General features: G+C 54.1%; 205 protein-coding genes and 3 pseudogenes (2 of these 208 cut by a window edge). 89 read left to right on the top strand and 119 right to left on the bottom strand.

Going from position 1 to position 230,686, the window contains the following annotated elements:
- The 3 genes in view from JQR90_RS20020 to JQR90_RS20030 are tightly spaced (each overlapping or abutting the next) and all read left to right on the top strand, a layout consistent with a single transcriptional unit that may run on beyond the window.
- Positions 1–257 carry the final stretch of a FecCD family ABC transporter permease gene (locus tag JQR90_RS20020; protein WP_010798945.1) on the top strand. The gene continues 748 nt to the left of window position 1, outside the view, so only the last 257 of its 1,005 coding nucleotides appear in the window; its start codon lies off the left edge, out of view; its stop codon occupies positions 255–257.
- Complete coding sequence (locus JQR90_RS20025; RefSeq protein ID WP_010798946.1) at positions 254–1,315, top strand: FecCD family ABC transporter permease; 1,062 nt, start codon at positions 254–256, stop codon at positions 1,313–1,315. The genes JQR90_RS20020 and JQR90_RS20025 overlap by 4 nt, the downstream gene beginning before the upstream one ends.
- Entirely contained in the window at positions 1,312–2,136 is an 825-nt protein-coding gene (locus JQR90_RS20030; RefSeq protein ID WP_010798947.1) for an ABC transporter ATP-binding protein, read from the top strand. Before JQR90_RS20025 ends, JQR90_RS20030 begins: the two co-directional genes overlap by 4 nt.
- A gap of 8 nt (positions 2,137–2,144) precedes the next feature.
- Here the strand turns inward: JQR90_RS20030 and JQR90_RS20035 are convergent, their stop codons facing one another.
- Both JQR90_RS20035 and ppnN read right to left on the bottom strand, forming a co-directional pair.
- Complete coding sequence (locus JQR90_RS20035; RefSeq protein WP_010798948.1) at positions 2,145–3,164, bottom strand: transporter; 1,020 nt, start codon at positions 3,162–3,164, stop codon at positions 2,145–2,147.
- Between the two features lie 135 nt (positions 3,165–3,299).
- The gene (ppnN, locus tag JQR90_RS20040; RefSeq protein WP_010798949.1) at positions 3,300–4,673 is read right to left on the bottom strand and encodes a nucleotide 5'-monophosphate nucleosidase PpnN; all 1,374 of its coding nucleotides are present in this window, start codon (positions 4,671–4,673) and stop codon (positions 3,300–3,302) included.
- Between the two features lie 279 nt (positions 4,674–4,952).
- Here ppnN and JQR90_RS20045 point away from each other — a divergent pair, with 279 nt between their 5' ends.
- Together JQR90_RS20045 and JQR90_RS20050 are read left to right on the top strand one after the other, a co-directional pair.
- The gene (locus JQR90_RS20045; RefSeq protein WP_010798950.1) at positions 4,953–7,316 is read left to right on the top strand and encodes a DNA polymerase II; all 2,364 of its coding nucleotides are present in this window, start codon (positions 4,953–4,955) and stop codon (positions 7,314–7,316) included.
- 130 nt (positions 7,317–7,446) lie between these two features.
- Positions 7,447–8,064, top strand: coding sequence for a histidine phosphatase family protein (locus tag JQR90_RS20050; protein ID WP_010798951.1), 618 nt, complete (start codon positions 7,447–7,449; stop codon positions 8,062–8,064).
- Positions 8,065–8,382: 318 nt separating this feature from the next.
- Here JQR90_RS20050 and JQR90_RS20055 read toward each other — a convergent pair whose 3' ends face one another.
- The 9 genes from JQR90_RS20055 to JQR90_RS20095 form a co-directional block, all read right to left on the bottom strand.
- Positions 8,383–9,180, bottom strand: coding sequence for an undecaprenyl-diphosphate phosphatase (locus tag JQR90_RS20055; RefSeq protein ID WP_010798952.1), 798 nt, complete (start codon positions 9,178–9,180; stop codon positions 8,383–8,385).
- A 402-nt stretch (positions 9,181–9,582) separates the two neighbouring features.
- A complete protein-coding gene (locus JQR90_RS20060; protein WP_010798953.1) occupies positions 9,583–10,344 on the bottom strand; it encodes an ABC transporter ATP-binding protein in 762 nt (253 codons plus the stop codon).
- Positions 10,341–11,381, bottom strand: a complete 1,041-nt coding sequence (locus JQR90_RS20065; RefSeq protein WP_010798954.1) for a FecCD family ABC transporter permease — start codon at positions 11,379–11,381, stop codon at positions 10,341–10,343. Before JQR90_RS20065 ends, JQR90_RS20060 begins: the two co-directional genes overlap by 4 nt.
- Complete coding sequence (locus JQR90_RS20070) at positions 11,378–12,448, bottom strand: ABC transporter substrate-binding protein (protein WP_010798955.1); 1,071 nt, start codon at positions 12,446–12,448, stop codon at positions 11,378–11,380. Before JQR90_RS20070 ends, JQR90_RS20065 begins: the two co-directional genes overlap by 4 nt.
- A 187-nt stretch (positions 12,449–12,635) precedes the next feature.
- On the bottom strand, positions 12,636–13,874 hold the full coding sequence (zigA, locus tag JQR90_RS20075; RefSeq protein WP_051370266.1) for a zinc metallochaperone GTPase ZigA: 1,239 nt from the start codon (positions 13,872–13,874) through the stop codon (positions 12,636–12,638).
- On the bottom strand, positions 13,858–14,262 hold the full coding sequence (gene dksA, locus JQR90_RS20080; protein WP_010798957.1) for an RNA polymerase-binding protein DksA: 405 nt from the start codon (positions 14,260–14,262) through the stop codon (positions 13,858–13,860). Before dksA ends, zigA begins: the two co-directional genes overlap by 17 nt.
- Positions 14,263–14,457: 195 nt before the next feature.
- Positions 14,458–16,908 (bottom strand): EAL domain-containing protein, encoded by a 2,451-nt coding sequence (locus JQR90_RS20085; RefSeq protein ID WP_434140916.1) that lies wholly within the window; start codon positions 16,906–16,908, stop codon positions 14,458–14,460.
- Positions 16,909–17,058: 150 nt separating this feature from the next.
- Positions 17,059–17,943 carry an EamA family transporter gene (locus tag JQR90_RS20090; protein WP_434141131.1) on the bottom strand — a complete coding sequence of 295 codons (885 nt, stop codon included), beginning with the start codon at positions 17,941–17,943 and terminating at the stop codon, positions 17,059–17,061.
- A 500-nt stretch (positions 17,944–18,443) separates the two neighbouring features.
- Complete coding sequence (locus JQR90_RS20095) at positions 18,444–20,510, bottom strand: acyltransferase family protein (RefSeq protein WP_434140918.1); 2,067 nt, start codon at positions 20,508–20,510, stop codon at positions 18,444–18,446.
- A 503-nt stretch (positions 20,511–21,013) separates the two neighbouring features.
- Here JQR90_RS20095 and JQR90_RS20100 point away from each other — a divergent pair.
- The gene (locus JQR90_RS20100) at positions 21,014–22,165 is read left to right on the top strand and encodes an acyltransferase family protein (RefSeq protein WP_434140920.1); all 1,152 of its coding nucleotides are present in this window, start codon (positions 21,014–21,016) and stop codon (positions 22,163–22,165) included.
- Positions 22,166–22,300: 135 nt separating this feature from the next.
- Here JQR90_RS20100 and JQR90_RS20105 read toward each other — a convergent pair whose 3' ends face one another.
- Together JQR90_RS20105 and JQR90_RS20110 are read right to left on the bottom strand one after the other, a co-directional pair.
- Positions 22,301–22,621: a hypothetical protein gene (locus tag JQR90_RS20105; RefSeq protein ID WP_434140922.1), complete on the bottom strand. Its 321-nt coding sequence runs from the start codon at positions 22,619–22,621 to the stop codon at positions 22,301–22,303.
- 104 nt (positions 22,622–22,725) lie between these two features.
- A complete protein-coding gene (locus tag JQR90_RS20110; RefSeq protein ID WP_010798965.1) occupies positions 22,726–24,321 on the bottom strand; it encodes an isocitrate lyase in 1,596 nt (531 codons plus the stop codon).
- A gap of 744 nt (positions 24,322–25,065) precedes the next feature.
- On the opposite strand from JQR90_RS20110, the gene JQR90_RS20115 reads away from it, so the two are divergent.
- A complete protein-coding gene (locus JQR90_RS20115; protein WP_010798966.1) occupies positions 25,066–25,935 on the top strand; it encodes an alpha/beta fold hydrolase in 870 nt (289 codons plus the stop codon).
- 401 nt (positions 25,936–26,336) lie between these two features.
- Positions 26,337–26,831, top strand: a complete 495-nt coding sequence (locus tag JQR90_RS20120; protein ID WP_010798967.1) for a hypothetical protein — start codon at positions 26,337–26,339, stop codon at positions 26,829–26,831.
- A gap of 96 nt (positions 26,832–26,927) precedes the next feature.
- On the opposite strand, the gene JQR90_RS20125 is transcribed toward JQR90_RS20120, so the two are convergent.
- Positions 26,928–27,272 carry a DUF1883 domain-containing protein gene (locus JQR90_RS20125; RefSeq protein WP_173869118.1) on the bottom strand — a complete coding sequence of 115 codons (345 nt, stop codon included), beginning with the start codon at positions 27,270–27,272 and terminating at the stop codon, positions 26,928–26,930.
- Between the two features lie 184 nt (positions 27,273–27,456).
- Here JQR90_RS20125 and JQR90_RS20130 point away from each other — a divergent pair, with 184 nt between their 5' ends.
- Positions 27,457–28,818 (top strand): aryl-sulfate sulfotransferase, encoded by a 1,362-nt coding sequence (locus JQR90_RS20130; protein WP_010798969.1) that lies wholly within the window; start codon positions 27,457–27,459, stop codon positions 28,816–28,818.
- An 84-nt stretch (positions 28,819–28,902) separates the two neighbouring features.
- Positions 28,903–29,826, top strand: a complete 924-nt coding sequence (locus tag JQR90_RS20135; protein ID WP_010798970.1) for a LysR family transcriptional regulator — start codon at positions 28,903–28,905, stop codon at positions 29,824–29,826.
- Positions 29,827–29,840: 14 nt separating this feature from the next.
- On the opposite strand, the gene madM is transcribed toward JQR90_RS20135, so the two are convergent.
- From madM to mdcA, 9 genes are read right to left on the bottom strand one after another with little or no spacing between them, the layout of a single operon-like run.
- Complete coding sequence (gene madM / locus JQR90_RS20140) at positions 29,841–30,605, bottom strand: malonate transporter subunit MadM (protein ID WP_026003682.1); 765 nt, start codon at positions 30,603–30,605, stop codon at positions 29,841–29,843.
- 8 nt (positions 30,606–30,613) lie between these two features.
- Positions 30,614–31,015 (bottom strand): malonate transporter subunit MadL, encoded by a 402-nt coding sequence (gene madL / locus JQR90_RS20145; RefSeq protein ID WP_010798972.1) that lies wholly within the window; start codon positions 31,013–31,015, stop codon positions 30,614–30,616.
- Between the two features lie 60 nt (positions 31,016–31,075).
- Positions 31,076–32,011 carry a malonate decarboxylase subunit epsilon gene (mdcH, locus tag JQR90_RS20150; protein ID WP_010798973.1) on the bottom strand — a complete coding sequence of 312 codons (936 nt, stop codon included), beginning with the start codon at positions 32,009–32,011 and terminating at the stop codon, positions 31,076–31,078.
- A complete protein-coding gene (locus JQR90_RS20155; protein WP_434140926.1) occupies positions 32,008–32,634 on the bottom strand; it encodes a malonate decarboxylase holo-ACP synthase in 627 nt (208 codons plus the stop codon). Before JQR90_RS20155 ends, mdcH begins: the two co-directional genes overlap by 4 nt.
- A 23-nt stretch (positions 32,635–32,657) precedes the next feature.
- Positions 32,658–33,458: a biotin-independent malonate decarboxylase subunit gamma gene (gene mdcE, locus JQR90_RS20160; protein ID WP_010798975.1), complete on the bottom strand. Its 801-nt coding sequence runs from the start codon at positions 33,456–33,458 to the stop codon at positions 32,658–32,660.
- The gene (locus JQR90_RS20165) at positions 33,455–34,318 is read right to left on the bottom strand and encodes a biotin-independent malonate decarboxylase subunit beta (RefSeq protein ID WP_010798976.1); all 864 of its coding nucleotides are present in this window, start codon (positions 34,316–34,318) and stop codon (positions 33,455–33,457) included. The genes mdcE and JQR90_RS20165 overlap by 4 nt, the downstream gene beginning before the upstream one ends.
- The gene (locus tag JQR90_RS20170) at positions 34,311–34,625 is read right to left on the bottom strand and encodes a malonate decarboxylase subunit delta (RefSeq protein WP_010798977.1); all 315 of its coding nucleotides are present in this window, start codon (positions 34,623–34,625) and stop codon (positions 34,311–34,313) included. The genes JQR90_RS20165 and JQR90_RS20170 overlap by 8 nt, the downstream gene beginning before the upstream one ends.
- A complete protein-coding gene (locus tag JQR90_RS20175) occupies positions 34,613–35,497 on the bottom strand; it encodes a triphosphoribosyl-dephospho-CoA synthase (protein WP_010798978.1) in 885 nt (294 codons plus the stop codon). Before JQR90_RS20175 ends, JQR90_RS20170 begins: the two co-directional genes overlap by 13 nt.
- On the bottom strand, positions 35,497–37,167 hold the full coding sequence (mdcA, locus tag JQR90_RS20180; protein ID WP_037031107.1) for a malonate decarboxylase subunit alpha: 1,671 nt from the start codon (positions 37,165–37,167) through the stop codon (positions 35,497–35,499). Before mdcA ends, JQR90_RS20175 begins: the two co-directional genes overlap by 1 nt.
- Before the next feature lie 239 nt (positions 37,168–37,406).
- Here mdcA and JQR90_RS20185 point away from each other — a divergent pair, with 239 nt between their 5' ends.
- Entirely contained in the window at positions 37,407–38,336 is a 930-nt protein-coding gene (locus tag JQR90_RS20185; protein WP_010798980.1) for an AraC family transcriptional regulator, read from the top strand.
- 128 nt (positions 38,337–38,464) lie between these two features.
- Here JQR90_RS20185 and JQR90_RS20190 read toward each other — a convergent pair whose 3' ends face one another.
- From JQR90_RS20190 to JQR90_RS20225, 8 genes are all read right to left on the bottom strand, one after another.
- Positions 38,465–39,232, bottom strand: a complete 768-nt coding sequence (locus JQR90_RS20190; RefSeq protein WP_010798981.1) for an SDR family NAD(P)-dependent oxidoreductase — start codon at positions 39,230–39,232, stop codon at positions 38,465–38,467.
- 40 nt (positions 39,233–39,272) lie between these two features.
- Entirely contained in the window at positions 39,273–40,112 is an 840-nt protein-coding gene (locus tag JQR90_RS20195; RefSeq protein WP_073449934.1) for an oxidoreductase, read from the bottom strand.
- Positions 40,113–40,142: 30 nt separating this feature from the next.
- The gene (locus tag JQR90_RS20200) at positions 40,143–40,448 is read right to left on the bottom strand and encodes a putative quinol monooxygenase (RefSeq protein WP_286790268.1); all 306 of its coding nucleotides are present in this window, start codon (positions 40,446–40,448) and stop codon (positions 40,143–40,145) included.
- A 64-nt stretch (positions 40,449–40,512) separates the two neighbouring features.
- Positions 40,513–41,271, bottom strand: a complete 759-nt coding sequence (locus tag JQR90_RS20205) for an SDR family NAD(P)-dependent oxidoreductase (protein WP_073449936.1) — start codon at positions 41,269–41,271, stop codon at positions 40,513–40,515.
- A gap of 263 nt (positions 41,272–41,534) precedes the next feature.
- On the bottom strand, positions 41,535–42,440 hold the full coding sequence (locus tag JQR90_RS20210) for a LysR family transcriptional regulator (protein ID WP_010798985.1): 906 nt from the start codon (positions 42,438–42,440) through the stop codon (positions 41,535–41,537).
- Between the two features lie 71 nt (positions 42,441–42,511).
- Positions 42,512–42,943, bottom strand: coding sequence for a nuclear transport factor 2 family protein (locus tag JQR90_RS20215; protein ID WP_010798986.1), 432 nt, complete (start codon positions 42,941–42,943; stop codon positions 42,512–42,514).
- A gap of 41 nt (positions 42,944–42,984) precedes the next feature.
- Positions 42,985–43,584 carry an NAD(P)H:quinone oxidoreductase gene (gene wrbA, locus JQR90_RS20220; protein WP_010798987.1) on the bottom strand — a complete coding sequence of 200 codons (600 nt, stop codon included), beginning with the start codon at positions 43,582–43,584 and terminating at the stop codon, positions 42,985–42,987.
- Positions 43,585–43,706: 122 nt separating this feature from the next.
- Positions 43,707–44,615: a LysR family transcriptional regulator gene (locus JQR90_RS20225; protein ID WP_010798988.1), complete on the bottom strand. Its 909-nt coding sequence runs from the start codon at positions 44,613–44,615 to the stop codon at positions 43,707–43,709.
- A 145-nt stretch (positions 44,616–44,760) separates the two neighbouring features.
- Between JQR90_RS20225 and JQR90_RS20230 the strand changes: the two genes are divergently transcribed.
- The 3 genes from JQR90_RS20230 to JQR90_RS20240 all read left to right on the top strand — a co-directional run bounded on the left by JQR90_RS20230 (position 44,761) and on the right by JQR90_RS20240 (position 47,364).
- A complete protein-coding gene (locus JQR90_RS20230; RefSeq protein WP_073449938.1) occupies positions 44,761–45,681 on the top strand; it encodes a pirin family protein in 921 nt (306 codons plus the stop codon).
- A gap of 262 nt (positions 45,682–45,943) precedes the next feature.
- Positions 45,944–46,381, top strand: coding sequence for a DoxX family protein (locus JQR90_RS20235; protein ID WP_010798990.1), 438 nt, complete (start codon positions 45,944–45,946; stop codon positions 46,379–46,381).
- Positions 46,382–46,440: 59 nt separating this feature from the next.
- Complete coding sequence (locus JQR90_RS20240; RefSeq protein WP_112298005.1) at positions 46,441–47,364, top strand: NADP-dependent oxidoreductase; 924 nt, start codon at positions 46,441–46,443, stop codon at positions 47,362–47,364.
- Positions 47,365–47,493: 129 nt separating this feature from the next.
- Here the strand turns inward: JQR90_RS20240 and JQR90_RS20245 are convergent, their stop codons facing one another.
- The 7 genes and pseudogenes from JQR90_RS20245 to JQR90_RS20275 all read right to left on the bottom strand — a co-directional run bounded on the left by JQR90_RS20245 (position 47,494) and on the right by JQR90_RS20275 (position 56,420).
- Entirely contained in the window at positions 47,494–48,129 is a 636-nt protein-coding gene (locus tag JQR90_RS20245; protein ID WP_010798992.1) for a DUF1963 domain-containing protein, read from the bottom strand.
- An 84-nt stretch (positions 48,130–48,213) separates the two neighbouring features.
- Complete coding sequence (locus JQR90_RS20250; protein WP_010798993.1) at positions 48,214–48,585, bottom strand: hypothetical protein; 372 nt, start codon at positions 48,583–48,585, stop codon at positions 48,214–48,216.
- 159 nt (positions 48,586–48,744) lie between these two features.
- Positions 48,745–48,866, bottom strand: a pseudogene (locus JQR90_RS20255) (RHS repeat-associated core domain-containing protein); the annotation flags it as partial.
- Positions 48,867–49,131: 265 nt separating this feature from the next.
- Complete coding sequence (locus JQR90_RS20260) at positions 49,132–49,737, bottom strand: hypothetical protein (RefSeq protein ID WP_286790271.1); 606 nt, start codon at positions 49,735–49,737, stop codon at positions 49,132–49,134.
- Positions 49,734–53,924: an RHS repeat-associated core domain-containing protein gene (locus tag JQR90_RS20265; protein WP_073449942.1), complete on the bottom strand. Its 4,191-nt coding sequence runs from the start codon at positions 53,922–53,924 to the stop codon at positions 49,734–49,736. Before JQR90_RS20265 ends, JQR90_RS20260 begins: the two co-directional genes overlap by 4 nt.
- A 79-nt stretch (positions 53,925–54,003) precedes the next feature.
- A complete protein-coding gene (locus tag JQR90_RS20270) occupies positions 54,004–54,435 on the bottom strand; it encodes a DcrB-related protein (RefSeq protein ID WP_010798997.1) in 432 nt (143 codons plus the stop codon).
- A 20-nt stretch (positions 54,436–54,455) separates the two neighbouring features.
- The gene (locus JQR90_RS20275; RefSeq protein ID WP_010798998.1) at positions 54,456–56,420 is read right to left on the bottom strand and encodes a type VI secretion system tip protein VgrG; all 1,965 of its coding nucleotides are present in this window, start codon (positions 56,418–56,420) and stop codon (positions 54,456–54,458) included.
- Between the two features lie 398 nt (positions 56,421–56,818).
- On the opposite strand from JQR90_RS20275, the gene JQR90_RS20280 reads away from it, so the two are divergent.
- The gene (locus tag JQR90_RS20280; protein ID WP_010798999.1) at positions 56,819–57,907 is read left to right on the top strand and encodes an NAD(P)-dependent alcohol dehydrogenase; all 1,089 of its coding nucleotides are present in this window, start codon (positions 56,819–56,821) and stop codon (positions 57,905–57,907) included.
- A 107-nt stretch (positions 57,908–58,014) separates the two neighbouring features.
- Here JQR90_RS20280 and mapR read toward each other — a convergent pair whose 3' ends face one another.
- Both mapR and JQR90_RS20290 read right to left on the bottom strand, forming a co-directional pair.
- Positions 58,015–59,424 (bottom strand): GntR family transcriptional regulator MpaR, encoded by a 1,410-nt coding sequence (mapR, locus tag JQR90_RS20285; protein WP_434140934.1) that lies wholly within the window; start codon positions 59,422–59,424, stop codon positions 58,015–58,017.
- 121 nt (positions 59,425–59,545) lie between these two features.
- A complete protein-coding gene (locus JQR90_RS20290; RefSeq protein ID WP_010799001.1) occupies positions 59,546–59,668 on the bottom strand; it encodes a hypothetical protein in 123 nt (40 codons plus the stop codon).
- Positions 59,669–60,426: 758 nt separating this feature from the next.
- Between JQR90_RS20290 and JQR90_RS20295 the strand changes: the two genes are divergently transcribed.
- The 3 genes from JQR90_RS20295 to JQR90_RS20305 all read left to right on the top strand — a co-directional run bounded on the left by JQR90_RS20295 (position 60,427) and on the right by JQR90_RS20305 (position 64,996).
- Positions 60,427–62,712 (top strand): cellulase family glycosylhydrolase, encoded by a 2,286-nt coding sequence (locus JQR90_RS20295; RefSeq protein ID WP_434140936.1) that lies wholly within the window; start codon positions 60,427–60,429, stop codon positions 62,710–62,712.
- 270 nt (positions 62,713–62,982) lie between these two features.
- Positions 62,983–63,840, top strand: a complete 858-nt coding sequence (locus JQR90_RS20300; RefSeq protein ID WP_010799003.1) for an RNA ligase family protein — start codon at positions 62,983–62,985, stop codon at positions 63,838–63,840.
- 16 nt (positions 63,841–63,856) lie between these two features.
- On the top strand, positions 63,857–64,996 hold the full coding sequence (locus JQR90_RS20305; protein WP_010799004.1) for an AAA family ATPase: 1,140 nt from the start codon (positions 63,857–63,859) through the stop codon (positions 64,994–64,996).
- A 3-nt stretch (positions 64,997–64,999) separates the two neighbouring features.
- On the opposite strand, the gene JQR90_RS20310 is transcribed toward JQR90_RS20305, so the two are convergent.
- Together JQR90_RS20310 and JQR90_RS20315 are read right to left on the bottom strand one after the other, a co-directional pair.
- Entirely contained in the window at positions 65,000–65,785 is a 786-nt protein-coding gene (locus JQR90_RS20310) for a hypothetical protein (RefSeq protein ID WP_073449945.1), read from the bottom strand.
- Between the two features lie 527 nt (positions 65,786–66,312).
- The gene (locus JQR90_RS20315; RefSeq protein WP_010799006.1) at positions 66,313–67,086 is read right to left on the bottom strand and encodes a helix-turn-helix transcriptional regulator; all 774 of its coding nucleotides are present in this window, start codon (positions 67,084–67,086) and stop codon (positions 66,313–66,315) included.
- Positions 67,087–67,193: 107 nt separating this feature from the next.
- Between JQR90_RS20315 and JQR90_RS20320 the strand changes: the two genes are divergently transcribed.
- Together JQR90_RS20320 and JQR90_RS20325 are read left to right on the top strand one after the other, a co-directional pair.
- Complete coding sequence (locus JQR90_RS20320; RefSeq protein WP_010799007.1) at positions 67,194–68,006, top strand: carbon-nitrogen hydrolase family protein; 813 nt, start codon at positions 67,194–67,196, stop codon at positions 68,004–68,006.
- A 103-nt stretch (positions 68,007–68,109) separates the two neighbouring features.
- Positions 68,110–69,432 (top strand): APC family permease, encoded by a 1,323-nt coding sequence (locus JQR90_RS20325; protein ID WP_010799008.1) that lies wholly within the window; start codon positions 68,110–68,112, stop codon positions 69,430–69,432.
- Between the two features lie 90 nt (positions 69,433–69,522).
- Here the strand turns inward: JQR90_RS20325 and JQR90_RS20330 are convergent, their stop codons facing one another.
- From JQR90_RS20330 to JQR90_RS20360, 7 genes are all read right to left on the bottom strand, one after another.
- A complete protein-coding gene (locus JQR90_RS20330; protein WP_010799009.1) occupies positions 69,523–69,942 on the bottom strand; it encodes an SRPBCC family protein in 420 nt (139 codons plus the stop codon).
- 102 nt (positions 69,943–70,044) lie between these two features.
- The gene (gene dkgB, locus JQR90_RS20335; protein ID WP_010799010.1) at positions 70,045–70,848 is read right to left on the bottom strand and encodes a 2,5-didehydrogluconate reductase DkgB; all 804 of its coding nucleotides are present in this window, start codon (positions 70,846–70,848) and stop codon (positions 70,045–70,047) included.
- 208 nt (positions 70,849–71,056) lie between these two features.
- Positions 71,057–72,469 (bottom strand): MFS transporter, encoded by a 1,413-nt coding sequence (locus JQR90_RS20340; protein ID WP_010799011.1) that lies wholly within the window; start codon positions 72,467–72,469, stop codon positions 71,057–71,059.
- 373 nt (positions 72,470–72,842) lie between these two features.
- Complete coding sequence (locus JQR90_RS20345; RefSeq protein WP_286955760.1) at positions 72,843–73,169, bottom strand: DUF2790 domain-containing protein; 327 nt, start codon at positions 73,167–73,169, stop codon at positions 72,843–72,845.
- A gap of 208 nt (positions 73,170–73,377) precedes the next feature.
- Positions 73,378–74,178, bottom strand: a complete 801-nt coding sequence (locus tag JQR90_RS20350) for a sulfite exporter TauE/SafE family protein (RefSeq protein WP_010799013.1) — start codon at positions 74,176–74,178, stop codon at positions 73,378–73,380.
- A 13-nt stretch (positions 74,179–74,191) separates the two neighbouring features.
- Positions 74,192–75,757, bottom strand: a complete 1,566-nt coding sequence (locus JQR90_RS20355; RefSeq protein WP_010799014.1) for a bifunctional protein tyrosine phosphatase family protein/NAD(P)/FAD-dependent oxidoreductase — start codon at positions 75,755–75,757, stop codon at positions 74,192–74,194.
- A gap of 78 nt (positions 75,758–75,835) precedes the next feature.
- Positions 75,836–76,171, bottom strand: coding sequence for an ArsR/SmtB family transcription factor (locus JQR90_RS20360; protein WP_010799015.1), 336 nt, complete (start codon positions 76,169–76,171; stop codon positions 75,836–75,838).
- A gap of 96 nt (positions 76,172–76,267) precedes the next feature.
- Here JQR90_RS20360 and JQR90_RS20365 point away from each other — a divergent pair, with 96 nt between their 5' ends.
- The gene (locus JQR90_RS20365; protein ID WP_010799016.1) at positions 76,268–77,131 is read left to right on the top strand and encodes an MBL fold metallo-hydrolase; all 864 of its coding nucleotides are present in this window, start codon (positions 76,268–76,270) and stop codon (positions 77,129–77,131) included.
- Between the two features lie 8 nt (positions 77,132–77,139).
- Here the strand turns inward: JQR90_RS20365 and JQR90_RS20370 are convergent, their stop codons facing one another.
- Positions 77,140–77,448 carry a hypothetical protein gene (locus JQR90_RS20370; RefSeq protein ID WP_010799017.1) on the bottom strand — a complete coding sequence of 103 codons (309 nt, stop codon included), beginning with the start codon at positions 77,446–77,448 and terminating at the stop codon, positions 77,140–77,142.
- A gap of 141 nt (positions 77,449–77,589) precedes the next feature.
- The gene (locus JQR90_RS20375; RefSeq protein WP_010799018.1) at positions 77,590–77,907 is read right to left on the bottom strand and encodes a hypothetical protein; all 318 of its coding nucleotides are present in this window, start codon (positions 77,905–77,907) and stop codon (positions 77,590–77,592) included.
- A 366-nt stretch (positions 77,908–78,273) separates the two neighbouring features.
- Here JQR90_RS20375 and feaR point away from each other — a divergent pair, with 366 nt between their 5' ends.
- Entirely contained in the window at positions 78,274–79,215 is a 942-nt protein-coding gene (gene feaR / locus JQR90_RS20380) for a transcriptional regulator FeaR (RefSeq protein ID WP_010799019.1), read from the top strand.
- 26 nt (positions 79,216–79,241) lie between these two features.
- Here the strand turns inward: feaR and JQR90_RS20385 are convergent, their stop codons facing one another.
- Positions 79,242–80,744: an aldehyde dehydrogenase family protein gene (locus JQR90_RS20385; RefSeq protein ID WP_434140944.1), complete on the bottom strand. Its 1,503-nt coding sequence runs from the start codon at positions 80,742–80,744 to the stop codon at positions 79,242–79,244.
- Between the two features lie 361 nt (positions 80,745–81,105).
- On the opposite strand from JQR90_RS20385, the gene hpaR reads away from it, so the two are divergent.
- A complete protein-coding gene (gene hpaR / locus JQR90_RS20390) occupies positions 81,106–81,582 on the top strand; it encodes a homoprotocatechuate degradation operon regulator HpaR (protein WP_434140946.1) in 477 nt (158 codons plus the stop codon).
- Positions 81,583–81,645: 63 nt separating this feature from the next.
- Here the strand turns inward: hpaR and hpaI are convergent, their stop codons facing one another.
- From hpaI to JQR90_RS20430, 8 genes are all read right to left on the bottom strand, one after another.
- A complete protein-coding gene (gene hpaI, locus JQR90_RS20395) occupies positions 81,646–82,449 on the bottom strand; it encodes a 4-hydroxy-2-oxoheptanedioate aldolase (RefSeq protein ID WP_434140948.1) in 804 nt (267 codons plus the stop codon).
- A 63-nt stretch (positions 82,450–82,512) separates the two neighbouring features.
- Entirely contained in the window at positions 82,513–83,316 is an 804-nt protein-coding gene (gene hpaH / locus JQR90_RS20400) for a 2-oxo-hept-4-ene-1,7-dioate hydratase (RefSeq protein WP_434140950.1), read from the bottom strand.
- A 2-nt stretch (positions 83,317–83,318) separates the two neighbouring features.
- A complete protein-coding gene (locus tag JQR90_RS20405) occupies positions 83,319–84,626 on the bottom strand; it encodes an MFS transporter (RefSeq protein ID WP_010799024.1) in 1,308 nt (435 codons plus the stop codon).
- Between the two features lie 47 nt (positions 84,627–84,673).
- Entirely contained in the window at positions 84,674–85,066 is a 393-nt protein-coding gene (locus JQR90_RS20410; protein WP_010799025.1) for a 5-carboxymethyl-2-hydroxymuconate Delta-isomerase, read from the bottom strand.
- 67 nt (positions 85,067–85,133) lie between these two features.
- Positions 85,134–85,991 carry a 3,4-dihydroxyphenylacetate 2,3-dioxygenase gene (gene hpaD / locus JQR90_RS20415; protein WP_434140952.1) on the bottom strand — a complete coding sequence of 286 codons (858 nt, stop codon included), beginning with the start codon at positions 85,989–85,991 and terminating at the stop codon, positions 85,134–85,136.
- Between the two features lie 133 nt (positions 85,992–86,124).
- Entirely contained in the window at positions 86,125–87,585 is a 1,461-nt protein-coding gene (gene hpaE / locus JQR90_RS20420) for a 5-carboxymethyl-2-hydroxymuconate semialdehyde dehydrogenase (protein ID WP_073449958.1), read from the bottom strand.
- Between the two features lies 1 nt (position 87,586).
- Positions 87,587–88,360, bottom strand: a complete 774-nt coding sequence (locus JQR90_RS20425; protein WP_434140955.1) for a fumarylacetoacetate hydrolase family protein — start codon at positions 88,358–88,360, stop codon at positions 87,587–87,589.
- A gap of 10 nt (positions 88,361–88,370) precedes the next feature.
- Entirely contained in the window at positions 88,371–89,027 is a 657-nt protein-coding gene (locus JQR90_RS20430; RefSeq protein WP_434140957.1) for a fumarylacetoacetate hydrolase family protein, read from the bottom strand.
- 151 nt (positions 89,028–89,178) lie between these two features.
- On the opposite strand from JQR90_RS20430, the gene hpaA reads away from it, so the two are divergent.
- Entirely contained in the window at positions 89,179–90,111 is a 933-nt protein-coding gene (hpaA, locus tag JQR90_RS20435; RefSeq protein WP_019366243.1) for a 4-hydroxyphenylacetate catabolism regulatory protein HpaA, read from the top strand.
- A gap of 46 nt (positions 90,112–90,157) precedes the next feature.
- Here the strand turns inward: hpaA and hpaC are convergent, their stop codons facing one another.
- The gene (hpaC, locus tag JQR90_RS20440) at positions 90,158–90,670 is read right to left on the bottom strand and encodes a 4-hydroxyphenylacetate 3-monooxygenase, reductase component (RefSeq protein ID WP_010799031.1); all 513 of its coding nucleotides are present in this window, start codon (positions 90,668–90,670) and stop codon (positions 90,158–90,160) included.
- A gap of 54 nt (positions 90,671–90,724) precedes the next feature.
- Positions 90,725–92,287, bottom strand: coding sequence for a 4-hydroxyphenylacetate 3-monooxygenase, oxygenase component (gene hpaB / locus JQR90_RS20445; RefSeq protein ID WP_010799032.1), 1,563 nt, complete (start codon positions 92,285–92,287; stop codon positions 90,725–90,727).
- Positions 92,288–92,463: 176 nt separating this feature from the next.
- Between hpaB and JQR90_RS20450 the strand changes: the two genes are divergently transcribed.
- Positions 92,464–93,147 (top strand): SDR family oxidoreductase, encoded by a 684-nt coding sequence (locus JQR90_RS20450; RefSeq protein WP_434140960.1) that lies wholly within the window; start codon positions 92,464–92,466, stop codon positions 93,145–93,147.
- A gap of 61 nt (positions 93,148–93,208) precedes the next feature.
- Here JQR90_RS20450 and JQR90_RS20455 read toward each other — a convergent pair whose 3' ends face one another.
- The 11 genes from JQR90_RS20455 to JQR90_RS20505 all read right to left on the bottom strand — a co-directional run bounded on the left by JQR90_RS20455 (position 93,209) and on the right by JQR90_RS20505 (position 103,899).
- Positions 93,209–94,651: an amidase gene (locus JQR90_RS20455; RefSeq protein WP_434140962.1), complete on the bottom strand. Its 1,443-nt coding sequence runs from the start codon at positions 94,649–94,651 to the stop codon at positions 93,209–93,211.
- Positions 94,652–94,675: 24 nt separating this feature from the next.
- On the bottom strand, positions 94,676–95,896 hold the full coding sequence (locus JQR90_RS20460; protein WP_434140964.1) for an MFS transporter: 1,221 nt from the start codon (positions 95,894–95,896) through the stop codon (positions 94,676–94,678).
- Positions 95,897–95,905: 9 nt separating this feature from the next.
- Positions 95,906–96,835: a SphA family protein gene (locus tag JQR90_RS20465; RefSeq protein ID WP_074826032.1), complete on the bottom strand. Its 930-nt coding sequence runs from the start codon at positions 96,833–96,835 to the stop codon at positions 95,906–95,908.
- 53 nt (positions 96,836–96,888) lie between these two features.
- Entirely contained in the window at positions 96,889–97,893 is a 1,005-nt protein-coding gene (locus JQR90_RS20470) for a helix-turn-helix domain-containing protein (protein ID WP_125889518.1), read from the bottom strand.
- A gap of 112 nt (positions 97,894–98,005) precedes the next feature.
- Positions 98,006–98,806: an SDR family oxidoreductase gene (locus tag JQR90_RS20475; RefSeq protein WP_434140967.1), complete on the bottom strand. Its 801-nt coding sequence runs from the start codon at positions 98,804–98,806 to the stop codon at positions 98,006–98,008.
- A gap of 87 nt (positions 98,807–98,893) precedes the next feature.
- Positions 98,894–99,679: an SDR family NAD(P)-dependent oxidoreductase gene (locus JQR90_RS20480; RefSeq protein WP_074826026.1), complete on the bottom strand. Its 786-nt coding sequence runs from the start codon at positions 99,677–99,679 to the stop codon at positions 98,894–98,896.
- Positions 99,672–100,511, bottom strand: a complete 840-nt coding sequence (locus JQR90_RS20485) for a MoaF C-terminal domain-containing protein (protein WP_434140969.1) — start codon at positions 100,509–100,511, stop codon at positions 99,672–99,674. The genes JQR90_RS20480 and JQR90_RS20485 overlap by 8 nt, the downstream gene beginning before the upstream one ends.
- Positions 100,512–100,602: 91 nt before the next feature.
- Positions 100,603–101,268 (bottom strand): helix-turn-helix transcriptional regulator, encoded by a 666-nt coding sequence (locus JQR90_RS20490; protein WP_019366254.1) that lies wholly within the window; start codon positions 101,266–101,268, stop codon positions 100,603–100,605.
- Positions 101,269–101,293: 25 nt separating this feature from the next.
- Positions 101,294–101,659: a cupin domain-containing protein gene (locus JQR90_RS20495; RefSeq protein WP_010799043.1), complete on the bottom strand. Its 366-nt coding sequence runs from the start codon at positions 101,657–101,659 to the stop codon at positions 101,294–101,296.
- A gap of 29 nt (positions 101,660–101,688) precedes the next feature.
- Positions 101,689–102,987, bottom strand: coding sequence for an NAD(P)/FAD-dependent oxidoreductase (locus JQR90_RS20500; protein WP_010799044.1), 1,299 nt, complete (start codon positions 102,985–102,987; stop codon positions 101,689–101,691).
- Positions 102,988–103,650: 663 nt separating this feature from the next.
- Complete coding sequence (locus JQR90_RS20505; RefSeq protein WP_010799045.1) at positions 103,651–103,899, bottom strand: hypothetical protein; 249 nt, start codon at positions 103,897–103,899, stop codon at positions 103,651–103,653.
- A 273-nt stretch (positions 103,900–104,172) separates the two neighbouring features.
- Between JQR90_RS20505 and JQR90_RS20510 the strand changes: the two genes are divergently transcribed.
- A complete protein-coding gene (locus tag JQR90_RS20510) occupies positions 104,173–104,586 on the top strand; it encodes a hypothetical protein (protein ID WP_010799046.1) in 414 nt (137 codons plus the stop codon).
- A 17-nt stretch (positions 104,587–104,603) separates the two neighbouring features.
- On the opposite strand, the gene JQR90_RS20515 is transcribed toward JQR90_RS20510, so the two are convergent.
- Positions 104,604–104,753: a hypothetical protein gene (locus JQR90_RS20515; protein WP_010799047.1), complete on the bottom strand. Its 150-nt coding sequence runs from the start codon at positions 104,751–104,753 to the stop codon at positions 104,604–104,606.
- 290 nt (positions 104,754–105,043) lie between these two features.
- Between JQR90_RS20515 and JQR90_RS20520 the strand changes: the two genes are divergently transcribed.
- From JQR90_RS20520 to JQR90_RS20555, 8 genes are all read left to right on the top strand, one after another.
- Complete coding sequence (locus tag JQR90_RS20520; protein WP_010799048.1) at positions 105,044–105,235, top strand: hypothetical protein; 192 nt, start codon at positions 105,044–105,046, stop codon at positions 105,233–105,235.
- Positions 105,236–106,455: 1,220 nt separating this feature from the next.
- Positions 106,456–109,254: a monovalent cation/H+ antiporter subunit A gene (locus JQR90_RS20525; protein ID WP_434140972.1), complete on the top strand. Its 2,799-nt coding sequence runs from the start codon at positions 106,456–106,458 to the stop codon at positions 109,252–109,254.
- On the top strand, positions 109,254–109,577 hold the full coding sequence (locus JQR90_RS20530; protein ID WP_010799052.1) for a Na+/H+ antiporter subunit C: 324 nt from the start codon (positions 109,254–109,256) through the stop codon (positions 109,575–109,577). Before JQR90_RS20525 ends, JQR90_RS20530 begins: the two co-directional genes overlap by 1 nt.
- Entirely contained in the window at positions 109,574–111,076 is a 1,503-nt protein-coding gene (locus JQR90_RS20535) for a monovalent cation/H+ antiporter subunit D (RefSeq protein ID WP_010799053.1), read from the top strand. Before JQR90_RS20530 ends, JQR90_RS20535 begins: the two co-directional genes overlap by 4 nt.
- Positions 111,073–111,561 carry a Na+/H+ antiporter subunit E gene (locus JQR90_RS20540; protein ID WP_010799054.1) on the top strand — a complete coding sequence of 163 codons (489 nt, stop codon included), beginning with the start codon at positions 111,073–111,075 and terminating at the stop codon, positions 111,559–111,561. Before JQR90_RS20535 ends, JQR90_RS20540 begins: the two co-directional genes overlap by 4 nt.
- Positions 111,555–111,824, top strand: a complete 270-nt coding sequence (locus tag JQR90_RS20545) for a K+/H+ antiporter subunit F (protein ID WP_010799055.1) — start codon at positions 111,555–111,557, stop codon at positions 111,822–111,824. Before JQR90_RS20540 ends, JQR90_RS20545 begins: the two co-directional genes overlap by 7 nt.
- An 8-nt stretch (positions 111,825–111,832) precedes the next feature.
- Positions 111,833–112,165, top strand: coding sequence for a Na+/H+ antiporter subunit G (locus JQR90_RS20550; RefSeq protein ID WP_010799056.1), 333 nt, complete (start codon positions 111,833–111,835; stop codon positions 112,163–112,165).
- Between the two features lie 323 nt (positions 112,166–112,488).
- Positions 112,489–113,253, top strand: coding sequence for an OBAP family protein (locus tag JQR90_RS20555; protein WP_010799057.1), 765 nt, complete (start codon positions 112,489–112,491; stop codon positions 113,251–113,253).
- 50 nt (positions 113,254–113,303) lie between these two features.
- Here the strand turns inward: JQR90_RS20555 and cfa are convergent, their stop codons facing one another.
- Positions 113,304–114,467, bottom strand: coding sequence for a cyclopropane fatty acyl phospholipid synthase (gene cfa / locus JQR90_RS20560; protein ID WP_010799058.1), 1,164 nt, complete (start codon positions 114,465–114,467; stop codon positions 113,304–113,306).
- Positions 114,468–114,862: 395 nt separating this feature from the next.
- On the opposite strand from cfa, the gene JQR90_RS20565 reads away from it, so the two are divergent.
- Entirely contained in the window at positions 114,863–115,579 is a 717-nt protein-coding gene (locus JQR90_RS20565; RefSeq protein WP_073449967.1) for an amidotransferase, read from the top strand.
- A gap of 61 nt (positions 115,580–115,640) precedes the next feature.
- Here the strand turns inward: JQR90_RS20565 and JQR90_RS20570 are convergent, their stop codons facing one another.
- From JQR90_RS20570 to JQR90_RS20600, 7 genes and pseudogenes are all read right to left on the bottom strand, one after another.
- Entirely contained in the window at positions 115,641–116,846 is a 1,206-nt protein-coding gene (locus JQR90_RS20570) for an MFS transporter (RefSeq protein ID WP_125912878.1), read from the bottom strand.
- Between the two features lie 478 nt (positions 116,847–117,324).
- A pseudogene (locus JQR90_RS20575) lies at positions 117,325–117,560 on the bottom strand (LysR substrate-binding domain-containing protein); the annotation flags it as partial.
- Between the two features lie 104 nt (positions 117,561–117,664).
- Entirely contained in the window at positions 117,665–118,306 is a 642-nt protein-coding gene (locus tag JQR90_RS20580; protein WP_010799062.1) for a DedA family protein, read from the bottom strand.
- Between the two features lie 71 nt (positions 118,307–118,377).
- Positions 118,378–118,797: a DoxX family protein gene (locus JQR90_RS20585; protein WP_010799063.1), complete on the bottom strand. Its 420-nt coding sequence runs from the start codon at positions 118,795–118,797 to the stop codon at positions 118,378–118,380.
- Between the two features lie 810 nt (positions 118,798–119,607).
- Positions 119,608–120,000 (bottom strand): hypothetical protein, encoded by a 393-nt coding sequence (locus JQR90_RS20590; RefSeq protein ID WP_010799064.1) that lies wholly within the window; start codon positions 119,998–120,000, stop codon positions 119,608–119,610.
- A gap of 15 nt (positions 120,001–120,015) precedes the next feature.
- A complete protein-coding gene (locus JQR90_RS20595) occupies positions 120,016–121,320 on the bottom strand; it encodes an ATP-binding protein (RefSeq protein ID WP_010799065.1) in 1,305 nt (434 codons plus the stop codon).
- Positions 121,321–121,332: 12 nt separating this feature from the next.
- The gene (locus JQR90_RS20600) at positions 121,333–122,034 is read right to left on the bottom strand and encodes a response regulator transcription factor (protein WP_010799066.1); all 702 of its coding nucleotides are present in this window, start codon (positions 122,032–122,034) and stop codon (positions 121,333–121,335) included.
- Between the two features lie 151 nt (positions 122,035–122,185).
- Here JQR90_RS20600 and JQR90_RS20605 point away from each other — a divergent pair, with 151 nt between their 5' ends.
- From JQR90_RS20605 to JQR90_RS20615, 3 genes are read left to right on the top strand one after another with little or no spacing between them, the layout of a single operon-like run.
- Entirely contained in the window at positions 122,186–123,358 is a 1,173-nt protein-coding gene (locus tag JQR90_RS20605) for an efflux RND transporter periplasmic adaptor subunit (RefSeq protein ID WP_010799067.1), read from the top strand.
- The gene (locus tag JQR90_RS20610) at positions 123,358–126,480 is read left to right on the top strand and encodes an efflux RND transporter permease subunit (RefSeq protein WP_010799068.1); all 3,123 of its coding nucleotides are present in this window, start codon (positions 123,358–123,360) and stop codon (positions 126,478–126,480) included. The genes JQR90_RS20605 and JQR90_RS20610 overlap by 1 nt, the downstream gene beginning before the upstream one ends.
- Positions 126,473–127,900 carry an efflux transporter outer membrane subunit gene (locus JQR90_RS20615; protein ID WP_010799069.1) on the top strand — a complete coding sequence of 476 codons (1,428 nt, stop codon included), beginning with the start codon at positions 126,473–126,475 and terminating at the stop codon, positions 127,898–127,900. Before JQR90_RS20610 ends, JQR90_RS20615 begins: the two co-directional genes overlap by 8 nt.
- Positions 127,901–128,226: 326 nt before the next feature.
- Here the strand turns inward: JQR90_RS20615 and JQR90_RS20620 are convergent, their stop codons facing one another.
- Positions 128,227–128,949 carry a pirin family protein gene (locus tag JQR90_RS20620; protein WP_010799071.1) on the bottom strand — a complete coding sequence of 241 codons (723 nt, stop codon included), beginning with the start codon at positions 128,947–128,949 and terminating at the stop codon, positions 128,227–128,229.
- 281 nt (positions 128,950–129,230) lie between these two features.
- On the opposite strand from JQR90_RS20620, the gene fusA reads away from it, so the two are divergent.
- Together fusA and JQR90_RS20630 are read left to right on the top strand one after the other, a co-directional pair.
- Complete coding sequence (fusA, locus tag JQR90_RS20625; RefSeq protein WP_010799072.1) at positions 129,231–131,330, top strand: elongation factor G; 2,100 nt, start codon at positions 129,231–129,233, stop codon at positions 131,328–131,330.
- A gap of 226 nt (positions 131,331–131,556) precedes the next feature.
- Positions 131,557–132,132, top strand: coding sequence for a helix-turn-helix domain-containing protein (locus JQR90_RS20630; RefSeq protein WP_010799073.1), 576 nt, complete (start codon positions 131,557–131,559; stop codon positions 132,130–132,132).
- A 24-nt stretch (positions 132,133–132,156) separates the two neighbouring features.
- Here the strand turns inward: JQR90_RS20630 and JQR90_RS20635 are convergent, their stop codons facing one another.
- The gene (locus JQR90_RS20635; protein ID WP_010799074.1) at positions 132,157–133,065 is read right to left on the bottom strand and encodes a LysR family transcriptional regulator; all 909 of its coding nucleotides are present in this window, start codon (positions 133,063–133,065) and stop codon (positions 132,157–132,159) included.
- 254 nt (positions 133,066–133,319) lie between these two features.
- Between JQR90_RS20635 and JQR90_RS20640 the strand changes: the two genes are divergently transcribed.
- Positions 133,320–133,559, top strand: a complete 240-nt coding sequence (locus JQR90_RS20640) for a TIGR02647 family protein (protein ID WP_010799075.1) — start codon at positions 133,320–133,322, stop codon at positions 133,557–133,559.
- 126 nt (positions 133,560–133,685) lie between these two features.
- On the opposite strand, the gene JQR90_RS20645 is transcribed toward JQR90_RS20640, so the two are convergent.
- The 4 genes from JQR90_RS20645 to JQR90_RS20660 all read right to left on the bottom strand — a co-directional run bounded on the left by JQR90_RS20645 (position 133,686) and on the right by JQR90_RS20660 (position 138,219).
- A complete protein-coding gene (locus JQR90_RS20645; RefSeq protein WP_073449969.1) occupies positions 133,686–134,462 on the bottom strand; it encodes a WbqC family protein in 777 nt (258 codons plus the stop codon).
- Between the two features lie 111 nt (positions 134,463–134,573).
- Positions 134,574–135,506, bottom strand: coding sequence for a glycosyltransferase (locus JQR90_RS20650; RefSeq protein ID WP_010799077.1), 933 nt, complete (start codon positions 135,504–135,506; stop codon positions 134,574–134,576).
- A 2-nt stretch (positions 135,507–135,508) separates the two neighbouring features.
- The gene (locus JQR90_RS20655; RefSeq protein WP_371106394.1) at positions 135,509–137,032 is read right to left on the bottom strand and encodes an oligosaccharide flippase family protein; all 1,524 of its coding nucleotides are present in this window, start codon (positions 137,030–137,032) and stop codon (positions 135,509–135,511) included.
- Positions 137,029–138,219, bottom strand: a complete 1,191-nt coding sequence (locus JQR90_RS20660) for a DegT/DnrJ/EryC1/StrS family aminotransferase (protein WP_010799079.1) — start codon at positions 138,217–138,219, stop codon at positions 137,029–137,031. Before JQR90_RS20660 ends, JQR90_RS20655 begins: the two co-directional genes overlap by 4 nt.
- Positions 138,220–138,824: 605 nt before the next feature.
- Between JQR90_RS20660 and JQR90_RS20665 the strand changes: the two genes are divergently transcribed.
- Positions 138,825–139,655: a formyltransferase family protein gene (locus JQR90_RS20665; RefSeq protein ID WP_010799080.1), complete on the top strand. Its 831-nt coding sequence runs from the start codon at positions 138,825–138,827 to the stop codon at positions 139,653–139,655.
- Positions 139,656–139,746: 91 nt separating this feature from the next.
- Here JQR90_RS20665 and JQR90_RS20670 read toward each other — a convergent pair whose 3' ends face one another.
- Positions 139,747–140,664 (bottom strand): LysR substrate-binding domain-containing protein, encoded by a 918-nt coding sequence (locus JQR90_RS20670; RefSeq protein ID WP_037031208.1) that lies wholly within the window; start codon positions 140,662–140,664, stop codon positions 139,747–139,749.
- Positions 140,665–140,831: 167 nt separating this feature from the next.
- Between JQR90_RS20670 and JQR90_RS20675 the strand changes: the two genes are divergently transcribed.
- The 7 genes from JQR90_RS20675 to JQR90_RS20705 all read left to right on the top strand — a co-directional run bounded on the left by JQR90_RS20675 (position 140,832) and on the right by JQR90_RS20705 (position 147,976).
- Positions 140,832–141,581, top strand: coding sequence for an SDR family NAD(P)-dependent oxidoreductase (locus JQR90_RS20675; RefSeq protein WP_010799082.1), 750 nt, complete (start codon positions 140,832–140,834; stop codon positions 141,579–141,581).
- Positions 141,582–141,689: 108 nt separating this feature from the next.
- Positions 141,690–142,988 (top strand): MFS transporter, encoded by a 1,299-nt coding sequence (locus JQR90_RS20680; RefSeq protein WP_010799083.1) that lies wholly within the window; start codon positions 141,690–141,692, stop codon positions 142,986–142,988.
- 21 nt (positions 142,989–143,009) lie between these two features.
- Positions 143,010–143,855, top strand: coding sequence for a transketolase (locus tag JQR90_RS20685; protein ID WP_010799084.1), 846 nt, complete (start codon positions 143,010–143,012; stop codon positions 143,853–143,855).
- Complete coding sequence (locus JQR90_RS20690) at positions 143,855–144,874, top strand: transketolase family protein (RefSeq protein WP_434140984.1); 1,020 nt, start codon at positions 143,855–143,857, stop codon at positions 144,872–144,874. The genes JQR90_RS20685 and JQR90_RS20690 overlap by 1 nt, the downstream gene beginning before the upstream one ends.
- A gap of 79 nt (positions 144,875–144,953) precedes the next feature.
- The gene (locus JQR90_RS20695) at positions 144,954–145,901 is read left to right on the top strand and encodes an alpha/beta hydrolase (RefSeq protein WP_010799086.1); all 948 of its coding nucleotides are present in this window, start codon (positions 144,954–144,956) and stop codon (positions 145,899–145,901) included.
- Between the two features lie 252 nt (positions 145,902–146,153).
- On the top strand, positions 146,154–146,810 hold the full coding sequence (locus JQR90_RS20700; protein ID WP_010799087.1) for a methyl-accepting chemotaxis protein: 657 nt from the start codon (positions 146,154–146,156) through the stop codon (positions 146,808–146,810).
- A gap of 143 nt (positions 146,811–146,953) precedes the next feature.
- Positions 146,954–147,976, top strand: a complete 1,023-nt coding sequence (locus JQR90_RS20705) for a serine hydrolase domain-containing protein (RefSeq protein ID WP_083603117.1) — start codon at positions 146,954–146,956, stop codon at positions 147,974–147,976.
- Between the two features lie 68 nt (positions 147,977–148,044).
- Here the strand turns inward: JQR90_RS20705 and JQR90_RS20710 are convergent, their stop codons facing one another.
- The 3 genes from JQR90_RS20710 to JQR90_RS20720 all read right to left on the bottom strand — a co-directional run bounded on the left by JQR90_RS20710 (position 148,045) and on the right by JQR90_RS20720 (position 151,130).
- On the bottom strand, positions 148,045–149,418 hold the full coding sequence (locus tag JQR90_RS20710; RefSeq protein ID WP_010799089.1) for a GntP family permease: 1,374 nt from the start codon (positions 149,416–149,418) through the stop codon (positions 148,045–148,047).
- 197 nt (positions 149,419–149,615) lie between these two features.
- Complete coding sequence (locus JQR90_RS20715; RefSeq protein ID WP_010799091.1) at positions 149,616–150,149, bottom strand: gluconokinase; 534 nt, start codon at positions 150,147–150,149, stop codon at positions 149,616–149,618.
- 336 nt (positions 150,150–150,485) lie between these two features.
- Positions 150,486–151,130, bottom strand: coding sequence for an SDR family NAD(P)-dependent oxidoreductase (locus JQR90_RS20720; RefSeq protein WP_434140987.1), 645 nt, complete (start codon positions 151,128–151,130; stop codon positions 150,486–150,488).
- A 175-nt stretch (positions 151,131–151,305) separates the two neighbouring features.
- Between JQR90_RS20720 and JQR90_RS20725 the strand changes: the two genes are divergently transcribed.
- Positions 151,306–154,581, top strand: a complete 3,276-nt coding sequence (locus JQR90_RS20725; protein WP_051370269.1) for a bifunctional diguanylate cyclase/phosphodiesterase — start codon at positions 151,306–151,308, stop codon at positions 154,579–154,581.
- A gap of 185 nt (positions 154,582–154,766) precedes the next feature.
- On the opposite strand, the gene JQR90_RS20730 is transcribed toward JQR90_RS20725, so the two are convergent.
- The 3 genes from JQR90_RS20730 to JQR90_RS20740 form a co-directional block, all read right to left on the bottom strand.
- Positions 154,767–155,846: a nucleoside hydrolase gene (locus JQR90_RS20730; protein WP_010799094.1), complete on the bottom strand. Its 1,080-nt coding sequence runs from the start codon at positions 155,844–155,846 to the stop codon at positions 154,767–154,769.
- A gap of 211 nt (positions 155,847–156,057) precedes the next feature.
- Positions 156,058–158,460 (bottom strand): glucose/quinate/shikimate family membrane-bound PQQ-dependent dehydrogenase, encoded by a 2,403-nt coding sequence (locus JQR90_RS20735; protein ID WP_010799095.1) that lies wholly within the window; start codon positions 158,458–158,460, stop codon positions 156,058–156,060.
- 56 nt (positions 158,461–158,516) lie between these two features.
- On the bottom strand, positions 158,517–159,662 hold the full coding sequence (locus JQR90_RS20740) for an aldose epimerase family protein (RefSeq protein WP_434140991.1): 1,146 nt from the start codon (positions 159,660–159,662) through the stop codon (positions 158,517–158,519).
- A 699-nt stretch (positions 159,663–160,361) separates the two neighbouring features.
- Between JQR90_RS20740 and JQR90_RS20745 the strand changes: the two genes are divergently transcribed.
- From JQR90_RS20745 to JQR90_RS20760, 4 genes are all read left to right on the top strand, one after another.
- On the top strand, positions 160,362–161,126 hold the full coding sequence (locus tag JQR90_RS20745) for an SDR family NAD(P)-dependent oxidoreductase (protein WP_010799097.1): 765 nt from the start codon (positions 160,362–160,364) through the stop codon (positions 161,124–161,126).
- Positions 161,127–161,245: 119 nt separating this feature from the next.
- Entirely contained in the window at positions 161,246–161,665 is a 420-nt protein-coding gene (locus tag JQR90_RS20750; RefSeq protein ID WP_286788449.1) for a DUF2946 domain-containing protein, read from the top strand.
- Between the two features lie 82 nt (positions 161,666–161,747).
- Positions 161,748–163,133 (top strand): PepSY-associated TM helix domain-containing protein, encoded by a 1,386-nt coding sequence (locus JQR90_RS20755; RefSeq protein WP_286788450.1) that lies wholly within the window; start codon positions 161,748–161,750, stop codon positions 163,131–163,133.
- A gap of 152 nt (positions 163,134–163,285) precedes the next feature.
- Complete coding sequence (locus tag JQR90_RS20760) at positions 163,286–164,302, top strand: hypothetical protein (protein ID WP_434140994.1); 1,017 nt, start codon at positions 163,286–163,288, stop codon at positions 164,300–164,302.
- A gap of 88 nt (positions 164,303–164,390) precedes the next feature.
- On the opposite strand, the gene JQR90_RS20765 is transcribed toward JQR90_RS20760, so the two are convergent.
- The gene (locus JQR90_RS20765) at positions 164,391–164,627 is read right to left on the bottom strand and encodes a hypothetical protein (RefSeq protein WP_010799101.1); all 237 of its coding nucleotides are present in this window, start codon (positions 164,625–164,627) and stop codon (positions 164,391–164,393) included.
- Between the two features lie 1,405 nt (positions 164,628–166,032).
- On the opposite strand from JQR90_RS20765, the gene JQR90_RS20770 reads away from it, so the two are divergent.
- From JQR90_RS20770 to JQR90_RS20780, 3 genes are all read left to right on the top strand, one after another.
- Positions 166,033–167,256: an MFS transporter gene (locus JQR90_RS20770; RefSeq protein WP_407363858.1), complete on the top strand. Its 1,224-nt coding sequence runs from the start codon at positions 166,033–166,035 to the stop codon at positions 167,254–167,256.
- Between the two features lie 409 nt (positions 167,257–167,665).
- Positions 167,666–169,375 (top strand): YbaL family putative K(+) efflux transporter, encoded by a 1,710-nt coding sequence (ybaL, locus tag JQR90_RS20775; protein ID WP_434140997.1) that lies wholly within the window; start codon positions 167,666–167,668, stop codon positions 169,373–169,375.
- A gap of 383 nt (positions 169,376–169,758) precedes the next feature.
- Positions 169,759–170,022, top strand: coding sequence for a PapB/FocB family fimbrial expression transcriptional regulator (locus JQR90_RS20780; RefSeq protein ID WP_010799106.1), 264 nt, complete (start codon positions 169,759–169,761; stop codon positions 170,020–170,022).
- Positions 170,023–170,177: 155 nt separating this feature from the next.
- Here the strand turns inward: JQR90_RS20780 and JQR90_RS20785 are convergent, their stop codons facing one another.
- Both JQR90_RS20785 and JQR90_RS20790 read right to left on the bottom strand, forming a co-directional pair.
- Entirely contained in the window at positions 170,178–170,627 is a 450-nt protein-coding gene (locus tag JQR90_RS20785; protein ID WP_010799107.1) for a PA2169 family four-helix-bundle protein, read from the bottom strand.
- Positions 170,628–170,984: 357 nt separating this feature from the next.
- The gene (locus JQR90_RS20790; RefSeq protein ID WP_434140999.1) at positions 170,985–172,142 is read right to left on the bottom strand and encodes an SDR family oxidoreductase; all 1,158 of its coding nucleotides are present in this window, start codon (positions 172,140–172,142) and stop codon (positions 170,985–170,987) included.
- Between the two features lie 617 nt (positions 172,143–172,759).
- Between JQR90_RS20790 and JQR90_RS20795 the strand changes: the two genes are divergently transcribed.
- From JQR90_RS20795 to JQR90_RS20805, 3 genes and pseudogenes are all read left to right on the top strand, one after another.
- Entirely contained in the window at positions 172,760–172,900 is a 141-nt protein-coding gene (locus JQR90_RS20795; RefSeq protein ID WP_010799109.1) for a hypothetical protein, read from the top strand.
- A 406-nt stretch (positions 172,901–173,306) separates the two neighbouring features.
- Positions 173,307–173,714 (top strand): hypothetical protein, encoded by a 408-nt coding sequence (locus tag JQR90_RS20800; protein ID WP_286788456.1) that lies wholly within the window; start codon positions 173,307–173,309, stop codon positions 173,712–173,714.
- 108 nt (positions 173,715–173,822) lie between these two features.
- Positions 173,823–174,271: pseudogene (locus JQR90_RS20805) on the top strand (pyridoxamine 5'-phosphate oxidase family protein); the annotation flags it as partial.
- 88 nt (positions 174,272–174,359) lie between these two features.
- Here the strand turns inward: JQR90_RS20805 and JQR90_RS20810 are convergent.
- From JQR90_RS20810 to JQR90_RS20825, 4 genes are all read right to left on the bottom strand, one after another.
- The gene (locus tag JQR90_RS20810) at positions 174,360–174,728 is read right to left on the bottom strand and encodes a histone-like nucleoid-structuring protein, MvaT/MvaU family (RefSeq protein WP_286788457.1); all 369 of its coding nucleotides are present in this window, start codon (positions 174,726–174,728) and stop codon (positions 174,360–174,362) included.
- 629 nt (positions 174,729–175,357) lie between these two features.
- Complete coding sequence (locus tag JQR90_RS20815; protein WP_434141002.1) at positions 175,358–177,583, bottom strand: xanthine dehydrogenase family protein molybdopterin-binding subunit; 2,226 nt, start codon at positions 177,581–177,583, stop codon at positions 175,358–175,360.
- Positions 177,580–178,569 carry an FAD binding domain-containing protein gene (locus JQR90_RS20820; RefSeq protein ID WP_434141004.1) on the bottom strand — a complete coding sequence of 330 codons (990 nt, stop codon included), beginning with the start codon at positions 178,567–178,569 and terminating at the stop codon, positions 177,580–177,582. Before JQR90_RS20820 ends, JQR90_RS20815 begins: the two co-directional genes overlap by 4 nt.
- Positions 178,569–179,189, bottom strand: a complete 621-nt coding sequence (locus JQR90_RS20825; protein WP_409438629.1) for a (2Fe-2S)-binding protein — start codon at positions 179,187–179,189, stop codon at positions 178,569–178,571. Before JQR90_RS20825 ends, JQR90_RS20820 begins: the two co-directional genes overlap by 1 nt.
- Here JQR90_RS20825 and JQR90_RS20830 point away from each other — a divergent pair.
- From JQR90_RS20830 to JQR90_RS20850, 5 genes are all read left to right on the top strand, one after another.
- Positions 179,188–179,610, top strand: coding sequence for a hypothetical protein (locus JQR90_RS20830; protein WP_434141006.1), 423 nt, complete (start codon positions 179,188–179,190; stop codon positions 179,608–179,610). The two genes, JQR90_RS20825 and JQR90_RS20830, sit on opposite strands and share 2 nt — an antisense overlap.
- A gap of 105 nt (positions 179,611–179,715) precedes the next feature.
- Positions 179,716–180,144 carry a DUF2231 domain-containing protein gene (locus tag JQR90_RS20835; protein ID WP_434141008.1) on the top strand — a complete coding sequence of 143 codons (429 nt, stop codon included), beginning with the start codon at positions 179,716–179,718 and terminating at the stop codon, positions 180,142–180,144.
- Positions 180,141–181,436, top strand: a complete 1,296-nt coding sequence (locus JQR90_RS20840; RefSeq protein WP_434141010.1) for a PQQ-dependent sugar dehydrogenase — start codon at positions 180,141–180,143, stop codon at positions 181,434–181,436. Before JQR90_RS20835 ends, JQR90_RS20840 begins: the two co-directional genes overlap by 4 nt.
- A gap of 296 nt (positions 181,437–181,732) precedes the next feature.
- The gene (locus tag JQR90_RS20845) at positions 181,733–183,028 is read left to right on the top strand and encodes an MFS transporter (protein WP_434141012.1); all 1,296 of its coding nucleotides are present in this window, start codon (positions 181,733–181,735) and stop codon (positions 183,026–183,028) included.
- Between the two features lie 34 nt (positions 183,029–183,062).
- Complete coding sequence (locus tag JQR90_RS20850; RefSeq protein ID WP_434141014.1) at positions 183,063–183,839, top strand: substrate-binding domain-containing protein; 777 nt, start codon at positions 183,063–183,065, stop codon at positions 183,837–183,839.
- A gap of 11 nt (positions 183,840–183,850) precedes the next feature.
- Here JQR90_RS20850 and JQR90_RS20855 read toward each other — a convergent pair whose 3' ends face one another.
- The gene (locus JQR90_RS20855; RefSeq protein WP_434141134.1) at positions 183,851–184,750 is read right to left on the bottom strand and encodes a LysR family transcriptional regulator; all 900 of its coding nucleotides are present in this window, start codon (positions 184,748–184,750) and stop codon (positions 183,851–183,853) included.
- Between the two features lie 957 nt (positions 184,751–185,707).
- Between JQR90_RS20855 and JQR90_RS20860 the strand changes: the two genes are divergently transcribed.
- The gene (locus tag JQR90_RS20860; RefSeq protein WP_434141016.1) at positions 185,708–186,859 is read left to right on the top strand and encodes a hypothetical protein; all 1,152 of its coding nucleotides are present in this window, start codon (positions 185,708–185,710) and stop codon (positions 186,857–186,859) included.
- 756 nt (positions 186,860–187,615) lie between these two features.
- On the opposite strand, the gene JQR90_RS20865 is transcribed toward JQR90_RS20860, so the two are convergent.
- Positions 187,616–188,743 (bottom strand): hypothetical protein, encoded by a 1,128-nt coding sequence (locus JQR90_RS20865; protein WP_146766069.1) that lies wholly within the window; start codon positions 188,741–188,743, stop codon positions 187,616–187,618.
- Between the two features lie 661 nt (positions 188,744–189,404).
- Here JQR90_RS20865 and JQR90_RS20870 point away from each other — a divergent pair.
- The 6 genes from JQR90_RS20870 to JQR90_RS20895 all read left to right on the top strand — a co-directional run bounded on the left by JQR90_RS20870 (position 189,405) and on the right by JQR90_RS20895 (position 198,158).
- Positions 189,405–191,099 (top strand): arylsulfatase, encoded by a 1,695-nt coding sequence (locus JQR90_RS20870; RefSeq protein ID WP_073449999.1) that lies wholly within the window; start codon positions 189,405–189,407, stop codon positions 191,097–191,099.
- Positions 191,096–192,139 (top strand): formylglycine-generating enzyme family protein, encoded by a 1,044-nt coding sequence (locus JQR90_RS20875; protein ID WP_244294367.1) that lies wholly within the window; start codon positions 191,096–191,098, stop codon positions 192,137–192,139. The genes JQR90_RS20870 and JQR90_RS20875 overlap by 4 nt, the downstream gene beginning before the upstream one ends.
- A 736-nt stretch (positions 192,140–192,875) precedes the next feature.
- Positions 192,876–193,916, top strand: coding sequence for a hypothetical protein (locus JQR90_RS20880; protein ID WP_434141019.1), 1,041 nt, complete (start codon positions 192,876–192,878; stop codon positions 193,914–193,916).
- Between the two features lie 522 nt (positions 193,917–194,438).
- A complete protein-coding gene (locus JQR90_RS20885) occupies positions 194,439–195,617 on the top strand; it encodes a transglycosylase SLT domain-containing protein (protein ID WP_434141021.1) in 1,179 nt (392 codons plus the stop codon).
- 712 nt (positions 195,618–196,329) lie between these two features.
- Complete coding sequence (locus JQR90_RS20890; protein ID WP_342767916.1) at positions 196,330–197,175, top strand: sigma-54 dependent transcriptional regulator; 846 nt, start codon at positions 196,330–196,332, stop codon at positions 197,173–197,175.
- Between the two features lie 71 nt (positions 197,176–197,246).
- Complete coding sequence (locus tag JQR90_RS20895; RefSeq protein ID WP_112297987.1) at positions 197,247–198,158, top strand: sigma 54-interacting transcriptional regulator; 912 nt, start codon at positions 197,247–197,249, stop codon at positions 198,156–198,158.
- Positions 198,159–198,226: 68 nt separating this feature from the next.
- On the opposite strand, the gene JQR90_RS20900 is transcribed toward JQR90_RS20895, so the two are convergent.
- Positions 198,227–200,689: a type III effector HrpK domain-containing protein gene (locus JQR90_RS20900; RefSeq protein ID WP_434141024.1), complete on the bottom strand. Its 2,463-nt coding sequence runs from the start codon at positions 200,687–200,689 to the stop codon at positions 198,227–198,229.
- Between the two features lie 154 nt (positions 200,690–200,843).
- Between JQR90_RS20900 and JQR90_RS20905 the strand changes: the two genes are divergently transcribed.
- The 13 genes from JQR90_RS20905 to JQR90_RS20965 all read left to right on the top strand — a co-directional run bounded on the left by JQR90_RS20905 (position 200,844) and on the right by JQR90_RS20965 (position 211,952).
- Positions 200,844–201,275: a hypothetical protein gene (locus tag JQR90_RS20905; protein WP_083397901.1), complete on the top strand. Its 432-nt coding sequence runs from the start codon at positions 200,844–200,846 to the stop codon at positions 201,273–201,275.
- 62 nt (positions 201,276–201,337) lie between these two features.
- Positions 201,338–202,237 carry a harpin HrpZ family protein gene (locus JQR90_RS20910; RefSeq protein ID WP_181591861.1) on the top strand — a complete coding sequence of 300 codons (900 nt, stop codon included), beginning with the start codon at positions 201,338–201,340 and terminating at the stop codon, positions 202,235–202,237.
- A 37-nt stretch (positions 202,238–202,274) separates the two neighbouring features.
- On the top strand, positions 202,275–202,640 hold the full coding sequence (sctI, locus tag JQR90_RS20915; RefSeq protein WP_074825839.1) for a type III secretion system inner rod subunit SctI: 366 nt from the start codon (positions 202,275–202,277) through the stop codon (positions 202,638–202,640).
- A 10-nt stretch (positions 202,641–202,650) separates the two neighbouring features.
- Entirely contained in the window at positions 202,651–203,457 is an 807-nt protein-coding gene (gene sctJ, locus JQR90_RS20920; protein WP_112297984.1) for a type III secretion system inner membrane ring lipoprotein SctJ, read from the top strand.
- A complete protein-coding gene (locus JQR90_RS20925) occupies positions 203,457–204,032 on the top strand; it encodes a type III secretion protein (protein ID WP_112297983.1) in 576 nt (191 codons plus the stop codon). Before sctJ ends, JQR90_RS20925 begins: the two co-directional genes overlap by 1 nt.
- A complete protein-coding gene (gene sctL, locus JQR90_RS20930; protein ID WP_074825833.1) occupies positions 204,022–204,585 on the top strand; it encodes a type III secretion system stator protein SctL in 564 nt (187 codons plus the stop codon). Before JQR90_RS20925 ends, sctL begins: the two co-directional genes overlap by 11 nt.
- A gap of 75 nt (positions 204,586–204,660) precedes the next feature.
- On the top strand, positions 204,661–204,885 hold the full coding sequence (locus tag JQR90_RS20935; protein WP_074825831.1) for a type III secretion protein: 225 nt from the start codon (positions 204,661–204,663) through the stop codon (positions 204,883–204,885).
- Between the two features lie 59 nt (positions 204,886–204,944).
- Positions 204,945–207,044 (top strand): type III secretion system outer membrane ring subunit SctC, encoded by a 2,100-nt coding sequence (gene sctC / locus JQR90_RS20940; RefSeq protein ID WP_434141028.1) that lies wholly within the window; start codon positions 204,945–204,947, stop codon positions 207,042–207,044.
- Positions 207,041–207,247 carry an HrpT family type III secretion system protein gene (gene hrpT / locus JQR90_RS20945; protein WP_313549393.1) on the top strand — a complete coding sequence of 69 codons (207 nt, stop codon included), beginning with the start codon at positions 207,041–207,043 and terminating at the stop codon, positions 207,245–207,247. The genes sctC and hrpT overlap by 4 nt, the downstream gene beginning before the upstream one ends.
- Positions 207,248–207,265: 18 nt before the next feature.
- Positions 207,266–207,604 (top strand): type III secretion protein HrpV, encoded by a 339-nt coding sequence (locus JQR90_RS20950; RefSeq protein ID WP_150346060.1) that lies wholly within the window; start codon positions 207,266–207,268, stop codon positions 207,602–207,604.
- 269 nt (positions 207,605–207,873) lie between these two features.
- The gene (locus JQR90_RS20955) at positions 207,874–208,359 is read left to right on the top strand and encodes a CesT family type III secretion system chaperone (RefSeq protein WP_162997697.1); all 486 of its coding nucleotides are present in this window, start codon (positions 207,874–207,876) and stop codon (positions 208,357–208,359) included.
- 254 nt (positions 208,360–208,613) lie between these two features.
- Entirely contained in the window at positions 208,614–210,563 is a 1,950-nt protein-coding gene (locus JQR90_RS20960; RefSeq protein ID WP_434141032.1) for a hypothetical protein, read from the top strand.
- A 984-nt stretch (positions 210,564–211,547) separates the two neighbouring features.
- Positions 211,548–211,952, top strand: a complete 405-nt coding sequence (locus JQR90_RS20965; protein ID WP_150346058.1) for a hypothetical protein — start codon at positions 211,548–211,550, stop codon at positions 211,950–211,952.
- 535 nt (positions 211,953–212,487) lie between these two features.
- Here the strand turns inward: JQR90_RS20965 and sctU are convergent.
- Genes sctU through JQR90_RS21025 form a run of 12 tightly spaced genes read right to left on the bottom strand, consistent with a single transcriptional unit; the run spans position 212,488 to position 222,877 of the window.
- Positions 212,488–213,567: a type III secretion system export apparatus subunit SctU gene (gene sctU, locus JQR90_RS20970; protein ID WP_112298010.1), complete on the bottom strand. Its 1,080-nt coding sequence runs from the start codon at positions 213,565–213,567 to the stop codon at positions 212,488–212,490.
- A 3-nt stretch (positions 213,568–213,570) separates the two neighbouring features.
- Positions 213,571–214,362 carry a type III secretion system export apparatus subunit SctT gene (gene sctT, locus JQR90_RS20975; protein WP_434141035.1) on the bottom strand — a complete coding sequence of 264 codons (792 nt, stop codon included), beginning with the start codon at positions 214,360–214,362 and terminating at the stop codon, positions 213,571–213,573.
- Positions 214,362–214,628: a type III secretion system export apparatus subunit SctS gene (gene sctS, locus JQR90_RS20980; RefSeq protein WP_112298012.1), complete on the bottom strand. Its 267-nt coding sequence runs from the start codon at positions 214,626–214,628 to the stop codon at positions 214,362–214,364. The genes sctT and sctS overlap by 1 nt, the downstream gene beginning before the upstream one ends.
- A gap of 7 nt (positions 214,629–214,635) precedes the next feature.
- Positions 214,636–215,289 (bottom strand): type III secretion system export apparatus subunit SctR, encoded by a 654-nt coding sequence (gene sctR / locus JQR90_RS20985; RefSeq protein ID WP_112298013.1) that lies wholly within the window; start codon positions 215,287–215,289, stop codon positions 214,636–214,638.
- Positions 215,286–215,639, bottom strand: coding sequence for a FliM/FliN family flagellar motor switch protein (locus tag JQR90_RS20990; protein ID WP_434141037.1), 354 nt, complete (start codon positions 215,637–215,639; stop codon positions 215,286–215,288). The genes sctR and JQR90_RS20990 overlap by 4 nt, the downstream gene beginning before the upstream one ends.
- Positions 215,632–216,345: a type III secretion protein gene (locus tag JQR90_RS20995; protein WP_434141039.1), complete on the bottom strand. Its 714-nt coding sequence runs from the start codon at positions 216,343–216,345 to the stop codon at positions 215,632–215,634. Before JQR90_RS20995 ends, JQR90_RS20990 begins: the two co-directional genes overlap by 8 nt.
- The gene (locus JQR90_RS21000) at positions 216,342–216,878 is read right to left on the bottom strand and encodes a type III secretion system HrpP C-terminal domain-containing protein (protein ID WP_150346054.1); all 537 of its coding nucleotides are present in this window, start codon (positions 216,876–216,878) and stop codon (positions 216,342–216,344) included. Before JQR90_RS21000 ends, JQR90_RS20995 begins: the two co-directional genes overlap by 4 nt.
- The gene (locus JQR90_RS21005; RefSeq protein WP_434141041.1) at positions 216,868–217,314 is read right to left on the bottom strand and encodes a type III secretion protein; all 447 of its coding nucleotides are present in this window, start codon (positions 217,312–217,314) and stop codon (positions 216,868–216,870) included. Before JQR90_RS21005 ends, JQR90_RS21000 begins: the two co-directional genes overlap by 11 nt.
- Positions 217,315–217,316: 2 nt before the next feature.
- Positions 217,317–218,666: a FliI/YscN family ATPase gene (locus JQR90_RS21010; RefSeq protein ID WP_434141043.1), complete on the bottom strand. Its 1,350-nt coding sequence runs from the start codon at positions 218,664–218,666 to the stop codon at positions 217,317–217,319.
- Positions 218,663–219,613, bottom strand: coding sequence for an FHA domain-containing protein (locus JQR90_RS21015; protein ID WP_434141045.1), 951 nt, complete (start codon positions 219,611–219,613; stop codon positions 218,663–218,665). The genes JQR90_RS21010 and JQR90_RS21015 overlap by 4 nt, the downstream gene beginning before the upstream one ends.
- A gap of 16 nt (positions 219,614–219,629) precedes the next feature.
- Complete coding sequence (gene sctV / locus JQR90_RS21020; RefSeq protein WP_434141047.1) at positions 219,630–221,723, bottom strand: type III secretion system export apparatus subunit SctV; 2,094 nt, start codon at positions 221,721–221,723, stop codon at positions 219,630–219,632.
- Positions 221,711–222,877, bottom strand: a complete 1,167-nt coding sequence (locus JQR90_RS21025) for a hypothetical protein (RefSeq protein WP_434141049.1) — start codon at positions 222,875–222,877, stop codon at positions 221,711–221,713. The genes sctV and JQR90_RS21025 overlap by 13 nt, the downstream gene beginning before the upstream one ends.
- Positions 222,878–223,135: 258 nt before the next feature.
- Here JQR90_RS21025 and JQR90_RS21030 point away from each other — a divergent pair, with 258 nt between their 5' ends.
- Entirely contained in the window at positions 223,136–223,669 is a 534-nt protein-coding gene (locus tag JQR90_RS21030) for an RNA polymerase sigma factor (protein WP_074825779.1), read from the top strand.
- A gap of 244 nt (positions 223,670–223,913) precedes the next feature.
- Here the strand turns inward: JQR90_RS21030 and JQR90_RS21035 are convergent, their stop codons facing one another.
- Both JQR90_RS21035 and JQR90_RS21040 read right to left on the bottom strand, forming a co-directional pair.
- On the bottom strand, positions 223,914–225,482 hold the full coding sequence (locus tag JQR90_RS21035; protein ID WP_434141051.1) for a RopAA-2: 1,569 nt from the start codon (positions 225,480–225,482) through the stop codon (positions 223,914–223,916).
- Positions 225,483–226,253: 771 nt separating this feature from the next.
- Entirely contained in the window at positions 226,254–227,144 is an 891-nt protein-coding gene (locus tag JQR90_RS21040) for a LysR substrate-binding domain-containing protein (protein ID WP_434141053.1), read from the bottom strand.
- Positions 227,145–227,299: 155 nt separating this feature from the next.
- Here JQR90_RS21040 and JQR90_RS21045 point away from each other — a divergent pair, with 155 nt between their 5' ends.
- The 3 genes in view from JQR90_RS21045 to JQR90_RS21055 are tightly spaced (at most 49 nt apart) and all read left to right on the top strand, a layout consistent with a single transcriptional unit that may run on beyond the window.
- Positions 227,300–228,130, top strand: a complete 831-nt coding sequence (locus JQR90_RS21045) for an FAS1-like dehydratase domain-containing protein (protein ID WP_112298023.1) — start codon at positions 227,300–227,302, stop codon at positions 228,128–228,130.
- A 49-nt stretch (positions 228,131–228,179) separates the two neighbouring features.
- Positions 228,180–229,343, top strand: coding sequence for an acyl-CoA dehydrogenase family protein (locus tag JQR90_RS21050; RefSeq protein ID WP_112298024.1), 1,164 nt, complete (start codon positions 228,180–228,182; stop codon positions 229,341–229,343).
- Between the two features lie 10 nt (positions 229,344–229,353).
- A protein-coding gene (locus JQR90_RS21055) for an MmgE/PrpD family protein (protein ID WP_112298025.1) crosses the window boundary here: on the top strand, positions 229,354–230,686 show its 5' portion. It continues 23 nt past the right edge of the window; 1,333 of the gene's 1,356 nt are visible here — the first part of the coding sequence; it begins with the start codon at positions 229,354–229,356; the stop codon falls past the right edge of the window.

The raw sequence follows: 230,686 nt of genomic DNA on the forward strand, positions 1-230,686 counted from the left end.
CTGCCACTGCAGTAGCTGGGCCTATTGGCTTTGTCGGATTGGTTGTGCCGTTCCTGGCGCGGAGAATGGTCGGGCCTGATGTCCGCCGTGTCCTTCCATTATCACTTGTCCTGGGGCCCGCGGTGCTGCTATTGGCTGATATCTTGTCGCGCCTTTTGGTCAAACCTTACGAGCTTCCCATTGGTGTTGTGACTGCCTTCATCGGTGCGCCAATCCTGATGATAGTCGTCCGTCAACATCGCCTGCCTTCCCTATGACCAAACCTTTTTCATCTCCAGTTACAGCTCGGTTTTGGTGGCTACAGGCAGGCCGTCAGGTGAGTGTACTCGTCTCGCGGAGAGGCAGTGTCGTTGCGCTGTGCCTGACGGTGCTGTTGATCCTCATGAGCGGTATCAGCCTGGCGTATGGCGTAACCGGGCTTAATCCCTGGCTGGCGCTGAAGGCTGTCATCGGGCACGGCGATCCCATGCATTTATTTTTGATTCAAGAGCTTCGCTTTCCCCGGCTCCTGGCTGGACTTTTGACAGGGGCCGCATTCGGGTTGGGAGGGTGCATGTTACAAACCCTGGCACGTAATCGGCTTGCAACGCCCGGGGTTATTGGTATCGACAATGGTGCAACGGCCTTTGCTGTCGCTTCCATCGTTGCTGTCTCGACAAGCCTCGCGCCATCAGCCCTTGCCTTGAGTGGTGCGGCAACCGCAGCGGCCATGGCGTTTGCCTTGGGCGGTGGTGCAGGCGCACGTGGGTATCGCTTCATTGTTGTTGGAATCGGAGTTGGTGCATTGTTTGGCGCCTTGACTAATCTGATGCTGGCACGTTCGTCCATCGATGCGGCCAACCAGGCCTATCCCTGGACGGTTGGCAGTCTTAACGCGCGCTCTCCAGCCTCGATTCAATTGTTGGCTATTGGTTTGCTGATAGGTTTACCGCTAGCCAAGATCTTGGGACGCACCCTAGAGGTTCTCAGGTTTTCCGATTCGGTCGCCATCGGGCTGGGCGTGCGTATACGCCTGGCCCGGGTACAGATTCTTATGCTAACTGTTCTGCTCACGGCGTTAGCGGTCGCGGTTGCCGGTCCTGTTGGGCTTATCGCCTTGCTGGCACCCGAAGCGGCCCGCTATCTGGTCGGACAACGCGGTGTCCCTATCGTGACCTCTGCATTAGCAGGAGCCCTTCTGATGATCCTGGCAGACTGGGTGGGAAGAACCTGGTTTGCTCCTATCGAAATTCCAGTAGGTGTAGTGACTGCTGTCATCGGCGGACCTTACCTGCTCTGGATTTTACTGCGTCAACCTGTCCGGAAGTCGTTATGAGTAGTACTGTTTCACCGTTGCTGATGGCGACTAACGAGCATTCGGTTATTTTGGAGACCCGTCTTCTCGAGCTTGCTCATGGTCAGACGACCATTATCAATGGGCTTAATCTTAAAATCCAGCCGGGGCGGGTCACCGCTATTGTAGGGCCCAATGGGTGCGGGAAGTCTACGCTTCTGGCGGGTCTTGCTCGACTGCTCAAGCCGCGTGCGGGTGCGGTTCTACTCGATGGGAAGGTCATTGGTGAGCTGCCTTCCCGGCAGGTTGCCCGACAGCTTGCACTGCTGCCCCAGGATGCCAGCGCACCGGATGGATTGACCGTATCTGACCTAATCCGCTTTGGCCGGCAGCCTCATCAGGGCTTGCTAAGGCAATGGTCTACAGATGACGAAGCTGTTGTTGATGCGGCATTAAAAGCAGCGGATCTGATTGAACTGGCCGAGCGGCCGCTTGACTCGATGTCGGGTGGGCAGCGCCAGCGTGCCTGGATTGCCATGGCCATTGCTCAGCAGACGCCGCTACTCCTGCTTGATGAGCCAACCTCTGCATTGGACCTTGGGCATCAACTGGAGGTATTTGAGCTGATTCGCATGCTGGCCAATGCGGGCAAGACGGTGGTCATGGTGGTACATGACCTCTCTCAGGCCTGCCGCTACGCCGATCATCTGGTCGCCATGCAGTCTGGTCGTATTATTGCTGAAGGTGTCCCGGCCGACATTGTCACCCCTGAGCTTGTTGAGACCTTATATGGCGTCCGCTGTGTTCTATTGAAGGATCCGGTTAGCGGAACACCTTTGATCGCCGGGGTCAGCCCGCGCTAATAAGACGCTCAATAGTCGTTTCTTTTCCTGAAGGCCCAGCGTCCTGCCAATAAGGTAAAGCTGGCAACCAGGATGACCAATATCCAGAAGCCGTGAGGCGCATCGGCGAGGGGGATGCCGCCCACGTTCATTCCAAAGAAACCTGCCACGATATTGATCGGCAAGGCCAGCACCGTGACCAGTGTCAGGGTGAAAAGGGTGCGGCTGGTTTGTTCGTTGATCTGTGCGGCGATTTCTTCCTGAATGAGTTTGATCCGCTCAATCAGCACGGCCAAGTCGCTGATAACCAGTGAAAACTCGTCGGTCGCTGCCCGTAGCTCCCTTACATCCTCCTCCATGAGAAAGCGCGGCGGGCGATTGAGCAGCCGCATCAGGGAGTTGGGTTCTAGGGCCAGCAGGCGTTGGATTCGCACCAGGGTACGACGCATGTTGCCAAGCTCGGCGCGGTTGTCGGCAAGTCGGGTAGAAAGTAGGCGGTCTTCGATACGATCAACACTCAGGTTGGTTTCTCGAACGATCTGGGTAAGTACCTCTTCTTGGTCACGCAGCAGGTGGATCAGGAGTTCCAGCGGGGAGCGAAAACCCTCGCCCTTCTTGACCGCCGCGCGCAGGCGGTCCACCGACCGAAGCGGTTGATGCCGTACACTGATCAGCATGCGCCGGTTGGCACAGACATACAGCGTGGCTACATCATAGGAAGCCTGTCCGAAGTTCAGGACGACATCGTTGACAACCGCGAGCAGGGTTGCATCGACATGTTCAAGACGAGTAGAGCGTGACCCTTCACTCAGGATTTCAAAAAAGTAGTCGGGCAGATCCAGGTGGGTCATCATCCAGCGTTTGCAAGCGGCATGGGCCAGGTTCAGATGCAACCAGACAAACTCGTCTCGCTCCTCTAGTCGCTCAAGTGCCTCCGTTACTCGAAGTGTGTCGATCTGTTCGCCAGGCTCGCCGGGGCGGAATATGAATCCATACAGGATTCCGGAAAGGTCAGAGTATTGCACGCCTGAAAGCAGCGATTGATCCATGCCAGCCCAAAACGGAGGAGTAATAAATCGCTGAGTAAAGCCAAAGAATATGACAAAAGGATGACGGGTGAGCGGACGTGGAACATCCTGTTGTTCGAGGGCTGGGAGAGCATGGGCTGCTCTCCCAGATCTGGCTCAGGTGACGACACGGTAGCAGGGTACATAGGGCGCGCCACCGGGCAGCTTCATCCGATGCTGGTCCACAAAGGCCTGCAACAGATGATCCAGCGGTTTCATGATGGCCGGGTCACCATGAATTGTGTAGGGACCGTATTGCTCGATCAACCGGATACCCTTGTCCTTGACGTTACCTGCCACAATGCCTGAGAACGCCCGACGCAGATTGGCGGCCAGCTCATGGGGCGGTATCTCGCGGCTCAAGGTGAGGCTCGCCATATTTTCATGGGTTGGATCGAAGGGGCGCTGGAAGCCCTCTTCAATCTTGAGCATCCAGTTGAAGTGAAAGGCATCGTTACGCTCGCGACGGAACTGTTTGACGGCTTTGAGACCTTTGGCCATTTCACGCGCCACTTCAGAGGGATCATCAATGATGATCTTGTAATGCTTTTGCGCCGCTTCGCCCAATGTGGCGCCAATGAAGGCATGTAGCTGTTCCAGGTACGGTGCAGCGCTGCTTGGGCCGGTCAGGATCACCGGAAATGGTAGGCCGGCATTTTCGGGATGCATGAGAATACCGAGCAGGTAGAGAAACTCTTCCGCCGTGCCTGCTCCACCTGGAAAGATGATGATGCCGTGGCCAACCCGTACGAAAGCCTCCAGACGCTTTTCAATGTCCGGCAGGATCACCAGCTCGTTAACGATCGGGTTGGGGGCTTCGGCGGCAATGATGCCTGGCTCGGTCAGACCCAGATAGCGACCGCCCGAGATCCGCTGCTTGGCATGGGCAATCGTGGCGCCTTTCATTGGGCCTTTCATCACGCCCGGGCCGCAACCGGTACAGATATCGAGGCTGCGTAGGCCCAATTCATGACCGACCCGCTTGGTGTACTTATATTCCTCGGTGCTGATTGAATGGCCGCCCCAACAGACAACCATCTTAGGCTCTACACCGGGTCGCAGGGTGCGGGCATTACGTAGCAGGTGGAATACGTAATCGGTAATGCCTTGCGAGGTATTCAGGTCGATCCGAACGCTTTCCAGCTCGCTTTCGGTGTAGACGATATCCCGTAGTGCACTGAACAGCATCTCACGAGTGCTGGCAATCATTTCGCCGTCGACGAAGGCATCTGCCGGTGCGTTGATCAGCTCCAGCCGTACGCCTCGATCCTGCTGATGGATGCGAACCTCAAAATCCTGATAAGCCTCAAGAATGGTCTTGGCATTATCGCTATGGGCGCCTGTGTTGAGGATCGCCAAGGCGCATTGGCGGAACAGGGTGTAGACGCTTCCTGAACCGGCAGCACTCAGTTGTTGTACTTCGCGTTGCGAAAGTGTTTCCAGGCTCCCCTTGGGGCTGACGGAGGCATTGATAACGTGTCTTGGAGCCATGCTTGATTCCTTATGACGAATACCACCACGCTAACGCGTGTAACATCAGGATGATGATCGCCGAGGCGATCGTGTAGTGCAGGGTGTTCTCTTCGGTACTGACCACCGGCGAGCTATGAAATCACAGCAATTTGTATCATTGGCTTCTCCCTGACGCGAAAAGATTCCCAACGCACGTGGCGCATGTATCCAACTCTATCCCTTGTTCACGTGAGTTACCAATACAGGCATGACGCGGCAGCTGGGTAGAATGCGGCGGTTAGTACTGAGGAAGTAGCGGTGGATCTACAACAGGGTTTCGTTCTGACCCGCCACTGGCGTGATACAGCGGCCGGTACGGAAGTAGAGTTCTGGTTGGCGACCGATCAGGGACCACGGCGGGTACGCCTGGCCATGCAGCGTTCCGTTGCATTTGTGCCGCTGGAACAGGTTGAGCCGATTCGTCGACTGATTGAGCACGAGCGGGAGGTGGAACTACGCCCGCTGGCGCTGTCCGATTTTCGTCATCGGCCAGTCCTGGGGCTTTATTGCCACCAGCATCGACAGCTGATCCAGCTTGCCAGACAGATCAAGGACGCCGGGCTGGATATCTACGAAGCGGACATCCGGCCACCCGAGCGATATCTGATGGAGCGCTTCATTACAGCTCCTGTCTGGTTCTCCGGTACTCCTGATGCGCACGGCGTAGTCCTGCGGGCCCAGCTCAAGCCCGCCCCTGACTACCGACCGCATTTAAAATTGGTCTCCCTGGATATCGAAACTAATGAACGAGGCGATCTGTATTGCATAGGTCTGCACGGGTGTGGCCAGCGGCAGGTCTATATGCTCGGACCCGCTAACGGTGACGCCGAGGCAGTCGATTTCTGCCTGGAATACTGCCAGACACGTGCCGAGCTGATTGAGCGGCTCAATGGTTGGCTCACCTTGCATGATCCCGACGCCATTATTGGGTGGAACCTCGTACAGTTCGACCTACGCATCCTGCGGGAGCATGCGCAACGCTTCGGAATGCCGCTCATGCTGGGGCGTGGTGACGAGGCCGTCGAATGGAGGGAGCAGGGGAGCGAACATAGGCACTATTTCGTATCAGCACCGGGACGGTTGATACTCGATGGAATTGAAGCGTTGCGTTCAGCTACGTGGTCCTTTTCCTCATACAGCCTGGAGAATGTTGCCCAGAGCCTCTTGGGCGAAGGCAAAGCCATCGATAATCCCTATCAACGGATGGCATCGATCAATCGCATGTTCGCGCAGGATAAACCTTCGCTTGCACGCTACAACCTCAAGGACTGCGAGCTGGTTACCCGCATCTTTGAAAAGACGGAGCTTCTGCCTTTCCTGTTGGAGCGAGCCAGCGTAACGGGCCTGCCGGTAGACCGTAGCGGTGGTTCGGTGGCAGCCTTTACGCACCTTTACCTGCCACTCATGCACCGGCAGGGTTTCGTTGCGCCCAATCTGGGCGAAAAGGTGCCGGAGGCGAGCCCGGGAGGGTTCGTCATGAACTCGCGGCCCGGGCTGTATGATTCTGTGCTCGTACTGGATTATAAAAGCCTGTATCCGTCGATTATTCGGACCTTTCTGATTGACCCGGTGGGGCTGATCGAGGGGCTGCGCCAACCCGGCGATGACTACGCTGTTCCTGGTTTCAAGGGTGCGCACTTTTCCCGCACCCGGCATTGTCTGCCCGCGATGGTGGAGCGTGTGTGGGAAGGGCGTGAGGCGGCCAAGCGGGAACAGAACAAGGCGCTTTCCCAAGCTCTGAAGATCATCATGAATGCGTTTTACGGTGTATTGGGATCAAGCGGCTGTCGATTTTTCGATACCCGTCTTGCGTCATCAATCACGATGCGCGGACATGAAATCATGCACCAGACGCGCGAGTTGATCGAGGCCCAGGGGTATACCGTCATCTACGGCGATACCGATTCGACCTTTGTCTGGCTCGGTCGGCCCCATGCCGAGGCCGAGGCTCAGCAAATAGGTCGGTCTCTTGTCCAACTCATCAATCGTTGGTGGCGCGAGCATCTACAGGAGACCTACGGCCTTGCCAGTGCCCTTGAGTTGCAGTTCGAGTCGCACTTCCATCGGTTTCTCATGCCCACCATTCGCGGTGCTGAAGAGGGTAGTAAAAAACGCTATGCGGGGTTGATAAAAGGCGCTGACGGCACGGACGAGATGGTCTTTAAAGGGCTCGAAACGGTACGCACCGACTGGTCGCCATTGGCCCAGCGCTTTCAGCGGGAGCTTTATCTACGCATCTTCAATGCCGAGCCCTACCAGGATTACGTCCAGCGCTATGTCAGCCAGACCCTCTCAGGCGAACTGGACGAGCTGCTGGTCTATCGTAAGCGCCTGCGCCGTCGCCTGGATGACTACCAGCGCAATGTGCCACCGCATGTACGAGCGGCCCGCATGGCAGATGCTTACAACGACGAAAAAGGTCGACCGAGGCAGTACCAGAACGGCGGATGGATCAGTTACCTGATGACGAAAGCCGGCCCGGAACCGCTCGAAGCGCGTCGATCGCCGGTGGATTATGACCATTACATCGAGCGCCAGCTCAAGCCCATCGCTGACGCTATCCTGCCTTTCGTGAATGACCGGTTCGCCAGGTTGATCGATGTTCAGCTGGATCTCTTTTGATAGTAGACGCATCCATCAAGCGCTCTTTCAGGCTACCGATACGGCAAGAGGCCATAAGGTGTTTATATGAAGAGGTGAAGTGATAGGCTTGTGGTCCCGCCGCTTAACTGATCCGATAAGGAAGCATGTGATGACTGCTCAGGCACCAACGCTCTATGTGATCCGGCATGGAGAGACCGACTGGAACGTTGAGAGTCGCATGCAGGGCCGCCGAGACATACCGCTCAACGCCAAGGGTCGAGAGCAGGCACAGGCGGTGGGGGTTCTGCTCGATTGGCTGTTACCCAGTCCTGGTGCGCTGGACTTCGCTTCAAGTCCTCTGATTCGCGCCCGTGAAACAATGGAGATCGTTCGGGCCCAGCTCACGTTGCCACCCGAGCAGTATCGTGCCGACGAACGCCTTGCTGAGATTTCGTTTGGTACATGGGAGGGGCTTCGTTGGGATGAGATTGAGGGCCGCTATCCTGAGGCCTTTACCCACTGGAGAAAGGACGCCTTTAACTTCCAGTTCGAAGAGGGCGAAAGTTATGCCCAGGCCCTGCTTCGGCTGGCTTATTTTCGAGAAGATCTGAAGCAAGACACCGTGCTGGTTGCCCATGCGGGCATTATCCGAACGCTGATGGCACTATATGGATGTATTCCATACGAACAGGCGCCACATCTGCTGATTCCCCAAGGGCAGGTACTTATGCTTCGTCCTGAGTCCTTCTGCTGGCTAAAGGGAAGTCAGGCTCCCAGCGGCAACTGAGCTCTGCCATCTGCCAATGCTGGGAGCGGGGGGGATCGCGTCAGCCTATTTCCCGCTCGGTATAGCAAAAGGCTTACACGCTGTGTCCAGGGTTGGCGCTATGGCGTTCCTGTATTGCTCTGTATTCTATGCGCATCACTTGAGCACAGGATGTGCTGCATCAGATCACGGATGATTGATTAGCCAGGATGGCTGCTCTGCAGGATGCAGAGAGAGTGAGTAAAAAACCCCGCTTCGGCGGGTTTTTGTTTTTGCGATGAAAACATCTAGTTTTCACCAGGGCAGCCCGTCTGTAGCAGACCGCCCTGTGTGAGTGATTTAGATGAACAAGGCGAACAGCACTGCGCCAAGCGCGAGGCGATAGATCACAAATGGCAGCATGCCGATTTTGTCGAGGGCCTTCAGGAACAGCTTGATGCACAGCAATGCTGAGATGAACGACAGCCCGACACCCCAGGCAATATCGACCCATTGTGCATCGGTGCCCGTCTGGATCAGTTCAACGGTCTTGAGTCCGCCAGCAGCCAGGATGAGCGGAATCGACAGCAGGAAGGAGAAACGGGCTGCTGCCTGACGCGTAAAACCAAGCAGTAGCGCTGCGGTCATGGTGATACCGGAGCGTGATGTGCCGGGAATCAGCGCTAGTGCTTGCGCCAGACCAATCACCAGGGCTGATTGCCAACTCAGGCTATCCATGTCCCGGGTACGGCTGCCTTTGGCGTCCGCCCACCACAGGATCAAGCCGAAAACGATGGTGGAGGTCGCGATTACCAAGGCTGCACGGGCATAGCTTTCGATGTAATGCTCCAGCATGAGGCCTGCCAGTGCCGCTGGAATAGTACCGATAATGATCGCCCAGCCAAGCCGGCTTTCCGGGCTCGACTGGCGCGTTACGACTTGTCGGGTCCAGCCCATGGCTGTCGCCAGAACCTCATGACGAAAGGCCAGAACCACCGCAAGAAGGGTTCCTACATGTACGGCCACATCAAAGGCGAGCCCCTGGTCCGGCCAGCCAAAGAGCTGGGAGGGTAGAATCAGGTGTGCGGAGGAGGAGACAGGTAGAAACTCGGTAATCCCTTGAATGAGTGAAAGGATTAATACGTGGAACCATTCCATTAGGTGTCCTTACTGCATAGCGGTAACTGAGTTAAAGCTGGACACTGCTAGCCCTGCGATGCAAACACAGCAGGCAGTTGCCCAAACATGAATTGCATTGGGGGGCAAAAATGGGGTTAGTTCCTTTCAAAGCCAATATGTTTTTGAGAGTGTGATTCCTTTCACTCAAAAAGATCCCGTTTTCAGAATCGTCCACAAAGGTTAAACATTTTTTTCACGTAATTTTTACAAGCGATCTAGTAAGGCGGCATTGCCGAGTGGGTTGGCGATGGTGACGGTACTGGCTGTATCAGTCGGATAAAGAAGACATACACAGGGTGAGATGGCTGTTGAAACTGGCTATGGTTCGGGCTGACAGGCAGGCGTTATTCCGGCCCCTCGATACTTGAGACGTGGCGCGACTCATATCAGGTATTGAATATGGAGTCTTCCGTGATAGGCGGAAGGTGCTACCTCTGCTCTGACGCCATATACCGAATGGATAAGTTCTGCCGTAAGCACCTCCTGCGGCCGTCCCGAGGCAATGCAGCGGCCCTTGTGTAGAACGGCCAGCGTATCGCAAAACATAGCCGCCAGGTTCAGATCATGGATGGCCAGGACGCAGGTCAGTGGAAGGCGATGAATCAGTGAAAGCAGCTCGAGCTGATGCTGGATATCCAGATGGTTGGTCGGCTCGTCCAGCAACAGTTCGGTTGGCTCCTGGGCCAGGGCGCGAGCAATCTGTACCCGCTGGCGCTCACCACCGGAAAGCGTGTGCCAACGCTGATGCCGGCTGTTGTGCATGCCAACATGCTGTAGCGCTTGCTCCACCACTTGGTCATCCCTAGCTGTCCAGGGCGAGAGTACTGTTCGGTGAGGCGTTCTGCCCAGGCGTACCGTTTCCAGGACCGATAGGTCAGCCTCGGTCGAAGCGTGCTGCTCGACCATAGCGATTCGCCGCGCCACCGTACGGCGAGGCAGGCGGCTTACCGGGTCGTTATCCAGCGTGACACTGCCGTCCGTAGGGGTGCGCAAGCCTGCCAGCAACCGGAGCAGCGAAGATTTTCCCGACCCATTAGGGCCGATCAGACCTATGACGCCTCCCTTGGGAATTTCCAGCGTTACGCCATCCACCAGCAGGCGACGACTCACCGACCAGGAGACGCGATGTGCAGCCAGGGTCATGGTGATGTCCTCGTACGATACAGGATCAGCGCAAAGGCCGGCGCACCTACCAGCGCGGTCACGACCCCGATAGGCAGGACCTGATGGGGAACCAGTATGCGAGAGACGATATCCGCCAGCACGAGAAAATTGGCACCCAGCAAAATGGATGCGGGCAGAAGTCGAGTGTGCGACGGACCTACCAGAAAGCGTGCGGCATGGGGAATGACCAGGCCTACAAACCCTACCGCGCCTACAAGGCTGACCATCGTAGCGGTAATCAGTGCTGTCAGCGCAAAAAGAATCAGGCGCACGGCGATTACCGGAACACCCAGAGAGGCTGCGGTTTCTTCACCAAACGAGAACGCATCCAGCGTACGGGCAAAAAACAGACAGGCTACCAGGCCAATGCCGACCGCACCCACGGCTAGGGTGACGTCCGGCCAGCGGATACCGCCCAGACTCCCCAGGAGCCAGAACATCACGCTTCGAGCCTGCTCGGCGTTGGCGGACGTTGACACGATATACGCCGTCAGGGCGTTGAAAAGCTGGGAGCCTGCCACGCCTGCCAGCAAAATGCGGGTCGGTCCACTGTTGAGCTTTGCTGCCAGAAGCAGAACCAGTACGAAGGCCAGCACTGCACCTAGGAATGCACCAACTGAGAGACTTAGGGTGCCGGCACCTATGCCCAGCAACATAACGACAACCGCTCCGGTAGACGCACCCGCCGAAATGCCCAGCACGTAGGGTTCGGCCAGCGCATTGCGTAGGAGAGCTTGCAGAATCGCACCGCATAATGCCAATCCGGCACCGCAAGATGCAGCGACCAGAGCGCGGCTCAGTCGATATTCCCAGACAATGCCCTGCTGAATTGGGTTAAGTGCATAGTCTCCCCAGCCCAGCCCATTGAGGATGGCCTTCAGCGTAATATCGAAGGGAATCTGCATTTCTCCCAGCGATGCCGCCATTAATATCGAAACGCCCAGCGAAACCAGTGACAGCAACGCAAACAGCAGGCGCCAGGGCCTGCCGCGATCATTGGACAGCGGTTGTATCATTGGACTGGCCTGGAGTGAGACGTTTCCAGAGCATTGGAAATCGCCTCGATACCGTCCAGAACGCGCATCGAAGGATTAAGTGACTGCGCATCCACAACGATAATCTGATTATTCCGGACGGCCTTGAGCTGACGTGTTACGGGATCGCTGCGAAGAAAGGCAAGTTTTTTCTCCACATCGTCTGCCGGATAGAGGCGTCTCTCCATCCGCGTGATGACAAGCAGATCCGGATCCTGGGCGGCAATCTGCTCCCAGCTGACGCTGGGCCATTCATCGTTGCTCTGGATAACGTTATTCAGGCCGAGCACCTCTGAAATATACGCCGGGACACCCTGCTGACCGGCTACCCATGGATCACCTTCCAGGCGTGAGCTGGAAAACCAGTACACGACCGACTGAGGCATATGCGTGTGTTGCCCGGCTTGGGCAATAGCTTGCTTCAAGCGCTCATCCAACTGATGGGCCAGGGCATCGCCGCGCGCCTGGACATCAAAAATACGTGCAAGCTCGTGAATTTCCTGGGTTATCAGATCGAGCGTGAACGGTTTGGTGCGGCTACCGTCGGCATTGGACGTAGCCGTTACCTCTTTCCCCTCGCAATCGCTCGGCGCTATATAGGCAGGGATACCCAGTGACGCCAGCTGTTCGAACGTGGCCACTTCGCCATTCGGACCAACATGGTAGGTGTATTGCGCAGCGACGAAATCCGGCGATGTGTTGGCGACCGCTTCAAAGCTGGGTGCGTTATCAGCAAGCCGAGGAATCTTATCGTTATCGGCCTTGAGGGTGGGCTGAATCGGACCGAACCAGATGCCTGTTCCCACCATACGATCAGCCAGGCCCAGTGAGAGCAACAACTCTGTACTGGCCTGTCCCAGCGTAACGGCTCGCTTGGGCGAATCCGCAAAGGTCAGTGTATGTCCGCAATTGTTCATGGTAAGCGGATAGGTCGTATGGTTTTCAGCCAAGGCAACGCTGGTAAATGAGGTGACTGATACCAGAAGTAATCCCAGCAGTGGAATGAGTCGACGAGCAGGCATCGCCGATTTAACGCAAGCAAACCGCATGATATTCCTTGTAAGGGATGACACGTCCCATTAAACGCCCATGATAACCCTCAAGCCGCTATCCATGCTTGAGCCTGAATAACGTAAAGGGTTTAAGGCAGGTTCTACACTCAGGCACAACGGTGCGACCAAGTAATGTTCGGCATGAAAGAGCGAAGCACGCTTCTACAATCTACTGTGGTGCCGATCAGTTGGTTGCCTGATCGTCTGTCCAGTCCCCAAAAGGATCGGGCCAGGTACGCCAGACGTGCGACCCTAGTGCAAACTCCTGATTGGTTAGCAGGCAACAGTCAAGCTCATTCTTCAATAGGTTGAAGTCCACATTCTGACCGATAAACACGAGTTCCTGGCGGCAGTCGCCTACCTCCGGGTTCCAGCAAGCCATGATGCTCGCCAGGCTTTCTTCATCCTGAGGCCAGGACGTTTTAGGGACGAAGCGCCACCATTGGCCCGCCGGGCCATGGCGCATAAGCCCTCCCGCCTGAGACCAGCTACCGGCTTCTTCTGGCTTGGAGGCCAGCCAGAAGTATCCTTTGGAGCGAAGCAGTCGCCCGTTATGCCAATCCTGATTCAGAAAGTCGAAGAAACGTTGGGGATGAAAGGGGCGGCGTGCCTTATAGGACGTAGAGGCAATGCCATACTCCTGCGTTTCAGGAATATGCTCGCCACGCATTTCCTTGAGCCAGCCCGGCGCATGTGCGGCGCGTTCAAAATCGAAAAGGCCGGTGTTGAGAATCATATCCAGTGGGACGTCACCCATTACCATTGAATGAATACGGGCATGCGTATTGAGTCGCTTCAGAATCGCAACGAGTTCTTCACGTTCGGCCTGGCTGATCAGGTCTATCTTGCTGATCAGAATGACGTCTGCAAACTCTACCTGCTCAATCAGCAAGTCGGTAATGGAGCGCTCATCATCGTCACCCAACGTCTCACCGCGCGAAGCCAGGCTGTCGGCATTCTGGTAATCCTGCAGAAAGTTGACACCATCTACAACGGTGACCAATGTGTCGAGCCGTGCGAGATCGGCAAGACTGGTACCCTGTTCGTCTCGGAAGGTAAACGTCTCGGCAACCGGAAGCGGCTCGGAAATGCCAGTCGACTCGATGAGCAGGTAGTCGAAGCGGCCTTCACGTGCCAAGCGGCTGACTTCTTCAAGCAGGTCTTCACGCAGCGTGCAACAGATGCAGCCGTTGCTCATTTCGATCAGTTTTTCTTCCGCGCGATTGAGGCTGACGTCACGTTGCACTTCGCTTCCGTCGATATTGACTTCGCTCATGTCGTTAACGATGACCGCAACCCGCCGGTTTTCACGGTTTTTAAGGATATGGTTCAGCAAGGTGCTCTTGCCGGCACCCAGAAAGCCGGACAGTACCGTTACAGGCAATGAAGAAAGAGAAGGGGAAGGATCAATCCTGGCGGACATGGCGTTCACGTTGTTCCTGTCGTTGCTTGGCTTCGATACAAAGGGTGGCTGTCGGGCGTAGCAGGAGCCGGCCAAGGCCTATAGGCTCACCCGTTTCCTCGCACCAGCCGTAGGTACCTTGAGCTAAGCGATCGAGAGCGGCGTCGATCTTGTCGATCAGCTTTTTCTGGCGCTCCAGTTGGCGTAGCTGCCACTGCTGCTGCTCTTCCCGGGTGGCGATGTCCGCGGCATCTGCAGAATACTCAAGCGTTCGTAGGGCCTGGAATTCAGCATCGATCTGGCGAGACAACTCTTTCCGTTCGGTCTCCAGCCGCTGTTTGAAAAAAGCCTGTTGGGCTTCACTCATATAGGCTTCTACAGGTTGTGCAATGAGCTCATGCTCGTTCATAAGAAATAACCTATAAATGTTATAACATAACAATACAGGATCGTTTAGGACGAATCAATGCTTCTCCAGCTGTGCCTTTTACAGTAGCGAGATCAGTTAGGCCGAGCTACGCAGCCAGTCTATAAGTGTAACCACGCACCTGAAGGGGATTAAAAGTCAACGTGCCCCAACCGATCCGTTGGGGCAGTGAGAGATTCAGTTGAAATGAACAGGCTTTATGTCTGCCTGAGGCTCCTCAGGCGCCCATAGTTCGGTAGCCCATTGAGCGCATATCTGACGGGTGAATGGCTGAGGGTGGGAGACGGCATAACCCTGTACATAATCTACGCCGAGCACTTTCAAGGCCTCGATAATGGCGGAAGTCTCTGCAAATTCGGCAATGGTGCGTTTGCCGGTGAGATGACCCAAACGATTGATCACATCAACAGTGGCTCGATCGACCGGATCTTCCAGCAGGTTTTTCACAAAGCTGCCATCAATCTTGAGATAGTCCACCGGTAAATGTTTGAGGTATGTGAACGAAGACATCCCTGCGCCAAAATCATCCAGAGAGAAGCGAAAACCCAACTCTCTTAGGGTCTCGATAAACGTACGTGCGGCATTGAGGTTGGCTATGGCGTGGGTTTCGGTAATCTCAAAGCAGATCCGGTTGGGCGCAACTGCGTGCAGGGCCAAACGATCCTGGATGTAATCGATCAGGGACATATCGCCCAATGACGAGCCTGACAGGTTAATGGCGCATACGCTTAACAGCTCCGGTGGCAAGGTGGCGCAGATAGCAAAGGCCTCGTTGATGACCCAGCGATCCAGTAGTCCCATGAGGCCGTAGCGTTCGGCAGCAGGAATGAACGCGAACGGGCCTATCAGCGTGCCTTGTTCGTCGTGAAGCCGGAGCAGGACCTCGACATGGCGATCATGTGCAGTCTGTGGGCCAACTCCATAGATAGGCTGGGCGTACAGACAGAAGCGATCCTCGTCCAGTGCCTTGTGAATTCGCTGCACCCAGGTCATTTCGCCCTGACGCTGGGTCATTTCCTTATCATCATAGGTGTAGACCTGGATCCGGTTGCGGCCTTTGTCCTTGGCGGCATAGCAGGCAAGATCCGCCATGCGTAGGGCATCTTCACTACTGAGTTCCCGGCCGCCCAGATGGACGATACCGATGCTCAGGCCCACCTTGAAGGATTGGCCTGCTGCCTGGAAGTCCTGACTGCGGGCCAGCAGCCGCAAGCGCTCGGCAAGGGACTCGGCAGCCTCAGGGGTGCAGTTTTCCAGCAATACACCAAACTCATCGCCCCCCAGTCTTGCCAACGTGTCGTTGGCATCCAAGAGGCTTTGAAGGGAGGTGCAGAGCTGCAGCAGCAGGCGGTCGCCCTGAAAGTGGCCGGTGGTGTCATTGACGATCTTGAACTGGTCTACATCGAAAAAAAGCAGAGACGCGTGCTTGTCCTGTGTGTTTTTCAGCAGCAGTGTTAGTCGCCGCTCGAACTCGCGTCGGTTAAGCAACCCTGTCAAAGGATCGTGAGCGGCCTGCCATGCCAGCTGATCAAGGTATTCCCGTTCGCGAGTCCGGTCATGCAACACCAGGACAGCGCCCGCCTGTCCATTCACCTGTCCCAATGGAGCGCTGGCAAGGGCAACGGGAAGTGACTTGCCGTTACTGCTGCGCAAGGTGTAGTGCGTGGTTACGTCGCTGGATTGCCATTCGCCTGCAAATAGCCGAGTGCTGACAGGCACTGGGGTCGAGGTGCCACTGTCTTCAGTCTGGATATCCAGTAGCGTATCGACAGGCTTTCCTACAGCCGCTTCCGCTGTATGACCAATCAGGCGCGCCGCGGCCGGATTGAGATATTCCAGACGCCCATTGGCATTGATTGCCATAACGGCATCGACGATAGAGGCGAGGATAATCTGTGCCCGTTCTTTCTCTTTTTGAAGTGCTTGCTCGAACGCGCGGCGCTGCATGACCAGCGTATGCATCCGCCAGGTCGTCAGGCCCACCAGCAGCAGAGCAGTTCCCAAATTGATGAGAAGCAGGACGTGAATGAAGTGACGTGAGGCTTCCCCTAGCACACGAGAAAAGGCAATGGTTTCCGGCAGCATACGGTTATGCAGCATGAGCAATTGTTGCTTCCAGTGCTCACGGTCTCGCAGCGACGCGTCCGCTGAGCGGGCGTATACCGTTTGAGCCAAAGCCTGAAGCTCATCCATATGAGGATCGGTCACATGCCAGTGATTGATAACTTGCCGAAGTGGATCGACAGTATGAGCCCAGCGAAACAGGCGGATCATACCCGGCATGTCAGCAGGGTGATTGCCCGCCGCAACCAGCAGTCTATAAGCCTCTTCAGGATTGCCACGTGCCGCTAGCAGGTCACGCGCCTGCCGATCGAGCTGATTGACCTTGAAGTAGTCCAGAAACATCTGGTAGTGGCTCGGCTCGCCCGTATCGATGTAAGTGTTCAACGCCAGCATGGCGTTGCCCAGGCTTTTGCTCCATAAGCTCTCAGCCGTCACATAGCCTCTGACAGTCGACAGCAGATTCAGACTGGCAACAGCCACCAGCGCCTGCAGGCAGACGATAAAGATGAAGGGCCATACGACTCGATGAGTACGTTGGCTGGTGGCTTTCGAACGTTTGAACATGAAACCTTTCCAGCAATGCCATAAGTGGCAGTTTGATGAAAAGGTATCGGCGGAAGGTGCGTTTAACTGTTGCCGGATTTACGGGTTTTTACAAAAAAAAGCGAACCGCTGGAGGACGGCTCGCTAAAGAAAACAGCAGGAACAGGTGTGTCAGTTCAATACACGTTGCCGCGGTGCAAACAGACGGCCACCAAACACATTGACTGCTAGGCCTCCCATGACCAGCAGGGCACCGACCAGTTGGAACGACGTGAGCTGCTCATCCAGAAATACAGCTGCCGAAGCGATACCGATAATTGGCACCAGCAGCGAAAACGGTGCAACCTGGCTTGCCGGATAACGCGAGAGCAGACGGCTCCACAGGCAGTAGCCCAGCAAAGTAGCAACGAAGGCCAGATAAACGACCGCCAGAATCGATGACGTGCTGATCCCTTGCAGGGCGCTTACTATCCGGTCAGGACCTTCAAGCCAGTACGACAGTAGGTAAAAGGGGATCGGTGGAACAATGCTGCCCCATACGACCAGCCCCAGCATATCGACCTGACCAATACGCTTGGTGACGATATTTCCCATCCCCCACATGGCGGCCGCGCAAAGGGTGAGGACAAAGCCCAGTACACGCAGGTTTCCGCCACTCTCTAGTCCGATGAAAATCAGCCCACCTGCAGCAATGATAAGGCCGATGAGGTTCTGGGGGCGGAAGCGCTCGCCCAGAAACAGAACGGCCATCAGCAACGTAAAAAATGCCTGGGCTTGAAGTACCAGAGAGGCAAGACCTGCGGGCATACCCACATACATGGCCGAAAACAGAAAGGAAAACTGGCCCAATGAAATGGTGGCGCCGTAGGCCAGCAACCATTTCCATGAAATGGCGGGTCGCTTGACGAAGAAAACTGCCGGTAAGGCAGCCAGGGTAAAGCGCAGCGCGCCAAGCAGCATGGGAGGTACGCCATGCAGTCCGATCTTGATCACCACGAAATTAAGCCCCCACGCCACAATGACGACCAGGGCTAGAAGCAGATCCTTAGGGGACATGTGCAACCCGTTATCCAGATGAGGCAGCCGCAGGCTGCGAAATAAAGCCGGTCTGGCATCCCTGACTGGCCCCATGGTTTGTACCTTAGGTGGTAACACCTTGTAACTATAGATACAGCTGGATGAATTTCAGGGCGAACAGTAAGGGAAGAGCGCCTGGTATTCGTGTCGTTGCACGCCGTGCTCTGGCTGATTGCGTCCAATACCCGTTTCGTTTTATTGGTGTGTTCGACACGCTGCGCATGGCTAGGCGAAACTTTGACCCTGCGAGCTGCGTATGCCTACACCTTCCCGCATTATTTGCTTTGAGCTTATGTGATTTAAAAACCGGGTAGCGGCGCTAAGCGAGACTTGATAACTACTTCTAGGCCATTGGAAGTCAATAATACCAGCCTATTTAAGAGTGCTACTGACCAAGACAGTATCGGTGCTAAAAACAGGTAATCAGCTTTAAGGATAGTGTCTGATGTGGCCCGCCGTTTGGGCGGGCCATCTTCTTTCTATCGTATAACACTGGATTGACTGCTCGCAGCGTTGGATGTCTGCAGCAGACCTTGAGGCACCTTGAACGGATTGCCATAAGCCGTGATGTATTTGCGCCCAATGAGTGAGGAGCCGACCGTGTTCAAGTGGTCCCCATCCATATAGAGCGGTACATTCTCGAGCGACGAGTAGCAGCGTTCGGTATCACAGATCACCCTTTTCGGGTCGATCACAACAATGCCTGGATGTACCTTGCTCAGGTTATCGATAATCGTGTCGAAGTCCTTTTGCCGCTCATTCACCGCAACGACTGGAATAGAGCAGTCGCCATCCAGTTCGAAGGCCAGCTTCTTGATATCGCAGCGGTGCAGGTCTTCGCCCATTTCTGGAACGTCCTCAATAATGACAGGCGTAGCACCAGACGCCACAATCTTGGCCACTGCGTTTTGAAGACCGGTCTGCAGCGTGTTCATGGCGATAAAGTCGTCACTAGGCGCGTCGGGGCGGATACGGTAGAAATCCGTCATCCCCGGCTCGTTCAAGCCATACAGATACATGGCCCAACGCCCGGACAGAATCACATACTTGAACTGACTCTTTTCAATCAGGTTACTGATGACTGGGGAGGTCAGCTCAATCGACTTGTCGACGTGATTGCGACGTGGGTTCACATGAACACCCGCCACACCTGGCAGGTAGATAGTATTGGAGCGGGTTATATCGTATCCGCGGAGGTTGGCCTCCTTGAGCATGACATCGATCATGCCGGTAATTGCCCCGGCGTGCGAATCACCTACCAGCAGAACATCTACTTCTTTCTTGTCCTGAACACCGAGTTTGCACTGATCTGCAGATAACGGATTCAACAGGTCCGCGCCGTTGAAACAGCCTGCCCTTAGCTTGGGGAAAACTTCCTTGACGTTTTTATCCATTGTCAGGAGCGTACTGTCGTACCTGGACGCAAAGCCTTCCAGCTTGGCAGCTACCACCAGAAATGACGTGGTCATCAGGACCGGCAAGAGATAAAGAAATGCGAATGTGTTTTGCGGCTTGAATTTGATCTGAGTACGGAAAGGCTGCTCCACGAAGCGCCAGCTGAGGTATGCCAGCGCAAGGGAAACGCTGACCAGCATGATCTGATCTGTCGCCGTAATCTTTCCATGAACATAGTTATGAAAAGCGATCAGCGGCCAGTGCCATAGATACAAGGAATACGAAATCAGGCCAATGAACACCAGCGGCCGCAACGACAACAACTGAGACACTACGGTACGATGATGACCGCCGGACCAGATAAGCAATGCTGCTCCCAGGCATGGCCAGAGTGCATTCAGCCCTGGGAAAGGACTTGCCTTGTCCAGTACTAACGCCGGTATCAGGATCAGAGCAAGACCTGCCAGACCTGCAAGGGTAGACAAATGTTTGCCGGGACTACCCAGTGTTCTCCAGTGCATGGCCAAAGCGCTTCCAATCAGCAGCTCAAAGGCCCGTGTCGGCAAGAGATAGTAGGCGGACAATGGCTTGTATAGCGCGCCTAGCTCGGAGATGACAATGGCAACGACCAGTACGGCAAGGATCGCCCAGTTGAACAGTTGTTTACCTAACAGGCGATAGCCGAGCAGAAATAGCAACGGCCAGACAAAATAGTACTGCTCTTCAACTGCCAGTGACCAGGTATGCAGCAGGAGAACCTCGTGACTGCTGGATGAAAAGTAGCCATCCGTATCTTTCCAGAAGTAAAAATTCGAAAGTCCGAAGTAGGAAAACAATGCACTTCGGCTAAAGCCAATCAAATCGTTTGGTAATAAAACAAAAAAAGCGACAATGCTTGTGCAGAAAATGACTACTGTCAGTGCAGGCATTAAACGCTTGATGCGGTTTAAATAAAAACGGGTAAAGCTGAAACTGCTCCTTTCGGCCTGAGCGGCAATGTTTTGTGTAATAAGAAAACCTGAAATCACAAAAAAGACATCGACCCCTATAAATCCACCCCCAAAACCAGAAACCCCAACGTGGTTAAGTAATACAAGCAGCACAGCTATTGCTCTTAGACCATCTATGTCACTTCTGTAATCCCTTTCCATGAATAAACATGCTCCGATGAGATGAGAACTTTCACGGCTGCTAAGTTAGTTCATGGCAAAAAAAGAGTAGAAGTTTTTTTGAGAATTAGATCAATTATTCGACATGTACTACGTGGTTAATTTATAAAGTAAACTACAAATAATGTGCGCTTAATATCTAGGACTATGTGATGTCAATATGGGTTGCAACGATTTTAATGAGTTATCAAATTGCCACTATATAAGGCGCAGCAGCTGATTGGTTCTCGTTGGTTTGGCTTTTAAAAAAAGAGTAAGAGGATAGGGTGAGGGAGCGGGCTGCTTCATCTTTGCGGCATACAAGATGTATTGGTCAAATGGCTATCATTGTTTAAGCAGGGTGAGTTTCTTTACGATGAAGGGCTCTATCGCACTGCTTTCATGGTGCGCGTCTGGTTAAAACTGAAGTCAGATGAGCCGTAGTGGCTGTCATGGCGTTTATCTGACCGATCATAAATGGAATTATTGAAAGAGAACTCAACCAAATGACGATGACCTTTGGAATTATATCGCTGTATATAATTTCGCTCTTCGTACTTGACCATGTCTTCAGCAAGACCACTATCCTGTCAAGTCAAGCGCTTTCACGATCTTCTCCGCTGGATGCACTCAGGGGCTTGCTGGCGACATCGGTCGTATGTTCCCACTTTTTTGTTACCTATAACTGGAAGGCAACGGGAGAGTGGGGCAGGTCTGATAATACCATCATGAACAATATGGGCGCGGTTCCCGTATCTATTTTCTTTATGATCACCGGATTCCTGTTTTTCGGAAAAATTTATAACAAAAGTAGTATTGACTGGAAAAGGGTTTTTAGCTCTCGAGTCAAAAGAATAATGCCTTTGTACGTTTTTGCTGTTCTAGTCGTAGCGGCTGTCAGTTTTTATCAGACTCAATTCCACTTGGTCAGTTTGCCTCAACTGGTGAAAGAAATAATACGATGGGGAATATTCAAGGGATCCTCCTTTAATGGATTTGAAGACAGCTGGTTGATCACGGCAGGTGTTCAATGGACACTAAAATACGAGTGGTTTTTCTATTTACTGTTACCGGTATTGGCAGCTCTTTTGAATCGCCAAGGCTATGGTTGGTATCTGGCTGGTTCTCTGCTTGTCGCCCTTGCTGTAATACCTGCACATTATTTTCACTTTATTGATGCGTCATTAGGCATTCTGTTTCTGGCCGGTTTCCTACCGGTGCTTGTTAAAAACCACCGTCCTCATTGGATTTCCAAGCTCAGGAGCAAACCTGCGGCGGTGCTTGCCGTGGTATTGATTGGTATCAGCATGGGGTTGGATGACTATTTTTCGTTGTTGCAAGTAAGCATGTTGGGCATAGCTTTCCTGATCATGGCGTTGGGAAACGATCTGTTTGGCCTGCTTAGTCGGCGCGGCCTCAAGACTTTGGGCGAGATCAGCTACAGCATCTATTTGCTGCATGGCATCGTTCTGTACGTTGTCTTTACGCTGTGCAATGGCTTTGCCGTAACCGGCGGAAGCGTTACCAGCTACCTTGCGTTTTTACCTTTTATCCTGTTGCTGGTGTGCGGTATTTCGACGATCACGTTTCTTATGATTGAAAAGCCATTTATCCTCAAGCCCAAGCAAGGCATTGAAGCATTGGCACCGCCTCCTTGATGAATTGTTAGTCGCTACGCGGCCTTGTGGGAGGTTGCTTTTTTGCGATCGGATCACAGCATAAAAAACCAGGGCATGCCCTGGTTTTTGTATGTAAGAAGGGCAGCCGCAAGGGCTGCCCGAATAGTCTTAGAATTATTTTTCTATGTATTGAACACGTGGGCTGCTTTGAGCCTTCGACCATTGTTCGAGAAGCGTGCGGTACATACGTGACATGAACGTCTCGTCAGCCGCAGCGGTCTTGCCAACATAGCCTTTGCCACGATGATAGGTCTTGAAGCGAACCTTCATGTTCGGTTTTTCCTTCTCGAAGGCTTCCGGGTCGACGTTTGCCGGAAGCCGATCGATATGCACCTTGCCGGATGAGCAAATCCACAGGATGTGGTGATCATTTTTGTCCTTGCAGGAGGCATAAAGTTGTTTCAAGTCATCAAGGGTTGGGTTGTTGAGATCCATGATAGGGCTCCTCGTGAGACAGCTTCCGGTGGCACTCGGAAGGAAACGGTAAACAAGTCACTTACGGTAAAACCGGCCCGGATGGGCCGGAATAACGTTACTCGTCAATGGAACTGGTTCATGGTGTTGTCCTTGCCGCTCGCCTTGAGGGCTGCCTCGCCTGCGAAATATTCCTTGTGATCGTCCCCGATATCGGAGCCGGCCATGTTCTGGTGCTTCACACAGGCGATTCCCTGGCGAATCTCCTGGCGTTGAACGCCTTTTACATAGGCCAGCATGCCTTCATCAGCGAAGTAACCCTTCGCCAGGTTATCCGTCGACAGCGCCGCCGTGTGGTAGGTTGGCAAGGTAATGAGGTGATGGAATATCCCTGCCTCCCGGGAGCCGTCCCGCTGGAAGGTCCGAATTTTCTCATCGGCGATACGGGCCAGTTCGGTCTCGTCGTACTCTGCGCTCATCAACTTGGTACGGTCATAAGCCGATACGTCCTTGCCTTCAGCTTGCAGACTGTCAAAGACCTGCTGTCTGAAGTTCAGCGTCCAGTTGAAGGAAGGACTGTTGTTGTAGACCAGCTTGGCATTTGGAACGACCTCGCGGATGCGGTCAACCATGCTTTTGATCTGGCCAACGTGGGGCTTTTCCGTTTCAATCCATAGCAGGTCTGCCCCATTTTGCAGCGATGTGATGCAGTCCAGTACAACGCGATCCTGCCCGCTGCCCTGACGGAACTGGAACAGGCCGCTTGCCAGACGTTTGGGACGCAGCAGCTTTCCATCACGGTTGAGAATGACGTCTCCGTTCTTCAGTTCGGCAGGGCTGATCTCTTCACAATCGAGAAAACTGTTGTATTGATCGCCCAGGTCGCCCGGTTGCTTACTGACGGCAATCTGCTTGGTCAGCCCGGCGCCCAGGGAGTCTGTGCGAGCGACGATAACGCCGTCATCTACTCCCAACTCGAGGAATGCGTAGCGAACCGCATTGATCTTGGCCAGAAAATCTTCGTGGGGTACCGTGACCTTTCCATCCTGGTGACCGCACTGCTTTTCATCCGAGACCTGGTTTTCCAGCTGGATACAGCAGGCTCCGGCCTCGATCATCTTTTTGGCCAGCAAATAGGTGGCTTCCGCATTACCAAAGCCCGCATCGATATCGGCAATGATCGGTACGATATGGGTTTCATAGCTGTCGATCTGTTGCTGGATTGCTGCAGCCTTGGCGTTTTCATCGGCTGCACGGGCAGCATCCAGCTCACGGAACAGGCCACCCAGCTCGCGTGCATCTGCCTGACGCAAAAAGGTATACAGCTCCTCGATCAAAGCCGGAACAGCCGTCTTCTCGTGCATGGACTGGTCCGGTAGTGGGCCGAACTCCGAGCGCAACGCCGCAATCATCCAGCCTGACAGGTACAGGTAGCGCTTGTTGGTGGTCTTCAAATGCTTCTTGATGGAGATAAGCTTCTGTTGGCCGATAAAGCCGTGCCAGCAGCCCAGGGACTGGGTATATGCCGAGGAGTCGGCATCGTACTCAGCCATGTCTTTGCGCATGATGGCCGCGGTATATCGCGCAATATCCAGTCCGGTCCTGAAGCGGTTTTGTATCCGCATCCGGGCGGCATATTCGGGGTTGATAGCGTTCCAACTCTTGCCTGCTGTTTCTCTCAAGGCTGCGATGGCATTGATTTCATTTTGATAAACGGACATGGGGTCAATCCTTCTCGGCTGAAAATGACTTTCGAACAGTTTTTCCTACCGTGACCTGCGTGCCGCGTATAAGCGCAGCACTGGGCTCAACGTCGAGTGCGACTGAAGGAAGCGAAACAGCAGACAAGACATCTCTAGTGATACACCCTGCAGGGATACCGCTAAAGACGAATACCCTGGATCAGGTCGTTCACCTGATGCTGACCGAACCGCTGGGGTCATCTAACCGTTTCCGTACAGTTACAACTCTATGTAGTGCTTTATGGGCAGTTACTACAAAGGATGGCCCGAGGGTTACCCGGAGCGCAGCCAGAAGGCCTTTTTGGCCTCTTTCTAGCGAAAGCAGGGTCAGATTGCATGACCTTAAAAGGGTCGTCAATGCTTTTTTGTAGTAAAATTATATTTGTACTACAAAAGTAGTAGTGATCAGACGATGCGGCTACAACCCAGCGTTCATGCACCTTTTAGGGTGAAGGGGTATCCTGCTTTTGACTGATAAGTCACCTGGATGCATGGAGTTTTGTGCCGCTGAAGGAGAAAACAAAGAGGGAAGGCTCTAGGGTGAGGGCGGGCACTTTACAAGTAACGCCGCAGGCGATGGTCTAGTTTGCTCATTTCAACCCTTGCAACATGGTGACCGAGGTTGTCTGCCGTCCTTTGATTTAGTGGACGATGCTATCGGAACGATGTCAGGGCAAAGCGGTTCTTAACGTCATACCTTTGAACACTGCTGGAGCGTTCACTATGCAAGAGGTTGCAGTCACTCATCACAAGAGGCGTGCAAATGGCATTCTCCAGCATTATGTGGATGCCGGTAGCGGGGCGCCCGTCGTGCTGTTGCACGGCTTTCCTGAAACTTCCTACGCTTGGCGCCAACAGATCCCGGTGCTGGCGCAGCACTATCGCGTTATTGCGCCTGATCTAAGAGGTTATGGTGAGACTGAAAAGCCGTCGACAGGCTATGACAAGCGCACCATGGCCAATGACCTGTGTGCCCTGTTGGATAGTCTTGGGATAGAGCGTATAGCTCTGGTAGGCCATGACCGCGGTGCACGTGTTGCTACGCGCTTTGCCAAGGATCATCCACAGCGGCTCGAACGTCTGGTCGTTATGGACAATGTGCCAACACGAACGGTTTCCACCCAGATGAATGCAATCATTGCAAAGCACTATTGGTTCTTCATGTTTCATCTGGTGCCTGATCTTCCAGAACGTCTCATTTCAGGCAAGGAGGACATATGGCTTCGACATTTCTTTTCCGATTGGTGCTACGACCCCACGACGATTACGGGCGAAGCCTTTGACCATTATGTCCAGGCTTATCAAATGCCAGGTGCGGTCCGAGGTGCCATGGCCGATTACCGTGCTAATGCTGAAGACCTGGCGCAGGATAATGAAGATGCGGACGTGAAAATCAGCTGTCCGACATTGTCACTCTGGGGCGCTAATTTCGAAGCAGTAGGCAAGTTGTTCGATATGCCGTCCGTATGGGCAGAGCTGGCCACAGACCTAAAGACCGTTGCCATCGACCAGTGTGGTCATTTACCCCATGAGGAGAGACCCGAGCGCGTTAATGAGCTATTGCTGGAATTCCTGAAGCCTTGGAAGGGCTAGCCCTGATGACCTCATGAGAAAGGTTAGACTGCGAACCGCCTTGAAAAAAGGCACCTCGTCTCATTTCTTCCAAAACGTGCCGCACATGGCGCCTGTGACTGCCTGCACATGGGCTAAATAAAGTTTCTGGCATGAACTAAATAGCATTGATTTGTCTACATGGCACATTGATGCTATTTCGTGAAGTAGATCTTCGTAACGAGGTATTGCATCTGCTGACGCAGGCGTGCCGTTACAAGACGCTTCATCATCCCCATGGAGAAGGGTCATATCTGAACAAGAGGAGGCTCGACGTAAAGCCCAGCAGTAGTACCTGCATGGTAAGGAAGAAATCTGGCAGTTAAAGAAGTCGCTGGAATGCAGCGTGGGATAGGCATACGCAACTTAAAAGGATTAAGGCGATGCAGGAAACAATCGTACAACCTGAGTCATTTGTTCAGGGATTAAGTGATTACGTCAGCAAAGAAGACGCAGTCAATACCCAGAAGACCATTCATCAAGACGCCTTTATCCGGGGACTTAAAGAGCGGCTACCCGCCGAGACGCGGGACACCTTTACCGCCGAGCAACTGGCCTCATTGAAGCTGGCCTTCGGTACTCGCCCCTGGAGCAAACACCCGGTCGATGTCCGGACTACGTTCAAGTTCTTTCGTAGTCGTTACTACTTTGTAATGGTGGCTGGCAAAGGCCATGCAGACGAGCAGAAAAGAACATCAGAGCTTTCGTTATTTGCCAAGGCCTTTGTCAAAGGCTCGTTGATGCTGATCTGGTTCACCGTCGCCTCCATTCTGCTGACTTTCTGCCTTTACATTCTCAAGTCAGCTCTGAATATCGACTTTTTCCCGGACTTTTCCTTTGGTATCTGGGACTGGTTTCAAAGTCTGTTTGATCGTTGAGCCCGGGGCACGTCAGCCAGTGTCAGTCACCTGCTGGCGGGCCCGAAAGCCCACGAATCGCCTGCTCTTGCTACAGAGCAGGCGGAGGGTCATTGCCTAACGAAAATCGGAAGGGGATTTCCGGACGATCTTAATGGAGTGGGTAAACGTCGGCTTGCGGGTTACGCTGATTGGGCGCCGCGTCACGACATCAAGCGTAATGTTCCAGAAGCCTGTGCTTGGAACCTTGATCTTGGCGGGGAACCGGTCAAACGCGCCGCCGTGATAGGTATGCCGACCGCCGTTTTTGAAACTGCGAAAGTTGGCGTCGTTCATGAGGCGAATATTGCAGGTCTGCGAGCAGTCGATAACGACCATATCACCTTCGTTAAGGTGCTCGCGCTGGTGTACGAATTTCATTGCAGCTCCACAGCGCTGTCTTTCAAAGGTGAACGATACCATAGCCCGGGCGTGGCTATCCCATGTGATTGGTCGTGTGCTGAGTCAGTAGTCGGTCTCACCTCTTCAACACAGGTGCCTATCTCCCGATCATCCTTGCGCGTGCAGTGCACTTACCCTTGCGTTGCTCTCTAATGCATCCACAGGCGAGCCATTTAATGGCGAACGTTAAGGGGATGAGGGTTCAATGACTATACGCTCGAAGATATCGTTTCTGCTTCTAGCTGGCCTGCTGGCTTGCGGCTCTGCATCAGCCATGTCCAGCTCGGTGCCAATCGGCACGACGTTTTATGATCCCCAAAAGGCGTATGGCAGCTTTGTGCTGTTTGATGGTAGCGACCAGCGTACTCACCTGATCGACATGAATGGCAATGAGGTAAAACAGTGGCGTTATCCTGGCTTTCCGTCGATTGCGCTGACGCCGGAGCAGGCTGGTGGAGAAAAAGGGCACGTACTTGTGCAGTTGGGAAACCTGGACAAACCGGTTTCCCTGGCATCATCAGGGAATGGACTCTACAACCAGGTAGTAGGGGAAGTGAGCTGGGATGGACAGGTGCGCTGGCAGTGGGGAAGCCGTGAAGCCCCAGCCTATCAACATCATGACATACGCCGTCTGGCGAATGGCGATACCTTGATGCTGACCAGTGAACTGACCCCGTTGGCCGGTTTTTCGGCGCCGCAAGTGATTGATAATCTGATCCGACAAATTGATCAAACTGGAAAACAGGTCTGGCAATGGCGGGTATCGGATCACCTGGATGAGCTGGGATTTACATCCGAGCAGCTCTCGCTGATTCGTGAGTCGGATGATCCGGATTTTCTGCATCTCAATACGGCAGCACCCCTTGGCGCCAACCATTGGCACCAGCAGGGCGATTCTCGCTTTGCGCCTGACAACATCATGGTTAGCGCTCGCAACGCCAATGTGGTCTTTATCGTAGAGCGCAAGACCGGCAAGGTCGTATGGCGGCTTGGGCCGGATTATCCTGAGGTAAAGCTGGCCGGTCCGGCGCCACGACCTGTAGACCAGATCGTAGGCCAGCACGACACCCACCTCATTCCTGAAGGTTTGCCGGGTGCTGGCAACCTCCTGCTGTTCGATAATCAGGGCAGTGCCGGTTTTCCTCCTGCACGCAAGGGCATTTTTTCAGCGTCCCGTATTCTCGAGATCGATCCCGTGACCCGCAAAATCGTATGGCAATATACCGCCGTACAGTCTGGCCGCGCACCCTGGACCTTTTTCAGTGCATTTATCAGTAATGCCCGCCGCCTGCCTAACGGCAACACTCTTATCAATGAAGGTCAGAATGGCCGTCTCTTCCAGATCACGCCCGCGGGGGAGATCGTCTGGGAATATATCAGCCCGTACACTGGCAAGTCGGCCCCAACGGATCGCTATGTGACCAACCGCGTGTACCGGGCAGAGGCGGTAAACTACGACTGGGCCCCATCTGGCACTCCGCATAAGGAAAATGCCGTAATGCCTGATTGCGAGCTATATCCAATGGCACCCCAATGCGTAAAAGTCGAAGTGGATTCAGGGCAATAGCCTGGCAGGAAACAAGTACCAGCATAGCCCGGTTGCGACGTGAAACAATGGGACCATCCCTGTCAATGAACGATAAGGCGTTTCATGGCGATCGATGAAGAACTGACTCTGAAGAAGCTGGAGATCTTTCTGGCATTCATGCGCAGCGGCAACCTGGGGCGGGCCGCAGCCGAGCTCGGAACGAGCAATGTCAGTGTCCACCGGGCTATCCACTCGCTGGAGAGTGCGCTGCGCTGCCCACTGTTCAAGCATAAAGGGCGCAACCTCACGCCACTGGATGGGGCCTTCGTTCTGGAAGCACGGGCACAACAGCTCATGCAGGATCTAACCGAGACCATACGGCTGACGCGTCTGGCAGCCGGTTTCTCATCCGACCGTTTCCGCCTGGGTGCGTTGTATTCGCTTACAGTCAAGACCGTGCCCCAGCTGATCATGGGGCTCAAGCTTCGACGTAGCGAACTCAATATCGACCTGATTCTGGGCTCCAATGCTGATCTGACCTACCAGCTCAGGAACATGAAGCTGGATGCGATGCTCATCGCGCTGGATGACGGAATGGCTGATCCCGATTGCGAGAGCGTTGAGCTCTTTCGCGATGACATCTATCTGGCCGCGCCTGCAGACTCCCCGTTCACTCATCAGGATATGGTGGACCTGCGTGACCTGCATGGGGTGCCCTTCGTGACGTTGACTGAAGGTTTTGCCACCTTCAGGGATGGACGGCAGGTGTTTCATCAAGCTGGTTTCGAGCCGGACGTCATCATGCAGGTTAACGATATCTTCTCGCTCATGAGCATGGTCAGTTCAGGCGTAGGGTATGCACTACTCCCGGGGCGGGTCGAGGCGGTGTATGAAAACCGCATTCGTCTGGTACCACTTGCTCCTCAGTATCGCTTGCAGCAACGGATCGGCGTAGTGTTCTTGCGTAGCAAAGAGCGTGACCCAAACCTGTTGGCGTTTCTTGCCGAATGCAGGATGTATTCACGCAAGATGAATGCGGAGCCATAAGGCTCCGCATCACCTCAGCCAAAGATTGCACGTGTGACGAGAAAGAGTAGCGAAGGTCCGAGCAGGCAACCGATCGCTGTATAAAATGCGGCCGTCAGACAGCCATAGGGCACAAGTTTCGGGTCGGTTGCAGCCAGTCCCCCAGCCACGCCGCTAGACGTTCCGACAAGCCCACCAAAGATGACAGCCGTGCGTGGGTTGTCCAGGCCAATATAGCGCGCCACAAACGGGGTCGCGACCATGGCCACGATGGCCTTGACCAGGCCTGCCGCAATGGAAAGCGCCATGACTTCCGAACTGGCACCAATCGCGGCTCCGGTGACAGGGCCAACGATATAGGTGACGGCACCGGCGCCAATTGTGGTCAGGCTTACGGCGTCGGTATAGCCAAAGGCAAGCGCCACGGCAACCCCTGCAATGAACGACGTCCCCACCCCTACAAACAGTGACAGCACGCCGGCAAGACCCGCCTCCTTGAGCTCGTCCACGTTAACGCCGAAGGCGGTGGCGGCAATGGCAAAATCCCTGAGCATGGCGCCGCCCAGTATGCCCAGGCCGGAAAGCAGCGGAATATCTACCAGTCCCTTCTGGCCGCCCGTCGTGACCCCACCGATATAAGCCAATAGCAGTCCAAAAAAGATTGCAATGGCGGAGCCGTGCAGGCGGCCCTTGGTCAGCTTGGCGCTGAGCCAATAAGAAACCCACATGGTAACGCCTATCAGGGCAAAGGCGCTGATCATGCCGTACGCCTGGGTGACCTTGGTCAGTGATTCAATAATCATGTCAGTCACCGTTGTACGCTGGCCAGCTGATCAAGGGCAGGTGCTACCGTTTTTTTTCGGCCCACTTTGTTCAGTACTGGCACCAGGGCAAACGCGATGGCAATGGCTAGAAAGCCGGCAAGAATAGCCGCCGGGCCGCCCTTGAGTGCACCAGCCACGTTTTGCTGGGCCGCCATGGCCACGACGATGGGAATGTAGATCGCGCTCCAGAACTCTACGCCTTGTTCGGTCTTGGGATGAAACTTGCCGTGCTTGCCGATCCAGCTACTTAGAAAGATGAGCATCAGCATGGCGATGCCAACACCGCCCACGTTTGCAGGGACACCGATTAGTTTGCCGAGCACTTCACCGATAAAGATGCCGGTCAGCGTACAGATGGAGAGTAGAGCCACACCGTAGATAATCATTGTTATTGTCCTCTGGGTCGAAGTTCTTGTTCTTGTGCTTCGAAACGCTAGGCGATCTCTCTATCGGTCGCGATTGGCCTCCTCGCGCAGCAGCGCAGTAATGGTGTCGGTCCGTGTACCTTGAAACGCCACCGCAGTTCCGGGGTTGATGACGCGTTTGGCAAGCGTGGTCAGCACCGTACCGGGCGCCAACTCAACGGTCAGGCGAACGCCGCGCTCCTGAGCATTCTGCAAGGTCGCATGCCATTCCACGGTGCGGGACATATTAAAGGCCAAATCATCAGCAAGCCGCGCTGGGTCCATGATGAGCCGGGCAGAGCTACCACTCAGGTAGCGTATCTGGGGACGACGCAAGGTTATCGGCTGGAAGGCGGCGGCGAGCCGATTGGCCGGCTCGGTCAATAAAGCGCAATGGGAGGGTACGCTGACGGCCAAGCGGCGTGTAACGCCGGTACCGCCTGAGCGAACCTTTTCGGCCAGGGCTGCCAGCGCAACGTCCGAACCGGACGCGATGAACTGTTGTTCGGCATTGCTGTTGGCCAGGAAAACAGGCGCATTGGTAGTCGAGGTAGCCTCTATCAGGTATTCAGCCTCATGACGTTGTAGCCCCAGCATCGCCAGCATTCCATACCCGTTGGGAAACGCCTCTTGCATCAGCTTGCCGCGCAGATCCACCAGCCTTAACGCATCGGTATAGTCGAGCGCGTTTGCTGTCACGGCGGCTGGGTAGGCGCCAATGGAGAGGCCGGCGACATAGTCCGGGGCAGGGGCCTGTTCCAACAACAGACGTGCACTGGCAACGCCTGCAATCAACAGGCAGAGCTGAACGGCATGTGTCGATTGCAAGGCCTCATCGGTATCCAGCATGTCGAGCGACACATTGAGGATGGCTTCAGCCTCCCGCAAGGTATCGCGTACAACCAAGGCGTCAGGCAGCGTGTGCAGCATGCCTGGCTGCTGTGCGCCCTGGCCGGGGAACAGAAAAAGACTGCTCACGCAGCGATCTCCGCCAAGTGCCAAGGATCAGTGACCAGACAGGCTCCGCTGGCTCGCTTGAGCAGGACGCGGCTGCTTGACTGCGCCCACTCACGCAAGGCAACGCCTCCCTGTGGGGTTTCCAGTTGAATGTCCAGGCGGCACGGTGCCTTGTCCAGCTTATTCAGCAGGGCTAATGCCTGTGACCGGGAAAGAGGTGCGGGTGCACGTATGAGCAGATCGAGATCGCTTTCAGCGTGTAACGTGCGGATACCCGTCGCAAGCTGGAAACCCGCACTGCCAGTAACCCCCCAGGCCAGACCGGTAGCATCCAGGCAGGGTTTGGCCCATACCAGGGCTGTCAGGGCAGGTGGATCAATCGGGTGGCTGCTGATGGCCGCAACCAGTTGTTCGGGTGACCGGCTACGAACGACATGGTCCAAAGCCATCCAGGTACCGAAGCGTTCTTCGCGCCCACGACCTCGTATGCCTACGGCCACAACGTCGGGTTTGCCCTCGGCACGCCGGACAACGACCGGCCCCCCAGCCGCGACTGCTGTGAAGGCCCATTGCGGTGCTGTGGCAGGCAGCTGTTCTGAGGTAAATCCCCAAAGCAGATCATGTGGGCGAGGGGCTTGCTTCATATGGCCTCCGTGATCATTTAAAGTCACCATTGCTCCAATAGCTTTTCCCTTACCCGTCGCGACGCGCTGCGGTTTGGGGCGTCCAGGCGGCCACGTAGATCATGTGATCCTGCCGCAATATCGGCCACGGCCTGTTGCAGGCATTCGCTTACCCGGTTGATATCGCCTTCGGTAGGACGTTCGATGCGCTCGACCGATAGCGTCTCCCACAAAAGGCCCAGCGAGGCATAGTTATCGAGGTCGTATGCCATGGGAGGAATATTTGCCGCCAACGCTTCCAGCTCGTCGACGCTGCGCAGGGTGATGCGTGCTGCTGATGCCTTGCCCATTGCATGCACCTCAACACCGGGATCGCGCAGCGCAACAAGGCGGTTGGCCTGATAGCCATGAGCAAGAAACGCACCGGACATCGCCTTGCCCACAATCAGACCCACCACCGGATGGCCTGCGAGCCGAGCGCGTGCATACGCATCCACTGCACCTGCTAGGGCCTGGTGGATACCCAGTGCTTCCTCACGGCGGCCATACGCCTGGCTTGGTACGTCAATGATGGCGACCAGTGCGCGTTTGGTATCGTGATCGCGGTCGGCTTCTATGGCTTCATCAATGATCTGACCCAGGCCCCAGCCTTCGAGCAGCCCCACCTCACCGTGGCGAGCGCGGGGAAAGGGGTTTTGCTCATCGGGGACCACTGCAATCACGCGAGCCGGTAAGCTGCCTAGTGTTGTATCGCCAACCTTCAACGAGGCGGGCAAACCCTCAAAGGATTTCGCATTAGGTGAAAGTGCGTTGAACCAGATCAGTCCACGTGTAGAGAGGGTCATTTCACACCTCCTTCATCGCCCGCGGCATATAGGTTGCGGACGGTTACCGCCTCGATGGGTTGTTCGGGTTCAAGACGGTGTAGGCGGTCAAGAAACCAGGCGTACCGCCGGCTACGTTCGAGCGCAGGCTTACCCTGTCTGAAACAGGTACGAATCTGCGCATGGATCGTTTCGGTATCATCGGGCACATAGGCGTCGACAAGACCCGTCACGTGGCGCTGCTCACCCCCGGTCAGGCTCCAGATGAAGGGGCGATCCCGAGAGTCATATTCTTCGATTCCCGCTTCCTGCTCGATGACTTGAGGACCATTAAGGCCCAGCCGTGCCTCTTGCGTCACGATCAGATAGCTGCACAATCCGGCAGCGATAGACATACCACCAAAACAACCAACGGGGCCGGCGATAACGGCCACGACCGGTTGATACTCTCGGAGATCGACGATAGCCGCCTGGATTTCAGCAATAGCGGCCAGTCCCAGGTTGGCTTCCTGCAGACGTACGCCACCGGTCTCCAGCAAAAGCACGGCGCGGGTTGGGATACCGTTACGGTTGTCTTCAGCCGCCAGCTCCAGAGCACCAGCAATCTTGGCTCCGCCCACTTCACCCATGCTTCCACCCTGGAAAGCGCCTTCAATGGCAGCAATTACAGCAGGCTGGCCGTCAATCGTACCCTTGGCAATGACTACGCCATCATCCGCTTGCGTCACGATGCCCTGCTTGGGTAACCAAGGCGACATCATGCGTTCAAACGGGCCGATCAATTCGCGGAAGCTGCCCTGATCAAGCAGGGCGCGAGCCCGCTGCCGGGCACCCAATTCAATGAAACTGCGAGGTTGGAGTAGGCGTGCGGTATCAGTCATGGCGCGCTCCTTCCAGCTGTAGTTCTTCCAATCCCTGCTCAAGACGCAAGCGCACAACGCCGGGCGTCGCACCAAAGTCGTGGATTTCGATATTTAACGCCGGCGGCGTCTGCTCACGAAACATCCGCTCGAACAGGTTTTGCCAGCGCGCCGCACTGCCATTCACTGATGTCACGACATTCAACGTGAGCGTGCCTGCCTCGCCGGGCTCCAGCAGCACCTCCAGGTCTCCCGAGCCAACACAGCCCACCAGGGCTTTACCCTGAGAGGGCTGGCCGGCCGGAAATTCAAACGTTAAGGTTTCCATGAGATAGCGCTCCTCTGCAGGCAGGATTCCAGGCGATCAAGAAACAGCGTGGCGGCCAGCAGATCGGCAGCACCACCTGGGGACGCATTCAGGCGTAGTAACGCGTCGTCCAGTTGGCGCAACGCGCGTCTGCCCGCCAGGGTTGCGCTGCCATCCTGCGCAAGGACTGCCTGCGCGCCTTGTTGAAGCGCATCCAAGCCTTCAAGGCCCGCCCGATGCAGGATGCAGGTATCCGGTAAAACGACCATGATGGCGATAAGGGCATCCAGCCGCGCATTCTGCTCTCCGGCGCCTTTCGCCCGGCTCTTCAACAGTTGTGGTAAACCATGCCCTACCACAGCTGGGAACCCCGCTTGCGCCTGTTCACGGGCGCCGGGAAGACCGTATCGGGCGCAGGCCCTGAGACCATGACTATTCTGTACCTCAGGCGCAAACCGATCAGGCAGCCGCGCCAGCAGAGCAGCGCGGTGAGCCACGTCCGCAGGAGAACAGTGTTCCGGCTTAAATGCCGCAGCAGCAGTCAGCAGGCCCAGGGCCCAGATCGCGCCACGGTGCGTATTGACTCCACCAGTGGTTTCCAACATGACACTTTCGCCCTTGCGGCCCAGCTGACCCAGCGTCTCGCGCAAGGACTGGTCCAAGTCCTTCGCAGCACTGGCGGCTTCCGCCATGTCTTGAAAGGTTTGCCGCAGTGCATAGGCCGAGCTGTGCATCAACCCCAGGTTCAGGTCTGAATGGGCACCATTGCTGCGGCGATCGACCAAGCCAGGCTTGGGCGAAAGATCTGCCTCGTCGATAAGGACGTGCACCGCCAGATCCGCCAGCTGCCCGGCGATGGAGGAGGGAAGGGGTACCGCGATCAAGGTACGCATTACCAACTCCTGAATTTGGCTGGAGGGGTGTAGAGGCCGCCTGACCACTCGACAAGATCGGCAATACTCTTGGCTGCCAGGAGTTCACGTGTAGCATCGGTACGGCGAATACCCAAGTCTTCCGGCAGAGCCAGCAGGCCGTCACGGCGCATCTGCTCGGATCGTTTAGGATCGTGGCGTAAACCGATATCAGTCACACCCGCAACCGCTGCAATCAATGCCCGACGCTCCTCTTGAGAGCGGGTCTTGTAGAGGTAGGCAATACCTTCCTCCGTCAACAGGTGAGTAACGTCGTCACCGTAGATCATCACCGGTGCCAGCGGCATGTTGCTTTTCTTGGCTACATCGACGGCATCGAGCCTATCGACGAACGTGGGTTTGCCACCTTCCTGAAAGGTCTCGACCATCTGCACCACCAGTTTACGGCCACGCTCAAGCATGGCGGTCGGACCTTCCTCCACTCGCATGTCGAGCCATGCGGGTGTGCCGTGGCGACGGCCATGAGGATCATGTCCCATGTTGGGTGCGCCCCCAAAACCGGCCAAACGTCCACGTGTTACGGTGGAGGAGTGTCCATCACCATCCACTTGCAGCGTTGCGCCAATGAACAGGTCAACGGCGTATTGGCCTGCCAGTTGGCACATCATTCGATTGGAGCGCATGGAGCCATCGCGCCCGGTAAAGAACACGTCCGGCCGGGCTGCGATGTAGTTTTCCATGCCCAGTTCGGTGCCGAAGCAATGCACGCTTTCTACCCAGCCGCTTTCAATCGCCGGAATCAGCGTGGGATGCGGATTGAGCGTCCAGTTACGACAGATCTTACCCTTGAGACCCAGGCGTTCACCGTATGTAGGCAGGATCAGTTCAATCGCAGCCGTATTGAAGCCAATCCCGTGATTGAGCGATTGCACGTTATGCTTCTCGTAGATCCCACGGATTGCCATCATTGCCATGAGCACATGGACGGGCTTGATATGGCGAGGGTCTCGGGTAAACAGAGGTTCGATGTAAAAGGGCTTGTCCGCCACCACTACAAAGTCGACCCACGAGGCAGGGATATCCACGCGGGGCAGCTCACTTGTGTCGTTCACCAGTTCGTTGACCTGGACGATGACGATGCCATCGCTAAAGGCACCTGCTTCGATAAGGGCGGGTGTGTCCTCGGTGCTGGCGCCGGTATAAATATTCCCGTGGCGATCTGCCTTGAAGCCAGCGGACAACACAACGTTGGGAATCAAGTCCACCAACAGCCGTGAGTAGAGTTCGATATAGGTATGGATAGCGCCCACTTCCAGCAGTCCGTCTTCGAGCAGCTGACTGATACGCAGACTCTGTGTGCCGGCAAAGGAGAAGTCCAGTTTATGGGCGATACCGCGCTCAAACAGATCCAGGTGTTCGGCGCGCCCTACGCTTGGCATGATCATGTGCAGATCATGGAGCTTGCCAGGATCGGCCTTTACCAATGAGCGAGACAGAAAGTCAGCCTGTTTCTGATTGTTGCCTTCCAGCACCACGCGATCACCGGGAGCAATCAGCGCTTCAAGGGCTTCAACGATCCGATCGGTTCGGATGACCGCGCCTTCGGCATAGGCACTTGCCTGGGCGACTCGCCGCTGCTTTTCGGTGCGCCGCCGCGACCATTGAGGTGGAGGAGAGGTTATTGTCATGATGACTCCACGAAGTCCGCTGTCGTGGTCTCACGCTAGACCTCCTCAGGCGGACCTTCAATCAACCTCACCGTCAGATCGTTAACCTGAGCGTAACGATTTGAGGCGTGAGTCATGTGGTGATGGTGTCCATACCGAACGCTGAGCAGTGATTACTTTCCTCGCGATGCGCAGGCTGCTAAAACATACATACCTGATTTCGGCTAAATCCCTGACTGGCTACTGCGCAGGAGAACCGCAAGATGACGAGCCTTGCAAGCGAGTACGCTGAAGCGTTGGACTCTATGACGTCCCGTCGCGTTGAGCTGGTCCGTATCGTTGAGCGCTTTGCTCCTGACTTTGGTGTCCACCCAACTGCCATTCAGCCACTGCATCTGATTCGTAGCGATCAGCCGACACAGACCATCCATACTGTTCATAAGCCAGGTCTTTGCATCATTGTGCAAGGAGCAAAAGAAGTTCAGCTGGCGGAAGAATGCTACCGCTACGATCCGCTTCACTACCTGGTGGTTTCCGTTACCCTGCCGCTGGCAGGCAAGGTGATCGAAGCGACCAGCGATAAACCGTATCTGTGTCTTCGTCTCGATCTCGACCCTTGCGAAATCGCTCAGCTGGTTTCAGATGCCAGCCCGATCGCTGTCCCTGATCGCCCGGCGGAGCGCGGGTTGTTTCTGGACCAGATTGATCCGTCCATTCTGGACACTATGCTGCGCCTGTTGCGGTTGCTGGAGTCTCCAGATGACATTCCCATGCTTGCGCCCATGGCGATAAAGGAAGTCTACTATCGATTGCTTAAAGGTAAGCACGGGCATCGTCTGTATGAAGTGGCGTTTGGGGATAGCCAGGCCCAGCGGGTGGCGCGTGCGATTGATTGGTTGAATAACCACTTTTGCGAGCCGCTCAGTATCGATGCCTTAGCCAAGCACGTAAACCTTAGTACATCTGCGTTTCACCATCGTTTCAAGGCGGTTACCGCCATGAGTCCCTTGCAGTATCAGAAGCAGTTACGCTTGAACGAGGCGCATCGGCTGATGATGTCCGAAGGTCTGGATGTGACCAGCACCTGTTACAGAGTGGGCTATGAGAGTCCCTCGCAGTTCAGCCGGGAATACAGCCGCTTTTTTGGCGTATCGCCGGCCAAGCACATTGGGCAATTCAGGCGAAAGGCATAATCCGCTTTGGTATCAATATGATGCTATCCCGACTAGGGACTTTAGGACGGGAAAGCCAGTTAAACATTTCGGCATCATGCTCTGAAGGAAGCTAGTGACTTCAGAACATGATGCCTTTTTAATAGTGCTTACTTGCCCCATTCAGGCCCGCCATCGGTGGCGGTTTGTCCTCCATCCACAGGTAGCGTTACGCCTGTAATGTAAGCGGCCTCTTCGCTGGCCAGGAAGGCAATGGCGGCGGCAATTTCTTCCGGTTTCGCTGCACGGCGCAAGGGAATACGCTCCCACGCCTTTTCAAGCAAGGCCTCGTCATCCATGATCTTTTCTACCATGCCGGTAAGGGTAAGACCGGGACACACCGTGTTAGCCCGGACTCCATATTTGCCATAATCACAGGCGATGGAGCGTGTAAGGTTGGCTACGGCTGCTTTGGCTGCACAGTAGGCAGCATGCGACCAGCCGCCACCCAATGAAGAAACGGACCCGACATTGATTATGACCCCCTTTGCACGAGCCAGATGTGGCACTGCACGACGGCTGATATAAAACACGCTATCCAGATCCGTGCCCATACAGGCTCGCCAATGATGATCACTGGTTTCGCTGATGCTGCCGACCAGATTCATACCTGCCGCATTAATAACTGCGTCTAACTGACCAAACCGTTCCACAGTATGATCGACCAGTCGGTCGCACGCTTCGCGTTGCGACACATCTGCCACCTCGGTCATTACCCGGTCAGAAGAAAATCCATCGGCTACTGCTTCAAGGCGTTCAGCGTTTCGTCCAGAGAGAACAACCGAAGCGCCCTCTGAAAGAAAGCGGCGGGCCGCTGCTTCGCCGATGCCAGAGCCTCCGCCTGTAATAACAATGACTTTTTTGTCAAATCGATTCATGGTTCATTCCTCGCAAGGTGAACAAACAAAAGGTCATCTATCAGCCGGGATAGTCGGCACCGCGCGAAACGGCCTCCCAGTCTCCAAAATCTCGCGCAAGTTCATCTAACTTGCCTAAGGCGCACTCGAATGCGCTATTGCCCAGCAGTAGGCGTGCCGGTTTTTCCTGGCTTTCAACTGCTTTAAAAATGGCTGCGGCGGCTCGGGCGGGATCGCCAGATTGCCTGCCAATCGACTGGTGATAGGCTTCGATAGCTGCACCGGCTGTCGGTGTATAGTCTTCATGGGTGTGCGGCGTTTCATGCGCTGACCCTGCCCACTCCGTACGAAACGCACTGGGCTCTACCGTCATGACATGAATGCCTAACGGCGCCACTTCCTGGCGGAGTGTTTCTGATAATCCCTCAACGGCGAATTTGCTGGCGCAGTAGTATCCTACCGCAGGAAAGCCGCAGAGCCCGCCGATGGAGGTCAGATTGACGATGATGCCCTGCCGCCGTTGGCGCATACCAGGCAACGCGGCTTGAAGCATATTCGCAACACCATAAAAGTTAACATCCATCATCTGGCGTACCTGGTTGAGATCGCTTTCCTCCACTGAAGCGAAATACCCAACGCCGGCATTATTCACCAGCACATCTACAGCGCCGAAAGCAGCTTCGGCTGACTCAATGGCGATCTTTGCCTGACGCGGGTCTGTAACATCCAGCGGCAGCACCAGGGCCTCACCTTTATTTTGAAGGTCCTTTAACTGCTCGGGCTTGCGTGCCGTTACCACTACACGGTAACCCTGCGCCAGTACATATTCCGCAATGTGACGGCCAAACCCAGTGGAGCAGCCTGTCACAAACCATACGGGGGAGTGTGCTGTCTGATTCATAGGATCTCTCCTGTCATGTTGAGAACGGGGTTATGCAGGCTCCAGATCGATCAACTGAAAAGCCCGCATGTCAATCTCACCGTCCATAAGTGCTGGGAGCTGCGCCAGAAAGGCTTTTACATAAGGCCGCTCAAGGTGAGCGGCGAGGTCTTCTGGAGAGCGCCAGACCTCGTGGATAAACCACTCGTTCGGCTCGTCGCGACCTTGATGAACCGTATAGGCGAGGCAACCCGGTTCATGGCGTGAGGGTGCTATTAATGACATCAGCTGCTGGCCCAGCACCTCTGTCTTACCCGACCGGGCGCGAATGAAAGCGATATTGGTAAACTGAGACATAGGGAGGTCTCCGTAGTCATCCAGGGCCTGCTGCCCTGATAGAGCAGCACGCGTACGAAAGGACTCAAACGGTGGTGTAGCCACCGTCTGCCATGACAACCGAGCCGGTCATGAAGCTGGCGCGATCGGAGGCCACAAAGGCAATTACTTCAGCGATTTCTCTCGGCTGGGCAACACGGCCAATCGGGGCGTTAGTGGCATGCTCACGCAGGAAGGCGCGGCCATCAGGCATGATGTCATCGAGGATGCCAGTCTCCACATCGCCAGGGGCTACAACGTTGGCCCGAATGTTATGCGGCGCGCCTTCAAGCGCGAGAACCTTGGTGAGCTGAGCAACCGCACCTTTCGACGCGGCATAGGCGCCAATGGTAGGAAACGCTACCTGACAGGCATAGGAGCCTACATTGACGATGGCGCCGCGCTTGTTATCGATCATGACGCGCATCGCCTCACGAGCATGCAGGAACATGCCGCGTGCATTGACGTTCATGACCTTGTCCCACTGCGCGACAGACATATCGGTAACGTTTATGTTGAGGATAATCGCAGCGTTATTGACCAGAATATCAACCTTGCCAAAGCGCTCCATGGCAAGGGCAACGGCGCGTTGCGCAGTTGCTTCATCCGCTACATCACCGACCAGCGCAGCGATGCGCTCTGATTTTTGTTCAAGCTCGACAACGGATGGCTTGATGTCCTCGGCAACAACAGATGCGCCACGCTCAGCAAACAGTGTGGCTACAGCTTCGCCGATTCCACCCGCTGCACCGGTGACGATGGCGACTTTACCTTCAAGTTCTTGTACGGGAGTTGTAGTCATCATGTCTCTCCTCAAGTATCAAACGCCGTAAGCGGCTGTGGTTGAAGTCGAGATCACGATATCGAGTTTGCCCGGCGTGATAATCGCCTCGTTTCTTCATGCCTTATGAAGGAGGGCTAAATAATCGAGAGGTAGATGGGGTAGGAATGAAAGGGCCGCAGAGGACGGCCACTTCTACGGTAGACATAACACGTATTAGTGTCGGTTAGCTAAATTCAAATGCCGGCAAAGGCTTCACTGGCCGTGAATGGTCATGTGCTGGTTCGTCAACGCCTGCGCGCGGAGTCTTTTTTCAGAAAATCGATAAATGCCCGTAGTGAGGCCAGCTGTTGGCGCTGACGAGGGTAACTCAGATAAAAACCATCAAACGGCGCGCACCATTCCTGGAGTAGCGGGACCAATGTTCCAGCGTTGATAAAGGGCTCCATCTGGTCTTCCAACCAAAAGGCGATACCCACGCCGTTGACTGCAGCCTCAATGGCAACACGCTGATCGTTGACGATGAGCGGGCCTTTGACGGCTATGGCGAACCACTCAGTATCACGCTTGAACTCCCAGCGATACGGATGGATCTGGCCTGGCCAGCGCCAATTGATACAGCGGTGATTTTCCAAGTCATACGGCGTTTCTGGATACCCGTACTGCTCAAGATAACTCGGCGAGGCGGCTGGAATCTGCCGGAGTTCTGGCCCCAGCTTGATCCCCACCATGTCCTGCTCGATCAGCTCGCCCAGGCGCAAGGTAGCATCGAATCCCTCTGCAACGATGTCCACGGGTCGATCGTCCAGCACGACATCCAGTTCAATCTCGGGATAGGCCTCCGAGAAAGGCTGGAAGATTGGCTCAAGAAAAACACGTGAGGCCAACCGAAGGGCATGCACACGTAATCGACCGGAAGGCTTCTCACCAAATAAACAGGCGTTCTCTACAGCGCTTGCCACCTCCTGTAGAGCGGGTCTAAGCCGCTCAAGCAGGTGCTCGCCGGCAATGGTCAGACTTACGCTGCGTGTCGTGCGATTGAAGAGGCGCACCCCCATGCGCTCTTCCAAACTACGTATCGTCTGGCTAAGTGCAGAAGGGGATACCTGCAACTCTTCAGCAGCCCGAACGAAACTGCCACGTTCAGCAATCGCCACGAATGCCTGGAGTTCCGCATAATTCTGACCACGCATGGTAAGCATCCTGTCTGGTAGGTCTGCCTGAAAAGCACAGCGTACGGAGGCATTATGAACGCAAAAGCTCTTTAATCAGCACTGATCACCTCAAAACCCGGTATGGGAGCCTCAAGTGCAAGTGCAGCTCTGACCGGATCAAAGTACTCGCGAATGAATGCAATCTTTCCATCCTTCACGCGAACGAACAGCACATAGTCCTGACGATACGTCCTACCCGTTGCCGTAATAATACCTTCCGCCTTTACTTCCGCACTCGCTTCATCGGGACTATCCGAGGCATGAATTCTAAGGTCATAAAAGCGGAACTGCTCTACCGCACCAACGAACCAGCCTACGTGATGAAGCACCGCTTCACGCCCCGCCAGTTGTGCGGGATGCCCTAGTGACGGGGCAAAGGGAAGCTCCCATAAAAGATCATCCGCAATCAAGGTTTGCCATTGGGGCTGATTGGCTACGAATGTCTCGAAGTGTTGTTGCAGCAGTTCGGTTGCAGTGCGCATTGCGGTCTCCTGATTATGTAAGTGAAGAACAAAAGCGCTGCTCAGCCGAACAGCTTGATAACGGTTCTCGCCGTTAATTCACCCTGGTGCCGCGCACCCTCAAGCTCTGTTTCGCTCGGCAGACGTGAGCCGTCTCCCGCTGTGATGGTAGTAGCGCCATATGGTGCGCCACCTACCACCTCTGTAACACCCATTTGCCCTTGATGGCTGTAGGGGAGTCCCACAATTGTCATGCCGAAGTGCAACAAGTTGGTGATGATGGAGAAAAGGGTCGTTTCCTGGCCGCCGTGCTGTGTAGCTGAGGCCGTAAAGGCACCGCCCACTTTGCCATTTAATACACCGCGTGCCCATAAGCCGCCTGCTTGATCCAGAAACGCGGCCATCTGGCTGCTCATCCGGCCAAAGCGGGTCCCTGTGCCCACAATGATCGCATCGTAATGCTCAAGATCGGCAATGGTTGCTACCGGTGCTGCTTGGCCAAGCTTGAAATGCGCACTCCTGGCGATCTCTTCCGGTACCGTTTCAGGGACACGTTTGATATCTACGTCAGCGCCTGCCGCACGCGCGCCTTCTGCTACGGCTTCAGCCATGGTCTCGATATGACCGTAAGAGGAGTAATACAGAACCAGAACCTTAGCCATGTGACGTCTCCTGAGTGGAATAAGCGGCCAGTGCCGCAGTGGAGAAACTTTCGCATGGCTCAAGATTCGAAAATAGCCAGCTAATATCGACCGGTTCGTTCGATAAAATCGAACAGTAGCGATCAAAGGTTTTGTGCGGCCTGTGCCTTGAAGCGCTCAATTAACCATGTGGCAGCAGGGCCAGGCGGTGAATCGGTACGATAAATTACGGTAAAGTCGTACGTGCCACCAGGGCAATCTGGCAAATCCAGTAATACCAGCCTATTTTCGGCAATATCACTCTCTACCATGGGCTGCGGCATGTTTCCCCAGCCAATACCTTCCTTGAGTAGCATGTGTTTGGAACCAAGGTCAGCCAGACGCCAGGTGCGGGCGCTCATAACGGCGTATTCCTGCCCCTCGGTTAGTGTGGAGCGGTCCGTCAGGACCAGCTGAACATGCTCACGGGTAGCGCCAGGAGCGTTGACGCTGGCTGAAGCTAACGGATGGCTGGGTGCTGCAACCGGCACCAGGTCAACGCTGCCCACTGCAATCCGCTCCAGACCGTCAAGGTTAGTGATCAAAGGACCGCTGACGCCCAGCGCAGCGCCTCGATTCAGTACCCGTTGCGTGACGGCGCCTAATGCTTCTATATGAAGATGGAGGGAAACCGTGGGAAAGGTTTCTCGAAATACCTTCAAGGCATCTACTACCCGCGCACTGGGCAACATGACATCCAGCACCAGATGGATCTCGGCTTCAAGACCTTGCAGGAGTCCTTTTACCTTGGCACGCAGTCCATTGATGCCGCTATATACCATGCGCGCTTCGGCTAATACCGTTCGCCCCGCGTCTGTCAGCTGAGGTTTACGAGTAGTTTTGCGATCAAAAAGAGTCACGCCCAACTGCATCTCAAGGTTAGCAATGGTATAGCTGATAACAGACGTAGCCCGGTGTAGCTTACGAGCAGCCCCGGCAAAACTCCCCACCTCAACAACAGTAAGAAAGACACGCAACTGGTCCAGCGTAGGCGTACCGGGATCAGACATCATTTCGAATTCCTCGAACGTTTTAATGCATATTATCTGGATTTTGCTGAACGCCCATCTGTTTTAGTCTGGCCTGGTAATCACTTCCGAGTGAAGTCTTTTGCCTGCAATCCGCCGATTGCACCTATGCCCTGCGAGGCCCGCAACCATGACGTTATCGAGTTCTGCATCCGCTATTGAGCATCTCATCCTGCCAGCCGTGAGAGACTTGGGTGATGGCTTTAAAGTACGCCGCGCCTTACCTTCTGCACAGCGACGTACCGTAGGCCCCTTCATTTTTCTGGACAGCTTTGGACCAACCGTTTTCAAGGCAGGCGAGGGGCTTGATACACGGCCCCATCCGCATATTGGTTTGTCGACCATGACTTACCTGCTGGACGGCGAGATGCTGCATCGCGACAGCGAGCACTATGTCCAGACCATACGGCCGGGCGAAATCAACCTGATGACGGCAGGTAAAGGAATTGTTCACTCCGAGCGCAGCACCGACGCGGTCCGCCAAACAGGCGGTACGGTATTCGGCTTTCAGTCATGGCTAGCCCTACCAGTAGCCCATGAAGAGGCTGACCCAGGCTTTCAACATGTCAGCGCAGGAGAGATTCCTGTAATAGAGGACGAGGGGGTTACCGTCAGGGTACTAGCTGGCGCGTTGCATGATAAACAGGCACCTACACGCACGTTTTCTGATCTGTTCTACGCCGACGTGGTACTGGAGGCCGGAGCGCGCTATCGCATCCATAAAGAACATGTCGAAAGGGCCATCTACGTCGTAAGCGGTGAGGTTACGGTGAGTGGGCAGGATGGTCGCTTCGGCCGGGACCAGCTGGTTATCTTCAAACCAGAAACCGAGATTGTACTAAGTGCAACGGGACTGACTCGGTTGATCTTGCTGGGAGGGGAGCCGCTTCCTGAAAAGAGACATATCTTCTGGAATTTTGTATCGAGCCGCCGTGAGCGCATCGAGCAAGCTGCCGAAGACTGGCGTTTACAGCGTTTTCCAGGCGTACCTGGAGAGCATGAGTTCATCCCGTTACCGGAAACACGAATCCGTTTAAAAGCCACTGTGTAAACATCATCGCGTTATCCTGATGCCCGCCCGGATGCCATTCGGAGCGGGCATTGTCTTTTCTGAGCCTACTCAGAGACTACTAGCCCCCGCTATCTCCTGAGCTTCACACCTTGAAGCTCAGAAGAGTTAGGCCTACAGATTATGTTCGATTAAATCGAATCTAATGGTCTAAATTAATCGGCTATTGCGAATAGCAAACCACAGGCAGACTTCTCCCCATCGAGACACATCATGGTGATGCGTCCTAAATGAGGATCTACTCATGTCACAGTCAGCCAACCTTGTTCAAACTGCTCCGCATACAGCCGCTTCCAATGCTTCAGCAGCTACAACTGCATTGCTGGGCCGGATATTGATCAGCGCAATCTTCATCCTTTCAGGCATTTCCAAAATTACTGCGCCTGCCATGATCATGGGTTATATCGAGTCGGTCGGTTTGCCGTTTCCTGCCGTCGCCCTCGGAGTTGCCGTGTTGGTTGAAGTGGTAGGCGGTATTGTGTTGGTCCTCGGCTATCAGACACGAGCAGTGGCTGCGTTCCTGGCCTTGTTTAGCGTAGTGACCGCACTGGCCTTCCATAACAATCTGGCTGATCAAAATCAGTTCATTCATTTCTTCAAGAATATCGCCATGGCCGGTGGGCTTCTTCAAGTAGTGGTTCTTGGGGCTGGCCAGTACAGCCTGGACGCCCGTCGTAGCTGATGGCAGATGCCAGGCTAGCGGCCTGGCATAACTTGCAACCCTTCGCTAGAGAAATCATCATGAAAGCCATACGTGCACAGCAATATGGGAACCCCGACGTACTCCGCCTTGAAGAAGTAGCTGATCTGACGCCGAGTAAAGGACAAGTGTTGATCCAGGTAGCTGGCAGCGGAATAAATCCAATCGACTGGAAAGTCCTCTCCGGTGCCATGAAGCAGTTTATCCCCTTACCGTTACCCTATACGCCAGGGGTTGAAGTCGCAGGAACGGTTATCGCATTAGGTGAAGGCGTAGACACATTCAGCCTGGGCGACGAGGTTTTTGGCTTTATCGGTATTACAGGTGGGTACGCCACCCAGGCCGTAGCGGATGCCGACCGTTTGGTCTTAAAGCCCAACAGCCTTTCATTGCTAGAGGCAAGCGGTGTGCCGGCGGCAGCCTTGACGGCTTGGCAAGCCTTGCATGAGCATGCCGCCATTAAGGCAGGCCAACGTGTCCTGATCCAGGGAGCGGCGGGCGGGGTTGGCAGCTTGGCCGTACAGTTGGCTCGTATAGCTGGCGCTGAAGTCATCGCGACGGCATCTGCCCATAATCATGATTACCTACATGCACTAGGCGCTACGCAACTCATTGATTACCGCCATGAAGCCTTTGAGAAAGTCGTTTCGGATATAGATATCGTAATCGACCTTGTAGGCGGCGAAACTCAAGCCCGCTCCTGGTCAGTGTTAAAAAAGGGCGGTGTGCTGGTGTCACCCGTCAGCGCGCCGAGTGAAGAGGCTGCTCGTAGCATAGGAGCAACAGGCAAACGCTTCGCTACCCGTTCAGACGGGAAGCAACTAGCACAGATTGCCGACTTATTTAACCGGGGAGCACTTAACATGGAAGTAGAAACCATGTCCTTGTCCAGGGCAGCTGATGCGCTACAGAGAAGCCTGGCAGGCCATACGCGAGGCAAGATTGTGCTGGATGCTCGGGAATAGTAACCAATTAAATAGCTACATGATGAGTGTGCTAAATGGCCGGTTCTCTAAAACCGGTCATTTATTTTGGCCAATTTTTGAAAGATATTATTTTCCCATATCTCTAATGCTGAAGTTTATAAATAAAGATTAAGATGGAGATATAAAAAATACCCCTTTGAGAGTGGTTGGTGACTGTGCTTTAGGAATTAGTAGGTAAGCATTTGCGTCGGTAAGATAGAATATATCTTTATAAGGGCTTGGAAAGTCAGAGGAGTAAATTTGTAGCGCAACATTGTAATTTTTGGCAATGTCTTTTTCTAGGGAAAGTTGTTTTGGGGTTTCGCTTGTTATCATGGAACAAACTACAAAATCATCCACCTCAAAATGCTCGTCAACAATTTTGGTGTATGTCTCAGGTATAGTATATGTCTCCGATTTTATAAGTTCTGCTTCTAGGTCTTCGCTATGTATAACTTGAGTGTATCCATTACTAATAAATTGTAAATCCTCAATGCTACCAGAGGTGCTTATCAAGTCTAGAAAGTATTCGCTCGGGTGATAGGTCGAGAAAATATAGATTATTCCATTGTTTGGAATAGTGTCCGGTAAGAAATAAAGTCTAGCTAGAGAGCAGTTTATACTCATAACCAATGTAAGCGGTAAGTGGTCAGGATTTTTTGGCCAAGCCTCTACTTTCGCTTGGCTACCACCAAGCGTGATACCACAATGTTTATTTAAGTCCGAGGTTGGGACAATTCTCTTTACTGTCTTGATTTTACTCATTTGCAGTCTATAAGTATTTTATAAAAAAACGAAGGCTTAACTATTTAATTATATATTTTCTAGCTGTAAATTTATCATTGTGGACTATAAATCAAATAGAGGGTGCGTCGGAAAAATGCCTGCCATGTAGCTAGCCCATAATCTTTCAATAAAATGATTTTCGATCTTATTAAAGGCTGCTTCAGAGATTAGACCAATATCATCAGATGCATACCCTGCTAGCTCTGAGTTTTGAGTTAACTTAAAAGTATTTTTAAATGCTATTTCTCTAAGTGATGAAAATTCGAAATTTTCATCTGGATTTATTGTTCTTATTTCTTTAAATGCCGAGGACCAGGCGGATTCAAATTCTTCATGGTCTCTGGCATCTAATGCAGTATTCCAGTCTCTATCTACAAAAATCGATTCGTAAAAGCTATCTGCTTCGATTTTTTCTTTAATGTCTAAAAAATTCATCTCAACCCTGCCTCCTTAGCCAATTTTCTACAAGGTTAACTGCTTGTACAGGCGTTACATTTTTACTAAGAATATGAGTCCCGTTGCATAAGCGTACATATACTTTAATGTCATTAAGCGATCATAAGCCTCAAAAAGCTCGTAAATCGTCCACGCCAGTGGATCGTAATAACAAACGTATTGTAATGCAGACCCGTTTCAGCATCGTAGTACTGTCCTTGAAAGCGCAGGTTCTGCTCGATTTCCCTCGGTGCCAGCGCTTCCAGTGCACCCCAGGCCCTGCCAGAGGAAGTAGGTCGTTTCGGTCTTGCTCTCTACAGAAACATGCTTGGCGATACGGCAGTCCAGGCAGTCGTATTCGTAGCTGGCTTGGGTTTACTACTATTTATTATAAATTTTTCCTTTAACCCAAATCGTGTCATACACTAAGGAAAAAAGTGTGTTTCGAATTTATGTGAAAATATACAACTGCCATGAATATCTTGCATGTATTATTTATTTTAACTCTCTCTCACGCTGTGTTATTAGTTTAATTAATATGTAAATTTAGCTGGCTTTAAATGTATATATTTTTTCGCCATTAAACACATGATACAGGTTTTCTATGCTGCCTTTTGAGTTGTAAGTAATCTTTTTTCTTGCATATGGTTTTAAATGATTTGTTCCGCAGACAAGTGCCTCAGAGATTATATCTTCGGAATAAATATATTTCTCGAACGTATATTCTCCATCTTCATTTAATTCTATAGATGATGTATATTTTCCGTTTTTTTTATTTACTTTGAAAATACGGATGGGTTCCTCCATATCGTCATACTGGATAGTGATAATTGAGTCTCCCTTTTGATAGGATATGTACTCGGAAACTATACGACCATGTCCGCCGAAGTCAAAGATATTAGAAGGGAATCCCTCTTTCGTAATTCTTGCCGCGTAGACGTTTTTTAGAGTTTTTGGTTTTCTTTTTAATATAGAAGTAGTTTTGATTCCCCTAGACTCATTAAAAAATGGTATTGGGAAAAATGGCAAAGATTTCGACCAAATCAGATCATCTTGCTCAGGATCAAATATAGTAGGTCTAATCTCAGTGGAAGCTAAGATTTCTTTGATTTCTAAAAGAGCGTCAGCCACTTCTGTTTCATTAATAATCATTTGTTAAATACCATCCCTTTGTTAAGGCTTGACTTTATTTCCGAAAGTTCGGTAAGGAAAGACTTTTTATCAGCTCTATTGATAAGTTTATCGTAGACATATTGTTTATAAATGTTGCTATGAACCCCTTCGCCTTTGTGGGCAGTAGTTGTAGTTCCAGGTACTCGTGCTTTGCTAGTGTTTGGCAGCCAAATACCGTTCTTTCTATAATTGATATCGATGCCTAAGTCTTCCATTTTTTTGCGCAAGGCAACCATTCGCCAATCTTTTGAATTAGACATAATTATGTGATGAGCATCATACTGCCCACCGCCGATGGGCTTAGGTCCTAGGTTTGAAGCTAATTTACGAGCATCACTGGAACAGGTGAGTCCTGTAGGATCAATCCAAACGGCCGGATTGTCACCATAATTATAGAGGTTAATTCCGCCAAGCAACCCTATGGGATCTTGCGCTGTAAAGCGGCCTACAGCCGGATCGTAATAACGAAACGTGTTGTAGTGCAGGCCCGTTTCGGCGTCGTAGTACTGTCCCTGAAAGCGCAGGTTCTGCTCGATCTCTCTCGGCGTTAGGGCCTCCAATGCTCCCCAGGCCCTATAGTAGGCGCGCCATACCATTCGTCCGCTATCGTCCGTGACCTCAAGTGGCGTACCGATCTGGTCGGTATGAAAATAGTAGCGCTTAGGCTTTTGATCAGGCTGGCTCGGATCAGTATCTAACCGGGCAAGCGGGGCGTAGCTGCCTTGCTCGTAGATATACAGGCTGTACAGATCCGCTTTTTGCTCCTGCAGCATGCGCAGGCCTTGCCAGATGAAGCGGGTCGTTTCGGTTTTGTTCTCTGTTAGGACATGCTTGGCAATACGGCGGCCAAGGCAATCGTATTCGTAGCTGGCTTGGCTGAGCGAGTCATGGCCGCGATAGGTTTCGGCTTTAACCAGGCGGTTTTCGCAGTCGTAGGTAAAACGCTGATAACCATTTGAACTGTGCCGCTCGCTCACGTTACCCCAGGCATCGTAGGTGAGGCGCAGGTCTTTCCAGGCCTTGAGGCGGTTGTCTGGGCTCAAGGCTTGAGAGGCGCTCAGGTTGCCGGCAGGGTCGTAGCCGAAGTCCTCATTACCGAGCTGAGGGTGGTGTGGTTCGCGGCTACGCAGTTGACCAATGGCATCGTATTTGTAATCCGTAGCACCACGGTGCTTATCGATCTGCCGCAGGAGCTCGCCTGCCTTGCTGTACTCATAGCGACGATGAATCAACGTGGCGGGATGTTCAGGATGGCCGAGCAGGCTGTTTTTTTGCGCGTTGAGTTGCGAGAGCTGTTCATGCGGCAACTCAACGGCCGCTTGCCAGCGCTTACGGCCAAAGCTGTCGTATCCAAAGCGGCTGGTTAGGCTGCCTTGGGTACGCAAGGTCTCCCTGTGTAGGGCGTCACGCTCGAAGTCGCTGATCAGCAAGCCGTCGAGGTTCAGTTGGTGCAGATGGCCGCTGCCATAATAGAGGTGATTGAGTGTGCGGCCATCCGGCAGGCTGAGCTGAGTAAGGTTGCTTAACGCATCGTAGGTGTAACTTAGTGCGCCCAAGGCTGACTGCTCTTCTACCAGGCGGCCAGCGTTGTCGTAGCTGAAGCTAAGAAAATCCGGCCGTATGCCCAGCGCTTTACCGTGCTCGCTGGGCTGCCGTTCGATGGCTACGACCCGATCCATTTCGTCATAGGTGTAATCCAGGCGAGCATCCCGAGTTACTTTGCTGAGCAAACGACCTATAGCGTCGCGCTCAAATTCGCTTGAGCGTGTCTGACCTAGTCCCGCCTGGTCAGCGGTATGCTCATCCATGCGGACCAGTGCGCCGGATACGTTGTAGTGGAAACGGCGGCGTAGTCCGTCTATACGGACCTCTTCAATCAAGCGGTCGGCAGAGTCATAGGCGAAACGATAGGCCGCCCCGTTCTCGTTTACCAGGGCAGCCAGACGCAGCGCCTGATCATAGTGGTAGCGAACCCGCTGGGCTTTGGCGTCCTTGCGCTCTACGGGTAGGCCGCGAGCATTACGAGTGACGCTTGTTGTTCGCTTATCAGCATCAGTATGGGTAAGTAGCTGCCCAAGCGCATTATAGGTATAGGAATCTATACTGCCGTCAGGATGCTCGACCCGGAGGACTTCGCCGTCGGGTTTGCGATGCAGTCGGGTGGTTTGGCCGAGCGCGTCGGTTACTGCCGCAAGATGTAAGTGTTCACCGTAGGCATAGTGGGTGTGGTTGCCTGAGCAGTCCTGATACCGAGTAACTTGGCCAAGGGCGTTCCACCAGTAATAAGTATTGTTGCCTAAGGCATCCGTTACGGTATGGGGTAGGCCATTATCGGCACTAAGATAGCGAGTGATTGCGCCAAGCTCATCCGTCTGAGCCAGCAAGCTACCTGCCTCATCGTATTCCCAGCTAAGTGCGCTGCCATCGGGCCTCGTCAGTGAGGTAAGGAATTCAGTATTGAGATGATAGGTATATACCGTCGAGCGACCGATAGGATCGGTGTCTTTGACTAGTCTTGAAAACTGATCGTACTCGAACGCTAGCGTATTGCTGTCGGGCAGCGTCACACCCGTTATGCTGCCTGACTCATCTAAGCCAATGTGGTATTGCTCACCGCTAAAGTCTTGGGCAAAAGTGACACGACGGCTTTCATCGTAATGAATAATGGCTTTGCGATTTAAGGTATCAATAATGTATGTCGTACGAGCTGTCAGATCATAGCTGAAGCTGTAGCGCTCACCATCACTGGTCCAATGCTCTGCTACTCGCAGGCTGCCGTCTGGGAGTTTGCCCCACCGATAATGACACACCAAACCTAGGGCATTTTCATGCGCGACCATGAGGCCGTGGTCATAGGCAAAGCGTCGGCTGGTAGCACCATTGCGATTAGTGACGCCAATGAGTTGATCCTGCGCATCGTAAGCATAGCGAACAAGGGTTTCTACCGGCTTGCAATCCTCGATACGCTCTACACGCACCAAGCGGTTACCCGCTTCGTTGTAGCAGAGATGGATACGTACCATACTCTTTGAGTGGATATCGGTAAGCCGACCTTCTCGATACGTAAGCGCCAGGTAATTACCGTGAGCATCCTCGATGCGTTTGAGCGGAGCGGGCGTGCCATCCTCTGGTAGATCGCCAAAATAGAGAAATGTACAGTCGAGGGTCTGCAATAGATAATGGCCGCCCTCAGTACAAACGATCGTAAACTGCTCCGCTGGATAGAAGACTCGCTCATTAGGATTTAGTAGTTCGAGCGGAATTTCCCGGCCCTGGTTATCGCGTAAAACCAGACGATCCCTCTCGCGCCGTAGGCTTTGCTCCCAGGGCATTACCCAGCCGCGCCCGAGAATACCCTCACGCTCGATGTCGCTGGCGTAAAAGCGTGCCCAATGGATAGGCAGCAGGCCGGGAAGCGTAAAATCGATCTCACTGTCTTCCAGCAGTAGTTTACGGCCATTTACCGCGTCAACCGGGTGACCAAACAGTGCGCCGAAAGCACGCGTCAATACTGGGGCCGCTACTGCCCGTGTAAACGCCTCGGAAGCGGCAAAGGTGGCTGCAAACTTGAGCGCGCAGGGCATAACGGCTTTCAAGCCATTCTTGGCTGCCATTTTCACAAGGCTGCCTATACCGCCACCGAGTGCCATCAGAACATCAACTGTGGTACGTAACCATGCTGGTACTTCGTCATCTATAGGCAGATAGGTCTGAGTTTCGGCTCCAACATTTACATTAGGAGAACCCGAGTCAATCGTTGCACCACAGGTGAGTTGATCTCCTTTACGGGCAGCGGGAAAACCGTTGATGAAGACCTTGGCTGAGCCTTGGGCAATTTGCGGGGGCTTGCTATGCTTCTCACAGACGCCGGTGTCCGCCTCAACGCGCGCAGCCGCTAGACCGTTGATAAAGGTATTGGGCGAGCCGGAAACAATCCCTCCGGCGGGGGTACTCATTGATCGTCCGATCGTTTCGCCGAGCGCAGTCAGTGCTGCTCCGCCAAAGCCAGCCAGTACGCCCGCCATCAGGGCAACACCAAAGCCGCAAGTAGCGGTTGCTACCGCTACTCCTACTACAAGGGCAATACCTATCGCCGCTCCGGCAAGAAAACCGCCTAACGCGCTTGTATGGACGATCTCATCGTCAATGCGAGCGGCTTCGTACATTTGACTTCTCCCTGTCACACGGATTGTCTTTCGCCGTGCGAAGCAAACCTGATGATGCTTATTGATTCCGCTTCACGAGTTAACGAGACGGAATAAAATTACTTAAAAGCTCTACCCACAGTGCATCCTGTTCTGATGTAAACGGTGCTTGTCCGCTGGCGGTAAAAACAAGAACGCGCTCGGGTGCCATTGGAAAAGCAGCCTGACGCTGATATACGTCTTTGCCGCTTGCCTTGTACCGAGAATCAATTTGGATACCCTGAATGGGGACGTTCATGGATAGCTGCGCCAGCTTTCTGTCCAAAGGTTTGTACTTGGCAAGTTTTGCGGCGATCAGCTCAACCTGTCGGTCAATATAATCATCAAGGGCCTCGTCCGAGGGTTTGGTATCTCGGGAAACCGTAAGGCTGAACGGAAAGGGGGCCGTGTCTCCCGGAACGAATACATTGATGGTGCGATCCTGAAAGCCAGCAGGTAGTTTTAAAATACCTTCGTTGATCTTATAGCTCATGAGATTTCTCGAAATTTGGATTACTGGGAGGCAGAGCCTGAGCCATTCGTACCTGATGAAGGGTGGAATACAGCATTGATCTGAGCATCGATTGAGGCCTTCACTCCTTGCCCCTCCGGTGAGGCTCCTGCCTTACCACCCGGCACATTGATGTCGAGAGTGCCACCAGTGTTTATCTGGCCTGCGCCGCTGGCGCTGATATTGAATTCAACACAGGAAATATTAACGAGGCCGTTGGCGTACATCTCGAACACGCTTTTGCCACAAACAAGGCGAATACCTTCACCTGCCTCAATGAGATACGTTGAACTGACGCTATCCACCTTCGAGCCGCCTACCAGCAGCTGGTCATCCACCTTGACGATGCGCATGCGGTTCTGACCAATGACTACCGTTTCGTCCTGACCTATGGTTTTGGTCCGGTCAACCCCTACGGAGTGGGTTTCACAATTGCCCACTTCAATGTCCATGTCGCGCTGACCGTGTACGTAGATCTGCTCCGCACCGGCTTTATCTTCGATTCGCAGCTCATTGAAACCGTTGCCGCCAGGCGTGCTTCTGGTCTTGAAGACTGTCCGGCTCTTGTTGGCGGGCAGGTTGTACGGCACCAGGTTTGCGGCGTGATGCAGGCAGCCTGTAATGAGCGGCTGGTCTGGGTCACCTTCTAGAAAGGTTACCAGTACTTCCATTCCGATTCGGGGAATCGTGACGGCCCCATAGCCTTCATGGGCCCAGTTGCTGGCAACACGCAGCCAGCAACTGCTGTGCTCGTTCATCTGGTCCAATCGATCCCAATGGAATTCCACGCGGACGCGGCCGTATTGATCGCAGTAGATTTCTTCTCCAGCCGGGCCTGTGACAATTGCGGTCTGGCTACCCAGGATTTTTGACTTAGGGTGCTTCAGGGCTGGTCTGAAGATCGTGTCCCAAGGCACTGCCGTAAAGAAGTTGCGATAGCCCTGCTGAAAGCCATCCTTGTCATCTACATGCGAGGATATGGATTCTTCTAATACTTGGGGTTGTTTGCCTTCATGTATTACTTCGGTGAGTAACCAAAGATCGTTCCATTCACTGCGCGGATGTTCGGTCAGAGGCATGAAGTGACCAGAGAAAAGCGTCGGCAGGTCACTTTTACCGCGGGCGATCTGGTAATCCGAGCGATGCCTTTCCAAGGCACGCTGGCTTAACTGCTTGCCGCGGGCACGGTCCATGAACGCGCCAGGGTAGTCATAATCTTCCAGCTCTGGCGCCGCCTCGCCAGTCTGGGAAGCCTCCATGGTGAGCTTGGGTTTTTCAAAGTTATAGTCCCGGCGGCTGACCTTGGATGTCCGTGTTTCAACCTGGACTGCAAACTTTCGTATGACCTGATGATCTGCAACCAGTCCCGTGTCCTGTTGGAAGAGCGCAGGGTTCAGCTTGGGGAAGCAAGTCTGATCATCACCAAAGACCATAATGTGTTCAGTCTGGGTATGCTCAAAGTGGTAATGAATACCTTCTTCTTCACAAAGCCGATTGATGAAATGCAGATCAGTCTCATCGTACTGAACACAGTATTCACGCTCGGGATAGGCTGAGCCCAACTGAAAGCGAAAGGCATTGGAAAGAATGCCATGTTCTTTCAGAACGGTGGCGATGATATCGGGCACGTTAAGGTGCTGGAAGATACGCTGGTTATGCCGATGGCAGAGATAATGAACGCGTGGCACGAGCGTGACACGATAGCGCGTCATGCGTTTACCGGACTCGCCTTGTTCGGCGCTGTGAATCAGGCCATTGAAGCCTGTACCCGTCTGGTCCAGTGTCAGGAAGGCAGGCTGGTTGAGTAAGGATTCAAGATCGAAGTCGGGTCTTTCGCTGATCAATTCAATATCGAAACGGAAGGCGGTATTCAATGCTTCCCGCCCTGCAAATTCCAGCACCTGAAAATCATGAGAGACGCCGGGAATCTCAAGTATGAACTGGGTTTCGTTGGCTGGGGAGAACATCCTGGTTCCTCTGCTTCCTGCTCGGTATACAAGTCATGTCCAGGCGGGCGGCGTGTCGCTTTTCTGGAGATGCGTAAATTAATCCCATGCGCGGGATTGGCGGTTAGAGATATGGCCGCAGGCTAAACGAAAGCCAGTGGCAGAATCTTGCGCAGTAGCCAGAGATGAGGTGGGTGTTACTCAAAAACACGAACCAGTTCTTACAGGTTTTTAGGCAGGCTTAAGTCGCTTTGGCATTTGGTGGGTCAAGCGGCCTAAGTCAGTGAGGCTCCCTGTGAGAGGTCTGATGGTTATGCTTGTTAAGTTTATGCGTAAATGCCATGTTGAATGGAGGTTTTGCGCCACTTTTATTCTTTGAGCGAGCCGTCTCTGCTCAGACATTTGCCAGGAGCCCCACAATGAAAATAATGGCCGCGGTTACGCACTCCAAAGGACAGCCTTTTAGTCTTGAGGAGGTTACGCTATCAGGCCCTGCCACTAACGAAGTGCTGATTCGGATCGTTGCGACAGGGGTTTGCCACACCGACGCCGTCGCGCGTGATCTTGGGCTGTCGCCTTATCCTGTAATCCTTGGTCATGAGGGCGCGGGCATTGTCGAGCAGGTAGGCCGTAATGTTCGTGATCTGGAGATAGGCGATCATGTGGTCCTGTCGTTTGCGCACTGCGGTAAATGCGAAAATTGCCTGACCGGGCATCCTACGGTGTGCAGGGTCTTTAACGATCTCAATTTTGGCGGCCGCATGGAGGACCATACCTGTCGGCTTCGCCAGGGAGATACCGAGCTCTCTTCCTTTTTTGGTCAATCATCCTTTGGCACCTACGTGATTGCCAGCGCACGTAATGTCGTCAAGGTGGATAAGGAAGTGGACCTCGCGTTATTAGGGCCGCTGGGTTGCGGTATTCAGACGGGGAGCGGAACGGTATTTAACCGCCTTCGCCCTGGGTTTGGGGATAGCCTTGCCGTTTACGGCTGTGGTGCTGTGGGGTTGAGCGCGATTATGGCAGCAAAGATTGCAGGGTGTGCTCAGATTTTTGCGGTCGATGTGCATGATAGCCGTCTTCAGCTAGCCAAGGAGCTGGGTGCTACGCATGTGTTCAACGGTAGTCAGGTTGATGTGGTCAGGGAAATCAAGGCTGTCTCTTTGGGCGGTACGCACCACGCGGTTGAAACTACAGGGGTTCCGCCGGTTGTTCGCCAATGCCTGCAGGCGCTGCGGCCACTAGGGCAAGCGGCGATTGTAGGCGTAACCCCCGAGATGACTATTGATGTTCATAACGAGATCATGGCGGAAGGAAAGACCATGATGGGTGTGATTGAAGGTGATGCCGTGCCACGCCTCTTTATTCCCAAGCTGATCGAATACTACAAGGCAGGTCGCTTTCCGTTCGACAGGCTGGTCAGGTTTTATGATTTCAAGGACATCAATCAGGCATTTGAAGATTCCAAGCAGGGAATCACCGTTAAAGCCGTCCTGAAATGGAATTAATGCCCGACCAGTTACATTGCTAACGCCTGGCCTGATTGGCCTGTTGCAGTTGAACTTTCAGTTGCAGCAGGCAGAGGCTAAGAGTGGGATAAAGGACGCTGGGTTGTTTAGAACGTATCGATCATGCAGCCTAGCGTTTCCATTGCCTTCTCACTCTCAGCCGTCCAGGGATGGCCATAATTCAGCCTTGCACAGTTTCCAAACCGTTGGCTGGCCGAGAAGATAGGGCCGGGAGCAAGGCTGATACCCTGAGCGATGGCCATACGGAGCAACTGAAGCGTATCGACCCGTTCTGGAAATTCAAACCATAGGAAATAACCGCCGGTTGGGCGGGTTACGCGGGTTTCGCTCGGAAAGTGCCGTGCGGCTGAGTCCAGCATGGCGCTCTGCTGGGTTTCCAATGCATGGCGCAATTTTCGTAGGTGTCGGTCATAGCCACCATGTTGCAGATAGTCTGCAATGGCCGCTACAGCAGGAACCGAAGGAGAAATGGTCGTCATGAGCTTGAGGCGATCAATGGCCTCGGTGAAGCGTCCGCCAGCAACCCAGCCCACTCGATAACCCGGCGCCAGACATTTCGAAAACGAACCGCAATGCATGACCAGCCCATCATCATCAAAGCTTTTCACGGCTCGTAACGGTTGGTTGGAGAAATTCAATTCGGCATAAACATCGTCTTCAATCAATGGAACCTGATGCTGCTTCAAGAGTGTGTACAGCGCCTGTTTCTTCTCGAAACTCATGCTGGCGCCCAAAGGATTTTGCAGGCTGCTCATGAGCCAGCAAACTTTGATAGGAAGATGAGAGAGGCTGTGCTCCAGCACATCAAGATCAACACCTTCCCGTGGATGAACGGGGATCTCGACGGCCTTCAATTTTAGACGCTCCAATACCTGAAGCGTCGCGTAGAAAGCAGGCGCCTCTATTGCAACCAGGTCGCCTGGGCTTGTTGCACTTTGCAGGCATAGGTTCAAGGCTTCCATCGCCCCGTTGGTAATAACCAACTCCTCAAGCGGGAGACGAGTACCGTTGACCCTATAACGAAGGGCTATTTGACGGCGCAACTCATTGCTGCCTGCCGTCATGTCTGCAATAGCGGCCTGGGTTGAAAGGTGTCTTAATGCGTGGGTCATGCTGCGGGCAAGGCGTGGAAGCGGAAACAATTGTGGACTGGGAAAGGCAGACCCAAATGGAGTGGTCGCAGGGTCCTTGATAGAGTTCAGGATGGAGAAGACCAGTTCGCTGACATCCACCTCAGTGGTTTCAGCCTTGTGACCAGTAATTTCAGGCTCATGCAGCGGGCGCTTGGCATGCTCACGTACGTAATAGCCTGAGCGGGCGCGGGCAATGATCAGCCCTTTATCTTCCAGCAGATAATAAGCCTGAAATACAGTCGAAGGGCTGACCGTGTAGGTACGACTGGCATGACGTACCGATGGGACTTTTTCACCCGCCTTAAGTACACCGGTTCGAATCAGGTTCGCAATTTCGTCAGCAAGTCGCTCGTAACGTTTCATGCTTTTCGCTGCAGCGCTGGTGGTTGATGCCTATACCGTATTGGTGTCTATACGAGCGCTTACGACTTAAAACAGAAGATTGAAAGCGGTTGCGTCGAGACACTGATGGCCTTTCTATGCATTAGCGGTCGTTCTTCTGCACGTCCTTTCTATCTTTGTTTAGCTGTACGCCAGCGTAAAACCCCCATCCCAGTAGAACGAAGGCCAGAAAGCCAAACAGTGACATGAAGAATACGTCGCTCATGATTGAAACCTCTTGCGATAGCAGGGAAGGGTAAGCATTGAGACAGGCATCGTAGCGAATGGATGTGTTTGCTAGAGCAGCTCTCTACCGGCATTACCCATGTGGCTACAGTAGGGCTCTAGGCGTGCGCAAAACAGATTCAGATTCTTAATAAAAAATCGTATCAGATGTTGAGTCACCCTTTTTTGGCATTGTTGCACGCCGCTAGCTGAGTAGTCTCAATACGCGTTGACTCTGGTAGACCGCCTTCAGCTTAGGCTGATTTGTCTTCAAGGCACGACCCTTGTGACAAAAAATGTCACTGCTGGTCCCAAACCGTTACGCTTGGCCAACAGCATTTTGTCAACTCTTTCATGCTTGGTAAACGTGTAAATTTTATGAATTTTTTAAAACTGCTTTCTCTACCCCTAAATTTTGTGAACGTTGTCGAAAGTAATTCGTGTTTCTTTGGAAAAACCTAAAACAACTGTTTCACAAACAGCTGTTTAATACAGAGAAAAATTTTTATAAGTTATTGATTTTAAATATATTTTATATGTATTGACGAAAAACAATAGTGTCATATTGATATTGATTTCACTGCTTTTTGAGTGGCACGCTTTTCTCAATCCCCCGGTAGTACAGCCACGCTCGGCCACCAAGCAAGGTAGTTAGTTCTGCCTGAAGACCAAAACGATAACAGTCTTGATACGAGCCTTTTAGGTTCGGCCGTTAAGTGCGCACTTCAGAAATGACACTTTAGGTTTATTGGGGAATTCATGAAAAGCTCAAGCAGGCGTTCCCGTAGTCTGGCTTTCAAAGTAATGAGGCAATGCGCGCTACCATTGGCGGCGTTACTGGTTTCGTCTTCGGCTGTGGCATCGGTCGACCTGGTGGGGCTGAACTTGTCTGGGGCTGGCTTCGCATCACACGTGCTGCCCGGCATCAACGGAACCAACTATATATTTCCGACAGAATCGTACTTCAAGCAGTGGAGTGAGAAGGGCATAAAACTGGTGCGCTTCCCAATTATCTGGGAGCGGCTGCAGCCTACGCTTGGCGGTGCGCTGGACGCTAAGTATGTGCAATTGATCGATAGCACGTTCAGCTATGCAGAAAAGCATAACGTAAAGATCATTCTGGACCTTCATAACTATGCTCGATATCGCGGCCAGATCATTGGAACAAGCGGTGTGCCTTATGCGCGATATCAGGAGATCATGACAAAGATCGCGCAGCGTTGGAGCAGCCAGAAGTCGCTTTATGCCTACGACATCATGAATGAGCCTAATGGTGCGCTGAACTATTGGAACACGGCAGCTCAATACGGCATCAATGGTGTACGTGCGGTTGATACCGTTCGCCCCATTATTGTCGAAGGCAACGGGTGGGCCGAGGCTACGCGCTGGGAGCAGTGGAATAATACGTTGCTCGATCTCAAGGATCCTTCAAATAACCTTATCTTTTCTGCGCACACCTACTTTGATAACAATGCGGGCGGCAATTACGAGTCCGTTGACGTCAGCAAGCTTGACCCCATGTATGGCGTTGAGCGAGTCAAGCCCTTTATCGAATGGCTAAAGAAGCACGGCAAGAAAGGCTACATCGGTGAGTTTGGCATCCCGGACAATGACTCTCGCTGGAATACCATCATGGATAACATGCTGGCATATCTGGCGCAGAATTGTATTCCGGCCACCTATTGGGCGGCAGGTCCGGGCTGGGGTAACTATTTTATGTCTGTGGAGCCTATAAATGGTGTTGAGCGTCCTCAATGGCCAACTCTCAAAAAGTACGTCAATAACACCAGATGTACTGCGTTTGGACCTATAAACGGTACTGACGCAACAGCACCAAGCCAACCCGCTAAACCGGCTCAGCCGGCAGTACCTACGCAGCCTGCTACTCCATCAAAGCCTGCCACTCCTGCGCCGAGTAAGCCTGTTACGACAACACCTGCTACACCGAGTCAACCCGTGACTGCACCTGCTACACCTGCCATGCCAGCAAAACCAGCGACTCCTGCACCTGCACCTGCACAGCCTGCTACGCCTAGCCAACCGGCGAAACCTGTCGTGCAACCGGTAACGCCTATCACACGCAGCGGGATAGATCTGGTCGGCTTGAATTTGTCAGGCGCAGCGTTTGCTCCACACGTCGTACCCGGCAAAAACGGTGTTGACTACCTGTATCCCACAGAGGCGGATTTCAAGCAGTGGAATCAGAAAGGGATCCGTCTGATCCGCTTTCCTATTTTATGGGAGCGCATACAGCCTAAGCTCAGCACAATGCTTAATCCCAACCAGGTTGGCTTGATCCAGACCACTATGAACCTGGCCCAGAAATACAACATCAAGGTTATCCTGGATGTGCATAACAATGGGCGCTACAACGGCAATATCATTGGGGCGGGGCAGGTTACCTACACCCATTTCTGGGACCTGATGTACCGAATTGCTTACCGCTGGGCCAGCCATCCTGCCCTGTATGGGTATGACATCATGGCCAAGCCGCATGACATGGATAATTACTGGCTCAAGGCTGCCCAGTCCGGAATCGATGGCGTACGAACAGTGGATCATACTCACCCGGTGATTGTGGAAGGTAATGCCTGGTCCAACGCATCGCTATGGCCCTATTACAATGACAGTCTGCTCAGCCTCAAGGACTCGGCCAATAACATTATCTTTGCAGCGCACGTCTATCTGGACAAGGATGGGAGTGGTACTTATAGCCCGGAAGATACTAGCCAGCTCAATGCAATGTTGGGTGTGAATCGTGCAAAGCCATTCGTGGATTGGTTAAAGAAGAATGGCAAAAAGGGTTACATCGCCGAGTTTGGCGTGCCGGATGATGATGCTCGCTGGTTGCCGCTGATGGATAACCTGCTCTCGTACCTGCAGCAAAACTGCATTCCAGCCACTTATTGGGCGGCCGGCCCCGGTTGGGGCGGTTACAAGCTGTCGGTTGAGCCCGTAAATGGGCAGGATCGCCCCCAATGGACTACGCTGCAAAAGCATGTACAAAGTAGCAATAGCTGTACTGCCGTCGGGCCGCTGAAATAACGTGAGCTATACAAGAGCCGCCCTCGGGCGGCTTTTTGCACTATTTGACGGACATAACGAATAGCTGGTTTTATGTTTGACAGACGAAGCTTTAATCGGGCCTAATTCGTGCCCTTCGTTTGACCCCCTTTCCAACGTGGTGAAGCCAGTGCCCTGCATCAACCTTTACATCTGATCCGACAACGGTCCTGGTAAGCGGTTGGTCTGCGCGTAGCTGTCATCTATCGTTCCTGAGCGTTGTCGGTTTTCCCTGTTTGATTGGAGAAGACCATGACTCTCGACCCGCGCGTCTATGCGCAATTACATGAATTATTTAAATACCCGCGAACGCCTCACCTGGAGTCGTCGCGCCTGCAACCTGGTGACTGCGATCATGACCAGGTAAAGCTAAGCACGCTGAAAGATCAATTCATCGTGGTGGAGGAAAAGCTTGATGGCGCTAATGCGGCAATCAGCTTTTCCGCTAATGCCGAACTCCTGCTTCAGTCACGTGGGCACTACCTTATCGGGGGCTCACGGGAGAAGCAGTTCAACCTGTTCAAGCAATGGGCACGCGTCCATGAACTGTTTCTGCTTGAGAGACTTGAAGATCGCTACGTGATGTTTGGCGAGGTCATGAGCAAGAAGCATTCGGTTTTCTACGATCAGTTGCCGGGTGTCTTTTTCGAGTTCGACATCTGGGATCGTCGTAGGCAGATCTTTCTGTCAACCGCTGAGCGCCGCGTGTTGTTAGCCGGCGGGCCTGTCCTGTCTGTACCTGTGTTGTATGAGGGTCCTGCGCCTGTAAGGCTCAAAGACCTGCTGGCACTGGTTGGCAAGTCCTGGGCCCGAACCGATCGGTGGAGAGAGCGGTTCGAAGATACAGTGCGGCGTGAAGGGCTAGACCTGAGTAAGGCATGGTCTCAATGCGATACCTCTGATCTGATGGAAGGGCTTTACCTGAAAGTCGAGACAGCCTGCGAAACAGTCGCACGGATGAAGTGGGTTAGGCCAGACTTCGTGCAGACCATTCTGGACGCCAATGAGCATCACTTGCGTCAGCCCTACATTCCCAATGAGCTTGCGCCCGATGTTGATCTCTATGCACCAGTACCTATCGTGACGTGGGAATGTTTGAACAAACAATAACAAGGAGAAATGGAATATGGATTTTCAAACACTTGAGCGCCTGGTTGCTGCACCAGGCCAGCAGCCCGACTTCAAGGGGTGCGTAGAAGCAATACCGGCACTGACTCGGTTGGCAAGTACGCCGCAGGAGCCTGCCTATCATGGCGAAGGCGATGTCTGGACCCATACCTGTATGGTGGTTGAAGCCATGGTAGGTGGAAGTGCCTATGAACGCGCAAGTGCTGAAGAGCGTTTCGTACTGTTCTACTCGGCACTTTTGCACGACATTGCCAAGCCGGACACTACTGTTATAGATGAGGTCACTGGGCGTATCGGCCAACCGGGACACTCTCGTCGTGGTTCAATTGATGCCCGCATATTGCTCTGGAAGGCAGGCGTGCCATTCTCGTTGCGAGAAACCATTTGCCGAATCATCAGTGTGCATCAGGTGCCGTTCTGGGCGTTGAGCGGTGATCGCTCAGGACATTCTCCAGAGTTTCTGGCACATCGCCTGTCCTGGGAGCTACCGCTCTGGATGTTGATCGCTATGGCCATCGCGGATATGGAAGGGCGTATCTACCCGAACAAGCAGCACGTACTGGACGATATCGTGTTGTTTCAACAGTTGGCGGAGGAAGAAAGCTGCCTGTATTCAGCCAAGGCTTTTCCTGATGATTACACGCGGATGAGCTATTTTCGCGGTGCCCGTATTCATCCGGCGTTCAGTCATTATCGGGAGCAGGAGGGCTCCGATGTGGTAGTCATGGCGGGTCTGCCTGCCAGTGGCAAGAACACATGGGTCGCAGAAAACCTGTCAGGGCTGCCGGTCGTTTCTTACGATGATGCACGGGACGCACTGGGGCTTGCCCATGGCAAGAACGAAGGGGCCGTCGCTCATTATGCGGTGGATACCGCCAAGGCGCTGTTACGCAAAAAAGAAGCTTTTGTCTGGAACGCAACGCATCTGTCCGGCCAAATGCGCAAGAAGACCCTGGATTTGCTCTACCAATACAACGCCTCAATACGAATCGTTTATCTTGAGCAGCCGGAGCGGATCATTCTTCAGCGTAACGCCAGGCGAAACACGTCATTGCGAAATCAGGATATCCAGCGGATGCTCTGCCGGTGGGAAGTACCGCTGCCGAGCGAGGCGGACTGTGTCGAATATCTGGCCTAACGCTCACACCTCGCTCTTGTCGTAGAGCGGCTTCTTTTTCCATTCGTTGCCCTCTTCAGGCTCAGGTGCCTTTTCTTCAACAGGAGGCGCCTTGAGTTGCTGTTCGGCCTGGGTCTGTTTCTCGATGGCATTCTCAGCGGTCTCTATACCGCTCTCAAAAACTTCGCGCTGGGCTTGAAACGCCATTTGATCAGATTGGTTGCGAATATATTGAAGGCCACGTTCATAAGCGCGCTTTGCCAGGCGGGGCTGGTCTGACTCAAGCGCTTGGGTGGCCATGTTATCGAACATTTCGATATTGCTGAGCGCAAGCCAATATCTGACTGACTTGAACCAGCCGGAAGCATCCGCCTTGGTAAGCAGGCCATCCTGTACGGCGCGGTGAACCTGACTATTAAGGGTTTCCAGCTGAGAGCTCACCTCTTTGAAGGCCGCCTCGCTTGACAGAGGGCATGGTTGATTCTCGATCGAAATGTCCAGACCGAGTTTTTCCTGCTCCTGCAGGAGAGACTCGCGCTCCGTCAGGGCTTCGGTAGGTTTTTCCAGGCGGCCGATGCGCTGAATAAGGTTGAGTTCTAGTCTGACTAGAAGCTGTTTGAGTTCAGGTGTCATGAACTGGGCTGGAAAGGTTTCCGACAAGGTGCCGATACGGTAAATCCGGTCATTCAGGTCTGCTCGCAGACGAGCCTTATCCAGTTGATAACGGTCTGCAACCTGGTCCACATAGGCCATGAATAAAAATAAAAGGATGCAGCTGACAAACATCAGCGCCAGTGCTGAGGTGGACATGTGTCGTTATACCTTCTGTTCGAGCAGGCCTTTCCAAGACCTGAATGCCTCTAATGAGAATGTGCGCCCGGAAACTTCAACCCGAGTGCAGTGCCTTCCTGGCGTCTCATGGTTTGCCAGTTGGAGGCTTTCATTAGAAGGCTATCGGTATAGCGTTGGTTTTCTTGAGGAAAATAACTAGAAAAAAGAGTGAGCTGTCTGAGGCATGCCAGAGCCCTTTGGCACACCGTTGATTGAAGCAGACCGGAGCAGGGCGAAACGAGCCGGTCACGTGCTCGGCTGAGTACAATCAATCCTCCTGCTTACGTTTATTTACCCCTAATACCCTCTGCAAAAACTCTATTCAGGCTGATACGACTTCGGCGGTTAAAAGCGCCGAGGGCATATATCAATAGCAATTCTGCTTGGGAGTAACCTTGGGTGGAGAATACGTACAGGTCTCCAGAATTACGACGTCTGTCGTAATTCCTGTCGGTTGTTTATGAGGCTCAGCATTACCAGCACGGTAGCTACCCAGCCGGTATACATCAGTTGATTTGAAAGAACACCGCGAACAGCTCGGATTGGGATTTGATGTTGAGCTTGGTATAGATGTGTTTTCGATGGACCTTGACGGTCTCGACAGAAATATCCAGCTTCCGCGCAATTTCCTTGCCGGAGCAGCCACTCAGTACGAGGCGTGCAACGTCCATCTCACGGCTGGTCAATGGCATTTCGCTGCGTTGGCTGGTTGTCTCCAGCCGGTGTTGCCACGCTGGAACAGAGGGCGTAGTGGCGCCTTGTTCGAAGCGTAGGCGCTGACGCATAAGACCCATTATCCAGGGTTGAATAAGACCGAGCAGGGCTATCTGGTCAGGTTTGAAACGCTGGCGCGAGCCAAGGGACAGGCAAAGCGTCTGATCAGCATCGATCTGGCAGTTGATCTGGATTTCGTCAGCGACCACGTTCAACCGAAAGTACAGACGATAATAATCGGTTTGCTCAAAACATTCTGGTGCGACGTCGTCAAGCCGAACCAGGCCATTGTGGGCTCGCTCACGAGAGGCGATGTAGAACGGGTCCAGAAGATACAGGCCGTTGATGTAGTCCTGAAACAGCGGATCAGGCCCACCATCACTGGTCGGACTTTCTGCCAGTACAATGGGCCTGCCAGCACTGAAAAGCAGTGCTACCCAGCTGTCGAAGGGCAGATAGCGCGCCAGTAATCGTACCAGCCTGATCCAGAAGTTGGGGGCATCGAGCGCATCAATCAGTTGACCAACCGACTGATGCCAGGCGATATCCTTTAGTTCCATACCCATGCCTACCTCAAAAGGGTTAACCCACCGGCGTGATTATCATGCCAAACCGTGGGCACCATACTGCCAAACCAATGTGTTCGATACGGCTGATGTATCAAGGAGCATTCATGAAGATTGAACTGGCCCAGGTGGCTGGCCGTGATGGCGACAAGGCTTACAACCTGCAGACGGCATTGGCGGCTATCGAAGCCTGTGCACCGGATACACAGCTTATTGTGTTTCCAGAAACGCACCTCAGCGGTTTTCCAACCCATGAAAACGTGGCAGATGTCGCCGAGCCCATTGATGGCCCGACGATTAGTCGGGTTCGTCAGGCTGCGCATGCCAGACAGGTCTCGGTCGCCATCGGCTTTGCTGAAGCGGATGGCGAGCGTTATTACAACACCACGCTTCTGATTACCCCGAATGAAATTGCGCTGAGTTACCGGAAGACGCACTTGTGGTCGTCGGATCAGGGAGTGCTATCGCCTGGTGACCGCTTTGCGACCTGTCTGTGGAACGGTGTTCGGGTCGGTCTGCTGATCTGCTATGACATCGAGTTTCCCGAAACCGCCCGCGCGCTGGCGCAACTGGGTGCACAGCTCATTATCGTAACCAACGGCAACATGGACCCTTATGGGCCTGTACACCGAGCCGCGATCATGGCCCGCGCAATCGAAAATCAGGCGTTTGCCGTGATGGTGAACCGCGTGGGTGAAGGCGATGGCGACCTCACCTTTGCAGGAGGCAGTGCGGTAGTCGATCCCTTTGGAAACATGCTGGTCGAGGCCGGTCGGGAAGAGGCGCACTTGAGCGCATCGCTGGACCTGAGCCAGCTTCAGGCGGTGCGCAAGGATTATCGGTATCTCAATGACCGTCGCCTGAGTTTGCCGGGAGAGCTGATCGAGCAACCGGGAGGGATTCGCGAACTTATTATCTAGGCCAATAAACGTATAACAACAATTATCTTTTTTGCTGATTCAGCACTGCCACAACACCCGACCGCGTAAGCGCGGTATCAACAATCACTATACGGAGTTGTTCATGGCCCATCTGCAACGCACCCTTTCGTTAGGGGCGGTGATGCTGTTCGGCATCGCTTACATGACGCCCATCATTGTGCTCGGCACGTTTGGAATTCTTGCCCAGAACACAGGTGGGCATGTGCCCTCCGCCTACCTGGTAGCGCTGGTTGCCATGTTGTTTACCGCCATCAGTTATGGTCGCATGGCGGCGGCGTTTCCGGTTTCAGGTTCCGCGTATACCTATGTACGCAAGGCTATAAGCCCCAAGCTGGGCTTTATCGCCGGCTGGGCGGTTCTTCTGGACTACCTGTTTCTGCCTATGGCGATCTGGCTGATTGGCGCTGCCTACCTGAGTTCCGCATTTCCCGCTGTCCCTCAAGCGGTTTGGGTATTGGGCTTCATCGCACTTACTACGGTGATCAACGTAGTGGGGCTCAAGCTCGCCAGTACGATTAATACAGCCTTGATGCTGGTTCAATTCCTGGTACTGGCTGCCTTTGTGGTGCTGTGCGTCCATTATGTACAGGGCTCTGGCGAGCCGTTGTTCACGCTGGCACCGTTTACGGACGGTCATTTGCAGTGGCCGCTGATCATGAGCGGCGCGGCAATAGCCTGCTATTCGTTTCTTGGATTCGATGCCGTAAGTACCCTGACGGAGGAAACCCGGAATGCGGAGCGTACGATACCCAAGGCAATCCTGCTGGTTACTCTAGTCGGCGGACTGGTGTTTATCCTGGCATCTTATTGGGTCCAGCGGGTACACCCAGGCATGGCGTTCGCCAATGTCGACTCTGCAGCTTATGAGATTGCCCGTAACATTGGCGGCGATATCTTTGTTTCGCTGTTTCTGATGGGGCTGATTGTGGGGCAGTTCACGTCTGGTATGGCTGCGCAGGCCAGCGTCTCACGGCTACTGTTTGCCATGGGCCGTGACGGTGTGCTTCCCCAGTCGTTTTTCGGTCAGCTTTCAAGGCGCTTCGGTACGCCAGTCAACAATCTCGCCCTGTGTGGCGTTGTTGCGTTACTAGCATTGAAGCTGGATGTAGCGACATCGACCTCGTTCATCAACTTCGGCGCATTTCTAGCGTTCAGCCTGGTGAACCTTGCAGTAATCTTTCACTTTTATCTTGGTGCGACTCAGCGCGGTATACGTCAAATCCTGTTGTTTCTCATCTGCCCGTTGCTGGGGCTCAGCGCAGATCTCTACCTCATGATCAGCCTGGACTCGATGGCCATTCTATTAGGGCTGAGCTGGCTCGCACTCGGAGTTATCTACCTAGGCAAACTCACGCACGGGTTTCGTACTCAACCGCCGGAAATGCAGTTCAGCGAAGCGGAGTAGCGGGCCGTTCAGGTTTATCACGGCAGGCCTCGAAGGGCCGCCGTGAGGTTGCAAAAGCAGGCGTATCGTTGCTTTTATGTTTTCAAGCGGCTACCGAGCCTCGACTGCCTGCTTGAGCGCCGTCAACCCATCTTGGTAGAACTGCGTGAATAGACTTTCAGCCTCCGCCTGGCTGATATGGGTCGCTGTAAAGGTACAGAACCATTCAACCTTGGCGCTCTTTCCTGATACATCCGTGAGTACACGCAGCGTAGAGTCGTAATCCTTGATCGGGGCAGGTCCTTCGATGATGGTGTAGCGGTAGCTTTTTTCAGCCTCGTTAAAGCTTAACAGCCGCTCAATGATGACGTTACCTTCGATATCCTTCAGATGTCGGACCCGACCCCCTTCACTCAGCTGACTTTCGACTACAAACGGCAGCCAGTCAGGCAGGGAGCCGAAGCCTCCCATAAGTTGCCATATCTGATCAGCATCCACATCGATCTTGATCGAAGCATAGGCGTTGGTCACAGCGATTCTCCTAGCATGAAAGAAACAGGGCAGGTCAGCATACGGCCTGAAGACAATAGAACGGCATTCGAAGAGTACCGTACGTTACGGTCATGCAGGTGATTAATCCCAAGCGGGTGCAAGCCCTTCAGGGCTGACTTCACGAGCGTTTCGCTCAAGTAAGGCGATTTTTGCCATGTCCTCCTGATCCAGACGCAGCTCTTGGGCTAACAGATTGCTGGCCAGATTCTCTAACTTGGTCGAGGAAGGGATGACTGCATATCCCTGCTGTAACGCCCAAGAGAGGGTAACCTGCGCTGGCGTTGCCTGATGCTTATGGGCAATGGCATTAATGACAGGGTCCTTGAGTACCTTCCCGTAGGCCAGAGTCATATAGGAGGTCACTGGAATATTCTGCTCCTGCAAATATTGAACAAGCTTACGGTTCTGCAGGTAAGGGCTAAGTTCAATCTGGTTGGTGGCGATGGCATCCGTACCAGCAATGTCGATGGCTTGTCGGGTCAGTTCGATGTTGAAGTTGGAGATACCGATCTGGCGTGTCAGGCCCTGGTGCTGCGCCTGGGCCAGTGCTTCCATAAATTCGGGTAGCCCCACACCATTACCCGGGGCGGGCCAGTGGATCAACGTCAGATCCACGAAGTCGGTCCGGAGTTTTTTCAAGCTTTCCTGCAGGCTGGGAATCAGTTTGTCTTTGGCGTAGTGGTCTACCCAGATTTTCGTCGTGATAAAGAGTTGGTCGCGTGCGATACCGCTTTCGGCAATCGCTTGCCCAATGTCTGCTTCGTTGTTGTAGATCTGTGCGGTATCGATTGCACGATAGCCCAAGTCAAGAGCGTGGCGTACCGAGTTGATGACGGTCTGTCCTGTGAGGCGGAAGGTACCAAGGCCAAAGGAAGGAATACTCATAACGGGCTCTCCGAAAGGATTGGAGGGACACGGCTGCGTCCAGGCAAAAGGTTCGGAGCTCAGTGTGATCGGTTGATATCATCTGAATAAGCCCTTAATCCTCAGAATACTTTTGATTTTTACTCAAGGATGGAGGGGAGAAGGCCTTTCTGAAGTCAGGCGGGGCAGGACGTTGGTCGTCTGCCCAGCGGAACCTTGAGGTGATCGATTACAGACGCGCCTCACCTTTGAGCGCCGGCGGTTGATCCCTGGAGCGCTGGAAGGGCCCGAGGGAGGAACCATGGTCATGTTGCCTAATGGGCGTCGCGTTGTGTGAGGGGGTTTTAACGTTGAGAATCAGCAGGGCGGCCAGGATAGCTGGAATAGCAGCCAGCACAATGATGGTTTGGGCTGGCAAATGCAGGCCGAGCAGCAGACTACCTAGGAGAGGCCCGAGAATCGAGCCAAAGCGGCCAATGCCCAGCGCCCAACCTGCGCCAGTTGCGCGTACCTGCGCGGGGTAGAAATTGCTTGCGAAGGCATTCAAGGTCAGTTGACCGCCTATGGTGCAAAAGCCTGCGGCAAATACAAACACCAACAGCAGGGCCTGATACTGATGTGTCAGCCCAAGCAGCACGGTAAATGCGGCTGCGCCCGCCAGGATACAGCTCAGCAAGCGAACCTTGCTGGCCACCCGGTCCATGAAGTATGCCAGGAGCATGGCACCCAATGTACCGGCAAACAAAAACATCGACGTGGCAAGGTTTGCCGAGTTTCGCTGCATACCGCTTTCCTGAAGGAGAGAGGGCAACCAGCTGATCATGAAATAAAGCAGGATCAGGCTGACAAAAAACGTCGCCCAGAGAAACAGGGTAGGTCTCGCGTATCCGTTGCGAAAGAGATCCACCACGGCTATGGCAGAGGCAGGCTCCTGTTGACTGTCAACGGTTGGTGCTGGCGGCTGCCAACCGGCAACCATGCGGGACGTGACAGCGGTCAGCCGGGCGTAGGGCGGGGCATCCCTTAGCAGACGTGGCAGAGACTCAGGTAGCAGCATGAGCAGGAAAGGTAAGAGCAGCAGCGGGGCTACACTTCCTATGACAAATACGGCATGCCAGCCGAAACGATCCATGAACGCCACTGCTACGAAGCCGCCCGCTGCGCCGCCAAACGAGAACCCACAGGCGGCCAATGTGACCATTAGGGTACGCAACCTGGGTGGTGAGTAGTCCGACATCAGTGCCATTGCGCTGGGCATAGCGCCGCCCATCCCCAGGCCACAAAAAAAGCGCAGTATCGCCAGTCCCTGCAACGAGTCGATATAGACGGTGACGAAGGTAAGGCAGGCATACAGCAGAACGCAGCTCATGAGCACTCGCCGGATACCTACGCGGTCCGCAAGTGGTGTAACGAGCAGAGAGCCAACGGTCAGGCCGATCAGGTTTGCACTGAAGACCGGTCCAAAGGCCGATTTCTCCAGTCCCCATTCCTGGGCGATAGATGGCACCACGTAGCCTAGTAGCTGAGCGTCATAACCGTCACTGATGAGCAAGAGCGCCAGCAACGCCAGTATCTGCCATTGATAGCGTGATACGGGATGTGAATCGAGAGCATCGCGAAAGCTGGTTATTTGGTTCTGCATTGCCAATACCTTTTGTTTTTATTTGTGCAGGCAAAATGGGCGCGCGGATCAACTAGCGGCCAGAGAAAGGCAGTTCTGGAGATCAATCAAAATATCAGTCGAAATCGTAAATCGATTACGCGCTGTGTAATCTTTGGTGTGGTAGGGAGGTCTGTCAAGTTGATCGTGCTGCGGTGTGTACTCGCAAGGGGCGCAGCGCTAGGCCATGCGGATGAGCATCGGATGTCCGATGGCCGGATCGGGAGGTCAGAGCCGCCTGGAAATCTGCTCTGAAGGTGTGATAAGGACGTTGCGCTTAGTCGGGAGCAAGGAGTGCTGCTGGTGCAGGCCAAGTCTCAAAGCCCCGCGTGGCCGGGGCTTTGTACTGGTCGTATCAACCATTCGTATTTTGCCGTTCAACGCTTTCCAGGTACTGCAATTTATGCACGTTGCCTTGATGATCCTGATACACCATGGTGGCAGGTTCGGCGTTGTTGAGGTCGTTCGTGTCGGCCTTTTCGATCGAAATGACTTTGGCGACATCAATCTTCATGCCGTAGTGATACTGTTCCACCGGAATATTGTCCTGTGCTGAACGAGAGTCTGCAGCAAACGCGCCGGTAGCGAAGGCTGAGGCAAGCAGGGCAGTAGCAATGGCGTATTTCATGATAATGACCTCTTCGATGGGGTGGTTGGTTTCGATGAGGTCATTGAATCGCACACGCCTACTATGCGTGAAATCGATCCTACTGGTGCCAACTATTGCTCTCAATGATGGGTGAAGCGTGGAAGTGTGCTGGCTAAAATAGTCGTCTGCTGTACTAAGCGTTCCCGTGGTCTTACGGTAGTAAGGGTCTGTCTGAAACCCAGATCAGTTTGATCGACTGAATCCTCTCTTGCGGTTAAAGGACCAGATTAATCGGAGCTGATTAGAAAACAGTCATGAACAGGTAAACGCAGACACCCAGGCAAAGCACCGCAAACGACCGCTGCAAGAGGTGGGCCGGTAAATGCTTGCACAGCAGGCGCCCGGCAAGCATGCCTACAAGCGTGGCACCTATGAAAAGCTCTGCCTGCAAGCCAAGCGTGACGCCGCGATAAAGCGCACCGGCTGCGGTACCCAGGGAAATCAGCGCCACCATCATCAGCGAAGTGGCCACGATGCCCTGCATGCGGATATCGCTGCATTGGCGCAAGGCCGGGACGATCAGAAAGCCGCCCCCCACACCGAGCATACCGGTCAACATGCCCGACAGGCTTCCGATGATCGAAAGCGTAGCCAGGCATCGGCCATTCCAATGCAGGCGTCCGGTCGTTGGATCCAGCATGCAATTTTTTTGAAGCGGGCCGTGAGTCGTACAGGCTTGATCTACCGTAGCCCGACTCTGAAGCAGCATGCGGATGGCAACAAACAACATGATCAGGCAGAAGCAAAGCATGAGGGTACGATTGGGTAAGTGATGCGCCAGCTGACTTCCAAGTGGCGAAAAGCAAAGTCCCAACGCGGCCATGAGTAGCGCCGCCCGATATCGCACCAGACCTTTGCGCAGCCCGTCCACCGCACCCAGGGTCGCCGCGGTGCCGATTGCAAGCAGCGCAACGGGAGCAGCCTGAGAGAGGGCCCAGCCCAGACCAAGCGTCAATGCCGGGATCGCCAGGATACCTCCGCCTGCGCCTGTCAGGCCTAACACAAGGCCGATACCGATTCCGAGAAGAGAGGCCAGCAGCACGAAGCGGGTTCCCTTAATTCTGGGCGCAGCGGGTAAGCCACTCGCGGCCCTTGAGCATGCCGTTCCAGTAGAAGCGGGGCAGTACGCTGGCCTTCAGCAACCAGGCGGATTTACGCGGCACTTTGGGATCAAAGGGAAAGGTCGGCAAAAGCTTTCCACCATAACCAAACTCGGCCAGGATCACCTTGCCTTTTTCGACGGTAAGTGGGCAGGAGCCGTAACCATCATATCGGCTTGGCAGGGGGTGCCCCTTGCGCAAGGCCAGCAGATTTTCTGCTACGACTACGATCTGCTTGCGTGCCGCTGCCGCCGTCTTGGCGTTGCTGGTACCGCACACATCACCCAAGGCAAATATGTCTGGATGACGAGGATGCTGAAGGGTGGCCGGATCGACCTCAAGCCAGCCCGCCGCATCGGCCAGCGTACTACGCCGAACTACATCAGGTGCCTGTTGCGGTGGCACCACATGCAGCAGGTCGAACGCTTTGGCTTGACGGCTCACGCTACCGTCATCGGCGGTAACTTCGAACCAGGCGGTTTTGCCAGGGCCGTCGACAGCGACCAGATTGGACTGAAAAGCCAGTGATGCCTGATATTTCTCTACATACGCCATCAGAGGTGGGACAAAGGCCGGTACGCCAAACAGCGCTGCGCCTGCCAGGTTGAATTCGACCTGGATGTTCTTCAGCACCCCTTGTCGCAGCCAGTGATCGCAGGATAGGTACATGGCTTTTTGGGGCGCACCGGCACATTTGATCGGCATCCCCGGTTGAGTGAATAGCGCCTTCCCATGCCTCAGGTTTCGGACCAGCTCCCAGGTGTAAGGGGCCAGGTCATACCGGTAATTGGACGTCACACCATGTTGGCCCAGCGTGTCTTCCAGCCCAGTGATGCGCTCCCACGCCAGTTGCAGACCGGGACAGATGATCAGTTGCTGATAACCCAGTTGCTTACCGTTGCTGAGCAGCACGCTCTGGCGCTCCGGGGCGAACGCGCTGACCGATGCCTGAATCCAAGTGACACCGTGCGGCATGACGCTGGCCATCGGGCGAACCGTGTCCGCTGCGTCGTAGGCTCCACCCCCTACAAGCGTCCAGGCGGGCTGATAGTAATGATGATCGCTGGGCTCGACCACGGCGAGTTTCAGCTCAGGGGCACGGCGCAGCAGGCTGGCAGCGACGCCGATACCAGCTGACCCACCGCCCATGATGACGACGTCGTATTGGCTACTTGCCGCTTCGTTCTCGCACGCCATTCGGTACAGCTGAGTAGAGCGGTTACCTGTGCGACAGAACGCCAGAATCGGATGGGGGAGCGTGCTGAGTAACGCCTGTAACTGCTGGGCCTGTCCCTCATGAAGGGTGCTGGGTATGACAGGGAGATAGACAAAGCTCAAGCCCAATGCTTCGGCATGGCGCCGAAGTTGTTCGCTAAGAGGCTGTTCTGGTCCACCTTCATGATCCGGTCGATTGCAGATGATGCTGCGGTAGCCTTGCTGAGCGATGCCAGGCAAGTCATCGAGCTGTAGCTGTCCGCACGTAGCGAACGTTTCATCGAGTCGGTTGATGGGGTGGTCCATGGGCAACTCCAGACAGCGTAGGAAACAACAAAAAGTCTATGGCGCTAGCGCAGACAGGTTGAACGTAGAGATGACTCTTTACTGCACGCTTTTCAGGGCCTGACCGCAGTACAGGCTGGACAGTGTCTGCATGACGGAAACGACCTCGAAACTGGCAAGGGCGTAATAGATGTACTTGCCTTCGCGACGCGTATTGACCAGTCCTTCTTCCCGAAGGACGCTCAGCTGTTGAGAAAGCGTCGGTTGGCGGATACCCGTCAGGTCTTCCAGCTCGCCCACATTGCGCTCACCCTGAGTCAGCTGACAGAGCAGCAGGAGGCGGTCTTCGTTGGCCAGCGCTTTTAGCAGCGTGCAGGCTTTTGAAGCAGAGGCCCTGAGCAGAGCGACTTCGGTGGTAGAAAGCTGAGTTGCCATTGGTCCCTTCCTCGTCATGCGTCCAATCAGTCTATTTTCATACAATATATAATTCAATATATTGTAAAAAGGTAGATCGATGGAGAGGTAATAGACATGACTCCTTTAGTACAGGCATTTTTCGATGCCGACACGGCTACCATCAGCTATGTGGTATTCGAGGCGGATGGTTCGGAATGCGCCATCATTGATTCGGTATTGAATTACGATGCCAAGGCCGGGCGAACCAGCACACATGGGGCTGACCGGATCATTGCATTTATTCAGGAGCATAGTCTCAAGGTGCAATGGTTGCTTGAGACCCATGCCCACGCCGATCATCTTTCTGCATCGGCTTACCTGAAACGTATGCTGGGAGGCAAGATTGCCATTGGCGCTCCCATCCGCCAGGTTCAGGGCGTTTTCCGTGATGTTTTCAACCTGGAGCCTGAGTTCCGGTTGGACGGCTCACAATTCGATTATCTGTTCGAGCCGGATGAGCTGTTTCACATTGGCCGTTTAGCGGCGCGTGCGCTGCATGTTCCAGGGCATACACCTGCGGATATGGCCTATCAGGTAGCGGAGCATTCGGTATTCGTAGGCGACACATTGTTCATGCCTGACGTAGGAACCGCACGGTGCGATTTTCCCGGTGGCAGTGCCCGTCAACTGTACCGTTCCATCAAGCGGATACTGGCGCTACCGGCAGAGACGACATTGTACCTGTGCCACGACTATCCACCCGCTGGACGAGAGGTATGCTGGAAGACGACGGTGGCTGAGCAAAGGTCTAGCAATATCCATGTGCACGACGGTATTGCCGAAGAGGCCTTTGTCGAGATGCGCAGCCGTCGGGACGCAACGCTATCGATGCCGACGCTTATCCTGCCCTCAATCCAGATCAATATCCGGGCGGGTGAAATGCCACCTGCAGATGAGTCCGGGGCGACCTTCCTGAAAATTCCGATCAATCGCCTTTAGGCGGGGTGTCAGTCTTCTTCCCAGAACGTCGGGCAGTTCAGTTTTAATGCGCGGGCTTTGGCAGCGTGCATGGCCGCTTCGAGTTCCTCCGGGGTGGCCTTCTGCTCGGTCTTGGCGTATGTCCAGGTTGCCAGGGCGACGTAGCAACTGGAGTAGAGCTCGGCAAGGGAGCGGCATTCCGACTGGCGGCTGACCTGATCAAGCGGGAGGGGACGCGCCTGCAAGGTGGTTTCAACGGGTGTCAGCGAGCGGCTCTGGCATCCACTTAGTAGCAGGACTGCCATGAGCATAAAACCAGTGAAGAGGCGATGAGTCATGTGTTCTGTTTGTAGCGGATAGGACGGCAAGTGTAACGACCCAGGCAGGCTTGGCCTAGCGGCGGTAGTAGTTATCGGGATCGATCACCTGATACAGGCGCCAGGGTAAGGTCATGCCTTACGCTGGCGCCCTGCAATGCATTAAAGCGCGGCTTTCTTTTGCGGTCCCTTGAAATGCTGACCGCGAGGCAGGCGGCTGCCATCGGCCAGCTTGTTTTGCCACTCGGCAAACGCAACGCTACGGGTACGGTAGGTTACGGACTGCTCAACAGGCTGTGTCTTGGCAGCCGGTACGGGAGCAGCAATCTCCTGAACCTGAGTGTCGGTTACTGTTGCCGCTGCATAAGCCGCCGAGCGCAGGCATGTCTTGCAGGTAACCTGATCAGGCTGGGTAGAGACATTAGGACTGCTGCGGCCGCAAGCGACTTGATCAGTGCCGGTGGAGTAGTGCATTACCATGGTATTACTTCCTTTCAGTACAAGCTAAAACAGTCGCCGCTTCGCAATGCGACGAGGTATTGCAGTGGATGTTGGCCTCAGGGCAGCGTGTGCTCATTGGCATGAGTAGTATTTCGCCTTCGAAATCGCCCCTCGACTTTCAAAATCCAAACAAAAAAAGGCGTAGTTTAACGGGTTATCGCCATTTAGTCTTTTTTGGCGGGCGCAAACTGCCGCGACTGGCAGGGAACATGGCATAGTGAATGAGAGGTCGGTCATCAGCTCATATGGAATCAGGGCTTGCACCTCTGTAGTTTCGTAGTAAATTGATAACATGTTAACTATCTACAAGAACAACAGGCTGAATGACAGCCGAGGTGAAATGCCATGCAAGTCCAACGTCTCGATGCGTTTTCGATCTGGCTAGAAACGATTCGCGCTTTTTGTGGCCGCCGGTTTACCGCGCAGCCCTCGTTGACCGGTTCGCTGTTTATCGGCGAGCTTACCCAACGGCGTATAGCCGGACTTGAACTGGCCATGGTCAAGACCAACGCGGCCTGTCTGGCTCGCAAACGAGGGCATGATCAAGATGGTGATCGATACTGCTTTCTGGTCATGCAGCGATCCGGGCGAGCACAGATCACGCAGCATGGACATACCATCGATCTGGTGCCCGGTGAGATGGCGCTGGTTGATTCTGCAGGCACCTGCGAAATCAATCCGCTTGGTTTGATGGAGCATTGCTCGATTCATCTTCCCCGCGAGGCGGTGTCCACGCATCTGGCCAATCAACAGCATATTTTTGGCAAGCTTAATTCAGGCAGTGCCAGCGGCCGGTTGCTTCGGCTGATCTGTACCCAGCTGGCCGAGGGTATGCCGGCACAGGAATGGCAGGATGATGAAGGTGAGGCGCTCCAGGATTCGCTGATCAGCCTGTTGAAACCCGCCCTGACAGCCAGTGCGCCCGCAATGGCCGTTGAGCTCCAGGCCAAGGGCGGCGTACTGCGAAGCGGAGTGGAACAACTGATCCACGACCAGCTGGCCGATGCGTCCTTGAGCCCTGCCAAACTGGCGGCGCAGCTGGGCATTTCCATCCGCCAGCTGTATCGGCTATTCGAAGAAGAGGGCGATAGCGTCTGCCGTTATATCCAGCGTGCCCGACTTGCACGCAGCGCTGCCGATCTGCTCGATCAGCGTCTGGTCAACGAGTCGATCACAGACATTGCTTTCAAATGGGGTTTTACCGACTCGGCTCACTTCAGCCGGACGTTCAAGAAGCACTTCGAAAGGTCCCCGCGGGACTACCGTAGCCAGTCGATGACGGCCTGAGCATGCTCAGGCCGCGTTCATCAGGCTCAGTAGGCAATACACACGGATTTGAGTTCGGTAAAGGCTTCGACAGCGCCGCGGCCGAACTCCCGCCCAATACCGGATTGCTTGTAGCCCCCAAAAGGCAGGTTCGGGTCGACCGGTACGTGGCTGTTGACCCAGACCGTGCCCGCCTCGATGCGGGGAATGAGGTCCATGGCACGGGTCAGATCATTGGTCCAGAGACTGGCCGTGAGGCCGTATTGGCTGTCGTTGACCATATGGATGGCTTCATCCAGTGAGTCGTAAGCGATAACGGACAATACCGGTCCGAAGATCTCCTCGCGCGCCGCCGCCATGTGGTGCTCAACGTTGGCCAGCACAGTAGGCTGGACGTAATAGCCGGGCAGGTCGGGTGCATTGCCTCCCGTCGTGACAGTAGCTCCTTGCTGGCGTGCCAGCTCTAGATGCTGAAGAACACTGCCCTGGTGCCGGCGTGAAACGACCGGGTTGATTTGTGTGGTTGGGTCCAGCCCCGGCCCGATCTTCATGCCGTTTACCGCGGCGCTAAGCGCTTCGACATAGTCCGCTTTTAGCGCATGCGGCACGTAGATGCGCGAAGCGGCAGCGCATACCTGACCCTGATTGAGTAGGCCGCCCATGAGCGCGCCTGCAACTGCTTTTTCAAGGTCGGCGTCTTGTAGCAGCACCATAGGGTTCTTGCCACCGAGCTCCAAGGAGAATCGTGTCATGTTTTGCAGGGCGGCAGTCCCGATCTGCTTGCCGATGGCCGTAGAGCCGGTAAAGGACACCTTGCTGACGTTGGGGTGCGCTACCAGTGCGGCACCCGCTACCGAGCCGCGGCCGATCAGTACGTTGAATACACCGGGCGGAACGCCGGCCTCTATGGCCAGCTCGGCTACCCGCAGCACGGTAAGAGGCGTTTCTTCCGAGGGCTTGATGATGATGGAGCAGCCACAGGCCAGAGCCGGCATGATCTTCCACAGGGCGATCATGAGCGGGAAATTCCAGGGGACGATGCCTGCCACTACGCCAACTGCCTCACGGCGCGTATAGGCATTGTAACGGGCGCCGGTTGGAACAGGTATCGAGACGTCGAGCGTCTGCCCTTCGAGCTTGGTGGCCCACCCGGCCATGTAACGCATGTATTCAACTGCGCCGCCGACTTCAATCGCGCGGGCAATGTGGATCGATTTACCTTGTTCCAGCGTTTCCAGTTGCGCCAGTTCCTCGCCGTGGGCTTCGACGAGATCAGCAAAGCGCAGGAGGATGCGCTCACGATCAGCCGGTCGAGCCTTGCTCCAGGTGCCCGCGACAAACGCAGCGCGGGCGGACTCGACGATACGGTCTACTTCCTCCCGCTCGGCCAGCCTTATCTGTGAAATGGCTTGGGCCGAAGCGGGATCGTTTACCGCAATGACATCGCCGCGAGAAGCGGTGCTGGGCCGGCCATCCACGAAGCTGGAATGCGTAAGTGACAGAAAACGGGTAACAGTCTCGAGGGGCGTAATGAGTTCGGCAGTAGACATAAGGGATTCCTGGCTATTCTCAAGGCTCTAAGGCAAGCGGTGAGGCTTCATGTCCAGAGCTTAGGAGTCGTCAATCAAGAGAGCTTGCATGTCGCTGCCGCAGGGTTTGATCTTCTCTGCCACCCGCAAGGCATCACCCGGTGTGATGAGGCAAGGCGGCTTGCGCTGCCGTGAACGCACCAATCGATTTGAATAGGGTGAGGGAGGGACGAAGAGGAATTCAGAATGGTTGATTAATATGTTAATTATATGCGATGGTCCCGCTCCGTTGGTAAATGGCGGTATATCTGCCAATCTATTCATTGGGCTGGCGTCCGGCCCGTGCAACGATATCTTTCATGGCTCCTGGTGACTAATTGTCATGCTGAAACCGCGTCCTTCTCTTACGCTTACCTTGTTGCAGGCCCGCGAAGCGGCCATGGGGTTTTTCCGTCCGTTGTTGAATGAGCACGGCCTTACCGAACAGCAATGGCGCATCATTCGGATACTCTGGCAGCGGGGCGAGATGGAGAGCCATCAGCTGGCAAAGCAGGCCTGCATTCTCAAGCCCAGCATGACCGGTGTATTGTCTCGCATGGAGCGTGACGGGTACGTGCAGCGCTGGAAAACACCCAAGGATCAGCGACGTGTTTACGTGAGCCTGACGGATCGTGGCCGGGCGTGCTTCGGATCCATGGCCACGGGTATGGAGACCAACTACCAGCGCATCCAGGAGCAATTTGGTGAGGAAAAGCTCAAGACGCTAATCGCCTTGCTGGAAGAGCTCAAACAGGTGCGGCCTGGCTCGGAGGATGACGACGAAGAGCGCCTTGTCTATCCCGATCGGGATGACAGCTGATCAGTTGGGCAGGTAAAGCGGCCCAAGGGCCGCTGGTTCAGTTCAGGCTCGGTGCCTCATACCTTAATAGACTCCGCCACCATGTGTGGGCTTTGGAGTGTTGTGCTTGAAATGGCCTAGCAGCGTTTGAAGGCCTTTCATCAGCACCGTCGTGTCGACCCCCACCGCTACAAAGACTGCGCCCAGCTCGATATAACGCTGGGCGAGCTTCTGATCAGCTGAAAGAATACCTGCCGCCTTGCCGGCTTTAGCAATACGAACAATCGCCTCTTCAATTACGGCTTGAACGTCTCGGTGGCCTGGATTGCCACGATGCCCCAGTGCGGCAGACAGGTCAGCAGGACCGATGAACACTCCGTCCACTCCATTGACCTCCAGAATGGCATCCAGATTATCCAGGCCGGTTCGGTTCTCGATCTGGACTAGGAGACACATCTGTTCATCAGCGTGATCCAGGTAGCCGGGGATCGTGTTCCAGCGTGAGGCGCGTGCCAGGGCGCTGCCTACACCGCGAATACCCTCCGGCGGATAGCGCATGGCCTTTACCAATTCCCTGGCCTGATCAGCGGATTCGACCATCGGCACAAGCAGTGTCTGGGCGCCAATATCCAGAAGCTGTTTGATAAGCACAGGATCGCCAATGGGCGGCCGTATAATCGGGTGGGTGGCATACGGCGCAACGGCCTGTAGTTGAGCGAGTAGGCTGCGGACATCATTGGGCGCATGCTCGCCATCAAGCAGCAGCCAGTCGAAACCGGCGTTGGCGGCTAATTCAGCGCTGTAGGCATTGGCGAGGCCAATCCAGAGGCCAATCAGCGGGTCACCGCCTTCGAGGCGCTGTTTGAAGGTGTTGATAGGAAGCTGCATGGTAAATCCTCACGGCGGGAGGTTGGCCTGGGCATGAGCGCGCTGCCGCAGGCCAAACCGGTCTTAGACGAAGCGGCAGGCGATGCTGCCGAGCTGGTCGTAATCCACATGGAAAGTATCGCCCGGGCTTGCGTGCACGGGGCGTGTAAATGAGCCGCCCAGGATGATTTGGCCCGCCTCCAGCGTGACGTCATAGGCGGCCAGTTTATTGGCCAGCCAGGCAACGCCCTTGGCCGGGTGATTAAGCACCGCTGCGGAGACACCCGATTCCTCGATCACCCCGTTGCGGTAAAGAATGGCCGGTACGCGCCGCAGATCGATAGCATGAGGGCGAATCGGCTTGCCGCCCATGACGACGCCGGCATTGGCGGCATTGTCGGAGATGGTGTCGAAGACCTTGCGTGTAGCCTTGGTATGGGGGGCGATCTGTTGGATACGCGCATCGATGATCTCAAGCGCCGGAATGACATACTCGGTGGCATCGAGCACATCGAAAATCGAGCAGTTCGGACCCTTCAGTGGCTTGCCCAGGACGAAGGCCAGCTCGACTTCCACGCGTGGCACGATAAATCGATTAAAGGGAATGTCGGTTCCTTCTTCGAAAAACATGTCGTCGAGCAGAGCGCCATAGTCCGGCTCTGTGATATTGGATGACACCTGCATGGCGCGGGAGGTGAGGCCTATCTTGTGGCCAACCAGTTTGCGACCATCCGCGATCTTTTTTTCGACCCAGGCGCGCTGGATGGCATAGGCATCTTCAATAGTGATCCCTGGCTGCTCCAGGGACAGTTGACCGATCTGTTCCCGGGAGCGCTCGGCCTGGTCAAGACGTTCAGCGGCCGCGCGGATAAAGGCGTTGTCGAGCATGGCTAGTTTCCTTGTGGATTGACAATGGCGGCAGGGGTGCGCAGTACCAAAAAGGCACCGACAGCAATGAGCGCCGCTAGAACATAGAGCGCCAGGCTGGCGCTTTGCGTGGTATCGCGCATCCAGCCAATAAAGTAGGGAGCGAGGAATGACGCCACGCTGCCAAAGGAGCTGATCATGGCAATGCCGGCCGCCTGTGTGCCTGACGATAGAAACGCCGGGGGCAACTGCCAGAACATGGGCAGCGCGGAGCTTGCGCCCATGCCTGCGATGACCAGGCCCAGCATGACGAGGGTTGTGTTTTGAGGTGCCAGCCCGGCGATAGCGATACCGGCCGCACCCATGAGAAGGGGGACGCAAAGGTGCCAGCGGCGTTCGCGGTGGCGATCGGAGGAGCGGCCTGCAGCGATCATGAAGAAGCAGCCTGCCAGATAAGGGATGGCACTGAGCATGCCGACGTTGCTGTCTTGACCGATGCCAGCGCCGTGAATGAGAGCTGGCATCCAGAAGGCGAGGGTATTGACGGCCAACATGACGGCAAAATAAATCGCCACGAGCAACCACACCTGTCCGTTGCGAACAATGCCTGAAAAGGAGGTAATCGTTTTGCGCTGCTCCTCTCCCGCCAGGGCATCACGGAGTTGACGCTTTTGGGTAGGCTCAAGCCAGCTGACGCTCTCGAAGCTGTCCGGCAGCGCCTTGAGGACGACCAACCCAAGCAACACCACTGGCAGACCTTCCAGCATGAACATCCACTGCCACCCCCGCAGACCGCCGCTGTCCTTGAACAGCTCCAGAATCCAGCCGGACAGGGGGCCGCCGATGACCCCTGCCATAGGGACGGCAATGGCAAACAGTGCAGTGACCGACGCCCGCCGATGGGCCGGAAACCAGCGGTTGAGATAAACCAGGATGCCAGGGAAAAAGCCCGCTTCCGCCACGCCTAACAGAAAGCGCAGGGTATAAAAGCCGGTGGCGGACTCGATGAACATCATGCCGGTGGACAGGATGCCCCAGGCCACCATCAGCGTGGCAATCCAGCGGCGCGGCCCCACACGGTCCAGCATCAGGTTGCTGGGTACGCCAAACAGGGCATAGGCAATAAAGAACAGGCCTGCGCCAAATCCATACACGGTATCGCTGAAGTGCAGGTCGCTGCTCATTTGCAGCTTGGCGAAGCCGATATTGATGCGATCGAGATGAGCGAAGACATAGCAGACCAGCAGCAATGGCATCAGTCGCCAGGTGATGTGCCGGTAAGTTGCATCATTTTTTTCCGAAACCGAAAGCGTATCGATTGCCTGTGCCATGGTGGGTGCCTTTTATTGTTGTTGTAAGGACGCAAACGGAGCGCTGCCTAACCGGCCTGCTCGCTCAGAAAGGCATGGATGTTGTTGTGCTTGTAATTGAGTTCGGCCGAGAGTTCGGTCATCTCGAACGACAGTGCCAGCAGGCGTCTGCTCTGAAGCTCGGCGAAGTGATGCTTGATCACCTCGAACAATGCATCAGCTACTTGACGCCTTGTCTCCAGGTCGCGGCCAGCACCTACCTTCAGCGTCATATGAACGAACGCATAGTCATGTTTTCCATCAGCCATGCGGAACGTATCCATGCGGATCGCGCGGCTACGAATACCGCCTAGGGGGAAAACACCACTGTTGCCGAGACAGGCGTGGACTTTTTCAAACAAACCCGGCAGGTCTGCGTCATGTTCAAGATTGGCTGAATATTCGGCAATAAAGTGGGGCATGGTTTTTACTCCAGCGGACGTGCATCCTCCAGGAGCCTGTGCGGACCCTGGAGGCTGCTAACACCAGTCAAACAGGAAAGATGGCGTTGATCTGGCCGGTGCCCGAGCTTCCGAACGGCTCGGTCACGATTTCGACGGGTTTGTCGTACTCAGCGCCACCCAGCAAGCCCAGCAACATGGCGGTATCGTGCATCTTGCCTTCGCCATAGCAGTGCTCGGCGTAGTCTGGAAGCATGGCGCAGAACTCTTTGAAGCGACCTTGCCGCCACAATTCCACCACATGCAGGTCGACCTGCTTGTCGAATTCGCGGGTCCACTTGTGGATATTCACCTCGGCGACCCGATCGTCCGAGAACCGGTGGGAGAGTGATCCGGATGCCAGTACCAGTACCTTGCGGTCGCTTTTTTCAATGGCGCGACGAACCGCAGCACCAAAGGCAAAGCTGTCTTCCAGCCGATGCCAGGCGCACCAGGCGGCAATGGAAATGACCTTGAGCTTTTGGCTGTCCGGTACGCCCATGTGCATGTAGCGCATGGGAACGAGTGTTCCGTATTCAAGCTCCAGGCTAGGGATGTTATGGGCCATGGTGCGGATCCCCGCGGCATTGGCTTCCCCACCGATCAGGGCTCCCAGCTCGGGATCGCCCGGATATTGATACGCCATGTCCTTGATGAAGTGCGGCAGCTCGTTACTGGTGTAGATCCCTTCGAACTGCTGCCCGCAATTGATGTGGTAACCACTGTTGACCATCCAGTGAACATCGAACACGACGGCCGTGTCGGCGCTCAGGTCGCGGGCGCGCTGACCGATGAGCTTGTGACCGGCGATGGCTGCCTCGCGGCAACCCTGGTGCTTTCCGGGCAGTTCAGACAGATACATGGATGGAACATGTGTAATCTTGGCTGCAAGGACGACTTCGCCCATGACAGTTCTCCTTGTTAGCCCCGAACAGAAGATCAGGGCGCTGTGTTGTAACTGCTTGGTCGTGATAAGCCCGAAAACCCGGGTGCTTGCCTGCCGATACCGCTAGCAGGCGCTGGCCCTGGGGCGGGAGTGGTTACACACCCCAGCGCGGGATGTGGTGACTGCCCATGGAGATGCACACGTTCTTCACCTCCGTGAACACCTCGAAGCTGTACTCGCCTCCTTCACGGCCGGTACCAGAGCCTTTCACGCCACCGAATGGCTGGCGCAGGTCCCGTACGTTCTGGCTGTTAATGAACACCATGCCAGCCTCGATGCCACGGGCCAGACGGTGCGCCTTGCCGATGTCCTGGGTCCAGATATAGGACGCAAGGCCGTATTCGGTATCATTGGCCAGGCGCAGGGCTTCGGCCTCATCCTTGAATTTGATGAGGCAGACGACAGGACCGAAAATCTCTTCCTGAGCGATACGCATCCTGTTGTCGACGTTGGCAAATACGGTGGGCTGGATGAACTGCCCCTTTGTCAGATGGGCGGGCAGGTTCGCTGGACGCTTCAGACCACCTGCCATGAGCGTGGCGCCTTCTTCCAGGCCGATCTTGATGTAGCCTGTGACCTTGTTGTAATGAGCCTGGGTAATCATCGAGCCGACCTGGGTCTTTGGATCTTGCGGATCACCCACGATCAGGCGCTTGGCGCGTGCAGCGAACTCCTCGACAAACTGGTCGTAAACCGTTTCCTGGATGAAGATACGGCTGCCCGCCGTGCAACGCTCACCGTTGAGCGAGAAGATGGTGAAGAGAGCGGCGTCCAGCGCACGGCCTAGATCGGCATCATCAAAGATGAGCACAGGCGATTTGCCGCCCAACTCCATGGAATACTTCTTGAGTCCCGCCGTTTCCATGATTTTTCGGCCGGTAGCGGTGCCGCCAGTGAATGAGATGGCCCGCACGTCCGGGTGACGAACCAGGGCGTCTCCAGCTGTGGCGCCATAGCCCTGCACGACGTTCAATACGCCTGGCGGAATGCCTGCTTCCAAGGCCAGACGGCCTAGTTCGTTGGCCGTAAGGGGCGACAGCTCGGACATTTTCAACACGGCGGTATTGCCCAGTGCCAGACACGGCGCCGTTTTCCATGTCGCTGTCATGAACGGTACGTTCCAGGGTGAAACCAGGCCGCAGACCCCTACCGGCTGGTGCAGGGTATAGTTCAGCATCTGATCATCGACCGGATAGGTATGCCCATCCATCCGTGTGCAGACTTCTGCAAAGAAGTCGAAGTTATGGGAGGCTCGGGGTATGAGTACGTTCTTGGTCTGATGAATTGGAAGCCCTGTATCCAGGGTTTCCAGCTCGGCCAGATTGGGCACGTTTTTGTCGATCAGCTCGCCTAACCTGCGCATCAGCTTGGCCCGTTCCTTGGCCGGGGTGTTGGCCCACTTGGGGAAAGCTTCCTTGGCAGCCGCCACGGCTTGGGCGACTTCCTCGGCGCCGCCGCTGGCCACTTCGCCCAGTGCCTCGCCGGTCGCCGGGTTGTAATTGGTGAACGTTTCCTTGCTCTCGACCTCACGGCCGTTGATCCAGTGCTTGATCATTTCAGACCTCTTTGGCAGCTGCGGCGAAGAAAGCCTCTTCGCTGACGATGGTATTGACGAGGCGACCGACGCCTTCCACTTCCACGACGACTTCATCTCCAGGCACCACATCGGCAAGACCTTCCGGCGTGCCGGTGGCGATCATGTCGCCGGGCTGCAGGGTCATGAAACTGGAAAAGTATTCGATCAGGTAGGGGATATCGAAGATCATGTCCGCCGTGGTGCCTTCCTGCTTCAGCTCACCGTTGATCCAGGTGCGCAGGCGCAGGTTGGATGGGTCTGGCACATCGGCGGTGTCGACGATCCAGGGACCGATCGGTGTAGTGCAGTCGCGGTTTTTCACCCGCAGGTTGGGGCGGTAGTAGTTCTCGAGGTAGTCGCGGATCGCATAGTCATTGCACGCGGTATAGCCAGCCAGATAGTCCAACGCGTCCGCGCGCTTTACATGACGTGCCGGTTTGCCAATGACAGCCACCAGCTCACACTCATAGTGCATGTACTTGACGTTGTCAGGCCGCCAGGTGATCTGCCTGTGTCCGGTATAGGTGTTGGGCGATTTGATAAAGGCCAGTGGCTCGGTGGGTGCTTTGAAAGCCAGCTCTGCCGCGTGGTCCGCATAATTGAGGCCCAGGGCAAACATGCTGCCTGTGGCGGGCGGCAGCCATTCCACCTGGTCTTCCAATAGCCGTTCGCCACTGGGCAGACGTACTGCATGGTCATCGTCGACGGTAACGGTATGGATCTCACCCTGATAGCGAATACGTGCATGTTTCATGGGGTGCTCCTTATTCCGCAACTACGGTATTGATGAGGCGGCCGATGCGGTCGATCTCGACCTCTACGCGATCACCCGGCGTGACATCGATGCGGCCCTCAGGCGTACCGGTGATCAGCACGTCGCCTTCGTTCAACGTCATGAACTCGCTCAGCTCGGCGATCAGCTGAGGGAGGGTGCGTACCCAGTTAGCCGTCGTGTTTTCCTGGCGCAGCGTGCCGTTTACATAGAGCTTGAGGGTGAGCAGATTCGGGTCGCTCACGGCCTCTGCCGGCACCAGCTCAGGACCTATGGAACAGAATCCGTCCCGGCATTTGGCCTTCACCGCAGGCCGGTAGTAGCTCTCTTCCGGCAGGCTGAATTCGTTGACGACGGTATACCCCGCCACGTAGCCCATGGCCTGGTCTTCAGTTACCCGGCTGGCCCGTTTGCCAATCACTACTCCCAGGGCTGGGCCTGCCTGCAGACGCTCCCCCTGGGGCATGATGACGGGCTGCTGGTGCCCGTTACGGGTGTTGGGCGTCTTGATGAACAGGACCGGTTTCAGTGGGGGCTGTTGGTAAGGCGGTTCGTGAAATTCTTCAAGTCGGCTGCGCAAAAGGCCTTGGAAATTCAGGGCGACGCCGAACAGTGTTCCATTGGCAGATTCGCTAAGTGATCGCGACATGGCGCTCTCCCTTGTTATTGGTGTGGAAACAGGGCATGCCTGTTTGGGAGTAAATAGTTAATGTGTTAACTTTATATTTAATATATTAACTAAGGTCAAGTGTTCCCTGAGTTCGCGTATGCTTGGTTCAACAACAAAAAGAATGATGTTCATGAAAAGTCCTGCGTCCGTGTCTATCCAGCCGATCCCCAACATCAACATCGGTCAGGTCTACGACCAGCGTTATGCCGATGCCGAGGTGCATTACGATGCGCTAGGCAGACTGGCGGAGTTCTTCGGGCGCAACATGCGTGCCCACCGGCATGACCGGTTCTTTCAGGTGCATTACGTGAAGACCGGCAAGGTTCGGGTGTACCTGGATGACCGGCAGTACCAGGAGCAAGGCCCCATGTTCTTCATCACCCCGCCTCCGGTCCCCCATGCCTTTGTGACGGAAGAGGGCAGCGACGGACATGTCCTGACGGTTCGCCAACAGCTGGTATGGTCGCTATTGCAAGAGGTGCCTGATCTCTGGACCGCGTCGGGATTCCTGCCGATCTGTGTAGGCCTGGCCAGCTTGGAGGCTGAGTTTCGCGAAGAGGCCGAGCGGCTGGCCTCGTTGTTTGAGTTGCTAAGGCTGGAGGCGGGTACATCTCGTCCTGGCCAGGCCTGTGGCCTGATAGCCCTGACTCGCCTGATCTTTATCAGCATGCTTCGTCTCTCTCCAAAATCAATCGCGGCACAGCCTGCGCGGCAGGATGACCTGCAGTTGTTTCGGCGCTTCAATGAACTCATCGAAGCGCACTACACCGAGCATTGGCCGTTGTCCCGATACGCTGATCAGTTGGGCCTGACGGAATCGCGGCTGAACGACATCTGCCGACGTACCGCAGACATTCCCTCGAAACGGCTCGTCCATGACCGCCTTATGCAAGAGGCCAAGCGGCTGTTGGTGTTCACAGGGAGCTCAGCCAACGAAATATGCTTTCGCCTGGGCTTCAAGGATCCGGCCTACTTCAGTCGCTTCTTTACGCGCCAGGCAGGTATTACGCCCAGCGACTATCGGCTCAGCCGTCGCGCCAGTACTCTGGCAACCGAGTCGTAATCCCTAAAAAAGCCGCGCCACGTATGACGCGGCAAGGGGCGACCGGTCAGGCAGCGCTGTGCTCGCGTTGCAGTCGATGAAAATTACGGCTGAAATACACCAGGCTGTCGCATCGCTCGCGGGTACAGATTTCATCGAGCTCTACGAGAAGCACCGAGTGGGTGCCGACTTCCTGGGTATCGGTAATCCTTCCCTGCAGGCTGGCCAGGGCATCGTCAAGAATCGGAACGCCCTCGCGGCCCTCCTTCCAGGCGTGACGCTTGAAGCGCTCATCCATGTCGATACCGGTCATCCCGGCAAAATGACGGGCCACTTCTTCATGTTCGCCCGCCAGGACATTCACGCACAGCCGCCCGTTCTGCTTGAAGACACCATTCATGGCACTGTTGCGGTTGATGCACACCATAACGGTGGGCGGCGTGTCCGTGACCGAGCAGACGGCAGTGGCCGTAATGCCACAGCGTCCACCAGGACCATTGGTGGTCAGGACATTCACGGCGGCGGACAGCGACGCCATAGCATTGCGAAAGGCTTGTTGGGTTGGGCTGAGTTGGGTCATGACCTTTACCTCCACGGGGCGCCGGATCAGCGATCCGGCAACAGCATTGCAGGATTACTGGCGAATACGGTCCAGCATGTTGATATCGTCCGGGTTGGTCAGGTGCGGAACGGTCCAACCGTTTAGGTCGTAGTCCGACAGGCACTTCTCTACCATATCAGTCATGCTCTTCATCGCACCGGTTCCTTGTGCATGGCGCAGCGCCTGCATGCGGATCTCGTCCTGGCTCCCGGCATAGTTGATTTCGTACAGCTCATGGCGTCCGCCAAATTCCGTGCCGATGGCATCCCAAAGCAGCTTCAGGATCTTGATACGTTCCTCATGGCCCATACCGCCGGACCCGCGACAATAGGTACTCAGGTATTTGTTCAACGTCGGGTCCTTGAGATCACGCGATCCGGTGGGCAGGTAGATCAAGCCGCTGGCCACGACCTGTTCAATGATCTTCTTGATCTCTGGATAGGCTTGTGGCGCCAGCACACGGTAGGCTTGCAAGGCTTGAGCGCTGGGTAGCCAGGCGCCGTTTTTCCACTCGGAAGCATTACCGTACATGGCGTCGGTAAGTGACCAGAAAAGGTTACGCCATGCGACCACTTCGCCCATTTGTGCCTGCACGCCACGGAACTCCAGCGAGCCGGTGCATTGCAATGCCTTGAACAGTGCACCGGTGATGAAGTCCAGTTTGACGGCCAGACGGGTACAGCCTTGCATGGGGAACAGTCGACCAAAGCCGCCTTGTGGAAACCATTGCTTGCAGCGATCGAAATCTCGATAGATCAGAATGTTCTCCCATGGGATGAACACCCGATCCATGATAAGGATGGCGTCGTTCTCGTCGAAGCGGCTCGACAACGGATAGTCAAATGGAGAACCCGTCATCCCGGCCACCAGCTCATAGGAGGGACGGCAGATCAGCTTCATGCCCTTGGTATTCATCGGGGCGATAAACATCAAGGCGAAATCTGTGTTGTCTCCGAGCAGCTGCGCAGAGCCTTGCCCCACGAAGTTATAGTGTGTCAGGGCCGAGTTGGTCGCCACGACTTTCGCGCCGCTGACGATGATGCCACCGTCAACTTCTTCATCCACGGAGATGAATACGTCCTTTACCTGATCGACCGGCTTGTCGCGATCGATGGGCGGGTTGACGATAGCATGGTTGAGGTAGAGGCACGCTTCCTGGATACGCTTGTACCAGGTGCGGGCATTCTGCTCGAATTTGCCATAGAACTCGGCGTTCGCGCCCAGTGCGCTGCCAAAGGCGGCCTTATAGTCCGGTGTGCGGCCCATCCAGCCATAGGTCAGACGCGACCACTCGGCGATGGCATCACGCTGTTCGCGCAATTCATCAGCGTTACGGGCGAAGCGAAAGAACTTGTGTGTATAGCCGCCGTTGCCCGTGTCGGTTTCCCAGCAGAGCGTTTCTCTGGTTTCGGGATCATGGAGGGCGTCGTACAGCTTGGCCATGGAGGCCGCGGCATTACGGAAGGCCGGATGGGTAGTGACATCCTTGACGCGATCGCCATAGATGTAGATTTCACGATCATCACGCAGGCTGGCCAAGTATTCTTCGCCCGTCAGTGGACGGTTTTTCTCGGCACGATAATCTTCGGGCATCATGGGGGCATGTCTCCGTATCATTGTTCTTATGCAGGTAATGCGTAACGCTTGGAAGAAATCATGAGCCTGCCGCCGCGGCGGAAGAATGGCTTTTCCAGACAACCGCTTGTACTTTTCATGGAGCGATTTCATCTGCCATTTCGGGCTGATGAATCTCGCCAGGGGAGCTGAACGAAATGAATGTATTGATCGTGGGGGCGTCACGGGGTATCGGATTGGCGCTGGTTACGCAGTACCTGGAACGCGGTGCGCAAGTCTTTGCGCTGGTTCGTCGGTCTGATAACGAAGCCTTGCAACAATTGAGCGCGACTTACGGCGATCGGCTGGTGCTGCTGTCCGGCGATATGACGGACCCGGCACTGATTCCTTCTCTCAAGAAGCAATTGCAGAACACAACGCTGGATCGTCTGATCGTCAACGCAGGGATTTATGGGCCTGATCACCAGGATGTCATGGCAATCAATACCGAAGAGATTGCAGAGTTGTTCTCGACTAATACGGTTGCGCCGCTGCGTATTGTCGAAGGGTTAAGCCATTGCATCGCAGACGGCGGTGTGGTGGCGTGTATGAGCTCCCAGAAGGGAAGTGTCACGCTTGATCGTGCCGCAGATATGCCGTTGTATGGAGCCAGCAAGGCGGCCCTAAACAGCCTGCTCAGGAGCTGGGCATCCTCGCATATCCCGTTGTCGTTCAGTATGTTGGCGTTACACCCGGGGTGGGTTCAGACCGACATGGGCGGCCACTCGGCACCACTGACCACAACCGAAAGCGCCAAGGGTCTGATTGCCGTCATCGAGCAGCAGGCGGGTCGCTGCCAGTGTGATTTTGTCAGTTACCAGGGCGAGTCGCTGCCCTGGTAGGTTGAGGCACGTTAGTACGGAAATAAGGCACACAGTCTGCTCCGTCCTGTGCCTCGTACCTTTATGCACAGACCAGCGGCTTGCGGTTCGCCCAAGGTTGGGCGCGTTCGAGTTGTGCCGCCAGCGCAAGCAGGGTGTGCTCCTCACCAAAGCGTGCCGCAAAATGCGAGCCGAGTGGCAGCCCATTCTCTGTCCAGTAGAGCGGAACGGACATGGCCGGTTGGCCGGACGCATTGAACAGCGCCGTGAAGGGTGAATAGCTATGGAAGGCTTCGATTACTTCGGCCAGGCTGAGGCTGGGGTCAAAGGCGTCCAGGTCACCGATCAGGGGTGGTTCCCGAGTCAGGGTTGGCGTTAGGATCAGATCATGGTCAATCAGGAAGTAGGCCAGCTGCCTGCCCAGCGCATGGATGCTTTCTACCGCGGCGGCATAACGTGCGGCCGGAATATCACCCCGCTCGCGTAGAATGATGCGCGTACGGGGGTCCAACTCTTCGTCTGCTACAGGTTGCCCTCTCAGCTGGCCGACCATATCCAGAAAGTTTCGAGTGCTTGGGCCAATGATATTGAAGAGATGGTCCAGAAGTCCCGGCAGATTGACGGGTAGGGTGGCAAACTCCACATGATGGCCGAGCTGCTCGCACAGCCGTGCTGTATGACGTACCGCCTTCAACGCTTCCGGACTTGTTGGCCACGGCCCGAGTTGCTCGATCACCGCGATACGAAGCGGTGCGGGATCAGCCGAGACGGCCTGGACGAACGGCATCGCTTGAGCCGGCGCTGCGTAGGGCGCACCTAGGTCCGCCCCAGCGGTGGCGTCCAGCAGAAGGGCACTGTCGCGTACGGATAACGTAATGGCATGGGGCGTCCCCATTCCGGCCCACCCTTCGCCTACCAGCGGACCGGAAGGCAGTCGGCCTCGGGTGGGTTTCAGACCGAAGACCCCGCAACAGGATGCCGGGACACGCAGTGAGCCGCCCCCATCGTTACCATGAGCAAACGGGATGGCACGGGCAGCGACCAGGGCGGCAGCACCACCGCTGGACCCGCCGGCACTGCGTTCCGTATTCCAGGGATTTCGGGTAGCGCCGAAACGGGTCGACTCGGTGGTGTAGGAGGTTCCGAATTCTGGTGACGTGGTCGTGCCTGCAAACACACAGCCCGCGCGACGCAGACGGGCAACCACTTCACAATCAAGATCAGCGCGTGCCTCACCCATGACGCGCGAGCCCTGTGTCATGCGGGCGCCCTGGACAGGGGAGAAGAGGTCCTTGATGAGGGTCGGAACACCGGCCAGTAAGCCTTGTCGGGCTTCCGGTCGTTGTGCCATCTGCCGGGCCACGTCATAGCACCGCTCGCTGATGGCGTTGAGTTGCGGGTTCACCCGGTCGAGCCGCTGGATCGCCGCGTCGAGCAATTCGATTGGCGTCACTTCACCTTGCCGTACGAGCAGGCTCAGGGCTGTGGCATCCAGGGTGTCCAGCAGGTGGTCGATGTCATTCATAAACGGAGCTCCTTGTAACTGAATTCAGGGATGGGTGGAGCGGGCCGGGCTGGTGATTCCACGGCGCAGGAAGCTGAGCAGCGCCCACATAAGGGCGGTAATGGCGCTGGCGACGGCAAGCAGGCCAATGGCATGGTGCAGATCACCGGTTTGGCCAAGCAGAGCAATGACGATCAGTGGGCTTGAGAACTGGCCCAGGTACAGGCAGGCGGTGAAGATACCGAGTCCCCGGCCACGGGCGGTCGCGCTCAAGGCATTCATCACCGGTGCCATGGAATTGGGAACCAGCATGCCGGCGCCCAGACCGTGAATCGTCACGGCGAGCAGAACCTGGTAATAGGTGTGGGCGGTAATGAGTAGCCACAGTCCGCTGGCCATGAGCAGTAGCAGCAGCACATTGCACCCCGCGAGCCCTACACGTCGACGAACGAAGGGCCAGAGCAGCGAGCCTCCCAGTGAAGTGAGAAGCCCCAGCCCTGCGCACAGCCCGATCAGCGTACTGGACGTAACCCCCAGCCCGACCAGCAGGGTGGGGCTTTGGACGGGGACGATGAAACTCAGCACCATGCCAAAGAACACCAATAGATAGTTGATGATTAGCGGCGGAAGGGAGGACTGCCCAGGCTCGGTTGAATGCATTGCCCGGGCATGATGAACCTCGGGCTCCCAGAGCAGCTTGAGCATGGCCGGGACAAGCAGGAGAGGAAGCAGGTACAGCAGAAACGGTGTTCGCCAGGAGTGTTCCCCCAGTGCGCCACCGATGGCAAAGAAGATCGAGCCTACCAGACCAATCGTGATGACTTGCCCGTTTACGTAGCGCATGCGTTGTTCGCCATGCCAGTAATCGGCGATGAGCGTGACGCAGCAAGTCATGACTGCCGCCTCGGCACAGCCAAAGAGCAGTCGCAGACCAACAATTCCTTTCAGGCTGCCCAAAAATGCAGGTGCGGCGCCGCAAAGTGCATAGACCAGTGTCGCCAGAATCAGCAGACGTTTGCGTCCGAGCCGGTCGGCCAGCCAACCGGCCAGCGGTGCGCAAAGCGCAATGGCCAGCGCCGGCCCCGTAATGGCCAAAGGGATGAGAACACCCGTCTGGGGCTCTACCGGCCCGAATTCTGCGGCAATCTTGGGTAGAACCGGCGCGACCATCACGGAGCCCATGATTGTCAGGCTGCTACCAAGCATGAGGACAGCGCCCTGCGCGCGACCAGCGGTATGCCGGCCTTCTAGATAGGACTGGGACATGGTAATTCCTCAGAAACTGTGGGAAAAACGCACGGCGACGGCATAACCCTCGGTACGGTTACGGGCGTCGAATTCCTTGTAAGCATGCACCCAGACAGGTGGCAGCCCCGGCTGGAAAAAGCTCACTGCAGGTCCGATGGCCAGTACCCGGGCGCGGTTACCGTAGGTAAGGTTGGGTGCGTCATCGTCGCTGAGCTGGCGGTAGTAGTAACCGCCAATACCGGCTGTCCAAGGCCCGAAATGCTGGCCCACTGCGAACTCGTGGCGGTACTCAGTTCCGCTCTTGTAATCCGTAGAATGGTTACGGGTGTTCACGTCCAGCTCGAAGCTGGATGACACCTCGAATCCTGAATCACTGATATAGGTGGCGTTGACGATAGGTGAAAACGTCCAGTGGTTGAGGCCGGGGCTGACCAGACGGTTCTTGTCGTAATCGCCGGTGGGTGCCTGAATCTGGAACTGCGCGTTGATACCAAGATTACGTGAGGGCGTCCATTGTAGAATCAGTGGCAACACCTGCAGGTCCGCCTGCCGGAATACGTGAGTGCTGTCCGAAAAGACGGTGGTGCCGCCCACCTTGACCTTGAGATCAGCGTCCATGTCGAAAAAAGGCGCGATCACACCAAACCCGTATTTTGCACCCAGCAGTTCGGTATCGGTCATGCGGATATAAGCCAGGCCGAGTGAGAGGACGCCAAGGGAAAAATCAGTCCCGTTGTCTCGGCCGTGGCGGTCTTTGACAGTATTGGCCCAGTAGTAGTTGGTACGCAGGCCAACGGTGCCTGTTGGCGACGGTGGCGGTGTGAACCCGGCGCCAAAATCATAGACACCAAAGGCTGTCGTAGGGGCTCCGCCCTCAGTCGCCTGGACGGGATGAGTCAGGAATAAAGTGGCTAACAATACGGAGCTAATTGTTGTGATTTTGTATGCTTCGTACATCGAAACCTCTCCCTTTGTTTTTTCTTAGGGTGGGGGAGGTCAAGCGAGGGTTGTTATCCGGATTTGGCAAAACTGGTCATATAGTCTTCACGAACACGGCGTAAAGTGGCGGATGGTTTTTCGCCAAACAATTTAGCGTAGTCGTTGGCAAAGCGGCTCAGGTGCCAAAAGCCCCATTGGGCTGCTACGTCCTGCACCGAAACCGTGCCGTCACTGTGACAAAGCGCACGGTGCGCCGCATTCAGGCGCAGCGTACGCAGATAAGTGGTCGGGTTGACGCCCAACGCCTCCTGAAAACAGTACTGCAGTTTGCGTCGGCTGGCGCCGATGCGGTTACAGAGTTCCAAAATCGAAGGCGGCGTTTCCTGACACGAAAGCGCATACTCGCGGGCTCGGTCTACCATCCGCTTGCGGGCTGTGGGAGTCAGTGCCGGAACCTCTTCGCCAGCATCGAGCAGATCCAGAAGGTGCAACAGAACGGTTTCCCGGATACCGTTTCGGATAGCCTCGTGCCTCAAGAGGCCTTGACTCTGGCTTTGCGTATTTGCGATGTCGTCAAGCAACCTGACGAACTCGCTGTAACGCTGATGGGGGCGGAGACGGTAACACTTCGGCAAGTCGTCAAGAGTGAACGGGCTCTGTTGCTGCTCTAGTATGGGAAGCAGCTCGGCCTCTGCAACGGTGATGCATAGCAGGTCGAGATTGGCAGGCGTCTGCAACTCTGGCAGGTGAGCGCCGCGGGCGACCAACAGGCTGGCTTCTCTCAACGAGTGTCCGGCGCAATGAAGCTCGCACGCTTCGTTGAGGGGCAGGCTGAATGCAATCGCACCTGGCCATGCCGAGCCGTTCTTGCGCAATGCCTGATTGCACCGATCGCGGGTCAGATGCATCCAGTCCAGCTGGATATCGATCAGTTCGCCCTCGAAGCGTCCAGACGAGACCTGGTCATAATGCAATGCCCAGCCTGTCATGGCGTGGGAGTGCTCCGATACGTCCTGAGTATGGGTGTGATGCATTCGAGCCTTTACCGGTAACGCAGCCTTGATGTCTTGGTGCATTTTGGAAACCTTTCTGCTCGTTAAAGGCCTTTCCTGCGTACTGAGGCAAGTTCTGTTCCTCAACGTACCATTCAGATGTAGATGTGCCAAAAATGGCTATTTGGTAGCGCGTTCACACCAGGGCCATCTTGGATTCAGGCAGCGTCATGCCACCGTCAACGACCAGCGTCTGCCCTGTAATAAACGAGGCGGCCTCTGAGGCCAGAAACAGCATCGCACTGGCAATGTCGGACGGCTGACCAAGACGCCCGAGCGGGATACTGGCCCTGATCTGTCGGGTGACGTCGCTGTCGCCCAGATTGCCCATGGCAGGTGTCTGGATCATGCCCGGTTCGACGCCATTCACCCGAACGTTATGATGTGCCAGTTCTAGAGCGGCATTACGAACGAATCCGTTCACGCCGGCCTTGGCCGCCGCGTAATGGCAGAGCCCGGGATAGGCCACCCGAGGGCCTGTCACTGAGGACGTAACCAGCACGCAGCCCTTGCCCTGTAGCCGGAACAGCGGCAATGCCTGCTGCGTTAGCCAGAACAGGGATGACAGATTGACGGCCAGGGTACGTTCCAGCACTTCAGGTGTAATATCGGCGAATGGAGTTAGTGGAAAGTAGCCGGCGTTGTGTACCAGGACATCCAGCCGGCCGCAGGTTTGCTTGACGGTTTCCATGAGTGTCCTGATCTGATCGCGCTCGGCCAGGTCTACCGGATGGGCGGTCACGTGTCTTCCCTCCTTTTGCAATCCCCGCGCGACCGCTGCTGCGTTCTCCGCATTGAGGTCGGCAATGACGACCTGTGCGCCAGCTCCGGCAAAGTGCTCGACAATTCCTCGCCCGATGCCTTGGCCGCCCCCGGTGACGAGAACGACCTTGCCGGTAAAGTCGTGTATCGATCCTGCTGATGTCTGATCCTGCATCATCCTGCTCCTGCGGTTATGTCGAATGAAAGTAGGCCCGCCACTGGGCCTGTGTTTACGTTGGCTGTTGCGCTGGCGTGGCTGGCCTTACAGGTGCTCGTAGGCAAGCGTGGGCACATCGACGATGCTGGAGCCGCCGTCCGCCACGATTGAAGCGCCTGTAATAATCGAGGCTTCAGGAGAAAGCAGAAACCGGCAGACTTCAGCGATTTCCGCTGATGTGGCGGGGCGGCGAAGAGGGACATCGCGGGTTACCCGGCTATACGCCGCCTCAAGACTTTCGCCGTAATGCTGCATCAGCGGCTGCATCTCTTCGTCGGCCATCGGCGTTTTCACCCAACCTGGGCAGACCGCATTGACGCGGACGCCGGCAGGGCCATAATCCTTGGCGAGTGAGCGGGTCAAGCCGATCAAGGCATGTTTGGCGGTGGTATAGCTGCAAACTCCCCCTCCTGCGGCCAGCGAGGCGATAGAGCCCAGCAGCACGACAGCGCCCCGTCGCTCGATCAGTGAGGGCAGGCACGCCCTGACGCTGTAGAAAGCGGTGTCCAGATTGCTTTGCATTGCTTGCTGCCATCGGGTATCGCTGGTCTCGAGTGCAGTGCCCTGGCCCAGACCGCCCGCTGACGCCACAAGGCCATCGATTCTGCCGAAGCGCTCGATGATCCGAGGGATGAACGTCTCCCAATCCGCACTGCTGGCCGCATTACCCGTCAGTACCAGCCCACCTGTACGAGCGGCTACCTCCTCCAGCGGTTCCCGACGGCGACCAATGAGTACAAGCTGGGCGCCTTCATCGGCAAGGCGATAGGCGCATGCCTCACCGATACCGCTACCGGCCCCGGTGATTACGTAGGTTTTCACCTCATTCATGGCCTGGGTACTCGGTTGTGTTGAGGATTCTGCTGAATGAGCCAACCGGGAAGTTCGACCACTGCCCTAGATCATCACCCGTATGGCCGCAAATCTTTCCGTCGCTGCGGTGTTGCTTCAGGTCGATCAGCACCAGCCCGAGCGTAGGAATGATCTTTTCCCGCCATACGAACAGATAGAGCTCGTTCTCCAGCTTGAAATAATGGCAGCGGTCCGTATCGGCCAGCCCACGTTCAACGCCACTCAGGCAATGCCAGCTGTAGAGGTTTTCGTTGAGATAGATGTGTTCATAAACCTCATGAGGACTGTAGGCGTAGCAGTTGCGGATGCCGACCAGTTCGTGGGTCGGCTGATGTGGGTGATTCGCTTCCGACGGTGATGTACCTGAATAAAGGCCCTGTATCGTCCCATGAGTGAACTGCGCCGAGACTGGCGTTAGATCCTGGCCCGACAAGGCACACCTGAACAGATCGCTGCGCTGATCATCCTGTGTTGGGAGCTGCCCGTAGACCCGCGTGAAAACGCCTTGCTTCACGTCCAGCACGAGGCTGATCGAGACAGTGGAGGTGTCGGTCTGCTGAAGGAAGTCGATCAGGTAGATCCCTTCCCGGATGGAAGTGACACGAGAGGCCGCCTCGTGAGATATCGAGTGGTCTGCTGAGGACCAGCCAACCGCATTTTGGCTGAAGCGGTAGGTAATGGATTCGCCGGACGGGCCGTCGAGCACTAGCGTCCTGCCGTTGAGGTCGTTCGAGACAGGCAACGTGTAGTTGTCGAGGTTGAAGCCATCGGCCAGTGCGCCTACGGTGATCCAGTCCTGTTGTTGGGTCATGTCATACACTCCGTTTGATAGGTGAGGTCATCATCCACCAGCGGCCTGGCGCCCGGTATCAACCAGATGGTTGAGGTCGCCAGGAGAAAGCTCACAGAAACAGGTGCCGGATCAATTCAGTGCGGTTCGTGACGTTGAACTTGCGATACAGGTTATTCAGGTGCGTTTTAACGGTCGGCAGTCCCATATCCAGATGCCGCGCCAGCGCCTTGTTGCTCAGGCCGTCTTTGAGTGCCAACGCAATGTCCTGCTCTCGAGGCGTCAGGCCGGTCAGGCGGGCTGTCTCGCAAGGTTCATGGATGAAGGCCAACGGCAGCGTAAGCTCCAGCAGACTTTGCAGGCCTGTCAGCCGCTCTATCTCTTCGGCTGTAAATGCGCCTAGTGCCCGTGTGCGCAGAAGCGAGATACCAAATGCCGGCCGTCCGGCCTGATAGGTCAGGATTTCGATGACATCGCAAATGGAGTAGGTATCGAGAAAGGTGGCGTATCGGCGCGAGCGATGTGCTTCTTGCCGAGTCGCTGCCACGCTGAGGGGAACGACTGCCAATCCCAGTTCGTGACAGCAGATGGGCCGCAACGGATCAAATTCGCGGTAGACGTCCAGGTAGCACTGATGTACCTGAGGCGTCATGGTCAGCAGCTCGTAGTGGTGAGCCTCAAGCTGCTGATTTACCTGATAGAGCACGGCAGAGGAAGCCGGTACGATTCGCGTTACCGCCTGTAGGCATCGCTGTTTGCCTTCAGTGGCTGGCATCATGACGAAGGTCTGCCTAGGCTCTGATTTATGCAGCCGCGAGGTAGTGTTTGACAAACCCATCACTGATGATTTCCCACAGGACAGGTGTGCCCTTGGTGACAGACCAGCTATCTCCGGTCTTGTAATGGGTACTTTTGCCTGTGGATTCGTCAGTCAGGATGACCTCACCATAAACAACCGTTGCCTGCTCATTGAACGGGTACACCATTCGGAACTTGCTTTTAGTGGTACCAAAATAAGCAGAGCTGACCGGGTCGGTCGGCGCACCAAAGGTCATCTTGCCAAAGCACTTGCCGTCGCCTTCCAGGATTTCCGAACCCAGATCCGCCACGGTGCCCCAGGCTTCAAGATCGGTCAGTGCGGTGCCTTGTTTAACAGTGAATAACGACATGAAATGATCCTTTTCGTTAAGGGAAAATATCAGCGGCGGCCTGTCATGTAGCCGGCGCTCTGATGCATGATCTTGCCCAGGCTGCAGATAACCGGGCGGAAATGGTCCTTGCCTATGATGTTGCTATGGCGAACCGAGCTGATCAGGTCGTAGCGGGCAGAGCCTTCGCTCATGCCCTCAGCCAGAACCTTGCAGATAATGTGGCTTGGCGTTACGCCGAAGCCTGAATAGCCCTGTACGTAGAACGCATTGGGTCGGCCGGACAAGGTGCCGATCTGGGGGAATAGATTGGCACCACATGCCATCGGGCCACCCCAGGCCAGATCGATCTTCACGTCCTTGAGGTACGGGAAGATCTTGAGCATCAGGTTGCGATTCCAGGCCTTCAGGTCTTTGGGGATATAGTCGAGATAAGGCGTAGCAGCGCCAAATAGCAACCGGTTTTCGGCCGTAACGCGGTAATAGTCAATGACCGGGCGGATATCGCTGTAGGCCCCACGGATCGGGCTGATGCGTTCGATCAATTCATCCGAGAGCGGCTCGGTCATGAGCTGGAACGCATAGGTGTTGATCGTTTTGGTATGGAGTTCCGGCTCCAGCTTGTTGAGGAAACTGTCGCATGCCCAAAGCAGCTTGCTTGCCCTGACAGAGCCCTGCCCGGTGCGCACAGTGATCCGCTCACCATACTCAACGGCAAGGGCAGGGCTGTGCTCGAAGATCTTGACGCCATAGCTGGCTAGCGCCTTGGCCTCGCCCAATAGCAGGTTAAGTGAGTGAACATGACCGCCGCCCATGTGCAACAGGGCGCTGGTGTAGGCCTCCGATCCAATAATGCGGCGGACTTCCGAGCCTGTCAGCAAGGCAATCTCGTGGCCGGAGTTCAGTGATTTGAACTCTTTCTCCCAGGTGCGTAGTGTCTTTTCCTGGCGTGCGCTAAAGCCCATGTAGCCGTAGCCATGATGGAAGTCCGCATCGATATCGTATTTCTGAATCCGGCCCTTGATGATGTCAGCGCCTTTGTCACTGATCTCGAAAATAGTCTTGAGGCCGTCTTCACCTACCTGGTTCTTGATCTTGTCCAGGTCATGACCAATACCCGCCATGATCTGTCCGCCATTACGGCCCGTGCCGCCAAAGCCCAGGTAACGACCTTCGAGCACCACGATATTGGTGATGCCTTTCTCGGCTAGCTCAAGAGCGGTATTGATTCCTGAAAAGCCGCCTCCGATCACAACGACGTCGGCTTCGATGTCCGCATCGAGCGTTGGGAAGCTCAGATTGTATTTCTTGGTAGCGGTGTAATAGGTAGGCGTTTCTATTGTAATCATGGGACTGCCTGGACGAACCAAAATAAAAGTGACCGTTTGAGCCACGCTAGCAAGCTCATGCCTTTATTAATGCAGCGTTCGGGTGGCAAGAATTGTTCCTGGCTGCCATGGGACTTGATCCTCGCTGCCGACCCGCGTTGACAGCCTCCAAATCGTCCGCAACGACGTGATGTTGTGCAGCGGGCTCATCTACTAATGTGTAGCGTGACGTACCGTTTTGCGTCTTACTGCCGAGCCGCCATACCAAGCAGGCATCACTTATGTGGAGGCTACGGGTTTAATCGGGCGAAAGGGGGAGGGGTAGCATTTGCAGGTACATTATGCGTGCGAGGCTGGAGCGCAGCAGACGGATCGTCCTGACGAATCGATACGTATATCGCGCACCCGTGGGACTTACGGCCCGCTCCCTCAAAAGGCGCTGAAAGTACCGCTCAGACGCCAGGCACCCCCTAGTTAGCTGCAAGCCGTTTAAGAAACGTCGCCGTTAGGCCTCCTGCACAAACACATCTCCAAGCCTTATTGTAATTTGTTTGATAATACCAGCCCATAAAAGAGCTTTCTTTTTCAGCCACCTATTGGGTAATAGACAAAGCAAGACAGGCAACCGAAAGCGTGGTACGCGTCGCGTATCAGGGAATCGGCCTGCGTTCGGGCCAAATAGCGTTAAAAGAGCTGGTAGCTAACCGTCCAGTCGCACGTCGGGGTCTCCACGGCAACGACCATCAACCGATCACGGCCCTGGCCGTCTGGTTTGCTTGCAGAAAACAGGGTAGACAGGCGATTTCCATACACCGAGCCTTTATCGAGGCGCCAGGAGCGACCATAGCTTTCAACGCTTTGCAGGCACTCCAGTATCAGCCGGCCGGCCGGCTCCTTTAAAAGCTCGTACGTATTGCTAATAAAGTGACTCATACCTTGTTAGCTCCCTTTCAGTTCACTTCACCACCCGAACCCAAACTGCTCCCTGATACAACAGGCAGACCTTATCGCTAGACATGATCACATCGTGAAAATTTCGTGAAAAAAATGTAAATATATTATTGGCTGGCTGAAAAGCACGGCGTACAGTCTGGATACGGAAATGCCAGAGTTCGTTGATATGGATCAGCCTTTTCCACGCGGCTACCCAGGTGCGCTTGATCAAAGTGCTGCAACGACACGCCTATCCCTTATATGAGCCCACCCATGAGTATCCAGCCTGCGCCATTGAAGCCCGAGAATCCGGACCAGCCGACCCTTTACAGTCGCACCGCTCAGTCGGACATCGAAGTCTTCAGGTTTGAGCAAAACGCAATTATGGTTGTGCGCAGTTCCGGCTCAGAAGCGTCAGAATCCACAGGTGAGGTTGATACTGCCGCGCTGCAGGCTCTGCTGGTTTCGCAGAAGATAAATGTCTCGCGAGCTTTTCTGCTTTGTCAGAAACACCCAGGCAGCTGGGCCTGTTATGACTATCGATGCGGTGAACTCTCAGCGTTCCGATTGCTGGAGCAGGATGGTCTCAGCGTATTGGCTTACATTTGTGATGAGTGGGAACTCAACGAGTATCCACGGGAGCTGGTGCATCAGATATGCCGGAGCGAGGCGGGCAAGGTATCGTGAGAACTACAGGCGATACCTCAGTTAAGTTCGAGTATGCCCTCACGAACAATCAATAGCGCCAATCCTATCAACGCTAATCCTTCAAGCTGAAGCATAGGGTCCAGCGGGTCGAATGCCAGGCAACCTGCACCGCTCAGGCAGAGTAATGTACCCAGAGCAAACAGCATTGCGGTTATCCTCCGTGATCATTATCAAGATCTGCTTTTACATTACGTAGTCATTTTACCCTAAGCCGTACGCCTTTTCAGTGGGTCGTCAAGTGATTCGCAAACAAGGACGAAACGGCGCTGCAAGGATTGACAGGCGTTAAATCAAAAATGGTTACCTGAATGTGTGGGTAGCGTGCTCTGGCTGGGACTGGGTGACAGGCCAGCCACTGCTTTCAACGCTCGTGTACTGTATGGGTCTGATGAAAACTTTATAGTCACGGTGTTCAGAGATTTTTAAGGAGCCAGTCATGACGTTTGCGCGGCTTTGTCGTAGCGCGGTTGTCGTTGCGTTGATTCTTTATGGGGTTCAAGGTGTACGAGAAGGTTTCAATCCCCTTCACTGGTCCTCTCGAGACGTATTCGTCCTGCTGAGTGCATGGGCGATTTATCTGGTCATCCTGGTGGGTGAATCATGGCGTCGAGGACGGCATCAGCGATAAGCCTGTTCAACAAAAGAGAAGTCCGTCACAGGTGTGTGCACTTAACTGCTATCAGGTCGACAAGCGGTCTGTGACTTGGTGAACTTGTGGAGGCAATTTGACACTTATATGCCAGCATTGCGTGCCATCTCGCAATGCTCCTTAATGGTCAAATAGCAAAACGCAGGTGATGTGATGCTGGCGCGAGTAGTTGCTCTTTTGGTGTGCATGGCCACAGGATTGATAGTAGCAGACTGGCTGGGACTGATAAGCAGGGTTTCGGCGCTTACACTGTCTGGCACCCTCAGCGTTGTAACGATGCTTTTTGCGTTAACAATTTCCGCACTCTACATCTATACCCGCCTGGATTGATTTCGTTCCATCAGGTTGCCTAGCGCTGGATAACCGGCAACGTGCTCAGAACTATTCATTGACTGAACGATACTGCAAATAGCACAAAGGGAGCCTAAGCTCCCTCTCAACCATGCTGCACGATGCCTTTTGTTTTTCTTGTATGGCCCTAAGCAACCCCTGGATGCTTCGGATGCATTATGTTGTCTTTAAGTGAACGGATTACTTTAGACACTTCACAAGTTCTAAAATGATCAGTTCGCTTCGCCACTTTCAATCTTGTTTTTGTTGTTTTGAAGTGATCTGTTTTATTTGTTGTTCTTGTTATACCAAGAATAAAGCAGGTGCCGTGCCAACTTTAAAAAATATTTATTAATCAGTGACTTGAAGGTTTGGCCTGTTTTGGTGTTCCGATGCTGTTCCTGATTTCGTTACGCATTGACCCAGCACTGTCACCATGGCGTAACAGGATTGTTACGAAGGGCTTATGAGGCAGTTACCAGCAGGCTCAAACACATTGGGTCTTCAACAGCTCAAGCCCGAACGCCTTCTTCTCTTAGCCACTGATTGATCATTGCATGCGTTTTCGGCGCAGGCGTGATTAAGCATAGAGGGCTTCCGCTGGAGCCTGGACGATGTTGATGCAGGCACACAGCCCCATCGTAACGAACGATCCCCCGGGAGCGGATAAGGGTATCAATCGCCTGATGGCTATTGTTAACGTCTTGTCATCAATCATGTGCCTGTCTGAATGCCATTATGCAGCGCACTAACGCGACGGTCGCTTGTCCCACCCCCTAATGAGCTCGTTGGAGTCGAGCCTGTATCTGGAATAGGGGAGTCGGAAGGCATTCCATGATTGTTTACATTGTGATGAGCAGGCGCACCGTATGATGCTGGTGCTGATTGTCGTACTGCCGCTGCTTGGCAGCCTGTTACCTGTAGTGTTTGATCGGGGCGGTCGACGCCTGCCTGCCATTGCGGCCTCGATACCCGCGGCGATTGCCTTCTTCATCCTGTTGAATTTGCGCTCCAGGTTGGCAGAGGGAGCCGCCATCACTGTTTCGTACACATGGCTGGAAAACCTGGGCTTCAACCTGAGCCTTCGTCTGGACGGGCTGAGTTTTCTTTTTGCCTTGCTGATTCTGGGGATCGGCCTTCTGGTCATTCTCTACGCGCGATACTACCTATCGTCTGAGGAGGCCATTGGACGATTCTACAGCTACCTGCTGTTATTCATGGCAGCCATGCTGGGGGTCGTTCTTTCCGAAAACGTGCTGCTGATGCTCGTCTTCTGGGAAATCACCAGTCTTTCCTCGTTTCTGCTAATCGGTTTCTGGTCCCATCGCTCCGACTCGCGACGCGGGGCGCGAATGGCCCTGACGATTACTTCAGGCGGGGGGCTTGCCCTGTTGGCAGGCATACTTTTGCTGGGGCACATTGCAGGCAGCTTCGAGCTGAGCCAGATCCTGGTTTCCGGCTCACGTATCGTCGAACATCCTCTCTATCCGCTGATGCTGGTGCTGATTCTGCTAGGTGCCTTTACCAAGTCTGCCCAGTTTCCATTCCACTTCTGGCTTCCTCACGCGATGGCAGCGCCCACGCCTGTTTCAGCCTATCTGCACTCAGCCACCATGGTTAAGGCTGGCATTTATCTCATGGCACGCCTGTATCCGGCTATTTCGGGTACAGATGAGTGGTTCTATATCGTCAGCCTTACCGGGTTGGTTACCCTGGTGCTTGGGTCAGCCATGGCCTTCTTTCAGCAAGACCTTAAAGGGCTATTGGCCTATTCTACCATCAGCCATCTCGGTCTTATCACTTTGCTGTTCGGGCTGGATACCGACATGAGCTCGGTAGCTGCCATTTTCCACACCATCAACCATGCGACGTTCAAGGCCTCACTGTTCATGGCGGCCGGGATCATCGATCATGAGACGGGTACGCGTGACCTGCGTCGGCTGGGAGGGCTCTACCGTTACATGCCGCATACGGCATTGCTTGCAATCGTCGCGTCGTTGTCGATGGCAGGAGTGCCGTTACTCAATGGTTTCCTGAGCAAGGAAATGTTTTTGAGTGAGACCCTGGAGCAAGGGTTGCTGGGTCCGTTTAATTGGGTCATTCCCGTCGTCTCCACCATTGCCAATCTGCTCACCATGGCATATTCCGTACGCTTCATTCATCAGGCGTTTCTGGACAAGACGCCTGATCCCTCGGCAATGCCTCACTTTCCACCCCATGAGCCGCCGTTCTGGATGCGCGCGCCGGTCAATATCCTCGTCTTGCTGTGTGTCCTGGTAGGTCTGATGCCTGAGCAGACCGTAGGCGATCTACTTGCTCTGGCGGCACGGGTTTCATTGGGCGGACCGTTACCCGAATACAGTCTGGCCCTCTGGCATGGGTTCAATCTGCCTCTTGTCATGAGCCTCATTGCGCTGGGCGGTGGCGTACTGCTGTACTTTGGAATGCGGCGTCCCCTGTTTCGCCTGTATAACCAACTTCCTGATGCCGAAGCGCGGGATGTGTTCGAGGGCGCAATCCAGTGTCTGGTCCGGCTGACCGTCCTGTTTACCGAACGTGTAGAGAACGGCTCGCTACAACGATACATGACGCTTATGCTGATAGGCGTACTGCTCGTAACCGGGAGTGCCTTGTGGGATCTCGAGGTAGTGACGGGGCCGGTGGCGATGACTCCACTCGACCCGGTTACCTCGGCAGGGCTGGTGACTCTTATGGCCGCCTCGATTTCAGTCGTCTTGTTCCACCGTCGGCGGTTGCAAGCCATCGTCTTTAGCAGTGTAGCCGGATTGATGGTGTCTCTGCTGTTTGCCCGGTTCTCGGCGCCTGATCTGGCATTGACTCAGTTGTCGGTTGAGGTTGTCACCACGGTCCTGCTGGTACTGGCACTGTTCTTCCTGCCCTGGCATACACCGCGTGAATCCTCCGCACTGCGAAGAGGACGGGACGGCCTACTGGCGGTGGGATGCGGGGGATTGGTTTCTTTGTTGGCTTATGCGGTATTGACGCGGCCCTACGAGAGCATTGCGCAGTTCTTCCTGGACCGGAGCGTACCGGAAGGCGGCGGCAGCAACGTCGTCAACGTGATTCTGGTGGACTTTCGGGGGTTCGATACGCTGGGCGAAATCAGCGTACTGGCCATTACCGGCATCGCCGTCTACGCCATGCTGGACGGGCTAAACCCTAAGCTTCCCGAGCGGGGGCTGGGTGGGTACCCCTGGATACGTGATCGGCACCCTCTGATGCTCAAGGTTATGGCCAAGCTCCTACTACCGCTGGCCCTGCTGGTTTCCGTCTTTATATTTCTGCGTGGCCATCAGCTGCCCGGTGGCGGCTTTATAGCGGGCCTGATCACAACGGCAGCATTGATCCTGCAGTACATTGCCAGTGGGCTTCGTTGGACGACTGCACGCTTGCCTCTCGATTATCGCCGCCTGGCAGGCAGCGGCATTTTGCTGGCCGGGGCGACAGGGCTGGTCGCATGGCTGTTTGGCAAGCCCTTCCTAACCTCTGGGTTCACGCACCTGCATATTCCAGTGATCGGTGACGTCGAACTGGCCAGCGCGACGCTGTTTGATCTGGGCGTCTACCTAACCGTTGTAGGCTCCTCGTTGCTGACACTGGCGCATTTGGCCTCAAGCGGCCGACCGCAAGAGGAGGGCGTGTCCTGATGGAACTGTTATTTGCCATCACCTTGGGTGTGCTGACAGCGAGCGGTGTTTATCTGATGCTACGTGGACGTACGTTCCCGGTCGTACTGGGAATGACCCTGATCACTTATTCTGTGAATCTTTTTCTTTTTGCCATGGGGCGCTTGTCGACCGGTGCTGCTCCCATCATTGGTCAAAGCCAGACCTATGCTGACCCCTTGCCCCAGGCGCTGGTGCTGACTGCCATCGTCATCAGCTTTGCGATGACAGCATTCGTACTGGTGCTGTCCATCCGTGCGGTTTGCGAACTTGGAAACGATCACGTGGACGGAGAGGAACAATGAGTCATGTGATCATCCTGCCGATTCTACTGCCGCTTTTCAGCGGGGCGGCCCTGTTACTGTTCAATAGTATGACATCGCAAAACAAACGGTACTTTTCAGCGTTGGCTACCTTCCTGCTGATCCCGCTGTCAGCGTGGCTGATCACTGTTGCTGCCCGCGATGAAATCGTAACCTACACCCTCGGTAACTGGCCGGCTCCCTTTGGCATTCTGCTGGTGCTGGATCGGCTGAGTGCGATTATGGTGCTGATTACATCGGTTCTGGCGAGTGGTGCCATACTCTATGCCTGCCAGGGCGACGATGCTCGCGGCCCTAATTTTCATGCGTTATTCCAGTTTCAGGTAGCCGGCCTGAATGGCGCCTTTCTTACCGGCGACCTGTTCAATCTGTATGTCTTCTTCGAAATCCTGCTGATCGCCTCCTACGCGCTGCTGTTGCACGGCGGTGGCAAGGAGCGCACAAGTGCGGGCCTGCACTACATACTGCTTAATCTCCTGGGCTCGTCGTTGTTTCTGGTGGCCGTAGGCGTGCTGTATGGGCTGCTAGGCACCCTGAATATGGCACATCTGTCTGAACGCATCGCACAGGTAGGGCCGGGCGATGCCCCGCTGATTGCAGCCGCCGGGTTCCTGCTACTGTTGGTCTTTGCACTCAAGGCGGCCCTGCTACCTCTGTACTTCTGGCTACCACGTGCCTACGCAGGGGCAACGGCTCCGGTCGCTGCATTGTTCGCCGTGATGACAAAGGTCGGTGTATATTCGATTTTGCGTATCTATGCGCTGCTGTTCGGCCCTGATGCCGGAGCATTATCCCATCTGGCGCAACCCTTGCTGTGGCCTCTGGCCTTGCTGACCCTTGCCTTGGGGTCCATTGGTGCCCTGGCGGCGCGCCAACTTCAGGAACTGGTGGCTTATTTGGTGCTGGTATCGGTGGGGCTGCTGTTGGCTGGCATGTCGCTTGGACGTGTGGAATCGATCTCGGCTTGTCTGTTCTACTTGATTCATACCACATGGATTACCGGAGGGCTCTTCCTGCTCAGTGATATGGTCGCCAGGCAGCGAGGGGAAACCGGGGCCCGACTGGAGAAAGGGCCTGCCCTGCGACAGCCCATGCTTCTGGGCAGCCTGTTTTTCATTGGGGCGGTGTCCATAGCGGGCCTGCCGCCGTTTTCAGGATTTTTTGGAAAACTGCTGATCCTGAAGTCTGCACCACTTTCGGAGGCGCGCTGGCTCTGGCCGGTACTGCTGATCTCCAGTCTCGGCCTCGTCATTGCATTAAGCCGGGCGGGCAGTACGGTGTTCTGGCGAGGCGGTGAGGGCATCGCCGGGCAGGAGAGGGCAAATGGCTGGCGCCTGTTAGCCGTGATAACGCTGATGTCCACCAGTGTCGTGTTGGTAGTCGTCGCAAAACCGCTGACGCTTTACCTTGACCAGGCTGCCCAACAAATCATGTCTCCAGCGGCTTACGCCAGTGCTGTATTACAGGAGGGTAGCCGATGAGCCGATTGTTTCCGCATCCATGGTTAAGCGCAGTTCTGGTAGTGCTCTGGTTGCTATTGGTCAACAGCATCAGTCTGGGAAGCTGGATTATGGGCCTTTTCCTGGGCTGGGCTATTCCACGATTATGTACCCGGATGTGGTTCGAGAACGCGCGGCCCCAACACGGCTGGCTGACAGTTAAGTTGCTTCTTAGAGTTACCAGGGACGCACTCGTCGCTAACATTCAGGTAGCTGTACTGGTCTTGGGGCCGACACGGCGGCTCAATCCCATCTTTGTCGAGGTACCTGTGGATATTCGGGATGACCTTGGCCTTACCCTGCTCATGAGTATCATCTCGCTGACGCCTGGAACCGTATCGGCTGAACTCAATGAGGATCATTCCCTCATTCTGGTTCATGCACTCAACGAAGAAGATCCCGCGCAGCTGATTAGAAGTATCAAGACGCGTTACGAGCAGCCGCTGATGGAGATATTTCCATGCTAACCATTGTGATTCCTATTTGCCTGGCTCTATGTACTATTGCCGTGCTGCTGGCGTTTATCCGGCTGGTACGAGGGCCACATCAGTCCGATCGTATCCTGGCGCTGGACACCCTTAACATCAACGCGATCGCATTGATTGTACTGTTTGGCCTGTGGCTGGACTCAAACCTGTTTTTCGAAGCGGCGCTGATCATTGCGTTGATGGGGTTTATCAGCACGGTCGTACTGGCCAAATTCATTACCCGTGGCGACATCATCGAGTAAGGAGACATATGAACCCATGGCTTGAAGGTATCGTTTGTGTATTACTCCTGGTGGGTAGCGTATTTACGTTGATTGGCTCGATTGGACTGTTACGGCTGCCTGATTTCTTTACCCGGCTGCATGGCCCAACCAAGGCCACGACGTTGGGCGTAGGCAGTACCGTCATTGCATCCATGCTGTATTTCACAACCCAGCACGATGGCCTGAGCCTGCATGAATTGCTGATTCCCCTGTTTTTGTTCATTACCGCGCCCGTCAGCGCTCAAATTCTGTGTAAAAGCGCAATGCAACAGCGATTGAAACGCACCGAAAAGACCAAAGGCGAACCCTGGCAGCCTTGAACATATGTGGGTGCGGCGCATGCGGAAGGGTTGAACACCATGTCTAAGTGGTAGTGCGCTTGTGGCCCGTTGGGCTCCTGCAGGACGATTGGCGAGCACTGTGGACAGGCCATAGCCTTTAGTTGAATTACCGGAAGAGTAAGGCAACAGTGATTAAAAGTGAGGCTGCATTCGCTCTATCGCTTGTAGCCTCTCTTTTTGCATGACTCAGCCGCTCGTTTGGCGCATGGGTTGCGCAACCTATCTTCAGCTCTTGCCTCGTTGCGCTCCTGGAGATCTCTATTACGCTGAAAATGATTTCGCGTAATCATTACAGGTGTCTCATGAGCGTCAATGCAAGAGCGATTCCCCTTTCCCTGGTGTGCCTATTGGCCGCCTGCTCCAGCGGCGGTAATACGGAGTCCTATGTCACTGCGCCCGGTGCGCCCAAGCAGGCGATGACCAAGACCCTGGAAACCGGTGCCGACGTGTTGCAAAGCAAGCCGCCTATCGACGCCCTCAATGCCTACCTGGACGGTTTCCATTTCTACAACGGACACCCGCATGGGCAGATGGAGGCTCATCACTACTGCTCGGTCCTTAACGAACAGGTCATCCAGTGTGTCATTTATGACGGCAATACCAGGGATGCCAAGATCATGGGCGTGGAGTACATCATCGATGAGGCGCTCCTTAAGCAGCTGCCTGCCGCGGAGAAAGCCCTGTGGCACAGCCATGTCCACGAGGTGAAATCGGGGCAGCTGGTAGCACCCGGGATACCCGAACCGGCGGAGCATAAGCTGATGGAAAAGCTTGTTCATACGTATGGAAAAACCTGGCATACCTGGCACACCGACCAAGACAAGACCTTACCGCTGGGTGTCCCTCAGTTAATGATGGGATTTACTGCCGACGGCCAAGCCAATCCACAGATGGTCGAGGCGCGTGATCGTCGTATGGGCATCGACAGCAAGGCAAAAAAAGCTGCCCGGGCCGATATCGTCGCTCCGGCCATCGATCCCGGTGCCGATGCCTGGCAAAAGGGAAGGATCATCCAAATCAAGGATCCCACTGGGTCTCAAAATCATGGCGCGCATTCGCAGCCCTGAAGGTAAACCGACCCAGGCATGGTTCTTGTGCCTGGGCCGATTGCGAAGACTCAGCTCAGCCGGTTATAGCCGCCCGGCACGCCCCGCTTGGATAACACCCACTGCCACAACTGGATATTCCGGGCGCGAAAGGCGGCAGCGCAAGACTGCAGGTAATACGTCCACATGCGATAGAAGCGTGTGCCGAGTTTTTTCTCAAAGCTTGGCCAGGCAGCATCAAAGTGCTTAAACCAGGCCATTAGCGTCTTGTCGTAATCCGCTCCGAAGTTATGCAGGTCTTCAGCTACAAATAATTCATCAAGGGCATCGCCTATCTGACCAATCGAGGGAAGGTCCCCGTTAGGGAAAATATATTTGTCGATCCAGGGATCGGGAGCGGAATGCCGCTGATTCTTGCCAATGGTATGAAGCAGAAAGAGTCCATTATCCTTTAAACAGCGATGAGCGACCTCCATAAACGTCCTGTGATTCTTGCGCCCGACGTGCTCGAACATACCGATGCTGACAATATGGTCGTAGGTGTCGTCCAGGTCACGATAATCCTGCAACCTGAATTCGAGCGGCAGGCCTGCATATTTGCGTTTGGCAAATTCGGCCTGCTCTCTTGAAATCGTAACCCCCACACACGTGACACCATAATGCTCGGCTGCGTAGCCCATGAAGCTGCCCCAGCCGCAGCCGATATCCAACACTTTCATACCGGGACGCAGGCCTAGCTTTCGGCAGATGAGGTCAAGTTTGGCCTCTTGGGCAGAAGCAAGGTCCGTCGCATTTTTCCAGTAACCGCAGGTATACGTCATCCGCGGATCCAGCATGGCGGCGTAGAAATCATTACCCAGATCATAATGCACTTGTCCAACCTGCCAGGCTCGGCTCTGACTCTGAAGGTTGAACAGTTGACTTCTCAGGTAGTGGAGAACCAACCGTGATGGCTGTATGCGCGAGGGCAAGTCTGCCGTCAGGATGCGATAGATGAATTCATCCACCCGGTCGACGTCCCAGTCGCCATTGACGTACGTCTCGCCCAGGCCCAGGTTGCCTCGGGCTAATGCCTGCTCTGGAACGCCCTTGTTATGCAGCCGGATGTCCCAAGGGTTGGAGCCGTTGACCTTGATTCCGGCAAGATCGAGCAATTCTTCGAAGTAATCGAACGTTCGGGTATGGTCTGGACAGTAAAGCTCTTCATCCTGATGCTTGTGCGAAACTATAGCCATGCGCCTTTATCTCCTTGATCCTGTCAAAGTTGCTCATGACTTCCGTGAACGTACTGCTCCTTTTGATTGAATAAAATGTACAGCGGATGTGGTAGGCCAAAAGAGTGCTCTACGTTAAATAGTGTTTTTCTATTTATATGAAACGTGGAGTGCACTTGGCCTCGAAAGTGCTATCGCTGAATACACATTTTGTAAAATTTACTGATGGCATTGTGTTCAATAAGTTCGCGGCAAGGCGCAGGAAAAACGCTTCCATGAACATTGAGTTCGCAGGGAGGAGGAGCGAAAAGGATGGCTCCGGGTAGAACCGCACTCCTGAGCTGACGTACCATATTTCTGCTGCCTGCGCTGTCGCGCAGCGGTTCTCATATCCCTTGCTAATGCCTCGGAGTCCCATGTCTGCTCGGATCTGTGTTCTCGAAACCGATATTCTTGTCCCTGAACTGGCCGAGCTGTACGACGGCTATGGCGCCATGTTTGTTCGTCTGTTCGAGCAGGTGCCGGAGCAGGTTGAATGCACGGTATATAACGTCGTCGAAGGCCACTACCCACCGGATGATGCCCGCTTTGATGCGTATCTGGTTACCGGCAGCAAAGCGGATTCCTTTGGCGAAGAGCCCTGGATTCAGCGTCTCAAGACCTATGTACAACAGCGTTATGAGCAAGGTGACAAGCTCTTGGGCATCTGCTTTGGTCATCAGTTGCTGGCCCTGGCGCTAGGAGGGGTGGCCGAACGCGCCAAGGGAGGGTGGGGAATTGGGGTACAGCGTTTCGAGGTCGCGCAGGGCTTTTCCTGGCAGCAGCCTCCGCTGGAGAATGTCACGCTGATCGTCTCGCACCAGGACCAGGTCACGGCGCTGCCTCCTGCCGCGCAGTGCCTGGCCAGTAGCGATTACTGCCCGAATGCAGCGTTCGTCATGGGCGATCAGGTGTTGTGCTTTCAGGGGCATCCGGAGTTTGTAGCCGAGTATGCGAACCGGCTGTTGGTAAGGCGCCAATCAGTTTTTTCCGCCGAACAGTACGAGACGGCTGTAAGTTCGTTGGAGCAGCCACATCAGGGCGCCCTGATCGCGCAGTGGATGGTGAATTTTGTGGCAGCCCCTCGTAGCTAATAAGCCGACGCGATACGAAAAAAGGCGGCTCGAAAAGACCGCCTCGGTGATCAAAGCCCAATCATGCGTTGGCGCCTCGTAAGCGACCAATGCCGAAGAACAACAGGGCCAGCAGCGGTAGGCTACTGCCCACAAGAACAATGGCTGACCAGCCGCCTCGTTCATAAACAGTGCTGGCTATCGCTGATCCCATGGCACCTCCGATAAAGATGCTGGTCATGTACAGGCCGTTCAAACGGGCGCGGCTCTTGGCATCTAACATATAGACGGCACGTTGACCCAGAACCATGTTCATCTGCACGGCAAAGTCGAGCAGGATGCCAGTTATTGCCAAGCTGACGACCCCATAAGGCGAATGAACCAGCGCTGGTAGAAAACTCAGGGCGGCAAGCAGCATGGCAACTGCCGAGGCGCGATGGGTATGGCCTGCATCGGCAAGGCGTCCTGCAATCGGTGCAGACACTGCGCCGACAGCACCTACCAGAGCAAAGACGGCAATCTGGGTTTGTGACAGACCATAATGGCGGATCAACTCAAGGGGCGCGGCCGTCCAGAACAGGCTGAAGGCGGCAAACATCAACCCCTGATACAACGAGCGCTGGCGTAGCACAGATTCACGTGTGAAGAGATGAACCAGTGACAACAGGAGCTGGCCATAGTGTGCCTGGTGGGACGGTTGACGTGTGGGAACCACTTTCAAGACCACGCCTGCAATCGCCAGCATAATCAGGGCGCTAGTAAAAAACACGGTACGCCAGCCGAAGTGATCGGCTATCAGGCTAGAGGCCGGACGTGCCAGCAGGATACCCAGCAGCAGTCCGCTCATGATGGTGCCCACAATGCGCCCACGTGACTGTTCGGGAGCAAGATGGGCGGCCAGCGGAATCAGTATCTGTACGGCCACCGAGCTGACACCAATTAGCAGCGAGACCACTAGAAAGACGCTGGGTTGGGTCGAAAGGCCCGCCGCCATCAGCATGACAGCCGAGGCGAGAACCGTGATAACCATCAGACGACGATTTTCCAGGAGATCGGCCAGCGGAACTAAAAGGAGCAGCCCCAGGGCATATCCGATTTGGGTCAGCGAGACGATCAGGCTGGCATCGTGCTCGCTGAGTCCGACGGCGGGAGCGATCAGATCGATGATGGGCTGTGAGTAATAGAGATTGGCCACAATAGCGCCACAGCAAAAGGCAAAAAGTAATACCAGCCCTTTTGATAGTGTAGTAGTAGAATGCTCATGTTCGATCATCGATGCGGTACTCATTAAAGTCTCTTGGCAAGGCAACGGTTATTCAAGTCGGTTCAAGGTCTTTTCAAGAAAATCGACAAACAGAATGGAGCGAGACCCGCTTGTTCAATATAAGCGTGTGAGAACACGTCTATTGGTGGTCTGCCTGTAGGGGTAATGCTCCGTCAGGTCGCGTTTCAGGTAACCAGGAAAGGCCATAAAGTCAGAAGGTTTGACTCTCATCTTTTCTTATCTCTTCGCCTCAGGTGCGGAGGTGCCTTTACTCCCGATGGGCTCCAGGCGAGGTGCTACTCTATCTTCTGTATCTGCACAACTACTACCGGCCCCACACCTAGAGCAGAAAACAGCCCGGATAATGTTACGATCAGTCGGGTGCATAGCGGGTGCTTCATTCTGCCTTTGATGAGGCATACCTTAAAGAGGGGGGCAGCGCGAGAGAATTGGACTGCAGAACAACGCAGCGTTGCGTCAGGCGCAATGCCTGGCGAGTGGAAAGGCGTCCCTCGCAAAATTCGATAAAGGCGCTGACCCGCCTTGAGCCGCGCCGATTGGGCATATACAGCGCCGAAATGGCGGCACTGGCCTGATTCGGATTTACGTAGTGATCCGGAAATAGCCGAGTCAGTCGACCGCTTTCGATATCGGTTTGCACCAGCCAGCCGGCCAATAAGGTAATGCCCCCACCTGCCAGCGCGACTCATGCAGGACCTCGGCATTATCACTGTGTAGACGGGGAACCGATTGACCTGTTGAAAAGCCGGCAATGCCGTGACGCTGAACGTGCGGATTAAAGACGCTTCGACCAAAGGCTCTGTAAAAGGCTGATTCGCCGGTTATCGAGGATGGGTGACGGCTTGCTGATTAAGGTGTCTCGCCTGATGGTGTGTGGCACGGTGTTTCAGGTGATGTGCCGCCAGCAGGGCTGCGGCAAGCATCAGCCCGGCAGCAGCCAGCCCGGGGAGTAGGTATTCCTGAACCATGTCCAGCGCCAAGAGCACCGGGGCCTGAAAGGCATGCCCTAACGCCAGCGCTGAACCAGCCCACAACATTGAACCCAGAATGTCGTACACCAGAAATTGAGCCAGCGACATTCGCTGTGCGCCTGCCATCAACGTGGCGACCGCTCCCATGCCCGGTACGAATTTGGACACCAGCAACCATTGAGCGCCCCGCTCTGCGAAGCGAGCCGAGCAGGTACCGGCGTTCCTACGATGAGAGAAGGGTAGTTTTGCAAGCCATGCGAGAATACGCTCGCCGTGACGACGACCTGCCCAGTACCAGGCTAGGTCTGCAAGGACACACGCCAACGAAGCGAGCAATAGAAACTCGACCAGCCTCATGGGTGCGTCGGCAGAGGCGCCTGAAGCGACCAGAAACGGATAGGACGGTAACGGTGCGCCCAACTGCTCGGCGAAGACATTCACGAACAGCAACACGGCATTTCCAGTCAGCAAGGCGCTCATTACGGACGGCATGGCGGCGGGTCTCTTTGATCGTGCGGGGCAGGGCGGTACGCCTTTTAGGCGGCGTACCGTGCGGTATCAAGTCAGGCGAGAGCGAGACGACGTTTGCTAAGAGCGCCGTCCAAGCTGAAGGCGCCGCTACCGAAGGCTACGACCTGCAACAGGCCACCGGTAATGGCGATGTTCTTCAGAAAGTGGATCAGCTGGTTCTGATCAGCAAGGTTATTGTGGAAGACCACCGCAGTCATGAGGGTAAAGCCTGCCATGATGGCTGCTACCCAGCGGGTCTTGTAGCCCACAAGCAACAGGCTGGCCAACCCTAGCTCAACGCCAATCGCCCCCAAGTAGGCCAGAAGTGGAAACGGTATGCCGACGGACCCGATGTAACCCATGGTTGCAGCAGGCGCGGCCAGCTTGCCAATACCGCTGAACAGAAACAGTGTACCTAGCAACAGGCGTCCAATAGTGGCGGTATAGGCTTGAGAGGCGTTCAAATTAGTCATGTTCAGTTCTTCCATTAAGGGTTCAAGGGCTTCGCGGAGGTGCCGAAGCGGTATGAAAGAAAGCTTAATGTCGCCTGATTAAATAAGTAACTAGGTGAAAAACGAAAAATAGTCACATTTTGGTGGACAATAAAGCCGAGAGCCTGCCTGTTGGTTAAAGCTGCCTGACCTCGGTTAATCAAGTGTGCAGTGATAGGCACTCGAAAGCAGAGGAACGGCCTAAAAAGCGCAATCAATAGCACATACGTTCCAAACACAGCACAACCGTTCAAGCTCCCGCGGCGCACTTCGACAAAAGTTGTCGTACATTCATTGCAGCTGGAGAGCTACCATGCCAACCGCCATTGCTGCCCCGGAACCGGCCTGATTGATCCCTTAAACCGTACGTTAGTCATGAACATTCTACATCTATGCCACCTTATTTTGAGGTTCGCATATTGGGTGGCTTTATTGGGAGTAACCTGCTGATTACCTTTGCATCGGCGCCTTTCATCATGCCAAGCGTGACGCGTTGGTTCGTGAGTTCTGTCGTTATCGCCACGCTTGGCTCGGTTTCTTACCGTAGGACCCAAGTAACGGTATCCATCGCTGGTTAAGGATCTGGCCTACCCGAGCCGCATATCCGGTTCAGCCCCCCACGGACGCTTACTGTTGTCACTGGGCATGTGCGGCCTTTGTATGGACTTTATATCCACTTGGTTTGGTTGTCGTGAGCATGCTCGGTGGGCGAATGTAGTCATCTATTCGCAAGCACAATAAGCCTAATAACCTTTGCATGCATCCAAAACGCTAGTTGTGGTATTGGCATCATCAGGATCTTGAATGTCGAGCCTCGATTCCGCGAACAATCACAAAGGCAATCAACGCAACGACAAACACGACAAGATACATCCAGGCGATGCTTTGTAATGTTTCAATCAACGAGCGATAGATCTCGAGCGTCCAGCGTTCTGAATTAAGCACTAGTACCTGAGCATCCGTAGTCTGCGCGCTGATATAGCGCTCAAGATCGTAAATTCGCACGCCACCTGAAATACCTACCACAAAGCTGGCGAACGTGATGTATCGATGCCAGGCGCTACTGACGTCATCCTTGATAATTCGGGCCAGGACAGCCTTGGTCGAATGGTTGAACAAGGCGACGACTGTGGCGGAAGTGATGAATGCAACGACAAAGGTGGCGGCCAGTAGAGAAAAGAACATAGAGTCTCTCGGTTGCTACGTATGAAATGACATGTTCAGGCGGAAACGTGCGCCGCCCAAGGGTGAGGTGTCTGCAGCTAATGTCCCGTTTTGAGTCTCGATCGCTCTGCGGCTGATGGCAAGGCCAAGCCCGAAGCCGCCTGTTGTGCGGTCGCGGCTGCGGTCGAGCCGGTAAAAGGGCTCGAAGATCTTTTCATGCTCTGCCTCCGGGATGCCAATGCCGTCATCTTCAACTGTGATCTGATAATGATCCTGATCCAAAGCACTTACGCTCAGGCGGATGCGGTGGTTACAGTAGCGAATGGCATTTCGGATCAGGTTCTGTAATGCTCTGGCTGTCAGACGAGGCTCCAGACTTACTCGCTGTTTCTCCATCGCCATGTCCACCTCCAAGAGGATTCCACGCTGCTCCAGTTCTTCAGCGAACCCTCCAACGATGCTATCGATAAACTCACCCAGATTGAGTTCGACCCGCTCCAACTGAGCGGCCACGCTGTGCAGCCGACTGTAAGACAACAGCTCCAGTACCAGTTCGTCCAGCTCGCGAACGTGACGGGTCATGTCCAGTAGGCGGGTACGAGAGGCTTCTGGAATATCTTCGGACAACGCCAGGGCCAGGCCGAAGTCGAGCCGGGAAAGCGGAGTGCGAAGTTCATGGGATACTGCATTGAGCAGCTCCTGCTGCTGATTGAGCAGGCGCTCGATATCGGTGGCCATCGAGTCGAATACATGGCCCAGCTCGGCAATGTTGGACCGTGAGGAGAGGTGAGTTCGGGCAGACAGGTTTCCCCTGCCCAATGCCGAGGCGGTACGCCTCAGCGATTCCAGGTCCCGCCAATGAGGACGTAGCCAGAGCAGCAGACAGGCCAGAAGCGCTGCGCCTGTCAGGACGTTCATGGCCCAGAACAGCAGGTTGATATCCAGAGGAAGGGGGGGGCTGGACTCTTCTATGAAATGCTCATTGTCCAGCGGAGCCATGACCGTATCAGGCAGGCCATACTCACCGAGGTGTATGACCATGAGCCCTTGTTCAAGTTGTTCACGCTCATCCGGACTCAACTGAGCGTTTGCCATTTCTCGAAGACTGACCTCAAGCGGTGCAAAAGAGGTCTTGAGTTCCCTTTCTAACTGAGCCCATTCTGTTTTGGGGCGCTCCAGGAATCGTTGCTGGATCAAGGCCATCTGACCTCTGAACTGATCCAGATTCCATGCAATGTAACGATCTTTGGACAATGAAACGACAAGTTCGGGCACTACATAGTTGGCGAGGCTGAAGGTAACCAGCACCACCAGGTATAAACGGATCAGAACCTTCAGCATGACCGGTACATCCTAGTCTTCCCACTCGGAGCGGCTGAAGAGATAGCCCTTGCCCCAAACCGTTTTGATCCTGCGCGCTTCGCCAGAGGTATCTTCGAATTTGCGGCGCAACTTCGAGATGGCGACATCAATGGAGCGATCGATACCGTTAAACTCGATACCACGTACCTGTTGCAAGAGCTGGTCTCGACTCTGTACTTCACCGGCATGACGAGTCAGGGCTACCAGAAGATCGAATTCGCCTGATGACAGCTCGATCGGCTGGTCCCGCCACTGAACAACCCGTTCGGTTAAATCGATTTCCAGACGACCAAAGGTGACACGCGAAGCATCTTTGCGAACTGTTTCCGGCTGGCTGCGCCGGAGCAGCGTACGAATCCTGGCCAATAGCACCCGTGGTTCACAGGGTTTGGTGACGTAGTCATCCGCTCCCAACTCGAGACCGACCACTTGATCATGACTATCGTCGCGGGCGGTGAGCATGAGAATAGGAAGGCCAGCATGGTCTGCGCGGAGCTGGCGGCACACCTGCAAGCCATCAAGCCCCGGCAGCATAAGATCCAGGATGACCAGATCCGGGTATCTTTTCCGGACATGCGCTTGAACCTCGTCGCCCCGGGACAGTATGGAAACCGCGAAGGCATGACGTGTCAGGTAGGTGGCAATCAGTTCAGCCAGGGCGGTATCGTCTTCGACCAGCAGGATGGTAGGCATAGCAGGACACGCTGAAGGGTTTGAAAGAGCATAAACAAACCCGACAGCTTCTGTAGCGGTCATTACACTTTTTAACAAATGCCCTACAAGCTTTTACAAAGCCGACAGGGCGGGGCTTTTAGCATGGCGCTGTTCCTGAAGGATGCACACCATGATGCCGCCCGTTAAGTTTTCCCTACGCCCCTTTTGCTTATTGATGTTACTAGCGCTGACAGGATGTGACCGCCCAGCGCCCTCTGCACAGCAAGCACCCGATACGTCTGTCACCGTCGAGACGATCAAACCTCAGCCGCTTAGCTTGGTGACTGAACTCAATGGCCGTTTGGTAGCGCCCCGAGTGGCGGAAGTGAGAGCCCGCGTAGCAGGCGTTCTGCTGCAACGGGTTTACCGTGAGGGAAGCCAGGTCAAGCAAGGCGACGTATTGTTTCGGATTGACCCCGCGCCGCTGCAGGCGGACGTCGACAGCGCCGTGGCAGGCCTGAAAAAAGCCCAGGCCAATCGCTATCAGGCCCATTTGCAGGCCGAGCGTTATTCTGCATTGATCAAGACTCACGCCGTCAGCCAGCAGGACTTCGAAAATGCGCACGCTGCCTTTTTGCAGGCAGAAGCCGAAGTCTCTGCTGCGCAGGCCACGCTCAAACGTGCCCGGCTCAATCTGGGGTATGCCACCGTCACAGCACCCATCTCCGGGCGCATCGGCAAGGCATTGGTCACGGAAGGCGCGTTGGTAGGGCAGGATAGCGCCACGCCTCTGGCTATTATTCAGCAACTCGAGCCTATTTATGCCGATGTGACTCAATCCACCCGACAGATCAACGTGTTGCGCCGTGCGCTGCGGGAGGGGCAGTTACAAACCGTAGGGGAGGACCAGGCCGCCGTAACGCTCGTACAGGATGACGGTACAGCGTATCCAATAGCCGGAAAACTGCTGTTCTCGGACCTTACAGTGGATCAAAGCACAGGGCAGATCACCCTGCGTAGCCAGTTTCCCAATCCGCAGGCTGACTTGCTGCCCGGCAGCTTTGTTCGAGTGCGCCTTGAACAGGCCAGGAACGAGCGAGGTATCAGTGTTCCGCAGCGGGCTGTTCAGCGCGACTCGGCAGGGCAGGCTAATGTTTTGCTGGTCAACGCTCAGAATCAGGTTGAGGAACGGACGGTCCGTCTTGGCGGTGCCCAGAATGATCGCTGGATCATCGACGAAGGACTGCATGAAGGTGACCGCGTAATCGTTGCAGGCCTGCAATACGTCAGGCCGGGGATGCCTGTCCAGGCAGAAGAGGCAGGAATTACAACCGATGCACCTGCCGACAAGGAAGCCCGATAATGCCAGACTTCTTTATCAGGCGCCCGGTATTTGCCTGGGTCGTCGCCCTGTTCATTCTGCTGGCAGGTGTGCTGGCCATTCCCAATCTTCCGGTGGCGCAGTATCCCAATGTTGCGCCCCCCCAGATCGAGATTACCGCAACCTACCCGGGCGCCACGGCGCAAACCCTGGATGAAAGTGTTGTCAGTCTGATCGAGCAGGAGCTTAATGGGGTCAATCACCTGCTCTATTTCTCCTCCAGCAGCAGCCAGGGAATGGCGACGCTTACGGTCACGTTTAAACCAGGTACTGATCCGGAGCTGGGCAAGGTCGATATACAGAACCGCTTGAAAACGATCGAGTCCAGACTGCCTCGAGCGGTTACGCAGCAAGGTCTGGAGATCGAAGAGGTCTCGGCCGGGTTTCTGATGCTGATCACATTGACGTCTACCGATGGACGCCTGGATGAAACCGGTCTGAGCGACTACATGGCGCGTAACGTCGTTAATGAGCTCAAGCGTATCGAAGGTGTGGGCAAGGCCCAGCTGTTTGGTGCCGAGCGCGCTATGCGAGTATGGATTGATCCGCAAAAACTGGTAGCTTTCAACCTGACGCCGGCCGATGTCAGCCAGGCGATCAGCGATCAGAATGTGCAAGTGCCCGCCGGTAGTATCGGCGACTTGCCTACCCGCAGCACGCAGGAAATTACCGCAGCCGTACAGGTGAAAGGGCAGCTGTCTACACCTGAGGAATTCTCGACGATCGTACTCAAGGCCAACGCCGACGGATCGACGGTTACCGTAGGTGATGTCGCACGGGTCGAAGTGGACAGCCAAAGCTATCAGTTCGGGACTCGCCTCAATGGCAAGCCGACCACCGCTGTGGCTATCCAGCTAGCGCCAGGCGGTAATGCGATGAGCACGGCTACCTTGGTCAAAGCCAAGATGGAAGAGCTGTCACACTACTTCCCGGCCGGTGTGAACTACGACATTCCTTACGATACGTCGCCGTTCGTCAAGGTCTCGATCGAAAAGGTGGTTCATACCTTGATCGAAGCCATGGTGCTGGTCTTTGCCGTCATGTTTCTGTTTCTGCAAAACCTCCGTTATACCCTGATACCTGCACTGGTAGTTCCTGTGGCCTTGATGGGGACATTTGCCTGCATGTTGGCCCTAGGATTTTCCATCAACGTGCTCACCATGTTTGGCATGGTATTGGCGATCGGTATCCTGGTGGACGACGCTATTGTCGTCGTTGAGAACGTCGAGCGAATCATGGCCAGCGAAGGCCTGACGCCTCGGGATGCCACGCGAAAAGCCATGACAGAAATTACCGGTGCGATTATCGGAATCACGCTGGTGCTGACGGCCGTATTCATTCCGATGGCATTCATGCCGGGCTCGGTCGGAATCATTTACCAGCAGTTTTCTGTCTCGATGGCGGTTTCGATTCTATTGTCGGCGTTTCTGGCGCTGAGCTTGACACCTGCGCTGTGCGCATCGCTACTCAAGCCGATACCGCACGGTGTACATCACGAGAAGAAAGGATTTTTTGGATGGTTCAACCGACGGTTTGATCATGCCGCGGACGGCTACCAGCGTTGGGTCGCCAATGCCATACGCCGTACAGGTCGTTACATGCTGGTCTACGGTGTGCTGCTTGCAGGGCTCATGCTGCTCTTTACTCGCCTGCCGTCTTCGTTTCTGCCTATCGAGGATCAGGGCTTTACCATTACCGATATCCAGCTGCCGCCCGGAGCCAGCCAGAACCGCACAATTGAAATCGCACGGCAGATCGAAGCGCACAATGCTACGGAACCTGGCGTAGCCAATACCACCATGGTGCTGGGCTTCAGCTTTTCCGGCAGCGGGCAGAATGCAGCTCTGGCATTTACCACATTAAAGGATTGGGCCGAACGCCGTGTCGAAGATTCGGCCGACGCCATTGCCGAGCGTGCCAATATGGCATTTGCCGGACTGCAGGATGCCATTGCCTATTCGCTCAGCCCGCCGCCAATCGAAGGGCTTGGGACTTCCAGCGGCTTTGAGCTACGTCTGCAGGACAGAAGCGGAAAAGGATACGAGGCTTTGCAGAAGGCGCGGGATACATTGCTGTCTGCCGCTGCAAAAAGCGCCCTACTGGCAAACGTACGGGAGACCGCGTTGGCCGAAGCGCCACAGGTAGAGGTCAAAGTCGATCGGCTCCAGGCGAGCGCTCTGGGTGTCTCGTTCGCCGATATCAGCAACTTGCTTTCAACTGCCATGGGTTCGGCCTACGTGAATGATTTCCCCAACCTGGGCCGCATGCAGCAGGTCATTGTTCAGGCCGAGGCCGATTCCCGCCTTCAGGCAGAGGATATCCTCAAGCTTGAGGTGCGTAACGCGTCCGGCAAGATGGTGCCCCTGGCTGCCTTTTGCGAAGTAACGTGGACCACGGGACCGGCGCAGCTAACCCGCTACAACGGCTATCCCGCGGTCAGCCTTTCGGGTGAGCCTTCGGCGGGGCACAGTACAGGCGAAGCCATGGATGAAATACAGCGTCTGGTCGATCAGCTGCCTCAGGGATTTGGTCTGGAATGGACAGGGCTTTCGCTTCAGGAAAAGACCTCCGGCGCACAAGCTCCCTTGTTGCTGGGACTGTCCTTGTTGATTGTCTTTTTGGTTCTGGCCGCGCTTTACGAGAGTTGGTCGATTCCAACAGCCGTTCTGCTGGTCGTACCACTGGGCATCCTGGGTGCCGTAGTCGCAGTCGTCCTGCGGGGCATGCCAAACGATGTGTTCTTCAAGGTTGGGCTCATCACCATCATTGGACTGTCGGCAAAAAATGCGATTCTGATCATCGAGTTTGCCAAGAGTCTTCATGACCAGGGCCATAGCCTATTCCAGGCCACCGTCGAGGCAGCACGTCTGCGTCTGCGTCCGATCGTAATGACCTCGCTTGCATTTATCCTGGGTGTGGTTCCCCTGGCTATTGCGACGGGTGCCAGCTCCGCCAGTCAACAGGCCATTGGCACAAGCGTGATCGGTGGCATGCTGACTGCTACCTTCGCGGTTGTCTTTGTTCCGGTGTTTTTTGTGAGCGTCATGCATTGGGTCTCTCGCCTTACCCGCTCGCAAGCCAGAGGAGGGCAGCGCCATGAGTAAGTTGACTGTTCTTCTGCTGGCCGGCCTGCTGGGTGCCTGCTCTTTGGCGCCTACCTACGAGCAGCCCCCTGCACCTATACCAGCGGACTATCCGGTGGTATCAGCCCCGGTGAACCCAGCTGAAACGGTTCCGGACTGGCAGGCATTGTTTACAGATCCGCGCCTGCGTCGGCTTATCGAGATTGGGCTGAATCAGAACCGTGACCTGCGTATGGCAGTGCTTCGCGTTGAAGAGGCGCGGGCGCAATACAGAATCCAGCGGGCGGACCTGTTGCCGAATGTGAGCGTAAGCGGCTCGGCAACCCGTCAGCGCTCCCCATCGCTCGGGCTGGAAAACACCGGTGGGCTACCGGCTCAGGCCGTAAGCAGTGGAAGCCAGGTCACCAACCTGTATACCGTAGGGGTAGGGCTGAGCACGTACGAAGTGGACCTCTTTGGCCGTGTCCGCAATCTTCGAGATGCAGCCTTGGGTGAATATCTGGCGTTGCAGGAGACGCGACGTTCGGTTGAGCTATCACTGATCGCTGAAATCGCTACGGCCTATACCAACCAGCGTGCCCTGCGCGAGAGAATGGCCATAACCCGGCAGGCCTATGAGAGCCGTCAGCAGAGTCTGGAATTGATTCATCAACGTTTCGACTATGGGATTGGTTCTGAACTGGATATCGCTCAGGCCCAGACACTGCTAGAGACAACTGCCAGTGATCTTGCCACATTGGAGCGTAGTATAGGACAGGCGGACAATGCGATGGCTCTCCTGCTCGGTCAACCATTACCTCATGATCTGTCGCCCGCCCTTTCGCTGGAAAGGCAAGGGTTGGACAAGCCCTTACCCGCCGGGCTTCCGGCAGATCTGCTGACCCGCCGACCGGATATACAGGCTGCCGAAGCCCGGCTGAAAGCCAATTACGCCACTATCGGAGCTGCGCGCGCTGCGTTCTTTCCAAGCATCAGTCTCACGGGCAATACCGGTTTTAGCAGCGCAGAACTTTCAGACCTGTTCAACGGCGGTAATCGCTCATGGAGTTTTACGCCTCAGATCAACCTGCCAATTTTCACAGGCGGTCGTAACCGCGCACAGCTTGAGGTCGCGACACTGCGCAAAGAGATCAGTGTGGCGGAATATGAAAAATCCATACAGACCGCTTTCAAAGAGGTGTCCGATGAGCTGGTTGCGCGTCAGCCACTTCAGCGTCAGCTCGACGCTCAGGAGCGGCTTCGTGATAGCGCTGCCCGAAGCCTTGTCCTTGCACAGCAACGGTATCAGCAGGGGCTCGATGAGTACCTGACGCAATTGGATAGTCAGCGCACGCTGTATCAGGCTGAAAATACCCTGATAGACACCAGGCTTCAGCTGGCCTTGTCACAGATCAATCTGTTCAAGAGCCTTGGCGGAGGTTGGAGCCGAGACCGTCCTTAATTAAGGTTATGCATGTCTTCTGATGCTCCTTTGGATGGAAGACATGCCCTCAGGCGCCTACGTGGCGTCTTTTTTATAGGCCAGACCATCGGCTGAATCGATCGGGTCTCCTGTCGTGCAGCAACAGTAGTATCCATCGCTGAAGTCCTATTACGGCAACGCTATGGACCTCGTAAACGTGTGATCTGCTTAGCGTCAAGGAAGGAGGTATTCCGTCTGGCTACGTGGGGTTGTGGGCCTTATGTCTAGGCGGGGCGTAAACACTGTGTTTACGGTTAGCGACAGCGGAGGCTGATAGGGCCTCGACCACTCGAGGCCCTCGTCGATCATGGCATCATGGGCAGCTCATTGGGGCGCAGGTCAAAGACGATAACCTCGGCCTGCTTGCCGTTGGCTAGCGTAAGCACCTGCTCGTTACGCACACGTACACCGTCTCCCTCCGCCAGTGTCTGGCCATTGAGTTCGATCTGCCCCTGGGCTACATGCACATAGGCGTAGCGGTTTGATCCCAGCGTTAGAGTCGCCTGCTCTTCACCGTCGAACAGACCGGCGTAGACACGAGCATCCTGACGAATTTCCAGTGAGCCCTGCTCACCTGTAGGTGAAAGGATCAGGCGCAACCGGCCACGTTTGCTATCCGCGCTGAAGTGCGTTTGCTGGTAGCGAGGCTCAGCACCTCGAGCGTTGGGCACAATCCAGATCTGCAAAAAGTGTACGGGATCGCTCTGGGAGTGGTTGTATTCACTGTGGGCTACTCCCGTGCCGGCGCTCATGAGCTGCACGTCGCCCGGATGAATGACGGACCCTGTACCCAGGGTGTCCTTGTGCTCGAGCGCACCTTCGAGCACATAGGAAAAGATCTCCATATCCCGATGAGGGTGAGTGCCGAACCCTTTTCCCTGGGCGACTCGGTCATCGTTGATGACCAACAGATCCGAAAACCCCTGTTCTTGGGGGTTGCGGTAATTGGCAAAGGAAAAGGTGTGGAAAGACTTGAGCCAGCCATGGTTGGCAAATCCACGTTCGGTTGCTTTACGAAGGGCTAACATGTTCGGTCTCCTGGTCAATCAACGGTATGTTGTTACCTGTATCGGTATGCGACCAAGAGTAAAGCGATCGAGTGGGGTGATAAACCACTTGAAATGCGTAAAAAAGTCTCCATCTGGTTGACAGTAAGACGAGTCTGCTCAATCAGACAGGCTCCCTTTAGCGATACGCACAAACGTTCAATACAAGCCTCGTAAGTCAGTCTATTGTTATTGCAACCCGGGCGGATATCCGTATCGCCTGTCTGCCGGCTGACCCATGCTGGTTTCTAGGAGAATCTTCTATGGCCCGAACGACCTCTATCGACCGCTATCGCAACATCGGCATCGTCGCTCACGTGGATGCTGGTAAAACCACCACAACCGAGCGAATCCTCTTCTACACCGGCGTGAACCATAAGATGGGCGAGGTGCATGATGGCGCCGCGACCATGGACTGGATGGTGCAGGAGCAGGAGCGCGGCATCACCATTACGTCCGCGGCGACTACTGCATTCTGGTCTGGCTCGACCAAGCAGTTCGACAAATACCGGATCAACATCATCGATACGCCTGGGCACGTGGACTTCACCATTGAGGTGGAGCGCTCGCTGCGGGTACTCGATGGCGCGGTCGTGGTGTTCAGCGGTGCGGATGGTGTAGAACCTCAATCCGAGACGGTCTGGCGTCAGGCAGACAAATACCATGTGCCTCGTATTGCGTATGTGAACAAGATGGACCGTGCGGGAGCGGACTTCCTGCGCGTCGTTGACCAGATCAAGAAACGCCTGGGTCATACTCCGGTTCCGATTCAGCTGCCGATTGGCCGTGAAGAGAACTTTGTCGGCCAGATCGATCTGCTGAAGATGAAGGCCATCTACTGGAATGATGATGATCAGGGGATGACCTATCGTGAGGAGGACATTCCTGCCGAGCTGCAGGCTGAGGCCGAGGAGTGGCGCGAGCGCATGGTCGAGGCTGCCGCCGAAGCCAATGAAGACTTCATGAGCAAATACCTGGAAGGGGAGCCCCTGACCAACGATGAAATCCGCACGGGTCTGCGGCTGAGGACACTGGCGGGTGAAGTCGTTCCGGCTGTATGTGGCTCATCCTTCAAGAACAAGGGTGTACCCTTGGTACTCGACGCGGTCATCGACTACCTACCGTCACCTACCGAGATTCCCGCCATCAAAGGCGTGCATCCTGACGATGCCGAGCGGACTGACGAGCGCCATGCCGACGATAACGAGCCTTTTTCGGCGCTGGCGTTCAAGATCGCTACAGATCCCTTCGTGGGCACCCTGACTTTTGCGCGGGTGTATTCGGGCGTGCTTTCATCAGGTGACTCGGTACTCAACTCGGTAAAAGGCAAGAAGGAGCGCGTCGGCCGTATGGTGCAGATGCATGCCAACACGCGGGAAGAAATCAAGGAGGTTCGCGCAGGCGACATCGCCGCCTTGATCGGCATGAAGGACGTGACGACCGGTGACACTCTGTGTTCGGTTGAAAAGCCCATCATCCTGGAGCGTATGGATTTCCCCGAGCCGGTTATCTCCGTAGCGGTTGAGCCCAAGACCAAGGCTGACCAGGAAAAGATGGGGATTGCCCTGGGCAAACTGGCCCAGGAAGACCCTTCTTTCCGCGTCAAGACCGACGAGGAAACCGGGCAGACCATCATCTCTGGGATGGGCGAGTTGCACCTCGATATCCTCATCGACCGCATGCGGCGTGAATTCAACGTCGAAGCGAATATTGGTAAACCTCAGGTGGCCTATCGCGAGACCATACGCAACACCTGCGAGATCGAAGGCAAGTTTGTTCGCCAGTCGGGTGGTCGTGGGCAGTTCGGTCATTGCTGGATTCGATTTGCACCCATTGATGAAGGCGAGGAGGGTCTGGTGTTTACTAGTGAGGTCGTGGGTGGCGTGATTCCCAAGGAATATATCCCGGCCATTCAAAAGGGTATCGAAGAGCAGATGAAGAATGGTGTGCTCGCCGGGTATCCCTTGCTAGGTCTCAAGGCCACGGTCTTCGACGGCTCTTACCATGATGTGGACTCCAACGAGATGGCATTCAAGATCGCCGCCTCGATGGCAACCAAGCAGCTGTCCCAGAAAGGGGGCGCGGTACTGCTCGAGCCAATCATGAAGGTCGAGGTGGTGACACCTGAAGACTACATGGGTGATGTAATGGGAGACCTCAACCGTCGGCGGGGCCTGATTCAAGGCATGGAAGATACCCTTTCCGGCAAGGTGGTTCGGGCCGAGGTTCCGTTGGGCGAAATGTTTGGCTATGCGACTGATGTACGTTCGATGTCACAAGGTCGTGCCAGCTACTCGATGGAGTTCTCACGCTATGCAGAGGCACCCAGAAATATTGTCGACGCGTTGATTAAGAAATCTTAAGGATCGGTTCAGATCTTTTCCAAGCAACGCTAGTACTTTTAGGCCGACTCCCTCTGGGGAGCCGGCCTTTTTCGTTACGCCTGAGATAAAGGCGTTGCGATCACATGTTAATCATTGATGACAAGCAGGTATTTTCGTTTAAGAACGCTTCAACTTAAGACAAGGACCTTAAGGGTTCCCAGAGCCGATACTGGACACCAACCTTACCGCCTCAAGGAGCGTTGCAATGGCCACGCTGGGTTCCAAGCTATCGTACCGCTTACCTGCAATTACGGCTGAAAAGCCTGGATCGAGTGTTCCCAACACTGCGCAGGTACTTATGCAGCGCCTCCTCGAAACGCTTGATAGCGTTCAAGACGGGGAAGGTCCGATCAGCCGTACCTTGATAGATGAACTGCAAGCCCGCCTTTTGCCAGACGCTTTGCACGTGACCTTACCGAGTGAGGATCGGATTGCCTTGTCTCGCTGGCAGGAGCAACTGGCCAAGCGTCTGATGATGGAGCAGTTGGACGATGGCCTATCGGTATCCGAAATCGCCAGTGCCTGCTCGTTGTCAAGAAGCCATTTTTCCCGAGCCTTCAAGAAAAACACAGGCGTTTCGCCACGTGACTGGTATCAGCAATTACGAATTGCCAAGGCCAAGCGGATGCTTCTGAACACGTGTTTGCCGATAAGCCAGATCGGTGCGGAATGTGGTTTTTCAGATCAATCACACTTCACCCGTGTATTCACAAAGACGGTAGGATGCACACCGCTTAGCTGGCGCCGCTCGGGAGACCAGCAGGTCATGCGGCAAGCCTGAGGGTTGCGCGGACTATGGGCATACCTACACCGCCAGATGGTCCTTGAGGAAGTTGGCGAATGTCTGGACGGCTCGGGATGACTGACGATGCTGAGGGTAGACCGCATAGAAGGCTGAAGTGGGTGGCTGGTGCGCTTGTAAGACCGGCTGCAAACGCCCATCGTTGAGCGCGTCACTGACAATGAAAACCGGCAGATAGGCAATGCCAAGACCGGCCACCGCCGCGTCCCGGACAACTTCCCCGTTGTTGGTCCGCAGCTTGCCTTTCACGGGTACGCATACGAGCTGGCCCTGGGTTTGAAATTTCCACTCTACGCTTTTCACATGGCCGTAAAGCAAGCACTCATGGTGACGCAAATCATCCGGTGTTTCGGGGGTTGAGTGGCGCTCCAGGTACGCCGGGCTTGCGCAGGCCGTCATTGGAATGTCCATCAGACGCTTGGCGATAAGTGTAGAATCCTCCAGCATCCCGCCGCGGATCGCCATGTCATACCCCTCGGCCACCAGGTCTACTGCTCGATCATTAAGGTCCAGTTCCAGACTGATCAATGGATTCTCTTGCATGAACCTGGGCAACAGCGGGCTGACATGCAACGTACCAAACGTCATCGGGGCCGAAACACGTAAAGTCCCGCGAACGTTCACCCCCTGGCTGGATACCAACTCCTGCGTCTCGTTGACTTCATCCAGAATCCGAACGGCACGCTCATAAAGGGTCATGCCCAGGTCAGTAGGTTTCAGGCTGCGTGTCGTCCGGTTGAGCAGGCGTACACCCAGTTCCTCTTCCAGCGCCATGGTTCTTCGGCTGACGTACTGTTTGGAAAGCCCCAGCTTTTCTGCCGCAGCGGTAAAGCTCTGCTCGTTGATCGTAGTTACAAACAGCCTTAAATCCTCAAATTGCATGGCCTGAGTCTCTTCCTGGTTGACAGTCATTCCTAGTGTACTGGCTTTTTCCAGATCTGGATGACTATTAGGCTCCTTCCTGTCATCAAACGTGAGGGAAGCGCATCATGAACACCTTTTTGCATAGTGCGGTTTACGTTATGGCTTCAGCACTGGTGTTGTATATGGCCATAAGCGGATAACGGCATACCGCATGTGATTTAAAGTGAAACATTTTCTCAGGCAGGCTTTTTGAAGCAGGGCAGCTAGACTCAGAAAGAGGGTTACTTAAATAAGGACACGCCATGCCGTATACCCAAGAACTCATCGAAGAAATGAACCTTCTGGCTCGATATGACCTCAGCAACAGTCTGGCCGGTTTAAAGGTGCACCACGACGCCACGCAAGAAGTCCTGGCCGGTATCAAGCGACTTCATGAAAAGGGCCTGATCAGTCAAGTCGACGGTGGTTATCTGACAGGCTTGGGAAGGGATGCAGCAGAACACGCTCAGGTGTTGTTGACGATCTTAAACCCAACGGCGTGAGGACTGCAAAAAAGTCTTTCGTTACAGGGTAGTCTGAGTAAATCGTTATGATGGCAGGCTGCGGTATCGTATTGAAAACACAGTAGCCTGCCTATTGATACTGATACACCCGTCAAGTGATCGCGTCTATATGACTGCACACTCAGGCTGGATTGTATCAACCTCAACCTGTGAGTCCGAGTGTGCCACGCCCTCTATCAACGTATAGCGAGTAAGCAGTTCTTTTACAGACTCCGCTGAATTGAACATCAGCACGTCGATAATGGAAAGGGAAGGGACGAACTCAGCGGTAAGCTGAGGATAGGTCACTTCATCCATCTTGATGAAGCGCAATTGCAGCCCATGATCGGCGAAATAGTCAGGACAGTAGAGCGGGACGCCGCCTATTGAGTTGAGGTAGCAGGTGCCTTCTAACTGCTGAACGATCCGAATGATGCGGTCCTGCTTATCCATCGCCCGGGTATCCGCCAGTTCTGAAAGCATCAGGATGGGCGTCTCGATTTTCATATACCGGCACAGGGCTCGAATCGAGTTTTCGGCGAACCGCGCAAGGTTACGATCCGGATTGGCAAAGATGCTTTTGAGCAGCGCCAGGACTTCTGTTTTATAGGGGGCTTTCTTGTAGGTGTGCTCAAGCATGGTAAGCAGTGCGTCTGCTTCCTGGTCGAACGTCTCTGACAGCCAGCGCTCATTGATAGCGGCCCGGCGGCTGCCCTTACGCAGCGGAAAGGTAATCAGCTTGGGCTGACCATCGTGAGTTAATACCCGGTTGCGGTTCATCCAGGAGCCTTTGACGAACTGCAGGTCATCGACCAGCACAAAGACGTCACTGGCGGCGATCAACTGAAAGTAGCCCAGGTAAGGAAACAGGTAGGGCTGCATCATCGAAATCGTTTTAAGCATGGTGCTTCTCCTTGCACGGCATGACAGGAATCGGGTAGGCGTGCGTTCGCGTAAGCGTTCTTGGGCCAGAAGCGGTATTGCAGGGCAGCAATACCGCTGAGGAAAGTCTGATCATTTTCGAATGACCGAAGGAATAATGTTGGTGAAGGGTTTGAATAGAACCTTGCGGGCCAATTGCAGGAAGGCCTGAATGCGGTTGCGGTGGGTCATTACAATCAGAGACTGGCTGAATACCTGGGTCATGAAATATTCATACAGGTCTTGCTGGCCGATGCGCTGGTAGTAGCGGGCCAGGCTGTAGTAGGCGTGCAGGCTCATGGCGGTGCGGTGCTTTTGCGGACGCATCGACAAGACACCATTCTTGTGCACACGGTAGGCAGCCGGACGGATTTCTTTCATGTACTTGCCTTTGCCGTGAGCGCCCAGCAATGACCACCAGCACATGTCCTCCATACGCACACCGTGCAGCTCGGGCGGAAGGGCCTTGATCACATTGCGAAAGCAGACGGTGAGCGTAGAAAAGTACCGAGCCCGCAGCAGTTCCTGCTGACTTGCATCGCGCCGATGCAGTCCGGCCAGTTGAACGTTTCGGATGATGCCCTGCTCGTTGAACATATAGGCGTCGTGAAACGCCATCACATAGTCTTCATGGCGCTCAAGAAAGTCGACCTGCAGCTGTAGCTTGTGCGGGTCCGTCCAAAAATCATCACCTTCGCAAATGGCAATATAAGGGGTGTCCAGCGAGGCAAAGATTTTAGTAATGAACGGAACACCCAGGCTGTATTGGTTCTGCTGCTGGTAGATAGGCTTGATGATGGAGGGATAGCGTGCGGCATATTCCTGGATGATGGCTTGTGTTCCATCCGTCGAAGCGTCGTCATGCACGATGACCTCGAAGGGAAACCGCGTCTCCTGAATCAGAAAGCCCTCCAGCGTTTCTCGGATGAACGCCGCTTGGTTGAAGGTCAGGCAGACAACACTGACCAGCGGTTTCTCATCAGCACCCCAGTGCTCCCTGATGACCTGTTCGGTTCTTGCTTCCATGATTAAACGCTCGGGGTTTGATCCAAGAGATACGGTTTTGAAAATACGGCTTTGGCAGACACAAACACCAGCAGCAGACAGAGCAGTCCTCGTCCCGCCAGACCTATAAAGGTCTCGATCCGTTGGTTGCCATCCAGGGCTGGCAGCAGCCAGTCGCCTACCGCCAGGCCGAGGGCGGTCATGCCGGCTATACGCAAAAGGTCCGACAACCAAAGGAAGCTGAGGCCCGGTGAATACCGCTCATGAACGATATGAGGCCAGATGACCAGTGAGGCAAGGCTGACCGCAAACCATACCCCGGCAGCCCCTAGCGCGCCATGAGTCAGAATGGCATAAGCCATGAGCGGCACGCTGATGGCCGTTGAGCAGATACCAAACCAGACATGCATCCGCAGTTGGCCATGGGCATATTGCAGATAGAATTGAAACCCGCTCATGGCCAGTAACGCGCTGCCAAGGATGTACCAGACCAGGACAGGACCGCTCCAGAGCGCGGCCTCGGCGTTGCCTGTCCAGGCATGGAGAAGCGCTTGTCCATGAAAGGCGATCACACCAGCCATGGGAAACAGCACACTGCAAAACAGACGTGATACGTTCAGGTATAACGCCCGCATCTCAGTCATTCGGCCTTCTGCTGTCAGCATGGTCAGGCGTGGCAACAGCGTTTGTACAAGGGGATTGGTCAGCGACAGAATGCCGGTCGCGATCAGGGCAACTAAAGAGAAATAGCCGTATTCCTGCAACGTAAGCGCTTTGGAAAGCAGCACCTTATCCAACTGGGTTTGCAGCATCCACAGTACGGTGCTGAACGACATACCCAGGGCAAACGGTAAAACAGGCTTGACCAGCCGCCAGTGAAATCCGGTCAGGCGACGAGGACGGGGCATCAGATCATAGGCTCGGTGAGCAAAGGACAACGTTTCCAGCAGCCCTACGAGTGTTTGATAGAGAAAGAAGTGCAGGGGCTGTGCGCTGACATAGGTAATAAACAGCAGCGCGCCAAAATACCGGAGCGTTGCAAAAAAGACATTGATGCCGTTGAGCCAATGATGCTGCTCCATGCCTTGAATACCGCTCTTGTAGAGCGTGGCGTAAAGCTTCAGCACTATCATCAGCCCCATCAGGCTAATGCACTGCCCAATCATCACAGGATCGAGCTGGTTCGCCTGCAGCCACCCATGGGCTATGGCATTACTGCCCATATGAATAGCCAGGCCGGTCAGCACGGCTATCGGCAGGATAAGCAGCTCGAACGAGCGCAGCAGACGGCCGGAGGTGTATCGGCTGTGTTGCTGAGTGCCCCGAAAATGAGCGATCTGACGGGCAAGCGCGGGCGATAGTCCCGCATCCAACAGATAAAGCCACGCCTGCATGGCCGTAAAAAAACCGATCAGGCCATAGGCTTCGGCACCCATATGCCTGAGATAGAACGGCATGATCAGGATGCCGGCCAGCATTACATAGATCTGACCCAGGTAACTGAGCCCGGTGTTCTTGAGCATAAAACGTTTTAGGGAAGTGCTCACAGGGTGAACTTCTTGCACATGTTGGACAGAGGCAGGGCACTCATGGTGTTGAAAGTAAAGGCATCCTGGTAAGGCCCGGACGTCTCGCGCTGCGAGCGTACAAGTTGTCTGGCCTCGACTTCCCTGAGCACCGTTTCGATAACCGTGCGCTGCGACTCCCAAGTAAGTCCGGGAAAGATCGGCAGACAGAGCACGCGTTTACTCAAGCCTCTGGAAATCCATTGAGGCTGCTGCGGCTGAAGGTATTCAACGGTATCGAGAGAAGGGTAGAAGTAGCGGCGTGGATTGATCTGCCTTTCGTTAAGCTGACCTGTCACTCTGAGCAGCTCGCTTTCTTCCTGCAGAGCGATTGGAAAATAGCTGTAGTTACGTTCGCTACCCGGCTGCTGATGCTGAAGATCCAGATACCCTGCCAAGGCTAATTCATACCGGTGACCGATTTCAGCCCGTTCCTCTAAGATCAGATCAATATCGTCAAGAACACAGAGGCCCATTGCGGCAGAGAATTCGTTGAGCTTGGCGTTGATACCCGGACCACTCAATCGATTGCCTTCGGAGAAACCAAAGTTGGCAAGTTCACGGGCACGTTGAGCCAAATCATCATCATTGGTGACAATGGCGCCCCCTTCGATGGTATGGAAAACCTTGGTAGCGTGAAAACTCAAGGTACAGATATCGCCCCAGTTGGCAATCGATTCTCCCTTATAGCGAACGCCAAAGGCATGGGCGCCGTCGTAGATGGTTTTCAGACCGTTACGGTCAGCGATTGCCTGGATGCGCTCCACATCGCACGGATTACCGAATACATGGGTTGCGACAATGGCTGAGGTGTCCTTTTGTAGCCTGGCTTCGATCTGGCTGGGATCAAGGTTCCAGGTGACAGGATCGATATCTGAGAAAACCGGACGAATATGCTCCCACTGCAGTGTGCTACTGGTTGCAATGAAGCTGAACGGTGTTGTGATTGCGCTACCTTGAATACCCAAAGCACGGTAAGCGATCTGAAGGGCCAGGGTACCGTTGCTTGTAAGCACGATATTCCGTACGCCTAGATACTCTTTCAGACGCTGCTCAAGCTGACGAGTAAGAGGACCATGATTGGTAAAACAGCCTGAAGCATATATCTGATCTATATAAGACTGGAGTTTGACTTTGTTGCCAGGGAAAGGCTGCGTAACATTGATCATTTTGTTCCTCGTCCAATGAGCAGTTAAACCTTTAAAACGGGATTGATTACTATTTATAGATTTCTCAATGTCGCCTATCTATACGGATGGTCCCAAGCAAAAGCAGCATCCCATTACAGCGGTAGCCTGAATCGTGTCTTTTTGTGAAACACGTAATAGGAATAGCCTGAGATTAATTAAGTTCAAATGGCTGGTAAGAATATTTGGTTATTGTTTTGCGTAAGTGGCTCAGGGACGGTTATATAAAGCTTTTTACATACAGGTTCATTTACAGGCTTGCATTCAGGCTTACGTTCGCCTGTAGGCCTGTGTTGGCGGCGTATGTAAGATTCGGCGCTGGGAACAAGTAGAGTGTTGAAGCAGAGCGGTATTGAGCTTTTGATGCTTCGAGCATAGGAGGAAAACAAAAAAAGATACATTCTTTAATTATGAGAAATGGCTTGAAAATATTCAGGGTGAAAAAAAGTTAAACGTCCGTTTTAATATATAAATAATTAATCCTTTTACTATCCAGGTATTAATGCCTTTACAGCGCTTGTTGTATATCGGTACAGTCACCTGTTTAAAACTGCCAGCATATGGGCATGGCGATCAGGCAAGTACTTATGACGTATAAGATGGTTTTTTTGGGCAGTAATGCCGCTGTTCTAGATTATTTTTGTTGCAGTCAAGATTTTGAGGTTGTGGGTGTCATTTGCGAAAGTCAGCTTTTGAATGACGACCTTCTAACCTGTACCGTTCTAAGAAATATTCCACTCAGCGTAGCTTCTTCCCATAAGGACATCGAAACGGCCCTGGCAGGTGTTAATGACATTGACTTCTGCGTCATTTGTTATTTCAGTCGGATCATCAAGCCCAATCTGTTAAGCAGGTTCAACTTCTTCAATATCCACACAAGCTACCTGCCAACCTATAAGGGAAAGCACCCACTCTTTCATGCCATCGCGGCGGGAGAGAAGGAGATCGGTATATCGCTGCACAAGGTTACGGTGGCCGTTGATGAAGGCGCGATCATCTCCAGAGAAAAGGTCGCTTTTTATTATTGGATGAGCGAAAAGGATCTGTTGCAGGCACTCTTTGCGAAGACGCCTGTGCTTATGGGTGACCTTGTCCGTTATCTGAACGGTGAGTTGGAGCCCGTTCAAAACAGCGAGGGCTCTTACTATCCGCCCTTCGCGGCAGCCTCCATCATCATCAACGAAAGCATGTCTGCATCAGACATCCTTAATCTCTCAAGAAGCCAGGCATGCTACGCCGGTGTCCGTCTGGCGTACGGCAGTCAGTGGTTCAGGATTCGAACAATTACGGTTTCCCAGATGAGCTCCCTGGGTGATCATGAGGTTTTCGGGCGTCTGCTTATAAACGGGCAGCAACCTATCGGCATCCAGATTGATCACACCTACTGTCTTAAATTTGCAGATGTCACTGCCGAATAGCAGTTGTTGCACATGCCTGCATGGGCCGCCTATAGTGGCTGCCGGCGGCCCGTTCTCCAGTGGTGTAGGTGGATTTCATAACCCTGCTCATCTAGTAGCTGAAGTCATGACCAAGCTCCTGCTGCAGCCAGGCGAGAAAGCGCCTAACACGAGGAAAGTCCGAGTGGCTGCGGGGAAATACCAGATGGTGTGCGCTGACCGGGCTACAGAATTCAGCACCAAATACCGAGACGAGCTTGCCCTGTTCCAGATATTCACGTGCCAGCAGGGTGCTTTCCAGTGCGAAACCCAATCCATGGCTGGCCGCTTCGAGTGTCATGTAGGAACGGTCAAAGCTTAGTGAAAACGGAGCCTCGGGAAGTGAAAGACCTTGTTGGGCAAACCATTGAGGCCATTGGACCAGGGTTGCCTCAGACAGAATCAGATTGCATGTCAGCAAATCGTGAGGAGCCGCTATCGGCTGTTTCTGCAGCAGTGCTGGAGAAGCCATGACGGCTACATGCTCATGGCGAATCGTTCGTACTTCGAGCGTATTCCAGTTGGGTACGCCGTGGCGGATATCCAGATCGACCTTGTCCCGGCTGAAATGCAGCGCCTCGTAGGAGCATGACAGGTTGATCTGTATGTCAGGATGGCTGGCTTGAAAGGCTTCGAGGCGAGGCAGTAACCAAAGCAGGCCGAAGCTAGGTGAGGAGTGCAGGCGCAGGCAATCCTGACTGAGATCACTGCTGGCCCGCTGAGTGGCTGTTGCAAGCGTATCGAGGACTCCAGATACGTCTCTCAAGTATTGCTCGCCACAGGGCGTCAGCGTCACGCCTTTGGCTGTCCGCCGAAACAACGGACGGCCAATTAACGTTTCCAGATTGGCGATCTGATGGCTGACCGCGGAAGGCGTTAGATCCAGTTGTTCGGCCGCCCTAGCAACGTTACCCAGGCGCGCTGCCATTTCAAAGGCTTGGATGGCCTTGAAGGGCGGAAGCGATAATAGGCGGTTTCCTTCGCTGGACATTATGTCTGTTCCCTCCTGTGGATACTGAAGCGTGCCAACGCTCCATGCTGAATTTTTTTCAGCATAGAGTGACTTTTTCAGGATTGCCAGCGCACTGCGAACCAGGGAATCTGCACACAACGGCCCGCCTTGAGCCGAATCCATAAAAATAATTCAGGAGCAGTCTTATGCTACTCGAAGGCAAGATCGCCATTATCACCGGTGCAGCTTCAGAACGCGGTATCGGCAGAGCCACTGCCAGAACCTTTGCTGAGCACGGTGCCCGCGTCGTTATTCTCGATCTGGATGAGGCCGCCTCGGCTGCTGCTGCGGCGTCCCTGGGTACCGAACACTTGGGGCTTGCCGCTAACGTAGCGAATGAAGCTCAGGTCAAGAATGCGGTAGCCAAAGTGCTGGAGCAGTATGGTCGTATCGATATTCTGATAAACAATGCCGGTATTACTCAGCCTCTCAAGACATTGGATATCCAGCGTCAGGACTACGACAAGGTGCTGGACGTTAGCCTGCGCGGTACGCTCCTGATGTCCCAGGCGGTTATTCCTGCCATGCGCCAACAAAAGTCTGGCAGTATCGTGTGCCTGTCATCCGTCTCGGCCCAGCGCGGCGGCGGTATTTTTGGCGGTCCGCATTACAGCGCTGCCAAGGCAGGGGTGCTGGGTCTGGCCAAGGCGATGGCGCGTGAACTAGGACCAGACAACGTACGCGTCAACTCCATTACGCCCGGGCTTATCCAAACCGACATTACGGGTGGTCTGATGCATGACGAGCGCCGTCACGCCATCATCGAAGGCATTCCGCTGGGTCGTCTGGGCGAAGCCAAGGATGTCGCCAATGCTGCGTTGTTCCTGGCCAGCGATCTCTCCGGTTACCTGACCGGCACCACACTGGATGTGAATGGCGGGATGCTAATTCACTGACGTTTCAAGGACGAGCCTGCGGGTGGCTCGTCCCTCGTGCTGCCTCTGACGTTCCGGCGAGTCTCTGAAAACTCGTCCGGCCACTATAAGAACAAGAGATCAGACACCATGACGACACTTACCCTCGACGCGGTTGCGACCGCGCGTTCAAACGCCTATCGCAAGACAGCCTGGCGGTTGATGCCTTTTCTAATGCTCTGCTATCTCTGCGCCTACCTGGATCGGGTGAACGTCGGGTTTGCCAAGCTCCAGATGATGAATGACCTGGCCTTGAGCGAGGCGGTCTATGGGCTGGGCGCTGGGATGTTTTTCATCGGTTACTTCCTGTGCGAAGTCCCGAGCAACATCATTCTGCACAGGGTGGGTGCCCGGCGCTGGATCGCCCGGATCATGATTACCTGGGGCATCATCTCAGCCCTGTTTGCCTTTGTCGAAACGGCATGGCAATTCTATGTGCTTCGCTTCTTGCTGGGCATTGCCGAGGCAGGGCTAGCTCCGGGCCTGCTGCTTTACCTCACGTATTGGTTCCCGTCCTACCGCCGCGCCAAGATGACGGTACTGTGGTTTATCGCCATCCCATTGTCCGGCATGGTAGGCGGCCCGCTGTCCGGCTGGATCATGGAGCGTTTCGCCGGCGTGCACGGTTGGGCCGGTTGGCAGTGGATGTTTCTGATCGAAGCCGTTCCTACCGTTGTGGTCGGTTTGATGGTACTGAGTTACCTGAAGGATGGCGTCAAGGATGCCCATTGGCTGGATGACGATGAAAAGAAACTGATCAGCAGCGAACTGGCTGAAGATGAGCAGCACAAGGTCACCCATGCCTCGGCAGGTGCGTTTATCCGTGATCGTCGGCTCTGGCTGTTGGCATCCATCTACTTTTGTGTGGTGATGGGCCAGTATGCAATCACGTTCTGGCTACCTACCCTGGTACGCAACGCCGGTATCGCTGATCCCTTGCATATCGGCCTGCTGACAAGTTTGCCGTACTGCTGCGCCATTGTGGCGATGCTGCTGGCCGGCCGAAGCGGGGATCGACATCGTGAGCGTCGTTGGCATCTGGCTGTTCCCATGGTGGCCGGTGCGACAGGTCTGACACTCGCCGCGCTGCTGGGTGGTCATATCAGCGCCTCCATCCTGAGCCTTTGCCTCGCTGCTGCCGGTATTCTCTCTGCCTCTTCACTGTTCTGGATGCTGCCTACCAATCTGCTGGGTGGTGTTTCGGCTGCTGCCGGCATTGCCGCCGTCAATAGCTTCGCCAACCTGGCGGGCTTCTGCTCACCTTATCTGATCGGCTGGATCACCACGTCCACAGGCTCCAGTGCGATTGGCATGTACCTCATTACCGGTGTGCTGGCATTCGGGGCCCTGTTGGTCTTCCGTATCCCTGCTGCCTTGGTCAATCGTTGAGTTCAAGCAAGGAGTCATACCATGCAAACACAATCTGCTCCGACAGGCGCGCCCGATCTCGCGGAGCGCGCCTACAACATTCGCCGCCATGCCTTACGCATGGGGCAGGTGCAGGGTCAGGGCTATATCGGTCAGGCATTGGGGGCAGCCGATCTGCTCGCCGCTTCTTACTTCCATGCAATGCGTTATCAGCCGGAAAACCCCGAGTGGGAAGGGCGTGACCGTTTCTACCTGTCTATCGGTCATTACGCCATTGCGCTTTACGCCGCACTGATCGAGGCGGGCATCGTTCCCCTTGATGAACTGGAAACCTATGGTACCGATGACAGCCGTCTGCCGATGTCCGGCATGGCTGCCTACACCCCCGGTATGGAAATCACAGGCGGCTCTCTGGGACATGGCTTAGGGATTGCCGTAGGGGCGTGCCTGGGCCTCAAGCGCAAGCACTCCGAGGCGTTTGTTTACAACCTGCTTTCTGATGGCGAACTAAATGAGGGCTCTACCTGGGAGGCAGCAATGTCGGCGTCCCACTGGAAGCTCGATAACCTGATTGCCGTGATCGATGTAAACAACCAACAAGCCGACGGGCGTTCCAGTGAAATCCTGACGTTCGAGCCGATTGTCGATCGCTGGCAGGCCTTCGGCTGGTACACGCAACGGATCGACGGTAACGATCTCGGTGCGTTGGTAACAGCATTCGATAATGCCAGGCAACACACCGGCCCCCAGCCTCGCGTCATCATTTGCGACACACGCATGGGTAAGGGCGTGCCGTTCCTGGAAACACGTGACAAGACCCATTTCATTCGGGTGGACGAGGATGAATGGGAAAAAGCCCTGGAAGCCCTTGAAGTCGGGAGAGTCTAATGAATACGCCAACCTCTGCAACTGTAACGGCCGAACCGGCCAAGAAGCGCCTGACTACATCGGCGATGATCGCATCCATTGCCAGCGAGGGCCAACCCACACGCCCAGCCCCCTTTGGTCATGCATTAGCGGCGTTGGCCGAGCAACGCAAGGACATCGTCGGGCTCTCGGCTGACCTTGCCAAGTACACGGATCTGCATATCTTTGCCAAGGCGCATCCAGATCGATTCTATCAGATGGGCATGGCCGAGCAGCTTCTGATGAGCGCCGCTGCAGGAATGGCCCGTGAGGGATTTACGCCATTCGCGACCACCTATGCCGTATTCGCCTCCCGCCGCGCGTATGATTTCATCTGCATGGCCATCGCCGAGGAAAATCTCAACGTCAAGATCGTATGTGCCTTGCCGGGGCTCACTACAGGTTATGGCCCGAGCCATCAGGCCACCGATGACCTGGCGATCTTCCGCGCCATGCCCAATCTGATGGTTATCGATCCGTGTGACGCATTGGAGATTGAGCAGGCTGTACCCGCTATCGCAGCCCATAATGGCCCGGTATATATGCGTCTGCTGCGTGGCAACGTACCGCTCGTGCTGGATCGATTCGACTATAAGTTCGAAATCGGTAAGGCCAAGACGCTCTGTCCAGGTAAGGATGTGTTGATCATCTCGACAGGACTCATGACCATGCGTACAGTGGAGGCGGCTGATCGTCTCCGTGCCGACGGTATCGACGCGTCCATCCTTCATGTACCAACGATCAAGCCACTCGATGAACAGACCATCCTGGCGGAGGCCCGAAAGCCGGGGCGGCTTGTGGTAACAGTGGAAAACCATTCCATCATGGGCGGTCTGGGGGAGGCGGTCGCCAGCCTGCTCCTACGCAACGGTGTGACGCCGACGTTCAGGCAGATCGCGCTGCCGGATGCGTTTCTCGATGCTGGCGCGCTGCCTACTCTGCATGATCGCTACGGGATTTCCACCCAGGCGGTCGCAGCGCAGATCAAGGGTTGGCTGTAGTCGAAGCGACAAGGTGCGGATCACTGATTCTTACCTTGTCATTCTGTCTTCCTGGAATCCCTGACCGATATGCTCCCTTATGAAGACTCATGCTTTAGTTGATCCTGACTATCTGGCTTATGCCCAGCCACCCGGTGAGCCGTGGACCCAAGAAGCGCTACCTGCGATTCGCGATCGCCTGCGAGCCGGTTACCCGAGCCCGGCATTTCCCGGTTATGACCCAGTTGCCATTCCAGGTCCGAGTCTAGGCATCAGTCTTCAGCTATGTGTTTATCGACCTGAATCCAAGCTGCACACTAACCGACCGGCCATTTTGTACCTGCATGGAGGTGGTTTCGTCGTTGGCGACACGGCCATGGTTGACGATTACCTAACTGAGCTCGCCCAAGCATTGGGTGCAGTGGTCGTTGGCGTTGATTATCGCCTTGCGCCTGAAACGCCGTTTCCTGGGCCGCTGGAGGACTGTTATGCCGGTCTGGAATGGCTTTTCAAGCAAGCCGATACACTCCAGGTCGACAGGCATCGAGTATTAGTGATGGGGCATAGTGCTGGCGGAGGACTTGCCGCTGCACTGGCGCTCCTGGCACGCGACAGGGGCCGTTATCCTCTCGCCGGGCAGATGCTGATCTATCCCATGTTGGACTACCGAACCGGTACGGCAGAGGCACCTCTGTCGAATTCGAGTACGGGAGAATTCTACTGGACGGCAGAAGATAACCAGTTTGCCTGGAAATGCATGCAAGGCGCATATGAACTAAGCGCCAGCCAGATGGGTTATTTCTCGCCCGCATTGGCTGATGACCTGTCTGGTCTGCCGACTACGTTCATGGCAGTAGGCGCGCTGGATCTTTTCCTCGAAGAAGATGTGCAGTACGGTATGCGGCTTTCGCGTGCAGGTGTGCCACTGGAGCTTCATGTTTACCCGGGCGTATTCCATGGGTTTGACCGTTTTCCTGGCCAGCGCTCCGACACCTGCCGTGCCGACATAAGTGCCGCGCTCAAACGCATGCTGAAGGTATCTCTTTAATTACAGTCACCACAGCCGACCCTGTCGGCTGTGGTAATCAAGAAGCTGCGTCTGAATCTAGGACCAGCCTCCGAAGGAGAATAGCAATGAGCGACTTGCCGATCATTGATGCACACCATCATCTGTAAGATCTGGACGAGTATTACTATCCCTGTCTCCACGAGGGCGTAAAACCAAGCACGCAATCGACTCAGGCTGAACAGATGACCGCTGCGGTCAACGAAATGACGAAGGTGGGTGAGGTTGCGGACTATGGAGCCTCCGCAGCCCAAGCAACAGGCACAGGTAGAGCAGGGTAATACGCTGATCGTCAATGCAGGCAAGGCGGTTCAGGCATTGGGTAGGACTATGGAGCAAGCCACCAATACGGTACAGATGGTATCTACCAACAGTGCAGATATCGAGAAAATCGTGGCCGTCATTAAGTCAGTGGCTGAGCAGACCAACTTGCTGGCACTCAATGCGGCAATCGAGGCAGCACGGGCGGGAGAACATGGACGGGGCTTTGCAGTGGTAGCCGATGAGGTACGCTCACTCGCCACGCGCACTCAGGAATCCACCCGCGAAATTGAAAGCATGATTGCAACCCTACAGGAAGGCGCGGCTACCGCTGCCAAGGAAATGCAGTTAAGCCGAAGCATGGCGCGTGACACCGAGGTGCTGACAACGGATGCTGTTGCCGCGCTTCAAGGTATAAGCCTTGAGGTAGGCGCAATTAACAGCATGAACACTCAGATTGCCTCAGCGTCTGCACAGCAGAGCGTGGTGGCAGAAGAGGTAAGCACCGACCGTATTCATGGGGCAAGCCTGGAAACCTCAAAAGGCTCACAACATATCGCGGATGCCAGTCGTCAGCTTGCTGGCCTGGCAAGTCAGCTAGCGGATCGAGTCAGCGTCTTCCAAGTGTAATTTAGGTGACTGGATGGTTCAGGCTTCACAAGATGTTCTACTCTCATATAACGTCTGAATGAAATGCTACGTAACGAGTTTAAGGGCATGTTTGTCCGTTAATGACGGTCGGATTTGTCATTCAGGTCAGTGTGGTTCTGGTCATGCCTCCGATCCTTCCGCTTGTTCGGCGTTTGGCACGTTTCAGGTCTATGGGGCTTATTGTATTGTGCTGGGTGTCTATCAGCGCCTCTGCCAATCCCAACTTGTCCCAGGTACTGGATGGTGCTCAAGCACTTGGGCCACTGGAAACGGTGATTGTCAGCCACGATGGGCAGGTGATGGCTGAGCGCGGTTATCGAGGGCACCGCACGACTACACCCACCAACATCAAATCTGCCTCCAAGCTGGTGGTATCAGCGCTGATCGGTATCGCCATTGACAAGGGGATTCTCAAAGGGACTGATCAAACAATCGCTCCGCTGTTGTCAGAAGACCTTCCGGCAAAACCAGATTTGCGGCTGAAGGACATTACGATTGGCAATCTCCTGTCCATGCAGGCGGGACTGGCGTCTACCTCAGGGCCGAACTATGGGGCCTGGGTTGCTAGCAGAAACTGGGTGAAAGCTGCCCTGGCGCGTCCTTTTGAAAACGACCCTGGTGGTCCCATGATCTACTCTACCGGCTCAACTCACCTGCTTTCGGCTATTTTGACCCGACAAACCGGGCGCTCGACCTTGCAACTGGCCCAACTCTGGCTGAAACCTCTTGATGGTTTTGCCATTACCAGCTGGAGTCGCGATCCGCAGGGTATCTATATCGGTGGTAACGAAATGGCCATGAGTCCACGATCATTGCTGGCATTTGGCGAACTGTACCGGAGGAAGGGTGTAACCCAGGACGGTAGCCGTCTGATCTCATCCCGTTGGGTAGAAGAATCCTGGCAGGTTCGTACCTACTCACGCTATACCGGGGATGGTTATGGATATGGCTGGTTTGTTACGCGAATCGCGAACCAGGAGGTGTATTACGGCTGGGGATTCGGTGGGCAGATGCTGTATATCGTGCCCCGCCAGAAGTTGACGGTCGTCATGACCTCAGATGGTAGCGCCTCGGCTGCGCGCTCAGGGCATCGGGACGACTTGCACCGCTTGTTGGGCAGCATTATCGAGATTTACGCGCAGTAAGGCTTTACGACAAGACTGGGATAGTCTTCCGGACAGGTGGTTGCTCACCTGTCCGGTTTTACGCTCTGTCAGAGTATCAGGCTGCCTATCCAGGCCAGCACGAAAGCGATAGTACCAATGAGCGTTTCCATCACGGTCCAGGTCTTGAGCGTGGTTTTTTCGTCCATATCAAGGAAGCGACCCACCAGCCAGAAGCCAGAGTCGTTTACATGTGAGAGCACAGTAGCGCCGCCGGCAATCGCTACGACGATAAAGCACAGATCGAACTGGCTCAGTCCACCGGTTGCGGCTACGGTTGGTGCCATGAGTGCGGCTGCGGTTGTGAGGGCAACGGTTGCCGAACCTTGGGCTACCCGTAGCGCCGCCGAGATCACAAAGGCCGCAACGATTACCGGAAGTCCGGTATCTGCCAGCATCTGAGACAGTGCGTCGCCAATGCCACTTGTACGCAGCACACCACCAAACATGCCACCTGCGCCCGTCACCAGTACGATGGAGCAGATAGGGCCGAGTGCGCCGTCACATACTTTTTCCAGATGCTTACGGCTGTGTCGACCGCTAAAGACGATCAATGCAAAGAGCACGGTGATCAGCAAGGCCACTGGCGTCTTGCCCAGCATCCGCAGGAACTGGACCCATGTGCTTTTGCCATTGACTGTACCCATAACGCTCAAGGTATTCAGGCCGGTATCTAGAAAGATCAGGATCAAGGGCAACAACAGGATAGCAAGTACGGTAGAGAAGCGGGGCGGGGTAACTGTAGTATCACGGTCAGCATCGGTCAAAAAGCTTGCCGGAATACCAACATGAAATTTCTTGCCCGACCACAGGCCGAACAGATAAGCGCCAAAATACCAGGTAGGCAGCGCGATGATGGCTCCAACGATAACCAGCAAACCGATGTTTGCACCCAGAAGTTCTGCGGCAGCAACCGGGCCTGGGTGCGGCGGAACCAGCGCGTGCATGGCGGCAAATGCACCGGCCGCCGGTAACGCATAGCTCAGCGTAGAGCCGCCCAGACGCTTGGCCACACTGAAGATGATCGGCAGCATCACGATCAGCCCCGCATCAAAGAAGATGGGAAAGCCGAAAAGCAGCGATGCTACGCCAAGTGCGAAGGGCGCACGGTGTTCACCGAAGCGATTGATCAGGGTGTCGGAGAGAACCTGGGCACCGCCTGTAATCTCTAGAAGACGTCCGATCATGGCGCCCAAGCCAACCAGCAATGCCACCGAGGCAAGGGTATTACCAAAGCCGGTCAATAATGTCGGGACTACCTTGTCAAAAGGGATCTGCGTCGCGAGTGCTGTCAGGATACTTACCAGCACAAGCGCCAGAAAAGCATGGACCTTGAATCGCATAATCAAGAGGAGCAACAAAATTACAGCGCCTGCTGCTATGAGGAGCAATATACTGGCGCTGAGCGCAGTAGGTTCAGTCATGGTGGGCCACTTTCTATTGTTGTTGGTCGTTAGCGAAAGCCATACATGTGCGCGCCTGACGCCTGAGGACTACCAGAACGTCAACACCCTCGCTGCAACATGCAGTGAGGGTGAGGTAAGGAGCAAAGCCATACATGCCGGACATGTCGCCTCACATGTTATTGTTATAGATGAAGCGTTAACGGGAGTCCGGCCGGTCAGGCGCTTTTAACAGCCGCAAACGTATCGTTCCACCAGTCGGACGCCTGCTGGCTGATCACCTCGATGGGCAGTGTCGCGTCCACAACAAGGGTCGCGTCTTCCTGAAGAGGCGGCTCCAGCGCTGCAAACTGGCTATCCACCAGGCTTGCGGGCATGAAATGCCCAGGCCGGTTGGCAACACGCACGGCTGCGTCTTCACGGGTAAGATTCAGAAATACAAAGCCCAAGCCTGGAACAGCGGAACGGAGCTTGTCACGGTACTTCTGTTTGAGGGCGGAACAGGTGAGAACGGGCTTGATACCTGCGTTTACGGCATCAGCCATTTCCTGACCCAGGCGAGTCAGCCAGTCGGCGCGGTCTTCATCGGTGAGCGGAATGCCAGCACTCATCTTGGCGATGTTTGCAGCAGGATGAAACTGGTCACCTTCGATCAGGACGCCACCGCTGCGTTGAGCAATGGCCTCACCAATGCAGCTCTTACCGCAACCAGCCACGCCCATCACAACCAGGGCAGGGATATACGCATTCATAGGATTCTCCAGCCGAAGATAGCGCTATCTTTAATTAAGAAATCTGAACAGATAGCGGCTTCGTATGTTGTAGCTCTTGTTTGCCAGATGATGCATCTCGAAAACAATGACGATTAACTGCTTTAATTTTCGAGATAGCGCTAACTTAAGCATACCGCCCGGACTTGGCAAGCGCTTTTAGTGCCTAGGCCCCGCAAAAAACGTGGCGGGGTAAAGGCTGACGCCTGCTGAAGGATGAGTTGTTCGTTACCGTTTTGGGCTCATAAGGCCAGCGGTCTCAGCACCGTCAACGGTGAGCGTAGCGCCATTAATATAGCTTGATGCAGGCGACAGCAGCTAGTAGATCGCTTCGGCTACCTCTTGGGGCGAGCCCAGGCGGCCTGCGGGTATCCGTGAGGTAAGCGCAGCAAGATGAGCGGCATCCTGAATAACCTTGTCCATCATGCGCGTAGCGATCTGCCCAGGGCACACTGCGTTGAAGCGCACCTCTAAGCCATATTCCAACGCCAGCGCCTGGGTGAGTCCCAGCAGAGCGGCCTTGGTTGCACAGTATGCTGCAAGTCCTTGTTCACCCGTCTTGCCTGCAATGGAAGACACTGTAACGACCGCGCCATGTGCTGCCCGCAGGCCCGGAAGCGCATGCTTGATGTAGAAAAACACCGAGCGCGTGTTTACCGCGAAAAGATGATCCCAGGTGTCCTGAGTCATCGTGGCGAACTCACCACGGCTGGACATGCCGGCACTGTTGACCAGGCCGGACAGTCGGCCCTCTCCCAATGTCATTGCATGCGATACGACCTTTTGGCAGTCCTGCTCACTTAAGACATCGCCTGCCACGAAAACTGCTGTCTTCAGCCGTGTCTGCAGGGCTTTCCCTGCATTTTCGTCCCGGCCGGTAAAAACGACCTGATGCCCTTCAGCAACCAGTTTTTCAACCACCGCCGCGCCAATGCCCTGGGTGCCACCCGTTACGATAAACATGGTTTGCTCTCTACGTGGTTTCAGGGCGTGCCTGTTCTTAATCAAGTAAAGCGGGGAATCTCTAACGAACCAATGGCGGTGTATTGGCTCAGACCTATAACAAGCCAAGCCGTAGCCTATCGTGGAGCGGTTGTTGCTCTACCCGCATACTGACCTTCAGGCGTACCTTTTAATTATGGATCAAACGACCCAGCCTCTTGATCTTGCGCAGTGTGACAGGGAACCGATTCATATTCCCGGATCGATTCAGCCACACGGTATATTGCTTGCTATTGACCCTGATACCCAGACTATTCAACAAGTTGCCGGTGATACTGTGCGGTTTTTAACACGAAACCCTACTGACTTGCTGGGGCAGCCAGTCGATACGATTTTTGGGGCCGAGGCCGCGACGTCTCTTCTGACGCTCGAGCCTGATATGACTGAACCTTTATATTTAGGCTCGTTGTCGCCGGCAGGCAACCTTGGTATACCTGTAGATCTAACAGCACATATTTGCAATGGTGTGTTGTTTCTAGAGCTGGAGCCTTCCTCAGAGCATCAAATCACTGCGGCGCAGAGGGTCGGCGAGATCCATCGGGTTCTTACAATTTGGAGTGCCACAACCAGTCTGCACGCTCTGCTTAAGAGTGCAAGTGAGGAGTTTCGCCGCCTGACCGGGTTTGATCGGGTAATGATTTATCGGTTTCTAGAGGATGGGACTGGGCTTGTCGCATCTGAAGACAAGATCGATAGTCTTGACGCGCTCCTCAATCATCATTATCCCGCCTCCGACATTCCCAGGCAGGCGCGAGCGCTTTATCTTCGGAATCCCATCAGAACAATAGCGGATGCTGGGTATACACCTGCTCCGCTCATTCCGGTATTGAACCCCATTACAGGTCAGCCATTGGACATGAGCGGATGCAGCTTGCGCAGCGTTTCGCCCATTCATGTTCAATATCTTAAAAACCTGAACGTTACAGCCTCTATGTCCGTCTCGATAGTCGTGGATGGGCAACTATGGGGACTTGTCTCCTGCCATCATACCTCTCCCAAACGGGTCTCTTATGATATGCGCGAGACCTGTAAACTATTAGGGCAGACGCTGGGCCAATCGATTAAGGCGCATTTGGAAAAAGCGATTAACAATCAGGCGCAGCAATTGGCTTTTGCTCGTGAAGAGTTACTCAATAGGCTGACAGGGTTGTCTGCTGTTGAAGAAAGTATTCGGCGCTATTTGAAGGATGTTCAGCACCTTGTTCACGCAGAGGGTGCAGCACTGCTTCTTCACGGTAAGCTTACCCTACTGGGCAGTACGCCATCTGAGGAGCAGGCCCGAGCATTGATAGAGTGGCTTCTGGAGCCATCCATGCCGACTACCTTTGCGACCAAAAGACTTGTAGATCATTATGAGCCTGCAAAGGTGTATGCCACCCAGGCCAGCGGCTTACTGGCGGTTGTAATCTCGCACAGTCCTCCGTTTGTATTGCTATGGTTCAGGGCCGAGTATCTTGAAACCATTAATTGGGCAGGTAATCCCCATAAGCCAGTTGAGCCAGGTTCTACTCCTGGGCAGTTGACGCCGCGAAAGTCATTTGAAGACTGGAAAGAAACGGTTCGCTACCAAGCCAAGCCCTGGTCAAAGGCTGAAATAGATTCAGCCCGAAAGTTTGGCCGGGCGCTTCTTGATATGCGCATGAAAGACATGCTCCAAGGTCTGAACGGGCAGCTGCAGAAAATGCTGGTCGATAAGGAGGTTCTCCTTGCCAGGAAAGACTCGCTAACCAAAGAGGCGCAAGAGCACATTCAAACGCTGCATAAGCGTGAGGCCGAACTGAGTGCCATCCTGGAAAATACCAGTGACGGGTACATCTGTACGGATGAAAGGGGGGCTGTTACCGCCTGGAATCGCAAAGCCGAAGAGATCTTTCTCTGGAGTCGAGAAGAAGCAATAGGCGCGTCTATAGAGGATTTGATTATTCCGCCGATGATGCGTCAGGCTTATCGTGACGATTTGAAAGGCTTCCTCGCCACAGGAGAAAGTAACAATGTGGGCAAGGTTGTCGAACATTCGGCGTTGCGTAAGGATGGGATGCTGATTCCCGTCGAGACACGCATCACGGCGATCCAAATTGACAGCCGTACGATCTTCAGCGCCTTTGTACAGGATATTACGCCGCGCAAACTCCAGGAAAAAGCGCGATTAAGAGATGCTCAGGAGGACGCTCTGACGGGCCTGGCCAACCGGCGTATGATGTATCGCTTTCTCAAGGCGAGGTTGGAGGCCAAGCCTACCGCGGAGAATCCGCTTTGGCTCCTGTACCTTGATCTGGATGGTTTCAAACCCATAAACGATACCCTTGGGCACGCGGCTGGTGATCAGATGTTGGTTGAGGTTTCTCACCGGCTGAAACAATGTATGCGTGAGGATGATCTTGTCTCCCGTATTGGGGGCGATGAGTTCGTCATTGTAGCCAGCGGTCTGCCAAACCGGGCTTTTATTGAAAAACTCTGCGAGCGACTCCTTAATAGCCTGCGAAAGCCTGTGTTGATCAATAAGCATGAGGTGAGTGTAGGATGCAGCATGGGGATCGTTTCGGCGCCGGAGGATAGCTGTCAGGCTGACGATCTCTTGCGTTTTGCCGATATAGCGCTTTACGAAGCCAAAGCGTCAGGCCGGAACACGTGGCAGTTTTACACCTCACGGATGAGTAGTCGTCTTCTGGTTCGGCGGCAACTCGAGACGGATCTTAGACTAGCCTTACGTCGAGACGAATTGCGCTTGGAGTTTCAGCCCCGTTATAAGATACGAGGCGGTCATCTAACAGGGGCCGAAGCCTTGGTACGGTGGCAGCATCCTCTACGCGGCTATTTAAGCCCTGACCATTTTATTTCCATTGCGGAAGAAACCGGCCTAATCGTGCCATTGAGTGACTGGGTATTACGCAGGGCGTGCCTAGAGGCTACGCGGTGGCAGGACTCGGCCTTTGTCTCGGTCAATCTTTCACCGATAGAATTCAAGCGCAGTGACTTGGTAGCTCGCATACACGCGGTTCTAGAGGAAACCGGGCTTGCGCCTGAGCGCCTGGAGCTTGAGATTACCGAAAGCGTTATGCTTGATAACACCAACGATGCTTTGGCTATTATGCGAGCACTCAAGGAGCTAGGCGTTAGGCTAGCCATGGATGATTTTGGCACCGGCTACTCGTCATTAAGCTATGTCCATACTTATCCCTTCGACGGCATCAAGATCGACCGTAGCTTTATTGCCGCGTTGGATGGCTCGTCTAGTGGCGAGGCGATCATCGAAGCCATTATTGGTTTGGGTCGTGCTTTATCGCTCACTGTTACGGCTGAAGGCGTTGAAACCCAGGAACAGCTTGAATTATTGACTCGGCTTAATTGCCATCAGGCACAAGGGTTTTATTTAGGCCGCCCCGCGCAGGGTGATCTGCTTATGACTCACTAGCATGATTTGTAGATACGCAACTTCCCTGGTACCGCGGGGGCCTGGTTAAAGCAGCAAGGGATCTAACACTATCCGCTAAGTTTTTATTTAGAATTTCTGGCTGCGGAGGATGTGCCAGCAGCGCAGACCTGTGTGGAGGCAAGGACAGGGTTGCAACAATACAGCTGGCAACCCTAGGCACCACTTCATGGTCGTTTGACTGGGGCAGGCAACGTAACCAGCTTTACATAATCATTCCAAAAGGCTTGTTGATCGATACCAAATACCACCTTGGCTTTCTGGGTGCCTAATGGGGGATTCTTGTGGTAGCCCAGTGACCTGCCGTAGTTCGGGCCAAAGTGGGTATCAACGTCAACCCAAAGGTCTTTCGATTCGGTTACCAGTTCCGGGTGCACCAGGAAGAGCGCCGGCAGACTGTCCCAGGTAAAACTCTGGTAGGCAGGGTCCTTGTCGAACTCAGGGCCCAGGACTGTCTTGTACAGATCAGGGATAACCCCTTCAGCGGCCACGATGCGCTTGTAGACGCCTGCGTTGAAGATGACCTTTTCGCAGACGTCGTTGGGAAAGATCACATGCTCTATCGGCGAGCGTAAAACGATCCGTGCAGCCTCCGGGTCGAACCACCAGTTGAATTCTGCTGCGGGCGTGGTATTGCCTGGAATCTCGATGGCGCCGCCCATGTACACGATCCGCTTGATCAGCGGCACGATCTCAGGTGCGCTGCGGATGGCCAGGGCAAGGTTAGTCAGCGGGCCGACAGCCAGAATTGTGACTTCATGGGGGTGCTGCTTGATGCTGTCGATAATGAACTGGGTCGCTGATTCAGGGCGTACCGTCGTATGGGTGGCGCGGCCATCCGGAGGCGCGATGAGCGCATCGGCTGAAGTCGGTCGTGGACCTTTGAAGGCGCCAGGCCATCCTGCGCCAAACAGCGCCTGTTCTTGCGGGTACGTCGAGAGGTCATGTAGAAGCGGGTAGGCTGCGCCAGAATAAACGCCGACCTCCTTTTCCACGCCCATACGCTCGACGGCCTTGAGGGCGTCTACCTGCTCTTGATCCACCCAGGCATTGCCGCTCACCAACGTCATGCCCAACAGCTCGATCCGTTTTTGCGCATGCAGTTGCGCCAGCATGATGAATGCCTGACCGTCATCATTGAGTACATTGAAGTCGGTATCGAAAATAACCTTGTCTGCAGCCTGTATAGGGCCTGCCAGAACGCCAAAGGCCAGGATGGCGGCGCAGTATTTGAAGAGTGCTCGCATCGGTTGGGGGCTCTTGTTGTAATAGTGATGCAGCAAGTGAGACAGGTCTCATCTGCCCGAAAGCTGTATTGCCAAGCATAACGCAGCGGCAATGAACTCTGCCAACAACGACGTTTATTTTGGCAGGCCAATTCCTAGGCATAATGCAGAAACAGCGAAGCCCGGATGAGATTTCCGGGCTTCGCGTAGAGGTCAGCTCTGATTACGAATTTTACTTCGTATCGGGAAGGGCGTATGCAATCAGATAATCACCCATTTTGGTGCCAAAGGAGCCGTGCCCGCCCGCCATGATGACAACGTACTGCTTGCCGTTGGCTTCGTAGGTCATGGGTGTGGCCTGGCCACCAGCCGGTAGACGTGCCTCCCATACCTTGTCGCCATTGGTCACGTTATAGGCGCGGATATAGTTGTCCTGAGTACCGGCAATAAACATCAGGTTACCTGCTGTCGAGATCGGGCCTCCTAGCATGGGGACACCAATTTTCAACGGTGGCAGTTGAAGCCCCTGCAGACTGTCCCGAATCGTACCGATTCGCTTACGCCAAACTACTTCGTGGGTTTTCATATCGACCCCGGCGACATAGCCCCAGGCCGGCTGCTTGCACGGAAGGCCCAGCGGTGACAGGAACGCATTTATCTCTACACCAAACGGCACACCATATTGAGGCTGAATGCCCGTTTCGGTGCCGGTCCCTTTGGCGCCTTCTTCTGGCCACATGGGATTACCCGGGCCGCGCGGAATCAGCTTTGACACAAAGGGCAGCGCCATAGGATTCATTAACGCTATTTGGCGATCGGAGTTGACGGAAATGCCACCCCATTCAAAGACGCCAAGGTTACCGGGGAAAACAATCGTGCCCTGTTCGGACGGTGGCGTGTATTGACCCTTATAGCTCAGGCGCTTGAAGATCACGCGGCACATCAGCTGATCGAACATGGTGGCGCCCCACATGTTCTTGTCAGTCAGTGTCTGGATGGGGGTCAGGTTCAAGGCGGAGCGAGGCTGCGTCGGGCTTACCCAATCGCCTTCTGCGGCGCCCTGTGGTACCGGCACCTCCGTAATGGGCACAATGGGCTTGCCGTCACGACGATCCAGTACGAACAGATTACCCGCCTTGGTCGGTACGTAAACAGCAGGAACCGTGTCGCCAGATTCTGTCTTTACATCAGCAAGAGTAGGCTGGGAAGGTACATCCATGTCCCAGAGGTCATGGTGGGTAGTCTGATAAGACCAGACCAGTTTACCGGTCGAGCCGTTCAGCGCAACGATGGCACTGGCATAGCGCTCCATAAGCGGCGTACGGTGGCCGCCCCAGATATCAGGCGTGGCGTTACCTGTCGGTACATAGACTACATCTGCAGCGGCATCATAGGCCAAGGGTGCCCAGGCGTTGGGTGAGTTGTTAACCAGGGTCTTGCCGTCAGTCGGGATCGCATTGGGATCTTCTGCACCCGTATCGAATATCCACTGCAACGCGCCGGTATTGACGTCATAACCCCGGATGGCGCCTGATGGCTCATGGATAGAGAAGTTGTCAGTAACTGAGCCACCAATGATTACTGTAGTGCCCGTTACAACCGGCGGTGAGGTGGGCTGTAAACCACCTGGATAGGTATAAGGATGCATCTCCTTAAGATCCAGCTCGCCATTGTTGGCAAATTCGCTACATGGTTGGCCATTGTCTGCGTTGATGGCAAAGAGACGGCCATCATTGACGGGCAGGAAGACCTTGCGTGGGCAGCTGGTTTGAGCCTGGGGTTTACCGGCGAGGCTGGCTGCAAACTCCGTGGTGTTGGCTTGATCGTAATAGGATACCCCACGGCAGGTCAGGTGCTGGTAGGAGGGTTCCGATTTAAGCTTGGGATCGAACCTCCATTTTTCCTTGCCTGTAGCCGGGTCCAGCGCTACCAATATCTGGTGCGTGGTGCAGATATACATGTTATCGCCAATCTTGATTGGGGTCAGTTCGTTAGTGGTTTCCCCCGAATCGTTCTCGGTTCTGGACTCGCCACTACGAAATGTCCAAGCGACCTGCAGGTCTTTGACGTTGTTCTCGTTGACCTGATTCAGCGGCGAGTAGCGCGTACCGCTTTGGGTCCTGCCGTAGGCAGGCCAGTCCGCCGGGCTGATACCCTCTACCGGCTGAGCCTGGGCAGGTTGGGTAGACGCCAGGCTGCCATTGATCTCCTGCGGATCATTGAAGATCGAATACACCAGTACGGCAATGGACAGCACCAGCGTTGCAGATAAAAAGGTTTTGCTGGCTCTAAGACCTGCGCCAATGCCACGCGTTACTCCGGGAATCAACAGCCAGATGCCCAACAGACCGAGAATATTCAGGCGTGGTACGAGAGCCCAGAAATCGGTGCCTGCTTCCCAGAGGCCCCATACGAGCGTCACGAGCATCAGTACCGCATAAAGCCAGATCGCGGCGGTAGAGCGACGCGCGAGCAGAATAGCGCTGATCAGCAGAGCAATACCGCTGATCACGTAATAATACGAGCCGCCTAATACTGCAAGCCAGGCCCCTCCAATCACTAAAATTACCGCGAATATAACGGCGATAACCGCAGTGAAAGTTCTCAATCCAGACCTTGTCGATAAAGTGCTCATCAACTGTTTCTCTCTTTGTAAAAACGCGCGGATCCTTTAGTGAACTATCAAAGGCGTTATTGAATACCGAAACGGAATACGGTCGTGCTATTAAATACCTCCCTAGGTTTTAATACCGTACTAGGAAAGTCCGGTTGGTTCGGGCTGTTTGGATAATGCTGGGTTTCAAAGGCAAACGCTTCAGTCTGCCGATATACCTTGCCGCCTGCGCCCGTTACGTTCCCCTTGAGAGCATTACTGGTATAAAACTGCAAGCCGGGTTCTGTAGTCAGGCACTCAAGTGTGCGACCCGTTCCATGATCAACGACCTTGGCCGCATCTTGTAACGCCTTTGGATCAGCGCCTTTGTTCAATACCCAGTTGTGGTCAAAGCCATGGGCATAAAGCAGCTGTGGGTCGTTGGCGCGAATGTCTTTGCCAATGGCTTTAGGCCTTCGAAAGTCAAAAACACTGTTTTCCACCGGTTGCAGGGTACCGGTAGGGATCGACTGAGCATCGGTGGGAAGATAATGATCGGCATTTATCTGCACCACCTGATCCAGGACTCCATGAGTACTGTCAGGTCCGGCCAGATTGAAGTAACTGTGGTTGGTCAGGTTGATGACCGTGCTCTTATTCGTCTGGGCCTGATAGTCAATACGAAATGTGTTGTCGTCAGAAAGGCTGTAGGTAACGGTTAGCTGGAGGTTGCCTGGAAACCCCTGATCGCCCTCTGGGCTGTTTAGCTTCAGGGCAGCCTTGACCACAGGGCCTTCAGTCACCAATGGCGTGACCTGCCAGATGCGCTTGTCATAGCCCTTGCTACCGCTGTGCAGCGTATTAGGACCATCATTTCGTTCGAGCTGATAGTTTTTTCCGTCAAGTGTGAACTGCCCTTTGGCGATGCGATTGGCGTAGCGGCCAATCAGAGCGCCAAAGTGGATGCCTTCACGAGCATCCACGACTTCGTAACCATGCAGATCATCGTACCCCAGCACAATGTTGGCGCGTTTGCCGTGTCGGTCAGGCGTAATGATCTCCGTAATAACACCACCAAAACTTAAAAAAGAGACGCTTACGCCTTTGTCGTTAGTCATGGTGTAGCGCGTTACAGAATGGCCATCTCGCGTGGTGCCGTAAGATTCCTGAGACAACGTCGAAGCAGCGCTGTATTGGCTGGCGAATATGCCTAAAGCAGCTACGAACAAACCTGAAGCCCGCATTGTTATAAGTCCACCTAATTGAGCAATACAGGTCAGAGTCAAAATGTTACAACTCGTTCGTTGCCAAAGTGCGATAAACACTGGATTAGATCTTTCACGTACAAAGTGTCAGGAAATTAGGCGGTTTGGACTTCTATTTGGACTTCTATTCGTCTCTGCGTTAATAACTGAACGTAGCCTGATATGGCCGATTTGCCCGAGGTTTTCTGCAGTCGTACGATATGCAGACAAGGCTGTACCTAATGAAAGTTTTAAGGGTCGTGAGCAAGCGGAACGAATAGCAATCCTTGAATTCTGTGAAAAATTTAAATGCTTTTAAAGCGATTCAAAATTTGTTTTCGTTGTGTAATTTATTGCATGCCGTTTCGAGTAGAGGCGTTGTCGGCGCTACATGTAATCGCGGCATTGAACCGCCCAAGCGATCAAGTGAACGACATAGCATTGAGAAACCAATATTCAGTCAAATTAATGAAGGTTTGCATAGACGACGTCTAAGTGACTCTCGAAGCACTAGCGGGCCGCTTGTGTTTCATTCGTTGTGTTCTCGATAAGCATCGCTTGTAAAGTGGTATGCGTGCCCTCGCCAGAATGTACTTTCTAACTAGCGATCGCTTGGCTCTGCAATGCACCTCCTGATGAACTTGGGTTTGCTGCTGCGGTTCTACTGGTGCATACCTTCCATGATCCAGAGAGGCTGACATGACTCGTTTTACTAACAAGGTGGTGCTCGTGACAGGGGCAGGATCGGGTATTGGTGAAGCAACTGCCAAACGATTTGCGGAAGAGGGCGCTAAGGTCGTGCTGGTGGGCAGAACGACCGAAAAGCTTGAGCACGTGGCGCGTACGCTTCCAGCGGATAGCAGCTACATCAAGACCGCTGATGTCTCGGACCGGATTCAAGTAGAGCAGCTGATCGCGGATGTCATCCAGAAGTATGGCCGCCTGGATGTGCTGGTGAACAATGCGGGTACGGTGGCCCAGGGCAAGATTACCGAGGCTGATGTCGACGACTGGCGCAAGGTCATGTCCACCGATCTGGACGGTGTGTTTTATTGTAGCCGAAGCGCCTTGCCTGAACTGATCAAGCAGAAGGGCTGCATCGTCAATGTCTCCTCGGTCTCAGGCTTGGGCGGTGACTGGGGGATGAGTATTTACAACGCGGCCAAAGGGGCAGTAACCAATTTCACCCGCGCCTTGGCAATGGACTTTGGTGAAGAAGGCGTCAGGGTCAATGCCGTTTGCCCCAGCCTCACTAAAAGCGAATTGACAGAAGATATGCTTGGCAATGAGTCGCTTATGGCCAGCTTCAGGGAGCGGATTCCGCTGGGTAGACCAGCCGAGGCTGAAGAAGTCGCTGATGTCATTGCGTTCCTGGCCAGTCATGATGCCCGTTTCGTGAACGGCGTGAATCTTCCTGTCGATGGTGGGCTCTCAGCCTCCAATGGGCAGCCCAGACAGGCCTGACCTCTCAAAAGCCGGTGTTGCGCCATGTGGCTGCAGCCCGGCGTTTACGTGTATATCCACCGCTCGACAACAAATCCCGCATCTGGCCTGTGCCTGCCATCAGTGCTAAATTGGTTGGTATGAAGTCAGTTCGAGCCCATTTTACTTCTCTTGCCTGGATGCTGGTTGCCGCCGTCCTGCTCAATGGTCTCGCCTGCAGTTTTGGTCACGGCATCATGCATGGCCAGACATACCGTCTCCCGTCGCCCCACGAAACAACGGTGGTGATGGACCATCACGTACATCACCATGCTATGACCGCCGCGCCTGATACGCACCAGGGCAGTATGCCCATGGTTGACTCATCTCATGATTCAGCTATCAAGCAGCTTGCCATGAGCGATTGCGCCTTCGCTGGTACGCTTCCACTGGCGCTCATGGTTTTCACGGCGCTGAGCTGGCTGCTGCGTCATAAACGGCAACGCCTGTATCATCTGGACGCCGGTTGTCGACGACCTCCCCGTGACGCATTTCCCTGCCTCAATCCCCGCGCGCCCTGACAGCCACTGGCGGCATTTACTTACTAACCCTTAGTTGGCGGCAGCCATGTGTTGTCGTCGTGCTTAGCCGTGGTGAATTCTCATGTCAGGTTCTTCGCCAGCGTCGGTCCAGAATAGACCGGGCGCGTTTATCCAATTACTCAGACGATTGCACTTCTATATCGGGCTTTTTGTTGGTCCTTTTCTTCTCGTGGCGGCGCTGAGCGGTATTGTCTACGCTTTAACCCCTCAGCTTGAGGACTACCTTTATGCCGATGCCCTGCATACGGATAGCCAGGGCGCTCCTCTCAGCCTTGCCGCCCAAGTGCGTGCGGCCCAGGCAGCGGTAGATCCGTCCTCTCGCATCACTGCCGTACGCCCTGCGCCTGCAGCCGGTGATACTACCCGGGTGATGTTCAACGCGCCGGGCCTGGGCGCTTCAGAGAGCCGTGCCATCTTTATCGACCCGGTGACCGGTGAGATCAAAGGCGATATGAAGGTATACGGGACGAGTGGTGTCCTGCCATTACGCACCTGGCTGGATCAGTTTCACCGGGGCCTTCTGTTGGGTGATGTGGGGCGAATCTATAGTGAGCTGGCGGCATCCTGGCTATGGGTCGCCACCTTGGGCGGCTTGGTGTTATGGGCGTCACGACGGAGTCGTACGCGTGGTAAGACGCCGGCGGGTCTACGCTCTCTGCATGGGTCCACAGGGGTATGGCTGCTGGCAGGGCTGCTGTTCTTTTCGGCCACGGGGCTGACATGGTCACAGTATGCAGGGAGCAATATCGGCATTCTGCGTGCATATTATGGATGGTCGACGCCTGTTGTTTCGACGGAGCTGGGTAGCTCAACCACCATGAAGATGCCCATGGATGAGCATGCCGAACATCATATGCACATGGATAACATGCCGAAGATGGAAGCGGTTGATCCCGACGTGTTTGATCACGTGATGGCCGCTGCACGTACCCAGCACATTGACGCGGCAAAGGTGGAAATCAAACCTGCCATGCGGCCGGGAAAAGCCTGGACGGTTAATGAAATCGACCGTCGCTGGCCTACTCATGTGGATGCGGTTGCTATCGATCCCGGCTCCTTGGCGGTGGTGGATCATGTCCTGTTTGCTCAGTATTCTCTGCCAGCCAAACTGACCCGGTGGGGTATAGATGCGCATATGGGGGTACTTTTCGGCCTTGCCAATCAGCTGTTGTTGATTGGATTTGCGGGTGGCCTTGTGGTCATGGTGGTTTGGGGATACCTGCTCTGGTGGCGTCGGCGTCCGACCTTTAATGATGCTCCTCAACCGAGTCTTATCGATGCATGGCGTGAACTGGGCCTGGTTCAACGAATCCTGGCGATTGTGATCTCGACAGTACTGGGGATCTGTCTGCCTGTATTAGGCGCCAGCCTGCTTGTGTTTCTAGCGGTGGATTTCATTCTGGGCTTCAAGGCTTCGTTTTCAGATCTCAAGCAAAGGCAGTTGTAGTACAAGGGAGAAAAACGCTGGCTGCACCGTGAGCGGTTAGCGTTTCTCCTCTCCAGTTCGCGTACTGCCAAAGCTGTCAAGATGATTAAGTAGGAACCCGAAACTTAAATTGACCACACAGGCAATACCCTATTTGTTCTGTGGAGGCTGATATGTCAGTAAAAGTGCTTGGGCCCGCTGAGCCAGGTTTTAGCCTTGGCAGCAATGATTATGGCCCAACGCCTGGGCTCAACGGTGGCCTGGCTCAGCCATACGGCGGACAGGTTAATTTCGGTTCGCCTTCTGAGCTTGCCAGCCAGGGAAGGGAAATTACGTTCGGCAAGGCTGGGGCTGGTCATTCCCCAGGTGGCGCCAAGGGAGCTAGCGAAGAAGATTTGATGGCATTGGTGCGTGACCTGGTGCAGCAAATCCTTCAGATGATTGCGCAACGGTTACAGCAAAACCAGAACGACACGGGAGCATCCTCTCAGGGCCAAAGTAAGGGTAGGGAGGTAGGAAAAGCCACCGCACCAGCGGCTGGTAGTCCGGAACAACCTTCTGTAGCTTCTGGCCCTGCTGTAACTCCCGAAACTCACCCGCAAAAGGTAACGTCTGCAAGCCCAGCCAGTAGTGACGGGCCCACTGCCGGTAGCGGTCCGCGTGCATTCAATATAACCAATACTCAGGACCATCCGATCAAAATAGGCCAATTCGATAAGAACGAACAGTTGACCGCTGAGCTAACGCTTGAGCCAGGGCAGACAGGCGTTATGAGATTCGAGAACGATACCACCGGACTGCTTAAGCAGGCGGATGCAGACGGACATTACCGTCCTGATGCCAGCCGGCTGGAATTCTTCAACGGCTTTATCAATACCAGTGATATCGATGGCCGAAACGCCTCGATCCATGCCACGGATAACAAAGGATTCGAGATTGGTGATAACAAGAGTATTGCTGACGCTGCGCCTAGCAATATCGTTACAGCCGATTCTGCTGGTAACAAGACCATTGCTGGCTTCTACGATGGTTCGACAGAAACCATGAATAAAGGCGGCCAGTTCATGACCGAGAAGCTCGGTACAGGCATGACTTACATGCACCCTGATGATGATCGTCTGCCCACTGGACAGAATCCGATGCGCCATACTGATTCGATGACATTGGATGTCACGTTTGGGAAGCCATAAATAAAGTCGGTGACGCACCGTGTGGCGATATACAAGTACAGAAAGCCCGAGGTGCCTAGGGCTTTCGTTAAATCTTTTGCAGACAGTGCTAGCGACGACGATTCAAATCTCTCAGGCCAAACCAGAGCACCGCCTGGGTGCTAAAGCCGATAATCAGGACAAAAAGCCCAACTGCCATGAACGTCCAATGAGATGAAGCGTAGCCCAAGCAAACAACGACCGCCGCTACGATGCCAATGAGCAAAGGGATGCGGCTGAACCAGAGAGCTTCGTGATGAACTCGGGATTCAAGCATGGCAATCATTTCTTCCCTGTTTCTGCGCATTGGTGTCTACCTGTTTTACTAATGCGGAATGTGGCTCCCATGAGTATAGTCAGCATTTGCATTAACGTAGGCTGTCTAGCCGTACGTTTTACCTTTACGACCCACGGTCTGATAGAACTTAGTGCCCGGCAGGCACAGTGCGGACACATGATGCTTTAAACACATGCTTTGGAGTGGAAGAAGCAACGCGGCCATATTCCATTACAGCATCGCAGCGGCGTCTTTCCTCGCTAGGGCGCCCTAGAGCAAACGCTTTGTTGATTATCCCTCATCCTAAAGAGGACACAACGTTCTGTCTTTAAGGTAGGTCGTTCAATAACGGCATCTGAGAAATTGGGTTCCCGATACAGCAGAGTAATAGTTTGAGGCTCCGCGAGTAATAATTCACTTAAGGATGGCGGGTCGCATCCTGATGCGCCTGCTGGGTATCAACTTTGTATCCGATCTGTGCAAGGCCAAACAGGGCATTCTGGTACAAGGGCCGATTTGAGGTTTACACAAGAGGTCATTTCCTGCTCAGCCGTTGATTCAAGGCGGCTTGTCTTACAAGAATCTTGGAAGCTACATCCTGACCTAATCCCTTGTATCCATTATTTACTTACCTTTACCGTATCTGATGAACTTCTCATCCCCTAATTGAGTATCTTTACCGTGCTAGCGGTCCTGCTAGTAAGTTGAAGCTAGGCCTTTAGCCTGGATGGACGTTGTATTGTCTTATTCCTTTAAGAACAGATATCCGTCCGGGCTATTTTTCAGCTCGCCTCTAATAGCCCGTGCTATTGCAACGCTTCTACTTTGATATCGGCTCGGTATTTCTTGGTTTAGAAAAGGGTTGCAGTCTGACAAACAGCTATACCGTTTAGCCGGTCCTGTCGTGATACAGCGTTTTACGGCTGTCTATTAGAAGTACTTTCAGAAATGGGTAATCGTTCTTTGCAGGAGGTGTGGCATGCGCATACAAAGCAGGTTGTTGCAGAGAATATTGAAGAAGATGCAGGCTGGGATGTCGGCCTTGGGTAGTTTTGCCTTACTTGCCCTTTTTACGATAAATCACTGATGTGAGACCTGCTAAAAGAGGCTCAGCGTCTTGTAAAGTGATCCTTCATAAACGGCAGGATGGTAGCCTCAATCAATCCCAACTGATGTGCCTGTGATGGAGCGGCGTCGTGGCTCTGGTCCGGGTAACGCCTTGAGTACTGAATTGATCCGCCTCGCTGGTGCCAGTGAGGCCTTCCTGCCGGTCGTCTTTCATACTGGATAGCATGTGGCTTTTAAGGTGCCGTATTTGCCTTGCTTATAAGTAAACCGCAACCGGACCTGCACACTGTTTCGAATTGTATCTAGATACCATGCTTACGAAATGGCACAGTACGGTACCAAACAATGAGTATAACGAGTACCGTTCATGTCCGTGCCTACTGCCCAGGCTGACACTTCCATCCGTTCAGCCTCTGCCGCCAATCCCCTTGTGATGAGCATTGTTTTCTCTTGCGCGCTCGCGCATCTGATCAATGACCTTATCCAGTCGGTTCTTCCGTCCATCTATCCAATGCTGAGGGAAAATTACGGTCTGACCTTTACCCAGGTAGGGCTGATTACGCTGACCTTTCAAGTCACAGCCTCTTTGCTGCAACCATGGATTGGTTTCTATACGGATCGATATCCAAAACCGTTTCTGCTTCCGGCTGGTGCTGTCTGCACACTGATAGGCATCCTGATGCTGGGTTTTGTCGATACCTTTTCGACCATACTGGTAGCCTCGGCGCTGATTGGGGTTGGCTCATCCACCTTTCACCCTGAAACCTCGCGAGTTGCCCGTCTGGCTTCCGGTGGCCGCTTTGGTCTGGCTCAGTCTACTTTCCAGGTAGGAGGCAACGCAGGAACCGCCGTAGGGCCATTGCTCGCTGCAGCGATCATCATCCCTTTTGGTCAATCCCATATCGTGTGGTTCGGCCTGTTCGGACTCTTTGCCATCGGCGTGCAATATCGGCTTAGCCTCTGGTATCGGGGCCACTTAAATACGGCGGGGAAAAAGAAGGGGCGTGAAGCTACGCATGGGCTGTCTCGCCGCCAGATCACGGGAGCCTTGGTCGTCCTGGCCTTGCTGGTTTTCTCCAAGTATATCTATATGGCCAGCATCACCAGCTATTTCACGTTTTATCTAATCGAGAAGTTTGACTTGTCGGTGGCCAGCTCCCAGCTGCATCTGTTCCTGTTTCTGGGCGCGGTGGCAGCAGGTACATTCTTTGGTGGTCCCATTGGCGACAGGATCGGGCGCAAGGCGGTAATCTGGTTTTCCATTTTGGGGGCCGCGCCGTTTACGTTGGCCATGCCGTACGTTGATCTCTTCTGGACCAGCGTGTTGAGCGTGATTATTGGATTTATCCTGGCGTCGGCCTTTTCTGCCATTGTGGTCTATGCCCAGGAGCTGGTGCCCGGCAACGTAGGCATGATCGCCGGTGTATTCTTTGGGCTTATGTTCGGCTTTAGTGGTATTGCAGCCGCAGCGCTGGGCCATCTGGCGGACCTGCGTGGTATCGAGTACGTCTACACGCTGTGCTCATTCATGCCGCTCTTGGGCATTCTTACGATCTTTCTACCTTCCACCCAATCTAAACGCACGCATTGAGCCGACATCTAACGTACTCCAAGGAGCAATCTGCTTGCCTCTTGGAGTCGCTGAGTTTGTTCGCCCCTAACTAGAGGTCTTGGCTAACTTTTTATTGCTTTTCCTTTTGGAAATTCCTGTAGTCAGGATAACCACCAAAAGCAAACATGACAGCGCTCAAAATACCTATCGCAGCGTAGTTTGCTCCAATCTTCATCTTAATAAGGAGGTAAAGGCCGCCCAAGCCTGAACCCGTACGCGGGCATGGAACCTAGCATTGTCCATCAAACTATTACCCATATCGAAAGGATGCCATTAACATCCTGTAATGAAAGGGCATTTTTTTAGCCAACCAGTAAGGGTGAATGAAAGTCCGGCCAGTTATGCTCATATTTAGCGGTTGAATACTGGACACGTTAGAAGGAGTTCTATGGAGCACAACATTCCCCTTATTACGACGATTGCTGCGGGACTTGTTGTCGCGTTGATACTGGGCTTTTTGGCCGAAAAGATGCGAATACCCGCACTGATTGGTTATTTGTTGGCAGGCATTTTCATTGGCCCGTCCACACCCGGTTTTGTTGCTGACATGCACATCGCCTCGGAGCTTTCCGAGATTGGTGTGATGCTGCTGATGTTTGGCGTAGGGCTGCACTTTTCCATTGGTGACCTGCTTTCGGTCAAGCGCATCGCCATTCCTGGCGCTATCGTACAAATGAGTCTCGCCACGGTACTGGGCGCTGTACTGGCTCACTGGTGGGGCTGGAGCTGGGGCAACGGCCTTATCTTTGGTCTTTGCCTGTCGTGTGCCAGTACTGTCGTGCTGCTTAAAGCATTGGAGGCGCGCGGAGTGCTAGACAGCATGAACGGCCGTATTGCCGTCGGCTGGCTGGTCGTTGAAGATCTGGCAACCGTACTGGTGCTGGTACTGCTACCTCCACTGGCAGGCATGCTCGGTAGTACCAGCGAAGCATTGCCCGCGCAGGACGGGCCACTCTGGGTAACGCTTGGGAAAACCCTTCTGCAGATCGTCGCCTTCGTCGCACTAATGCTCATTGCCGGACGCCGAGCGCTGCCATGGCTGCTCTGGCAAGTGGCGCGAACAGGCTCTCGCGAACTCTTCACGCTAGCGGTCGTCGCGATTGCCATCGGTATTGCCTTCGGTGCATCCAAGCTCTTTAATGTGTCTTTTGCGTTGGGTGCTTTCTTTGCCGGTATGGTAATGAGGGAGTCCAAATTCAGCCATCGGGCTGCCGAAGAGTCCTTGCCATTGCGTGACGCCTTCTCGGTATTGTTCTTTGTGTCCGTAGGGATGCTGTTCGACCCCATGATCCTGGTCCAGGAGCCGGTCCATGTGCTGGCCGTTGTGGCTATCATTGTGCTGGGAAAATCGCTGGCAGCGCTGGTTATCACATTGTCGCTACGCTATCCGCTCACTACCGGCATGACGGTAGCTGCGAGTCTTGCCCAGATAGGAGAGTTCTCTTTCATATTAGGCGGTCTCGGTTTGACGCTGGGGCTGCTACCGCAGGAGGGGATGAGCTTGGTATTGGCCGGTGCGCTCGTCTCGATTGCGATCAATCCGCTATTGTTTACCCTTATCGAGCCGGTACGCCGGTGGGTGCTGGCGCGCTCGTCGTTTGCACGCGAGCTTGAAAGTAGGCAGGACCCTTATGCTGAACTTCCCATGGATACGGACCGTAAATACCTGGAGCGCCAAATTGTTCTAGTTGGTTATGGACGAGTTGGGCGGCGGATAGCAAAGGTATTGGACGACCAGGGGATTCCTTACGTCATTGCTGAGCAGAACAGGGAAATGGTGGATCAGTTGCGTAAGGAAGGCAAAGCGGCTGTCTCCGGCGATGCTGCGGACCCTGCTGTGCTTATCCAGGCCCATATTGCCAAGGCTGCCATGCTGGTCATCGCAACTCCTGATCCACTCAACGCGCGCCAAATGGTAGAAACCGCTAAAACGTTAAATCCGGAAGTAGAGGTCGTCGTTCGCACTCACAGTGAGGATGAATCACAGCTCCTGCGGCGGGATGGAGTCGGTACGGTGTTCTTCGGGGAAGAGGAACTGGCGAAGGGCATGGCAAGTCATGTTTCAACTCGTTTTGTGGAGTTGATAGCTCATCGGTAACGGAGAGCGTATCCCAGACGAATCAAGCTTGAGGATTATATACATCGCCATTATGGGCTAGTGAAGCAAGGCGTAGCTAATTACGCCTTGCTTCACTATTGGTGATGAGCGCTCAGATAAATTCCAACTCGGATATTAAGGTATAGATCTCAGTCTGCGAGGCTATAAGCGGTTTACCGGGCCTCTAACCCGCATTGTGGCTTGAACATTCGATACACCAAGTGAACAGAAATTGGAGGTTCCATCTGCTAAAAACGAGCTATACTATTGATAACCTATTAAGGTAACTCAGGTATAGTGGTATCTAGAGGCGACCTGCCTCTATCTCAAAGATTACTCGCCTACCTGTTACACATACCTGTCATTAGACTGCTGAGAGAGCCATGCGCGCCCGTACATTGTCCTTCTTGAAACCTGGAGCACTTGAGCGTGAGCACTTTGACCTGTTACTGGAGGGTACTTCCATCCGGGGGGAACGGGTTATTCGCGCCTTGGAAGACTTTCTGATAAAAGGTGTACCCGTAACCGAGGCCTGTGAGAGTAATGGGGTAAACCGCAGCCAGTTCTACCGCAGGCTTTATGCCCTAGAAAGCGAGAGTGAACGAGCGAGACGCTTGAGCAAGTTTTATAACTACGCCAGTGATTGATACCCAGCCTCCCAGGTTACTGTTGAGCTGGCGGAACGTAGATTAATGCTAGCAATTTTTGCTTGATATACGCGTCGTAGAAGGTGCTCATCACCGCTGAAAGCCGAGCCGAAAGAGAGCCTTTTGCAAGGCATCTCTTTGCGGCGCCTAAGGGCTTAGCTTGCTCGTGCAGCGTCTCTGAGTGCCTTGACCTGGTCATGGTTTCGTTGCACCCCTTGCAGCTGCCGCTCTACGACAGCGCGAACATCCGCAGGCAAATCCTTTTCAAGCGCCTGCTTGTAGCTCTTGAGAGCGACATCTTCGCCGCGCTCGCATTCATTAAGAATCGCTTCGTCACTCTTACCTGTAATTGATGATTTGATATCGACCCACTTGCGGTGGAGGGCGCCCGATACGCTGGCCTTTTGCTCCGGATCACCGCCTAGCTTGGTTACGAGTTGCTGAAGCTCGGTTGCAGCTGTGCTGCAATCCTGTGCGCGGGCTGCCATGGTTGACTTGAGTTTCGGATCCTTCAGGTCATCGGCGCATTCCTGAAACCCCTTGTAGCCATCCAGACAGGTTTCAATCAAGTCGTTCAGCTCAGAAATTACCGCTTTGTTATCCATAAAGATTACCTCCAGGCAGTTCAAATAGGTGTAGCCTGGTCTATACGACGAGGCTATTTAGCTGACCCGTTCCGGTGTGGCTTCGTTCAGTTCGTGATGGATGAACAGCGGTTTTGATGCAAAGGGAAGCTCTAAGCGCTTGGTTGTTTGAGCTGCACCAGGAGCGGATCAGCTACGGAGTAGGGCGCGTCCTCAATGGAGTCTAGGTGAGGCATGAAGCGCGCTACGTTATTGAATGAATGAGTTTAACGGCGTAGCAATTCTCTATCCGTTGCAGGCCCGATTTCGATCAATATGAAAATAAAATAGGCGAGAGGCTATTACTCAGTCCTCTCGCCTTAGTCCTGTCAGCCCTGATTACGCGGCCCTAGCAGTCGCCAGTAGGGACAGTTCTTTTTTCATCGCTGCAATTATGGCAGTCCATTCCAGCTCTTCGACATCAATAGGAAACTTGGCGAGAGCGTCCTGTGACATCCACTGCAACGGCCGACGTACCTGGGCATCGTTGAAAATGAAGCGGTTCTCCATCGCGAATCCATACGCTTCAACGATGACTCTATTAAGCTTTGCCTGTTTTTCATTCAGGTGAGCCAACGCCTCGTCAAACTCGTACTGATTCTCGAAATAGCTGATATGGCCAGCCATTTCAGCCACCTGACCCAATGTAGGAATATTGCGTGTAGCGGATGAACAATGGATAACCTGAAACAGACTATTTGAAGGGTCTACGGCATTTGCCAATAGCATATTGACGCAAATATCCACGGGGATCATGTCGTTGATCGCCGTTTTCATGGATGCTGGAAAATGTTTAACGCCTCCAAGCGCAATGGATCGGATGAAAGCGGGCAAAGAGATGGAGAAATTGCAATAACCCTTACTTGGATAGGCCCAGGCGCCTGTGACTGAGGTAATGCGCGCGACCATAATAGGGAGGTGAGGGTAGCGCTGGTGTAATAGGCGTTCCATCAGATTCTTTGAATAGGCGTAAGCATTAGGCCATTCACTAAGCCTTGCGCTGCCTCCTTTCGTGACGATCTCTTCCAGTTCAGATTCCGCCGTTGAGTCCTGATAGATTCGTTCCTCAATATGCTCCGTCGCTGAGCGATTACATAGCGCCCAATAGCTGGATGTAACCAAAAATAGTGCACGTTTTTCAAAGGTAGCGACAAGCGTTGCACCCTGTAGAGCAGACAGCGTGTTAGCGTGTACCTGATCCTGTATGTCGGTATCCCAACGGGTATACGCAGCCAGGTGGAAAACAATGTCCACATCCTTCCTGATTTCCTGCAGCCAAGAGGTGGCAATGTCCCAATTTTCCTTCCTGATATCGCCCTTTATCCATACGACTCGTTTGTCATAAGCATAAGCTTGGGAAGGAGGCGTTGTATGATAAAGGCAGTAAATCCGACCGACACCTTCGAGTTTTTCCGACAGGGTCTTGAGCAACATCGAACCAATAAAGCCCGTAGCGCCGGTGATCAGTACATTCTTTCCTTCGTAAGCCTTGTCCACTGATGTTCTCCACATGGGTTTATTACAGGACAAGTGGCCAGGAGTTACCATGTTGCTTTAAGCACATGAACTGCCTGCGCCTGACCGCAAGTCAGCACATCCACACTTTAGACTCGTCGCATGAAGCCTTTATGAAAGGCCTGAGATAGAGCGGCAGGAACCGCTTGTGTAGGTTTTACACCACAGCCTCATTAAGCCTTAAATACAAAAGCTAGGAATAGCTTTAGCCAGTGGGTTACCTTTTTAGAAAACCTCTGATTTGCTCAATTCTTCTTATCAGCATTTGTGAACCGGCAAACGGATAATGCAAGAGGGGGACAATCAGTCACGGAAGGGACTTAAAAGTGGCTTTAAGCGCTGGCCAAAAGCCAAATAGAAAATCTGATAGCAGAGTCATGACCCTATTTGACGACTTTAAAGTCAGTCGCAGGTAAGCCTTAGCTGCTTACTCGTACAGGTTCCGATCAAAGGCTACGTAACTTATTTTTTCAGCAAGGCAACTTTTTAATTTGGCTCTGTCCTACCATTTAGCGGCCAGTCACTAATTACCTATCTATTGAACGTAGGGATAGCAAAAGTCGCCAAGGGAATGGATAACATCAATAGAGGTGAGAATAATGACAACTACCCTCCAGCAGCGCCGTGAACAGTTGAATGCTCTAATGGAAGAGTCGCGGGCCAAGGCAAAAGCCTTGGGAATCCACTTTGACTTCAGGAAAGCGAGGCTCGCGGCGCGTAGCGTTGTGTTGGGTAAGTAAAAGGCAACATGGTTTAAAAGCCTGGCCGCGATGCGATAAAGACTGTCCGTTTCGCATTGCAAGAAATGTTGGTGCAGGTTATTCAGATAACCTGCACCACGCTTCGACACAAACCTGACGATCAGTGCGTTAAGGTTAGGGCATTGCGTTGAGTAGGTATGGCTAAGCAGTTCGTTGCCGCTTGCGCCGATTCACCCGACCGACCTGAACACTCTCGGCAACCTGGTAAACGGACTTGGCCAAATCAACCGCAATGCGTTTCATTGCATCTGTCCCAGCGAACAGTCACCACTGTGTTATAGAAGAAATGTGGTGCAGCGAGAGTCCATTACAGCCTTCAAGGTCGTTCGCTTCGCTCACTGGGACTGGCTGAAGCTCGCCCTTTAGCCAAAACATTAGAGATTTTATGCTTAGCGACCGTACGCTTGGTTTTTTGGAAGGCTTAGCAGCCGCGTCTAATACCGTATATCAAGAAGGCGGTCTTCTGTTTACCTTCAAGTTCGCTCACCAACAGGCGCATAGAGGTTTGGATGAGTCTTCAAGTGTGCGCTGCTTAGGCTTAAGCGATGAGGCTATCGAAGAATTGGCGCGTTTCTTCCAAGGCTCGCTTGGTCAGTACACTAAAGGAAAACCATCTCGAAACGCACTAGCAGTTGCCAATGCTTTAATTGAGCACCTTCAGCATGACCTCCAATTCCAATTTGCTGCTCTTCAGGTTGAGGACGAAGATTATGGAATGAGGGTCCAGATTGAAATGATTCAGCAGGCCAAAAACAATCTCTATTGTCTAGAACTTTGGTGGTCTGTCGATTAGGTTCTAATAGCGTGTTCAAATCGTTCTGTGCTCATTCGGACGAGCTACGTCCATCTTTGAAGCCGCTAGTGCTATATCTATTTCGAACCATACTACTGCCGTGCCTGGGGGCTTGATGCCTCACCGCGCAGAGTCACACATATTGAAGATAGTTGAACGCCATTACTACCGGACCGAAGAGGGAATAACCGAATCGACAGCTTGCGCAACATCATTCAGGATCCACGTGTAGCACTACTTTTTCTTCTCCCTGGTGTAGGCGAGACCCTTCGTGTAAACGGGACAGCTCAAATCACTATTTAGCTTGATCTTCTTTCGCATTTTGCTGTAAACAACCAGGCACCCAAAACAGTAATCCGGGGCAGCGTTAACGCTGTCTACTTTCAGTACAGTAGATTTATTATTCGCTCTGGGCTTTGGGACGATGCCAGCCATATCGGCCGGGCCACATTACCAACGCTGGGTCAAATATTGAAAGTGTTATCCAGGTCGGAAATTGATGGCGACGTCTATGACCGTGCGTTGCCTGGCCGGCTTGCGAAAATACCTTGTATTAACCCCTCTTTGCTCTAGCAGTAGCACTATAGGGCGTTACGGCCGCCTACTCTGCAGGTTGCTGAATAGGCAGCCGTATAAGCGTGGTACTTACTGAAGCCAGCCTTCAACCACGTCAGCACCATGCTCAGCCTTCCAGGCTTTGAGCGTCTTGTGGTTGCCGCCTTTGGTCTCGATCACTTCGCCTGTCTCCGGGTGCTTGTAACGCTTGACGGAGCGTGCACGGCGGGGTGCCTTTTCTGGGTGCGCAACCAAGCCATGTGGTTTGCGAGAATAACCCGGATCAATAATGGCAATAATGTCGCCCAGGTTTTTGCCATAATCGCTCATCAATGTTTGAAGCTTGGATTCAAACTCGATTTCACGCTGTAGAGATTCATCGTTTTTGAGAGATTCGAGTAGCTGTAGCTGGGCCTTTAATTGTTCTTCGGCAGCACGAAATTCTGCAAGCTTGGACATAAATACCTTAACGTTTATGATGTGAAAGTTTCACCCGGATACGCCTTAGCCGGCACGTCTGGATGACTTAAAATATAATAAGAAGCTGGCGCTAGTCTACGCGATTAATGTGGTCAAAAGTATAGTCGTTCAAACTTAAGTAACCGGCTTGCTCACCTGATTAATGAACATCTTTTTGAAGCAAGTCACTAAAGCACGGATCAGCGACCCGTTTCAGGCGAGAGCTGATTACTCAATAGCGCCTGCCACTGTTTCCCAGCTGCTTTGAAGTCGATGGTGTGTCATCAGGGTAGGTTAGTTATTTTTAGGCAAAAATAACATCATCAAGTAGGGCGCGGAGTCGTCTATTTAAAGCCTATGGTCTAAGACTACCTTAAAAGCAACCGCGGTGTATCGCATACTTTCAGCAATGATTGCACATAGCTTTAGTAAGACGTGAGTCTAAGGTAAAGATTGATTGTCTCGCCAGAGAGCCGTGCGCACTGATGATGAATAATGCCGCCTATTTATTACCACCTTAACGGGTACGAGATAGAAGGTTTTTGGTATTGATGGCAAGAGCTGATCCGACTGCGTGCAGGAAATACCTTATTTCGTAACCCCGGCGCCCATCCCTGGGCCGTGGCGGCTTATACAGCCTGGGGAATCTCATCCATCAGCTTGTCTAGGGTAATCGGGAGGTCGCGGATGCGTTTGCCGGTAGCGTGATACACCGCGTTGGCGATAGCAGCCGCCAACCCTGTAATGCCGATCTCACCGATACCGCGTGCACCAAACTCGTTGAGGGCATAGTCAGGATAATCAAGCAGTATCACGTCCAGTTCCGGCGGCTGGTCGGCATGTACCGGCACCATGTACTCGGCGTAGTCATTGTTGGTGGGCATGGCGTTGCGCTCGTCGTAACTGGTAGCCTCGAACATTGCCATGCCAATAGCCATTACGATCGCACCCTCCACCTGATTCGCAGCGGCCTTGGCGTTAATGACCTGACCGACATCTATCGCGCTGACCACCCGTGATACACGCAGACGAGAGATACCCGGGTCCCAACGTACCTCCACGAAATGAGCACCAAAGGAGCGGATCGAAACATCACTTTTATCCGCTGTCTCGGTTCGGGCTTCGCCTTCAGCACTGCTCAAACGCCGTGTAGTAAGCAGGTGGGCAAAATCCAGCGCGTCGCCATCCTTGACCAGCCGGCCATTAGCGAACTCCAATGCTTTGGGGTCGGCACCCTTGAATGGCCCGTCCTCTATAGCAAAGCTCTTTAGTTGCTCAATAGCGTCCCGGGTAGCCTCCGCCACGGCGGGTAGAACGCTGGCGGTTGCCCAGGAGCCGCCAGAAACGGGGCCGGGCGGAAAGGATGAGTCACCCAACTGTACAGTGATCTTCTCCAGTGGCAGGCCGGTGATCTTGCTCACGGCCTGGGCAACGATGGTATAGGTGCCGGTCCCGATATCCTGCGCGCCACAAGTGACGTAAGCCGTCCCATCGGCACGCAGTGATACCCGGGCCTCACAGGCGCAGCGCATGGCATCCCAGTTACAGGCCGCCAGGCCATAGCCGATTACCTCATGGCCGTCTCGCATCGAGCCGGGCTCTGGGGTTCGCTTGTCCCAACCAAATTTGGCTGCGGCCTTGTCGAAGGCTTCCTGAAGGTGATTACTGGACCAAGGCATGTCCTTGCTTTCGTCCCGAGTCGAGGCATTGAGTTTGCGAAATGCCAGCGGGTCCATGCCAACGGCCTCCGCCATTTCATCCATGGCTGACTCCAGTGCGAACAGACCCGGTGCAGCGCCCGGTGCACGCATGGAGGTAGGCGTGCCGTGGTTGACCTGCAAGGTCGCATGGGTAACAGCCAGGTTCGGGCAGCTGTAGAGGCTCTTGGTCACGCTACCGCAGCTTTCAGTGTTCTGGTCAGTAAAGGACGTGCTGTTGACCGATTCATGTCGTACCGACAGTAGCTTTCCCTGGTCGTCCGTGGCGAGCCGCAGTCGTTGCTCGGTGGCTGGACGATGGCCGGTGGTAGTAAACATTTGTGGACGTGGCACCACGAACTGTACGGGACGACCTACAAGTCGCGCGACAGCGCAAGTAGCAGGGGAGTGCGGCCACGCCCAGAGCTTGCTGCCAAAGCCCGAGCCTATAAAGGGCGATTGCAGTTCAACCTTGTCCGGGCTCAAACCAAAGATACGGGCTAAGGTGTTGCGGTGCACGATTACCGACTGCGTGGATTCATACACGAATAATCGATCACCTTCCCAATAAGCAGTCGTGGCATGCATCTCCATTGGGTTATGGGTTTCGACAGGCGTGGTATACGTGAAATCGATGCGATGGGCTGCCTTGTCAAAACCAGCCTGTGGGTCTCCGCGTGAGTAATCCGAGCCGGCAGTTTTGGGCGACTGCTCCTTTTTTGCTTGCGCGAGTGTGGCTAAGGTAGGCTCTTCCTTATACTCGACCTTGACCTTGTAAGCCGCCGCGCGAGCTTGTTCAAAGGAGTCGGCTACTACCATGGCCACGAACTGACCGGCGTAATACACCCGGTCGTCCTCGAACGGCAACCGACTTTCGTCGACTTTCACCAGCCGGTCGATCTTGTCTGGGTTCAGCTTCATCTTGGGTGGACGATAGAGTTCGGTGAAATGGTCGTGGTGGTAGATCCCGAGTACGCCCGGCATGCGCTGGGCCTCATCGACATCGATACGGGTGACGCGGCCGCTGGCGATGGTGCTGTAGACGCCATAGGCATACGCCATGCGCTTGAGTCCGTGATCGGCAGTGTATTGGGCATGGCCGGTGACCTTGAGTCGTCCGTCGACTCGTCTGGGACCAGCACCGATGATGTTGTTCATGCTACACCTCCGGTAAGTGTCTGCAGATTACGCACGATGGCCTGTTGGGCCAGTGGAATCTTGTAGGCGTTGTGCCGATAGGGCGTGGCACCCTGTAACGCTAGCTGCGCAGCACGGCGGAAGATCTCGTCATTGGCGGGCTGGCCACGTAATGACTGTTCCGCTTCATGGGCTCGCCAGGGCTTGGTGCCGACGCCGCCCAGTGCGATTCGCGCATCGGTGATGCGGTCACCCTGCAGCTGCACAATGATGGCACTCGACGCCAGCGCGAACTGATAGGAGGCACGATCGCGCAGTTTCAGGTAGCCCGAACGGCTGTTGGCCAGTGGCGGTGCAAGCGTGATGTAGGTAATCAGTTCGCCGGGAGCGAGGGCGTGTTCACGTTCGGGGGTGTCGCCGGGCAGCAGATGGAAATCGATGAAGTCGATCGTCCGCTCACCCTTGGGACCTTGTACATGAACAGTCGCACCAATGGCTGCCATCGCTACGCACATGTCAGATGGGTGCATGGCGATGCAGTGCTGGCTGGTGCCCAGGACAGCGTGGACTGAGCGATGGTCGCCCTCGATCGCCGAGCAGCCGCTGCCGGGCTTGCGCTTGTTGCAGGGCGAAACGTTATCGCGGAAATAATGGCAGCGTACCCGCTGCATGACGTTGCCAGCCGTGGTGGCTTTGTTACGTAATTGTGTAGTAGCGCCTGCTAACAGTGCCTGAGACAGCACGGGATAGGCCTGGACAATGTAATTGTCTTGAGCCAACGTTGTATTGGTGACCAGGGCGCCGATACGCACGCTGCCATCGTCCTGGCGCTCCAGTCGGTTGAGGCCTACACGGTTGATGTCCACCAGCCGTTCGGGCTGCATAACGTCAAGCTTCACGAGATCAAGGAGCGTGGTGCCGCCAGCCAGGTACATCGCCTGGTCTGACTGGCCAGCCTTCAGCGCCTGCTCGGTGCTGGTTGCACGATCAAATTGAAAGCTACGCATCAGCTGGCCCCCTTCACCTTGCCGCGGGCCGACTGTATGGCCGCAAGAATGTTTTTGTAGGCACCGCAGCGGCAGATATTGCCGCTCATGGCTTCGCGGACGCTGGAATCGTCGCTGCCAATGGAGGGATCATTCAGGATCGCCACGGCACTCATGATCTGCCCGGAAGTGCAATAGCCACACTGATAAGCGTCGTGTTCCCAGAAAGCTTCCTGGACCGGATGTAGCTTGCCGTCTTTTTCTAGGCCTTCAATAGTGGTGATCTCATCACCGTCATGGCTGACAGCCAGCGACAGGCAGGAATTCACTGCCGTCCCGTTCACATGCAGGGTACAGGCACCACATTGACCATGATCACACCCTTTCTTGGTTCCGGTTAGCTGCAGACGGTCACGCAGTACATCAAGCAGTATGGCGTTAGCAGGAACATTGAGTGTGTGAGCCTGGCCGTTCACCTTCAGGGTGATCCTTTGCTCGCCAGGTTGCAGAGGTTGTTGGGTATCGTCGACAGGTGCGGCCTGAATGGCCTGAACCCAGACTGGAGCCGAGGCGACGGCTAGGCTGGATACACCCACAGACTTGAGAAAGCTGCGGCGGTTGGGGGATATCGAGTCGCTCATGGAAGTCCTCATCGTTGGGACGTTCCGTCTCGTCACAAGACTTGACCCGCTCGAAAACGGCCGCGCATGCCTGATACATGCGTTATCCATTTGCCGACGGGGCTGGCTCGTAGCGATCACGGGCACGCCCATTCAGGAGTGGTCACAGACGGCTCACCGCTTCTGCGTCAGCAAGGCCGCTCTAGACGGACCGCCTTCAGGGCAGAAAGGTCCGGCAATAGTCATACGTTTTCCGGCTATTGATTACTGGATGTGTGTTTTGAGCCTTGTGATCAAGCGGGCCGTGCATGGCTACCTTCTGGCCGTCTGGGGCCGCCTCCAGCTGCTAGAGCGCGTTGAGGTTTCGGATCGCCAGAGGGCTCGGTGCAGAGCCTCTCCGGAGGTTTCAATATGTTTCATTCAATGGGCAGTCGTGAACTAACACATAAGCGCTGCGTTCCTTTGCTATGGCATCACCAGCAGGCATCTGACATCCGGTGCACCTGCATACGGCCTTTGCAAGACATAACAGAGAAAAGGAGCTCCCGTGACCACCGCATTTCATTCGACCTATAGAGTCACACCCGGTCCGCTGCATGCCATACTGCTTGCCGGAACCGTGCCGCTGTTTCTTGGCGCACTGCTCAGCGACATTGCCTATTCCAAGACATACCAGATCCAGTGGAACAACTTTTCGTCCTGGCTGATTGCCGGAGGTGAACTCTTCTGCGGGCTGGCGCTGTTGTTCGCGTTGGTCAATCTGATCCGCGCTGATCATAAGGGCGGGCGGCCAGTGATGTATTTTCTGCTCTTGCTGATCACCTGGGTACTGGGGCTGGTTAATGCCTTCGAGCATGCAAAGGATGCCTGGGCGTCGATGCCCATGGGGCTGTCTCTCTCGGTAGTCGTAACGCTGCTTAGCATTGTTGCAGCCTGGATCGGCCTGACCAACCTGCGCTCAGGAGGTGCAAGATGAGAAATTCGAATGCACTGACGATACTGAGCATGGCGGTAATGCTAAGCGCGTGTGGCGGTGGCGAGGGAGAAGCCACCCAATCACACGGTGGTGATCCAAAGCTACCTAATCCCGAGCGCGGCCTGCTACCGAGTATGAAGATTGCTGATCCAGCACCCTGGGGCGATGAAAAGCCAAAAGTGCCTGAGGGTTACGACGTCAGAGCGATCGCAACGGATCTTAAAATCCCACGGCAAACCCTTGTACTAAACAACGGGGACATCCTGGTGGCGGAAGGCCGGGGCGGTAACGCAGCGAAACTCAAGCCAAAAGATGTTATTGCCGGGGTCATCAAGGCGGAAGGCAATACCAAGGTAAAGGGGGGCAATCGCCTTACATTACTGCGCGATGCAAACGGTGATGGTACCTATGAGATTCAAGAGGTTTTTGCCGAGAACCTGAACGCACCGTACGGTCTGGCTTTATTTGAGGGCAAGTTGTACGTGGCCAATCAGGATGCGCTGGTGCGCTTCGACTATGTGGATGGTCAAACCAAGGCCAGCGGTCCACCGACCAAGATTACCGATCTGCCTGCGGAAATTAACCATCACTGGACCAAATCGCTGGCGATCAGTCCGGATGGTCGTTTTCTCTACGTGGGTATCGGCTCCAACAGCAATATTACCGAGCGCGGCATGGAAGCCGAGGTAGATCGCGCAATGGTCTGGCAAGTCAACGCTGAAACGGGCGCTCACAAACCCTATGCGACCGGTCTGCGTAACCCGACAGCATTGACCATTCAGCCGGAGACGGGGCAATTATGGGCCGTGGTGAACGAACGGGATGAGCTGGGCCCTGATCTGGTTCCGGATTATCTGACCTCGGTCCGTGAAGGCCAATTCTATGGCTGGCCCTACAGTTATTGGGGTAAGAACGTCGATCCTCGCGTGAAGCCAGAGAATCCGCAAAAGGTTGCTTCTGCCATCGCGCCAGATTACGCGCTGGGCTCCCATGTCGCCGCGCTGGGTGTGGATTTCTCAATACCGGAAATGGGTGACAAGTTTGCCAATGGCGTATTTGTTGGCGAGCACGGCAGCTGGAACCGAAAGAATCCGGTCGGTTACAAAGTGGTCTTCGTACCGTTCAGCAACGGACGCCCGTCCGGTGATCCTGTTGATTTTGCAACAGGGTTCCGTGGAGATGACGGGAAAACCCGTGGCCGTCCGGTGGGTGTAACGGTCGATCCGCGCGGTGCGCTCATCATCGCTGATGACCTATCAAATACTGTATGGCGGGTGACGCGGACGCAGTAGTTGGTTCTGCGCAGGACGGTCCTATCAGGGCCGTCCGTACCCACCAGGGAAATATCAGGGGCAGTCAGCGGATACGTCTCGTCTATTTATCCTTTATCTACCACTCTGATCCTCTGGCGCATCGCTTAGCAGGTAATGCGCTGTTAAAGATGTGTGCTCCAGTGCAATGTAATTAATGCGATGCATGCATTAGTCGATCACTAATATGCACTTATCAAATCAATATTTTTTCTCCACTCTTCTTGTTACAAAAAGACATATGCCTTCTGCATATGAGACAAGACGTGGAGTGTTCTATGGTTCCTGCTCATGGCCACCGTGCCGCTTCTGGCTCAAAGATTGGTGCAATATTCCGCGTGACGTCGGGCAACTTTCTTGAGCAATTTGATTTCTTCCTGTTTGGCTTCTACGCCACTTATATCGCCAAGGCCTTCTTTCCAGCTAGCAGCGAATTTGCCTCCCTGATGATGACCTTTGCAGTTTTTGGCGCTGGCTTTCTAATGCGCCCTCTGGGGGCTGTAATTTTGGGTGCATACATCGATCAAGTAGGGCGTCGCAAGGGCTTGATCGTAACCCTTTCGATTATGGCTGCCGGGACCTTCTTGATCGTCTTGGTGCCGGGTTATGACAGCATAGGGTTTTGGGCCCCCCTGCTCGTGCTAGCGGGCCGTCTACTCCAGGGCTTTTCCGCAGGTGCCGAACTCGGTGGTGTATCGGTCTATCTGGCCGAGATTGCGACTCCAGGTAAAAAGGGGTTCTATACAAGTTGGCAGTCAGGCAGCCAGCAGGTTGCCATCGTAGTGGCCGCGGCTTTGGGTTTTGGACTCAACCACTGGCTTTCTGAGACTGCAATTGCCGATTGGGGCTGGCGCATCCCGTTTCTGCTGGGCTGCTTGATCGTTCCGTTTATCTTCCTGTTACGACGCAAGCTTGAGGAAACTCAGGAGTTCAACACTCGCCGTCATCATCCTGCAATGCGCGAAGTCTTAAGGACTCTGCTGGACAACTGGACGGTGGTAGTAGCTGGCATGCTGATGGTCGCCATGACCACCACGGCTTTCTATCTGATTACCGTTTATGCGCCTACGTTTGGCAAGACGGTACTCAAGCTAAGTGCCTCGGACAGCTTGCTGGTAACGCTGCTCGTCGCCGTCTCAAATTTTATCTGGCTGCCTATTGGCGGGGCGCTATCCGATAGGTTCGGGCGCAAGCCATTACTCATTGCGATGACTGCACTTGCTATCGTGACCACGTATCCAGCCCTATCATATCTGGCGGATGCGCCCAGCTTTGGGCTTATGTTAGGCGTTCTGCTGTGGCTGTCGTTTCTTTATGGCTTATATAACGGCGCCATGATTCCTGCGTTAACCGAAATTATGCCGGTTGAGGTCAGGGTGGCAGGCTTTTCGCTGGCATATAGCTTGGCTACCGCTGTGTTTGGAGGATTTACCCCAGCCATTTCAACTGCTCTGATCCAAGCGACGGGCGATAGGGCCGCGCCTGGTTACTGGATGAGTTTTGCAGCTATCTGCGCACTGTTGGCGACGTGCTACCTGTATCGCCGCAGCTCCCTGCAGCTGCAGACCGCCTGAAACACCCCTGTATCGTCTATAAGCGAGAATAATCATGACGGCATTTATCAAGAGAAGTGTGTTCGCAGTAGCTCTGCTGGGATATAGCCTAGTGGGAACGGCTCAGGCAGCAGATCTAAAGGTAATGATATCCGGTGGGTTTACTGCCGCCTATCAACAGTTGGCACCAGAATTTGCCGCCCAGCGCGGGGATACTTTACAAACGAGCCGCGGTCCTTCCATGGGCAAGTCTCCCGAGGCTATTCCAAATCGCCTAGCAAGAGGTGAACAGGCCGATGTAGTCATCATGGTCGGATATGCTCTTGATGAGCTGATCAAACAGGGCAAGATTCAGGAGGACTCTCGAGTTGAGCTGGCCGATTCCCGTATAGGTGCAGTGGTTCGAAAGGGCTCCCCCAAGCTTGAGATCGATACCGTGGAAAAGCTGAAAGCCTCACTGCTGAAGGCCGACTCTATCGCGTATTCTGATAGCGCCAGTGGTGTATACATTCAAAATCAGCTGTTCAAGAAACTCGGTATTGAAACCCAGGTAAAACCGAAGGCAAAGATGATTGAAAAGGATCCGGTAGGCTCCATGGTTGCCAGGGGAGATTACCAACTGGGGTTTCAACAGGTGAGTGAGCTATTGCCTGTGCCTGGCGTAACCTTTATAGGGAAAATCCCTGAATCGGTTCAGTTGGTTACCCGTTTTGCAGGTGCTATTCCCAAAGGCGCAGCGCATCCAGAGGAGGCTAGAGCATTGCTGCAATATCTTTCATCCAAGGAGGTTCAGCAGCAGGTTCGCTCGACGGGGTTGGATTCAGTACCTTAGGCCGGTCTGTTTTACGGCTGCGCTTTCATATCGATAAGCAGCTTTTCCAAAGCGGCTGCGGCTGGAGAAAGGGCGCGGCCGCGCCGTTTGATAATACCTACGTGACGCTCCACAACCGGATCAATAAGCGGCACACTGGTGAGAACCGGATGATGGCCAGCCGGCAGGGCCATGGCAGGGACCGCTGCAATGCCAAGTCCTGCTTCAACCATACCCAGCATGGTCGTCACATGACGGGTCTCACAAATACTAAGACGCTCCGGTGCAATATGAGCAAGTGCTTGGTCCAGCAGAAAACGATTACCTGATGTCTTGTCGACTATAATGTAGTCGTAGCGATAGAACTCATCCCAACATACCGCTTTTTTACCTGCCAGCGCATGATCACACCGACAGGCCGCGACATAAGACTCCTGTACCAGCCAATCAAACTCTACGTCCTGATCGAGATTGCCGGAAAAGCTTAGGCCCAGATCAGCCTCACCGCTGATAACAGCCGCAGATACCTTGTTGGCACTGGTATCAATCAGCTTTATGCGTACCTTGGGATAGATAGCATGGTAGCGGGCGATAACACTTGGCATGAAGTAATATGCCGCAGAAGGAACGCAGGCCACGGTTACCCGCCCCGTACGGTTGGAAGCCACTTCGCTTATTCCCAGCAGCGCATCATCCAGGTCATTGAGGAGGCGTTCAGCCCGCGGTGCAAATGCCCGACCTACCATGGTAAGGCTTACTCGTCGTGTGGTTCGCTCGAACAGCTTTACCCCGAGCGCCCCCTCCAGTTTATCGATGCGACGGCTCAAAGCCGGTTGAGAGATGTAGATCGCATCGGCAGCAGCACGAAAACTCTTATGCTCAACCAGAGCACAAAATGCCTGAAGATCATTTAGGTCGAAGTTGACGGCCATCGTACTCACATAACTTGTGCTGGATAGTAGACATATACTATCGGATATAGATATGGCAAACCGCTTTTATGGGCATAATTTGATGCAGCCCTTAATCGCGCCGTTATATGCTAACCCTCTCGCCCTTAGGTTAGTTAAGGCGTTCCTCCCAAATGATACGTAACTGTAAGTGAGAATGCTGGAATAAATCCGTTATGACTGTTCACGCTTGAATACATTTGTCGAGTAATGGCTATACCACTTAGAGCATTCGAAACATGCGGATCGGCTATAGGAGTAGGATCAAATCGCCTAAATTTGTAGGTCTATAGCAAGGAGTAGCTTTTGTTGAGGTGGTTGAAAAACTACTTGGTGTAAGTTGATTGTATGCTGGACTAAAGGGTTAACAAGATTCGGCTAGATGTCCAACATTTAAGGTTCCTCGCTACCGCTATAGAAACAAACAGCTTAAATATTCATAGGAAGGAAGAATAGTTTCCTTTTTGTAGCGTCTAGCGTGTTGGATGATAACTTGAAGATAAGCGTTTGGCTTTAATTAATAGCGTATAACGGACTAAATGATTCGACTTGCCAGTTCTTTTATATTTCCTTGCAATATCAGGGAAAGACATTATGGCATTGGCGGGTCATAACGTTATTGCTTTTGAGATATCGATTAAATCCGCATTTTCCTAACTTGTCTTGTAGACTTATAAGGATCTTTTTGCAGTATTGATAGTTATTAAAAGGTTAGTCGTGGCTGATCTGTTTCTAAAAATAAACTAAGAGTTTCATGACGTAATAAACGTACCTGTCCATTTGTCGGATTTGATGGCAATCAGTTTTTCTGAATCTACGCTGTTGTTACCAGTGCAACTGGTAACTATCAAGATCAGAAGAAGGATGCGGTCTCTCTGGTTAACTGGCCTACTGCCATCTTTAAGGCCATATATTAGGTATAACGACAAGGAAATCGATATGCGTCTTCACCACCTTTTCACTGCCACAGCCCTAACCCTTGCAACTGCTACTGCAATGGCTGAAATGAATGAGTCTGAGATTAACCAGGCTGGGGATGGCAATACTGCTGAGCTTACCCAAACCGGAAGCTCTAATAAGGCAGTACAGAATCAACTGGGCATCAATAGTAGGCAGATCGTCGAGCAGAATGGGAACACAAACTCGGCTACCGTTTTTCAGGCAGAAAATACCAACGACGCTGAATCAAGGGTTTACCAGACGGGTGACAATAACCTTGCGACCATCTACCAGGAAGGCGGTAGCTATGCTGATGTAACGCAAAATGGTAATGCAAACGTTTATAACTATGACGGTACAGGTGGCTTAATAGGCGTAGCGTCCAGCGAGCAGATTGGTAATAACAACGTACATAACATTGTCCAGACCGGGCTGTACTATGCTCCCGTTTTTGCCTATACCACTGGCAACGCAAATAACATCACTGTAGAACAGGACACGGGAGGTGTGGGTAGTGGATTCTCCGTCACTCAGAATGGTGATAATAATGCCATTACTGCCACCCAGCGCTACATGAATAATTCTATTACTGGCGAGCAAGTTGGTAATGCGAATACTGTGGTCATTGATCAGGACGGTAGTAGTCCTCAACTGGATGTTGGGGGTAACGGTGCTAGATTTATTCAACAAGGCGATGCTAACAGTATATCCGTTAAGCAAAGTTTGAACACAGGTGCTCTGCTTACTCAGAATGGGAATAACAATAGTATTACGGCCAATCAGTCAGGCACAGCAGGCTTGTTTGCTAATTCTGAAGTTAGCCTTAGGGCAGACCAAACGGGCAACAACAACATCCTAAATGTTGATCAATCATCTTCACAAGGCTCTAACGAAATCACCTCTAATCAGGAAGGCAATGGCAATACCATGGATTTGGTACAAGACGGAGTGATCGATAGCTCACTGGAAGTCGCTCAGTTAGGTGACGATAACTACATGAGTATTACTCAGCGCCAGACTGTCAACGATGTCTTTAAGCTCACCCAGGAAGGCTCAGGTTTGTCTGTAACACTTGAGCGTACCGGCCAGGGTAATCAGGCTACGGTATCTCAAACCGGCATGATGAATACAGCGGCCATTATTCAGCAGTAAGCCAACAAAGTAGGCCATGAGAACCTTGAGTTCTCATGGCCTCTCTGAGCTTTAAGCCTGTCATAAGAGGCATGTCGCGTTTCCAGACACTCGATCAAGGCAGCTATCTGTGTGATCTGGTCATAAGGTTTGCTTATGCCCAGGAATATGGAAAAAAGTTTGTTTTGATTTGCCTCGTCTTGGAAGATATGTGCGGATGAACCAATACACGAGTAGTATTGCTTCGGATAACCCAGCCGAAGTGCTTATAGATTCCATTCGCTATAAGGCCCCTGAAATGTTCGTTGCCTAACTGCAAGTAGTCTCTTTATAACGCTTTCTTAAATTGAACTCTAGGGTCTGTCTGAACAGTCCGCCCACATGCATCGCTCGATACAAGCCAGAATAACCACAGCCTTGAAGCTACTGGCCAGTTTGTCAAAGCAGGTGTATTTCCTTCAACTAGCTGAATAGCAGCTCGTTTACGCGTATATCAAACCGTCAAGGCGCGCCTAGACACGTGGTGCGCTGAGTAATTACCGATCGCATACTAAAGTGGTTGCGATCATGACGTAACTCTTCACGATCGTAGTCCTTGTCAATGCTTCCTGTCATTAAGCATTGCAGAGTAAGGCAAGAGGTATATTTGGTCCTGACACCTTGATAGCTTAATCATTTCTATTGTTAGTTCATTCTCTGCAGCTGATCTTTCGTAGGATACTACGCCGCCTCGTTCATCTCTAATTTCTGCTAGAGTGCACAAAAGATGCCAGTCTATTAGCTTGTTTTTAAGACGGAACTTAACATCTTGAGCTCATTTAAAAGGTTGCCTACGGCACTATTCTGCTCTTCGCAGCTTTGTAAGGAGCTTAATTGATCCTCTAAGTCGGAGATGAACTTTGGGGCATCTTTTAACTCGAATCTATTAAAGTGAGCGATGCATTCCCTCGCTAGTCCCAACTTGGTTTGAACATCTTCTAAAGCACGCATAGTATTCAAAACGCTTTCAGCCTGCTGGTTTGGTAATTTTAAATCAGGCCGCTTATCGACGAGTGAAAAATCATGCAGCCAGTCACCAGCCTGAACAAGATGAAACGTCTCGACTATTTTTTTGCCAATAGCCTCTCTATCGTTGCCAGTGAGCGGCATGACACTAAACTTATTCGATGCAATAGTTATCAAGTTTGTTAGCGCTTTAGATTTTTCGCGCTTTGCTGCTAAATCTCCAAAGGTACTGAGCTCATCTGGCCTTGCTGCCATCTCATAAAGAGTGTTCGTTATGCGCTCTAACCCTGCAGTATGTTTCTCCTGCGGTAACCGAGCGATTCCATAAGCGAAAAGGGCTTCACTAAGCGTCATCGCGATGCTTGGATTTTCGACATTTATATCTGGTAGTGCGTTATATAAATGATCCAACTGCTCAAGTTTAGATTCAGACTCTGATTGAAAATTAATTAGATATTTAACAAATTCCATTGCTATAGACGATTTGTCTAAATTATTTGCGTTGGGTAGATGTTGAAGTAACGTATCCATCGCCCTGATATTTGGAGCTTTTTGTAAGGTCGTCCAAGCCTCTACAACGTTGTCAGGAACCTTGATGTCATTGTGCTCAATCATGGCTTGACATAATGCATCGTTAGATTGTGACAATGCCAAGCGATCAGGGAAAGCCAAGTGCTTTGCCACCTCGCTGACAATATCCTTATTGGCCTTTTTCCAAGCACCTGAAAATCGTGCTACTTGCAGCGAAGAGGCACGCGGACTTGATGGTGGAGCATTTGGCCGAGGCGGTTTTACTGGTAATTTCTGAGGAGGCAGCGGAGCGGTTTCACTCTTCTGAACATCCTCTTCAGGTGTTGGAGAGTGAATGGTGACAACAGAAGGAGTACCAATCGGATACATGATGGACAGGCCTGTTGGATATAGAGAAAACTCCTGCGTGGTTCTCTACGAGCAAAAGTTCCTGCCTATGGCCTGGACTGAATCAGCTGTGATCAGATCCTTTACCTATGCCGGACGCCGATCCGTTGGCTTCATTAACGAGGCGGTTTTTGCTTGAGCCTCTAATCCATAGGGCTTAAACCTTCAATTGCTAGTCCAAGCGGTAGTGATGCAAAAGCGAAGATAACGGTGCAGCACTTTTCTACTAAGTCGCATTGTTGAAGGCCCCCTGGCAATACAGCTCGGAAATGGCGCGGTTAAAAAGCGTCGAGTGGCGGCATGACGCAGCGTCGTGACATGTTATGTAAGCCATATTGCTCCACAAGCAGAAGTTGGACCAAAGCTTGCCATCTATTGATGCCTGTCTTGACCCGAATGCCAGTGTGGAGCCTCGCCTTGCCTCACGCCTTCAACGTTTAAATCGAGAAGGTCCGTGACCCATCGCTCTACAGCGCACCTGACTGAAAAGCTGCAGCCGAGCCTGTTAGGTGCCGGTCAGGATATTGCGTCAAAACGCAGGCAGATTTGACAAACAAAGTTAACTATCATAATTATCGCGGTGGCTGACCGATAACGGGGTCAAGCTCTTCAAAAAATGGGCGTACAACAACAAGGAAAACCCATGAAATTTATACCAGGGGTGCTTGCTACCTGTCTTTGTCTTTTATCGAGCACAACGTTGTTTGCCGAAAACGCCCCAACACCTCATCAGCCTAATATTCTCCTGCTAGTTGCTGATGACCTGGGCTATGCAGACCTTGGCGCAATGGGCAGTGAAATCAGCACACCTAACCTCGATCAGTTGATTGCTGGTGGAAAACTCTTGCTGGACTTTCATAGCGCGCCGAGCTGTTCTCCTACCCGTGCCATGTTGCTTACTGGCAACGACCAGCACCTATCAGGTATTGGCATGATGGCCGAGACACGTAATCGGCTGTTTGCTCACCAAGCCATCCGTCCTGGCTATGAGGGCGTATTACAAGGTGAGGCTGTTACGCTGGCTGAACTACTGCGAGACGCCGGCTATGAGACTTCCATTGCCGGTAAGTGGCATCTGGGCAAGCTGCCGGAACAACAGCCTCAGAATAGAGGGTTTGCTGAGTCCTATGTGGTGTTGGAGGGAGGGGCTGCTCATTTCAAGCAAAAGGAAATGTCTATCCAGGCCAACTACTCGGCAACCTTTGTCCATAATGGGGAACCGCTTGCTCTGCCCGAAAACTACTTCTCGACCACCTATTTTACCGATCGGCTGATCGAGACGACCCGGGCGGCGCATGAGCAAAACAAGCCTTTCTTTGCATTTGCAGCCTTCACGGCGCCTCACTGGCCGCTCCAGGCGCCGGATAGCTACCTTGCCAAGTACCGCGGGTTCTATGACAGGGGGTATCAGGTGATTGCCGATCAACGCCTGGTTCGCCAAAAAGAGCTGGGCCTGCTTCCAGCCGATTTCCAGACGCGAGCGGTACTGGAAGGCGTGCCTGAGTGGTATTCCTTAAGCGCGGAAGAAAAAATGCGCTCAGCACGCTCAATGGAGGCCTATGCGGCAATGGTTGAGTCTCTGGATCAGGAGATTGGCCGCCTCGTCACTCATCTTAAAAACCTGGGCGAGTATGACAATACACTTATCCTGTTCATGTCCGACAACGGCCCGGAGTCGGTGAACCGAGGGGATTCAATCAAAGAGTGGGTAGCCGAACACTTTGATAATCGTCTGGACAATTTGGGGCGAGCCAACTCGTTTGTGACCTACGGTCCGGCCTGGGCGCAAGTTAGTGCTCAGCCGGGACGGCGCTATAAGCAGACCATTTTTGAAGGTGGAATACGGGTACCTGCGTTTGTACATTTTCCGGCCAGGGTCCTCAAGGGCCAGACAACGGAGTTTGCCAGTGTCCGTGACGTCATGCCGACCTTTCTTCAGGTAGCCGGTATAGAACATCCCGGTATTCGCTATAAGGGTAGGGCGGTCATCCCGTCACAGGGCAGCACGATGTTGCCGTTTCTTAGTGGAGAGGAGCCGCGGATTCATGCCGCCGCGCAGCAGATGGGGTGGGAGCAGGACGGTGCAGCAGCGCTTCGTCGAGGCAACCTGAAGCTGGTCTATGCGCCCAAGATAACAGGCGCAACCTGGCGTCTATATGACTTGGCCACCGATCCCGCCGAGCAACAGGACTTGGCTGGGCAACATCCTGAGCAGGTTAAGGACCTCCTGATGGACTGGCGGCAGTATGCAGGCAATAACAACATCTCTATAGACGAGGCAGGAGTGCCGCGCTTTCCTGCACTGCAGCGCCCGGCCGACAGCGCACCAGATCTGTGAGCGTACGGCGTAATCACCTGATCGCTATCGGTGCTCTTTTGCTCGCGATCCTGACCGGAGGGCTTTTGCGCTACCTGGCCGTGGCGGATTCATCGCCATTGCCAGGCTATTTGTGTGAAACCTACGACGGGCTGCCCCTGACGCGGCAGGGCAGAGAGCAGCATGGAATGATCCAGCTAAGCGCAGGCCGGTTTACGATGGGGTCCGAGCGCTTCTATCCCGAAGAGCGACCAGCGGTCCCCGTTGGCATCAAAGGTTTCTGGATAGACCGTCACCCTGTCACCAATGCGCAGTATGCAGCATTTGTAAGGGCAACCGGCTATCAGACGCAGGCGGAGCGCGGGCTCAGTGGCGAAGCGGCCAGAGGACTTCCTCCGGCGGTGCGCCTGCCCGGCTCGCTGGTATTTGTCCGTTCAAAAGAACATCCAGGATGGCAGTTTATTGCTGGAGCAAACTGGCGGAACCCGGAGGGCCCTGGCTCGGGCATCGAAACTCGACTCAATCATCCGGTGGTTCATGTCAGCTTTGATGATGCTCTGGCCTATGCCACCTGGCTGGGGCGAGAGCTGCCAAGCGAGGCGCAGTTGGAGTACGCCGCCCGCGGCGGCCTAGTAGAAGCGGACTACGCTTGGGGTGACAAACCGCTGGATCATGAACATCCACAAGCTAACACTTGGCAGGGCGACTTTCCCCTTGCGGATCGAGGAATTGATGGATACCGGGGGACATCTCCCGTGGGCTGCTTTCCACCCAACGGATTCAACCTTTTTGACATGGGAGGTAATGTCTGGGAGCTTACCCGTACCTGGTATCGCCCGGGCCATGAGGGTGTTGAGACCAACAATCCTGAAGGGCCTGATACGGGGCTGGACCCGCGGGAGCCTGGCGTTCCGGTGAAGGTTATAAAAGGTGGCTCCCACCTGTGCGCCGAAGATTACTGTCTTCGTTATCGACCTTCCGCCAGGCAACCCCAGGTCAGTTATTTAGGCACCTCGCATATCGGATTTAGAACGGTCTCGACAGAGACGCCGACCCGCTAGGCAGCTGTATTTCCAAGCTTGGGTTACACCTAGCCGTTTTGAGCGCGACAGAGCAGGCGGATGGCCTGTCTTACGATACTAACTGGACGCTTCGGGGCTTAAATTTTTTTCCAATTCATAACCCAGGCAGGAAGGTACGAGAGATAGGCTACCGACCAGATGCAAAAGGCATCCATGTCTTGAATGGAAATGGGGCTGCCCAGGGCGGCTCCGCTCCTGCAGTAGTGGTGTTCGTCTATCTAGGCGTTGTCAGAAAATAATTTTCTTAGGCACGTCAAAGAGATCATGGCTTCGAATTTCGAAGCGGGTTATAGCGCACCCAACAAGCACGCGATTAACTTCTGAAATCAGGCGTCCGGTATTCTCATTAATGAACTTATCTAGTCTTTTAGGTGCTGTGCCTAATTCAGCTTTTTGCTCATGAAAAGAGGGTGCTGGAGTGCATTGATTCAACTATCTGAAAGCGTCTCGATGTCTGTCTAGGTCACAAGATGTAGCTATTCTTTGGTAGAGCAAGAAGACGGCAATCGCCCTATCCGTAATTACCGTTAAACGTTTCGTCTCTACACGCTGAGCTCGTGGTGTGGGACGCAGCTTGGCTTGTTCAAAGCGCCTCGGCAGCCTGCCTCACATTTGGAACCGGCACTGACCATAAACCACTCATTCAAACGCTCCACCTGAACTAGGCTACTAACGGGTCGGCAAGATATGTTGCTAAAATAGGTAACAAATCCAGATGAGCTTGATGACCTTGGTCAGGATGGAAACCTATGCACAAACCCGGCGCTATTCACCGATTGGTTTTAAGCGGCACAATCATTTTCGAGGCAAGGTAAACATGAGTGTATCCATACAACGACCAGTTCCTCAGAACTTACTGCCCTTGGATTCCCAGAACATGGGCTTTTCTCAAGGTAGTTACGGACAAAATGGGCAAGTCTCATTTGGCTTGGGCGATAGCAGCCCCGTCAATTTCGGCAGCCTATATGGCGCCGACAGCAATTCTGTGAATCACAGTTTCAGCAACAAATCTATACAGGATCCGATCGGTGCCAATACTGTAGAGCAATCGCTGAAAGATATCCTTGAAATGCTCAAGCCCCTAATTCAACAACTGCTGATGCTGTTGCAAGGTGGGCAGCAACATGCCTCTTCCAACAACTCCGCCGGGAATGAAAAAGGCAGCGGAGGGAAAGGCAATGCTCCGGTCACTTTTGGTAAAGAAGGCCAACCCAGAGATGTTTCATTTGCGGCACAAAGCCCTAGCGGCAAGGAGGGGGAGGCCAGGGCAAACGACGCAGGTGATGGTCAGACAGTGAAGTCCGGCAATGGCATCACTTCAGTCAATGCCGGTAACGCACCGAAGGGCATGCCGCAGGGTCTTTGGCAGAACTGCGTCAAAGCGGGAGAAAAGTATGGAGTTGATCCCTTTGTGCTTGCAGCTCAAGCTAAGCAGGAGAGTAGTTGGGGACAGAACATGGCTAATGGCGACGGTGTGATGCAGGTAGAAGCCGCTACACGTAGCGAAAACACCGGCATATTCCGTCTGCAGGCAGGTCATGAATACGACCATTCCAGTAAAGCCGACCAGGTAGAGATGGCCGCTATGATCATGAGCAACCTGGGTGGCGACACCCGGAGTCAGTTGGAGAAATACAACGGCGGGCCTAACTGGCAGCCAGGCTCGATCGATTCTTTCCAGCGAACCACCGACCCTCAGGGCTATGCGCAGAAAGTAATAACGACCGCGGATGAGTTGCGCGGCAGCGTAGCATAAGCGAAACATGGAGGGCTTAATTGGCCCTCCAATTATTATTTTATTACTAATGCTACGGGCGTAAGCATTAATTGTTGCTATGTACTTACCAAGCTGATGTGCTGTTCCTCTCAATTTATTATGAATGAGATGCACCTTTTGCATAAGGGGCAAGAGGTGCGGTTATTTATAATTCAGTCTCATGGCTGCGCTAACTCCTCACAAAGTTTCTTGCGAAATACCCGGCTATCTTATTTCAGTGACTTTTATAAAATACTTACTAGTCCAATGAAAAATCACCTTTGGATCAGTCGTGAAGTGAGTGGCTGTGCGGCTTCGCAGCACTTTCAATAAAATCGAAAATCTCAACGGAAGCACATCTGGTCGGCTGAAAATAACGAATGAGGAAAGCGCTTCTCTGAATTGAAAGAGTTTATGTGCTTGAAGAACCGGAGCTGAAGTTTAGGGATTGTCTCTGAGTTGTTGGCTGAACCAGGCGATTTCATTAGAGTTAATTATTACAGTAACAGCTGAAATTCAAGTGTGATCAATAAACTCATTATCTCTAAAAGTCTGAAACTGAATCATGTAGGAACCGATATCTACTTCAAGCCACATAGGACTGTTTGGTTTGAGGTGCTTATTGTCATGGAACGGTCTTTTTTTCGTATGCCTTTTGCCTCCCTACGGGCTGGTTTTCTTTTCTCTATTACTCTATGTGCAGGTTGTCAACTTACTGACTCAGTCCAACTACCTGAGGCACGCGCGCCACGCTTGGTCATTCGTGAGGGGCAGGAGCCGGTCATGGTATCTGACTATTCCCGGCCACCTATGCTACGCGAGAAACGGTCTGACATCTGGGGAAGGGTAAGCAGTCGGTTTGTTCTGGTGGACCAGATTGGGCGTAACGATCGGATTAATCAGCAGCTTAACTGGTTAATCCAGAATCGGCGTTTCATAACCACCGCCAGTGGCAAGGCCGCACCTTATTTGCATTTTATCGTTGAAGGTCTCGAACAAAAGGACCTTCCGGCCGAACTGGCTTTGTTGCCTATGATCGAAAGTGCCTATGACCCGATGGCCATCTCAAGTCAAAAGGCGGTCGGACTATGGCAATTCATGCCCCGTACTGGTACAGATTTCGGCTTGCGCCAGACGTCGCTTTATGACGCGCGGCGCGACGTTATCGCGTCAACACACGCTGCCATGAGATACCTGACACGTCTACATCAGCAGTTTGGAGGTGATTGGCTATTGGCTTTAGCCGCCTATAATGCTGGTGAAGGGACCGTATCGCGCTTAATAGAGGCCAATCGCAAGAAAGGGCTTCCTACCGATTATTGGCATCTGGATTTACCCCGTGAAACGCAAAATTATGTCCCACGGCTCCTGGCCCTATCCATTCTTGTCAAATCGCCTCATGGACATGCCATAGAGCTGAAGCCTGTAGCGGATGAGCCATACTTTATTACGGTTCGCTTGGCCCGTCCTGTAGAGCTGGCGCAGTTGGCGCTTATATCAGGTATCCCCAAAAAGGAACTACAGAGGCTAAACCCTGCCTATGTTAACGGCAACACCATAGGCGGGCCGGGGCATCTCGTCATTCCCATCGCTAAAGAGAGGCTATTGACAGCTAATCTTGATACGCTTGCGCGCTCTGGCAGCTCCGTTCATACGTCGGAAATGCAGAAAGGGCAGTCGGCTATTGCCGCCACGCCTTAATCGAATGATGTGTAACATAATACCATTGAAATTTAATATTCAATTATTTGTGAATTCGGAATTTTATTTCCATACTCATAACTGTTAGGCGGAATAATTTATAAGGCAACCTATCGACAAGAACTGGCTCGGCTTTTTAGCAAAAGGATGATATGTCGAGTCGTACCACCTCAACGAAATACTGCAGCCATCCAAAAAAACGCTGATAAAAGCCATCCAAGAAAATTATTCTAATCTTTTACAAAATGTAAAATGGAGATATGTTTGATAAACTAAGCAAACCGCACTGTTAAAGATAATAGCCCTGCTACTGCCTGACTCTTGGCCTTCTGATCCATTCAAAACACCTTGGATGATGTACAGGTTTTGTCTAGAGAGATGTCGGTAATATGAAGCTTTTATTACCTTCTACCAATTTTTAAGCCCCTATTTAATTTCGCAAGGCTCGGTGCATCTGACCTTAATTTCTGCACCTTCTATTGTTTCAAATAGCTGTTTTAATCCTATGTTTTGATTAATAAAAGCAAGAAAAAGATAGTTTGCTATTTGTTAACCTATTCACACAACTCAATTCACATATTGACGATTTTGGTTACAAAGATATTACTATTCTCGACCTTCAAGGTGAGAGTTGTCGATGCAAACAGAAACCGCTATACAAGATCGTGCGGACTGTAATAATAATAACGCGCACAACGTTCTTGGGGCTGGCCTGGATTTTAACCATCTTAAAATGGACCTTCTGCTTTATGGCGAGACGGGTACAGGAAAAGACACGCTAGCAAGACAAATTCATGATCTCTCGGAGCGGTCCGGCTCCTTTGTTGCACTTAACTGTGCTGCTATACCAGAGGCACTTGCCGAAAGTCAGTTATTTGGTACTGTAAACGGAGCCTATACGGGCGCCACACGTTCCCGTCAGGGGTATATAGAAGCGTCAGACGGCGGGACTCTTTATCTGGACGAAATCGACAGTATGCCTTTGGCGCTACAGGCCAAGCTGCTACGTGTCCTGGAGATAAGAGGAGTTGAGCGATTGGGATCCACTGAGTTTATTCCTGTTGATCTTCGTGTTATCGCCTCTGCGCAACGCCCGTTGGATGAACTTGTGGAACAAGGGTTATTTCGTCGAGATCTGCTTTTTCGACTCAACATGGTAACCATCCGGTTACCCGCGCTACGTCAGCAGCGTGAAAAGATATTGCCTTTGTTCGACCAGTTCGTTACAACCATGAAAAATGAGCTTAACAAGCCAGCGCCAATCCTGGGCAACCATTATGTCCAATTGCTTCTCAGCCATTCCTGGCCGGGCAATATTCGTGAGCTTAAATCAGCGGCCAAGCGTTTCGTCCTGGGGTTTCCGCTGTTGGGGGCGGAGGGCTGTGATGCTGTGCTTTCTGAAGAGCCAGCTGGGCTCAAATCACAGCTGAAAGTTGTCGAGCGGCTGCTGATTCAAGATGCGCTCAAGCGACATAAGCATCAGCTCGATGCGGTTATTCAAGAGTTGGATATACCTAAACGTACGCTGTATCACCGAATAAAGGAGTTAGGCCTTTAGTTTTCTTCCCAAAGGCGAAAGGAATCTCGCATCGGGATGTCCCCGCGCTCTTGAAGTATTCGAGGTCAAGAATGAGCGAGTATGATTTGCTTGATGAAGCATTGGCGGTCTCACCTGACCTGCCTGATCTAGATGTCATTGCACAGAGCCTTTCCGAATTCGCTGTCGATCTGTTGCTGGCGGGCGAGACTGGCTCTGGTAAAGATACATTGGCTCAACACATACATTTGCTCTCAGGGCGTAAGGGACCCTTTGTCGCAATGAATTGTGCTGCGATTCCGGAATCGCTTTGTGAAAGCGAATTGTTTGGCGTGGTGAGTGGTGCCTATACCGGTGCTGATCGTTCTCGTGTCGGATACATCGAAGCCGCACAAGGAGGAACTCTTTACCTGGACGAACTGGACAGCATGCCGCTGGCCTTGCAGCCCAAACTGTTGCGCGTATTGGAAACGCGTGTGCTGGAGCGGTTGGGATCGACTACACCGATTCCGCTTGATATCTGTGTGATCGCGTCTGCCCAGCGCCCGCTGGACGAATTGGTCGAGCGGGGTGAGTTTCGGCGTGACCTGTATTTTCGACTTAATGTGCTAACGGTGAAGTTGTTGCCACTGCGGCTCCAGCGTGAGCGCATTCTTCCACTGTTTTACCGTTTCTTAAAAAGTGCGGCGAGAGAGCTTGAACTCGAAGCCGGTAAAGTTGATCCGGTTGTGTCCCAGATCCTGCTGAACCACGACTGGCCTGGGAATATTCGCGAGCTAAAGTCTACTGCCAAGCGTTTCGTGCTCGGTTTGCCGCTGTTCGACAGCGAGTTGGTAAGCGAGGGGGAGTCACCTACAGCACTCAAGTTCCAGTTACGGCTTATCGAAAGGGTATTGATTCAGGAATCGCTCAAGCGAAACCAGCACTCAATCGATGCCGTTAGCCGCGAGCTGGACATTCCTCGGCGGACGCTTTACCACCGTATGAAAGAGTTGGATGTCTGAATCACGTCTGGACCGTTCAGCCTGACTTATGCAGGCTGAACGGCTCAAGGAAGGCGAAGCTCTTCGCATTAATGCGCCTTGGGTATCCCGAACTGTTCCAGTGTAGGATCAACGTTGTGGTCGAATGTTTCCTGTTTCTTATGTTTGTTTACCGCATCGATAATGGCTTTGATACCAAAGCCGATGGCTAGAACGGCATCAATTGCCCAGCCAATCGGCCCGGCCGCGGCGCCAATGGCACTGGCGGCTGCCAATCCAGCTGCTTCGCCCGCAACCATTCCGACTACACGTCCTGCGACGGCACCCGCCATGCGTCCGAGACCGGCAGAGGCATCCTTGCCAAGGCTTTGTGCCACGGCGTTATAACCCAGCTTACCTAACTCAGCTGAGCCTTTGGCTCCGTCATAAATAGCCTTGGCTGCGCCAGCGGTGTCTCCGTTATTCAAGCGCTCTGAGACAGATAAAAGGCTAGCTACGCTAACAGCGCCGCTGCCGGCTAACAGGGTCTTACCGCCCTTACCCAGGTCTGACGCAGATGTCTGTTTCTCCACATTGTCTCTTAGTTGAGAATACAGCTGCTGACCTGTCATTTTCTTCTCGTCAGCATCTTTTGGAAGCGTACCCGCATCCTTCAAGTCCTTGATTACGCTTGCCCCCTTGGCTGTGGTAGTTAAGGCTTTCATGGTCGCTTCGGCGTAGCCGCTCTGCGCTGCAGTCGTAGCGCTTTGCGGAATAGCGTCTTCATACGCTAACTTCTTCGCATCTACCTGGGACAGAACATCTTTAGGGTCTGATTTCTGGTCCTGTTTAAGTGCACTCTCGGCTGCTTTACCTTGAACAAAGTTCTCCTGATAGGAGCGATCAATTTCCTGTTTAAGGTCCGGACGGCGGTCCAAGACCTGACTGGTAGTGGGTACGTTATCTTTACCTTTCAGGTCGCCTTGTAACTGGAGCTCTGCCGTCATATGTCCAATAGCCTGGCTATAATCCACGGGCTTGCAGTCTTCTGGCTTCTTGCCTTTGTTATCCTTGGCGGCCTGGTCTCGGGCGGCTTGCATGTCTTGCTCAAGTGCCTTACCTGATACCAGATCCGCGTGGCGTTCGTTGACTGCCTTTTTCAGGGAGGGGTCGCTGGCAATCAGGGTCCCTTCCTGTGCAGGAACTGCCTTGTCCAGATAGGTTTTAACGCTTTCATCGGTCTGCAACTGAGCAATTTTTTGCTGTAGCGCCTCGGAGGTCTTGTCTACTTTTCTTAGCTTGCTTCCTCCCTGGACTTGCTCGAGCGTTTCCTGCAACTTGACCATGACGGCGGCTTTTTGCTCCCCCGTGTAGTTGTCGGGGTGGTTGAAGACATCTTCATTGAGTTTACTGATGTCCACATTAGCCACTGCATTACGGGTAGCGGCGTCGCTCATCATGGATGCGAACTCGCCACCATTCTTGGGCGCTTGTTTCTTGATCCAGTCGTCTATGTTTTTGGTACTGATCTTTTTGTCTGCATTGTGTAGTGCAAGACCTTCCCCCTCAAAGCCGCCTTGATCAAGCATGTGCAGAAAACCAGGCTGTGAAAAGGTCTGGGCTGTTTGAGCAAGTTTTGGAGAAAGCCCTGGGTTCCCTGTTTGAAGCCCCTTCAAGGCATCATCAGTAATGTATTTACCAACACTTTTTTCTTTGTCTGGATTACCTGCTTTGGCTAGCGGTTCGTTAGCACGCAGCATCGCGGCGGAGCGGACCATGGCCAATGATTGTGGATCCGCGCCCGGGTTTTCCTTTTGATACGCCTCGACATCCTTGGATGCCGCCTTTGCAGCGTTCTCCATGTTCTTGATAAAGGACTTGTAATCGTTTTTAGAAATGTTGCCGTCGCACTTTCCGCCGTGCTTGCTGGTATCCAGCGCTTTCTCGAGCGCCGGATTGGCCTTGATGAAATCTTTAGCCTGGGCTGAGCCCTCTTTACCTTCAGCCGCCATCTTGGCGGCGGCAATCGGGCGATTGAGTTCTTTTGCCGCCTGTTCTCGTTCCGCCGGTGGCAGATGAGCCACCAGTGCATCGTATTTCTTTAGCTCCTCCGGAGCGGAGTACTTTGAGTTATCCAGAAAGTCCGCATCGGCGGCTTTAGGCGTAGTGGGTGCATCACTGGTTTCAGTACCGCTGACTGTCCCTCCAGTACCGGTTTCTCTTACTTGCGTTGGCTGCTCAACAGAAGGTCGTGTACGGCTCATATCTGGCCGTTCCGGCCGGAACTGTCCTGGTGTTGTCTGAGCTGATGGGGTTGTCGGTTGCTCCAGGTTCCGTAGCAACTGTACAAGCTTAGAAATTAACCCGTCACGCGTAAGCGACGCGTTAGATGCGTTACCTGGCAGCGTCTGCCGCGTGGATGGAGCGTTGGTGCCGAACTGAATAATGTTACCGGTATTGCCTCTGCGCTCAGCTGGCGCAGCACTGGATTCCGCGCCCGTTGGAGAGAGTTCAAAACTGACGTCTGGATTGGCAATAGTTCCCATTCCTGGCGTGGGATTGGATACGCGCATGGATACTTACCTGTGTAGGAAGCCGGAGTGTGGGGGCTGAGTGGCAGGTATCGCTGCGCAGTTCCATTCAGGTAGCGCTTTGTTCCTATACATGAGCGCCAGAGTGAATACGGGGCCGGTAGTAAGAGTAGCCAGAAGAATTTCTTGAAGTGACATGGAACCGATCCCTAAGGCGGTGCCACGCATGTGCACCAAGCAACGATGCTGGTATTCCTCGAATCACTACAAAGGTGCATATGCCATGGTTAATCCTGTCAATAATCCTAATACCGGTTTTACGGGTTTCGTTGGTGACGTGACCAATGCCGGTGGCCAGTTTGTACAAGGCGCTAATCAGGCCGAGGCTAATTTCAGTACTCAACAAGCCATGAATGAAATGACGGGTACTAGCAGCTCGGTTGAGGCCCAACGTGCTGAGATGAAGAAAAACGATGAAAACAACGCAGCATTAATTGGCTTGCAAGGCCAGGAAAACCGCCAGATCGCTATCCAGAACACGCTCAACTCCATCCAGTCGGCGCGAGATGATGCCTCTAACAAGAAGATCAGTTCCGCAGCGCAAAACGCCAAGGGCATCAGCTACTAACACGTGCTGCCCCTCGGTTTGAGGGGCGCAGGCCTTAAGGAGCAGGAACTATGTCAACCGTAATGAACAGTATGATCCCCAATCAACTGCCAAGGATGGATATTGAGTCGCTAATGCTGACCGGATCCAAGGAAACCCAGAGTAAGCCGTCACTGGAAGATGTGATCAAGCAGCTCTTGCAGGAATTGACCAAAAGCGGCTCGCTGGATGAGTCATCCCCATTGGGAAAAATGCTCGCCCAGCACATGCAAGAAAAAGGAATACAGGGATCTGGGCCGGAGGATCTTAAAAAAGGTCTAGAGAGTCTGATCAGCGACAAGCTGGGCCCGAACTTCGGCGCTGCAGATTCCGCAGGCCTTAACGGTGGCAGCCAGCAAGACCTCATGTCCAAAGTGCTCAACGGATTGGGCAAGTCTTACCTGGATGATCTGCTTTCCAAGCAAGGAGAGGGCACTACCTTTTCCCAAAGCGATATGCCCATGCTGGAAAAGATTGCCGAGTTCATGGACAAGTTTCCCAAAGACTTTCCACCCCCAGATTCAGGCTCATGGAAAAATGAGCTCAAGGAAGATAATTACCTGAGCGAGAAAGAAACAGGCGATTTTCGTGCAGCGCTCGATAAGCTTGGCTCGCAGTTGCAGGCTAATGCTTCGGAAGGTAGCCAGGGGCTAGGGCAAGGGGGCGGGGGGGGTGGCCTGGGTGATCCGGCAGGTTTGGGCAACCAGAGCTCACCTGGTGGCGTACAAGGCGGCAGCGTCGATGAGCTTGCCAAACTCTTAAGTGCATTGATCGAGAAAGGGCTAGAGGCGACCCTCGCCGAAGGTGGAAACGGTGGTGTGGGCAATGGTCAGCCACAGGGCGCTGGTCAACACACCTTGAACAGCAGTGCAGCGGAAACTGCGAATGCGTTGGTGCAGGCCTTGTTACAGGGCGGCGGCTTACAAACACAGGCATCGAGCTGACCCACCTTTTATCGACACCGTCTGTTGGAGTCTTCAAATGACGATTACATCCGTTAGCAAAGCAAAGCAGCCAAGCGCTGATATAGACCAGGGGCTGATTCAGGAGCCTTCACAGGCGGACGTCGATCTGTTTTCCGCAGCGATGAGTGCTGGGGCCGCCGCCGCGGTGCCAGGGCAATTACCTGCCCTAGTAGCTGGAGCACTGGTGGATCGCGTCCAGAGCACGGACAAGCTCTCACAGCAGGCCATGCGCAATATGAAAGCGGCTGCAAGCGCTGATGACCCTATGGACATGACCATGATGAGCCGCGCGCTGTCAGCGTACTCATTGCAGATGGCAGTCACTACCAAGGTGGTCAACAAGACTGCACAAACGCTCGATAAACTGACCAACCTGCAGTAGGTAAGCCATTGTGAAAGGGTCTGTCGCGACGCTATTGCTCAGTATTCTGCTGCTTGCAGGATGCAGTCAGGAAACCGATCTGTTCAGCGGACTTTCCGAGCAGGACTCCAATGATGTCATTGCGTCGCTGGCTGACCAGCACATCGAGGCGCATAAACGCACGGAGAAGACAGGTATCGTCGTCTCCGTGGACAGCGCCCATATTAACCGCGCGGTAAGGATACTTGATGCGGCAGGGTTACCGCGGCGTACTCATACCAGTCTGGGTGAGATCTTCAAGAAAGAAGGTGTCATATCCACCCCTCTGGAGGAGCGCGCCCGCTATATCTACGCATTGTCACAAGAGCTGGAAGCTACGCTGTCCCAGATTGACGGCGTGATCGTGGCCCGCGTCCATGTGGTACTGCCAGAGCGTGTTGCCCCGGGCGAGCCTGTACAACCCGCCTCGGCGGCGGTGTTTATCAAGCACGCTGTAACCCTTGATCCAGACAGTGTACGGGGCCGTATACAGCAAATGGTTGCAAGCAGTATTCCAGGAATGTCAGGTACTACGACGATGGATTCAAAAAAGTTTTCCATTGTGTTCGTCCCGGCCGCCGAGTTTCGCGATACTCAGCAACTGGTCAGCTTCGGCCCGTTCCTCGTGGATAGCGAAAAGGCGGCTTTCTGGAGTCGGATGGTGTGGGTAGCCCCGGCAGGAATGGTTCTACTTGTACTCGTACTGATGTTGCTGGTTCGATCCGACTGGCGATCGGCCTTGTTGCAACGTGTCACCTCGCGGCGCGGAGGCGGCTCTAATTTGCCGAGCCGGATCTGATGTCTACAAACGTCAGCGAACGCTGGGTCCAATGGTGGTGTTGCGCCTGGCGCGACGCGCACCCTGAGTGGAGGGCCCGTTTCATTGACCAGTCAGGGCTTCCGCCAGCTATTTGCGAGACACTGGCCATACAGCGTGTTGATGTCTTCCTAAAATTTGCAGGTGTTGTTTTCCTGCAGCCTCCTGAGCCTGAGGCCCACACGCTGAAGTGGCTGTCGCTGGATGACTCACAGAGTCAACTCGCCTTATCGTTGGTAGGCCGCATCTGCTCACCTGAACATCCTGATTCATCGGTAAACGACGAGTACACGCCGTGGTGTCGTAGCGTAGCAAAGGCGCTGCGCCCGGGTCTTTGGCTAGATAGCAAGTCACTGGATCCGCGCCTATTGCTAGGTGTCTGGTTGGGCGTCAGTTACTGGTCGAGGGTTCGCCTCTACTGGTCGCCAAACGCCGTGGAAGAGAGCCCTCTAAAGGTGATAGCCGCCAACACCATGGCTTGCTCCAGACTACAGACACTCTGGCCCGCTGTCTTTTGGCAGGTAACAGAAGGTATGGAGATTCAACATGCTGGCTAGGCGCTCTCTGTCCCTCGGTGCGGCTGTCATTAACGAACCCGTGCTACGCAGGGAAGACCTTGTTGATGCACTACGTGCAAAGGATATTCTCGAGCATGCCCAACAGCAGGCTGAAGCGATTCGAGCGCAGGCTCTGGTAGAAGGACAACAGTTGATCGATCAGGCCGTTGGCGAGTTCTGGTCGGTTGCCAATGACTTTCTTCAGGAGCTCTACGAAGAGCGGGAGGCCTTTCGGCGAGAGGCACTGATTTCGGTAGAGGAGCTGCTTAATCTGAGTCTATCCAGATTGCTGGATGAGACCCAGCTTCCGGAGCGAATCCGGGCACTATTACGCAACCTGGCTGACAGCCAACCCGTTGCGGTCGCTGCAACCCTGAGCTGTCATCCTGATCTTACCGAAATAGTAGGCGAGTGGCTGTCACACAGCCGCTTTGCCAAGCTGTGGCGGCTGGAGAGCAACAGTGCTTTGCCTGTGGGGTCGTTGAGACTTACTCATACAAATGGCTCGTTTGACGTCGACTGGGAAAGCCTGCGCAACGGCCTACTGCTGTAGCCATCTCCAAACGAGATGGAACCACCTACCATACAGGATCCACTCAGGGCCGAACCCCTAAGATGGAGTCCCATCATGCTCAATTTGAAAACCCTGCAGAACCGTCTCGATCACGCTTACAAGAGCGCACAGTCCGAGATGGATGAGGCCAGCATGATCGCCACCGATACATGCGATGTTGAAGACATGCGCCTGTTTAACGAAGCCAGCCGGAAAAGCGCGGTTGCCAGCACGGTCCTGGGTGAGTCGCTACGGGCCAAGCACAGCATGACCAAAGCCATCATCGACGGAATCCAGTGACCGTTCGACGGCGCGGCTCCTGCACCGCGCCGCCTTCTTTTTTGACCAGGGAGCGTGAAATGCGAAAGGCCTTGATGTGGTTGCCTTGGTTGTTATGTGTCATCAGCCCTCTTGGATGGGCTGCAGTACCTGAAAGCTGGAAACATACGGCCTATGCCTATGACGCCCGGCAAACGGATCTGAACAGGGCGCTTGGTGATTTTGCCAAAGAGTTCGGCATGAGTCTGGACATGCCTTCAATGGATGCTGTCCTGGACGGCCGTATTCGAGCCGCCAGCCCCCAGGCTTTTCTAGACCGTCTGGGGCAAGAAAACCATTTTCAATGGTTCGTTTACAACGAAACGCTGTATGTCAGTCCGACACGGGAGCAGACCTCTACACGTATCGAGGTGTCACCGGATGCAGTTGATGATCTGCAGCAAGCGCTTACTGATGTAGGCCTTTTGGATCCACGCTTTGGGTGGGGCATCCTGCCGGATGAAGGGGTGGTATTGGTTCGTGGCCCAGCTAAGTACGTGCAGTTCATTCGTGACTACAGCCAGAAAGTCGAGGCACCGGAAAAGGCAGAGAAACAGGATATCGTGGTATTGCCGCTGAAGTATGCCAATGCCGCTGACCGAACCATTCGCTACCGTGATCAGCAGCTGAACGTGGCGGGGGTGGCCAGCATCCTTCAGGAGCTGTTGGAGAGTCGCTCTCGAGGCGAGTCGATCAATGGCATTAATCTCGCGCAACGCCCAAGCGGTACCTCGAGTGGATTAGGGGCCGCGAACCCTCTTGGGTTGAGCTATGGCGGCATGGGAAACGACATGAATTTTGGTGCGATAGAGCAGGGGCTGGATCAAGTCCTGGGTCGATCAGGGCGCAAATCAACGGGCGAAGAAAGCTCGTCTCGTAGTCGAATCCGTGTAAGCGCAGATGTTCGTAACAACGCCGTCCTTATCTATGACTTGCCCAAGCGCAAGGCAATGTATGAACAGGTCGTCAAGCAGCTGGATGTTCCACGGAATGTTATCGAAATTGATGCAGTAATTCTTGATATTGACCGTAACGAGCTAGCGCAGCTGTCCAGCCGCTGGAACTTTAATGCCGGTAGTGTAAGCGGAGGTGCAAACCTGTTTGAGCCTGGAACGACATCCACGTTGTTCATTCAAGATGCCGGAAAGTTTTCTGCTGATCTGCGCGCCCTGGAAGGTAATGGGGCGGCCTCTATTATCGGCAACCCGTCAATTCTGACCTTGGAAAACCAGCCTGCCGTTATCGACTTCAGCCGAACGGAATACCTCACCGCGTTGGCCGAGCGGGTCGCCAACATCCAGCCTATTACCGCCGGAACCAGTCTGCAGGTGATTCCACGTTCGCTCGATCATGGAGATAAATCCCAAGTGCAGCTTATTGTTGATATAGAGGACGGGCAGATCGATGTTTCTCAGATCAATGATGAGCAACCGGCTGTTCGCAAGGGAAACGTCAGTACTCAAGCAGTGATTGCGGAGCATGGGTCGCTGGTCATCGGAGGATTTCACGGGCTGGAAGCCAATGATCGGGTCAGAAAGGTACCGCTTCTGGGAGATATACCGGTCCTTGGTAAGCTGCTTTTCCAATCACGCAGCCGCGAACTAAGCCAACGTGAGCGACTGTTCATTCTCACGCCTCGGCTTATAGGCGATCAGGTAGACCCGGCGCGCTATGTGCAAAATGGTAACCCGCATGATGTGGATGATCAGATGAAACGAATTGATACCCGGCGGGATGGCTTTGTCCAGCCTACGCGTGGGGACATCGAACGGGTCTTTACGCAATTGGTAGACGGTGTATCGCCCACCGGCCTTTCCTTGTCCTCCGCCTTGCCTTTTGAGCCTGACAGCCTGTGCGATCCTGCCAATGGTCTGGTTCTGGATCGGCAGCGCTCCCAATGGTTTACCCGAAAGGAGTGGGGCGTAGCAGTCGTGGTAGCCCGTAATCAGACCGAAAAGCCCTTGCGTATTGATGAAAGCCGCTGTGGTGGCCGGTGGGTCATGGCGGTAGCGGCCTGGCCTCATGCGTGGCTGGAGCCCGGTGAGGAGAGCGAAATATTCATTGCCTTGCGCCAGCCCCAGCAGTCCTTGAAAAATGCAGCCCAAAGCCGTCCCTCACTGCTACGGAGAGCTATCCCATGATGCGTGGTCGCTATGCAATCACCCTTCTTGTACTCGTCTTGTTAGGCGGTTGCGCAAGCCGCTCTGGCTGTGTGGGCTATGCGTGTGAGCGTCCCGATTCGACAGATCGCCAACTGGTCATCTGGTGGCCTCAGGATATGCGGCAGGGTTTGAATGACCGGGACCCTGACGTGGACTTCACGGTGGTGCCGCTAAGAGATTGAAGATGGATGATTCGGGTAATGGAAAAGCACGCCTTTTACACCCAGCTGTTGGCAGGGCAGGCGGCAACCTGGTCGATAGCAGAGGGAGTCTGCTTCGCCAGTTGCCGCGAACATCTGGAGTGGGGAATGGCGCTGCGTATCCAGCGTGGTGTACTTACCCGCGAGCAAACCCGCCAGATATTGGCGCGCCGATTTACTGATGCCGAGCGTTACCAGAATTACCTTTTATCCCTGGATCCAAGATGTGGGTTCGCTATTTGGCATGCGCTGCCCACGCTCTCCGAGTCGGTTAAATCCTTGGATGGTATTCAACAGCAGCAGCTAGTTCTTGCTGGGCTTGAATACCTGACTGAATAAATCGCCTCGTTCTAAGCGTGCATGTCACTGGCTGTGACTACCCATTTGATAGAAAAACAGCCGGCCGTAAGGCTCGTTTCTTTTGAAATAAGACGATTGCTCGGTGATGAAACTCGGGGTGGTGATCCTACTGCACCTTCAATGTAGAAAAGAACGAACAAACGATTGGAACCGATAGAAGCCATCTTCCACATAGAGGGCATTGCTTCTCAGGAGCAATGCCCTGGTGGCGTAGCACTTCTACTGCTACATCAATGGAGAACAATAGTATGGCTTCGCAACACTATCACCGACTGCTGGAAGAAATCAGCCAGCTGACGCTCATTCCTGAAACTGTCTTGTCTCAAGAGTTGACACATCTGTCCATTCGCGGCGTGGACTTTTCGATGTACCCAGTTGGAAACCAGGCACAAGCCCACCTCGTGATTCATTGTGATCTCGGTTCGTTGCCGGACAAACGCCGAGAAGAAGTGCTGTCACGCTTGCTTGATACCAACTTTCACATGGTGAACTCAGCAAAACCCGTAACGTTCTGCCGTAACGAACAGTCCGGGCACATGATGCTCAGTGCGGCGCAACCATTGTCAGGCCTGACTGGTCAGGCGGTTCTGGATCAAATGGGATCACTGGCGGACTACGCTCTCGCATGGCGTCAGAACTTCTTCCTAAGCGATACAACGTCCAAACCTCGAACGCCTGTAGTCGCCAAAGAAACGCAGCTGCCACGTACCTCGTTTTCCAGGAGGGCTTTGTAATGCTCCCAATCCATACCGGGCGCGCCGCTGGCGCCCAGGGCGTGCATACGTCAGAAACTGATGAGATTCAACGGGCCTCGGTGGAGGGTGTAACTACCTCACACCAAGGAGCGATAGAGCAGAGCCAGATGCCCGGCGCGTACCCCCCTTCGCCTACCGCGACTCCTTTTGAAATGTCGCCAGAGCTCAGATCCGAGGCGGCAATATTCGCAAAGAAGCCTCAAGTCGCTAGCAAAGAGTATTTAAGCGAGCGCATGCAACTTGAAGGTTCCTATCTTGCAGAATTGCAGAAACATGCGGAAAAAACGGATTCGCCTGACAGCGCCTTTGTCAGTTTCCCCCAGATTGCAAGGGATCTTGGCCTTGAGAATCCAGTTGCCGACAATATAGAAAGGCTACAGCAGCAGACGACTCAGGAGTTAAAAGAGATTCTGAAGGGCGCCAAACCCGATCAGGATAGAATGCAAGCGCTAACGATGCAGCTTAAAAAGCTTCTCTCGGAACAAACAGAGTTGTTTGCCCACCAGGCAGCTAAGTACGAAGAAGTGAAGAGGATGGATGGGCTGCCTGAAGAGGCCAAGATAAATATTCAGCGTAGCGAGCTAAGTTTTTCGGCCTATGCGACTAAAACAGCCTGCGATGTCCCAAACATGGTTGCTCAGGCTCATGAGAAAGCTTCATTGATCGAACGCTCCTTGAAAGCAATTGGACAGGAGGATGAAGCAAAGCCATGGACTACTACTACAAAAGAACTGGAAGGACTTCAGAAAGATATCTCTTCTGACTTCAAAACGGCTGTTGATCAGGCAAAACTGACATTGCTGGTAGATGAATACCAAAAGGTCAGTGGTGACTGGAAAAATAAAGGGATGGCATTTATCGGCCAAGGTGTGCGCCAGGCAGGATTGTCCGGTTTTGCACTCGGCGCGGTAAGAGCCTTCACTTTGGCCGGTTTGGAGGGTAATAAAGCCGCTCAGGTGTTTGGTGCTGGTGCTACTACGGGTATTGCACATGAAGTCGGAACCCAACTATTGGCACCGGCCATCTTGGAGATAGTAGGGGGTGCGACGCGCCCGATCAATACCGCCGAAGTTTTACCTGCGCCTAATAAGTTTGTCAGTGAAAACGGTGTTGTGCGCGAACGTAACGAAGATGAAATGAAGGCAGCGAAGAAGGAGGTCGCAGATCTTCGTAAAGAGCATGAACAGAGCAAGAATGCCAATAAAACAGGATCTCTGCCGGGTGAAGCAAAGGCCTGGTCTTTCTTTTCTGGCATTCAAGGAGCAAGTGCAGCTGTCACAAACAATATGGATCTGACAAGTACCCAGCAAGCAGGTGCTATTACGTTAGGCTCCATCATTGCTGGCTTTTTCATGGGTGCCACACATGGCGCCGACGGGCTCAACGCCAAAATGAAAGATCAGTATGGACGTGCGCTTCCTGCCCACACGATGAAAAAACCATCCGATGCTCCGCTTAAAGCCAGGCTGAAGGATACCATCGATGCAGGGTGGGCAAAACTGAACCCAGCGGACACCAGCGCTCGCAAGGTGTATGAGAACAAAATTGCTGCCCTGACGGTGGGGCTGGGCTATCAGAGAGCGTTAGACCCAGCCATCAAAGCCGTAGAAAACAGCTCTCCGGCTGTCAAAGCTGGGGTAACAGGATTCGTTACAGGCGTTCAATCCATTATGCTGCTATCTCAGGCGTGGGGTGGTTTTGGGATTGGTGCGCAGACCGCTGCCGATAAGAAGGCCGCGGCGGCAGAGCGTAAGGAGAAGAACCTTCCTGAGCCGGAACAAGGTCGGTTTGATCGTCTCAATACGGCGAGGCTTAATGTGTTCAACCCAGGACGGGACGCCTATACCCATGCTACTAAGGATGGTGTAGCTAGATTGGCGGAAAATGCTTACACGGTACTCCAAGGTATTGGCGAAATACCCGAGACGGCAGTCACCGATATGCTAGAAGCTACACCAAGTCTGCTAGAAGACGCCGGAAGGATGATCGGAAGCGGCGCACAGACGCTGTTCAGACCGAGTCGTGAAGCCCAAGCCAATAGTGCAGACGGTGGATCGGCTGCAGTAGAAGAGCATGAGATGGCGACCCTTAGCTCTAAGGGTAAGACAGTCTCGAGTGCCGAGCGTGGTGAGTCAAGCGGACAGCAAGGACGTGGCGAATCAAGTAAACAGCCACAACGTTAATACCACCTCGCGTGGACGCGAACGCGCGAAGTGACCGCTCCAGTTGACTGTTGCTCTTCTTAGCAACAAGCAAGAGGCCGGGCATTGACTTCAATGCCCGGTACTCAGTGATTGTCTAACCTACATCCGATACTCAGCACTACCTCGACATATGACGGTTGCCTAAACTGCCAACGTTAAACATGCATGGGTGAACCGCAGATATTGGTATCCTGGCTTTGCGCCAGCTCAGTCATCAATGGGCCTACGCTTGGGCTGTGAGCCAATCATTACTGTGTACTATCCTGCCAGGCCGTCAAAAAATCACGTTCTACAGACCTATAAATAAGTTTCCTTATCTGTAGCGTTAAGCCATCTCTAGCACGAGTAAATAGTAAATAGTCAGAAATCGCTAATTACTCGACCCGAGCGATACTACCGCACATGCACCCTTGTAGCGCAGTGATGGCGAATCAGCTTAACCGGGACAATAGCGCTATAACTATCTTCCCTACGGTGCATTTGTATCAGAAGGAGATGCCGGCAAACCGCTAAAAAGAAGCCATTACAACTGCAGTACAAACGCTGTGGTTCGCCCAATCCGCCAAAATTCCTACTACCTCCCAGTCTAGCTATGTCCACGATAAAGGCATGAGGCATCGCAAAGAGCTATGGGGGCGTGACAAGTCGCCATTACCGAAGTATTAGCCCCAAGTCGAAAACGGTCGGCTTTATTTGGATGACTGGGACAATGAGTGCGCTCTTAGTGGTATTGGATTTGTTCTACGTATCAGCATGTTAATCCAAGCGCTGAGCTCAGAGGCTCAGAGGCTCAGAGGCTCAGAGGCTACTAGAGGGTTCTATGGGGAACAGGCCGGTAGGTATGCCACAAGCTTTTTTCTTGTGGGATCAAACGCCTGGTTTGGAACCAATAATGTCCTGATGCCACTTAGTTCGGCAACCATTTGAGAAGCACTCCCTGTCGATTTGATCGAGGCACCGTTTATGCGTATAGATTCAACAGGACCATCTGATAGCGTATCACCAGAATCTCCCGGCTCTTCCAGGGCTTCCCAATCAGAGATAAACAAGGAGGATGTCATCGCCTTTAACTGCACGCAGACGCAGGAGCCTGTTACCTTTGGGAAGGAGCCCAAGGGTAATCGAACAGTTAAGGACGCTATGGCCAATGCTGGAGAACACCTAAAGTATGTCCCGGGGCTTGGTAACGTTTTAAAGGGCATTGGGAATAGTGACGAAGGGGCTCTCAATACCCTATCCGGTGGGCTTGGTGGCGTTACGAAAACTGCAATGACCAGTGTAGAAGGCATCGTTACGGGCGGCTCACGGAATCCTGCACAGGCATTGACCAACGCCTATGTTGCGAATGTGCAGAACTTTGATAAATGAAGAACATCGCTAAAGCGTTAATTTAGACAAGTAGTACTCCTGATCGAATGCTTGCGACCAGGAGTACCTTTAGCAGTGGGATCTCATTAAGCAGAATGCGTATCAGCTAACCATACTAGGCTGGGCGATTGGAAATTTCTAGTCACTATGTACGGTGGTTCGTTGCCAATGCCCACCCTAGGTAGGCTAGGCACTGGCTACCCAGCGGCTAGCGAGCATTTGATGAGCATAGTCAGTTAGGCTATAGACTAAAGCCGTTTATGGAATCCCGATAACATCACTCTCTGAAAGCAGTATCCTTTTAATCAAAGGAGTGTCAGCGTTTCAGTCGTTCAGGCATATCATTCTGCGGTGCAAGCCTTTATACGTATGTGAGTCTATTTCAGTGACTGTAGCCGCCACCTCATGATTCTAGACACTAAGCCGTCATGATTATGATGCCAATCCGTATTAAGATTTTAGTGGCCGTAAAAGGATACTTAAGGTTCTGCGGTTTCTATAGCAACAGGTAGATGCGGATGAGCGTGGTGCGCCCCTACAGTTCATCCTCCACACGAATGACTTCGTCCGTTACCTCATCCAGCTGTTTTATGACCTGATAAAGATGAGCCACCGCCGTTAAGGTAGGTCGTGGGATGTAGTGCCCTGTGTTCACCTTGTAAAGCGTTCGGGCAAGCCAGATGCTTTGTACGACTGGAACTCGTGCGTGCTTGGCACGGGCAATCAGATCCAGTGCGCCATCATCCTCTCCCTTGCAAAGGATGCGTGGCAGCGGCGTTTCACCGGGGCGGTAGAACAGCGCCACCGCATAGTGGGTTGGATTGACGACCAGCATGTCAGCATCCTCAACCGGTTTGGGTGGCGCAGAAGGCGCTTTGTTCAAGAGCTCATGAGCCAACTGCTTACGATGTCCCTTGACGTGTGGATCACCCTCGGACTGCTTGTACTCGTTCTTGATGTCTTCATGGCTCATGCGCAGTTTCTTGGCGTGGAAGTATTTTTGTAGAGCGAAATCCAAAGCGCCAATGACCAACAATAAACCCAGCGTGGTACGAAGAATGTGGCGAAACAGGTCCAGCAGTGCATGCCAATAGGTCGTCAGGTCTGAATTCGCAAGCAGTATCAAAGCGCCTAATTCGGGCTTTACGACCATGTAAAGCGTTATCGCAATAGCGGCTGCCTTGAGTATGCTCAAGAGCAGATTAGTCAGATTCTGGCCTGAAAACATCTGCTTGGCATGGGAGAAGGGATCAATTTTCTTGATGTCGAATTCGAGCGCCTTTGGTGCAAATAGAAAACCAATCTGCATCCAGCTGCTTGCCAGCCGCATCAGCATCGCCGCCCCGACACTACAAAGGATAAAGCCAATCAGTACCGTGGCACCTTCGCTGGCCACCTGACCTACTGTGGCAAGAAAAGGGCGACCTGTCGCCACAAGCGCAAGATCTAACAGGTGCTGCAAACGACCCATGCTGTCATCGGCCAGCCCCAAGGTGATTTCGCTCACTACCATCAGGACCAGTAATTTACCGAGATCTTGGCTTTGGGCAACCTGACCTTTTTCGCGCGCGTCACGTAACTGTTTAGGCGTGGCTTTTTCTGTTTTCTCGCCCATGACTCAGGGGACCTGTATGAGGTGATTGAACAGGAATTTAAGGTCTTTGAAGTGTTGAATCTGCCCGTTACCCAACTCCAGCAGAGTAGGCAGGTAAATGATCAGAAAGGCGATACCCGCCATGCTTTTAGCAGGCATGGAAAGAATGGAGACGTTCAGCTGCTGTGCATATAGACCAATAATGGCGAGCGCCGCCTCGATAAGCAGCAGAAGACCGATAAACGGGGCGGCATACAACATCATGTGCTGTAAGGTTTGATTGAGCTGTTCGAGAAAGATGTTTAGCCCATCGGCCGTCATGCCAGGCAGCCAGGCGGTTGGAGGCCATACCAGATAGCTGTCCCAAATCACTTGTGTGATCAGTGACAAACCTCCTGAAAGGATCACCAGCAAGATCAGCGCTTCCTGAAACAGTTCTCCAAGCGGGGTCGCATCCGGGCCTAGCGCCGGGTTGATCTGGCCGCCACTGAGCGCGCCGCGCTGACTGTCGAGCAGGGCGCCTACCGACGCGAATAACCAGAACGGCATATAGAGCAAAATGCCAAGCAGCGTACCGAGGACTGCTTCCTTGATCAGTAGTCCTGACATTGCAATAAGGTCCTCTTGCCCACTTAGTGCCTCGCTGATGGAGGGCGCCGGAATCATAGCTACCACAACGACTACGGCATAGCGCAGGGGGCCCTTGAGGTATTTGAAGCAAAAGGCGGGCACCAGGATCATGCAGGGCAAGAGCCGCGCCATACCCAAGCCGAGGCCGAGCATCAGGTCGAAGGCGTGCTGCGCATCGAACGGCATTAGTGTGCGCCGCCGGAGCGGGAGATCAGGTCGAATGCCATGTTAATGAACTGGATCAGCTCCACACCGATCCAGCGGCCGGTCATCGCCAGTGTCAGACCTACCGAGGCCAGCTTGATACCGAAGGGCAGCGTCTGGTCCTGGATCTGCATAAGGGCCTGGAGTAGTGAGATGATGACCCCTACAAGTACCGCTACCGCCAGGGGCGGAGCCGTGAGGATAACGACCAGGATCATGCCCTGTTTGAACAATGCCAACGCTTCCATGGCTGCCTCACATGTAGGAATAAAAGAGACTGTCGAGCAAGCGGGTCCAGCCGTTGACCAGTACAAACAGCAAGAGCTTGAGCGGCAGAGAAATGGTCATGGGAGAAACCATCTGCATGCCCAACGCCAGGAGCAGGTTGGATACGATCAGATCGATGACAATGAAGGGGAGATAGATAAGAAACCCGATCTGAAATCCTGCCTGAAGCTCGGACAGAACAAACGCCGGGATAGCGAGCAAGAGGTCATTCTTTGTGGCCTGATCAGCCATATCCTTGGGCCACATCCGTTGGGTATTCTCAAGCAGGTGAGCAGAGACGTCCGGGTCAGTGTTGCGCGTCATAAAGCGTTGGAGCGGATCAATCACACCGCTAGCGCTGGCTTGTAGCTTCTCAATGGATGACATGTCCAATGGCTGGGCCTTGACCCTTTGTTGAATTTCATGCGCCACCGGTGCCATGACAAACATCGTTGCCGCGAGTGCGATTCCATACATGGCCATATTGGGTGGAACCTGCTGTACCCCAATAGCATTGCGGGTAATCAGCAGGGTCATGGCAATCTTGAGAAAAGCCGTACAGACAATCAGCAAGAAGGGAATCAGCGACAGCCCACCAAGAAACAGGGCCAGCAGAACGGGGTTCATTCCCTCCATGATCATGAGCGCGACGCCATACGGATGATTTGCAGACCCAGGCGTCCATCAACATCGACCAGTTCACCTTCAGCTACTATATGGTCGCCATGACACAGGTTAGCGTAGCCGGGAGCGATGCCCTGAACTTCCAGCACGGTACCGTGGCCCAGCCGATGCAATTCATTCAGGCTCAACGTGAGGTGCCCGCAGCGTACAGTAAGCGCCAGCGGCAAATGTGCGGTAGATTGAAGCGCGTTGGTGTCACCCAGGGGCTCATCCCGGTCTTCATAATGCTCCTGGCCGTATTCTTCTTGAATCGCAGGGTCTGCTTGCGTGTCCAGTTCTGCTTCTGGGTAATGGTCAATTCTACTCATGAGCGCCGTTGTCCTCATCAATCAAAGTCAGGAAAAGCTGCTGTTCGCGATGCTCGGCATGCCCGATCCAGCGACGATCCGCCAGCTCCAGGCGACCATAACCTTCACTGTTGAACAGGCAGAGGGAGGGCAGCAGTACGTCGCCGATACGCAGCGAGTCGAGCTGACTGGCAGAAAGCATCACTTGCCCAAGTATCAGCGGAAACGGAATTTTCAAGGTCTCGGGAAGCGCTGCCCGGTGAGAGGTCCAGCCGGGGGTATCGAGCCAACGTAAAAAAGTTTTGGGCGTACCACTCAGGAAGGTATAAAGCGCTTCGTCTCCATGTCTTATGCTCAGACGGCAATGTAAAAGCAGCCCTTCAGGTACGTATTCACCCAGAGGACTGATAGGCGCCAGGCCTTGGGCGACCGCTGAGCTCAGGTGCTGGCTGATCAGCTGCCAGTACCAGGGTTGAAGCTCACCACTAGTGGATACAGGCATCTCGCCAACCAGATTTAACACTGCGCCGGCATCATCCAAGTAGAAGGGCCCCGCAGCGGTATTGAACCAACCTCCTGAGTCGAGGGACTCATACTGAGAGACGAACTCTAACGAGAGTTCGCCTGTTACGCCGTGGGCACTAAAGTGCAGAGAAACACCGGCCCCCAAGGCTCTTGTGGCAGCGGCGAACTCACTCTGGACGGAACGCAGCGCAAGCATTTTCATGTATACGCCTCTTCTAGCATTGACAGCTCTACTGGGTCACCAAGTGCGTTGGTCAGAGCCGATTCGCAGGCGCGTTGATGAGGTCTTAGCCGACTTAAAATCTCGCGACGACTAAAACCCAGCTCGATCCCCCAATGGTCGTTATGTCTGGTGACCTTGACTTGAACCTTCCCAAGGTTGGGCATCAATACGGTGACGGCTAGCGGAGCGACTGAATTTCGGGTCAGTTGCTGTACCAATTCATCAATCAGCTCTGCCGGAGCCTCTTCGGTCTGGACAGAGAGCGCCACGCCTGCGCTGCCACCGAGATCCTGCTGTCCGGCATCGCTGCTGACGGGCTGAATGAGCTGAGAGAAAAACAACCCATCTGCGTTTAAAACATGCTCTGTCTCATGTTCAGGACTCAAGCTTCGCAGCCGCTCATTTTCACCTCGGCGGCCGATCAGTAACGGCGCAGAACTCTCCTTGCTAGGCGCACTCACCGGGGAGGAAAGCGGCCGGGGAGGGGCTGATGGTCGAGCTTCAGTTTTCATCGTGCATGGCCTCCGTCAGGCAGGACAGCTTTTCAACGGCACGCTGAGCATTGCGCGCCTCGTCTTGCGCGTGTTCCAGTGTCCCTTGCTGTTGTTCGACGGCCTGAATCTGAAGCTGAATGCCCTGGCGGAGCCGCGAGAGGTGATCAAGCATGCTGCGCTCCTGTTCATGCCAGCGATCCACTTCGTTTAACGTATGCCGCTGATTAAGATGCTCCACTGATAATGCCTGACGTTGCTCACGCTGCTGGACCTGTTCGGCTGTAAAGCTGCTACGCAATTCGCTCAGGTGATCACGGCTGTTCTGCAGGTCTTTTTCAGACTGCAGGCGCAAGCGTTCGGCTTTGGCTTGTCGATGTTGGCGCAAAGGGGCCAAAATACGAATCACCTCCTCTAGCGCAGCGCGTTGCGGATCGACTTCCAGCTCGTCGTCCATGATTACTCCGGCAGCTGCTCAGTGATTTGTAGGAGACCTGCAAGGGTCTCGTTCAAAGGCACAGGCTCGCGCAAGTCTTGCTGTAAAAAGCTATTGATCGTTCCGTGCAACCTCACCGCGCAATCGGTAACCGGATCACTCCCGGGTTGGTACTCGCCCAGACGCAGCAACATTTCAACCTGACGGTATGCGGCCAGGAGTTGGCGCAACCGGTTGTTGGCCTGCTGATGCTCACGGTCGGTGACGTTGGTCAGGATTCGGCTGATGCTGGCCTGAACGTCGATGGCTGGATAATGCCCTCGCTCGGCCAGCTTGCGAGACAGCACGATATGGCCATCCAGTAGTGACCTGACCTCATCCGCAACAGGATCATTCATGGAGTCCTGCTCGATGAGTACCGTGTACAGCGCAGTGATAGAGCCGACTTCGCTCATCCCGGCACGTTCTACGAGCTTGGGAAGTAGGGTGTACACCGAGGGTGGTAAGCCCCCACGGCCTAATGGCTCGCCAGAGGCAATACCGATTTCGCGCTGAGCACGGGCGAATCGGGTCAAGGAATCGATGAGCAACAATACTTTCAGCCCTCTGGCGCGATAAGCCTCGGCAATAGCCGTGGCAGTAAAGGCGGCGCGGGCGCGTTCCATGCTCGAGCGATCCGAGGTGGCACAGACCAGTACCGAGCGCTGCCGTAGGTCATCGTCCAATTCGTGGTCGAGAAACTCGCGCAGTTCCCGACCTCGTTCTCCAATCAGGCCGAAAACGATGACATCGCAGGCCATATTGCGCGCCAGCTCTGCGAGCAATGTCGTCTTGCCACAGCCGGCGCCAGCAAATAAGCCCACGCGCTGGCCTTCCCCCAGCAGGATGGCGCTGTCGATCGCGCGCACGCCTGTAGGCAAGGCACTGGTAATACGTGGTCGCTGGGTTGGGGGCAGGGCGTCAGCAATGACTGGTAGCGTCTGACGAGTATCATGAGGCCCTGCAAAGGCTCCTCTGTGGCCCTCTAACAAAGGGCGACCGAAGCCATCGAGGACGCTGCCCAGCAACTGCTCATCGACACCTATTCGATGAGCCATACCCAACGGCCAGATGGGCGCGCCAACCTGAATACCCTCTGGTGAGCCCAACGCACTAAGCAGGGTCCGGTCATCGGTAAAGCCGACAATTTCAGCCAGAATCGCGCTGCCGTCTGCCTTGCTTACCTCGCATAGATCACCTACCTTGGCTGCAGGGATCTGACATTCCAATAGAATTCCGCTCACGGCACTCACCCAGCCGCTCACACGCACGGCAGAGTAACAGGCAAGCCGCGACGTTTGGCTGGATACCCAGTCCTGTAAAGCACTATTCACCAGACCACCTCGTAGCGCCGCTCCCCCTGGAACTCCAGTCGGCCATCGTCGATCCGGGTTAGTCGAATGCCATCGAGCTCATCGCCCACGTACAAGCGCTTTCCTTCTGCCGTCACGATATGGGCATGGGGGCCAGACATGATCTGGACAATAGCGAAGGGAAGGGAGGCGCCGCCTACCGATACCTCGTCGATCAGCGTTGCCTTGGTTTCATAACGGTCTTTGAAACGTTGCAACATCCGTACGTAGACCAGATGGGCTTCCTGCTCAAGGCTGCCACGCAGCACTAATCCGTCAGGCGTCGACTCGATTGCGATGTCAGTTAGCAACCGATCACTTAGCATCGTCTTGAGTTTCGACATGGCTTCCTCATTACTCAATTGAAGGCGCTGAGGTGCGGCATGTGAAGACGTAGCTTGAGCAGAGCTGTTCTGCTTAATCGCTCGGTTATCGGCCACGGCAGATGCCGGGCCACTGGAGGAAATACTCCAGGCGCTTCCTACCACTCCCAGCAGAACACCCAGGACTATGGTGGTCATACGGCTGAACAGAAACGTTTTGGGTTTTGAACTGGATCCGTTTGACGTTGACTCTGTAGGCTGGTTACTGGTTTGCGAGCGGCCAGAATCTGGAGTAGGCGTTGCCACAACGGGCCAGGCATCCTGCGCCGCGGATATGGTCAGCCAAACCGAGCCTATGACAAAGAGTCGATTAGGATAGAGATCGTCCGGTGATAGGGGATGGCCCTCCTCATCAAGTACCACACCTTCTTCAGCGTTCAGTACCCATCGCTCGCCTTCTCGTTTCAGGCAGCCATGTCTTTGCTCGACCCCAGCGTCATGCAGCGCGAGATCAAGCTCATCGTTCGCACCGATCAGCCATTGCTCACCTATCAGGGGTAGGGCGGCTCCCTGGTGAAGGCCATTCAGCACACGCAACTCGAACATATCTGCTCTCCTTGGTTCAGGCAGCGTAATCGTTGTCCATGGCCGCGGTATCGTCTTCGAGTTCGAAGCGACCCATGACCTTTACCTGAGCGGTGGTTCCGATTTCCGCAAATGACATGACAGGCACGTGGTAGAACTCCTCCTGTAACAACGTCCGTAACGGGCTTCGCAGGTCCTGAGCCACCAGCAAGACAGCCTGTTCGCGCACCCGAAGGGGAAATGCGAGGTGAAGTTGCTGCACCAGTAACTGACTGGTCTCATTGCTCAAGGCAAAAAAGGTTTCGGTTTGGGTCTGGCGCAAGCCATCTCTCAAAATGCCTTCGCTTTCAGGCGTCAATAGCCAGACCAGCAGGCCTTCTGCACCGGCATATTGGTGATAGAGCTGAGATTTCAGAGCGATCCTGACGTAGTCCGTCAAGGCTGTAGGTTCACGCTCGTACTGTCCGTATTCGATCAGCGTTTCGGCAATCACTCGAATAGAGCGCAATGGCACGCATTCGGATGCCAGACGCTGAAGGACCGCTGCGAAACGTGCCAGCGGTACTGCCCGCTGCATCTCCTGAGCTAGTTCTGGCTGTTCCGACTCCAACCAGCCCAGGATGGCCTTGGCCTCTTGTAAGCCAATAAACTGAGGCCCGCATGCCTGCAATGCACGCTCCATGCGTTCTACGATAAGCGTGCTGGCCGTAACCCTCTCAACCTCCTCATGTTGCAGGTCAGGCGTATCAGCCGGCAGCCAGATCCATTCGGCCTCCTGTCGATCCGTACTGCCTTGAACTGCCTGTTGAGGCGCCTGCTCAAAGAGACGCGCCTCTACTGCCACATGGCTATGCGTAAAAGTGGCCCTCAGGACGGGCACTTCATAAACGGTAAACCTGAACTCATCAGGTGCCAGCAGAGGCGATAGCTCAATGATGAACGAGGGCAGCGTCAGGCCATAATGCACTACGAGCCGGTTACGTCGCTGGCGAATTTCACTCACCAGGGACTCGATCAGGGCAACATCCTGCGCGGGATGGAACTGCAGGACAAACTGGCGACTCGGCAAGAACGTACGCAGGTCCTCGTTACCGTTCAGCTCCGGTGCTAGCGCTTCAGACTGATCCTGGGCAACCGGACGGGCCCGCCTCAGTTGCAGGAAGCCGCCACAGCCGCAAACGATGGCGATAACAATGAATACGGTCGTAGGCATGCCGGGAAGCGCGGCGAACCCAAGCATTGCTACAGAGGCAATGATCCATGCTTTAGGTTGGCTGGTAATCTGCTCTGCAATTTCACGACCGATATTGCTCTGGGCTCCCTGATCGCCATTGGGTACACGCGTAATGACGATGCCGCAGGTTACAGAAATCAGTAGTGCCGGTATTTGCGCAATCAGTCCGTCACCGATGGTCAGTACCGTGTACAGCTGCAGGGCGTCACCGGCTGTCATGCCATGTTGTACTACCCCGATCGCAATCCCCCCGATCATGTTGATGGCGACGATGATGAGGCTTGCAATAGCATCACCGTTCACAAACTTCATCGCACCGTCCATGGCACCGAACAGCTGGCTTTCCTTGCCTAGCTCAGCCCGGCGGTTACGGGCTTCCTGAACAGTGATCAGGTTAGCCCGTAGGTCACTGTCGATGGACATCTGCTTGCCTGGCATCGCATCCAGAGTAAAGCGCGCACCCACTTCAGCCACTCGCTCCGATCCTTTGGTGATCACCAGAAAGTTCACGACGGTAAGAATGAGGAAAATCACCATGCCCACCGCAAGGTTACCGCCTACCACAAATTGTCCGAACGCCTCCACGATATGACCGGCATCCTGATTCAGCAGGATCAGGCGGGTGGTCGAGATTGAGAGGGCCAGGCGGAACATCGTTGTAAGCAGTAACACGGCAGGAAAAGTGGAGAACGCCAAGGGGCGCGGCAAGTGCATGGCCAGCATGATCAGCAGGCAGGAAATACAGATATTGATTGCGATCAGGACGTCTACCAATACCGTAGGCATTGGGGTAATCATCATGAATACGATGGCTATGACCACAAAAGCGCCTACTACCTCTGAGCGCCGCATTGCAGCCAGAGCGATAGCATTCAGAACATTAATCAAAGGTTCCATACGATATCGGTCTCCTGGGCGCGTTGTTGCTCTTTATCGGTCAGTTCCGTGCTAAGGGTGAGGAGGTTCTCCTTGGCTTTCTGGAAATCGCTCTTGTTACGCCAAAACCAAAATAGTAACGACATTCGCTGAGTCAGAATGCGCATCAATTCGTTGAGAAAAGCCAGTTGGTGTTTGAGCTGCTCACCGCCAATGAGCTGTACCAGGGTTCGTGTTTGTACAGGTTCCATGAGCTTGTTCATTAGCGTGAGGAGATGCCTGAGCAGGGCAATCGCCTCAACCTGAATCTGCGGGTTTTTACCGCGCATACGACCCAGTATGTGCTCACACTCATGTAGCAGGGCGGCTACATGCTTTGTGATGATGAGATTGCTCATCAAGGGAGATGCTTGGTGAAGAACATTAGCTGAGGCTGCGTTTGCAATGTCCTCAGCCATCTCGGAGCGTATTTCACTGAGCGATAATTCATATTGACCTTGCTCTCGCAGCTCATTCAGGAGCGCGTCCACCAGAGCAATGACATTAAGAGGCCCACTAGCCGTTACGCTATGGAGTGTCCGGGATCGGATATGCCGCTGCGTCTCGGCACGAAAGCGACCGCGTGCTTTTGTCAGAGAGCTCGTGGAGGGCCGAGCCGGTTTGCCATATTCCTTATACAAGAGCTTGAACTGACGTCTAAACAGGAGCTGTTCGCTATCTTCGCCTTCGTTCCTGGCCTGTCTTGCGGCCACTCGCAACATCTGGTGAGCCAGGACGGCATTGCCACCACAGCTTTCAAGAATATGTTTGAGCGTCTCCTTCGAGTTCTGCAGTTGGCGATCTTTGAGCTGCTTTCGCAACGATTGCGCCGCCTCGCCCAGTGCTTTATCCAGCCCCTTGAGGTAGGTGGCGTGTAGCTGTTGAGCAGACAATTGAAGTCTATATGCCTGTGACTGCAGGCCCGCAGACAACGCACTCTGATCGCGTCGGCTCGCTGTCTGACCCTCCTGGGCCAGCGCAGCGTCTTCTTTGGCCAGTGCATGCGTACCTTTCTCGTCGGATGAAGCAACACCCGGGCGTGTCTGAGTAGGTCCGGGATGAGGAGCATGCGGCGGTGTCTGCACCTCGGGGTGTACATGAGAAGGGGTGGGCAGAATCGGCTGGGCAATTTTCATGGCGTACTTCTGGGTAGAGTCATGGACCATGAGTGGTATGCCGAAAGGAACAGTTCCAACGTTACAGAAGAGGTTCTTCTGCATGCTGGCGTTGTGCAATATTTCGTAATGCCCAGCGGTGAGTTATGCAAGAAGTTGCGCTAGGTGATAATTTTAAAATTTAAAAAATATAAATAAATCAGTACCTTAAAGAGGATTCTTCGCGTGGCACGGGTATCGCAATAGAGAACTTGCCAAATCCAATGGAAGGTAAGTCCAATGCATACAAGAATCTCCACCGTCCCTTGCGCATCTACCGGTATTCGCCAGCTTTCAAGTGATCAGATTCAGATGCTGAGAGCCTTTATTCAGAAGCGGGTTATGAATCAGGACGATGTCGACGATATTCTTCAATGCACTTTTCTCGAGGCCCTGCGCAGTGAACACAAGTTCCAGGGAACCAGTAAGCCGCAAACCTGGCTTTGCGGTATTGCATTGAATCTTATTCGGAACCATTTCCGTCGGCTTTACAAGCAGCCTTATCAAGAGAGCTGGGAGGACCATTTGCATTCTGAAGTTGGGCAGGGGAGCGATATCGGTCATCAGGTAGACGGACATCGCCAACTGGTCAGAGTCGTCCATGCGATCGACCGATTGCCTGTCAATATGCAACGTGTAATCAAAGTTAGTCTGGAAATGGATGGTAATTATCAAGACACCGCCTTGTCGTTGGGGGTGCCAATCGGTACGGTTCGGTCGCGGTTATCCAGAGCGCGAGAACAACTAAAACGGCACGTTGAGTCAGCCACCTGATCTAGATGTGGTAACGCTGTAAGGCGCTTCTGTATTGATATGCCAGATTAGAAAAAGGCTGAAACTGTTGTACCGTTTCGCTCATTCAGAAGTGTTACCCTTTAAGGCTCCAACACGACCCTGAAAATGAGCGCAGGCAGATACTGTTGTATGAAAGTATCCAGCCTGCGCTCAAACTCCATGCGCTACTCATGATCGCTAGCGGCGCTCAGCGAACCACCGGGTGGCGAACCACCGGGTTGTGTCACACCATGTCCTCTGTCCTCGGAGGAGCAGGTGGTGCCAACGTTGAGGTAGCTACTGGTGCTGGGATGGATGTTGGGGCAGTTGGTAAGGGGGAATTCATCAGATTTGCATATCTCTGACTTAAGCCACGTTGACCACGATGATAGAGATCTTGAGACCTTTGAACTCCACTAGAGAATGTACTGACTGTCGAGTTGCCTATTCCGACAGCCTTGTCCTTCGTATATGCCGCTCCGTCGACTATACCTCTCGCTACGGAATTAATAGCGCCTTCCACGCCTTTGGCCACATGTGCGTCCGTTGCCTCAACCGCTTTTTTAGACTCTGACTCCCCCAGGCTTGCGCCTGCTGCCCATAAGCCAAACGCAACCGCACCCAGGATGTTTTTTACCGCCTCGGCGGCAGCGGCTACTTTGCCATCGCTAAGACCATGCTCTGTAGCTAGCGTCCTTGTTGCCGTCGTAGCGCCTCCCATGGCAGCAAATCCACCGGCCAGGCTCATGTTGCCTACGATACTTGTGGGGGAGAACACGGTTTTGACGGCATTACCGGATACAATCGATTTAATTGCGGAGGCAGTACCTGCGCCGAGCCGTGCAGGAACCATTTTCAACAGCGCAGTAGAATCCAGATTCCTCAGTACAATAAATTCATCCAACCATTCGTGCTCCTCGGCAATCGGCGTTGGTGCTTGGCCTTCCGGGACGGTATCGCGGCGGCCATAGAGCATGGCGGGACCTAGCAGGCTGCGGCCTTTATCACGGCTAAGGTTATAATGCTCGATAGCCATGCCTACGATAACGGCAGTGATTGGCCGCATATAAGCTTCAAGGGCTGCAGCCAGCTCTTGTTTCCCTTGGCTCTCTAGACCTACGCGAATCGGATACAGAGCGGCATTGCGAATGGCAAACCCGACTAGCCATTTGTTGCATTCATCCATAGCATTGCCGAATGAGTTTTTGTCGTGTGTCTCGCGCTTCTCTGACAGCGATGCTTGAAACGATCCGTGCAATTTCTCATCTGGAGGTTTTTGATAATACTCAGGTTTTAATCCAGACAGCATATCGTTAACACTTGCATCCGCAGCCCCGGCATACCAAGAGGCCAAGGCATTTTGGAGGGCAGCCTCGCCTTCGGGCGTATCTCGACGGTTAAAAACCTCAAGCATGGATGGCCAGGTATTGGTCGCCATCGTGACGGCGGCAAATGGAGATCCCCCAATACCAGACTTGAAAGTGGCAAAGATCCTATCGGCGATATTTGCGTTTCTTTCAACTATGTCCATATCGCTTACGGTATAGCCTGCGTTAAATAATCGTTGAGCCCGATCATTTCGAATAGTATCCAATTCATCGTTATGCCCCCGTGCTGTGGCAGCGGCGGTCTGCTGAATGTCAGGGACGTTGCGGCGATATGGAAGGAAATGGGCATCAAGCCTGTCATATATTTCCTGATGGAAGCGATCCATATTCCGAGCGCTTCGTGCAGGACCAACAGGTGTAGTGAGTTCGATCTCATCGGCATGGTGACTAATTTGGTGCGTCGTGGCGATACGCTGAGTATCCATAGGGGAAGTATCCTCATCGTGATCGGCAGGTTTTAATAAGGGTGAATCGGGTGGTCTTATAGAAACTCCCGCCAATCGCTGCCACCGCTATTGCGTCTCGATCCGGATACTTTAAGCGGTAGCACCCTGCGACCTTAGTGAACGCTGCGCCTTAAGTGTTCCATAATTTTGAAGATACTTTTAGATGAGATAAGTGGTGGGAAGAGGTGATTTCCAAACCTGGGAAGAGACCTGTAAAGGGGTAAAGCTACTGATCTCGGCGACTCCCTAAGTCGTATGCCAAACACAGCTGACCAATACAAGTTAAGTGCAAGGAGGAGCTTGCATTCCAGCGGTCACAAAAAAGCTCATCTGTTTTACGCCTCTAAGGAGTTCTCTGGATGGCAGAGATCTCTAGCAAGCTGCCCAAGTTGGTGGGTATTAGAAAAGGCATACATGTAGGCACCCACTATCAGCGTGACACGCCCTCACTAATGTAAAGAGGGACCATACGAAAGCTTTCTAAAAGCTATTACTAGAGCGGTAGCTGCACACATCCAAGACGGCAACACCGTATTGCTCGGAGGAAAAGCCGTAGCCTTGGGATAGGCGGCCCTATGGTTGGTGTCAGCCATGAGCTACCCGTTTGCCTATCCCTTATCTAAAAAAGGGGAGCCGCGTCTTGTCTTTTATGGGGTTCGTTCAAAGAACAACATATACCTGGAACCATTAGGCTAGACGCCAAAACAGAACACCGTCTCAAACCGAGTACTGCAGGGTTTCTAATGCGCGTCAGAAGCCACTCTGGGTCATGGCTGCAATAAGAGCGCGTATACACCCAGGCAATGCATCCAGTTGCCGAATTAGAATGCTGCGCTCGCGTATGGCCCAGGGCTCATCCAGTGGGATAATCGTAAGATTCATTGTGCGACTATGCCGTAATGCAGCCGACTCGGGGATAACGCCGATTCCAACTCCTGCCTCCACCATCCGGCAGATTGATTCAAAGCTTGAGAGCTGAATGCGCCAGAGCAGATTTACACCAAGCTTCTCGGCCTGTTCACGCATGAAGGCATGTAGTGTACTGCCTTCATGTAACCCGACATGATGAAAACCCAAGGTTTGACGAAGTGTAAGCGAGGTGTATTGGGTCAGCTCGTGGTCCTTGGGTGATACAAGCACTAGCTTATCGGTACTGAAATGCAAAACTTCCAATCCAGTAGCCGTTACCGGCCCGGCAATGATCCCCATATCACTTGAGCCATCCAGAACACCTCGTACGATATCGCGGGAAAGCCTCTCTTGTAGATCAATGGTTACGCCGGGTCTTTGCGCCAGAAAACCGGCCAGCACTTCCGGTAAGAACTCAGTGACGGCTGTGGTGTTGGCAAAGATCCTGATATGACCCGCCGAGTCTGTACCGTACTCGGTGAATTCAGCTTTTAGATAGCCGACCTGACGCATGATTAGGCGCGCATGCTTCAGCAGCCGCTGCCCTGCCTCAGTAAGCTCTACGCCTTTGCTGTCCCTGTAGAATAAGTGGCTGTTGAGTTGAGCTTCTAACGCCTTGATTCGCATGCTGGCAGCTGCTGGCGAAATAAAGGCCTTACGGGCACCCTGGGTCAGGCTCGGTGCTTCGGCAATATAGATAAACAGGCGCAAATCAGTAAGATCAAAGTGCATATCTTTCTACCCACGTGGCGGAACGGGAGACCCTAGTAGCGCTACTGTAATGAAGCGTTCATCCTGCCTTAACGCAGGGTTCTGTAAAAGTAGATTCCCAGAACGGCAGACCTCCTCCGATGATGACCTCATAGTCGGAGCGGGAGAGAGTTGCCATGGGCGATCTAGATTTAAACCGATGGGTAGGCAGGGTAGAAGAGACCTGTGACCAGCTCAGCTCTAACCTTCTCAAGCGAATCGCCGCGACTTTTAGCGAAGAAACTCCTGCTCATGGTGAGGCCCTCCCGCTTCTCTGGCAGTGGTGCTTTTTCCAGGAACCGCTTCCTGAGCCAGCCCTGGGAAAAGACGGCCATCCCGCACGAGGTGGGTTTCTCCCTCCTGCCGATAATCGCAATCGAATGTGGGCGGGCGGACGGCTAGAGTTTCGTGAGCCGCTTAGGGTAGGCGGTGAGGCGTCCCGAGTTTCCACGATCAAGCAAATAGAGGAGAAGGCAGGGCGTACTGGCAAATTGTTGTTTGTGACCGTGCAACATGAGTACGTTCAGGACGGCCTGGTATGTATTTGCGAGGAACAGGACATTGTGTATCGCGAACCAAATCCTCCAAAGGCAGGTGGCTCCGAGCCGTCACCCAAGGGACAATGGGGCGAGACGGTTACCCCTACACCAACCCTACTCTTTCGTTATTCGGCAGTAACCTTTAACGGTCATCGAATTCACTATGATTATCCCTATGCTACCGAGACGGAAGGTTACGCAGGCCTGGTGGTTCACGGCCCCTTAATAGCCACCCTCACATTGCGCGCCTTTGCTCGAGCCCATCCCGAGGCGCGTATTCGCCGCTTTGCTTACCGAGGGGTGAGGCCGTTGGTTTCGCTATCTCCTCTTGAGCTGACAGGTTGCATTCAGACTGCCAGCAAGGCGCAGCTCTGGGCAGGTAATGAACAAGGCGTAGTCCAACAGGCCGAGGTTGAATTCGACGACTGAGTTGATTGGGCATGCAAACACACCCGTCCCATTAGAACAAGGTGAGGTCATGAACCCGAACCGAAATGAAGAACTCAATGCCATTCGCGAGGGCGTTCGCGCGCTGTGTGCTGAGTTCGACGCCGCGTACTGGCGCAGAATCGACGCGGAAAAGGGGTTTCCCGAGGCCTTTGTCAGAACCCTGACGGAGGCTGGTTGGCTGGCAGCGATGATTCCAGTTGAATACGGGGGCTCTGGCCTGGGGCTTTCAGAGGCTTCTGTGATTCTGGAGGAGGTCAATCACAGCGGTGGTAACTCCGGGACTGTACATGGGCAGATGTACAACATGTTTACTTTGCTTAAGCATGGCAGTGAAGAGCAAAAGCAACGATACCTGCCCAAGCTTGCCAGTGGTGAGCTGCGCCTTCAGTCCATGGGCGTGACCGAGCCCACTACAGGTACGGATACCACCAAGATCAAGACCACCGCCGTCAGGCGGGGCGATAAATATGTGATCAATGGCCAGAAGGTCTGGATCTCCCGCATCCAGCACTCGGATCTCATGATCCTGCTGGCACGTACCACCGCGCTGGCTGACGTCACGAAGAAGTCAGAGGGAATGTCCATTTTTATCGTTGACCTGCGAGAGGCCATCGGCAGAGGCCTGACTGTCCGGCCAATTCCCAATATGGTTAACCATGAGACCAACGAGCTGTTTTTCGACAATCTTGAGATACCCGCTGAAAACCTTATCGGCGAGGAGGGCAAGGGGTTTAGGTACATCCTTGATGGGCTCAACGCAGAACGTACACTTATTGCTGCGGAATGCATTGGTGATGGTCGCTGGTTTATCGAGAAAGCATGCGCTTACGCCCGGGATCGGGTGGTATTTGGCCGGCCTATCGGCCAAAACCAGGGTGTGCAGTTTCCTATTGCAGAGGCGCATATCGAAATCGAAGCAGCCGACCTGATGCGCTGGCGTGCCTGCAAGCAATATGACCGCGGCCTTAACGCCGGTGCAAGCGCCAATATGGCCAAATACCTGGCGGCCAAGGCTTCCTGGGAGGCAGCCAATGCCTGCCTGCAAACCCATGGCGGTTTCGGGTTTGCCTCTGAGTACGATATAGAGCGTAAATTTCGCGAGACACGGCTCTATCAGGTTGCACCTATCTCGACAAACCTCATTCTTTCCTACGTAGCCGAGCACTTGCTTGAGCTGCCGCGTAGTTTCTAAGGAACTGACCATGAGCCATACCCAAGCACTGGCCAGTTTTCTTGCCGACCTTGCCTATGAGCACATTCCCGAGCCAGTCCTTGAGCGCACCGAGGCGTTACTGCTGGACTGGCTGGGTTCCGCCCTGGCAAGCCAGGGAGCTCACCCGATTCCGCTGTTTGAGCGATATGCTGAAATGATGGGCCCAGGCAAAGGAGCAGCGAGAATACTGGTTAACGGTAAGGGCACATCGGCTTATTTTGCCGCTCTGGTCAACGCCGCGTCTTCCCATCTGGTGGAGCAGGACGACTTGCACAACAGCTCGGTACTGCATCCGGCTACCGTCGTGTTTCCGGCCGCACTGGCAGCTGCCCAAGAGGGTAGATATACGGGGCGTGAGCTGCTGCTGGCGTCGATTGCAGGGTATGAGGCCGGTATTCGGATCGGAGAATTCCTGGGCCGTTCGCATTATAGGATTTTTCACACTACTGCAACGGTAGGCACCTTGGCTGCAGCCATTGCGGTAGGCAAGCTGTTTAGGTTCGATCAGGAGCAGTTCCTCCACCTGCTCGGTAATGCTGGCACACAGGCAGCCGGTTTGTGGGAGTTCTTGCGGGACGCTGCCGATTCCAAGCAGCTTCATACGGCCAAGGCGGCCGCTGATGGGCTACTGGCTGCCTATATGACCCGCGAAGGTCTGACGGGGGCACGTAACATTCTTGAGGGGCCACAAGGTCTGGCAGCCGGAATGTCTACGGATGCCAGCCCAGCCAGGCTGTCAGACCGGCTCGGCAGCCGTTGGGCTATTGCAGAAACCTCCTTCAAGTTCCACGCCTCTTGCCGTCATACGCATCCTGCCGCGGATGCCCTGCTGGCGTTAATGCAGCGCGAAAGCCTTGCTCATAACCACATATCCGGGGTGGTAGCACATGTTCATCAGGGGGCTATCGATGTCCTGGGACGTGTCGTAAGACCGCAAACAGTGCACCAGGCGAAATTCCATATGGGTACGGTATTAGGGTTGATTGCCGTGCATGGCAAGGCCGGACTTACCGAGTTTCACTCCTATGCCCTGGCAGACCCCGCCGTAAAAGCCTTTGGTGAAAAGGTAGACATGGTTTTAAGCCCCGAGGTCGACGATGCCTATCCTGCGCGTTGGTTGGGAAGGGTAACGGTTAGCACGACCGATGGGCGCGTCTTGCACGCGGCTGTCGATGATCCCAAGGGGGATCCCGGCAATACGCTTTCACGTCCAGAGCTTGAGGAGAAGTTTCGTCGCCTGGTCAGGTTCTCTGGCGCACGGACGCCAGATCAGGCGGAGGCTTTGATCCAGGCCGTATGGTCGATACGCGACCGCTCCGATC

Origin of the sequence: Pseudomonas sp. JZ114, assembly GCF_051027705.1 — a bacterium.
Classification (GTDB): domain Bacteria; phylum Pseudomonadota; class Gammaproteobacteria; order Pseudomonadales; family Pseudomonadaceae; genus Chryseomonas; species Chryseomonas luteola.

Excerpts from the sequence above, each read along its gene's own strand:
- JQR90_RS20290 (WP_010799001.1), bottom strand. The coding sequence starts at position 59,668 with ATGAGCGACGTATTCTTCATGTCACTGTTTGGCTTTCTGGCCTTCGTT.
- hpaI (WP_434140948.1), bottom strand. The coding sequence starts at position 82,449 with ATGCAGCTTCCTATCAACACCTTCAAACAGCGCCTCGAAGGCGGTGAC.
- JQR90_RS20165 (WP_010798976.1), bottom strand. The coding sequence starts at position 34,318 with ATGACTGATACCGCACGCCTACTCCAACCTCGCAGTTTCATTGAATTG.
- JQR90_RS20870 (WP_073449999.1), top strand. The coding sequence starts at position 189,405 with ATGAAATTTATACCAGGGGTGCTTGCTACCTGTCTTTGTCTTTTATCG.
- JQR90_RS20540 (WP_010799054.1), top strand. The coding sequence starts at position 111,073 with ATGAGCCGATTGTTTCCGCATCCATGGTTAAGCGCAGTTCTGGTAGTG.
- JQR90_RS20265 (WP_073449942.1), bottom strand. The coding sequence starts at position 53,924 with ATGTACGAAGCCGCTCGCATTGACGATGAGATCGTCCATACAAGCGCG.
- JQR90_RS20810 (WP_286788457.1), bottom strand. The coding sequence starts at position 174,728 with ATGTCCAAGCTTGCAGAATTTCGTGCTGCCGAAGAACAATTAAAGGCC.
- JQR90_RS20035 (WP_010798948.1), bottom strand. The coding sequence starts at position 3,164 with ATGGATCAATCGCTGCTTTCAGGCGTGCAATACTCTGACCTTTCCGGA.
- feaR (WP_010799019.1), top strand. The coding sequence starts at position 78,274 with ATGCAAGTCCAACGTCTCGATGCGTTTTCGATCTGGCTAGAAACGATT.
- dkgB (WP_010799010.1), bottom strand. The coding sequence starts at position 70,848 with ATGAGTATTCCTTCCTTTGGCCTTGGTACCTTCCGCCTCACAGGACAG.
- JQR90_RS20580 (WP_010799062.1), bottom strand. The coding sequence starts at position 118,306 with ATGCCGTCCGTAATGAGCGCCTTGCTGACTGGAAATGCCGTGTTGCTG.
- JQR90_RS20100 (WP_434140920.1), top strand. The coding sequence starts at position 21,014 with ATGACGATGACCTTTGGAATTATATCGCTGTATATAATTTCGCTCTTC.
- hpaC (WP_010799031.1), bottom strand. The coding sequence starts at position 90,670 with ATGACCCAACTCAGCCCAACCCAACAAGCCTTTCGCAATGCTATGGCG.
- JQR90_RS20470 (WP_125889518.1), bottom strand. The coding sequence starts at position 97,893 with ATGCACCAAGACATCAAGGCTGCGTTACCGGTAAAGGCTCGAATGCAT.
- JQR90_RS20200 (WP_286790268.1), bottom strand. The coding sequence starts at position 40,448 with ATGTCTCAGTTTACCAATATCGCTTTCATTCGCGCCCGGTCGGGTAAG.
- JQR90_RS20640 (WP_010799075.1), top strand. The coding sequence starts at position 133,320 with ATGCCGTATACCCAAGAACTCATCGAAGAAATGAACCTTCTGGCTCGA.
- JQR90_RS20500 (WP_010799044.1), bottom strand. The coding sequence starts at position 102,987 with ATGATTACAATAGAAACGCCTACCTATTACACCGCTACCAAGAAATAC.
- JQR90_RS20430 (WP_434140957.1), bottom strand. The coding sequence starts at position 89,027 with ATGTCGCGATCACTTAGCGAATCTGCCAATGGAACACTGTTCGGCGTC.
- sctV (WP_434141047.1), bottom strand. The coding sequence starts at position 221,723 with ATGGAACCTTTGATTAATGTTCTGAATGCTATCGCTCTGGCTGCAATG.
- mdcE (WP_010798975.1), bottom strand. The coding sequence starts at position 33,458 with ATGACCCTCTCTACACGTGGACTGATCTGGTTCAACGCACTTTCACCT.
- JQR90_RS20665 (WP_010799080.1), top strand. The coding sequence starts at position 138,825 with ATGACGTATAAGATGGTTTTTTTGGGCAGTAATGCCGCTGTTCTAGAT.
- hpaR (WP_434140946.1), top strand. The coding sequence starts at position 81,106 with ATGCTGAAACCGCGTCCTTCTCTTACGCTTACCTTGTTGCAGGCCCGC.
- sctU (WP_112298010.1), bottom strand. The coding sequence starts at position 213,567 with ATGGGCGAGAAAACAGAAAAAGCCACGCCTAAACAGTTACGTGACGCG.
- JQR90_RS20960 (WP_434141032.1), top strand. The coding sequence starts at position 208,614 with ATGCAACTTGAAGGTTCCTATCTTGCAGAATTGCAGAAACATGCGGAA.
- JQR90_RS21050 (WP_112298024.1), top strand. The coding sequence starts at position 228,180 with ATGAACCCGAACCGAAATGAAGAACTCAATGCCATTCGCGAGGGCGTT.
- JQR90_RS20195 (WP_073449934.1), bottom strand. The coding sequence starts at position 40,112 with ATGAATCAGACAGCACACTCCCCCGTATGGTTTGTGACAGGCTGCTCC.
- JQR90_RS20385 (WP_434140944.1), bottom strand. The coding sequence starts at position 80,744 with ATGTCTACTGCCGAACTCATTACGCCCCTCGAGACTGTTACCCGTTTT.
- JQR90_RS20480 (WP_074826026.1), bottom strand. The coding sequence starts at position 99,679 with ATGAATGAGGTGAAAACCTACGTAATCACCGGGGCCGGTAGCGGTATC.
- JQR90_RS20450 (WP_434140960.1), top strand. The coding sequence starts at position 92,464 with ATGAATGTATTGATCGTGGGGGCGTCACGGGGTATCGGATTGGCGCTG.
- JQR90_RS20685 (WP_010799084.1), top strand. The coding sequence starts at position 143,010 with ATGCAAACACAATCTGCTCCGACAGGCGCGCCCGATCTCGCGGAGCGC.
- hpaA (WP_019366243.1), top strand. The coding sequence starts at position 89,179 with ATGAAAAGTCCTGCGTCCGTGTCTATCCAGCCGATCCCCAACATCAAC.
- hpaE (WP_073449958.1), bottom strand. The coding sequence starts at position 87,585 with ATGATCAAGCACTGGATCAACGGCCGTGAGGTCGAGAGCAAGGAAACG.
- JQR90_RS20705 (WP_083603117.1), top strand. The coding sequence starts at position 146,954 with ATGCCTCCGATCCTTCCGCTTGTTCGGCGTTTGGCACGTTTCAGGTCT.
- JQR90_RS20250 (WP_010798993.1), bottom strand. The coding sequence starts at position 48,585 with ATGAATTTTTTAGACATTAAAGAAAAAATCGAAGCAGATAGCTTTTAC.
- JQR90_RS20720 (WP_434140987.1), bottom strand. The coding sequence starts at position 151,130 with ATGTTTATCGTAACGGGTGGCACCCAGGGCATTGGCGCGGCGGTGGTT.
- JQR90_RS20185 (WP_010798980.1), top strand. The coding sequence starts at position 37,407 with ATGACGAGCCTTGCAAGCGAGTACGCTGAAGCGTTGGACTCTATGACG.
- JQR90_RS20935 (WP_074825831.1), top strand. The coding sequence starts at position 204,661 with ATGCTCAATTTGAAAACCCTGCAGAACCGTCTCGATCACGCTTACAAG.
- JQR90_RS20090 (WP_434141131.1), bottom strand. The coding sequence starts at position 17,943 with ATGTCCCCTAAGGATCTGCTTCTAGCCCTGGTCGTCATTGTGGCGTGG.
- JQR90_RS20280 (WP_010798999.1), top strand. The coding sequence starts at position 56,819 with ATGAAAATAATGGCCGCGGTTACGCACTCCAAAGGACAGCCTTTTAGT.
- JQR90_RS20530 (WP_010799052.1), top strand. The coding sequence starts at position 109,254 with ATGGAACTGTTATTTGCCATCACCTTGGGTGTGCTGACAGCGAGCGGT.
- JQR90_RS20845 (WP_434141012.1), top strand. The coding sequence starts at position 181,733 with ATGGTTCCTGCTCATGGCCACCGTGCCGCTTCTGGCTCAAAGATTGGT.
- JQR90_RS20205 (WP_073449936.1), bottom strand. The coding sequence starts at position 41,271 with ATGATGACTACAACTCCCGTACAAGAACTTGAAGGTAAAGTCGCCATC.
- JQR90_RS20030 (WP_010798947.1), top strand. The coding sequence starts at position 1,312 with ATGAGTAGTACTGTTTCACCGTTGCTGATGGCGACTAACGAGCATTCG.
- JQR90_RS21000 (WP_150346054.1), bottom strand. The coding sequence starts at position 216,878 with ATGAAAACTGAAGCTCGACCATCAGCCCCTCCCCGGCCGCTTTCCTCC.
- JQR90_RS20520 (WP_010799048.1), top strand. The coding sequence starts at position 105,044 with ATGACGTTTGCGCGGCTTTGTCGTAGCGCGGTTGTCGTTGCGTTGATT.
- JQR90_RS20555 (WP_010799057.1), top strand. The coding sequence starts at position 112,489 with ATGAGCGTCAATGCAAGAGCGATTCCCCTTTCCCTGGTGTGCCTATTG.
- JQR90_RS20455 (WP_434140962.1), bottom strand. The coding sequence starts at position 94,651 with ATGAATGACATCGACCACCTGCTGGACACCCTGGATGCCACAGCCCTG.
- JQR90_RS20230 (WP_073449938.1), top strand. The coding sequence starts at position 44,761 with ATGACGTTATCGAGTTCTGCATCCGCTATTGAGCATCTCATCCTGCCA.
- JQR90_RS20990 (WP_434141037.1), bottom strand. The coding sequence starts at position 215,639 with ATGAGTAGAATTGACCATTACCCAGAAGCAGAACTGGACACGCAAGCA.
- JQR90_RS20465 (WP_074826032.1), bottom strand. The coding sequence starts at position 96,835 with ATGTACGAAGCATACAAAATCACAACAATTAGCTCCGTATTGTTAGCC.
- JQR90_RS20900 (WP_434141024.1), bottom strand. The coding sequence starts at position 200,689 with ATGCGCGTATCCAATCCCACGCCAGGAATGGGAACTATTGCCAATCCA.
- JQR90_RS20595 (WP_010799065.1), bottom strand. The coding sequence starts at position 121,320 with ATGCTGAAGGTTCTGATCCGTTTATACCTGGTGGTGCTGGTTACCTTC.
- JQR90_RS20360 (WP_010799015.1), bottom strand. The coding sequence starts at position 76,171 with ATGGCAACTCAGCTTTCTACCACCGAAGTCGCTCTGCTCAGGGCCTCT.
- JQR90_RS21040 (WP_434141053.1), bottom strand. The coding sequence starts at position 227,144 with ATGCACTTTGATCTTACTGATTTGCGCCTGTTTATCTATATTGCCGAA.
- JQR90_RS20765 (WP_010799101.1), bottom strand. The coding sequence starts at position 164,627 with ATGCGCAGAAACAGGGAAGAAATGATTGCCATGCTTGAATCCCGAGTT.
- sctT (WP_434141035.1), bottom strand. The coding sequence starts at position 214,362 with ATGCCGTTCGATGCGCAGCACGCCTTCGACCTGATGCTCGGCCTCGGC.
- JQR90_RS20110 (WP_010798965.1), bottom strand. The coding sequence starts at position 24,321 with ATGTCCGTTTATCAAAATGAAATCAATGCCATCGCAGCCTTGAGAGAA.
- JQR90_RS20635 (WP_010799074.1), bottom strand. The coding sequence starts at position 133,065 with ATGACTGTCAACCAGGAAGAGACTCAGGCCATGCAATTTGAGGATTTA.
- JQR90_RS20365 (WP_010799016.1), top strand. The coding sequence starts at position 76,268 with ATGACTCCTTTAGTACAGGCATTTTTCGATGCCGACACGGCTACCATC.
- JQR90_RS20680 (WP_010799083.1), top strand. The coding sequence starts at position 141,690 with ATGACGACACTTACCCTCGACGCGGTTGCGACCGCGCGTTCAAACGCC.
- JQR90_RS20925 (WP_112297983.1), top strand. The coding sequence starts at position 203,457 with ATGTCTACAAACGTCAGCGAACGCTGGGTCCAATGGTGGTGTTGCGCC.
- JQR90_RS20155 (WP_434140926.1), bottom strand. The coding sequence starts at position 32,634 with ATGAAGCAAGCCCCTCGCCCACATGATCTGCTTTGGGGATTTACCTCA.
- JQR90_RS20610 (WP_010799068.1), top strand. The coding sequence starts at position 123,358 with ATGCCAGACTTCTTTATCAGGCGCCCGGTATTTGCCTGGGTCGTCGCC.
- JQR90_RS20070 (WP_010798955.1), bottom strand. The coding sequence starts at position 12,448 with ATGCGGTTTGCTTGCGTTAAATCGGCGATGCCTGCTCGTCGACTCATT.
- JQR90_RS20880 (WP_434141019.1), top strand. The coding sequence starts at position 192,876 with ATGAGCTTGATGACCTTGGTCAGGATGGAAACCTATGCACAAACCCGG.
- JQR90_RS20650 (WP_010799077.1), bottom strand. The coding sequence starts at position 135,506 with ATGGAAGCAAGAACCGAACAGGTCATCAGGGAGCACTGGGGTGCTGAT.
- sctL (WP_074825833.1), top strand. The coding sequence starts at position 204,022 with ATGCTGGCTAGGCGCTCTCTGTCCCTCGGTGCGGCTGTCATTAACGAA.
- JQR90_RS20860 (WP_434141016.1), top strand. The coding sequence starts at position 185,708 with ATGCGTCTTCACCACCTTTTCACTGCCACAGCCCTAACCCTTGCAACT.
- JQR90_RS20460 (WP_434140964.1), bottom strand. The coding sequence starts at position 95,896 with ATGTCCCAGTCCTATCTAGAAGGCCGGCATACCGCTGGTCGCGCGCAG.
- JQR90_RS21015 (WP_434141045.1), bottom strand. The coding sequence starts at position 219,613 with ATGTTCGAGTTGCGTGTGCTGAATGGCCTTCACCAGGGAGCCGCCCTA.
- JQR90_RS20405 (WP_010799024.1), bottom strand. The coding sequence starts at position 84,626 with ATGGCACAGGCAATCGATACGCTTTCGGTTTCGGAAAAAAATGATGCA.
- zigA (WP_051370266.1), bottom strand. The coding sequence starts at position 13,874 with ATGTCCGCCAGGATTGATCCTTCCCCTTCTCTTTCTTCATTGCCTGTA.
- JQR90_RS20675 (WP_010799082.1), top strand. The coding sequence starts at position 140,832 with ATGCTACTCGAAGGCAAGATCGCCATTATCACCGGTGCAGCTTCAGAA.
- JQR90_RS21045 (WP_112298023.1), top strand. The coding sequence starts at position 227,300 with ATGGGCGATCTAGATTTAAACCGATGGGTAGGCAGGGTAGAAGAGACC.
- JQR90_RS20310 (WP_073449945.1), bottom strand. The coding sequence starts at position 65,785 with ATGTCCACCTCAGCACTGGCGCTGATGTTTGTCAGCTGCATCCTTTTA.
- JQR90_RS20545 (WP_010799055.1), top strand. The coding sequence starts at position 111,555 with ATGCTAACCATTGTGATTCCTATTTGCCTGGCTCTATGTACTATTGCC.
- JQR90_RS20170 (WP_010798977.1), bottom strand. The coding sequence starts at position 34,625 with ATGGAAACCTTAACGTTTGAATTTCCGGCCGGCCAGCCCTCTCAGGGT.
- JQR90_RS20370 (WP_010799017.1), bottom strand. The coding sequence starts at position 77,448 with ATGACTCATCGCCTCTTCACTGGTTTTATGCTCATGGCAGTCCTGCTA.
- JQR90_RS20585 (WP_010799063.1), bottom strand. The coding sequence starts at position 118,797 with ATGACTAATTTGAACGCCTCTCAAGCCTATACCGCCACTATTGGACGC.
- hpaB (WP_010799032.1), bottom strand. The coding sequence starts at position 92,287 with ATGATGCCCGAAGATTATCGTGCCGAGAAAAACCGTCCACTGACGGGC.
- JQR90_RS20660 (WP_010799079.1), bottom strand. The coding sequence starts at position 138,219 with ATGATCAATGTTACGCAGCCTTTCCCTGGCAACAAAGTCAAACTCCAG.
- JQR90_RS20085 (WP_434140916.1), bottom strand. The coding sequence starts at position 16,908 with ATGTTCAAACGTTCGAAAGCCACCAGCCAACGTACTCATCGAGTCGTA.
- hpaD (WP_434140952.1), bottom strand. The coding sequence starts at position 85,991 with ATGGGCGAAGTCGTCCTTGCAGCCAAGATTACACATGTTCCATCCATG.
- JQR90_RS20565 (WP_073449967.1), top strand. The coding sequence starts at position 114,863 with ATGTCTGCTCGGATCTGTGTTCTCGAAACCGATATTCTTGTCCCTGAA.
- JQR90_RS20550 (WP_010799056.1), top strand. The coding sequence starts at position 111,833 with ATGAACCCATGGCTTGAAGGTATCGTTTGTGTATTACTCCTGGTGGGT.
- sctC (WP_434141028.1), top strand. The coding sequence starts at position 204,945 with ATGCGAAAGGCCTTGATGTGGTTGCCTTGGTTGTTATGTGTCATCAGC.
- JQR90_RS20260 (WP_286790271.1), bottom strand. The coding sequence starts at position 49,737 with ATGATTATTAATGAAACAGAAGTGGCTGACGCTCTTTTAGAAATCAAA.
- JQR90_RS20730 (WP_010799094.1), bottom strand. The coding sequence starts at position 155,846 with ATGCGAGCACTCTTCAAATACTGCGCCGCCATCCTGGCCTTTGGCGTT.
- madL (WP_010798972.1), bottom strand. The coding sequence starts at position 31,015 with ATGATTATCTACGGTGTGGCTCTACTCTCCATCTGTACGCTGACCGGC.
- JQR90_RS20630 (WP_010799073.1), top strand. The coding sequence starts at position 131,557 with ATGGCCACGCTGGGTTCCAAGCTATCGTACCGCTTACCTGCAATTACG.
- sctR (WP_112298013.1), bottom strand. The coding sequence starts at position 215,289 with ATGATCATGGAGGGAATGAACCCCGTTCTGCTGGCCCTGTTTCTTGGT.
- JQR90_RS20670 (WP_037031208.1), bottom strand. The coding sequence starts at position 140,664 with ATGTCCAGCGAAGGAAACCGCCTATTATCGCTTCCGCCCTTCAAGGCC.
- JQR90_RS20620 (WP_010799071.1), bottom strand. The coding sequence starts at position 128,949 with ATGTTAGCCCTTCGTAAAGCAACCGAACGTGGATTTGCCAACCATGGC.
- JQR90_RS20305 (WP_010799004.1), top strand. The coding sequence starts at position 63,857 with ATGGATTTTCAAACACTTGAGCGCCTGGTTGCTGCACCAGGCCAGCAG.
- JQR90_RS20700 (WP_010799087.1), top strand. The coding sequence starts at position 146,154 with ATGGAGCCTCCGCAGCCCAAGCAACAGGCACAGGTAGAGCAGGGTAAT.
- JQR90_RS20865 (WP_146766069.1), bottom strand. The coding sequence starts at position 188,743 with ATGTATCCGATTGGTACTCCTTCTGTTGTCACCATTCACTCTCCAACA.
- JQR90_RS20515 (WP_010799047.1), bottom strand. The coding sequence starts at position 104,753 with ATGCTGTTTGCTCTGGGTACATTACTCTGCCTGAGCGGTGCAGGTTGC.
- JQR90_RS20740 (WP_434140991.1), bottom strand. The coding sequence starts at position 159,662 with ATGCGGGCTTCAGGTTTGTTCGTAGCTGCTTTAGGCATATTCGCCAGC.
- JQR90_RS20645 (WP_073449969.1), bottom strand. The coding sequence starts at position 134,462 with ATGCTTAAAACGATTTCGATGATGCAGCCCTACCTGTTTCCTTACCTG.
- JQR90_RS20760 (WP_434140994.1), top strand. The coding sequence starts at position 163,286 with ATGTCAGTAAAAGTGCTTGGGCCCGCTGAGCCAGGTTTTAGCCTTGGC.
- JQR90_RS20320 (WP_010799007.1), top strand. The coding sequence starts at position 67,194 with ATGAAGATTGAACTGGCCCAGGTGGCTGGCCGTGATGGCGACAAGGCT.
- JQR90_RS20175 (WP_010798978.1), bottom strand. The coding sequence starts at position 35,497 with ATGCGTACCTTGATCGCGGTACCCCTTCCCTCCTCCATCGCCGGGCAG.
- JQR90_RS20715 (WP_010799091.1), bottom strand. The coding sequence starts at position 150,149 with ATGAATGCGTATATCCCTGCCCTGGTTGTGATGGGCGTGGCTGGTTGC.
- JQR90_RS20750 (WP_286788449.1), top strand. The coding sequence starts at position 161,246 with ATGAAGTCAGTTCGAGCCCATTTTACTTCTCTTGCCTGGATGCTGGTT.
- JQR90_RS20745 (WP_010799097.1), top strand. The coding sequence starts at position 160,362 with ATGACTCGTTTTACTAACAAGGTGGTGCTCGTGACAGGGGCAGGATCG.
- JQR90_RS20905 (WP_083397901.1), top strand. The coding sequence starts at position 200,844 with ATGGAACCGATCCCTAAGGCGGTGCCACGCATGTGCACCAAGCAACGA.
- JQR90_RS20190 (WP_010798981.1), bottom strand. The coding sequence starts at position 39,232 with ATGAATCGATTTGACAAAAAAGTCATTGTTATTACAGGCGGAGGCTCT.
- JQR90_RS20300 (WP_010799003.1), top strand. The coding sequence starts at position 62,983 with ATGACTCTCGACCCGCGCGTCTATGCGCAATTACATGAATTATTTAAA.
- JQR90_RS20485 (WP_434140969.1), bottom strand. The coding sequence starts at position 100,511 with ATGACCCAACAACAGGACTGGATCACCGTAGGCGCACTGGCCGATGGC.
- JQR90_RS20505 (WP_010799045.1), bottom strand. The coding sequence starts at position 103,899 with ATGAGTCACTTTATTAGCAATACGTACGAGCTTTTAAAGGAGCCGGCC.
- JQR90_RS20375 (WP_010799018.1), bottom strand. The coding sequence starts at position 77,907 with ATGGTAATGCACTACTCCACCGGCACTGATCAAGTCGCTTGCGGCCGC.
- JQR90_RS20340 (WP_010799011.1), bottom strand. The coding sequence starts at position 72,469 with ATGCAGAACCAAATAACCAGCTTTCGCGATGCTCTCGATTCACATCCC.
- JQR90_RS20210 (WP_010798985.1), bottom strand. The coding sequence starts at position 42,440 with ATGCGTGGTCAGAATTATGCGGAACTCCAGGCATTCGTGGCGATTGCT.
- JQR90_RS21030 (WP_074825779.1), top strand. The coding sequence starts at position 223,136 with ATGCATACAAGAATCTCCACCGTCCCTTGCGCATCTACCGGTATTCGC.
- JQR90_RS20780 (WP_010799106.1), top strand. The coding sequence starts at position 169,759 with ATGCGCGCCCGTACATTGTCCTTCTTGAAACCTGGAGCACTTGAGCGT.
- JQR90_RS20245 (WP_010798992.1), bottom strand. The coding sequence starts at position 48,129 with ATGAGTAAAATCAAGACAGTAAAGAGAATTGTCCCAACCTCGGACTTA.
- hrpT (WP_313549393.1), top strand. The coding sequence starts at position 207,041 with ATGATGCGTGGTCGCTATGCAATCACCCTTCTTGTACTCGTCTTGTTA.
- sctS (WP_112298012.1), bottom strand. The coding sequence starts at position 214,628 with ATGGAAGCGTTGGCATTGTTCAAACAGGGCATGATCCTGGTCGTTATC.
- JQR90_RS20895 (WP_112297987.1), top strand. The coding sequence starts at position 197,247 with ATGAGCGAGTATGATTTGCTTGATGAAGCATTGGCGGTCTCACCTGAC.
- JQR90_RS21025 (WP_434141049.1), bottom strand. The coding sequence starts at position 222,877 with ATGAAAATTGCCCAGCCGATTCTGCCCACCCCTTCTCATGTACACCCC.
- JQR90_RS20125 (WP_173869118.1), bottom strand. The coding sequence starts at position 27,272 with ATGGTATCGTTCACCTTTGAAAGACAGCGCTGTGGAGCTGCAATGAAA.
- wrbA (WP_010798987.1), bottom strand. The coding sequence starts at position 43,584 with ATGGCTAAGGTTCTGGTTCTGTATTACTCCTCTTACGGTCATATCGAG.
- JQR90_RS20410 (WP_010799025.1), bottom strand. The coding sequence starts at position 85,066 with ATGCCCCACTTTATTGCCGAATATTCAGCCAATCTTGAACATGACGCA.
- JQR90_RS20065 (WP_010798954.1), bottom strand. The coding sequence starts at position 11,381 with ATGATACAACCGCTGTCCAATGATCGCGGCAGGCCCTGGCGCCTGCTG.
- fusA (WP_010799072.1), top strand. The coding sequence starts at position 129,231 with ATGGCCCGAACGACCTCTATCGACCGCTATCGCAACATCGGCATCGTC.
- ppnN (WP_010798949.1), bottom strand. The coding sequence starts at position 4,673 with ATGGCTCCAAGACACGTTATCAATGCCTCCGTCAGCCCCAAGGGGAGC.
- JQR90_RS20590 (WP_010799064.1), bottom strand. The coding sequence starts at position 120,000 with ATGTTCTTTTCTCTACTGGCCGCCACCTTTGTCGTTGCATTCATCACT.
- JQR90_RS20830 (WP_434141006.1), top strand. The coding sequence starts at position 179,188 with ATGGAAGTCCTCATCGTTGGGACGTTCCGTCTCGTCACAAGACTTGAC.
- JQR90_RS20135 (WP_010798970.1), top strand. The coding sequence starts at position 28,903 with ATGGCGATCGATGAAGAACTGACTCTGAAGAAGCTGGAGATCTTTCTG.
- mapR (WP_434140934.1), bottom strand. The coding sequence starts at position 59,424 with ATGAAACGTTACGAGCGACTTGCTGACGAAATTGCGAACCTGATTCGA.
- JQR90_RS20955 (WP_162997697.1), top strand. The coding sequence starts at position 207,874 with ATGGCTTCGCAACACTATCACCGACTGCTGGAAGAAATCAGCCAGCTG.
- JQR90_RS20795 (WP_010799109.1), top strand. The coding sequence starts at position 172,760 with ATGACAACTACCCTCCAGCAGCGCCGTGAACAGTTGAATGCTCTAATG.
- JQR90_RS20570 (WP_125912878.1), bottom strand. The coding sequence starts at position 116,846 with ATGAGTACCGCATCGATGATCGAACATGAGCATTCTACTACTACACTA.
- JQR90_RS20735 (WP_010799095.1), bottom strand. The coding sequence starts at position 158,460 with ATGAGCACTTTATCGACAAGGTCTGGATTGAGAACTTTCACTGCGGTT.
- JQR90_RS20755 (WP_286788450.1), top strand. The coding sequence starts at position 161,748 with ATGTCAGGTTCTTCGCCAGCGTCGGTCCAGAATAGACCGGGCGCGTTT.
- JQR90_RS20615 (WP_010799069.1), top strand. The coding sequence starts at position 126,473 with ATGAGTAAGTTGACTGTTCTTCTGCTGGCCGGCCTGCTGGGTGCCTGC.
- JQR90_RS21005 (WP_434141041.1), bottom strand. The coding sequence starts at position 217,314 with ATGGACGACGAGCTGGAAGTCGATCCGCAACGCGCTGCGCTAGAGGAG.
- JQR90_RS20025 (WP_010798946.1), top strand. The coding sequence starts at position 254 with ATGACCAAACCTTTTTCATCTCCAGTTACAGCTCGGTTTTGGTGGCTA.
- JQR90_RS20355 (WP_010799014.1), bottom strand. The coding sequence starts at position 75,757 with ATGGACCACCCCATCAACCGACTCGATGAAACGTTCGCTACGTGCGGA.
- JQR90_RS20490 (WP_019366254.1), bottom strand. The coding sequence starts at position 101,268 with ATGATGCCAGCCACTGAAGGCAAACAGCGATGCCTACAGGCGGTAACG.
- JQR90_RS20995 (WP_434141039.1), bottom strand. The coding sequence starts at position 216,345 with ATGAAAATGCTTGCGCTGCGTTCCGTCCAGAGTGAGTTCGCCGCTGCC.
- JQR90_RS20105 (WP_434140922.1), bottom strand. The coding sequence starts at position 22,621 with ATGGATCTCAACAACCCAACCCTTGATGACTTGAAACAACTTTATGCC.
- JQR90_RS20950 (WP_150346060.1), top strand. The coding sequence starts at position 207,266 with ATGGAAAAGCACGCCTTTTACACCCAGCTGTTGGCAGGGCAGGCGGCA.
- JQR90_RS20095 (WP_434140918.1), bottom strand. The coding sequence starts at position 20,510 with ATGGAAAGGGATTACAGAAGTGACATAGATGGTCTAAGAGCAATAGCT.
- JQR90_RS20120 (WP_010798967.1), top strand. The coding sequence starts at position 26,337 with ATGCAGGAAACAATCGTACAACCTGAGTCATTTGTTCAGGGATTAAGT.
- JQR90_RS20605 (WP_010799067.1), top strand. The coding sequence starts at position 122,186 with ATGATGCCGCCCGTTAAGTTTTCCCTACGCCCCTTTTGCTTATTGATG.
- JQR90_RS20690 (WP_434140984.1), top strand. The coding sequence starts at position 143,855 with ATGAATACGCCAACCTCTGCAACTGTAACGGCCGAACCGGCCAAGAAG.
- JQR90_RS20215 (WP_010798986.1), bottom strand. The coding sequence starts at position 42,943 with ATGCGCACTGCAACCGAACTGCTGCAACAACACTTCGAGACATTCGTA.
- JQR90_RS20425 (WP_434140955.1), bottom strand. The coding sequence starts at position 88,360 with ATGAAACATGCACGTATTCGCTATCAGGGTGAGATCCATACCGTTACC.
- JQR90_RS20825 (WP_409438629.1), bottom strand. The coding sequence starts at position 179,189 with ATGAGCGACTCGATATCCCCCAACCGCCGCAGCTTTCTCAAGTCTGTG.
- JQR90_RS20315 (WP_010799006.1), bottom strand. The coding sequence starts at position 67,086 with ATGGGTATGGAACTAAAGGATATCGCCTGGCATCAGTCGGTTGGTCAA.
- JQR90_RS20695 (WP_010799086.1), top strand. The coding sequence starts at position 144,954 with ATGAAGACTCATGCTTTAGTTGATCCTGACTATCTGGCTTATGCCCAG.
- JQR90_RS20240 (WP_112298005.1), top strand. The coding sequence starts at position 46,441 with ATGAAAGCCATACGTGCACAGCAATATGGGAACCCCGACGTACTCCGC.
- cfa (WP_010799058.1), bottom strand. The coding sequence starts at position 114,467 with ATGGCTATAGTTTCGCACAAGCATCAGGATGAAGAGCTTTACTGTCCA.
- JQR90_RS20130 (WP_010798969.1), top strand. The coding sequence starts at position 27,457 with ATGACTATACGCTCGAAGATATCGTTTCTGCTTCTAGCTGGCCTGCTG.
- JQR90_RS20115 (WP_010798966.1), top strand. The coding sequence starts at position 25,066 with ATGCAAGAGGTTGCAGTCACTCATCACAAGAGGCGTGCAAATGGCATT.
- JQR90_RS20785 (WP_010799107.1), bottom strand. The coding sequence starts at position 170,627 with ATGGATAACAAAGCGGTAATTTCTGAGCTGAACGACTTGATTGAAACC.
- JQR90_RS20910 (WP_181591861.1), top strand. The coding sequence starts at position 201,338 with ATGAACAGTATGATCCCCAATCAACTGCCAAGGATGGATATTGAGTCG.
- JQR90_RS20535 (WP_010799053.1), top strand. The coding sequence starts at position 109,574 with ATGAGTCATGTGATCATCCTGCCGATTCTACTGCCGCTTTTCAGCGGG.
- JQR90_RS20055 (WP_010798952.1), bottom strand. The coding sequence starts at position 9,180 with ATGGAATGGTTCCACGTATTAATCCTTTCACTCATTCAAGGGATTACC.
- dksA (WP_010798957.1), bottom strand. The coding sequence starts at position 14,262 with ATGAACGAGCATGAGCTCATTGCACAACCTGTAGAAGCCTATATGAGT.
- JQR90_RS20725 (WP_051370269.1), top strand. The coding sequence starts at position 151,306 with ATGGATCAAACGACCCAGCCTCTTGATCTTGCGCAGTGTGACAGGGAA.
- JQR90_RS21035 (WP_434141051.1), bottom strand. The coding sequence starts at position 225,482 with ATGGATACTCAGCGTATCGCCACGACGCACCAAATTAGTCACCATGCC.
- JQR90_RS20475 (WP_434140967.1), bottom strand. The coding sequence starts at position 98,806 with ATGCAGGATCAGACATCAGCAGGATCGATACACGACTTTACCGGCAAG.
- ybaL (WP_434140997.1), top strand. The coding sequence starts at position 167,666 with ATGGAGCACAACATTCCCCTTATTACGACGATTGCTGCGGGACTTGTT.
- JQR90_RS20965 (WP_150346058.1), top strand. The coding sequence starts at position 211,548 with ATGCGTATAGATTCAACAGGACCATCTGATAGCGTATCACCAGAATCT.
- JQR90_RS20850 (WP_434141014.1), top strand. The coding sequence starts at position 183,063 with ATGACGGCATTTATCAAGAGAAGTGTGTTCGCAGTAGCTCTGCTGGGA.
- JQR90_RS20225 (WP_010798988.1), bottom strand. The coding sequence starts at position 44,615 with ATGATGTCTGATCCCGGTACGCCTACGCTGGACCAGTTGCGTGTCTTT.
- JQR90_RS20815 (WP_434141002.1), bottom strand. The coding sequence starts at position 177,583 with ATGAACAACATCATCGGTGCTGGTCCCAGACGAGTCGACGGACGACTC.
- JQR90_RS20270 (WP_010798997.1), bottom strand. The coding sequence starts at position 54,435 with ATGAGCTATAAGATCAACGAAGGTATTTTAAAACTACCTGCTGGCTTT.
- JQR90_RS20840 (WP_434141010.1), top strand. The coding sequence starts at position 180,141 with ATGAGAAATTCGAATGCACTGACGATACTGAGCATGGCGGTAATGCTA.
- JQR90_RS20050 (WP_010798951.1), top strand. The coding sequence starts at position 7,447 with ATGACTGCTCAGGCACCAACGCTCTATGTGATCCGGCATGGAGAGACC.
- JQR90_RS20800 (WP_286788456.1), top strand. The coding sequence starts at position 173,307 with ATGCTTAGCGACCGTACGCTTGGTTTTTTGGAAGGCTTAGCAGCCGCG.
- JQR90_RS20495 (WP_010799043.1), bottom strand. The coding sequence starts at position 101,659 with ATGTCGTTATTCACTGTTAAACAAGGCACCGCACTGACCGATCTTGAA.
- JQR90_RS20820 (WP_434141004.1), bottom strand. The coding sequence starts at position 178,569 with ATGCGTAGCTTTCAATTTGATCGTGCAACCAGCACCGAGCAGGCGCTG.
- JQR90_RS20770 (WP_407363858.1), top strand. The coding sequence starts at position 166,033 with ATGTCCGTGCCTACTGCCCAGGCTGACACTTCCATCCGTTCAGCCTCT.
- JQR90_RS20060 (WP_010798953.1), bottom strand. The coding sequence starts at position 10,344 with ATGACCCTGGCTGCACATCGCGTCTCCTGGTCGGTGAGTCGTCGCCTG.
- JQR90_RS20710 (WP_010799089.1), bottom strand. The coding sequence starts at position 149,418 with ATGACTGAACCTACTGCGCTCAGCGCCAGTATATTGCTCCTCATAGCA.
- JQR90_RS20235 (WP_010798990.1), top strand. The coding sequence starts at position 45,944 with ATGTCACAGTCAGCCAACCTTGTTCAAACTGCTCCGCATACAGCCGCT.
- JQR90_RS20275 (WP_010798998.1), bottom strand. The coding sequence starts at position 56,420 with ATGTTCTCCCCAGCCAACGAAACCCAGTTCATACTTGAGATTCCCGGC.
- JQR90_RS20295 (WP_434140936.1), top strand. The coding sequence starts at position 60,427 with ATGAAAAGCTCAAGCAGGCGTTCCCGTAGTCTGGCTTTCAAAGTAATG.
- JQR90_RS20325 (WP_010799008.1), top strand. The coding sequence starts at position 68,110 with ATGGCCCATCTGCAACGCACCCTTTCGTTAGGGGCGGTGATGCTGTTC.
- JQR90_RS20525 (WP_434140972.1), top strand. The coding sequence starts at position 106,456 with ATGATGCTGGTGCTGATTGTCGTACTGCCGCTGCTTGGCAGCCTGTTA.
- JQR90_RS20600 (WP_010799066.1), bottom strand. The coding sequence starts at position 122,034 with ATGCCTACCATCCTGCTGGTCGAAGACGATACCGCCCTGGCTGAACTG.
- JQR90_RS20855 (WP_434141134.1), bottom strand. The coding sequence starts at position 184,750 with ATGGCCGTCAACTTCGACCTAAATGATCTTCAGGCATTTTGTGCTCTG.
- JQR90_RS20510 (WP_010799046.1), top strand. The coding sequence starts at position 104,173 with ATGAGTATCCAGCCTGCGCCATTGAAGCCCGAGAATCCGGACCAGCCG.
- hpaH (WP_434140950.1), bottom strand. The coding sequence starts at position 83,316 with ATGCTCGACAACGCCTTTATCCGCGCGGCCGCTGAACGTCTTGACCAG.
- sctI (WP_074825839.1), top strand. The coding sequence starts at position 202,275 with ATGACGATTACATCCGTTAGCAAAGCAAAGCAGCCAAGCGCTGATATA.